This is a genomic window from Mycobacterium triplex (assembly GCF_000689255.1).
GTDB lineage: Bacteria > Actinomycetota > Actinomycetes > Mycobacteriales > Mycobacteriaceae > Mycobacterium > Mycobacterium triplex.
Genome location: NZ_HG964446.1, coordinates 1209406 through 1438498, shown reverse-complemented (window position 1 = coordinate 1438498; position 229093 = coordinate 1209406). Strand labels below are relative to the sequence as shown.

General features: G+C 67.2%; 227 protein-coding genes, 4 tRNA genes and 5 pseudogenes (2 of these 236 running past the window's edge). 91 read left to right on the top strand and 145 right to left on the bottom strand.

The window, feature by feature from the left end; genetic code table 11:
* Positions 1-812 carry the 5' portion of a DUF4436 domain-containing protein gene (locus BN973_RS06720; RefSeq protein ID WP_036466716.1) on the bottom strand. Its footprint begins 70 nt before the window's first position, so 812 of the gene's 882 nt are visible here — the first part of the coding sequence; the start codon lies at positions 810-812; its stop codon lies beyond the left edge, outside the window.
* 464 nt (positions 813-1276) lie between these two features.
* On the opposite strand from BN973_RS06720, the gene pstS reads away from it, so the two are divergent.
* Positions 1277-2404 carry a phosphate ABC transporter substrate-binding protein PstS gene (pstS, locus tag BN973_RS06715; RefSeq protein WP_036466715.1) on the top strand — a complete coding sequence of 376 codons (1128 nt, stop codon included), beginning with the start codon at positions 1277-1279 and terminating at the stop codon, positions 2402-2404.
* Positions 2405-2417: 13 nt separating this feature from the next.
* Here pstS and BN973_RS06710 read toward each other — a convergent pair whose 3' ends face one another.
* The 14 genes from BN973_RS06710 to rpsJ all read right to left on the bottom strand — a co-directional run bounded on the left by BN973_RS06710 (position 2418) and on the right by rpsJ (position 12199).
* Positions 2418-3347 (bottom strand): DUF4436 domain-containing protein, encoded by a 930-nt coding sequence (locus BN973_RS06710; protein ID WP_036466714.1) that lies wholly within the window; start codon positions 3345-3347, stop codon positions 2418-2420.
* An 85-nt stretch (positions 3348-3432) separates the two neighbouring features.
* Complete coding sequence (locus BN973_RS06705; protein ID WP_232232186.1) at positions 3433-4089, bottom strand: hypothetical protein; 657 nt, start codon at positions 4087-4089, stop codon at positions 3433-3435.
* A 46-nt stretch (positions 4090-4135) separates the two neighbouring features.
* Positions 4136-6496 carry an arylsulfatase gene (locus tag BN973_RS06700; protein WP_036466713.1) on the bottom strand — a complete coding sequence of 787 codons (2361 nt, stop codon included), beginning with the start codon at positions 6494-6496 and terminating at the stop codon, positions 4136-4138.
* 116 nt (positions 6497-6612) lie between these two features.
* The gene (gene rpsQ, locus BN973_RS06695) at positions 6613-6957 is read right to left on the bottom strand and encodes a 30S ribosomal protein S17 (RefSeq protein WP_036466712.1); all 345 of its coding nucleotides are present in this window, start codon (positions 6955-6957) and stop codon (positions 6613-6615) included.
* Positions 6957-7202 (bottom strand): 50S ribosomal protein L29, encoded by a 246-nt coding sequence (gene rpmC, locus BN973_RS06690; protein WP_036466711.1) that lies wholly within the window; start codon positions 7200-7202, stop codon positions 6957-6959. Before rpmC ends, rpsQ begins: the two co-directional genes overlap by 1 nt.
* Complete coding sequence (gene rplP / locus BN973_RS06685) at positions 7202-7618, bottom strand: 50S ribosomal protein L16 (protein ID WP_036466709.1); 417 nt, start codon at positions 7616-7618, stop codon at positions 7202-7204. Before rplP ends, rpmC begins: the two co-directional genes overlap by 1 nt.
* A gap of 3 nt (positions 7619-7621) precedes the next feature.
* Positions 7622-8446 carry a 30S ribosomal protein S3 gene (gene rpsC / locus BN973_RS06680; protein ID WP_036466707.1) on the bottom strand — a complete coding sequence of 275 codons (825 nt, stop codon included), beginning with the start codon at positions 8444-8446 and terminating at the stop codon, positions 7622-7624.
* A complete protein-coding gene (gene rplV, locus BN973_RS06675) occupies positions 8446-9045 on the bottom strand; it encodes a 50S ribosomal protein L22 (protein ID WP_036466704.1) in 600 nt (199 codons plus the stop codon). The genes rpsC and rplV overlap by 1 nt, the downstream gene beginning before the upstream one ends.
* Entirely contained in the window at positions 9042-9323 is a 282-nt protein-coding gene (gene rpsS / locus BN973_RS06670) for a 30S ribosomal protein S19 (protein WP_025738376.1), read from the bottom strand. Before rpsS ends, rplV begins: the two co-directional genes overlap by 4 nt.
* Positions 9324-9341: 18 nt before the next feature.
* Positions 9342-10184 carry a 50S ribosomal protein L2 gene (gene rplB, locus BN973_RS06665; RefSeq protein WP_036466702.1) on the bottom strand — a complete coding sequence of 281 codons (843 nt, stop codon included), beginning with the start codon at positions 10182-10184 and terminating at the stop codon, positions 9342-9344.
* Positions 10185-10266: 82 nt separating this feature from the next.
* Positions 10267-10569, bottom strand: coding sequence for a 50S ribosomal protein L23 (gene rplW, locus BN973_RS06660; protein ID WP_025738374.1), 303 nt, complete (start codon positions 10567-10569; stop codon positions 10267-10269).
* Entirely contained in the window at positions 10569-11225 is a 657-nt protein-coding gene (gene rplD, locus BN973_RS06655) for a 50S ribosomal protein L4 (RefSeq protein WP_036466701.1), read from the bottom strand. Before rplD ends, rplW begins: the two co-directional genes overlap by 1 nt.
* Complete coding sequence (gene rplC, locus BN973_RS06650) at positions 11225-11878, bottom strand: 50S ribosomal protein L3 (protein WP_036466700.1); 654 nt, start codon at positions 11876-11878, stop codon at positions 11225-11227. The genes rplD and rplC overlap by 1 nt, the downstream gene beginning before the upstream one ends.
* Before the next feature lie 15 nt (positions 11879-11893).
* The gene (gene rpsJ / locus BN973_RS06645) at positions 11894-12199 is read right to left on the bottom strand and encodes a 30S ribosomal protein S10 (protein ID WP_003873519.1); all 306 of its coding nucleotides are present in this window, start codon (positions 12197-12199) and stop codon (positions 11894-11896) included.
* 450 nt (positions 12200-12649) lie between these two features.
* On the opposite strand from rpsJ, the pseudogene BN973_RS06640 reads away from it, so the two are divergent.
* Positions 12650-13928: pseudogene (locus tag BN973_RS06640) on the top strand (cytochrome P450).
* Here the strand turns inward: BN973_RS06640 and BN973_RS06635 are convergent.
* A complete protein-coding gene (locus BN973_RS06635) occupies positions 13894-14502 on the bottom strand; it encodes a TetR/AcrR family transcriptional regulator (protein ID WP_269147638.1) in 609 nt (202 codons plus the stop codon). The pseudogene BN973_RS06640 and the gene BN973_RS06635 overlap by 35 nt on opposite strands.
* Before the next feature lie 144 nt (positions 14503-14646).
* On the opposite strand from BN973_RS06635, the gene BN973_RS06630 reads away from it, so the two are divergent.
* The gene (locus BN973_RS06630) at positions 14647-16341 is read left to right on the top strand and encodes an MFS transporter (RefSeq protein ID WP_036466697.1); all 1695 of its coding nucleotides are present in this window, start codon (positions 14647-14649) and stop codon (positions 16339-16341) included.
* Here the strand turns inward: BN973_RS06630 and mftG are convergent.
* From mftG to mftA, 7 genes are all read right to left on the bottom strand, one after another.
* Positions 16240-17673 (bottom strand): mycofactocin dehydrogenase MftG, encoded by a 1434-nt coding sequence (gene mftG / locus BN973_RS06625; protein ID WP_036466696.1) that lies wholly within the window; start codon positions 17671-17673, stop codon positions 16240-16242. The genes BN973_RS06630 and mftG overlap by 102 nt on opposite strands.
* 8 nt (positions 17674-17681) lie before the next feature.
* The gene (gene mftF / locus BN973_RS06620) at positions 17682-19094 is read right to left on the bottom strand and encodes a mycofactocin biosynthesis glycosyltransferase MftF (RefSeq protein ID WP_036466695.1); all 1413 of its coding nucleotides are present in this window, start codon (positions 19092-19094) and stop codon (positions 17682-17684) included.
* Positions 19091-19822, bottom strand: a complete 732-nt coding sequence (gene mftE, locus BN973_RS06615) for a mycofactocin biosynthesis peptidyl-dipeptidase MftE (RefSeq protein WP_036466694.1) — start codon at positions 19820-19822, stop codon at positions 19091-19093. Before mftE ends, mftF begins: the two co-directional genes overlap by 4 nt.
* Before the next feature lie 254 nt (positions 19823-20076).
* Complete coding sequence (gene mftD, locus BN973_RS06610) at positions 20077-21267, bottom strand: pre-mycofactocin synthase MftD (protein ID WP_036466693.1); 1191 nt, start codon at positions 21265-21267, stop codon at positions 20077-20079.
* Positions 21268-21269: 2 nt separating this feature from the next.
* The gene (mftC, locus tag BN973_RS06605) at positions 21270-22469 is read right to left on the bottom strand and encodes a mycofactocin radical SAM maturase (protein WP_036466692.1); all 1200 of its coding nucleotides are present in this window, start codon (positions 22467-22469) and stop codon (positions 21270-21272) included.
* Positions 22466-22795, bottom strand: a complete 330-nt coding sequence (gene mftB / locus BN973_RS06600) for a mycofactocin biosynthesis chaperone MftB (protein ID WP_198048898.1) — start codon at positions 22793-22795, stop codon at positions 22466-22468. The genes mftC and mftB overlap by 4 nt, the downstream gene beginning before the upstream one ends.
* Complete coding sequence (mftA, locus tag BN973_RS06595) at positions 22780-22869, bottom strand: mycofactocin precursor MftA (RefSeq protein ID WP_036466690.1); 90 nt, start codon at positions 22867-22869, stop codon at positions 22780-22782. Before mftA ends, mftB begins: the two co-directional genes overlap by 16 nt.
* A 98-nt stretch (positions 22870-22967) precedes the next feature.
* Between mftA and mftR the strand changes: the two genes are divergently transcribed.
* From mftR to BN973_RS06575, 4 genes are all read left to right on the top strand, one after another.
* Positions 22968-23564 (top strand): mycofactocin system transcriptional regulator, encoded by a 597-nt coding sequence (gene mftR / locus BN973_RS06590; RefSeq protein WP_036466689.1) that lies wholly within the window; start codon positions 22968-22970, stop codon positions 23562-23564.
* Positions 23561-24613 (top strand): DUF2332 domain-containing protein, encoded by a 1053-nt coding sequence (locus BN973_RS06585; protein ID WP_036466688.1) that lies wholly within the window; start codon positions 23561-23563, stop codon positions 24611-24613. Before mftR ends, BN973_RS06585 begins: the two co-directional genes overlap by 4 nt.
* A gap of 67 nt (positions 24614-24680) precedes the next feature.
* Positions 24681-25202 carry an RNA polymerase sigma factor gene (locus tag BN973_RS06580; RefSeq protein WP_036466687.1) on the top strand — a complete coding sequence of 174 codons (522 nt, stop codon included), beginning with the start codon at positions 24681-24683 and terminating at the stop codon, positions 25200-25202.
* On the top strand, positions 25199-26479 hold the full coding sequence (locus tag BN973_RS06575; protein ID WP_036466686.1) for a VOC family protein: 1281 nt from the start codon (positions 25199-25201) through the stop codon (positions 26477-26479). The genes BN973_RS06580 and BN973_RS06575 overlap by 4 nt, the downstream gene beginning before the upstream one ends.
* Here BN973_RS06575 and BN973_RS06570 read toward each other — a convergent pair.
* The 10 genes from BN973_RS06570 to BN973_RS06525 form a co-directional block, all read right to left on the bottom strand.
* Positions 26476-27459, bottom strand: a complete 984-nt coding sequence (locus tag BN973_RS06570) for a D-2-hydroxyacid dehydrogenase family protein (RefSeq protein WP_036466685.1) — start codon at positions 27457-27459, stop codon at positions 26476-26478. The genes BN973_RS06575 and BN973_RS06570 overlap by 4 nt on opposite strands.
* Before the next feature lie 5 nt (positions 27460-27464).
* Positions 27465-28637 carry an NAD(P)/FAD-dependent oxidoreductase gene (locus tag BN973_RS06565; RefSeq protein ID WP_036466684.1) on the bottom strand — a complete coding sequence of 391 codons (1173 nt, stop codon included), beginning with the start codon at positions 28635-28637 and terminating at the stop codon, positions 27465-27467.
* Between the two features lie 25 nt (positions 28638-28662).
* Positions 28663-29490 carry a mycofactocin-coupled SDR family oxidoreductase gene (locus tag BN973_RS06560; RefSeq protein ID WP_036466683.1) on the bottom strand — a complete coding sequence of 276 codons (828 nt, stop codon included), beginning with the start codon at positions 29488-29490 and terminating at the stop codon, positions 28663-28665.
* A gap of 64 nt (positions 29491-29554) precedes the next feature.
* Entirely contained in the window at positions 29555-30379 is an 825-nt protein-coding gene (locus BN973_RS06555) for an SHOCT domain-containing protein (protein WP_036466682.1), read from the bottom strand.
* A 95-nt stretch (positions 30380-30474) separates the two neighbouring features.
* On the bottom strand, positions 30475-31281 hold the full coding sequence (locus BN973_RS30340) for a PE family protein (protein WP_084163318.1): 807 nt from the start codon (positions 31279-31281) through the stop codon (positions 30475-30477).
* A gap of 171 nt (positions 31282-31452) precedes the next feature.
* Positions 31453-32643: an elongation factor Tu gene (gene tuf / locus BN973_RS06545; RefSeq protein WP_036466681.1), complete on the bottom strand. Its 1191-nt coding sequence runs from the start codon at positions 32641-32643 to the stop codon at positions 31453-31455.
* A gap of 100 nt (positions 32644-32743) precedes the next feature.
* Positions 32744-34849, bottom strand: coding sequence for an elongation factor G (fusA, locus tag BN973_RS06540; RefSeq protein ID WP_036466679.1), 2106 nt, complete (start codon positions 34847-34849; stop codon positions 32744-32746).
* Positions 34850-34933: 84 nt separating this feature from the next.
* The gene (gene rpsG, locus BN973_RS06535) at positions 34934-35404 is read right to left on the bottom strand and encodes a 30S ribosomal protein S7 (RefSeq protein ID WP_025738357.1); all 471 of its coding nucleotides are present in this window, start codon (positions 35402-35404) and stop codon (positions 34934-34936) included.
* Positions 35404-35778 (bottom strand): 30S ribosomal protein S12, encoded by a 375-nt coding sequence (gene rpsL, locus BN973_RS06530; RefSeq protein WP_007167812.1) that lies wholly within the window; start codon positions 35776-35778, stop codon positions 35404-35406. Before rpsL ends, rpsG begins: the two co-directional genes overlap by 1 nt.
* A 269-nt stretch (positions 35779-36047) precedes the next feature.
* Positions 36048-36695 (bottom strand): TetR/AcrR family transcriptional regulator, encoded by a 648-nt coding sequence (locus BN973_RS06525; protein WP_036466678.1) that lies wholly within the window; start codon positions 36693-36695, stop codon positions 36048-36050.
* Positions 36696-36886: 191 nt separating this feature from the next.
* Between BN973_RS06525 and BN973_RS06520 the strand changes: the two genes are divergently transcribed.
* Together BN973_RS06520 and BN973_RS06515 are read left to right on the top strand one after the other, a co-directional pair.
* Entirely contained in the window at positions 36887-37264 is a 378-nt protein-coding gene (locus tag BN973_RS06520) for a DUF3060 domain-containing protein (RefSeq protein ID WP_036472105.1), read from the top strand.
* A 32-nt stretch (positions 37265-37296) separates the two neighbouring features.
* Positions 37297-37770, top strand: coding sequence for a DUF3060 domain-containing protein (locus tag BN973_RS06515; RefSeq protein WP_036466677.1), 474 nt, complete (start codon positions 37297-37299; stop codon positions 37768-37770).
* A gap of 16 nt (positions 37771-37786) precedes the next feature.
* Here BN973_RS06515 and BN973_RS06510 read toward each other — a convergent pair whose 3' ends face one another.
* From BN973_RS06510 to BN973_RS06490, 5 genes are all read right to left on the bottom strand, one after another.
* Positions 37787-38554, bottom strand: coding sequence for a crotonase/enoyl-CoA hydratase family protein (locus tag BN973_RS06510; RefSeq protein WP_036466676.1), 768 nt, complete (start codon positions 38552-38554; stop codon positions 37787-37789).
* Positions 38551-39273 carry a PaaX family transcriptional regulator C-terminal domain-containing protein gene (locus BN973_RS06505; protein WP_036466675.1) on the bottom strand — a complete coding sequence of 241 codons (723 nt, stop codon included), beginning with the start codon at positions 39271-39273 and terminating at the stop codon, positions 38551-38553. The genes BN973_RS06510 and BN973_RS06505 overlap by 4 nt, the downstream gene beginning before the upstream one ends.
* Positions 39274-39275: 2 nt before the next feature.
* Positions 39276-40214 (bottom strand): crotonase/enoyl-CoA hydratase family protein, encoded by a 939-nt coding sequence (locus BN973_RS06500; protein ID WP_036466673.1) that lies wholly within the window; start codon positions 40212-40214, stop codon positions 39276-39278.
* Positions 40215-40222: 8 nt separating this feature from the next.
* Complete coding sequence (locus BN973_RS06495; RefSeq protein ID WP_036466672.1) at positions 40223-41851, bottom strand: acyl-CoA dehydrogenase family protein; 1629 nt, start codon at positions 41849-41851, stop codon at positions 40223-40225.
* A 71-nt stretch (positions 41852-41922) separates the two neighbouring features.
* Complete coding sequence (locus BN973_RS06490; protein WP_036466671.1) at positions 41923-42681, bottom strand: deoxyribonuclease IV; 759 nt, start codon at positions 42679-42681, stop codon at positions 41923-41925.
* A 115-nt stretch (positions 42682-42796) separates the two neighbouring features.
* Here BN973_RS06490 and BN973_RS06485 point away from each other — a divergent pair, with 115 nt between their 5' ends.
* Positions 42797-44614, top strand: a complete 1818-nt coding sequence (locus BN973_RS06485) for a hypothetical protein (RefSeq protein WP_036466670.1) — start codon at positions 42797-42799, stop codon at positions 44612-44614.
* A gap of 99 nt (positions 44615-44713) precedes the next feature.
* On the opposite strand, the gene BN973_RS06480 is transcribed toward BN973_RS06485, so the two are convergent.
* The 4 genes from BN973_RS06480 to BN973_RS06465 all read right to left on the bottom strand — a co-directional run bounded on the left by BN973_RS06480 (position 44714) and on the right by BN973_RS06465 (position 55340).
* Positions 44714-48664, bottom strand: a complete 3951-nt coding sequence (locus BN973_RS06480) for a DNA-directed RNA polymerase subunit beta' (RefSeq protein WP_036466669.1) — start codon at positions 48662-48664, stop codon at positions 44714-44716.
* Positions 48665-48699: 35 nt separating this feature from the next.
* On the bottom strand, positions 48700-52185 hold the full coding sequence (gene rpoB, locus BN973_RS06475) for a DNA-directed RNA polymerase subunit beta (protein ID WP_407067586.1): 3486 nt from the start codon (positions 52183-52185) through the stop codon (positions 48700-48702).
* A 443-nt stretch (positions 52186-52628) separates the two neighbouring features.
* Positions 52629-53639, bottom strand: coding sequence for an ABC transporter ATP-binding protein (locus BN973_RS06470; RefSeq protein WP_036466667.1), 1011 nt, complete (start codon positions 53637-53639; stop codon positions 52629-52631).
* A gap of 174 nt (positions 53640-53813) precedes the next feature.
* On the bottom strand, positions 53814-55340 hold the full coding sequence (locus BN973_RS06465; protein WP_036466666.1) for a carotenoid oxygenase family protein: 1527 nt from the start codon (positions 55338-55340) through the stop codon (positions 53814-53816).
* Between the two features lie 94 nt (positions 55341-55434).
* Between BN973_RS06465 and BN973_RS06460 the strand changes: the two genes are divergently transcribed.
* Complete coding sequence (locus tag BN973_RS06460; protein WP_036466665.1) at positions 55435-56118, top strand: TetR/AcrR family transcriptional regulator; 684 nt, start codon at positions 55435-55437, stop codon at positions 56116-56118.
* 58 nt (positions 56119-56176) lie between these two features.
* Here the strand turns inward: BN973_RS06460 and rplL are convergent, their stop codons facing one another.
* The 3 genes from rplL to BN973_RS06445 all read right to left on the bottom strand — a co-directional run bounded on the left by rplL (position 56177) and on the right by BN973_RS06445 (position 57920).
* Positions 56177-56575 (bottom strand): 50S ribosomal protein L7/L12, encoded by a 399-nt coding sequence (rplL, locus tag BN973_RS06455; protein ID WP_036466664.1) that lies wholly within the window; start codon positions 56573-56575, stop codon positions 56177-56179.
* Between the two features lie 32 nt (positions 56576-56607).
* The gene (gene rplJ / locus BN973_RS06450; RefSeq protein ID WP_036466663.1) at positions 56608-57231 is read right to left on the bottom strand and encodes a 50S ribosomal protein L10; all 624 of its coding nucleotides are present in this window, start codon (positions 57229-57231) and stop codon (positions 56608-56610) included.
* A 248-nt stretch (positions 57232-57479) separates the two neighbouring features.
* On the bottom strand, positions 57480-57920 hold the full coding sequence (locus BN973_RS06445) for a DUF1772 domain-containing protein (RefSeq protein ID WP_036466662.1): 441 nt from the start codon (positions 57918-57920) through the stop codon (positions 57480-57482).
* A gap of 57 nt (positions 57921-57977) precedes the next feature.
* Here BN973_RS06445 and BN973_RS06440 point away from each other — a divergent pair, with 57 nt between their 5' ends.
* Entirely contained in the window at positions 57978-58337 is a 360-nt protein-coding gene (locus BN973_RS06440) for a winged helix-turn-helix transcriptional regulator (protein ID WP_232232032.1), read from the top strand.
* Here BN973_RS06440 and BN973_RS06435 read toward each other — a convergent pair.
* Genes BN973_RS06435 through BN973_RS06425 form a run of 3 tightly spaced genes read right to left on the bottom strand, consistent with a single transcriptional unit; the run spans position 58334 to position 64031 of the window.
* Positions 58334-59239: an ROK family protein gene (locus BN973_RS06435; protein ID WP_036466660.1), complete on the bottom strand. Its 906-nt coding sequence runs from the start codon at positions 59237-59239 to the stop codon at positions 58334-58336. The two genes, BN973_RS06440 and BN973_RS06435, sit on opposite strands and share 4 nt — an antisense overlap.
* Before the next feature lie 5 nt (positions 59240-59244).
* Positions 59245-59862 carry a DUF7158 domain-containing protein gene (locus tag BN973_RS06430; RefSeq protein WP_036466658.1) on the bottom strand — a complete coding sequence of 206 codons (618 nt, stop codon included), beginning with the start codon at positions 59860-59862 and terminating at the stop codon, positions 59245-59247.
* Positions 59859-64031, bottom strand: a complete 4173-nt coding sequence (locus BN973_RS06425; RefSeq protein WP_036466657.1) for a glycoside hydrolase family 38 N-terminal domain-containing protein — start codon at positions 64029-64031, stop codon at positions 59859-59861. Before BN973_RS06425 ends, BN973_RS06430 begins: the two co-directional genes overlap by 4 nt.
* Before the next feature lie 83 nt (positions 64032-64114).
* Here BN973_RS06425 and BN973_RS06420 point away from each other — a divergent pair, with 83 nt between their 5' ends.
* The 10 genes from BN973_RS06420 (at position 64115) to BN973_RS06375 (ending at position 74111) form a co-directional block, all read left to right on the top strand.
* Entirely contained in the window at positions 64115-64702 is a 588-nt protein-coding gene (locus BN973_RS06420; protein ID WP_036466656.1) for a DinB family protein, read from the top strand.
* Positions 64703-64783: 81 nt separating this feature from the next.
* Positions 64784-66130, top strand: coding sequence for an ABC1 kinase family protein (locus BN973_RS06415; RefSeq protein ID WP_036466654.1), 1347 nt, complete (start codon positions 64784-64786; stop codon positions 66128-66130).
* The gene (locus tag BN973_RS06410) at positions 66130-67038 is read left to right on the top strand and encodes an alpha/beta fold hydrolase (RefSeq protein WP_036466653.1); all 909 of its coding nucleotides are present in this window, start codon (positions 66130-66132) and stop codon (positions 67036-67038) included. The genes BN973_RS06415 and BN973_RS06410 overlap by 1 nt, the downstream gene beginning before the upstream one ends.
* Positions 67039-67134: 96 nt before the next feature.
* A complete protein-coding gene (locus tag BN973_RS06405) occupies positions 67135-67995 on the top strand; it encodes a cyclopropane mycolic acid synthase family methyltransferase (protein WP_036472104.1) in 861 nt (286 codons plus the stop codon).
* A gap of 140 nt (positions 67996-68135) precedes the next feature.
* Positions 68136-68999: a cyclopropane mycolic acid synthase family methyltransferase gene (locus tag BN973_RS06400; RefSeq protein ID WP_036472103.1), complete on the top strand. Its 864-nt coding sequence runs from the start codon at positions 68136-68138 to the stop codon at positions 68997-68999.
* 93 nt (positions 69000-69092) lie between these two features.
* Positions 69093-69956 carry a cyclopropane mycolic acid synthase family methyltransferase gene (locus tag BN973_RS06395; RefSeq protein WP_036466652.1) on the top strand — a complete coding sequence of 288 codons (864 nt, stop codon included), beginning with the start codon at positions 69093-69095 and terminating at the stop codon, positions 69954-69956.
* 146 nt (positions 69957-70102) lie between these two features.
* Entirely contained in the window at positions 70103-70984 is an 882-nt protein-coding gene (locus BN973_RS06390; RefSeq protein WP_036466651.1) for a cyclopropane mycolic acid synthase family methyltransferase, read from the top strand.
* A gap of 195 nt (positions 70985-71179) precedes the next feature.
* Positions 71180-72076: a hydroxymycolate synthase MmaA4 gene (gene mmaA4, locus BN973_RS06385; protein WP_036472102.1), complete on the top strand. Its 897-nt coding sequence runs from the start codon at positions 71180-71182 to the stop codon at positions 72074-72076.
* A gap of 92 nt (positions 72077-72168) precedes the next feature.
* Positions 72169-72867: a YciI family protein gene (locus tag BN973_RS06380; RefSeq protein WP_036466649.1), complete on the top strand. Its 699-nt coding sequence runs from the start codon at positions 72169-72171 to the stop codon at positions 72865-72867.
* A gap of 8 nt (positions 72868-72875) precedes the next feature.
* Entirely contained in the window at positions 72876-74111 is a 1236-nt protein-coding gene (locus BN973_RS06375; RefSeq protein ID WP_036466647.1) for an RNA polymerase sigma factor, read from the top strand.
* Between the two features lie 81 nt (positions 74112-74192).
* On the opposite strand, the gene rplA is transcribed toward BN973_RS06375, so the two are convergent.
* The 12 genes from rplA to BN973_RS06315 all read right to left on the bottom strand — a co-directional run bounded on the left by rplA (position 74193) and on the right by BN973_RS06315 (position 79230).
* A complete protein-coding gene (gene rplA / locus BN973_RS06370; protein WP_036466646.1) occupies positions 74193-74900 on the bottom strand; it encodes a 50S ribosomal protein L1 in 708 nt (235 codons plus the stop codon).
* 76 nt (positions 74901-74976) lie between these two features.
* Entirely contained in the window at positions 74977-75405 is a 429-nt protein-coding gene (gene rplK, locus BN973_RS06365) for a 50S ribosomal protein L11 (protein ID WP_036466645.1), read from the bottom strand.
* Between the two features lie 61 nt (positions 75406-75466).
* Positions 75467-76231 carry a transcription termination/antitermination protein NusG gene (gene nusG / locus BN973_RS06360; protein ID WP_036466644.1) on the bottom strand — a complete coding sequence of 255 codons (765 nt, stop codon included), beginning with the start codon at positions 76229-76231 and terminating at the stop codon, positions 75467-75469.
* 32 nt (positions 76232-76263) lie between these two features.
* Positions 76264-76722 carry a preprotein translocase subunit SecE gene (secE, locus tag BN973_RS06355; RefSeq protein WP_036466642.1) on the bottom strand — a complete coding sequence of 153 codons (459 nt, stop codon included), beginning with the start codon at positions 76720-76722 and terminating at the stop codon, positions 76264-76266.
* Between the two features lie 138 nt (positions 76723-76860).
* A tRNA-Trp gene (locus BN973_RS06350) sits at positions 76861-76933 on the bottom strand.
* Between the two features lie 149 nt (positions 76934-77082).
* The gene (gene hadC, locus BN973_RS06345; RefSeq protein ID WP_036466641.1) at positions 77083-77604 is read right to left on the bottom strand and encodes a (3R)-hydroxyacyl-ACP dehydratase subunit HadC; all 522 of its coding nucleotides are present in this window, start codon (positions 77602-77604) and stop codon (positions 77083-77085) included.
* 3 nt (positions 77605-77607) lie between these two features.
* The gene (gene hadB / locus BN973_RS06340; protein WP_025738146.1) at positions 77608-78036 is read right to left on the bottom strand and encodes a (3R)-hydroxyacyl-ACP dehydratase subunit HadB; all 429 of its coding nucleotides are present in this window, start codon (positions 78034-78036) and stop codon (positions 77608-77610) included.
* Positions 78023-78502 carry a (3R)-hydroxyacyl-ACP dehydratase subunit HadA gene (gene hadA, locus BN973_RS06335; protein WP_036466640.1) on the bottom strand — a complete coding sequence of 160 codons (480 nt, stop codon included), beginning with the start codon at positions 78500-78502 and terminating at the stop codon, positions 78023-78025. The genes hadB and hadA overlap by 14 nt, the downstream gene beginning before the upstream one ends.
* A gap of 50 nt (positions 78503-78552) precedes the next feature.
* Entirely contained in the window at positions 78553-78720 is a 168-nt protein-coding gene (rpmG, locus tag BN973_RS06330; protein WP_003898538.1) for a 50S ribosomal protein L33, read from the bottom strand.
* A gap of 35 nt (positions 78721-78755) precedes the next feature.
* Positions 78756-78829, bottom strand: a tRNA-Met gene (locus BN973_RS06325).
* A gap of 36 nt (positions 78830-78865) precedes the next feature.
* Positions 78866-78938 (bottom strand) — tRNA-Thr (locus BN973_RS06320).
* 85 nt (positions 78939-79023) lie between these two features.
* The gene (locus BN973_RS06315) at positions 79024-79230 is read right to left on the bottom strand and encodes a type II toxin-antitoxin system VapB family antitoxin (protein WP_036466639.1); all 207 of its coding nucleotides are present in this window, start codon (positions 79228-79230) and stop codon (positions 79024-79026) included.
* Between the two features lie 112 nt (positions 79231-79342).
* Between BN973_RS06315 and BN973_RS06310 the strand changes: the two genes are divergently transcribed.
* The 3 genes from BN973_RS06310 to BN973_RS06300 all read left to right on the top strand — a co-directional run bounded on the left by BN973_RS06310 (position 79343) and on the right by BN973_RS06300 (position 81801).
* Entirely contained in the window at positions 79343-80065 is a 723-nt protein-coding gene (locus BN973_RS06310) for an MBL fold metallo-hydrolase (protein ID WP_036466638.1), read from the top strand.
* A gap of 123 nt (positions 80066-80188) precedes the next feature.
* Positions 80189-81031: a hypothetical protein gene (locus tag BN973_RS06305; protein WP_198048897.1), complete on the top strand. Its 843-nt coding sequence runs from the start codon at positions 80189-80191 to the stop codon at positions 81029-81031.
* A gap of 74 nt (positions 81032-81105) precedes the next feature.
* Entirely contained in the window at positions 81106-81801 is a 696-nt protein-coding gene (locus tag BN973_RS06300) for a crotonase/enoyl-CoA hydratase family protein (protein WP_036466636.1), read from the top strand.
* Between the two features lie 110 nt (positions 81802-81911).
* Here the strand turns inward: BN973_RS06300 and BN973_RS06295 are convergent, their stop codons facing one another.
* Both BN973_RS06295 and cynS read right to left on the bottom strand, forming a co-directional pair.
* Positions 81912-82925, bottom strand: a complete 1014-nt coding sequence (locus BN973_RS06295) for a patatin-like phospholipase family protein (RefSeq protein WP_036466635.1) — start codon at positions 82923-82925, stop codon at positions 81912-81914.
* Positions 82925-83395 carry a cyanase gene (cynS, locus tag BN973_RS06290; protein ID WP_036466633.1) on the bottom strand — a complete coding sequence of 157 codons (471 nt, stop codon included), beginning with the start codon at positions 83393-83395 and terminating at the stop codon, positions 82925-82927. Before cynS ends, BN973_RS06295 begins: the two co-directional genes overlap by 1 nt.
* 173 nt (positions 83396-83568) lie before the next feature.
* Here cynS and BN973_RS06285 point away from each other — a divergent pair, with 173 nt between their 5' ends.
* Genes BN973_RS06285 through BN973_RS06275 form a run of 3 tightly spaced genes read left to right on the top strand, consistent with a single transcriptional unit; the run spans position 83569 to position 86438 of the window.
* On the top strand, positions 83569-83769 hold the full coding sequence (locus BN973_RS06285) for a ferredoxin (protein WP_036466632.1): 201 nt from the start codon (positions 83569-83571) through the stop codon (positions 83767-83769).
* 9 nt (positions 83770-83778) lie between these two features.
* Complete coding sequence (locus tag BN973_RS06280) at positions 83779-85167, top strand: NAD(P)/FAD-dependent oxidoreductase (RefSeq protein WP_036466631.1); 1389 nt, start codon at positions 83779-83781, stop codon at positions 85165-85167.
* Complete coding sequence (locus tag BN973_RS06275) at positions 85164-86438, top strand: cytochrome P450 (RefSeq protein ID WP_036466630.1); 1275 nt, start codon at positions 85164-85166, stop codon at positions 86436-86438. The genes BN973_RS06280 and BN973_RS06275 overlap by 4 nt, the downstream gene beginning before the upstream one ends.
* On the opposite strand, the gene BN973_RS06270 is transcribed toward BN973_RS06275, so the two are convergent.
* From BN973_RS06270 to BN973_RS06255, 4 genes are all read right to left on the bottom strand, one after another.
* On the bottom strand, positions 86439-87188 hold the full coding sequence (locus BN973_RS06270; protein ID WP_036472101.1) for a class I SAM-dependent methyltransferase: 750 nt from the start codon (positions 87186-87188) through the stop codon (positions 86439-86441).
* A gap of 30 nt (positions 87189-87218) precedes the next feature.
* Positions 87219-87734 carry a nitroreductase family protein gene (locus tag BN973_RS06265; RefSeq protein ID WP_036466629.1) on the bottom strand — a complete coding sequence of 172 codons (516 nt, stop codon included), beginning with the start codon at positions 87732-87734 and terminating at the stop codon, positions 87219-87221.
* A 56-nt stretch (positions 87735-87790) separates the two neighbouring features.
* On the bottom strand, positions 87791-89206 hold the full coding sequence (locus BN973_RS06260) for a CehA/McbA family metallohydrolase (RefSeq protein ID WP_051641140.1): 1416 nt from the start codon (positions 89204-89206) through the stop codon (positions 87791-87793).
* 128 nt (positions 89207-89334) lie between these two features.
* Positions 89335-90282: a class I SAM-dependent methyltransferase gene (locus tag BN973_RS06255; RefSeq protein ID WP_036472099.1), complete on the bottom strand. Its 948-nt coding sequence runs from the start codon at positions 90280-90282 to the stop codon at positions 89335-89337.
* A gap of 205 nt (positions 90283-90487) precedes the next feature.
* Here BN973_RS06255 and BN973_RS06250 point away from each other — a divergent pair, with 205 nt between their 5' ends.
* From BN973_RS06250 to BN973_RS06240, 4 genes are all read left to right on the top strand, one after another.
* A complete protein-coding gene (locus BN973_RS06250) occupies positions 90488-92863 on the top strand; it encodes a lysylphosphatidylglycerol synthase transmembrane domain-containing protein (protein ID WP_036466627.1) in 2376 nt (791 codons plus the stop codon).
* Between the two features lie 37 nt (positions 92864-92900).
* Positions 92901-93122 carry a hypothetical protein gene (locus BN973_RS30975; RefSeq protein WP_139830257.1) on the top strand — a complete coding sequence of 74 codons (222 nt, stop codon included), beginning with the start codon at positions 92901-92903 and terminating at the stop codon, positions 93120-93122.
* Positions 93123-93355: 233 nt separating this feature from the next.
* Complete coding sequence (locus tag BN973_RS06245; RefSeq protein ID WP_051641139.1) at positions 93356-93946, top strand: DUF3298 domain-containing protein; 591 nt, start codon at positions 93356-93358, stop codon at positions 93944-93946.
* Positions 93947-93968: 22 nt separating this feature from the next.
* On the top strand, positions 93969-94451 hold the full coding sequence (locus tag BN973_RS06240) for a hypothetical protein (protein WP_036466626.1): 483 nt from the start codon (positions 93969-93971) through the stop codon (positions 94449-94451).
* Here the strand turns inward: BN973_RS06240 and BN973_RS06235 are convergent.
* Both BN973_RS06235 and galT read right to left on the bottom strand, forming a co-directional pair.
* Entirely contained in the window at positions 94448-95536 is a 1089-nt protein-coding gene (locus tag BN973_RS06235) for a galactokinase (RefSeq protein WP_036466625.1), read from the bottom strand. The two genes, BN973_RS06240 and BN973_RS06235, sit on opposite strands and share 4 nt — an antisense overlap.
* A complete protein-coding gene (gene galT / locus BN973_RS06230) occupies positions 95533-96645 on the bottom strand; it encodes a galactose-1-phosphate uridylyltransferase (protein WP_036466623.1) in 1113 nt (370 codons plus the stop codon). The genes BN973_RS06235 and galT overlap by 4 nt, the downstream gene beginning before the upstream one ends.
* Before the next feature lie 252 nt (positions 96646-96897).
* On the opposite strand from galT, the gene BN973_RS06225 reads away from it, so the two are divergent.
* The 3 genes from BN973_RS06225 (at position 96898) to BN973_RS06215 (ending at position 101226) form a co-directional block, all read left to right on the top strand.
* Positions 96898-99057, top strand: coding sequence for an FUSC family protein (locus BN973_RS06225; RefSeq protein WP_051641540.1), 2160 nt, complete (start codon positions 96898-96900; stop codon positions 99055-99057).
* A gap of 64 nt (positions 99058-99121) precedes the next feature.
* Positions 99122-99886: an SDR family oxidoreductase gene (locus BN973_RS06220; RefSeq protein WP_036466622.1), complete on the top strand. Its 765-nt coding sequence runs from the start codon at positions 99122-99124 to the stop codon at positions 99884-99886.
* An 83-nt stretch (positions 99887-99969) separates the two neighbouring features.
* Positions 99970-101226: a cytochrome P450 gene (locus BN973_RS06215; protein ID WP_036472096.1), complete on the top strand. Its 1257-nt coding sequence runs from the start codon at positions 99970-99972 to the stop codon at positions 101224-101226.
* On the opposite strand, the gene BN973_RS06210 is transcribed toward BN973_RS06215, so the two are convergent.
* A complete protein-coding gene (locus BN973_RS06210; protein ID WP_036466621.1) occupies positions 101216-102004 on the bottom strand; it encodes an adenylate/guanylate cyclase domain-containing protein in 789 nt (262 codons plus the stop codon). The two genes, BN973_RS06215 and BN973_RS06210, sit on opposite strands and share 11 nt — an antisense overlap.
* 143 nt (positions 102005-102147) lie before the next feature.
* On the opposite strand from BN973_RS06210, the gene BN973_RS06205 reads away from it, so the two are divergent.
* From BN973_RS06205 to BN973_RS06195, 3 genes are all read left to right on the top strand, one after another.
* Positions 102148-103383 carry a cytochrome P450 gene (locus BN973_RS06205; RefSeq protein WP_036466620.1) on the top strand — a complete coding sequence of 412 codons (1236 nt, stop codon included), beginning with the start codon at positions 102148-102150 and terminating at the stop codon, positions 103381-103383.
* A gap of 76 nt (positions 103384-103459) precedes the next feature.
* Positions 103460-104785, top strand: a complete 1326-nt coding sequence (locus tag BN973_RS06200) for a hypothetical protein (RefSeq protein ID WP_232232031.1) — start codon at positions 103460-103462, stop codon at positions 104783-104785.
* 256 nt (positions 104786-105041) lie between these two features.
* The gene (locus BN973_RS06195; RefSeq protein WP_036466619.1) at positions 105042-107027 is read left to right on the top strand and encodes a molybdopterin-containing oxidoreductase family protein; all 1986 of its coding nucleotides are present in this window, start codon (positions 105042-105044) and stop codon (positions 107025-107027) included.
* Between the two features lie 6 nt (positions 107028-107033).
* Here BN973_RS06195 and BN973_RS06190 read toward each other — a convergent pair whose 3' ends face one another.
* Entirely contained in the window at positions 107034-107894 is an 861-nt protein-coding gene (locus BN973_RS06190) for an FkbM family methyltransferase (protein WP_232232030.1), read from the bottom strand.
* Between the two features lie 460 nt (positions 107895-108354).
* Here BN973_RS06190 and BN973_RS06185 point away from each other — a divergent pair, with 460 nt between their 5' ends.
* The 4 genes from BN973_RS06185 (at position 108355) to BN973_RS06170 (ending at position 111764) form a co-directional block, all read left to right on the top strand.
* Complete coding sequence (locus BN973_RS06185) at positions 108355-108942, top strand: TetR/AcrR family transcriptional regulator (RefSeq protein ID WP_036466618.1); 588 nt, start codon at positions 108355-108357, stop codon at positions 108940-108942.
* An 83-nt stretch (positions 108943-109025) separates the two neighbouring features.
* A complete protein-coding gene (locus tag BN973_RS06180) occupies positions 109026-109763 on the top strand; it encodes a cysteine hydrolase family protein (RefSeq protein WP_036466617.1) in 738 nt (245 codons plus the stop codon).
* Between the two features lie 97 nt (positions 109764-109860).
* A complete protein-coding gene (locus BN973_RS06175; protein ID WP_036466616.1) occupies positions 109861-110739 on the top strand; it encodes a hypothetical protein in 879 nt (292 codons plus the stop codon).
* Positions 110736-111764 (top strand): zinc-binding dehydrogenase, encoded by a 1029-nt coding sequence (locus tag BN973_RS06170; RefSeq protein WP_036466615.1) that lies wholly within the window; start codon positions 110736-110738, stop codon positions 111762-111764. Before BN973_RS06175 ends, BN973_RS06170 begins: the two co-directional genes overlap by 4 nt.
* Positions 111765-111775: 11 nt before the next feature.
* On the opposite strand, the gene BN973_RS06165 is transcribed toward BN973_RS06170, so the two are convergent.
* Positions 111776-111861 (bottom strand) — tRNA-Tyr (locus tag BN973_RS06165).
* Positions 111862-111930: 69 nt separating this feature from the next.
* Here BN973_RS06165 and BN973_RS06160 point away from each other — a divergent pair.
* From BN973_RS06160 to BN973_RS06150, 3 genes are all read left to right on the top strand, one after another.
* The gene (locus BN973_RS06160) at positions 111931-112422 is read left to right on the top strand and encodes a YajQ family cyclic di-GMP-binding protein (protein WP_036466614.1); all 492 of its coding nucleotides are present in this window, start codon (positions 111931-111933) and stop codon (positions 112420-112422) included.
* Positions 112423-112591: 169 nt separating this feature from the next.
* Entirely contained in the window at positions 112592-114127 is a 1536-nt protein-coding gene (locus tag BN973_RS06155) for a flavin-containing monooxygenase (RefSeq protein WP_036466613.1), read from the top strand.
* Positions 114128-114168: 41 nt separating this feature from the next.
* Complete coding sequence (locus BN973_RS06150; RefSeq protein WP_036466612.1) at positions 114169-115194, top strand: NAD(P)H-dependent glycerol-3-phosphate dehydrogenase; 1026 nt, start codon at positions 114169-114171, stop codon at positions 115192-115194.
* Between the two features lie 107 nt (positions 115195-115301).
* Here the strand turns inward: BN973_RS06150 and htpX are convergent, their stop codons facing one another.
* Entirely contained in the window at positions 115302-116162 is an 861-nt protein-coding gene (gene htpX, locus BN973_RS06145; protein ID WP_036466611.1) for a zinc metalloprotease HtpX, read from the bottom strand.
* Positions 116163-116249: 87 nt separating this feature from the next.
* Complete coding sequence (grcC1, locus tag BN973_RS06140; protein ID WP_036466610.1) at positions 116250-117257, bottom strand: nonaprenyl/(2E,6E)-farnesyl/geranylgeranyl diphosphat synthase; 1008 nt, start codon at positions 117255-117257, stop codon at positions 116250-116252.
* 51 nt (positions 117258-117308) lie between these two features.
* Here grcC1 and menJ point away from each other — a divergent pair, with 51 nt between their 5' ends.
* The 3 genes from menJ (at position 117309) to BN973_RS06125 (ending at position 119756) form a co-directional block, all read left to right on the top strand.
* Positions 117309-118538, top strand: coding sequence for a menaquinone reductase (gene menJ, locus BN973_RS06135; protein WP_036466608.1), 1230 nt, complete (start codon positions 117309-117311; stop codon positions 118536-118538).
* 84 nt (positions 118539-118622) lie between these two features.
* Entirely contained in the window at positions 118623-119300 is a 678-nt protein-coding gene (locus tag BN973_RS06130) for a class I SAM-dependent methyltransferase (RefSeq protein ID WP_036466607.1), read from the top strand.
* 42 nt (positions 119301-119342) lie between these two features.
* Positions 119343-119756: a DUF732 domain-containing protein gene (locus tag BN973_RS06125; RefSeq protein WP_036466606.1), complete on the top strand. Its 414-nt coding sequence runs from the start codon at positions 119343-119345 to the stop codon at positions 119754-119756.
* Between the two features lie 10 nt (positions 119757-119766).
* Here the strand turns inward: BN973_RS06125 and BN973_RS06120 are convergent, their stop codons facing one another.
* Positions 119767-120459 (bottom strand): demethylmenaquinone methyltransferase, encoded by a 693-nt coding sequence (locus BN973_RS06120; RefSeq protein ID WP_036472093.1) that lies wholly within the window; start codon positions 120457-120459, stop codon positions 119767-119769.
* Positions 120460-120530: 71 nt separating this feature from the next.
* On the opposite strand from BN973_RS06120, the gene BN973_RS06115 reads away from it, so the two are divergent.
* The gene (locus BN973_RS06115) at positions 120531-121355 is read left to right on the top strand and encodes an SDR family oxidoreductase (protein WP_036466605.1); all 825 of its coding nucleotides are present in this window, start codon (positions 120531-120533) and stop codon (positions 121353-121355) included.
* Between the two features lie 10 nt (positions 121356-121365).
* On the opposite strand, the gene BN973_RS06110 is transcribed toward BN973_RS06115, so the two are convergent.
* From BN973_RS06110 to BN973_RS06070, 9 genes and pseudogenes are all read right to left on the bottom strand, one after another.
* Positions 121366-122526 carry a glycosyltransferase family 4 protein gene (locus BN973_RS06110; RefSeq protein ID WP_036466602.1) on the bottom strand — a complete coding sequence of 387 codons (1161 nt, stop codon included), beginning with the start codon at positions 122524-122526 and terminating at the stop codon, positions 121366-121368.
* A gap of 77 nt (positions 122527-122603) precedes the next feature.
* Positions 122604-123128 carry a DUF3592 domain-containing protein gene (locus BN973_RS06105; protein WP_139830259.1) on the bottom strand — a complete coding sequence of 175 codons (525 nt, stop codon included), beginning with the start codon at positions 123126-123128 and terminating at the stop codon, positions 122604-122606.
* The gene (gene menD / locus BN973_RS06100; RefSeq protein ID WP_036466600.1) at positions 123125-124774 is read right to left on the bottom strand and encodes a 2-succinyl-5-enolpyruvyl-6-hydroxy-3-cyclohexene-1-carboxylic-acid synthase; all 1650 of its coding nucleotides are present in this window, start codon (positions 124772-124774) and stop codon (positions 123125-123127) included. Before menD ends, BN973_RS06105 begins: the two co-directional genes overlap by 4 nt.
* 98 nt (positions 124775-124872) lie before the next feature.
* The gene (locus BN973_RS06095) at positions 124873-125817 is read right to left on the bottom strand and encodes a hypothetical protein (protein ID WP_198048896.1); all 945 of its coding nucleotides are present in this window, start codon (positions 125815-125817) and stop codon (positions 124873-124875) included.
* A gap of 25 nt (positions 125818-125842) precedes the next feature.
* A complete protein-coding gene (locus BN973_RS06090) occupies positions 125843-126637 on the bottom strand; it encodes a V-type ATP synthase subunit E family protein (RefSeq protein ID WP_139830260.1) in 795 nt (264 codons plus the stop codon).
* A 149-nt stretch (positions 126638-126786) separates the two neighbouring features.
* The gene (locus BN973_RS06085) at positions 126787-127575 is read right to left on the bottom strand and encodes an alpha/beta fold hydrolase (RefSeq protein WP_036466598.1); all 789 of its coding nucleotides are present in this window, start codon (positions 127573-127575) and stop codon (positions 126787-126789) included.
* Entirely contained in the window at positions 127572-128489 is a 918-nt protein-coding gene (locus BN973_RS06080) for an o-succinylbenzoate synthase (RefSeq protein ID WP_407067587.1), read from the bottom strand. The genes BN973_RS06085 and BN973_RS06080 overlap by 4 nt, the downstream gene beginning before the upstream one ends.
* A 50-nt stretch (positions 128490-128539) precedes the next feature.
* On the bottom strand, positions 128540-130144 hold the full coding sequence (locus BN973_RS06075) for an amidohydrolase (RefSeq protein ID WP_036466596.1): 1605 nt from the start codon (positions 130142-130144) through the stop codon (positions 128540-128542).
* A 14-nt stretch (positions 130145-130158) separates the two neighbouring features.
* Positions 130159-131230, bottom strand: a pseudogene (locus BN973_RS06070) (IS110 family RNA-guided transposase).
* Between the two features lie 283 nt (positions 131231-131513).
* On the opposite strand from BN973_RS06070, the gene fadD8 reads away from it, so the two are divergent.
* Entirely contained in the window at positions 131514-133115 is a 1602-nt protein-coding gene (fadD8, locus tag BN973_RS06065; protein WP_036466595.1) for a fatty-acid--CoA ligase FadD8, read from the top strand.
* Between the two features lie 77 nt (positions 133116-133192).
* Here fadD8 and BN973_RS06060 read toward each other — a convergent pair whose 3' ends face one another.
* Both BN973_RS06060 and BN973_RS06055 read right to left on the bottom strand, forming a co-directional pair.
* On the bottom strand, positions 133193-134092 hold the full coding sequence (locus BN973_RS06060; RefSeq protein WP_036466592.1) for a TIGR03619 family F420-dependent LLM class oxidoreductase: 900 nt from the start codon (positions 134090-134092) through the stop codon (positions 133193-133195).
* A gap of 56 nt (positions 134093-134148) precedes the next feature.
* Positions 134149-134772: an NADPH-dependent F420 reductase gene (locus BN973_RS06055; RefSeq protein WP_036466591.1), complete on the bottom strand. Its 624-nt coding sequence runs from the start codon at positions 134770-134772 to the stop codon at positions 134149-134151.
* A gap of 95 nt (positions 134773-134867) precedes the next feature.
* Between BN973_RS06055 and BN973_RS06050 the strand changes: the two are divergent.
* The 14 genes and pseudogenes from BN973_RS06050 (at position 134868) to BN973_RS05985 (ending at position 147336) form a co-directional block, all read left to right on the top strand.
* Positions 134868-135346 (top strand): annotated as a pseudogene (locus BN973_RS06050) (MarR family winged helix-turn-helix transcriptional regulator).
* 61 nt (positions 135347-135407) lie between these two features.
* A complete protein-coding gene (locus BN973_RS06045) occupies positions 135408-135866 on the top strand; it encodes a nitroreductase family deazaflavin-dependent oxidoreductase (RefSeq protein ID WP_036466590.1) in 459 nt (152 codons plus the stop codon).
* Between the two features lie 2 nt (positions 135867-135868).
* The gene (locus tag BN973_RS06040) at positions 135869-136771 is read left to right on the top strand and encodes a 1,4-dihydroxy-2-naphthoyl-CoA synthase (RefSeq protein ID WP_036466589.1); all 903 of its coding nucleotides are present in this window, start codon (positions 135869-135871) and stop codon (positions 136769-136771) included.
* Positions 136772-136883: 112 nt separating this feature from the next.
* Positions 136884-137780: an SDR family oxidoreductase gene (locus BN973_RS06035; protein WP_036466588.1), complete on the top strand. Its 897-nt coding sequence runs from the start codon at positions 136884-136886 to the stop codon at positions 137778-137780.
* Between the two features lie 36 nt (positions 137781-137816).
* Complete coding sequence (locus tag BN973_RS06030) at positions 137817-138224, top strand: VOC family protein (protein WP_036466587.1); 408 nt, start codon at positions 137817-137819, stop codon at positions 138222-138224.
* Between the two features lie 97 nt (positions 138225-138321).
* Positions 138322-139507: pseudogene (locus BN973_RS06025) on the top strand (anion permease); the annotation flags it as partial.
* Between the two features lie 35 nt (positions 139508-139542).
* Positions 139543-139833, top strand: coding sequence for a hypothetical protein (locus tag BN973_RS06020; RefSeq protein WP_139830181.1), 291 nt, complete (start codon positions 139543-139545; stop codon positions 139831-139833).
* A gap of 51 nt (positions 139834-139884) precedes the next feature.
* Positions 139885-140208 carry a DUF3349 domain-containing protein gene (locus BN973_RS06015; protein WP_036466583.1) on the top strand — a complete coding sequence of 108 codons (324 nt, stop codon included), beginning with the start codon at positions 139885-139887 and terminating at the stop codon, positions 140206-140208.
* Between the two features lie 68 nt (positions 140209-140276).
* A complete protein-coding gene (gene menE / locus BN973_RS06010; RefSeq protein ID WP_232232184.1) occupies positions 140277-141341 on the top strand; it encodes an o-succinylbenzoate--CoA ligase in 1065 nt (354 codons plus the stop codon).
* A gap of 11 nt (positions 141342-141352) precedes the next feature.
* The gene (locus BN973_RS06005; protein ID WP_036472090.1) at positions 141353-142705 is read left to right on the top strand and encodes a hypothetical protein; all 1353 of its coding nucleotides are present in this window, start codon (positions 141353-141355) and stop codon (positions 142703-142705) included.
* A 5-nt stretch (positions 142706-142710) separates the two neighbouring features.
* Positions 142711-143955, top strand: a complete 1245-nt coding sequence (locus BN973_RS06000) for an APC family permease (RefSeq protein WP_036466581.1) — start codon at positions 142711-142713, stop codon at positions 143953-143955.
* A gap of 387 nt (positions 143956-144342) precedes the next feature.
* The gene (locus tag BN973_RS05995) at positions 144343-145587 is read left to right on the top strand and encodes a PPE family protein (protein ID WP_036466580.1); all 1245 of its coding nucleotides are present in this window, start codon (positions 144343-144345) and stop codon (positions 145585-145587) included.
* Positions 145588-145599: 12 nt separating this feature from the next.
* Entirely contained in the window at positions 145600-146964 is a 1365-nt protein-coding gene (locus tag BN973_RS05990) for a PPE family protein (RefSeq protein ID WP_036466579.1), read from the top strand.
* Positions 146965-146988: 24 nt separating this feature from the next.
* A complete protein-coding gene (locus BN973_RS05985; protein ID WP_036466578.1) occupies positions 146989-147336 on the top strand; it encodes a DUF732 domain-containing protein in 348 nt (115 codons plus the stop codon).
* 35 nt (positions 147337-147371) lie between these two features.
* On the opposite strand, the gene BN973_RS05980 is transcribed toward BN973_RS05985, so the two are convergent.
* The 3 genes from BN973_RS05980 to BN973_RS05970 are packed head-to-tail and all read right to left on the bottom strand — an operon-like array spanning position 147372 to position 150419.
* Complete coding sequence (locus BN973_RS05980) at positions 147372-148034, bottom strand: TIGR04282 family arsenosugar biosynthesis glycosyltransferase (RefSeq protein ID WP_036466577.1); 663 nt, start codon at positions 148032-148034, stop codon at positions 147372-147374.
* A complete protein-coding gene (locus tag BN973_RS05975; protein WP_036466576.1) occupies positions 148031-148687 on the bottom strand; it encodes a glycosyltransferase family 2 protein in 657 nt (218 codons plus the stop codon). The genes BN973_RS05980 and BN973_RS05975 overlap by 4 nt, the downstream gene beginning before the upstream one ends.
* Before the next feature lie 10 nt (positions 148688-148697).
* Positions 148698-150419: a hypothetical protein gene (locus BN973_RS05970; RefSeq protein ID WP_036466575.1), complete on the bottom strand. Its 1722-nt coding sequence runs from the start codon at positions 150417-150419 to the stop codon at positions 148698-148700.
* A gap of 315 nt (positions 150420-150734) precedes the next feature.
* Here BN973_RS05970 and BN973_RS05965 point away from each other — a divergent pair, with 315 nt between their 5' ends.
* Positions 150735-152318, top strand: a complete 1584-nt coding sequence (locus tag BN973_RS05965; protein WP_232232183.1) for a DUF7937 domain-containing protein — start codon at positions 150735-150737, stop codon at positions 152316-152318.
* A gap of 6 nt (positions 152319-152324) precedes the next feature.
* Here the strand turns inward: BN973_RS05965 and BN973_RS05960 are convergent, their stop codons facing one another.
* Together BN973_RS05960 and BN973_RS05955 are read right to left on the bottom strand one after the other, a co-directional pair.
* Positions 152325-153356 carry an NAD-dependent epimerase/dehydratase family protein gene (locus BN973_RS05960; RefSeq protein WP_036466573.1) on the bottom strand — a complete coding sequence of 344 codons (1032 nt, stop codon included), beginning with the start codon at positions 153354-153356 and terminating at the stop codon, positions 152325-152327.
* Positions 153353-154129, bottom strand: coding sequence for an S-methyl-5'-thioadenosine phosphorylase (locus BN973_RS05955; protein ID WP_036472089.1), 777 nt, complete (start codon positions 154127-154129; stop codon positions 153353-153355). Before BN973_RS05955 ends, BN973_RS05960 begins: the two co-directional genes overlap by 4 nt.
* A gap of 34 nt (positions 154130-154163) precedes the next feature.
* Between BN973_RS05955 and BN973_RS05950 the strand changes: the two genes are divergently transcribed.
* Together BN973_RS05950 and BN973_RS05945 are read left to right on the top strand one after the other, a co-directional pair.
* The gene (locus BN973_RS05950; RefSeq protein ID WP_036466572.1) at positions 154164-155036 is read left to right on the top strand and encodes a 1,4-dihydroxy-2-naphthoate polyprenyltransferase; all 873 of its coding nucleotides are present in this window, start codon (positions 154164-154166) and stop codon (positions 155034-155036) included.
* A gap of 232 nt (positions 155037-155268) precedes the next feature.
* A complete protein-coding gene (locus BN973_RS05945) occupies positions 155269-156276 on the top strand; it encodes a beta-ketoacyl-ACP synthase III (protein ID WP_036466570.1) in 1008 nt (335 codons plus the stop codon).
* Here the strand turns inward: BN973_RS05945 and BN973_RS05940 are convergent.
* Entirely contained in the window at positions 156270-156638 is a 369-nt protein-coding gene (locus BN973_RS05940; protein WP_036466569.1) for a DUF4229 domain-containing protein, read from the bottom strand. The genes BN973_RS05945 and BN973_RS05940 overlap by 7 nt on opposite strands.
* A 46-nt stretch (positions 156639-156684) precedes the next feature.
* On the opposite strand from BN973_RS05940, the gene BN973_RS30970 reads away from it, so the two are divergent.
* Positions 156685-156846 (top strand): hypothetical protein, encoded by a 162-nt coding sequence (locus tag BN973_RS30970; protein WP_139830171.1) that lies wholly within the window; start codon positions 156685-156687, stop codon positions 156844-156846.
* A 17-nt stretch (positions 156847-156863) separates the two neighbouring features.
* On the opposite strand, the gene BN973_RS05935 is transcribed toward BN973_RS30970, so the two are convergent.
* Genes BN973_RS05935 through hemL form a run of 7 tightly spaced genes read right to left on the bottom strand, consistent with a single transcriptional unit; the run spans position 156864 to position 164089 of the window.
* On the bottom strand, positions 156864-158150 hold the full coding sequence (locus tag BN973_RS05935) for a MinD/ParA family ATP-binding protein (RefSeq protein ID WP_036466568.1): 1287 nt from the start codon (positions 158148-158150) through the stop codon (positions 156864-156866).
* Between the two features lie 31 nt (positions 158151-158181).
* On the bottom strand, positions 158182-159159 hold the full coding sequence (gene ccsB / locus BN973_RS05930; protein WP_036466567.1) for a c-type cytochrome biogenesis protein CcsB: 978 nt from the start codon (positions 159157-159159) through the stop codon (positions 158182-158184).
* On the bottom strand, positions 159156-160721 hold the full coding sequence (locus BN973_RS05925; protein ID WP_036466566.1) for a cytochrome c biogenesis protein ResB: 1566 nt from the start codon (positions 160719-160721) through the stop codon (positions 159156-159158). The genes ccsB and BN973_RS05925 overlap by 4 nt, the downstream gene beginning before the upstream one ends.
* Positions 160722-160768: 47 nt before the next feature.
* Entirely contained in the window at positions 160769-161554 is a 786-nt protein-coding gene (locus BN973_RS05920; protein ID WP_036466565.1) for a cytochrome c biogenesis CcdA family protein, read from the bottom strand.
* The gene (locus BN973_RS05915) at positions 161551-162147 is read right to left on the bottom strand and encodes a TlpA disulfide reductase family protein (protein WP_036466563.1); all 597 of its coding nucleotides are present in this window, start codon (positions 162145-162147) and stop codon (positions 161551-161553) included. The genes BN973_RS05920 and BN973_RS05915 overlap by 4 nt, the downstream gene beginning before the upstream one ends.
* 2 nt (positions 162148-162149) lie before the next feature.
* The gene (locus BN973_RS05910) at positions 162150-162758 is read right to left on the bottom strand and encodes a histidine phosphatase family protein (protein ID WP_036466562.1); all 609 of its coding nucleotides are present in this window, start codon (positions 162756-162758) and stop codon (positions 162150-162152) included.
* Positions 162758-164089, bottom strand: coding sequence for a glutamate-1-semialdehyde 2,1-aminomutase (gene hemL, locus BN973_RS05905; protein WP_036466561.1), 1332 nt, complete (start codon positions 164087-164089; stop codon positions 162758-162760). Before hemL ends, BN973_RS05910 begins: the two co-directional genes overlap by 1 nt.
* A 98-nt stretch (positions 164090-164187) precedes the next feature.
* Here hemL and BN973_RS05900 point away from each other — a divergent pair, with 98 nt between their 5' ends.
* A complete protein-coding gene (locus tag BN973_RS05900) occupies positions 164188-164583 on the top strand; it encodes a nitroreductase family deazaflavin-dependent oxidoreductase (protein WP_036472088.1) in 396 nt (131 codons plus the stop codon).
* On the opposite strand, the gene BN973_RS05895 is transcribed toward BN973_RS05900, so the two are convergent.
* The 4 genes from BN973_RS05895 to BN973_RS05885 form a co-directional block, all read right to left on the bottom strand.
* Positions 164567-165925 (bottom strand): amino acid permease, encoded by a 1359-nt coding sequence (locus BN973_RS05895; RefSeq protein ID WP_169718203.1) that lies wholly within the window; start codon positions 165923-165925, stop codon positions 164567-164569. The two genes, BN973_RS05900 and BN973_RS05895, sit on opposite strands and share 17 nt — an antisense overlap.
* A gap of 133 nt (positions 165926-166058) precedes the next feature.
* Positions 166059-166247 (bottom strand): hypothetical protein, encoded by a 189-nt coding sequence (locus BN973_RS32165; RefSeq protein WP_198048895.1) that lies wholly within the window; start codon positions 166245-166247, stop codon positions 166059-166061.
* 478 nt (positions 166248-166725) lie between these two features.
* Positions 166726-168060: an MFS transporter gene (locus BN973_RS05890; protein ID WP_036466560.1), complete on the bottom strand. Its 1335-nt coding sequence runs from the start codon at positions 168058-168060 to the stop codon at positions 166726-166728.
* Positions 168061-168062: 2 nt separating this feature from the next.
* A complete protein-coding gene (locus tag BN973_RS05885; protein WP_036472086.1) occupies positions 168063-169208 on the bottom strand; it encodes an LLM class flavin-dependent oxidoreductase in 1146 nt (381 codons plus the stop codon).
* Positions 169209-169405: 197 nt separating this feature from the next.
* Between BN973_RS05885 and BN973_RS05880 the strand changes: the two genes are divergently transcribed.
* Both BN973_RS05880 and BN973_RS05875 read left to right on the top strand, forming a co-directional pair.
* Positions 169406-170281, top strand: a complete 876-nt coding sequence (locus BN973_RS05880) for an alpha/beta hydrolase (RefSeq protein ID WP_139830170.1) — start codon at positions 169406-169408, stop codon at positions 170279-170281.
* Positions 170282-170301: 20 nt separating this feature from the next.
* The gene (locus BN973_RS05875) at positions 170302-172455 is read left to right on the top strand and encodes an acyltransferase family protein (RefSeq protein ID WP_036466557.1); all 2154 of its coding nucleotides are present in this window, start codon (positions 170302-170304) and stop codon (positions 172453-172455) included.
* Positions 172456-172728: 273 nt separating this feature from the next.
* On the opposite strand, the gene BN973_RS05870 is transcribed toward BN973_RS05875, so the two are convergent.
* Both BN973_RS05870 and BN973_RS05865 read right to left on the bottom strand, forming a co-directional pair.
* Positions 172729-173424, bottom strand: coding sequence for an Rv0518 family GDSL lipase (locus tag BN973_RS05870; protein ID WP_036472085.1), 696 nt, complete (start codon positions 173422-173424; stop codon positions 172729-172731).
* 219 nt (positions 173425-173643) lie between these two features.
* A complete protein-coding gene (locus tag BN973_RS05865; RefSeq protein ID WP_036472084.1) occupies positions 173644-174900 on the bottom strand; it encodes an acyltransferase family protein in 1257 nt (418 codons plus the stop codon).
* A 313-nt stretch (positions 174901-175213) separates the two neighbouring features.
* On the opposite strand from BN973_RS05865, the gene BN973_RS05860 reads away from it, so the two are divergent.
* Positions 175214-175645, top strand: a complete 432-nt coding sequence (locus tag BN973_RS05860) for an STAS domain-containing protein (protein ID WP_036466554.1) — start codon at positions 175214-175216, stop codon at positions 175643-175645.
* On the opposite strand, the gene BN973_RS05855 is transcribed toward BN973_RS05860, so the two are convergent.
* The 7 genes from BN973_RS05855 to BN973_RS05825 form a co-directional block, all read right to left on the bottom strand.
* Positions 175629-175886 carry a hypothetical protein gene (locus tag BN973_RS05855; protein WP_407067564.1) on the bottom strand — a complete coding sequence of 86 codons (258 nt, stop codon included), beginning with the start codon at positions 175884-175886 and terminating at the stop codon, positions 175629-175631. The two genes, BN973_RS05860 and BN973_RS05855, sit on opposite strands and share 17 nt — an antisense overlap.
* On the bottom strand, positions 175886-176437 hold the full coding sequence (locus BN973_RS05850) for a hypothetical protein (protein WP_036466552.1): 552 nt from the start codon (positions 176435-176437) through the stop codon (positions 175886-175888). The genes BN973_RS05855 and BN973_RS05850 overlap by 1 nt, the downstream gene beginning before the upstream one ends.
* A gap of 40 nt (positions 176438-176477) precedes the next feature.
* On the bottom strand, positions 176478-177458 hold the full coding sequence (gene hemB / locus BN973_RS05845; RefSeq protein WP_084163313.1) for a porphobilinogen synthase: 981 nt from the start codon (positions 177456-177458) through the stop codon (positions 176478-176480).
* Between the two features lie 83 nt (positions 177459-177541).
* Entirely contained in the window at positions 177542-179212 is a 1671-nt protein-coding gene (locus BN973_RS05840; protein WP_036466550.1) for a bifunctional uroporphyrinogen-III C-methyltransferase/uroporphyrinogen-III synthase, read from the bottom strand.
* A 37-nt stretch (positions 179213-179249) separates the two neighbouring features.
* Positions 179250-180194, bottom strand: coding sequence for a hydroxymethylbilane synthase (hemC, locus tag BN973_RS05835; protein ID WP_036472082.1), 945 nt, complete (start codon positions 180192-180194; stop codon positions 179250-179252).
* 14 nt (positions 180195-180208) lie between these two features.
* The gene (locus BN973_RS05830) at positions 180209-181576 is read right to left on the bottom strand and encodes a glutamyl-tRNA reductase (protein WP_036466549.1); all 1368 of its coding nucleotides are present in this window, start codon (positions 181574-181576) and stop codon (positions 180209-180211) included.
* A gap of 122 nt (positions 181577-181698) precedes the next feature.
* On the bottom strand, positions 181699-181959 hold the full coding sequence (locus BN973_RS05825) for a glutaredoxin family protein (RefSeq protein WP_036466548.1): 261 nt from the start codon (positions 181957-181959) through the stop codon (positions 181699-181701).
* 69 nt (positions 181960-182028) lie between these two features.
* Between BN973_RS05825 and BN973_RS05820 the strand changes: the two genes are divergently transcribed.
* The 6 genes and pseudogenes from BN973_RS05820 (at position 182029) to BN973_RS05795 (ending at position 185825) form a co-directional block, all read left to right on the top strand.
* Complete coding sequence (locus BN973_RS05820; RefSeq protein ID WP_036466547.1) at positions 182029-182340, top strand: WXG100 family type VII secretion target; 312 nt, start codon at positions 182029-182031, stop codon at positions 182338-182340.
* Entirely contained in the window at positions 182333-182623 is a 291-nt protein-coding gene (locus BN973_RS05815; RefSeq protein WP_036466546.1) for a WXG100 family type VII secretion target, read from the top strand. Before BN973_RS05820 ends, BN973_RS05815 begins: the two co-directional genes overlap by 8 nt.
* Before the next feature lie 4 nt (positions 182624-182627).
* Positions 182628-182945, top strand: a pseudogene (locus BN973_RS05810) (hypothetical protein); the annotation flags it as partial.
* Between the two features lie 442 nt (positions 182946-183387).
* Positions 183388-184305, top strand: a complete 918-nt coding sequence (locus tag BN973_RS05805; RefSeq protein ID WP_036466544.1) for an HAD family hydrolase — start codon at positions 183388-183390, stop codon at positions 184303-184305.
* A gap of 46 nt (positions 184306-184351) precedes the next feature.
* Positions 184352-184885, top strand: coding sequence for an FAS1-like dehydratase domain-containing protein (locus BN973_RS05800; RefSeq protein ID WP_036466542.1), 534 nt, complete (start codon positions 184352-184354; stop codon positions 184883-184885).
* Between the two features lie 10 nt (positions 184886-184895).
* Entirely contained in the window at positions 184896-185825 is a 930-nt protein-coding gene (locus BN973_RS05795; RefSeq protein WP_036466541.1) for a cyclopropane mycolic acid synthase family methyltransferase, read from the top strand.
* An 81-nt stretch (positions 185826-185906) separates the two neighbouring features.
* On the opposite strand, the gene BN973_RS05790 is transcribed toward BN973_RS05795, so the two are convergent.
* From BN973_RS05790 to BN973_RS05755, 9 genes are all read right to left on the bottom strand, one after another.
* Complete coding sequence (locus BN973_RS05790; protein ID WP_036466540.1) at positions 185907-186986, bottom strand: lysophospholipid acyltransferase family protein; 1080 nt, start codon at positions 186984-186986, stop codon at positions 185907-185909.
* On the bottom strand, positions 186968-188041 hold the full coding sequence (locus BN973_RS05785; protein WP_139830179.1) for an SDR family oxidoreductase: 1074 nt from the start codon (positions 188039-188041) through the stop codon (positions 186968-186970). The genes BN973_RS05790 and BN973_RS05785 overlap by 19 nt, the downstream gene beginning before the upstream one ends.
* A gap of 138 nt (positions 188042-188179) precedes the next feature.
* The gene (locus tag BN973_RS30330) at positions 188180-188281 is read right to left on the bottom strand and encodes a 30S ribosomal protein bS22 (RefSeq protein ID WP_003402602.1); all 102 of its coding nucleotides are present in this window, start codon (positions 188279-188281) and stop codon (positions 188180-188182) included.
* 179 nt (positions 188282-188460) lie between these two features.
* Positions 188461-188715 carry a cell division/environmental response transcriptional regulator gene (locus BN973_RS05780; protein WP_036466538.1) on the bottom strand — a complete coding sequence of 85 codons (255 nt, stop codon included), beginning with the start codon at positions 188713-188715 and terminating at the stop codon, positions 188461-188463.
* Between the two features lie 140 nt (positions 188716-188855).
* Positions 188856-189734 carry a pyrroline-5-carboxylate reductase gene (gene proC / locus BN973_RS05775; RefSeq protein ID WP_036466537.1) on the bottom strand — a complete coding sequence of 293 codons (879 nt, stop codon included), beginning with the start codon at positions 189732-189734 and terminating at the stop codon, positions 188856-188858.
* 46 nt (positions 189735-189780) lie between these two features.
* Positions 189781-190605 (bottom strand): thioesterase family protein, encoded by an 825-nt coding sequence (locus BN973_RS05770; RefSeq protein ID WP_036472080.1) that lies wholly within the window; start codon positions 190603-190605, stop codon positions 189781-189783.
* Between the two features lie 20 nt (positions 190606-190625).
* The gene (locus BN973_RS05765; RefSeq protein ID WP_036466535.1) at positions 190626-191468 is read right to left on the bottom strand and encodes a sugar phosphate isomerase/epimerase family protein; all 843 of its coding nucleotides are present in this window, start codon (positions 191466-191468) and stop codon (positions 190626-190628) included.
* 15 nt (positions 191469-191483) lie between these two features.
* Positions 191484-192527, bottom strand: coding sequence for a hypothetical protein (locus tag BN973_RS05760; RefSeq protein ID WP_036466533.1), 1044 nt, complete (start codon positions 192525-192527; stop codon positions 191484-191486).
* A complete protein-coding gene (locus BN973_RS05755) occupies positions 192524-193540 on the bottom strand; it encodes a Ppx/GppA family phosphatase (RefSeq protein WP_036472079.1) in 1017 nt (338 codons plus the stop codon). The genes BN973_RS05760 and BN973_RS05755 overlap by 4 nt, the downstream gene beginning before the upstream one ends.
* A 173-nt stretch (positions 193541-193713) precedes the next feature.
* Here BN973_RS05755 and BN973_RS05750 point away from each other — a divergent pair, with 173 nt between their 5' ends.
* Both BN973_RS05750 and BN973_RS05745 read left to right on the top strand, forming a co-directional pair.
* Positions 193714-194499 (top strand): hypothetical protein, encoded by a 786-nt coding sequence (locus BN973_RS05750; protein WP_036466532.1) that lies wholly within the window; start codon positions 193714-193716, stop codon positions 194497-194499.
* Positions 194500-194520: 21 nt separating this feature from the next.
* Positions 194521-195444 carry a hypothetical protein gene (locus BN973_RS05745; protein WP_036472078.1) on the top strand — a complete coding sequence of 308 codons (924 nt, stop codon included), beginning with the start codon at positions 194521-194523 and terminating at the stop codon, positions 195442-195444.
* A gap of 64 nt (positions 195445-195508) precedes the next feature.
* Here the strand turns inward: BN973_RS05745 and BN973_RS05740 are convergent, their stop codons facing one another.
* The 7 genes from BN973_RS05740 to BN973_RS05710 form a co-directional block, all read right to left on the bottom strand.
* A complete protein-coding gene (locus tag BN973_RS05740; RefSeq protein WP_036466530.1) occupies positions 195509-196372 on the bottom strand; it encodes a hypothetical protein in 864 nt (287 codons plus the stop codon).
* Between the two features lie 117 nt (positions 196373-196489).
* The gene (regX, locus tag BN973_RS05735) at positions 196490-197173 is read right to left on the bottom strand and encodes a two-component sensory transduction protein RegX (RefSeq protein WP_003873718.1); all 684 of its coding nucleotides are present in this window, start codon (positions 197171-197173) and stop codon (positions 196490-196492) included.
* Complete coding sequence (locus BN973_RS05730) at positions 197170-198399, bottom strand: sensor histidine kinase (RefSeq protein ID WP_139830169.1); 1230 nt, start codon at positions 198397-198399, stop codon at positions 197170-197172. The genes regX and BN973_RS05730 overlap by 4 nt, the downstream gene beginning before the upstream one ends.
* A gap of 162 nt (positions 198400-198561) precedes the next feature.
* Entirely contained in the window at positions 198562-199311 is a 750-nt protein-coding gene (locus BN973_RS05725; RefSeq protein WP_036466529.1) for a phosphoglyceromutase, read from the bottom strand.
* Between the two features lie 110 nt (positions 199312-199421).
* Positions 199422-199934, bottom strand: a complete 513-nt coding sequence (locus BN973_RS05720; RefSeq protein ID WP_036466528.1) for a type III secretion system chaperone family protein — start codon at positions 199932-199934, stop codon at positions 199422-199424.
* 49 nt (positions 199935-199983) lie between these two features.
* Positions 199984-201306, bottom strand: a complete 1323-nt coding sequence (gene mshA / locus BN973_RS05715; protein WP_036466527.1) for a D-inositol-3-phosphate glycosyltransferase — start codon at positions 201304-201306, stop codon at positions 199984-199986.
* A 48-nt stretch (positions 201307-201354) separates the two neighbouring features.
* Complete coding sequence (locus tag BN973_RS05710; protein WP_036466525.1) at positions 201355-202662, bottom strand: ROK family transcriptional regulator; 1308 nt, start codon at positions 202660-202662, stop codon at positions 201355-201357.
* Between the two features lie 178 nt (positions 202663-202840).
* On the opposite strand from BN973_RS05710, the gene BN973_RS05705 reads away from it, so the two are divergent.
* A complete protein-coding gene (locus BN973_RS05705; RefSeq protein WP_036466524.1) occupies positions 202841-203590 on the top strand; it encodes an SDR family oxidoreductase in 750 nt (249 codons plus the stop codon).
* Here BN973_RS05705 and BN973_RS05700 read toward each other — a convergent pair.
* Together BN973_RS05700 and BN973_RS05695 are read right to left on the bottom strand one after the other, a co-directional pair.
* Positions 203574-204935 (bottom strand): L,D-transpeptidase, encoded by a 1362-nt coding sequence (locus BN973_RS05700; protein WP_139830168.1) that lies wholly within the window; start codon positions 204933-204935, stop codon positions 203574-203576. The two genes, BN973_RS05705 and BN973_RS05700, sit on opposite strands and share 17 nt — an antisense overlap.
* A 36-nt stretch (positions 204936-204971) precedes the next feature.
* Positions 204972-206042, bottom strand: coding sequence for a UDP-N-acetylmuramate dehydrogenase (locus BN973_RS05695; protein ID WP_036466521.1), 1071 nt, complete (start codon positions 206040-206042; stop codon positions 204972-204974).
* Positions 206043-206068: 26 nt separating this feature from the next.
* On the opposite strand from BN973_RS05695, the gene BN973_RS05690 reads away from it, so the two are divergent.
* The 3 genes from BN973_RS05690 (at position 206069) to BN973_RS05680 (ending at position 208531) form a co-directional block, all read left to right on the top strand.
* Entirely contained in the window at positions 206069-206590 is a 522-nt protein-coding gene (locus BN973_RS05690; protein ID WP_036466520.1) for a DUF2505 domain-containing protein, read from the top strand.
* An 82-nt stretch (positions 206591-206672) separates the two neighbouring features.
* Positions 206673-207515: a carbon-nitrogen hydrolase family protein gene (locus tag BN973_RS05685; RefSeq protein WP_036466519.1), complete on the top strand. Its 843-nt coding sequence runs from the start codon at positions 206673-206675 to the stop codon at positions 207513-207515.
* A complete protein-coding gene (locus BN973_RS05680) occupies positions 207512-208531 on the top strand; it encodes an LmeA family phospholipid-binding protein (protein WP_036466518.1) in 1020 nt (339 codons plus the stop codon). Before BN973_RS05685 ends, BN973_RS05680 begins: the two co-directional genes overlap by 4 nt.
* Before the next feature lie 10 nt (positions 208532-208541).
* Here BN973_RS05680 and deoC read toward each other — a convergent pair whose 3' ends face one another.
* The 6 genes from deoC to BN973_RS05650 form a co-directional block, all read right to left on the bottom strand.
* Positions 208542-209210 carry a deoxyribose-phosphate aldolase gene (gene deoC / locus BN973_RS05675; RefSeq protein WP_036466516.1) on the bottom strand — a complete coding sequence of 223 codons (669 nt, stop codon included), beginning with the start codon at positions 209208-209210 and terminating at the stop codon, positions 208542-208544.
* The gene (locus BN973_RS05670; RefSeq protein ID WP_036466515.1) at positions 209207-209620 is read right to left on the bottom strand and encodes a DUF2599 domain-containing protein; all 414 of its coding nucleotides are present in this window, start codon (positions 209618-209620) and stop codon (positions 209207-209209) included. The genes deoC and BN973_RS05670 overlap by 4 nt, the downstream gene beginning before the upstream one ends.
* Before the next feature lie 4 nt (positions 209621-209624).
* The gene (locus tag BN973_RS05665) at positions 209625-209912 is read right to left on the bottom strand and encodes a DUF2516 family protein (protein ID WP_036466514.1); all 288 of its coding nucleotides are present in this window, start codon (positions 209910-209912) and stop codon (positions 209625-209627) included.
* 73 nt (positions 209913-209985) lie between these two features.
* Entirely contained in the window at positions 209986-210594 is a 609-nt protein-coding gene (gene hbhA / locus BN973_RS05660; protein ID WP_036472076.1) for a heparin-binding hemagglutinin HbhA, read from the bottom strand.
* A gap of 324 nt (positions 210595-210918) precedes the next feature.
* Positions 210919-211326, bottom strand: a complete 408-nt coding sequence (locus tag BN973_RS05655) for a helix-turn-helix domain-containing protein (protein ID WP_036466512.1) — start codon at positions 211324-211326, stop codon at positions 210919-210921.
* A gap of 87 nt (positions 211327-211413) precedes the next feature.
* Entirely contained in the window at positions 211414-212778 is a 1365-nt protein-coding gene (locus BN973_RS05650) for a DUF445 domain-containing protein (protein WP_036472075.1), read from the bottom strand.
* Between the two features lie 137 nt (positions 212779-212915).
* Here BN973_RS05650 and BN973_RS05645 point away from each other — a divergent pair, with 137 nt between their 5' ends.
* Positions 212916-213617 carry a TetR/AcrR family transcriptional regulator gene (locus tag BN973_RS05645; RefSeq protein WP_036466510.1) on the top strand — a complete coding sequence of 234 codons (702 nt, stop codon included), beginning with the start codon at positions 212916-212918 and terminating at the stop codon, positions 213615-213617.
* A gap of 181 nt (positions 213618-213798) precedes the next feature.
* Positions 213799-214662 (top strand): cyclopropane mycolic acid synthase PcaA, encoded by an 864-nt coding sequence (gene pcaA, locus BN973_RS05640; protein WP_036466508.1) that lies wholly within the window; start codon positions 213799-213801, stop codon positions 214660-214662.
* Between the two features lie 29 nt (positions 214663-214691).
* On the opposite strand, the gene BN973_RS05635 is transcribed toward pcaA, so the two are convergent.
* The 4 genes from BN973_RS05635 to BN973_RS05620 form a co-directional block, all read right to left on the bottom strand.
* Positions 214692-215552 (bottom strand): cyclopropane mycolic acid synthase family methyltransferase, encoded by an 861-nt coding sequence (locus tag BN973_RS05635; RefSeq protein WP_036466507.1) that lies wholly within the window; start codon positions 215550-215552, stop codon positions 214692-214694.
* Positions 215553-215659: 107 nt separating this feature from the next.
* A complete protein-coding gene (locus tag BN973_RS05630; RefSeq protein WP_036466506.1) occupies positions 215660-216523 on the bottom strand; it encodes a 3-hydroxybutyryl-CoA dehydrogenase in 864 nt (287 codons plus the stop codon).
* 172 nt (positions 216524-216695) lie between these two features.
* Positions 216696-217982: an isocitrate lyase gene (aceA, locus tag BN973_RS05625; protein WP_036466504.1), complete on the bottom strand. Its 1287-nt coding sequence runs from the start codon at positions 217980-217982 to the stop codon at positions 216696-216698.
* Positions 217983-218245: 263 nt separating this feature from the next.
* Positions 218246-219040, bottom strand: coding sequence for an acyl-[acyl-carrier-protein] thioesterase (locus BN973_RS05620; protein WP_036466503.1), 795 nt, complete (start codon positions 219038-219040; stop codon positions 218246-218248).
* A gap of 161 nt (positions 219041-219201) precedes the next feature.
* Between BN973_RS05620 and ramB the strand changes: the two genes are divergently transcribed.
* Positions 219202-220626 (top strand): acetate metabolism transcriptional regulator RamB, encoded by a 1425-nt coding sequence (gene ramB / locus BN973_RS05615; RefSeq protein ID WP_036466502.1) that lies wholly within the window; start codon positions 219202-219204, stop codon positions 220624-220626.
* A complete protein-coding gene (locus BN973_RS05610; RefSeq protein ID WP_036466501.1) occupies positions 220623-221201 on the top strand; it encodes a carboxymuconolactone decarboxylase family protein in 579 nt (192 codons plus the stop codon). The genes ramB and BN973_RS05610 overlap by 4 nt, the downstream gene beginning before the upstream one ends.
* 4 nt (positions 221202-221205) lie before the next feature.
* On the opposite strand, the gene BN973_RS05605 is transcribed toward BN973_RS05610, so the two are convergent.
* From BN973_RS05605 to exaC, 6 genes are read right to left on the bottom strand one after another with little or no spacing between them, the layout of a single operon-like run.
* Positions 221206-221481 carry a hypothetical protein gene (locus BN973_RS05605; protein WP_036466500.1) on the bottom strand — a complete coding sequence of 92 codons (276 nt, stop codon included), beginning with the start codon at positions 221479-221481 and terminating at the stop codon, positions 221206-221208.
* An 8-nt stretch (positions 221482-221489) separates the two neighbouring features.
* Positions 221490-222887 (bottom strand): dihydrolipoyl dehydrogenase, encoded by a 1398-nt coding sequence (lpdA, locus tag BN973_RS05600; RefSeq protein ID WP_036466499.1) that lies wholly within the window; start codon positions 222885-222887, stop codon positions 221490-221492.
* A 47-nt stretch (positions 222888-222934) separates the two neighbouring features.
* Complete coding sequence (locus BN973_RS05595; RefSeq protein WP_036466498.1) at positions 222935-223510, bottom strand: hypothetical protein; 576 nt, start codon at positions 223508-223510, stop codon at positions 222935-222937.
* A complete protein-coding gene (locus BN973_RS05590; RefSeq protein ID WP_036466497.1) occupies positions 223503-223781 on the bottom strand; it encodes a putative holin in 279 nt (92 codons plus the stop codon). The genes BN973_RS05595 and BN973_RS05590 overlap by 8 nt, the downstream gene beginning before the upstream one ends.
* 18 nt (positions 223782-223799) lie before the next feature.
* Complete coding sequence (locus BN973_RS05585) at positions 223800-224273, bottom strand: DUF779 domain-containing protein (RefSeq protein WP_036466496.1); 474 nt, start codon at positions 224271-224273, stop codon at positions 223800-223802.
* Positions 224273-225796 carry an acetaldehyde dehydrogenase ExaC gene (gene exaC / locus BN973_RS05580; RefSeq protein WP_036466494.1) on the bottom strand — a complete coding sequence of 508 codons (1524 nt, stop codon included), beginning with the start codon at positions 225794-225796 and terminating at the stop codon, positions 224273-224275. Before exaC ends, BN973_RS05585 begins: the two co-directional genes overlap by 1 nt.
* Positions 225797-225863: 67 nt before the next feature.
* Here exaC and BN973_RS05575 point away from each other — a divergent pair, with 67 nt between their 5' ends.
* The 3 genes in view from BN973_RS05575 to BN973_RS05565 are tightly spaced (at most 15 nt apart) and all read left to right on the top strand, a layout consistent with a single transcriptional unit that may run on beyond the window.
* A complete protein-coding gene (locus tag BN973_RS05575) occupies positions 225864-227891 on the top strand; it encodes a prolyl oligopeptidase family serine peptidase (RefSeq protein WP_036466493.1) in 2028 nt (675 codons plus the stop codon).
* The gene (locus tag BN973_RS05570) at positions 227888-228214 is read left to right on the top strand and encodes a hypothetical protein (protein WP_232232026.1); all 327 of its coding nucleotides are present in this window, start codon (positions 227888-227890) and stop codon (positions 228212-228214) included. The genes BN973_RS05575 and BN973_RS05570 overlap by 4 nt, the downstream gene beginning before the upstream one ends.
* Positions 228215-228229: 15 nt before the next feature.
* Positions 228230-229093 carry the 5' portion of a crotonase/enoyl-CoA hydratase family protein gene (locus BN973_RS05565; protein WP_036466492.1) on the top strand. 45 nt of this gene lie beyond the right edge of the window, so the window shows 864 of its 909 coding nt (coding positions 1-864); the start codon lies at positions 228230-228232; its stop codon lies beyond the right edge, outside the window.

The following is a 229093-nucleotide window of genomic DNA, read 5'->3' as shown; positions in this document are numbered from 1 at the left end:
ATCACCAGCGCTTGGTCGATCCAGGCACCCGGTGGCGGGGCCCCCGGCAGGAAGTTGCGGATCGGGATGACCGCGAACAGCAGCGCGGCGAACCACCCGCCGAACGGGGGCACCAACTTCCGCTTGCCGATCAGCATCGGGATGACGACCGCCAGCGCCATCGTGGGCATGGCGAACAACACCAGGCAGATTCCCAGATCGAAGATCAGCGGCGCCTTGGACCTCTCCAGGGTGATGATCACGCTGTCGCCGCCGTCGCCGACCCGTTGAACGCTGACGTCCCAGCCTTCCAACTTTCCGGCGACCTCGATACGGGCGGGTTTGTATTTGCGGTCGTCACCCGACCCGACGAGCACGTCGGCCGAGAGGGTGTCCGTCTCGTAGGAGTCGAAGGGCCAGATCTCCGGGTCGCCGTGGGCCTCGACCGTGGTGGCCACCTGTGCCGGCGACTTCCCCGCCGGATAGACCAAGTCCCCCAAGTCATTCGGCGGATCCATCCGCACCGCGGTGTCCTGTTTCAAGACGTCCAAGCGCGGGTCCCACATGGCCTCTTGCGGGTACACCAGCACCTTCACCCCGAGGCGATTGGCGACGGTCTCGAGTTTCTCCAGCCGCACCAAAACCACGGTGTCGTCGGCCGCGTTGAGGTCCGGGGCCTTAAGGGGCGCCGCCGATTCGCCCAGCAGCAGAAAGCCGAACAACGACAACGCGTACACCACGATGAAGGCCACGAGAATGCCGATGCCCAGCAGCAAGTGGCTTCTCTTCTTCGGTGGCGGGGCGGCGTGGGTCGGCGGGGCTTGGGTGGTCATCGGTCACCTCCACAGCGGACGATTGGCGGCGCACTCACGATTCGCTGGGTGATTCCAGCTAACCGCGGACGACACGAAGTCAGATGGTAATCAACCGCTGCCAATAGCGCTCGAAATGCGACTTCGCAAACTGCGATAGTCATCGCGTCACTCGGGGTCGGCGTTGCAAACTTTCAATTCACCTGATGTTTGTTTGCGCGTCGCTTCGATTGCTGCGAATCTCGACGTGTGTCTAAAGCGGGGTGGAGATGCACCCCGAAACCGGGCTCGCCGCCGATGCCGGGCGCCGTCTCAGTCGTCCAGGCTACCCATGCCGCCGGGGACTGAGTGCACACCCGCCCGCCCCTGCTCCGGTTCATGCGGTTGCCGCAGGTCACCACTGCCATGGACAACACCGCGTCGCTAGAATTCGGTCACGGCCCCAGGCCGTCTCACCACCTGCCGTTCCCGAGGAGGCACTCAACGTGAAGCACAACAGACCGGCTGCCGCCATAAGCGTGCTGACCGCGGCCGCACTGGTGCTCTCGGGATGCGGCAAACCCCACACCTCCCTGTCTTATGCCAACGGTGCGCGGGTGGATTGCGGTGGCAAACAAGACATCGCCGCCAGCGGTTCGACCGCACAGGCAAATGCGATGAAGCGATTCGTCGACGCGTATGCGAAGGCCTGCAAGGGACAGAATCTGTCCTACACCGCAAACGGATCGGCCACGGGCGTCGACGATTTCCTGGCCGGCAAGACCGACTTCGCCGGATCCGACTTACCGCTGTCCGGTGACCAATATGCGGCCGCCAAGCAGCGCTGCGGCGGCGCGGACGCCTGGAACCTGCCGGTGGTGTTCGGCCCGATCGCTATTACGTACAACCTCAACGCAATTGACTCGCTGGTGCTCGACGCACCCACGCTGGCCAGGATCTTCAACGGCAGCATCACGCGCTGGGATGATCCGGCCATCACCGCAATGAACGCCTCGATGCCGCCGGAGAACATTCACGTCGTCTACCGCGCCGACGCATCCGGCACCACCGCGCACTTCCAGGCCTACCTGCAGGCCGCGTCCGGCGGGGCCTGGGACAAGGGCACCGGCAAGATCTTCAACGGCGGCGTGGGCACCGGCGCCCACGGCAACGTCGGCACGTCGTCGGAGGTGAAGAACACCGAGGGCGCGATCTCCTACAACGAGCTGTCGTTCGCCCTGGACCAGGGGCTGTTCGCCGCCCAGATCAAGACCCCGGCGAGCCGGAAGTCGTTGCGCCCGGTGCGTATCGGCACCGATACCGTCGGCAAGACCATCACCAATGCCAAGATCATCGGCAAGGGCAACGACCTGGTGTTGGACACCGCGCCGTTCTACAACCCGACTCAGCCCGATGTGTATCCGATCGTGATGGTCACCTACGAGATCGTCTGCTCGAAGTACCCCGACCCCGCTGTCGGCCAGGCGGTCAAGGCCTTCCTGCAGGCAGCCGTAGGGCCGGGCCAGGCCGATCTGGACAAGAACGGCTACATCCCGCTGCCGCCCGACTTCCAATCGAAAGTCTTCACCGCGATCGACGCCATCACCACGGCGTCGATAGAGAATGTGCGCTAAGGGTTTTCGAGTCCTAGCTCTTTTTCGGCGTCTTTCGATCTCGGTGCCGCCACCAGGCGGAGACGAATATCGACATCGCGGCGACCAGGCCTATCAATACCCATAGGACGACGGCTTGGTCGATCCAGGAACCGTACGGTGGATTGCCGGGCAGGATATTGCGCAGCGGGACGATGGCGAACAGCATCGCGCCGTACCAGGTGATGAACGGCGGGATGAACGAGGTCCGGCCCAGGGCCATCGGAATGGCCACCCACAGCGCAAGAATCGGCAAGGTGATCAGGACCAGCACCACGCCGACATCGAAGATCAGCGGACCCTTGGACCGGTGCAGCGTGATGACCACGTCGTCCATCACATTGGGATCGGCGTCGTCGGGGTCGTGAACCCGGGTGACGCTGGCGTCCCAGCCGTCCAGCTTTCCGGTGACTTCCACACGGGCAGGATTCTTTTCGCGGTTCTGACCGGTCCCGGTGAACACATCGGCCGCGATGACGTCCGTTTTGTAGGAGTCGAACGGCCAGTTGCCGGGATCGCCGTCCGCCTTGATGGTGGTGGTCACCTGCGCCGGCGCCTTGCCGGTCGGGTACTGCAGGTCGCCGAGGTCGTTGTCGGGGTACAGGCGCACGGCCGCATCCGTGGTCAGCACGCCGAAGTTCTTGTCGTACAACGAATCCTTCGGGTAGACAAGCACATTCACCGTCAACCGATTCGCGACCGTTTTCAGCTCGCTCAGGTTCACCTGCACGACGCTGTCCTCGGCCTCGACCTTGCTGAAGTCCACGTCAGGTAGCGGCGGTGCCGATTTGGCCAGCAGGTGTACCGCGATCAGGGACAGCATGTAGACACTGATCAGGGCTACGAGAATCCCGAACGCTATTGCGATTTGCCGTCCGCGCGAATCTGGTTTCGACGGCGGTAGCGGCGGAGCTTCAGCGGTCATCGGGGATCACCACCACGACTAGGACGGATAGTTTGATGCCTTTCCCGCAGGCACGGGGCAGATGCTAGCAGTCGGGCACCCCGTTTCAGGGGATAACAACCGCGAATTGCTGCATGACCGTGGATTTCGCCGCGCCGAACCCGGGCGCATTCGCGGGCCCCTCCAGATGGATCACCACCAGAAACGCCTGGGTGTTCGTCCAGATGTGGGTGATGCGGTCGGCGAAGGCGACCCCTGCTGCGCTGCCGCTGAGCAGCTGGCTGCTGTAGCCGCAGAACTGAGCGGCGTCGACGCTGACCTGGACACCCGGCTTGGCAGTACGCAGATCGGCGCCGTAGCGCAGGAACGCCCCACCGGCTTCGAGGTCGGTCGGGGTGATCGTCACCCTCGCCGACAGCCCCTCGGGCCCGGTCGCGATCAACGCCACATCGCCGCTGCCCGGCACCGAGTTCCAGCCCTCGGGTAGCGGCACCGTGAGCCGGGGTGCCACCGGATCCGACACCGAAGCCGGGGTCATCCGGCCGTTGCCCGTGGCGGCCGGCAGGCATGCGAGGGCGTCGGGCGGGATGTGATCCGGCGGTGTGGCCTGAACACCGGGCACCGGCTCGGCCGGATCGGACTTGCGCGGTTTCGTGAGCGTGGTCGTCGCCGAAGACGCGGTCGACGCCGTGGTGCCGGCCCGAACGGCGTTGCCCCCGGTGGTTTTTCCGCAACCGAGGACCCCACCCGCCAGCACGAACATCACGCCCGCCATGGCAAGCGGGGCGAGCTTGACTCGTCGTGACCGGTTAGTCGCGCGAAAACGCAAGCGCAAGTTCGGTTTCCACGTCTTGGTAGGGCCGCCCGGACAAGTCGACGGTGACCGCGGCGATGGTGCCGCCGGTGAAGAGGAACGGCGCCTTGTACCGGCTGGACACTGCGGAACCACCGTTTCGGCCGACGGTGATGCCGGCGCCGGCCAAGCCGAAGGTTCCGGGGTGGGTGGTCACATCCGCGAGCGTGCCCACCACCTCGTCGTCGATGAACAGGGTGACGTCACCCAGCGGGGTATGACTGTTCGCCACGGTTCCCGTCCGCCCGTAGCTGGCGCCGAAAAGGTGTCGGCCCAACGGGACCGCACCCGCGGAGGACACCAGTTGCTGGCGCTCGCCCAGGAAGTTGTAGACGTAGTGCAGGCGCCCGTCCTGGATGAACAACACATGCCCACCGTGCGCGCCGCCCTGCTTGAACAGCACCCCTTCGGCGCCGGTGGTATCCACGGTCACGTCGGCCAGCACGCTGAACGAGCGGCCGCGGATTTCCGCGGCGGCACCGATTCCGACGTCCGCGCAGTCGGGGTAGTAGATGTAGCTGGTCCGCTCCCCCACCAGATAGGGCCGGGATCGGGTCATCGTCTCCATCAGGTTCAGATCCGCCAGTGGCAGGCCGTTGTACTTGGCGGCCTCGGAAAACCACAGCGCCTTAAGCTCTTCCAGCTTCTCGGGCTGCTCGGCGGCCAGGTCGTGGCACTGGCTGCGGTCAGCCTCGATGTGGAACAGCTCCCAGCGATCGGCATCGAAATGCGACCACCCCGCGGGTGTGGCGGCGTGCACGGTGTTGGCGAACCAGCCGTTGTGCCAGATCCCGCGGGTGCCCAGCATCGTGTAGAACTGCGTCTGCTTGCCGGTGTCGGCGGCCGGATCGGCCAGCGCTGCTTTGAAACTCACACCGTCGAGTGGCTTCTGCGCAATCCCCTTGACAGTCTCCGGCGGCGTCATGTTCAGCAGGTCATAGATCGTCGGGGTGATGTCGGAGACGTTGACGTAGTTGTCGCGAACCTCGCCGTGCGCCGCAATTCCGTTGGGCCACGAGATGATTGCCGAATCGGCGATGCCGCCCTCATGCGAGGCGTAACGCTTGTAGAGCTTATAAGGCGTGTTGAAGGCCATCGCCCAGCCGATCGGGTAATGGTTGTAGGTCTGGGGTCCACCGAGGTGATCGTAGAGCTTCATGCTCTCCTCGACGGTGTCGATGTAGCCGTTGAAGAACTTGCCCTCGTTCACCGATCCGTTCGGACCGCCCTCGCCGCTGGCGCCGTTGTCGGAGATCACCACGATGATGGTGTTGTCCAACTGTCCGGACTCTTCGAGATAGTCCAGGATCCGGCCGATCTGAGCGTCGGTGTAGGACAGGAAGCCGGCGAACACCTCGGCCATCCGCGAAAACAGCTTCTTCTCTTCGTCGTTGAGCGAGTCCCAGGGACGAACGGTGTCCTGCAGCGGCCATGGCTCGCCGCCCGGCCCCTTGACATCCTGATACGGGTTGACCGGGGACAGTTCGGTGTCCGGCGGCACGATGCCAATCGACTTCTGATTTTCCAGCACGATCTCGCGATAGCGTTCGTAGCCCATGTCGAAGCGGCCGGCGTACTTGTCGGCCCACTCTTTGAAGACGTGATGCGGCGCGTGTCCGGCGCCGGGGCATACGTAGCTGAACCACGGCTTGTCGGGCGCAATCACCTTGGCGTCGCGGATGAATTCGATTGTCTTGTCGGCGATGTCCTTGGACAGGTGGTAGCCGTCCTCGGGGGTTGCCGGCGGGTTGACCGGGTGGTTGTCGTAGACCAGGTCGGGGTACCACTGGTCGGTCTCGCCGCCCATGAATCCGTAGAACCGCTCGAAGCCGCGTGAGGTGGGCCAGTGTCGTTTCGTCGAGGCCATGCTGCACTCCTCGAGCGGCGTGAGGTGCCACTTGCCGACACAGTATGTGTTGTAACCACGTTCGGCGAGTACCTCGGAGACCAGCGCAGTGTCGGTCGGGATCCGACCGTTGCAGTTCGGGAAACCGTCGGTGAATTCTTCGATGGTGGCCATACCCACCGTGGTGGCGTTGCGACCGGTCAGCAGCGACGCCCGCGTCGGTGAGCACAGCGCGGTGGTGTGGAATTGCGACAGCCGCACGCCGCGCTCGGCAATGCGCGTCATCGCGGGCATCTCGACCAGGCCGCCGAAGCAGTCCCAGGTCGCGATGCCGGTGTCATCCCACACCAGATACAGGATGTTCGGCGAATTCTCGGGGGCGGTCGGCGCCGCGTACGGACCCCAGTCCGGCTCCGAATCGCGAATGTCCAGCTCGATCTTGCCTTGAAATTCTCGGGAGTCAACAGACATGCGCCGAGCGTAACGCCACGGCGAAATTTCCGACCTTGTTTCGCCGTGACGTTGCGCTCACCCGACGCAGACGCCCGAGACCGCCAGGGTCTCGGGCGTTGCCTGTCGCTCGGGAGTTACTTGGCCTTTTCCAGCACCTCGACGAGACGCCACCGCTTGGTGGCCGACGTCGGACGCGTCTCCATCAGCGAGACGCGGTCGCCGACGCCGGCGACGCTGTCCTCGTCGTGCGCCTTGACCTTCTTGGTCGTCCGGATGATCTTGCCGTACAGCGAGTGACGCATCCGGTCTTCCAGCTCGACCACGATGGTCTTCTGCATCTTGTCGCTCACCACGTAGCCGATGCGCGTCTTGCGCCGGCCACGCGTCTTCGGCTTCGCCGGAGTGTGCTGCGGGCCCTTCTCTTTCGCAGCGCCATCTGTCGCAGCGGCCTTCTTGGGGGTGGCCTTAGCTTCTGCCATCACGATTCCTTGTTTCCGTCGGATCCATCAGGACCACTGGCCAGTCCCAGCTCGCGTTCCCGCAGCACCGTGTACACCCGGGCGATTTCCGTACGCACCGTGCGCAGCCGGCGGTTGTTGTTGAGCTGTCCCGTCGCCATTTGGAAGCGGAGGTTGAACAGCTCCTCCTTGGACTCGCGCAGGCGGTCCGTCAGCTCCTCGTCGGTGAGCTCACGCAGTTCGCCAGGCGAAATACCCACTGCCATCAGAACTGATCCTCTCGGGTGATGATGCGTGCCTTGATCGGCAGCTTGTGGATTGCTCGAGTGAGCGCCTCGCGGGCGGTCTGCTCGTTGGGGTAGCTCAGCTCGAACAGCACCCGGCCCGGCTTGACGTTGACGACCCACCACTCCGGCGAGCCCTTACCGGAACCCATCCGGGTTTCCGCGGGCTTCTTGGTCAGCGGACGGTCGGGGAAGACGTTGATCCACACCTTGCCGCCACGCTTGATGTGCCGGTTGATCGCGATACGAGCCGACTCGATCTGCCGGTTGGTGACGTAGGCGTGCTCGAGGGCCTGGATGCCGAAGTCGCCGAAGTTCACCTGCGTGCCACCGCTGGCGATGCCGCGCTGGCGTGGATGGTGCTGCTTGCGGTGCTTAACTCTGCGGGGAATCAACATGATTCAGCTCTCCGTGCTCTGCGGTTCGGGTGCAGGCGCACTGTCGGCCGGGGGTTCGCCGGCGTCCGCGGCCCGTCCAGCCTCGGTGCTGGTGGCCGTGGTACCGGATGCACCGCTACGGCGCGGGCGGGTGCCCGACGGCCGTTCGCGGCGCGGACGGTCGGCGCCCGCCGGTGCGGCAGCAGCCAATTCGCGCTTGCCGCCGACGATGTCGCCCTTGTAGATCCACACCTTCACACCGATCCGGCCGAAGGTGGTCTTGGCCTCGTACAGGCCGTAGTCGATGTCGGCGCGCAGCGTGTGCAGCGGAACCCGGCCCTCGCGGTAGAACTCCGAGCGGCTCATCTCGGCGCCGCCGAGGCGGCCCGAGCACTGCACCCGGATGCCCTTGACGTTGGGCTGGCGCATCGCCGACTGGATGGCCTTGCGCATCGCGCGACGGAACGCCACGCGGTTGCTCAGCTGCTCGGCCACCCCCTGAGCCACCAATTGTGCTTGCGACTCCGGGTTTTTGACCTCGAGGATGTTCAGCTGGACCTGCTTGCCGGTCAGCTTCTCCAGGTCCGCACGGATCCGGTCGGCCTCGGTGCCGCGGCGGCCGATCACGATACCGGGACGCGCGGTGTGGATGTCGACGCGGACGCGGTCGCGGGTGCGCTCGATCTCCACGTCGGCGATGCCGGCGCGCTCCAGACCGGTGGACAGCAGCCGGCGGATCGCCACGTCTTCCTTGACGTAGTCGGCGTACTGCTTGTCGGCGTACCAGCGGGACTTCCAGTCGGTGGTGATCCCCAGCCGGAAGCCGTGCGGATTGATCTTCTGGCCCACTAGTCTGAGCCTCCCTTCGCGTCAGAAGTCTCAGACGTCTTGGCTTCGGCTTGCGGCGCAGCCTTTTTCGCGGGCGCCTTCTTGGCAGCCTTGGAAGCAGGCTCGGCCTTCTTGGCGGGCGCCTTGGCCGGAGCCTTCTTGGCCTCGGAACCAGGCCCAGCCTTCGCGGCGGCCTTGCTGCCCTCGGCGCGGCGGGCCCGAGACGACTTCGACGACTGCTGGTCCTTGCTCGGGCGGCTTTCCACCACGACGGTGATGTGGCTGGTGCGCCGGCGAATCCGGAACGCACGCCCCTGGGCGCGCGGACGGATGCGCTTGGCGGTGGGGCCCTCGTCGGCGTAGACCGTGGCGACCACCAGGGTCGCCGGGTCCAGGCCGTCGTTGTTCTGCGCGTTGGCCGCGGCGCTGGCGATCACCTTGGCGACCGGCTCACTGGCGGCCTGCGGTGCCCAGCGCAAGATGTCGAGCGCGTCGGCGACCGACTTGCCGCGCACCAGGTCGATGACCCGGCGCGCCTTGGTCGGCGAAACCCGCACGAACCGTGCCTTCGCTGTTGCCGATGGGAAAGCCGACGGATATTCAGTCGTCGTGGTGCTCATCGGCGCTTGGCCTTTCGGTCGTCCTTGATGTGGCCCTTGAAGGTGCGCGTCGGCGCGAATTCACCGAGCTTGTGGCCGACCATCGCCTCGGTGACGAACACCGGGACGTGCTTGCGGCCGTCGTGCACCGCAAAGGTGTGGCCGATGAAGTCGGGAATGATCGTCGAACGACGCGACCAGGTCTTGATGACCTGCTTGCTGTTCTTCTCGTTCTGCACGTCCACCTTCTTAAGCAGGTGGTCGTCGACGAATGGTCCCTTTTTCAGGCTGCGTGGCATGTCTTGTTCCTCGACTTCCTAGCGACCGTGCTTCTTGCCGGTGCGCCGGCGTCGGACGATGAGCTTGTTACTGGCCTTGTTCGGGTGGCGGGTACGGCCCTCGGGCTGACCCCACGGGCTGACCGGGTGGCGACCACCGGAGGTCTTGCCCTCACCACCACCGTGCGGGTGGTCCACCGGGTTCATTACGACACCACGCACGGTCGGGCGCTTGCCCTTCCAGCGCATCCGACCGGCCTTGCCCCAGTTGATGTTCGCCTGCTCGGCGTTGCCCACCTCGCCGACGGTGGCGCGACAGCGCACGTCGACGCGGCGGATCTCACCACTGGGCATACGCAGCGACGCGTAGCTGCCCTCTTTACCGAGCAGCTGGATGCTGGATCCGGCCGACCGCGCCATCTTGGCGCCGCCGCCCGGCCGCAGCTCCACGGCGTGGATCAACGTACCGGCCGGGATGTTGCGCAACGGCAGGTTGTTGCCCGGCTTGATGTCGGCGTTGGCGCCCGACTCCACCACGTCGCCCTGCGAGAGTCCAAGCGGGGCAATGATGTAGCGCTTCTCCCCATCCAGGAAGTGCAGCAACGCGATGTTGGCGGTGCGGTTCGGGTCGTACTCGATGTGCGCGACCTTCGCGTTGACACCGTCTTTGTCGTTGCGCCGGAAGTCGATCACCCGGTAGGCACGCTTGTGACCACCACCCTTGTGACGAGTGGTGATGCGGCCGTGGGCATTACGCCCACCGTGCCCGTGCAGCGGCCGCACCAGCGACTTCTCCGGCTCCGAACGGGTGACCTCGGCGAAGTCGGACACGCTCGCGCCGCGACGACCCGGGGTCGTCGGCTTGTATTTGCGAATTGCCATGTCTTATCAGGTCTTTCTCTCGGGCGCGCTGGGCCGGATTGCCCGGCTCCTCCTCATCGCTTCGCTCTGCATCGTCGCCGCGCTAGGCCGGTGCTCCGAACAGGTCAATCGGCTTGCTGCCCGGGGCCAGGGTGACAATCGCGCGCTTGGTGCCCTTGCGCTTGCCAAACCCGGTCCGGGTGCGCTTCCGCTTGCCCTGCCGGTTCGCGGTGTTCACCGACGCGACCTTGACGGAGAAGATCTTCTCGATAGCGATCTTGATCTGCGTCTTGTTCGAATCGGGGTGCACCACGAAGGTGTACACGTTGTCGTCGAGCAGGCCGTACGACTTCTCCGAAATGACCGGAGCCAGGATGATGTCGCGTGGGTCAGTGACGGTCGCCATCAGGCCGAAACCTCCTCGGTGCTACCCGTATTCGCCGCGATGTAGGCGTTGAGCGCCTCGACGCTGAACACCACGTCGTCGGAACGCAGCACGTCATAGGTGTTGAGCTGACCGGGCGCCAGGATGTGCACGCCGGGCAGGTTGCGCACGCTCTTGGCGCCGGCCTCGTCGGTGCTGCCGATGACGACCAGGACCTGCTTGCGATCGGTCAGCGTGTTCAGAAATGCCTTGGCGCTCTTGGTCGACGGGGTCTGACCCGACACCAGCTCGGTGACCGCGTGGATGCGGCCGTTGCGGGCCCGGTCGGACAACGCCCCGCGCAACGCGGCGGCGATCATCTTCTTGGGCGTGCGCTGGCTGTAGTCGCGCGGCTTGGGACCGTGCACGGTGCCACCACCGGTGAACTGCGGGGCGCGTGTCGAACCCTGCCGCGCGCGTCCGGTGCCCTTCTGCCGGTAAGGCTTACGGCCACCACCGCTGACCTCGCCGCGCGTCTTGGTCGAGTGCGTACCCTGGCGGGCCGCCGCTCGCTGCGCGGTGACCACCTGGTGCATCAACGCGATATTGGCCGGGGCGTCGAACAATTCGGCGGGCAGCTCGATGGAGCCGTCGACCTTGCCGTCCGGCGTCTTCACATCAATCTTTACCGCTGCCATTACTTCTCACCTCGTTTGATCGCGGTGCGAACCACGACGAGTCCGCCGGTGCGGCCGGGGACCGCACCCTTGATCAACAGCACGCCGTTCTCGGCATCGACCTTGTGCACCACCAGGTTCTGCACGGTCACCCGGTCGTTACCCATCCGGCCCGCCATCCGCGTGCCCTTGAAAACGCGCGCGGGAGTGGCGCAACCGCCGATGGAACCCGGACGACGGTGCACCGCCTGGGCACCGTGGCTGGCGCCCTGGCCACGAAAGCCGTGGCGCTTCATGGTGCCCGCGAAGCCCTTGCCCTTGGAGGTGCCGGTCACGTCGACATAGGCGCCGTCGGCGAAGATCTCCGCCGTCAGCTCCTGGCCGACCTCGTACTCGGCGGCCGCCTCCGGGTTGTCCAGACGCAGCTCGGCCAGGTGCCGGCGCGGGTTCACGCCCGCGGCGGTGTACTGGCCCGTGACGGGCTTGTTGACTTTCCGTGGGCTGATTTCGCCGTAGGCCAACTGCACGGCGCTGTAGCCGTCGAGCTCCGGGGTGCGGATGCGCGTGACCACGTTGGGCCCCGCCTTCACCACCGTCACCGGCACGACCCGGTTGTTCTCGTCGAACACCTGCGTCATGCCCAGCTTGGTACCCAGAATGCCTTTTCTTGCCATGAGTTCGCCGATCCCCTACTGGATGTTGACGTCGACACTGGCCGGCAGATCGATGCGCATCAGTGCGTCAACGGTCTTCGGCGTCGGATCGAGAATGTCGATCAACCGCTTGTGGGTGCGCATCTCGAAGTGCTCCCGCGAGTCCTTGTACTTGTGCGGGGAGCGGATGACGCAATACACGTTCTTCTCGGTCGGCAGCGGCACCGGCCCTACGACGCTGGCACCCGTACGGACGACGGTCTCGACGATCTTGCGCGCCGAGGCATCAATAGCCTCATGGTCGTAGGCCTTAAGCCTGATGCGGATCTTCTGTCCCGCCACGCTTCTCCTACCCTCACTCCTCTTGAAGCCCGGTACCCGGGCTTGAGCTGTCCCAGTGCCCCCGGCGCGCCGACTCGACCCGGCCCATCTGGGGCCGATCGAGCGCCGCGCCGGATACTGCGCCGCTGTTTACCTGTCGTGGTTCACCGGCCCCCGCGGTCGGGCGTGTCACCCTCACACAGCCTTGTTCGCGGCCAAAAAATAGTCGCTCCAAGGATGGGACCGGACGCGCCCGTTTGGGCGCTGGTCGTATGCCCGGCCAGGCGCAAACCCGGCTCACGGCAACCCGAACAGTATGCCCTAGATCATGGCCTAATCAAAATCCCGCCCAGAATCTCGCGACCAGGCCAGATAGGCGATTTCGAATAGTTGTGAGGACAGCGGTCCTTCGCGCGCGCTCACCCCGCACCTACCGTCGAATTCGGGCCGCAAATCCGGGCAAGGGGGGCCATGAGCACGCCGATTGTGGATGACGCCGCCAAGGTGCTCACCGACCCGATCGCCTACACCGACGAAAAGCGCTTTCATGCGGCGCTGACCCACTTGCGCGCGCACGCGCCGGTGTCCCTGGTGGACCGTCCGCCCTACCGGCCGTTCTGGGCCATCACCAAGCATGCCGATGTGATGGCGATCGAGCGCGCCAACGACGTCTTCATCAACGAAGCCCGGACGGTGCTGGAACCCGCGGAGGTCGACGACCTCGCCCGCGCCCGGCGGGACGCCGGGATAGGCCTGCGCCCGGCGGGACGCCGGGATAGGCCTGCGCACGCTGGTCCACATGGACGGCCCGGAGCACCGGCAGTTTCGCGCCATCGGCGCCGACTGGTTTCGCCCCAAAGCGATGCGAGCGCTGCAGGATCGCGTCGCCGAGCTGGCCAGGATCTACGTCGACAAATTGGCGGCCGCGGGCGGCGAATGCGACTTCGTGCAAGAGGTCGCCGTGAACTACCCGCTGTACGTGATCTTGTCGCTGCTCGGTCTGCCCGAATCGGACTTTGACCGCATCCGCGTGCTCACCCAGGAACTCTTCGGTGTCAGCGACGCCGAACGCCGCCGGGGCAGCACACCGCAGCAGCAGCTCGAGGTGGTGCTGGAACTCTTCGACTATTTCACCGCGCTCACCGCCTCCCGGCGGGAACGGCCCACCGACGACCTGGCGTCGGCGATCGCCAACGCCAAGGTCGACGGCAAGCCGCTGTCCGACATCGACGCCGCGTCCTATTACGTCATCGTCGCCACCGCCGGCCACGACACCACCAGCTCGACGATCGCCGGCGGCCTCCGGGCGCTGATCGAAAACCCGGACCAGCGCCGGAGATTGACCGACGACCTGGGATTGATGCCGCTGGCCGCCGAGGAAATGATCCGCTGGGTGACCCCGGTCAAGGAATTCATGCGCACCGCCACCGAGGACACCACCGTGCGCGGGGTGCCGATCGCCAAGGGGCAATCGGTGTATCTGTCCTACGTTTCGGCCAACCGCGACAAGGACGTGTTCGACGATCCGTTCCGATTCGATGCCGCCCGGAATCCGAACAAGCACTTGGCATTCGGCTACGGCGTTCACTTCTGCCTGGGCGCGGCGCTGGCCCGAATGGAGCTGCACGGGTTCTTCGCCGAACTGCTGCCGCGGCTGAATTCCATTGAGCTGGGTGGAGAACCGGAACTGATCGCCACGACGTTCGTCGGCGGGCTCAAGCACCTGCCGATTCGATACTCGCTGCGCTAGCCCTGTTCTGCGCGCGCTGAACGTGCAGGAAACCGTCGACGGCCGCGAGCGCGCATTCCCGATAGTCGAAATCCGGCAGCGTGGACAGGCGCCCCAGCACCAGCGGGCCGATCAGCAGGGCGATGGCCCGCGAGCGGTCCACCTCACCGAGTTCCGCGGCCTCCGGACTGTCGAACAGGGCGTCGAACGGCGCGGCGTACTGCTGGGCGATGCGTTCTCGAAGGGTGGTGATCGCCGGGCTGTCGGTGGAGCTGGCGTGGTGCGGTTCCGGCAGACCTTCCAGATCGCGCCCCAGGGCCAGCCAGGACATCGCCGTCATGACGGCGGGCGCCTGGGCCACCGATTCGGCTTGGGCGAGGACCAGGGCGACCAGCCGATCCCGCAGTGAGCCCTCGTCGGGCGGTATCGGGGACGGTGGTATCAGGCTGTTGAACGCCGCGGCCAGCAAATCGTTTCCGCTCGGGAAGTGGCGATACAGCGTGGCTCTCGCCACGTTGGCGGTACGGGTGACGGCTTCCACGGTCACCGCACTGGGGCCGCCGGAGCGCAGCAGTGTCGCGGCGGCTTCCAGCAAACGAGCCCGCGACCGCGCGGGTCGGGGATCCGTACTTCCCTCGGTGATTGTGACTCACCTCCCTGTTTAGAACAAAGACTATCGGTCTAACTACGAGACTATTGGTCTCAGAACTTCGTACGCCCCCGAAGGGAGGCGCCTCTCATGGTCGATGTCCTGATCCGGCCTGACCAGCGTACTGATGCGGTGAGCATTGGCGGTAGCCCTCGTGCGCGAGCCTGGACCCTGGCGGTCGCCTGTATGGGGGTGGCGCTGGTGGTGGCGTCGATGACGGCGCTGAACACGGCACTGGGTGACCTGGCGGTCGCCACGTCGGCGACGCAGTCGCAGCTGAACGGGATCGTCGACGGCTACACGGTGGCGCTGGCCTGCCTGCTGCTGCCGGCCGGCGCGATCGGTGATCGCTACGGCAGGCGCGGCGCACTGCTGACCGGTTTGGTGGTGTTCGCGCTGGGCTCGGTGACACCGGCGATCCTGCACGCTCCCCTGCAGATCATTGCGGGGCGCGCGGTCGCCGGTGTCGGCGCGGCATTCGTAATGCCCGCGACGCTGTCGCTGCTGACCGTGGCCTATCCGAAAGACGATCGGATGAAGGCCGTCGGAATCTGGGCCGGTACGGCCGGCTCCGGCGGGGTCTTCGGCTTGATCGGTTCGGGCCTGCTGCTTCGCTTTTGGGATTGGCACGCGATCTTCTGGTCACTGGGCATCGCCGGGCTGGTGGTCTTCGCCCTGGCGTGCACCGTCTCACCGTCGCGCGACCACACCGCTCCCCGCATCGACGCGCTGGGCGCAATCCTGATCGGAGCCGCCGTCGCGATCTCGGTGGCCGCCATCCTGGAAGCGCCCAATCGGGGCTGGGCCGATCCGCTGGTGTGGGGCGGAATCGGCGCGGGGGTCATCGTCGCGGCGCTGTTCGGCGTCGTCGAATTCCGGCGACAACACCCACTTCTCGACGTGCGGCTGTTCGCCGACCCCAACTTCGCCACCGGCGTGGCAGCGATCGTCGTGCTGTTCGGCGCGACGTTCGGGTTCTTCTATATCGGCATGCAGTACGTCCAGCAGATCATGGGCTATTCCCCGCTGACTACGGCAATTGCCTTCGGCCCCTTCATGATTCCGCTGGGCATCTGCTCGGCGCTGTCGTTTTGGTATGTGCCGAAGCTCGGGCTGCAACTGGTGCTGTTCGTCGGCACGCTGCTGATGGCGGTGGGTTTCGCGTGCATGTACGTGTTGGACCTGCAGTCGACCTACTCGCAGTTCGCCTGGCCGACGTTGATTCTGGCCACCGGCATCGGGATCTGCACGGCGCCAACGACTTCGGCCATCATGGGTGCGGTTCCCGACGAAAAGCAGGGCGTGGCTTCCGCGGTGAACGACACCTCACGCGAGATGGGCGGGGCGCTGGGCATCGCCGTGGCGGGTTCGATCCTGGCCGGGCGCTATTCCCACGAGCTGGCGCCACAGTTGGGAAGCTTCCCGCCGGCGGTGCGCGGCCCGGCCACCGACTCACTCGCCAAGGCCGTCGAGGTGGCCGGACAGCTCGGGCCGCAGGGGGCCAAACTCGCCGAGCTGTCCAAAACCGCATTTCTGGCCGCCATGCACGCGTCGACGATCGCGATAGCCGTGATCGTCGCCGTGATCTCGATCCTGATCGGGCTGTGGGCTCCCGGACGAGACGGCAAGCAGCTAAGCCTGGTGCGCCGGGCACTGTCCCGCCGGTGGTCTCGAAAAGACGATTCAGACAACGAATTCCGCCGCACGGTGGCCGAGCATGACGATGGTCGCATGCGGGCCACGGCTGGTGATGGTGGGCAAGATCGAGCCGTCGATCACCCATAGGTTGTCCATGCCGCGCACGCGGCACCGCGGGTCGACGACCGCGTGCGGGTCACCGTCGGAGCCCATCGGGGCGCTGGCGCACAGGTGCTGCGACGTCGCCCATACCGGGTCTCCGACATATGTTGCCGCACTGGCGAGTTCACGTGCCAGCTCGCTGCCGCGCCGCAGGGCCGCGACATCCTCGGGCTCGGTGTCGTAGCGATGCTCGATTCGCGGGGGCACGGCCGGATCCGCGGACACCAGCGAGATGCGCCCGCGTGAGCGGGGCTGCATCAGCGCGACCCCGAGGTGTGGCCAGTCGGGATGGCCCCCGGTGCCGTCGCCGGTCATCGCGACGAAGCCACCCGTGTACGGTCTGATCTCGATACCGTCGGCGGCATTGAGCACCACCTCCAGCACGGGCCGGCCGGTGGCCACCGTCCAGTCGGTGGGCAGCACCCATTCGGGGTGATCGCTGCAGAACCTGCCCACCGGAAGCGGCGCCACCACCGGCACACCGAGCGCCCGCAGCATCCTCTCGTCACCGATGCCGGACAGCATCAGCAGCTGCGCTGACTGAATAGCACCGGCGCACAATACGATTCGATCGGCAGTCAGCGTCGTTGGGCCGTGCGGCCCCACCGCGTCCACGCCGGCAACCGCGGTGCCGGTGACCCTCAATCGCACGGCCCGAGTCTGCGACAGCAGTCTCAGGTTGGGTCGCCCCAGCGCCGGAAGCAGATATCCGGCGCCCGATCCGATGCGGACGCCGTCGACGATGTTGAGCGGCACCGCGCCGACGCCCGGGGCCAGCTCGGGCCCGCAATCATTGAGATCGGGGACCCAGGAGAACCCGGCAGCCCGCGCCGCGGCGATGAAACGTTCAGTGGTTCCGGTCATTTCGTGCGTGCGGCGCACCCGTATCGGGCCGCTGTCGCCGTGGGCGGGACCGGTGAAATCCAGGTCGGTCTCGATGGCGCGGAAATGCTCGATAACGTCCGACCACGCCCAGCCCGGTATCGCGGCCCGATCGAAGTCGCGCGGCAGCCCGCGACAGAAGTAGCCGCCATTGACCGCGCCCGAACCCCCGACCGTTGCCCCCCGCACGATCGGCAACTCGCGAGCGGGCTGCTCGGTGATTCGGGTCGCGTAGCGCTGCACCAACGGGCTACCCGCCCCGATCGGCAGCTGCAGCCCGTTGGCGGTTTGGGCCAGCAGCGCCGGATCGTCCAGCGCGCGGCCCGCTTCGAGGACGGTCACGGTGCGGGCGGGATCGGCGGAAAGACGTTCGGCAACAACCGATCCAGCACTTCCGGCGCCGACGATCAGCACATCGCTGTGCGCGGTGGTCAAGGCGGCGGCTAGCTCCGGATTTGTGGCTTGAGCGCGCGCAGGTTGCGTTCGCGGACCACGCCCCACCACAGCCCGAGGCCGTAGGCGAGATCGTCGACGCGCTTGAGCACCAGATAGGTCAGCAGCCCGATCGGCTCGGCCTCGTCGCCGGTGGCGTCTCGGCGCCGCAGCCAGTCGACGACACCGTCCATCACGGCCGCGACCACGATGACGCGTCTACAGTGGCGCGACACGATGGCCGCGAGCAACGCCACCGGCCAGTAGTGCCGGCAGATGGCCGAGGCCAGCTGCAGCGCCGCCGACCACAGACCGCGGGACGCGATCACCACGACATCGGAGAAGGCGGTATCGGCGCTGCGCATGACCTTGGCGATGCGCCGCCCGGTCAGGACGGCGATCACGATCGACGCCAGCCGCGACAGGCTGGTGCCGAGCGCCATCAGGATCCAGGCCATCAGCGCCCACCCGGAGATCACCACCGGGGCTGTCTTGTCGGGGTGGCGCACCGACAGCGGGGCCGCAGAACCGCCATAGAATGCCTTGCGCGCAAGCCAATCCCGCAATTGGGTGCGGTGATCGTGGGCGACCAGCGCGATGGGCTCGTAGCGCAGCCGCGCACCCGCCTCGATCAGCCGCCAGCACAGGTCGACGTCCTCGCCGGACTGCATGGTCTCGTCGAACCCGCCGACGTCGCAGATGGCCGAACGGCGGCAGATGATGGCCGCGCTGGGCACGTAGGACACCGTGCTGTGCGGCAGCACCGGCGCCTCGCGCTGCCCGAGGTCCAGCGAGGAATGCACCGCCTCGTACCGGGCCACCACGTTCTCGCTGTGCGCCAGGCCCACGATGCGCGGCGCCACCAGGGCCACGGTCGGGTCGCAGAAGTGGCCGAGCAGCGCTTCCAGCCAACCGCGGCGCGGCGCCACGTCGGAGTCCATGAACGCGACGAAGTCGGTGGTGCAGGCCGCCAGCCCCGTGTTGCGTGCCGCCGCGGGCCCCTTGCTGCGCGGGTGGTGCAACACCTCGATGTCGCAGTGCGTGCCGGCGAAGTCTTCGGCCTCGATCGGCGACACCGAGCCGTCGTCCACCACGATCACGCGCAGCCCGCGCAGCGAGTTCACCAGGCGTCGCGCGCCAGAAACGTTGTCCCGCACCGGGATCACCACAGTGACGTCGCGGTGCGACGGGCCGCCGGCGGGGCGGGGGTGGGCAACGGTGGCGTCCAGCAGGGTGCGGGCCAGCTGGGCACTGACGTCGTCGCGGACCTTCAGCCGGCCATCGGAGAGCATGCCCTGAGCGGCGGGAGCGAGCTTGAGCAGTCGGGTCGGTGAGCCGCCCAGCAGGGCCGAGCCGTCGCCGAGCACCCGCACCCGGCGATCGACCTGAACGGCGAACCCGTCCGGCAGTCGAGGCTGACTCATGTCAGCATCCCGTCGGGGCCGGGCACCCAACGCACGATCCGGCGCACGCAACCGTCGACCATCTCGGAGAAGATGCGCTTGCCCTCGGCCGCGGTGGCGGTGGTCGGGTCCCCCAATACCCCTACGGGGCTGACCGCCGCGACTCCACCGGTGCGCATCGTCGGGAGCAACTCGGGCAGCGGCGCCCGGTTCCCGGCGAGCCAGCGGTCGGTCAGCACATCGGACGGCGAGATATGCAGCAACACCGATGTTTCGGTATGACCGGCGTGCGCGTCGGCGCCGGCGGTGGCGCAGGGGCACCACGCGACGTCGCGGCTCTCGGCGCGAAGTGTGGTCACGGCGCGTCCCAACGCCTCCGCGTTGCCGCCGTGGCCGTTGACGAAGACGAGGCGCTGGGTCCAGCAGGCGGCCGACCTGCCGTACTCGACCAGCAGCGTCGTCAGGGCGTCGGTGCCGATGGAGATCGTTCCGGCGAAACTCTGGTGCTCGCCGCTGGCGCCGTAGGCGATAGCCGGCGCGACCAACCACGCCTCCTCGAGGCTTGCCCGGGCCCCCTTCGCGACCGCTGTCGCGATCCGGGTGTCGGTGTCCAACGGCAGGTGCGGACCATGTTGCTCGGTGGACCCCAGCGGGGTCATTATCGACGGCGAGGTGGGAAATAGCTCGCTCGACGTCGCAGCTCCTAATTCGCCGAGTACGGGCACTCGGTGATGGTAGGCCGAATTCACCTGGCGTGCACCAATTGTTGAGCCTTCAAAGTTAATTTTTTTCTGGGCTGTTCATCGGGGCGCCGAAATTCGGCTCGTCCGTCACGGTTGCCACGCGCGTATCACAATTTTCGCACACGTCGATTTTCGCTCGCAATCCCTCATCCGCGCGATTTTGGCGGCGTTGCGACGGGCTCCGGCACGCCCTCCCGGCAGCGAAATACGGCAAAGCCGCCCAACATGCCGGGGATTAACTCGGGTGCCGCCGAGGTCGACTACGCCCGCCCGGTCGGAGGAACGCCGAGCGCCCGGGTGAAGCCGTCCGGCACCAGAATGTCGTCCGGGCGCAAGTCGTGGACCGAGGCGTGCCCCAGCCCCATGAGCGCCGAGTCGATGCCGCCGCGCAGGATGTCGAGAACGTTCTCGACGCCGGCTTGACCATTGGCGGCCAGCCCCCACAGATAGGCACGGCCGATCATCACCGCCCGAGCTCCCAGGGCCACGGCCTTCACCACGTCACTGCCGCGTCGGATGCCGCCGTCCAGCAACACCTCGGCCCGGTCGCCGACCGCGGCCACCACCGGGGCCAGGGCCCGGATCGATGCGGGCGTCCCGTCCAGGTTGTTGCCGCCGTGGTTCGACACCGATATCGCCGAAACACCGGCATCCACAGCCCTTTTCGCATCGTCGACGCGCATGATGCCCTTGAGCATAAACGGCCCGCCCCACAGCTCGCGCAGCCAGGCGATGTCTTCCCAGGTCGGCGGCGGCGTGCCCATCCATTCCCCGTAGGCCTGAAAGAAAGGCGGACCGGTCTCGCCGCGGCGGGCCTGGTTCGGCACCGACAGCGTCGGCGGACGCATGGTCTTCGCCCACTTCAACAACCACCGGGGCTTGAAGGCCGCCTCCGGGGACAACCGCAGGATGGTCCGCAGGTTCATCTGTTCGGGAATCTTGGGGCTGCCCCAGTCACGCCCGTGCGAGAAGGACCAGTCGGTGGTGGCGATCAAGCCGACCGCGCCGGCCGCGCGGGCCCGTTCCACCCGCTCGGCGATCGCGTCGCGCCCGCCCAGCCAATACACCTGAAAGAACAGCTTGGAGTTTGCCGCGATCACTTCCTCGATCGGCTTGCTGGCGAACGAGGACAGACCCATCGCCGTTCCGCGTGCCGCGGCGGCCCGCGCGACGGCGACCTCGCCATCCGGGTCGACCGCCTGGACGCCGGTCGGTGAAATCAGCACCGGCATTGAAATATCTTGTCCCATAACGGTGGTCGACAAATCGCGCTTTTCTTGTGCACCTACCACGTGCGGCGCGAAACCGAGTTCACCGAAAGCTTCGACGTTGTCGGAGACCGTAATTCCCTTTTCGCTGGCCGCAACCAGGGATGAATAAACGGATTTCGGCAACCGGCGCTTTGCGCGCTGCTGAGCAATGGCAACTGTCTCAAACCATTCGTCGGCCATGGCTAGACCGGGCTTTCATTACACAGCCGCGCGGGCGGTTGCTGCGGCGGCCGCACCGACAGGGTCAGCGGCACCGGCCGGCGCACCTTTTGTCCGCGCGAGTGGTCGGCACGCGGGCGCGGGGTCTGCCGGTCACGGGCCAGGGCGGATTCGCTGTGCCCCTGGACGCATTCGGGATCCGGCCCGTCCATCGGCAGTCCGGTGAAGAATTTGGCCGCCATGCAGCCGCCACGGCAGCTGTCGTAATGCCCGCAGCTGCCGCAGGCGCCCGCCGATTGCGGCTCGCGCAGCTCGCGGAAAAGCGGAGCGTGCTTCCAGACGGAGTCAAAACCGCCGTCGGACAACACGTTTCCGGCCAGGAAGCGGTCGTGGATGGCGAACGGGCAGGCGTACACGTCGCCCACCGGGTCGATCAGGCACACCACGCGGCCGGCCCCGCACATGTTCAGGCCGGACAGCGCGCCGGAGGCGCCGAGCGGGGCCAGGTGGAAGAAGGAGTCGCCGGTGAGCACCCGCTCGCCCTTGGCGACCAGCCAGTCGTAGAGCGCGACCTGCTGGGCGGCGGTGGGGTGCAGGTCTTCCCAGACATCCGCCCCGCGCCCCGAGGGCCGCAGCCGGGTGATCCGCAGCGTCGCGCCGTAACGGCTTGCCAGGGCGGCGAATTCGTCGAGCTGGTCGACGTTGTGCCGGGTGACCACGACGGAGATCTTGGCGTCTTTGAACCCGGCCGCGGCGAGGTTTTCCAGCGCACGCACCGCCATCGCGAACGACCCGGGCCCGCGGACCGCGTCGTTGATCTCGGCGGTCGCGCCGTCCAGCGAGATCTGGACATCCACGTAATCGCTGGCCGCCAGCCGGGCGGCGACCTCGGGGGTGATGCGGACCCCGTTGGTCGAGAACTTCACCCCGACATGGTGGGCGGTGGCGTAGTCGACCAGCTCCCAAAAGTCAGGGCGCACAGTGGGTTCCCCGCCGCCGATGTTGACGTAGAACACCTGCATGCGTTCCAGCTCGTCGATGATGTCCATGCACTGGCGGGTGGACAGCTCGCGTGGGTCGCGCTTACCCGACGAGGAAAGGCAGTGCACGCAGGCCAGGTTGCAGGCGTAGGTGAGCTCCCAGGTCAGGCAGATGGGCGCGTCCAACCCGTGCTCGAACTGCTCGATGAGCCGTGGTACGGCGGCTTGAGAAGGGGCAGTCATTGATGGTCCTCCTGGGGCACCAGCATGCGGGAATCGACCAGCACACCCAACGCGTGCAGGTACGGCCCCTGCTCGGAGTCGTCGACTCCTCCGGCCCGCAGCGCCGTCCGGACGTCGGGATGGTCGGCCAGCGACCGCACCACCGCAAGGATGGTGCGGTTCTTCAGAAATGAAAGCTTGCGGGTGCCGAAGTGATAGAGCAGGGCGCCGAACGGTTCGGGTCGAACCGCGACCTGTGGGTGCAATCGCCAACCGCGATCAGGGTCGAACCGACTTTGGGTCGGTCGCGCCTGCGCGGGCGCCGGCACGGTCAGTAGACCCCGCACATTCCGTCGATGGACACCTCTTCAACCAGAGTCTCGGTAACCAGCTCGGCGTCGGTTTCGATCTCGCGGTCCATATGAATTGCCTCTCCTACGGTCTCGACAACGATGGTCGATCTTGTCACAATCGTCGTCAGGATATGGCATCGAGTGCCGAAATGGAAGGGCGGGTCTGATGCTTGCGCAGTCGCGGGTCGGCCGGCGCCGCTCGACGACGCCGGGCCACATCACCGACGTCGCGATCGCGTTGTTCACCGCCCGGGGTTTTGCCGAGGTGAGCGTCGACGACGTCGCGCAAGCTGCCGGGATTTCGCGGCGCACGCTGTTCCGCTACTACGCCTCCAAGAACGCCATCCTCTGGGGCGACTTCGACAGCCACCTCGCCCATCTGCGCGAGCTGCTCGACGCGGTCGGTCCGCGCGTTCGGCTGGGCGACGCGCTGCGGGAAGCACTGTTGGCGTTCAACACCTTTGACGACTCCGAGACCGTCCGGCACCGTCAGCGGATGCGGGTCATCCTGCAGACCGCCGAACTGCAGGCGTATTCGATGACGATGTACGCGGGCTGGCGTGAGGTGATCGCGGAGTTCGTCGCCCGGCGCTCGGGAGCCAAGACGACCGACTTGGCGCCCCAGACCGTCGCCTGGACCCTGCTCGGGGTCGCGCTGTCGGCCTACGAGCATTGGTTGCGTGACGAATCCGTCACGTTGCGGGCGGCGCTGGGCAACGCCTTCGACGTCGTCGGCGCGGGGCTGCACAGTCTGAAACCATGACCGCCAACGCCGAGCACCTGCTGCACACCCTGCGGTCGCAAGGACGGTTCTGCGGTGCCTCCGGCTCCACCATGTACGACGAGCTGTTCGAGCTGGTGGCCCGCGACGTCGAAGCCGGCGGCACCTTCGCGGCGATCTTGTCCGGCCACGAGGACGATCCGTCGCGCGACGCGGTACCGTTGCGGCTGCTGGGCGGCTTGCACCGGTTGGTGCTCGACGGCCGGGCAGCGGTGTTGCGCCGCTGGTATCCCAGCACCGGCGGCAGCTGGGATGCCGACGCCGCGTGGCCCGAGATCATGCTCGCCGCGGCCGAACACGCCGAGTCGCTGCGCGCTGCGCTGGGGCAGCCGCCGCAAACCAACGAGGTCGGCCGAGCCGCCGCGCTGATCGGCGCGTTACTGTGTGTCAATCACGAAATCGAGTTGCCGATACGGCTTTTCGAGATCGGATCGAGTGCCGGGCTGAACCTGCGCGCCGATCGGTACCACTACCGCTACGACGGCGGCCAGTGGGGACCGGCCGGCGCGGCGGTGGTCATCGACGACGCGTGGCGCGGCCGCATGCCGCCGGCCGGGTCGGTGCGGATCGTCGAGCGGCGCGGGTTCGACATCGCGCCCGTCGACGTCACCGGCGCCGACGGTGAGATGACCGCACTGAGCTATGTCTGGCCCGACCAGGCCGCCCGGCTGGCGCGGCTGCGCGGCGCCATCGCGGTGGCCCGCGAGGTGCCGGCACAACTGGTGCGGCAGACCGCCGCCGCCGCGGTCGCCGGCCTGACGCTGGCCGACGGCGCGCTGACCGTGCTGTGGCATTCGATCACCTGGCAGTACCTGGCCGAGGATGAACGGGCGGCCGTGCGAGCTCGCGTCGAGGCCCTCGGCGAATCCGCCGATGCCTCCTCACCGTTCGCGCACCTGACGATGGAGCCCGCGCGCGACGGCCCGGGCAGTCCGCTGAAATTTCTGGTGCGCGCCCGCCGCTGGCCGGGCGGCGACCTCGTGGTGCTGGGTGAATGCCATCCGCACGGCCCGCCCGTGAACTGGCAATAGGCGCAATTTCAAAAATTTTTCGCGCACAACCCGTCGGAGTTCGCATCGCCGCGGCGACGATAAGGGTGTGAGCGCGCACACGGATTACCAATCCGACGCTCGACGTACGCTTTTGGCGCTCTACGACGAGGCGTTGCCGCTGGTGTACGGGTATTTCGTCCGACGCTGCGGCGATCGTGGCGCGGCCGAAGACCTGACGTCGGAGACCTTCCTCGCGGCGATGGACGCCGCGCGCAAGACCTCCCCGCCGCCAATCTCAATTCCGTGGTTGCTCGGCGTGGCACGACACAAACTGGCCGACCACTATCGGCGCGGTCAAGACCGACTCAGCGTGCCGATGGCCGAGCCGCCGGAATCCAGCGACATGACCGACGACTGGGACGCCGAGTTGGATCGGATGGTCGCCGAAGCCGTGCTGGCCCGGCTCGCCGAGCCGCACCGCACCGTACTGGTGCTGCGCTATATGGACGACTGCAGCGTCGGCGAATGCGCCGAGCTGATCGGGCGCACGGTACACGCCACCGAGGCGCTGTTAGTCAGGGCCCGAAGAGCTTTCAAGAGACAGTATCCGGAAGGAGGAACGTCATGAGTCAGCGCGACTCGGATCCACTCGACGTGCTGCACACCGATGACCTTCCGGTGCAACCCGATCCGGAGTTCGCCGCGCGTCTGCGCCGGCGATTGGAGTCCGCACTTTCGCTACCAGAAGGAGTTGTCATGAGCGACACCGCAAGTGCCCTTGCCGAACTGGCCGAGCTGGCCGAACCGATGGCACCGAACGCCCCGCGGCCCGCGGCGCTGCCCTACCTGAGCGTCGCCAACGCGCGCGCAGCAATCGCCTGGTACACCGATGCGTTCGGCGCCGCCGTGGTTGGGCAGCCCATCGTCATGGACGACGGACGAATTGGGCACGCCGAGATCACGATCGCCGGCGGCGCGCTGTACCTGGCCGATGAGTATCCCGAACTCGGCCTGAAAGCGCCTGTGCAGAACGCTGTTTCGGTCAGCCTGATGCTGCACGTCGCCGACACCGATGCCGCCCTGGCACAAGCACGCGAACACGGGGCCACCGTCGTACGCGAGATCTACGAGAACTACGGATCGCGCAACGCCACCATCGTCGACCCCTTCGGGCACCGCTGGATGCTGTCCGGGCCGACCGCTGCGGCCAGCGTCGGGATTCGGCACGGTGACATCGGATACATCTCGGTGTGGACTCCGGACGCCGACCGCGCGGCGGCCTTCTACGGCCACGTCCTGGGCTGGACCTTCGACCCCGCATCGCATCGGGTGACCAATACCGACCTGCCGACCGGCATCTTCGCCACCGACGAAGCCGCCACGCTGTTCTGCAGCTACGCCGTCGAGGACGTGCAAGCCGCCCGCGTTGCGATAGCCGAGGCGGGTGGTGTGCCGGGCGAAATCCGGGAGACCGAGTACGGCGTCATGCTCGACGCCACCGACCCGCAAGGCGCCCCGTTCGCGGTTCACCGGCCCACCCCCGGCCGAAAGCGACCGGAACTCAACGGTTCTGGGCCCGGCGAACTGTCCTACGTCACCTACCAGGTGCCGGACTCGGCCGGGTTCCGAGACTTCTATGGGCCGCTATTGCGGTGGACCTTCGAGCCCGGCCGGATATCCGACGGCTGGCAGGTGGTGGACGCCCATCCGATGTCCGGCGCCGCCGGCGGCAGCGAGCGCCCCACCACCGTGCCGATGTGGACGGTGGCCGATATCGACGCGGCGGTCGCGCGGGTCCGCGAAGCCGGCGGCACCGTACTGGCCGAGCCGGCCCGCCAGCCTTACGGCATCAGCGCCGAGTGCACCGACGATCAGGGCGCGCGGTTCTACCTGGGCCAGTTCTAGCTGAACGCCTCGGGGTTGGCGATCCGGATCGGCGTGCCGTCCAGCCAGGCCACCACGGCTTCGATGCTGTCCGAGTAGAAGGCGGCCAGCATCTCGCGGGTGACGTATCCCAAGTGCGGCGACAGCGTCACATTCGGCAAACGCCGCAACGGATGGTCGGGCGCCGGCGGTTCGACGTCGAAGACGTCGAGTCCGGCCCCGGCGATCCGCCCCGCCCGCAGCGCCGAGATCAGCGCGGCCTCGTCGACGATCGGGCCCCGCGACGTGTTGATCAGGTAGGCGTGCGGCTTCATCAGGGCCAGCTCGGGTTCACCGACCAAACCTCGCGTCCGCTCGGAGAGCACCAGGTGGATGGACACCACATCGGCCGAAGAGAACAACGCCGCTTTCTCGACCCGGCGCGCACCGGCCGCCGTCGCTGCCTCCTCGGTCAGATTCTGGCTCCACGCAATGACTTCCATCCCGAAAACGCGTCCGTACTCGGCCATCCGCTTGCCGGTCCGGCCCAGCCCCAGCAGCCCGAGCGTCTTACCGGCCAGCGTCATGCCCATGCTGCTCTGCCACCCGCCATCACGCATCCGGCGATGCTCGTCGGCCAGGCTGCGGACCGTCGCGATCAGCAGGCCCCACGCGAGTTCGGGCGTGGCGTCGCGGACCGCGGCGAATCGCGGGTTGGCGAAATCGGAATGTGCTACCAGGACGCCGGATTCGCTGGCCGCGGCCATGTCCAGGTTCGGCAGGCTCATGCCCACGATCGTGATCAACTTCAGGTTTGGAAGCCGCTCGATCAGCGTGCGCGGCAACGGCATCCGTTCGCGCATTGTGCAGATCACGTCGAAGGGCTGCAGGACCTCCGCTGCTTGCGCTTCGGACAGATGCCGATCGAAGACGGTGATCTCGGATCGGTTCGACACCGGCGACCAGTCGGCGAGCTCGAGTGCCATACCGGCGTAGTCGTCGAGTATCGCCACCCGGGGCATGGGTGTCAGCCTAACATCTCCGAAATCGGTGTTGCGGCAGCGATTTTGCCGCGGGCCTTCATGACTTTGCCCGGCAAACCGCCGCCGACCACGCCGACCACTACCCCGTCCCGCTCGTAGTAGGCCAAGAACTTTCGTCCGTCGTCCTCGACCAGGTGCACGATGTCGGTGGCTTCCGGCTCCCCCAGGCATTGGATCTTGACGTCGTACTGGTCGCTCCAGAAGTACGGCACGACCGTGATAGACGGCACCTCTTGACCAAGCATCGCGGGCACCACCACCCGGGCCTGGTCGGCCACGTTGCTCCAATGCTCCACGCGCGCTTGGTGTCCCGTTGCATCACGCCACGAGGCGACATCTCCGAGCGCCCACACGTTGGGCGCGCTGGTGCGTCCGGCCTCGTCGCAGATGACACCGTTGTCGACGTCGACGCCGCTGCCGTCCAGCCACTCGGTGGCCGGCCGCGATCCGATACCGACGACCACCAGGTCGGCCGCCAGCTCGGTGCCATCGGACAGCACCACGGTGTCGACCCGGCCGTCACCGCGCACCTCGGCAACGCCGATGCCGGTGCGCACGTCGACGCCTTCACTGCGATGCAGCCGCGACACCAGTTCGCCGATCTGTTCGCCGAGCACCGACGCCAACGGCGTCGGCTGCGGCTCCACCAGCACCACGTCGACCCCCAGGGTGCGCAGGCTGGCCGCGACCTCGCAGCCGATGAATCCGGCGCCGACCACCACGGCGTGCTGCGCTTTGAAGGCGTGCTCGCGCAGCGCCATGCTCTCGTCGAACGAGCGCAGCACGCGAATGCCCTCGAGATCCGGGAACGCCGGAATGCGCCGCGGGACCAACCCCGTCGCGATCACCAGCTCGTCGTAGCCCAACGACGTTCCGTCGGAAAGGGTCAGGGTCTGCGCGGCGGTGTCCAGCCCGGTGGCCGCCGCACCGAGGCGCAGCGTGATGTCGTTCTCGTCGTAGAACTCACGCGGCTTGAGGACGACGTCGTCGACCTCTTTGCGCAGCACTTCCTTGGACAACGGCGGCCGGTCGTAGGGCAGATGGACTTCGTCGCTGACGATCGTGACGGGCCCGGTGTAGCCAGACCGGCGCAATTGCTCGGCCGTGCGGGCCGCGGCGAGCCCACCCCCGACGATCACGATTCCGTTATTGCTCACGTGGAGTTCATAGCACGCGGGGCGGTCAGTACTTTAGGGCACCCTTATCGACGGGGATCTGCATGCCGGTCACCGTGCTCGCGCCGTCGCCGGCCAACCAGGCAACGACGTCGGAAACTTCCTCGGCCGCCATGAATCCCTTGTACTGCATCGGCATTGGCGGGAAGCTGTGCACGAAGCGGGGATGCTTGGCGAAGATCTCCATCATCGCTTCCGGTTCGATCATCGGGGTGTCGATCGAGTACGGGTGAATCGAGTTGACCCGGATGTGGTATTCGCCGAGCTCGATAGCCAGGGTGTTCGTCAGCGCGGTCAGCCCGAACTTGCTGGCCGAGTAGTGGCCGTTGCCGGGCGTGGCCTTCAGGCCGGCCGACGAGCTCACGATCACGATCGACCCGCCGTTGCCGGCCTCGATCATCGCCGGAATCGCCGCGCGCAGGGTGCGCCAGGTTCCGGTCAGATTGATCCCGATCACGGTGTCCCACTGCTCGTCGGTGAGCTCCCAGACCCGGCCCCAGCCCAGCACGCCGGCGTTGGCCACCACGATGTCGAGCCGACCGAACTGCTCCACGCCGTCCGCCACCAGTTGTCGCACGGTGGGGTCGTCGCGAATGTCGCCGGCGCGGGCCAGGATCTTGCGGCCCTCGGCTTCCACCAGGCGGACGGTCTCGTTGAGGTCTTCGGGGGTGGCCGGTGTGTAGGTGATCGTGCTCGAGGCCGGCCCGCAGATGTCGAGCGCGATGATGTCGGCACCCTCGCGGGCCAGCCGGACCGCGTGCGCGCGCCCTTGCGCGCGGGCGGCGCCGGTGACGAATGCCACCCGTCCTTGCAGTGATCCTTCACGTCCCGACACGGCACGCCCCTTTCGCCGAATCACAGGCTAGCAGCGAAACTGAAACGTGTTCTAGGTGACGGGTTCAGATCTCCGAGATGATCTGGGTCCGGCGCGCGTTGTACTCCTCGTCGGTCAAAGCGCCACTGGCACGCAGCGTCTCGAGCTGTTGGAGCCGCTCGGCGATCGAGGTCTGCGGGGGTGTGCCGACGGGGCCCGCCCCGGCCGGGGCGCCTTGCGGCGCCGGTGCCTGCTCGGCCGCACGGCGCACCACCGCTTGGATCTGCTGTCGCAGCGCCGGATTCGACCGGATGTCGACCATCCGGTTGAGTGGGACATTGTTGTCCTTGAGGATCGCCAGGATCTCCATCAGCGGTCCGGCTTGCCCGCTGAGGTCGTAGGTCCTGTTGTCCTCGGCCACCGTAAACTGCGCGGGCACCAGTCCATTGACCAAAGCGCTTCGCTCCCAGTCGATTTGGTATTCCTGGGTGGTGGGGTCGAGCAGTACTACGAGCTTGCGCGCGGTGAGGTTACCCAACCTGGTGACGCTGGCGATGACCCGATCCTGGCTGTCGAACGGCATGAAACCCGGTCCGGCGATGTGCAGGTCGACCTTCACCAGCGGCTGGTCGTTGATCCGGGTCCCCGTCTCGGCGAGCCCGGTGATCTGGGCGAGCGCCAGCACCCCGTGTTGCTCCAGCAGCGCGGATTTCGCCGCCGATTTTGCGCCGTAGTTGGTCAGCGCGAGCGCGATGAGGACGTCGGCCACGGTGATGAGCAGCCCGACGTAGAACATCCACTGCAGCACGTTGCCGAGGTTGAGCGTGAAATAGACGACCAGAAAGATCGGCCCGACCAAACCGCCGCACAGCAAAACCACCAACTGCGTCTTCAGATAGCGCGCCAACACGTGTGTCTCCTCGTCTCGCCGGGAAGTTCGTGTCAGATTAGCGCCGACGCGTGCGCCTAATCCACAACCGGCGTCCGGGCATCGGCCCAGGACAGTCAGCGCGACGGGGTTGGCGGCCGGCCTTTGGAGGTGGCGGATGGGGGCGGCGCGGCCGGCGCATTCGACGGGGTCGGCATCGCCGCGGGCAGCATCGTGGCCGACGAGAGTTCCGCGGTTGCCGCGTCCGCCGGGGCCGCCGACGCGGTTACCGCGCTGGACACGTCCGGCGCCGCCGCCGTCGTTGCTGCCGCCGCGGCGGTCGCCGCCGCCACCGGTGCGTACGCCGGTGTTTGCGGGTGCGGCGTCGCGGCCGGGTCACCCTGCGTCGCCGACCCCGCCGGAGCGGCCGCCAGCGAGGTGGTGGCCGCCATCGGGGTCACCGTCGCCGCTGCCGGCGTCACCGGTGCCACCGTGGCGGCCGGCGCCACGGCGCCCGGCTGCACACCCGCCGCCACCGGCACCCCCGACGCCATGCCACCCGCCTGCGCCGCCGCGCCGATGAACTGCTGCGAGCTCATCGCCTGACCGGACACGTTGGCCGCGCCCAACACGGCCTGCGGTGCGGCCGCCAGCGGCTCGGCATTGACGACCTCGGTGTCCGCGTATTGCGTCGCACCGCCGCTCATGAGCTCGACGAATTGCTGGTGGAATAGCGCTGCCTGAGCGCTGATCGCCTGATAGGCCGCGGCGTGGACGCCGAACAGGTGTGAGATGCTCGCCGACACCGCGTCGGCGCCGGCGGCCTGGACCGCCGAAGTCGCGCCCGACGCCGCCGAGTTGGCGTAGTTGATGGCGGCCCCGATTTTTGCCAGGTCTGATGCCGCGGCCGCCACATACTCCGGCGTCGCATTCACGAACGACATCCGAACCTCCCGGCCAGGCCGCGACGGTCAACTTCCCCTACCGTCAATTTCAGACTGGACATCGACAGATCTTACCGGAAATTGGCAAACCTGTTGTGCAGGTTCCGCGGGCCCGAAATGCTCAAAGCCCGGACCGCCGAAACCGGCGAGTCCGGGCTTTGACCTGTAGAGCTAGTTGATGATCTTGACGACCCGGCCGGCGCCGACGGTACGGCCACCCTCGCGGATCGCGAACCGCAGACCGTCGTCCATGGCGACGGGCTGGATCAGCTTCACCGAGATGTTGGTGTTGTCACCGGGCATCACCATTTCGGTGCCCTCCGGCAGCGTCACCACACCGGTCACGTCAGTGGTGCGGAAGTAGAACTGCGGACGGTAGTTGTTGAAGAACGGCGTGTGCCGGCCGCCCTCGTCCTTGGACAGGATGTAGACGCTGCCCTCGAACTCGGTGTGCGGGGTGGTGGTGCCGGGCTTGACCACGACCTGGCCGCGCTCGACGTCCTCACGCTTGATACCGCGCAGCAGCAGCCCGACGTTGTCGCCGGCCTGGCCCTGGTCGAGCAGCTTGCGGAACATCTCCACACCGGTGACCGTGGTCTTGGTGCTGGTCGGCTTGATGCCGACGATCTCGACTTCCTCGTTCACGTTGATCACACCGCGCTCGACACGGCCGGTGACCACGGTGCCACGACCAGTGATCGTGAAGACGTCCTCGACGGGCATCAGGAACGGCTTGTCGGTCTCGCGAACCGGGTCCGGAATCGACTCGTCGACGGCGTCCATCAGGTCCTCGACGGACTTGACCCACTCCGCGTCGCCCTCGAGCGCCTTGAGCGCCGAGACGCGGATGACCGGGGCCTCCTCGTCGAATTCCTGGGCGGCCAACAGTTCGCGAACCTCCAGTTCGACGAGCTCGAGCAGTTCCTCGTCGTCGACCATGTCGGCCTTGTTCAGCGCGACCAGGATGTAGGGCACGCCGACCTGACGCGCCAGCAGCACGTGCTCGCGGGTCTGCGGCATCGGGCCGTCGGTCGCGGCGACCACCAGGATCGCGCCGTCCATCTGGGCGGCACCGGTGATCATGTTCTTGATGTAGTCGGCGTGACCCGGGGCGTCCACGTGGGCGTAGTGACGCTTGTCGGTCTGGTACTCCACGTGGGAGATGTTGATGGTGATACCACGCTGACGCTCTTCGGGCGCGTTGTCGATCTGGTCAAAAGCGCGCGACTCGTTGAGGTTCGGGTACTTGTCATGCAGGACTTTGGTGATCGCCGCGGTCAGTGTGGTCTTGCCGTGGTCAACGTGACCGATGGTCCCGATGTTGACGTGCGGCTTCGTCCGCTCGAACTTCGCCTTCGCCACTTCTGTGTCCTCCTGGACTTGTTGGTGCTTTTGAAAAGCAGTGTTGATGTTGTTGTAAGTGCCGCGGTGGTAACCGGGCTAGGTTACTCCGAGCTGGTGTTCACTCGCCCGTCGCCTTGGCGATGATCTCCTTCGAGACGTTCGCCGGGACTTCGGCATACGAGTCGAACACCATGGAGTAGTTCGCCCGGCCTTGAGTCTTGGACCGCAGGTCGCCGACATAGCCGAACATCTCCGACAGCGGCACGTGCGCCCGAACGACGCGCGCACCCGCCCGCTCCTCCATGGCCTGAATCTGGCCACGGCGAGAGTTCAGGTCGCCGATCACGTCACCCATGTAGTCCTCGGGTGTGGTCACTTCGACCGCCATGATCGGCTCGAGGATCACCGGCTGGGCTTGCTGCGCAGCCTTTTTCAGCACCTGTGACCCCGCGATCTTGAACGCCATTTCCGAGGAGTCAACCTCGTGGTAGGCACCGTCGAGCAAGGTGACCTTCAGGTTCACCAGCGGGTAGCCGGCCAGCACGCCGTACTGCATCGCGTCCTGGGCACCCGCGTCCACCGACGGGATGTACTCGCGCGGGATGCGGCCACCGGTGACCTTGTTCTCGAACTCGTAGGTCGCACCGTCCTCGCCGGTGAACGGCTCGAGGTTGATGATCACCTTCGCGAACTGGCCCGAGCCACCCGTCTGCTTCTTGTGGGTGAACTCGACGTTGTTGGCCGCGCGCCGGATGGTCTCCTTGTAGGCCACCTGCGGCTTACCGACGTTGGCCTCGACCTTGAACTCGCGCCGCATCCGGTCCACCAGGATGTCCAGGTGCAGCTCGCCCATGCCGCCGATCACGGTCTGGCCGGTCTCCTGATCGAGATGCACCTTGAAGGTGGGGTCTTCCTCGGCGAGCTTCTGGATCGACAGCGACAGCTTCTCCTGGTCGCTCTTCGTCTTGGGCTCGATGGCCACCTCGATGACCGGGTCGGGGAAGGTCATCGACTCGAGCACGATCTGCTGGTTCGGGTCGCTCAGGGTGTCACCGGTGGTGGTGTCCTTGAGGCCGATCACCGCGTAGATGTGTCCCGCCGACGCGGTCTCCACCGGGTTCTCCTTGTTGGAGTGCATCTGGAACAGCTTGCCCAGCCGCTCCTTCTTGCCCTTCGTGGAGTTCATCACCTGGCTGCCGGAGTCGACCTTGCCCGAGTACACCCGGACGTAGGTCAGCTTGCCGAAGAACGGGTGCGTGGCGACCTTGAACGCCAGCGCGGAGAACGGCTCGTCGGTCGACGGCTTGCGCGTGATCAGCTCGTCTTCCTTACCGGGGACGTGGCCCTCGGCGGGCAGCACGTCGAGCGGAGAGGGCAGGTAGTCGATGACCGCGTCCAGCATCGGCTGCACGCCCTTGTTCTTGAACGCGCTGCCGCACAGCACCGGGTAGGCCTCCGAGCTGATGGTCAGCTTGCGGATGGCGCCCTTGATCTCGGCGACGGTGAGCTCTTCGCCGCCCAGGTACTTCTCCAGCAGCGCCTCGTCGGTCTCGGCGACCGCCTCGAGCAGCTTGGTGCGGTACTCGTCGGCCTTCTCCTGCAGGTCGGCCGGGATGTCGACGACGTCGTACTTCTCGCCGAGCTTGGCCTCGGCGCTCCACACCTTGGCCTTCATCTCGACCAGGTCGACGACGCCTTCGAAGTCGCCCTCGGAGCCGACGGGCAACTGGATCGGGATGACGTTGGCGCCCAGGCGCTCTTCCATCGTGCGCACCGAGAAGTAGAAGTCGGCGCCGATCTTGTCCATCTTGTTGACGAAGCAGATCCGCGGCACGTCGTACTTGTCGGCCTGACGCCACACCTGCTCGGACTGCGGCTCGACGCCCTCCTTGCCGTCGAACACGGCAACGGCACCGTCGAGAACACGCAGGCTGCGTTCCACCTCGACGGTGAAGTCGACGTGCCCGGGTGTGTCGATGATGTTGATCTGGTTGTCATTCCAGAAGCAGGTGGTGGCCGCGGAGGTGATCGTGATTCCGCGCTCCTGCTCCTGCTCCATCCAGTCCATGGTGGCGGCGCCGTCGTGGACTTCGCCGATCTTGTAGCTGATACCGGTGTAGTAGAGGATGCGCTCGGTCGTCGTCGTCTTGCCGGCGTCGATGTGCGCCATGATGCCGATGTTGCGGACCTTGGTCAGGTCGGTCAGCACGTCCTTCTGTGCCACAGAAGTCTTCCCACTCTTTCGATTGCTTGGTTAGCTGTCGTTACGCCTCCGGCATCGGTGCCGGTCTGGCGCCCGCGCGGGCGCCTACCAGCGATAGTGCGCAAAGGCGCGGTTGGCCTCGGCCATCTTGTGGGTGTCCTCGCGCCGCTTGACGGAAGCCCCGAGGCCATTGCTGGCGTCCAGGATCTCGTTCGCCAGCCGCTCGATCATCGTCTTCTCCCGGCGCTGCCGCGAGAAGCTGACAAGCCAGCGCAGCGCGAGCGTGGTGGACCGATCCGGACGCACCTCGACGGGCACCTGGTAGGTCGCACCACCGACGCGGCGGCTACGCACCTCCAGGGCGGGCTTGACGTTGTCGAGAGCGCGCTTGAGCGTGATGACCGGATCGGTGCCGGTCTTATCGCGAGCCTGCTCGAGCGCACCATAAACAATGCGCTCAGCGACCGATTTCTTCCCCTGCAGCAGGACTTTGTTCACCAGCTGGGTCACCAGCTGCGACCCGTAAACCGGGTCGTTGACCAACGGGCGCTTCGGCGCGGGCCCCTTGCGCGGCATCAGCTCTTCTCCTTCTTGGCGCCGTAACGGCTGCGAGCCTGCTTGCGGTTCTTGACACCCTGGGTGTCCAGCGATCCACGGATGATCTTGTAGCGCACACCGGGCAGGTCCTTCACACGACCACCGCGCACCAGCACCATCGAGTGCTCCTGCAGGTTGTGGCCTTCGCCCGGGATGTAGGCGGTGACCTCGACCTGGCTCGTCAGCTTCACACGCGCAACCTTCCGAAGCGCCGAGTTCGGCTTCTTCGGGGTGGTGGTGTACACGCGGGTGCATACGCCACGGCGCTGCGGGCTGCCCTTCAGGGCCGCGGTCTTGACCTTGGCGATCTTGTCGCGGCGACCCTTGCGGACCAGCTGCTGAATGGTTGGCATCTACCGGCTTTCTGTGTTCGACGTCGTCTTGCTGCTCTTAAGTCTCTGTACTGCGGTTATCCCCCGCCGCACTACCCCGCGGCCGGGTGTGTCGCACCCGCTCAAGCACCGGAATCATCCGATGCGTGGTGGACATGCGAATTCGCCCGGCATTCACTTCCTTACGTCAGGCGCCGTAAGCCGCCAGGCACGAGCCACCACAATACCCGCCGCTGGTCTGGCAGGTCAAAGCGGCGGCCGGCGGCCCGCCACAGTCGGGCGGCCGACGGTCAGTTCGGTGCGGCGCCGTCCGGTGGCATGCGCCTGTCCAGGCCCGTTGCCAGCCGCAACACCATCTCGGTGAACAGCGCATCGGTGTCGATGTCGTCCATGACACCGGTCATTTCCAGCAATACGAACCCGTGCAGCGCGGACCAGAATTCCAGCGCGGCGAAAAAGGCCTCCTCGCCGTCGAGACCATAGGAGGACAACACCGCGATCACGGGTGCGGCCGCTCCCCGGGTTGCCGCGGTGTATTCGGGGTCGTCGCCGCCCAGCGGCATCCGGGTGAACGCCGAGTACCGCCCCGGGTGGTGGTGGGCGTAGCTGCGGTAGGCACCGGCCATGACAAGCACCGCGTCGTCGCGGGCCCGTCCCTCCCCGACGCGGTTCAGCATCGTGATGATGTCGTCGATCACCCGGATCCGCACGGCGCGGCGCAGGTCCTCCAGGCTGTCCACGTGGTTGTAGAGCGACGGCCCCTTGGTGCCCAGTTGCGTCGCCAACGCGTTGATGGTCAACGAGTCCCAGCCCTCCCGGTCCAGGAACGTCAGTGCTCCGTCGACGATGCCGTCGCGGCTCAGCTTTCCCGGCCGGGACGCAGACCTGCCGCCACGTTGGCGCGCTGCCGCCGACGGCTGTTCCGGATGAACTGCCATGGCGATCGCCCTTCGATTGCGGTGGACCAGAGTGCAGGCCAACTAATGACTCTAGTTGACAGAGTCGCCAATCTACTCGGACGTAACCGGGGTGGGTCGCGGTTGACCGCGACGAAAAATATTTGCCATCGAGCAGGCAAATGCACGTAGGCTCAGTCCAGCAGATACCGCCTGACGCGAAGGGGGTCGCGGTGCACCGCAGAACCGCCGCCGGGTCGCTTGCAACCTGTGTCATCGCGATCGCGGCCACCCTCGCCGCGCTCGCGCCGGCCGCGCACGCCAAGAACGGCGATACCCACGTCATCGGGCAGAACACCAGCCAGACCCTGGACTGCAACGACGGGACCCTGTACGTCAACGGCACCGGCAATTCGGTCAACGCGCTGGGCAACTGCTGGGCGGTGACGGTGATGGGCTCGGGCAACACGATCATCGCGGACTCGGTCACGCACGACATCACGGTGTACGGCTACGACCAGACCGTCTTCTTTCACAACGGTTCGCCGATCCTGTGGGATCGCGGCCGCGAACTGGGAATGGTCAACCGGCTGCAGCAGGTGCCCGCCTGAGGCGCAGCGACCGCGGTACCGAGAAGGGGAATATGCGCGTGCACATCACTGACCGTTCGTCCAAACTCGCGGTACTCGCCGTGGCGGCGGTCGTGCTGTCCGGTTGCAGTTCGACCGCCAACCCTCCCGGCGGCCCCAGCACGTCGACGAAGACCAGCGCGACCACCACGACGACCGGCGCGGCCGCGCCGACGACGTCGGGCAGCGAAAGCACCACCGCGTCCGTCGAGATCGGGAACACGCTGAACTACGGATCGGTGGGGACAACGGCCACGCTCGACTGCGCGACCGGCAAATCGCTGAATGTCGCCGGGTCCAACAACACCCTGACGGTCACCGGCAGCTGCGCGACGGTGAACGTCGGCGGCGCCAACAACAAGATCACCATCGACAAGGTCGACACCCGCATCACGGTGCTGGGCCTGGACAACACCATCACTTATAAGGACGGCGACCCGAAGGTGGACAACCTCGGCTCGGGCAACACCATCAACAAGGGCAGCTGACGCCTAGCCGGCTCGTCTAGCTTGCGGAGGCCCCGTGCCGGCCGGCGCCGGCCGCGAACCGCCCCGCCCCTTCGTTGGCCTCCGCGGCCACCTTCCAAATGCTGGCGAATTCTCGGTCGATTGCCTGCGATTCGGGCAATCCCCACTGCTGTAGCGCCGAAAGCCGATCCGATCGCAGGCACTGCTGCGGCAGCGCGGCCAACTCGGCGGCCAACTCCTCGGCGGCCTGTCGCGCTTGACCTTTGGGCACAACGCGATTGGCCAGTCCCATTGCGAGCGCTTCGTCGGCCTTGACGCCGCGGCCGGTCAGGATCATGTCCATCGCCCGGCTTTGCCCGATCAGGCGAGGCAGCCGCACGGTGCCGCCGTCGATCAGCGGCACTCCCCAGCGGCGGCAGAACACCCCGAACACGGCATCCTCCTCGGCCACCCGCAGATCGCACCAGATGGCCAGCTCCAGACCGCCCGCGACGGCAAATCCGCTCACCGCGGCAATCACGGGTTTGGACAACACCATTCGCGACGGGCCCATCGGGCCGGGCCCGGTGGTGTGGACCGCGTTGGCCTCGGGCGTGCCGAAGGCCTTCAAATCGGCTCCCGCACAGAAGGTTCCCCCGTCGCCCCACAGCACGGCCACCGAAGCGGAATCGTCGCGGTCGAATTCGTCGAACGCCGCATACAGCGCGGCGGCCGTCGGACCGTTGACCGCATTCCGCGCGCCGGGCCGGTTGAGGATCACCGTGGTCACCGGGCCGTTGCGCTCCACCCGCACCGGATCAGTCATCTCGCCTCCAGAAGTTGAGTTGCATCGCGCCGCTGCAGCAATTCGGTCGCGAAGTCGTGGTAGACGCTGCGCAGCCGCGCGCCCGGCCAATCGTCGGGCAGCAGTTCGGCGGGCAGCATCGGGTCGGTGAGCAGGTGCCGGACTATCGCGGCGGCCACCACGAACCGGCCGGGAATGTCTGAGGCAGCGGCTATTTCGTCCAGCAACCGGTCACCGGCGTTGGCCCACGCGGGCAGATCCCACAGCTCGGCGACCAGCTGCTCGGGTGCGTCGTCGCGTGCCGTGAGCACCCGGACCCGATCGGCGACATCGGGTTCCAGGTCGAGGTCGAGGTTGGCGGGCCGCATCCACACCCCCTCGCGCAGTTCACCGAAACGCTTGCGGTACATGCTGGCTCGCTGCGCGGCCCGGGTGCGGGCGTCGGTTCCCACACTGGTGACGACCACGACGTGCCAGTCGCCGTGCCAGGCCCGGGTCTGCGGCCGCATCGCCTCGTCCTGGCGGGTTTGGCGGGCCAGCAGCCGATCCGAGAGCCGGTAGCCGTCCGCGGAGCGGATCAGGTCGCCGGCGCCGACCATGCGGGTCAGTGCGACCCGCAGCGTCGTCTCCTTGATCCCGAAATCGGCTGTCAGCCTGATCAAGTCGCTCGCGGTCGCCCAGGCCGGGTGAGCGCCGAGCAGCACGCTCAGCACCACGGACCGGGCCGTCATGTTCGGCACGGTTACACTCCGGAGGCGCGGCGGCCGTAGTCGCCGAACGGTTCGTCGCGATGCCGGACCGCTTCGCGGAATCCGTGCTCGACGGAGTCGGCCACGAAGTCGTGCCCCTCCCGGGTGTGCCGGGCGACACCGTCGAACACCGTGCTGACCATCCGGCTGGTGGCCACACCCTGTTGCAGCAGAGCGGAATTCAGCGCGAGTTTGACCATGATCAGCTGATTGACCGGAACCGCGGCGATGCGCGCCACCAGCCGCTCGGTGCGCTCGTCGAGGTCCTTCGGGTCCGGCGCCTCGACGGCCAGCCCCCACTCGGCGGCCTGCGCGCCGGTGATCGAATCACCGGTGAACAAAAGACGTTTGGCACGCTGGTCGCCGAGCCGGTGCGCCCACAGGCCCGCGGCCGGGACACCCCACACCCGGGTGGGCGGGTAGCCGATCTTGGCGTCGGCCGCGGCTATCACCTGGTCGGCGTGCAGCGCGATGTCGGTGCCGCCGGCCACGCAGTAGCCGTGGATCTTGACCACCGTCGGCTTGTCGGCGTGCATCAGGCTGGAGAACCCGCGCACGAATCGGCTCATCATCTGGTAGTCGATCATCGGGTCCCACGGCCGATCCGGCATGTGGTTGAGCCCCTGGGTTTTACCGTCGAGCACAGTGCCCTTGTACGCCCCCGTGCCGCCGGCCGAGCCGGAGCCGTCGGCATAGGCCGACAGGTCGAAACCCGCGCAAAAGCCTTCGCCGCGGCCGGATACCAGAATGACGTGCACGTTCGGGTCGAGATCGGCCCGCTCGACCAACGCCGAGAGCTCCAACGGGGTGTCCGCGACGATCGCGTTGCCCTTTTCCGGTCGATTGAAGGTGATCCGCGCAACCCGGTCGGTGACCTCGTAGGTCATCGTTTTCAGGTTGTCGAAGTCGACCGGCCTGATCGCATGAGTCATGTTGTGGCTCAGCCCTTTACCAGGGCCCGCTCCAGGATCGGCGCCAGATCCAGCCCGGTCGGCATGGTGCCGAACGCGCCGCCCCACTGTCCGCCCAGCCTGGTCGCCAGAAATGCCTCGGCGACGGCGGGATGACCATGGCGCACCAGCAGCGAGCCCTGCAGGGCCAGGCAGATGTCCTCGGCAACCTTGCGGGCGCGGTAGGCGATCGTGTCCAGGTCGCTCAGGTCTTGACGTAGCCGCTCGACGTGGCCGCCCAGCCGCGGATCCTGTCGCGTGCTCTCGTCGAGTTCGGCGAACAACACCTCGACGCATTCGGGCCGAGTAGCCATGGCGCGCAGGGTGTCCAGCGCACTGACGTTGCCGGAGCCTTCCCAGATGCCCATCAGCGGCGCCTCGCGGTACAGCCGCGGCATGCCGGACTCTTCGACATAGCCGTTGCCGCCCAGGCATTCCAGCGCTTCGGCGGCGTGCGGGGTGGAGCGCTTGCACACCCAGTACTTGCTGGCCGCCAGGCCGATCCGGCGCAGCAGCGCTTCCTTCTCGTCCCCGCGCAGCGCGTTGTCGGTGGCACCGGCCATCCGCATCGCGACGATCGTGGCGGCCTCGGCCTCGACGGCCAGGTCGGCCAGCACGTTGCGCATCAGCGGCTGGTCAATCAGGTAGGCGCCGAACGCCTTCCGATGCTGGGCGTGGTGAATGGCGCGGGTCAGACCGGTACGCATGCTGGTGGCAGAGCCCAGGGTGCAGTCCAGTCGGGTGAGGTTGACCATCTCGATGATGGTCGGCACGCCGCGGCCCTCCTCGCCCACCAGCCAGGCGATGGCGCCGTCGTATTCCACCTCGCTCGAGGCGTTGGCGTGGTTGCCGAGCTTGTCCTTGAGGCGCTGCAAGAACATCCGGTTGCGACTGCCGTCGGGCAGGATGCGCGGCAGCATGAAGCACGACAGCCCGCCCGGCGCCTGCGCGAGGACCAGGAAGATGTCGCACATCGGCGCCGAGGTGAACCACTTGTGGCCGATCAGGCTGTAGGTGCCGTCGCCGTTGGGGGTGGCCTGGGTGGTGCCGGCGCGAACGTCGGAGCCGCCCTGCTTCTCGGTCATCGACATGCCCGCGGTGATGCCGGCCTTCGTGGTGGCCAGCTTGAGCTCCGGGTCGTACTCGCGACTGGTCAGCAGCGGCTCGTACACGGCCGCCAGCTCGGGGTTGTAGCGCAGCGCCGGGACGACGGCATAGGTCATCGAGATCGGGCAGACGTGGCCCGGCTCGACGTTCCACGCCGAGGTCTTGGCGGCCCGCACCACATGCGCGCCCGGGCGGTCGTCGGCCCACGGCGCGGCGTGCATGCCGTGCCCGATCGCCGCGCGCATCAGCTCGTGGTAGGCCGGGTCGTACTCGACCTCGTCGACCCGGTGCCCGGTGCGGTCGTGGGTGTGCAGGATGGGCTGATTGCGGTCGGCGAGCTCACCCCAGCGCTGGGCCTCGTGACTGGCCGACAACGCCCCGACCGCGTGCACCTCATCCATGCCCCACTGCCCGCCCTCGCGGATCAGGGCCTCGACGAGCATCGGTGATGTCGCGGGGTTGTAGTTCTCCAGCGGCGGGACCTGGTTGGTGACGACATGCGTGTCTGACATGCCACCCATATTACAGTTTTCCAACAACCGCACAAGAGCTGTAATACGCGTCGACGTGCCCGCCCCCCAGCTCAGCCGGTGGTGTTCTCCCGCAAGAAGGCGATGTCGTCCTTGCGGCCCTCGTCGGCGGTCTCGCAGATCACCGGCGCGTCCGCGGTCTTGACCGCGGCGACCAACAAGCCGGGATCGATCCGGCCGGTGCCCAGGTTCGCGTGGCGGTCCCGGCCCGAGCCCGCCTCGTCCTTGGAGTCGTTGCAATGCACCAGGTCGATCCGGCCCGTGATGGCCTTGATGCGCTCCACGGCACCGACCAGCGCCTCACCGGCCGCCCAGGTGTGGCAGGTGTCCAGGCAGAAGCCAATTCCGGTGTCGCCGATGACATCCCACAACCGGGCGATGGTGTCGAAGTGGCGGGCCATCGCGTGGTCGCCGCCCGCGGTGTTTTCCAGGTACACCGGCACGGTGGACTCCAGCTGGTCGAGCGCCTTGCGCCAGCGCTGGAAACCCTCGTCGATGTCGCTGTCGTCGGCGACGTGGCCACCGTGCACGATGACCGCCGCCGCGCCGATGTCGGCGGCCGCGTCACAGGTCTGCTGCAGGATTTTGCGCGACGGGATCCGTACCTTGTTGTTGGCCGACGCGACGTTGATCAGGTAGGGCGCATGCACGTAGATCGGCAGCGCCGCGGCCTTGAGCACCGCGGCGTCCTCGCGAGGCTTGGGCGGCTTCCAGCTCTGCGGGTTGCCGAGGAATATCTGTACTACGTCAGCGCCCTCGGCCCCCGCTGCGGCCAGCGGGTCTTGCGGACTGACGTGCGAACCGATCAGCACGTTGGCCAGTCTAGTTTCGGGGCCGACGGGTGAGTACACCCGCTGGACCCCGCGAGGAGAACGTGAGATCGTCTGAGCAAACACGGATGCTCGACGGATTCGGCGGTGGATTCGAATGCCCAACACGCGACAGCTCGACGAATCCGGACTGACGGACACCGATGCCACACTGGACCTGCTGCTTCCGGCGCGCATCCGCGAACTCATCGAGCGCAACTACTACTCGAAGGTGAACGCGAGCCTGACCCTCGAGGAGGTGGCAAAGGATCCGGCGTTCCTAAAGGATCCGATCAGCCACCTGGCGCTGTTCACCGATCACGGCGTGATGCACATGCGCGATGTCGCCCATCGCATTGTCGACATGATCGCCAACGTTTCGGGCGTCAAGATCGCCGAGCGGCCGCGGCGTCGCCTGGACTTCATGACGAGCTACGGCTGCCTGCTGGCCTACGTTCACGACATCGGGATGTCCGACCTGAATCCCTTTGGGCGATTGGTGCATGCGGAGTTCGGCGGCCAGGAGGCTTTCGGCGTGGACTTCGACGAGATCGTCGACATTCTGTGGGAGGAGAACGTCGGCAACCTGGCCTGGCGGGTGCTGCGCCTAACCAGCGCCGGCGTGTTCGACGGGCCCCCGCAACGGATCCTGCGTGAACTCGCGTCGCTGGGCTACGCCCATAGCAAGAGCGCCGTGCCCGCCGCGGTGCTCAACGACACTACGGCACTGCGCGAAAGGATGCTCCACATCCTGAGTCATCCGCTGGAGGCGCTGTATCACGCCAAGCAGCTTACGAAGAGCCGCAGCGACGATGAGCGCACTGTCCACCGAAGCGCGTTGCAGCGCGCGGCGAGGCCGGAGGCGCTGGACGAGCACCGGGCACAGTTGTTGGCCCGCCACTACGACGATTTCGAGAACACCGCCTTTGCCTGGCTGGAAGTCGTTGCGCCGCAAGCCCAAGAGTTCGTCGCCGACATCGTGGACACCATCCGCTGCCTGCGCTGCGCGGATGCCCTGCGACAGCGCGGCACCCACTTGCGCACCTCGGGCAGCTACCAGATTTTCATCGACCAGCGCACGGCGAACGCGGTCTACGCCCTGCATGACCGGGAAGGGCGGACCTACCTTCTCGAGGGCGACAGCCCGCTCAATGCCGGCGAGGCCAACCTCGAGGTCTGCGAAGTCACCCACGAAGGCGACCTGCGCTTCGCCTTTTTTCGGGGCAGCTTCGGTTCGGAGGAGGCGGAGCGCCGCGCGGCGCACAACGCGTCGATCATCGTCGACGACATCCAGGCCGACGTCGTCGACAGCTTCGTCGGTGGGACGGGCGAAAACGGCGGCCGGCGCACCTGCCTGCTGCTTGAACACACCGAAGACAATCCCGAATTCGCGCCGCTGGTAGCCGATTTGGTGATCAACCGCGTTCCGTCGCTCAAGGACCGTGTCGTCTGCGTGCCGGCCCTGCGCAACGCTCCCGAGCTGGAGCGGCGCCGATTCCTGGCGGCCGACGCGCTCGACTGGGACCACGAGCAACGCACGGCCTTGCTGCGCAACGTCGCCAGTCGCGGCTACCGCACCGACCACATCGACCCCGACCTCGGATTCAAAAGCGCACGCCTGAGCCATCTTTCGCCCGGCGAATGCCTGACCGAAGTCGGTGCGCGGGCGAGCTTTGTCTACGTCCCGCTGTCGTTCGGGCTGCGCGGCCGGCCGTCGGGCGGCTACGACTACTTTCGGGTCCACCCGTGGGAGCCGCTGGGCGTCACCGGCGTCGTCCGGGGCGATTTCCGGAATTCCACGGTGGTCGCCGAGGACGACGTGGATGTACTGATCCTGCCGAAGGACGTTTACCTTCGGCACTGGCACCGCAACTACACGCCGGCGGAGTTCTCCGACCTGATCCGCGCGATGGTGCAACCGAATCCGCGAACGTGAAGCTAACTTCACGCTCGGCGGCCAGGCGAGAGCGCACGAAAAAGCCTCGGCCGCAACGAAAAAGCCCCGGGCGTAAACCCGGGGCTTTTCGTTGTCGAACTAGCGGTAGTCGCTGTAACCGTAGTCGTCCAGCGGAACCGCGGCACCCGTGGCCTGACCGAAGTCCGGGCTGTAGTACTGATCCTCGTAGGACGGGATCGTGTACGCCGCGGCGCGGGCCTCCTCGGTCGGCTGCACCTGGATGTTGCGGTACCGGTTGATTCCGGTACCGGCCGGGATCAGCTTTCCGATGATCACGTTCTCCTTCAGACCGTTGAGCTTGTCGCTGCGGCAGTTGATCGCCGCATCGGTCAGCACTCGCGTGGTCTCCTGGAACGACGCCGCACTCAGCCACGAGTCGGTGGCGAGGCTCGCCTTCGTGATACCCATCAGCACCGGACGTCCGGCCGCGGGCTCGCCGCCCTCGGCCACCACCCGACGGTTCTCCGCCTCGAACTCCGCACGGTCGATCAGCGAACCCGGCAGGAACTCGGTCGAGCCGGAGTCGATGATGGTGACGCGGCGCAGCATCTGGCGCACGATCACCTCGATGTGCTTGTCGTGAATGGACACACCCTGAGCGCGGTAGACCTCCTGGACCTCGCGGACCAGGTGGATCTGCACCTCGCGGGGCCCCTGCACGCGCAGCACCTCGTGCGGATCGGCCGAGCCTTCCATCAGCTGCTGGCCCACCTCGACGTGGTCACCGTCGGAAAGCACTCGCTCGGAACCGTCTTCGTGCTTGAACACACGCAGCCGCTGCCGCTTGGAGAGCTTGTCGTAGACGACTTCCTCGCCACCGTCGTCGGGAACGATGGTGATCTTGTAGAAGCGCTCGCCGTCCTCGAGCTGAACCCGCCCGGTGACGTCGGCGATCGGCGCCTTGCCGCGCGGCACCCGGGCCTCGAACAGCTCCTGCACCCGCGGCAGACCGCCGGTGATGTCCTCACCGACACCACCCTGGTGGAAAGTACGCATGGTCAGCTGGGTACCGGGCTCACCAATGGACTGCGCGGCCACGATACCGACGGCCTCGCCGATGTCGACCAGCTTTCCGGTCGCCATCGAACGCCCGTAGCAAGTCGCACACACACCGGTACCGGTGGTGCACGTCAGCACCGAACGCACCTTGATCTGCGTGATGCCCGCGGCCAGCAAGGCCTCGATCGACGGATCACCCAGGTCCTCACCGCGCGCGACCACGACGTTGCCGGCCTCGTCGACCGCGTCGGCGCCCAAAGTCCGTGCGTACGCCGATGTTTCGATGTACGGGTCACGGATCAGGGTGCCGTCGGGCTGACGCTCGGCCAGCTCGACGATGATGCCGCGCTCGGTCTCGCAGTCGTGCTCACGGACGATGACGTCCTGCGAAACGTCCACCAGACGACGGGTCAGGTACCCCGAGTCGGCGGTACGCAACGCGGTGTCGGCCAAGCCCTTTCGAGCACCGTGCGTGTTGATGAAGTACTCCAGCACGGTCAGGCCTTCGCGGAACGACGACTTGACCGGACGCGGGATGAACTCACCCTTCGGGTTGGTCACCAGACCCTTCATGCCGGCCAGCGTTCGGGTCTGGGTGAAGTTACCCGTGGCGCCCGAGTCGACGATCGTGATGATCGGGTTGTCGGCCGGGTAGTGCTCCCGCAGCGCCTTACCGACCTCGTCGGTGGCTTCCTTCCAGATCTCCACCAGCGCTTCGTTGCGCTCGTCGTGGTTCAAAGCACCACGCTGGAACTGCTTTTCGACCTTGTCGGCCCGGTCCTCGTAGTGGTCGAGGATCTCCTTCTTGCGCGGCGGAACCAACACGTCGGCCATCGAGACCGTGACACCGCTGCGGGTCGCCCAGTAGAAACCGGCGTCCTTGAGCTTGTCGACGGTCTGCGCGACCACGATCATCGGGTAGCGCTCGGCCAGGTCGTTGATGATGGCGGCCTGCACCTTCTTGTGCATCTGCTTGTTCACGAACGGATAGCCGAGCGGCAGCAGCTCGTTGAACAACACCCGACCCAGGGTCGTCTCGGCCATCCAGGAATCGCCCGGCTGCCAACCGTTCTGGCCGAACAACTCGGCCTCGATCTCGGCCGGCGGACGCAACTGCGTCAACCGCACCTTGATCGCCGCACGCACCGAGAGCAACCCGCGGTCGGACGCCATGATCGCCTCGGCCGGCGAGGAGTACACACCCTGCTCCGGCTGGTCGTCGGTGGCCGCGCGGTATTCGCCTTCGGCCCCGGCCACCTCGGTGGTCAGGTAGTACAGCCCGGTCACCATGTCCAGACGCGGCATGGCCAGCGGGCGGCCGGACGCGGGCGACAGGATGTTGTTGGAAGACAGCATCAGGATGCGAGCCTCGGCCTGCGCCTCGGCGCTCAGCGGCAGGTGCACCGCCATCTGGTCACCGTCGAAGTCGGCGTTGAACGCCTCACACACCAACGGGTGCAGCTGAATGGCCTTGCCTTCCACCAGCATCGGCTCGAAAGCCTGGATGCCGAGGCGGTGCAGGGTGGGCGCGCGGTTCAGCAGCACCGGGTGCTCGGCGATGACCTCTTCGAGCACGTCCCACACCTGGGGACGCTGGCGCTCGACCATGCGCTTGGCGCTCTTGATGTTCTGCGCGTGGTTGAGGTCGACCAGCCGCTTCATCACGAACGGCTTGAACAGCTCCAGCGCCATCAGCTTGGGCAGACCGCACTGGTGCAGCTTGAGCTGCGGGCCGACCACGATGACCGAACGGCCCGAGTAGTCGACACGCTTGCCGAGCAGGTTCTGCCGGAACCGGCCCTGCTTACCCTTGAGCAGATCCGACAGCGACTTGAGCGGACGGTTACCCGGCCCGGTGACCGGGCGGCCGCGACGGCCGTTGTCGAACAGCGCGTCCACGGACTCCTGCAGCATCCGCTTCTCGTTGTTGACGATGATCTCGGGTGCACCGAGGTCGATCAGCCTCTTGAGGCGGTTGTTGCGGTTGATCACGCGGCGGTACAGGTCGTTCAGGTCACTCGTGGCGAACCGGCCACCGTCGAGCTGCACCATCGGGCGCAGCTCGGGCGGGATCACCGGCACCGCGTCGAGCACCATGCCCATCGGCGAGTTGCCCGACTGCTGGAACGCCGCGACCACCTTCAGCCGCTTCAGAGCACGAAGCTTCTTCTGCCCCTTACCGTTTCGGATGACGTCACGCAGGATGTCGGCCTCGGCGTCGATGTCGAAGTTCTCGATCAGCTTCTGGATCGACTCCGCACCCATGGCCCCGGTGAAGTACTCGCCGTAGCGGTCGACGAGTTCGCGGTAGAGGTTCTCGTCAACGATCAGCTGCTTGGGAGCCAGCTTGGTGAACGTCGTCCAGATGTCCTCCAGCCGGTCCAGCTCGCGCTGGGCACGGTCGCGAATCTGGCGCATCTCACGCTCGCCGCCATCCCGAACCTTGCGGCGCGCATCGGCTTTCGCGCCCTCGGCCTCCAGCTCGGCCAGGTCGGCCTCCAGCTTCTGCGCACGGGCTTCCAGGTCGGCATCGCGCTGGTCCTCAACGGCCTTGCGTTCCACCACCATTTCGGCCTCGAGCGTCGAAAGCTCGTTGTGCCGCATCTCGTCGTCGACCGCGGTGATCACGTAGGCGGCGAAATAGATGATCTTCTCGAGATCCTTCGGCGCCAGGTCGAGCAGGTACCCCAGGCGCGAAGGCACGCCCTTGAAGTACCAGATGTGCGTGACCGGTGCGGCCAGCTCGATGTGTCCCATCCGCTCGCGACGCACCTTGGCCCGAGTCACCTCGACGCCACAGCGCTCGCAGATGATGCCCTTGAAGCGAACCCGCTTGTACTTGCCGCAGTAGCACTCCCAGTCGCGAGTCGGTCCGAAGATCTTCTCGCAGAACAGGCCGTCCTTCTCGGGCTTGAGCGTGCGGTAGTTGATCGTCTCCGGCTTCTTGACCTCGCCGTAAGACCATTGCCTGATGTCCTCCGCCGTCGCCAGGCCGATACGGAGTTCATCGAAGAAGTTGACGTCGAGCACGTAACTCCCTTTCCCCTTGCGGGTTTAGTAACTAATTAAGCCAGATCCTCAACGGACGCAGATTCGTTGCGGGACAAGTTGATTCCCAGGTTCGCGGCGGCGCGCTCCAGGTCCTCGTCCTCGCCCTCGCGCAGCTCAATGGCCGCGCCGTCGGACGACAGCACCTCAACGTTGAGGCACAGCGACTGCAGCTCCTTGAGCAACACCTTGAACGACTCGGGGATACCCGGCTCGGGGATGTTCTCGCCCTTGACGATCGCCTCGTAGACCTTGACCCGGCCGACGGTGTCGTCGGACTTGATGGTCAACAGCTCCTGCAGCGTGTACGCCGCCCCGTAGGCCTGCATGGCCCAGCACTCCATCTCACCGAACCGCTGACCACCGAACTGCGCCTTACCACCCAACGGCTGCTGGGTGATCATCGAGTACGGACCGGTGGAGCGGGCGTGGATCTTGTCGTCCACCAGGTGGTGCAGCTTCATGATGTACATGTAGCCAACGGTCACCGGGTACGGGAACGGCTCGCCGCTGCGGCCATCGAACAGCCGCGCCTTGCCGTCGGCGTCCACCATGACGTCGCCGTCGCGGTTGGGCAGCGTGCAGGACAGCAGACCCTGCAGCTCCTCCTCCTTGGCGCCGTCGAACACCGGGGTCGACACCGTCTGGTCGGGCTGCGCATGGCGCAGGCCTTCCGGCAGGTTCGCCGCCCACTCGGGGGAACCCTCGATGTTCCAGCCGGCCTTGGCGACCCACCCGAGGTGGGTTTCCAGGATCTGGCCGATGTTCATCCGTCGCGGCACACCGTGGGTGTTCAGGATGATGTCCACCGGGGTGCCATCGGGCATGAACGGCATGTCCTCGACCGGCAGGATCTTGCCGATGACGCCCTTGTTGCCGTGGCGTCCGGCGAGTTTGTCGCCGTCGGAGATCTTGCGCTTCTGGGCCACGTAGACGCGGACCAGCTCGTTGACACCGGCGGGCAGTTCGTCGTCGTCCTCGCGGGAGAACACCCGAATGCCGATCACCTTGCCGGACTCCCCGTGCGGCACCTTCAGCGAGGTGTCGCGGACCTCGCGGGCCTTCTCACCGAAGATCGCCCGCAGCAGCCGCTCTTCCGGCGTCAGCTCGGTCTCACCCTTCGGGGTGACCTTGCCGACCAGGATGTCGCCGTCACGAACCTCGGCGCCGATCCGCACGATGCCACGCTCGTCCAAGTCGGCGAGCACCTCATCGGAGACGTTCGGGATGTCCCGGGTGATCTCCTCGGCGCCCAGCTTGGTGTCGCGGGCATCGATCTCGTGCTCCTCGATGTGGATCGAGGTGAGCACGTCCTCCTCAACCAGGCGGTTGGAGAGGATGATCGCGTCCTCGTAGTTGTGGCCTTCCCACGGCATGACCGCCACCAGCAGGTTCTTGCCGAGGGCCATCTCACCGTTTTCGGTGCACGGACCGTCGGCGATCACCTGGCCGGCCTCGACGCGGTCGCCCGCGTCGACGATCGGCGACTGGTTGGCGCAGGTGCCGTGGTTGGACCGGGCGAACTTGCGCATCCGGTAGGTGTGCCGGGTGCCGTCGTCGGCCATCACGGTGATGTAGTCGGCGGACACCTCCTCGATCACACCGGCCTTGTCGGCCACCACCACATCGCCGGCGTCGATCGCGGCGCGCAGCTCCATACCGGTACCGACCAGCGGCGCCTCGCTGCGCACCAGCGGAACCGCCTGGCGCTGCATGTTGGCGCCCATCAGGGCACGGTTGGCGTCGTCGTGCTCGAGGAACGGGATCATGGCCGTGGCCACCGACACCATCTGGCGCGGCGACACGTCCATGTAGTCGACCTCGGACGACGGCACGTACTCGACCTCGCCCGCCTTCCGGCGGACCAGGACACGCGACTCCTCGAACCGGCCGTCGGCGTCGATCGGCGAGTTGGCCTGCGCCACGACGTGGCGGTCCTCCTCGTCGGCGGTCAGGTAGTCGATCTGGTCGGTGACCACACCGTCGACCACCTTGCGGTACGGCGTCTCGATGAACCCGAACGGGTTGACCCGCGCGTACACCGACAGCGAACCGATCAGACCGATGTTCGGACCCTCGGGGGTCTCGATCGGGCACATCCGGCCGTAGTGCGACGGGTGCACGTCACGAACCTCGAGGCCCGCGCGCTCACGCGACAGACCGCCCGGTCCCAGCGCCGAGAGGCGGCGCTTGTGGGTGAGCCCGGACAGCGGGTTGTTCTGGTCCATGAACTGGGACAGCTGGCTGGTGCCGAAGAACTCCTTGATCGCGGCCACGACGGGACGGATGTTGATCAGGGTCTGCGGCGTGATGGCCTCGACGTCCTGCGTGGTCATCCGCTCACGGACGACGCGCTCCATCCGGGACATACCGACCCGGATCTGGTTCTGGATCAGCTCACCGACGGTGCGCAGGCGGCGGTTGCCGAAGTGGTCGATGTCGTCGGTCTCCACCGGAACCTCGGTGCCGCCGGGAACCGTCATGGTCGGCTGGCCCTCGTGCAGGCGCACCAGGTACTCGATGGTGGCGACGACGTCCTCTTCGGTCAGCGTCGACGACGTGATCGGTTCGCCGGCGTGCAGGCCGAGCTTCTTGTTGACCTTGTAGCGGCCGACGCGGGCCAGGTCGTAGCGCTTCTCCTTGAAGAACAGGTTCTCCAGCAGGGTCTGCGCGGACTCCTTGGTCGGCGGCTCGCCCGGGCGCAGCTTGCGGTAGATGTCCAGCAGCGCCTCGTCGGTGCCGGCGGTGTTGTCCTTCTCCAGCGTCGACATCATGATCTCGGAGAAGCCGAACCGCTCGTGAATCTGCTCGTTGGTCCAGCCCAGCGCCTTGAGCAGCACGGTGACCGGCTGGCGACGCTTGCGGTCGATGCGCACCCCGACGGTGTCGCGCTTGTCGACGTCGAACTCCAGCCACGCCCCGCGGCTCGGAATCACCTTGACGCTGTGCAGCAGCTTCTCGGTCGACTTGTCGATCGACTCGTCGAAATACACGCCGGGCGAGCGGACCAGCTGGCTGACCACGACGCGCTCGGTCCCGTTGATGATGAAGGTGCCTTTTTCGGTCATCATCGGGAAGTCACCCATGAAGACCGTCTGGCTCTTGATCTCACCGGTGTTGTTGTTGATGAACTCGGCCGTGACGAACAGCGGCGCCGCGTACGTCATGTCCTTGTCTTTGCACTCGTCCACCGGCGCCTTGACTTCGTCGAAGCGGGGGTCGGAGAACGACAGCGACATTGAGCCCGAGAAGTCCTCGATGGGCGACAACTCGTACAGCACCTCTTCGAGGCCACCGACCGGGTTGACGTCCCCGCGGGCGGAGGCGATCTCGCGCCAACGCGGCGAACCGATCAACCACTCAAAGGAGTCGGTCTGCACGTCGAGAAGCCCCGGAACCTCGAGCGGTTCGCGAAGCTTGGCGAAAGATACTCGGTCAGGTGCTCCCGGCACGGAGTTGTTAGAACTAGAGGAGTCCGTCTTGCTCTGGCGAGAATCTGCCAAGATGCATCCTTCCAGCACCTCGTGCGACTGACGAGAACCGGGACAACCGGACCTGTTCGCCGCAAATCATTTCGGTTTAAGCCGGCGAACGAACTGCTCGAGCCTCACGCGCGCAACTAAATAGCTGAACCACAGAGGGGGCTCAGGCTAAGACCACGGTGTCAGGTGGCGGGTGAGGTGGGCAGGAAGTAGCCAGCGCAACGTCCAACAATAGCGCAGGCGCGCGCATTCCTCAACTACCCATCCCGGGGGATAGACGCTGGCTGGCATCTCGAATTGCCCGTGGGTACATGCTGCCCAACAGATTGACCTGTGCACGCGTATTCGTCAAGAGGAAGGGGCGGCAAGTTGTCAGTGAATTCCTCTGCCCACGGCTTCCCACAGGTACAACCAGGCCCGACCACCGCGAGCCGTGGTGATCGGGCTGGTGGGTCAGACGACGGTCAGTCGCCGAACTCGTGCGCTTGGTACTTGTGCGTGCCCTCGAGGTCGTCGAGGATGGCCGCTTGTGCTTTCTTGGGCAGGGTGTGCAGCATCTCGCGTACCCGGGCCTGGCGGCGTGCCACACCCTTGCGTTCGGGCATCCCGGGGGTTGCGGTGATCTGTGGTGGCACGCCCTCGATCTCCTCGGTGCCGCCGGCGTGGTGACCCGCGTCGAGCAGTGCCTGCTCTTCGGCCATGGTCGCCTCGTCCTTTTCCTCGGACATGCCGATCGGCCCGATCCGCCGGCCGTTGAGGAACTGGCGCACCACCGGCTCGTCGCTGGTCAGCAGCACCTCGCGCGGCCCGAACATGACCAGGTGCTTGCGGAACAGCATGCCGATGTTGTCCGGCACCGTGCGGGCGATGTTGATGTTGTGCGTCACGATCAGGATGGTCGCGTCGATCTGGGCGTTGATGTCCAGGATCAGCTGGCTCAAATAGGCGGTACGGACCGGGTCCAGACCGGAGTCGGGCTCGTCGCACAGAATGATCTGCGGGTCGAGCACCAGCGCGCGGGCCAGGCCGGCACGCTTGCGCATACCACCGGAGATCTCGCCGGGGAACTTCTTCTCGTCACCGCCGAGGCCCACCATGCTCAGCTTCTCCATGACGATGTCACGGATCTCGCTTTCCTTCTTCTTGGTGTGCTCCCGCAGCGGGAACGCGGTGTTGTCGTAGAGGTTCATCGAGCCGAACAGCGCGCCGTCCTGGAACAGCACCCCGAACAGCGTGCGGATCTCGTAGAGCTCCTTGGCCGAACACTCGATGATGTCGGTGCCATCGATGACAATCGAGCCACGTTCCGGACGAAGCAGGCCGATCAACGACTTCAAGAACACCGACTTGCCAGTACCCGACGGGCCCAGCAAAACGCTGACCTCCCCGGCGGGGATATCCAGGGTCACGTCTTCCCAAATCCTCGAGGAACCAAAGGACTTCGTCAGACCACTGACCTCGATAGCGACGCCCATAGGGAATCCTTCCGTCGACGCATGCTGCCACCTGCCCCTTTGTGTGGCATGAGTCACTGTAGCGCACGCCTGGGAGCACACAGCATGGTTGCACAGCACCGGGGCGAAAAATTCGCCGACCTGAGACCCACCCCTGCAGGCAGGCTAACGGTCCTGACAGTAACGGTAAAGGGGTCAGACGGAAGGCGCCCAGTTGCCGTGGAAACCCATCGGGACCCGCTGCGGTAGGTGCACCGTGGCGATCGACTCGAGGCTCTGAGCGTCCAGCAGCAGCAATTGCCCCTCGTCACGGCCGCGGTGATAGGCGTAGCCCATCAGGACGCCGTCGTCCTCGGCGCGCTCCCCCGACCCGTTTGTCGGGTTGGGCACAAAGGACATCTCGCCGAGCAGAAGATCGGCGTCCAGCGGCGCGACGGTGCTTGATCCCGTCGCGTAGTCGTGCTTGTAGAGTGCCGAGGTCATCTCGGTCGCGCCACCGGAGAGGTAGCCGCCGTCCAGCCCGACGGCGTAGCCGAACCGGTGCCGGCCGCCCAGCAGGGTCTCGTCGATGCGCGGGAACTCCTGGGGACGATCGTCGCGGCGTTCGGTGCTCATCGCACCGGTGGCCAGGTTGATCGTCCAGCGATCCAGCGTCGGCCGGCTGTCGCCGGGACCGCGCAGATCGCGGTCGAACATCCGCGAGTAGCTGCACACGTCGAGCACCAGGACCTCTTCTTTTGTTCGGGCCCCATCGCGCATCTCCGAGTAGGCGTTGAGCGGATGGAAGACGTAGCAGGGTTCGATGTCGAACCAGCGCACGTCATCGTTGCCCCCTTCGCGGGGCATGACCCCGATCCGCGCCGGGTAGCTGTCCTTCCAGCTGTAGGGCATCCGATGCATCGGCTGCCGGTTGCGGTTGAGCGCTGTCGTCAGCGGGCTGGGAATCCGGACCCGGCCGAGCACCGACTGCAACACCAGGCGGGCCGGCGAACTCAGCCAGCGCGGCGCGTTGGCCGGCACGACCTGCATGGGGTCGAACGTCACCGGCAGGTCGTAGATCACCACGTACTTGTCGGTCAGGGAGAAGTCGTGCATCATCGGCGACCCGGTCACTTCGATGTCGACGGTGCGCCGGGCGCGGCCGTCGGTGTCGATGACCGAGTACTGCACGCTGCGCCCGCGTCCGAAGCAGTAGGACACCGCGTGCAGCTCACCGGTGTGCGGATCCCGGTGCGGGTGGGCGGTGTAGCCGCCGAACAGGGTGCCGTCGAAGTCGCAGGGCCCGACGGTGTCCAGGTCGTCGGTGAGCTCGTAGTTGGCCCCGCCGCCCTCGACGAGCGCCAGCGTCCGGCCGGCGTGAGTCAGCACGTTGGTGTTGGGCCCGACCGACAGCATCCCGGCGCGCGGGTTCAGCCCCTGGGGCTCGGGCTCGCCGAGCGCGGCGCACGCGGGCGGCGTGCGGACCCAGCGGTTGCGGTACCAGCAGGCCTTGCCGTCGCGCAGCGCGACCCCATGCACCATCGCATCGCCGGTGAACCAGTGGTAGGTGGCCGGGTCGACCTCCGCGGCCGGGTTGGGTCCGTTGCGCAGGTAGCGCCCGTCCAGGTGGTCTGGGATCTGCCCCGTGACGCGCAGGTCGGTCGCGGTCACTTCGGCGCTCACCGGCGCCAGGAAGCCTTCGAGATACGGGTTCTCGGATTTGGTCGTCTGTGTGGAAGTCATGGCTGAACTCCTATAACATTGATATTTCAGCGTTATTGCGACAGTACGCCGGCGATGAAAAGATGGCAAGGCCTCATCGGAGATAGTGGGAGCGATGACTTCGGAAGTTCAGCGCAATGTGCGCAGTGTTCGTCATGAGATGCTGCACGCCGCGGTCGGCCTGCTCGACAGCGACGGCCCCGACGCCCTGCAGACCCGCAAGGTGGCCAGCGCCGCGGGGACCTCGACAATGGCCGTGTACACCCATTTCGGCGGCATGCGGGCGCTGATCGCGGCGGTCGCCGAGGAGGGGTTACGGCAGTTCGACGAGGCCCAGACCGTGCCGCGGACCGACGACCCGGTCGCCGACCTGTTCCTCACCGGCGCCGCCTATCGCCGCTACGCGATCGAGCGGCCACACATGTACCGGCTGATGTTCGGCAGCACCAGCGCGCACGGCATCAACGCGCCGGCCGGCAACGTCCTGACGCTGACGGTGGCCGAGATCGAGCAGCACCACCCCAGCTTCGCGCACGTGGTGCGCGTGGTGCGCCGGTGCATGTTGGCCGGCCGGATCACCGTCGGCGGCGCCGACGACGACGCGTCCGTGGTGGGCACCGCGGCGCAGTTCTGGGCGCTGATTCACGGATTCGTGATGCTGGAGCTGGCCGGCTATTACGGCGACGACGGCTCGGCCGTCGCCCCGGTGCTCACCACGATGACCTCGAATCTGCTTGTCGCCCTGGGAGATACGGCGGAGCGGGTAGCGCAGTCGGTGCAGGCGGCGTTTCCCGGCTGAACACACGAAACCCCCGGGACCCGATTGACCGGGGCCCCGGGGGCTTGCGCGAGTCGAACTACTTGACGGTGACGGTCGCGCCGGCGGCCTCGAGCTTGGTCTTGGCCTCGTCGGCGGCTTCCTTGGCGACCTTCTCCAGCAACGGCTTGGGCGCGCCGTCGACCAGGTCCTTGGCTTCCTTCAGACCCAGGCCGGAGACGATCTCTCGGACCACCTTGATGACGCCGATCTTCTTGTCGCCGGCGGCTTCGAGGATGACGTCGAACTCCGACTGCTCCTCGGCGGCCTCGGCGGGCGCGCCACCGGCGGCGGCACCACCACCGGCAGCGGCGACCGCGACCGGGGCGGCCGCGGTGACCTCAAAGGTCTCCTCGAACTTCTTCACGAAGTCCGACAGCTCGAGGAGCGTCATTTCCTTGAAGACGTCGAGCAGGTCATCGGTAGAGATTTTTGCCATGGTGTGGGTCCTTCCTAATGTGGGTTTTTGGGTTATTCGGCGTCAGCCGGTGTTTCGGCGGGTGCTGCCGCCTCGGCGGGTGCTTCCGCAGCGGCTGCTTCGGGAGCGGGTTCTGCGGCCGGGGCCGCCGCGGCAGCCGGGTCGGCGGCCTTCTTCTCCTGCAGGGCGGCCGCGAGGCGGGCGAACTGCGAAACCGGCGCGTTGAACAGGCCGGCGGCCTTGGCGAGGTTGCCCTTCATGGCACCGGCCAGCTTGGCCAGCAGCACCTCGCGGGATTCCAGGTCGGCGATGCGCTCGACCTCGGCCACCGTCAACGGGTGACCGTCCATGTAGCCACCCTTGATGACCAGCGCCTTGTTCTCCTTGGCGAAGGTCTTGATGGCCTTGGCGGCGTCGACGGGCTCGCCGCTGACGAACGCGATGGCCGTCGGGCCCACGAACAGCTCGTCGAGACCCTCGATGCCCGCTTCCGAAGCCGCCCGCTTGATCAGCGTGTTCTTGGCCACGGTGTAGGTGGCCGACCCCGCCAGCGAGCGGCGCAGCTCAGCCAGGTTGGCCACCGTCAGACCGCGGTAGTCGGTGATGACGGTCGCGGTCGAGGCGCTGAACTGCTCGACAATGTCCGCAACGGCGGTGGCCTTGTCGGCTTTGGCCATGCATGCCTCCTCGGTTAAAAGTCATGTGTCGTCGGTGATCACCCGAGGAACGACGAACGCCCCGGCGCAGGAAGCGGCACGGGGCGTTGAGATACACCGGCGCACGCGCCGGCGGTAATGCCTCGTCCTCCTGCGTGGGCCGCCGGGACGTTCCCGGACCTTCGACCGATTGCTCGGTGACCGACGGTCTTCGGTGGATCGGGACCAAGGATAGCGTGACAATCCGCCGTCGGCCAAAACGGCGGATCTCAGCTGACGGCGACGCCCAGCAGAGCAAACAGGACCAGCAGCACGAGCACCCGCAGCCAATGCAGACGGTCCCAACGAGCCGCCAATTCGCGCGACAGCTCGCCGGTCACCGGCCACTTCGCGATGCGGTTGTTGATCGGCACCAGCATCGTCACCGTCAACAGCACGACGGCGGCCAGCAGGCCCGCGGCCACGCCACACAGCCAGCCGCTCATCGTGCCCCAGCCGCGGGCGGCCGCGACGGCCAGGGCCAGCAGGGTGCCCATGTACCAGAACGGCATCACCGCACCCAGCACCCGAGCGGCCCGGCCGCGGGCGGCTCGGAACGCGTCGTCGGGCAGCCGCGCGAACAGCGGATTGAAGAACGCCGCGACCGAAAACTCCACCCCCACCATCGGCCCGGTGATCACCAAGGCCAACGCGTTCAGCATGTCGCTCATGAGAACGACCCTGGCTGTTATGCTGACAAATATCAAGGTACTGACAAATTAGTCAGCATGGGTACAGGGCCGGGAGCTGCGATGGCGGTGTCGAAAAAAGAAGTCAGCGACTGCCCGATCGACGCCGCGCTGTCGGTGATCGACGGCCGCTGGAAGGGCACGATCCTGTGGCGGCTGTGCGACGGGCCGATGCGCACCGCCGAGCTGCGCCGCAGCATCCCCGGAATCACCGAGCGGATGCTGATCCGGCACCTGCACGAACTGGTCGACGCCGGAATCATCGACCGCCACGACGCCCGCACGGTTCCGCCCTGCGTGCACTATTCGATTTCCGAGTACGGCATGACGCTGGCGCCGGTGCTAGAGAATCTGTGCGATTGGGGCCGAAAGCATATGCAGCGCAACGCGGTTGGCTAAGCCCCCGCGAGCCGGGCCGCGCCGACCAAGCCGGCCTGGGCGCCCAACGCGGCGGGCACCACACGTAGCCCGGCCAGAAAGTCCAGCCCGGCATAGTCGGCCAGCGCCGCGCGAAGCGGGTCGAACAGCAGGCCACCGGATTGCGCCACGCCTCCCCCGACGACGACGAGGTCCAGGTCGCAGACCGCGGCCACCGAGGCGATCATCATCGCCAGCGCGGTGGCGCCCCTGGAAAATGCGCGCACCGCGACCTCGTCGCCGGCGTTCGCCGCGGCGGCCAGCTCGCGCGCGCCGGCGCCTGCCGGTGCGGACCAGCCGTTGGCCCGCGCCCAGCGCACCAGCCACGGCCCCGCCGCCACCGTCTCGACGCAGCCGTGGCCGCCGCACGTGCAGGGCTGACCGTCTCGTTCGACGACGACGTGGCCGACGTGGCCGGCATTGCCGGTGCGCCCGGTGTAGGGCGCGCCGTTGAGCACCAAGCCGCCGCCGACGCCGGTCGAGACCACCATCGCCAACAGGAAGCCCGCGCCCCGCCCCGCGCCCTGCCACTGCTCCCCCAGCGCCATGCACACCCCGTCACCACCGAGGCGCACCGGCACCCCGGGTACCGCGGCCACGACCCGATCCCGTAACGGAAAGCCTTGCCAGCCTTCGATATTGATTGGGCTGACCGTTCCGTTGGGCAGGTCGATGGGCCCGGCCGAAGCGATTCCCACCGCACGGACCGGACCCCCGGCCGCCGCCAAGGACTCGGCGATCATCGCGGCGACCACGTCCCACACCTGCTCGGCCGAACCGTTCGGCGGGGTGGGCCGGGTGCCGGTATAGACTAGCGCTCCGTCGGAATCCACAAGGCCCGCAGCGATTTTCGTGCCGCCGATGTCCAGACACAGGGTCAGCATGGCGATCAGTGCCGGTGGGTGTTGTCGGGCTGGCGCGGGTCGCCGGGATGCTCGTACCCCGCGGCGAGCTCGACCAGCGCGGCCCGTCGCTCGTCCAGCCACAGCCGGAAGGCGCGACGGCGTGCGGCGCCGCGCAGATGCTCGGTGACCGCGGCACGCACCTGTGCCAGCGGCGGCTCGGCGCAGGCCGGGGCGCGCCAGCCGTGGCGGTCCGGGTTCGCCGCGGCGAACCGCAGCGGATTGCGGGCGTGGTAGTCGGCCACCTGGTGATCGCTGACCCGCACGGTCGCGGTCACATCGACGAACAGTGCCCGGGCCCGCGGGTCGGCCAGCGCCGCCGCGGCCACGCTGCCGATCTCCAGCCGGGCCGTCACGTCGGGCAGCAGCTCCGCCTCGGTCGGCACGTCGCACACCGTCAATCCGCGGGCGGCCACCTCCGCGGCGACCACCCGTTCGGTCACCAGCAGTTGCACCAGCCAGCGCCGCAGCTGGCGGCCCTCGCCGGTGCCGCGGGCCGGCAGCGCCGCGGCATGGGGGCCGGTGCGCAATCGCGCCTCGGCCGCGTCGACCTCCTCGACCGCGACGGGCGCGCCCGCGACGGTGGCGACCGGGTGCGCGCTCATGTCACGGTCACCCGCACCGCCGGCGAGTACACCAGCCGTCCGGCGCAACCGACCCGGATCAGGGCCCACCACTGGCCGGGTTCCAGCCAGGCGGGTGGGCTGACATCGAAGCCGAACTCGACGCTGCCGCGGGCCGGCAGCACCGCACCCGCCGACGCCGGGCCGATCCACTCCCAGGTGCCCCAGGGGCTGATCAGGTGGGCCTCCGCGGAGAGCTCCGCCGCGGCATGGCTGCCGATCGTCACGGCCACCCGGGCGGTCTGTCCGGCGCACAGCGCGACCTCCTCGGGTCCGTCGACGAGGTAGATCAGCTCGGTGTCCTGGTCCGCACCGACCCCGACGACGGTGACGTCCTCGACGGTCTGGCGCCAGGCGGCCGGGACCCCCTCGCCGGTGACGCGCAGCTGCGCCCGGATCGGGTACTGGCCGGGCTCGGCATCGGCCGGGACCGCGAGCACCACGTCGGCCTCCCGGTGCTCGCCGCTGCCCAGGGTGAACGGCAGCTCGGCGGGTGTCGCCGCCCAGCCGTCCGGACATGCCAGCACGACGACGCCGTGCAGCTCGGCGTCGGTGCAATCGCTGGCCGCGGTGAGCCGCAGGGTCAGCTCGCCGCCCGGTTCGGCGGTCGCGCGCTGCGGGTGCAGGTGCGCGACGGCCGGCAGCCCGCCCAGCGGCGCCGGGCCGCGGTTGTGCAGCCAGTAGCGCGCGTAGAGCGGCTGGACGATCTCGGCTTCCGGGCCCAGCGGCGTGGGCTCGTCGAATGCCCTGGGGACCTCGAGCCGGGCCAGCACGGTTGCGACCTGGTAGCCGTCCAGCTCGATCGATCGCTTGCGGGTCTGCGGCGTTTCCAGCAGGTCGGCGAGCTGCAGCGCGCCCAGCTTGCCCAGGCTGGAGTCGATCTTCACCCGGGTGCGGGCGCCCGTCGATTCGACCAGCCGCAGCGCGACCGCGCCGGGGTCGACGGGCGCGGCGCGGCCCGCCGGCAGCGGGTTACCGGCCGCCTTGCAGGCCCCGAGCTGAACGGTGCCGGCCGGTTCGATGTGTAGCAGCGACCCGGTGGGCGGCAGGTCGCCTCGCCGTCGATCCGGGAAGACGGCGCGCAGCGGATGGGAGAACTGCGCGCTGCGCGCCGGGATCTGGGCGTGGCGCCAGTCGCCGTCGCCGCAGACGAGCGCGTAGTCGAAATGGTGTGTCCAGTGCTGGAGTTGGAAGTTCGAGCCGTCGGGCGCGGTGCGGCGCGGTTCGTCGATCCAGGTGCCCGACGGCCAGCCGGTGCACGACCGCAACAGCGCGGTGTGCAGCGTGCCGTCGGTGTCGACGGCGAAGCTCGGGACGCCGCGGTTGAGCAGCGCGACGGTACGGGATTCGAAGGGTTCGGCGCCGGTCGCGGCCCGCTGTTTGACGACGATCTCGGCGTCTTCCAGATCGGCTGCCAGCGCGGCGATTTCGGTGTCGAGACGCTTTTCGTCGGAGCCGTCGATCACCAGCACCGGCAGCGCGCGCACCCCGCTCAGGTCGGCCCCGGGCAGCCAGGCCGCCGCCAACGGCGTCGCCGCGGGCACCCACACCCTGCCCCGGCCCCGCTTGGACAGCTGACGTTCGAGTTCGTTCGCGTACTCCGGATCGGCCTCGGCCAGTACCGCTTTGGTGAAGGCGTTGCGATCGGGCCCGCCCAGCGCGATGCGGACGTCGGGCAGGTTGGAGTCGACGGCGAGGTTGCCGTAGCGCGGTTTGTCGGCGCCGCTGCAGGTGGCCGTCACGCCGGCGCGGGCCAGCGCGACCATCAGCTCGCGCGCCAGCGGCCCGGACGACGCTTCCGACGGCGATACCACCTCGGCCACGGATACCGCGCGAATATCTTTGGCTCCCAATCGAATCCGCGCGGCAGACGAGAGACCGAACCAGCCGTAGGCCGGGTTGTCCAGCGTCCACGGCAGGTGCTCGGTGTCCACGGAGCGGGGCCCGTCGTGCAGCAACGCGAAACCGCGGCCGACGACGGCGTCGCCCACCTCGCTGACCGGCATGGCGCCCGGCACCGGACACGGCCAGCGCAACCGCAGCAGGCGATCCTCGCCGGTGAACTCGTCGACGGTGGTGCGGCAGTCCACCCGCCCCACCCCGTTCCACAGCGTCAATGTCTGTGTGTAGCAGAGCAATTCGCCGATTCTACCCCGCACGACCAGCCGTTGACCCAGCGGTCCGCGGTACGCCCGCACCTGCGCCGGCGATTCCGACGAGCCCACCACCGGCCCCTTGGGCAGCAGATGCCACGGGCCCTCGCCCTGCGTCGGGTGGGCCGGGTATTCGTCGTAGACGGCGAGTTCGTTGCCCACCCGCCCGTCCGCGATCAATTCACGCCCGTCGTGAACCAACGACACCACCGCCCCGCCGCGGTCCGGGTCGGCCGTCAATCGGTAGTGCTCGTTTTCGATCTCGTGCCCGGGCAGCGGCTCCCAGCCGGTCGGCTCGCCCGCGGGAACCAGGCGATAGCTGCGCCAGCCCAGCGATCCGACTTCGCGGGCCAGCCAGGTGACCGACCGCCCGTCGTGCTCGACCAGCGCGGGCAGCTCGACACCATCGGCGTCGCGCACCCGCACCCCCGCGGACAGCGGCGGATCGACCCGGGCGGTGACGACGTCGGTGCGTTGCTGCGTCAGCGGATTCCAGACGACCACATCACCGCCGATCGCGCCGGACAGCAACGCCAGGGAGTTGTCGCGGGTCGCGCGGCCCAGCTCCCAGGCGTCGCGCCAGCCGGTCAGCAGGTCGAGGTAGACCTGGTCGGACTCGGAGCCGGTGATCGCGTCGTGGTGTGCGCCGTAGGCCAGCTGCACCCACGCCTTGGCCAGCGCGGCGTGCGGGTAGTCGGCGCCGGTGGCCAGCGCGGCGAACACCGCGTAGCGCTCGGCGTCGAGCACCGCGTTTTCGGCGGCGCGGTTGGCTTGTTTGGTGTCGATGTAGGACACGTCCTTGCCGGTGTAGATCGGGTTCATGTCGCGCGTCTGCGGCGACGGCATCCCCCCTTTTTCGGGCCCCCGCTCGTCCAGCTCGGCGCGCACCGCGGCGAAGAACTCCTTCGGCAGCGCGCACACGAATCGCGGCCAGGTGTAGCGCGCGGCCCAGTCCCGGTGGATTTCGGTGACCCACTTGTTCGGCGGGGTGTAGTCGGTGCCCACCGGCAGCAGCACATTGCGGGTCAGGGCGACCGTCTTGAGCTGATCGAACACCGCGTACGTGGCGTCCTGCGCCTCGGCCAGCGACGCCGCCGAGTCCATCCCCCAGCCCGCCCCGTAGTGCGCCGGCATGTAGTGGGTGAGCAGGCCCCGCCCGGACGGCGAAATCCATTCGAACTCACTGCAGAACTGCATGCCCTCGACACCGCCGGAGTGGGTCGGGCCCCACTGGTGGTGCGGGCCCCGGGCCCACGAGCTCGACGTCAGCCCGGCGTCGGCGGCCATCCCGGGAAACTGCGGGTCGTGGCCGAACACGTCGAGCTGCCAGGCGGTGGCCGGATCGGCGCCCAGTACGTCGCGCTGAAAACCGATGCCGTGCACCAGGTTTCGGATCGTCGTCTCCGGACTGGTGAGATTGGTGTTGGGTTCGTTGTAGGTGCCGCCCATGATCTCGACCCGGCCTTCGGCGATGAAGCGGCGCAGGTCGGCGCGGTCCTCGGGGTGGGTGTCCCAATACGGCTTGAGGTAATCCACCTCGGCCAGCACGAATTTGTACTCGGCCTCGCGGCGGGCCATTTCCAGATGCGCGTGCACCAATTCGAAACCGTTGGTCTGGCGCCCTTTCCCGGGCGGGTCCTCACGCCATTCGCTGGTATAGGCGCCCTGGGTGTTCCACCAGACCGGGTCGTAGTGGAAATGGCTGACCATGAACATGGTCCAGCCGGGCTCGGCCACGGTGAATCCGAACCGCACACTCTGGTCGCCGGCGCGCACCCGGGCGGCGCGGCGCTCACCGACGACCCGCCGCTGCACCGTCACCGCGACCTCGACGGCCTCGTCGCCCTGCTCGGCGATCGCCTCCCCCCGCAGACCGTCGCCGTCGATGCGCAGCGGCGTCGGCTCGGCCACCCCGCCGACGGCAACCCTGACCAGCTGCAGCGGCGTGTCCGGCGGCCCCACGAACAGCTCGGTCGACTGCGCCGAAATCAGCTGCATGCCCGCACCTTACGTTGCTCGACTACAAACGTGTCACCCCTTGCTGCAAAGCTGGTTGGGGACGTCAACCAGGAGGATTGATCATGCCAGCCCTCGCCCCGCCGGTAACCGACGAACGCAGCGCGCTGCGCGAATATCTGGCCTTCCACCAAAGCTCCTACTTCGCGGTGTGCTACGGCCTCACCGACGAGCAGGCCCGGTCCTCGCCGTCGGCGAGTGCGCTGTCGGTCGGCGGGTTGGTCAAGCACGTGACACGGATGCAACGCAGCTGGATGGCACGCGTCGCGGCCGCGCCGGACGCGGCACCGAAGGATCCCCGGCCGTTCGACGCCGAAGCGTTCGCCGACCAGCACGTGATGCGGCCCGACGAGACGCTGGACGGACTGCTGCGGGAGTTCGCCGAACAGAACGCGACATCGCTGCGGCTGGTCCAGACCGTGGACCTCGACGCGGCCGTGCCGGTGCCTCGCGATGTTCCGTGGTTCCCGAAAGACGTGGACGCGTGGTCGGTGCGCTGGGTGATCCTGCATGTCATCAACGAGTTGGCCCGGCATGCGGGGCACGCCGACATCGTCCGGGAAACCATCGACGGAGCCACCATGTACGACCTGATCGCCGGGCTGGAAGGCTGGGACATCGAGGGCTGGGTCACACCGTGGCGGAAGGCGTGAAACCAGACACGAGCGGGTAAAAAGCCTGCTCACCGCCCGGCGATTTGGGCGTCGGCACCCCCGGTTTGGCAGACTGCTGGGATGAGTTCAACCAAACACCGTGAGGTGGCCAGGCTGGACCGGGTGCCACTGCCGGTGGAAGCGGCGCGGGTCGCGGTCACCGGTTGGCAGGTCACTCGCTCCGCCGCTCGCGTGCTCACCGCGCTGCCGGGCAAGGGGCCGTGGCAGCAGAAGGTGATCAAGCAGCTCCCCCAAACCTTCGCCGATCTGGGTCCGACGTATGTGAAGTTCGGGCAGATCATCGCCTCCAGCCCGGGTGCGTTCGGCGAATCGCTGTCCCGCGAATTCCGCGGCCTGCTCGACCGGGTGCCGCCGGCCGACTCCGAGCAGGTGCACAAGCTGTTCGTCGATGAGCTCGGCGCCGACCCGGCCGAGCTGTTCGCCAAGTGGGATGAGACGCCGTTCGCCTCGGCGTCCATCGCCCAGGTGCACTACGCCACGCTGCACAGCGGCGAGGAGGTCGTGGTCAAGATCCAGCGTCCGGGTATCCGCCGCCGGGTCGCCGCCGACCTGCAGATCCTGAAGCGGTTCGCCCAGGCCGTCGAGCTGGCCAAGCTGGGCCGCCGGCTTTCGGCGCAGGACGTGGTCGCCGACTTCGCCGCGAACCTGGCCGAGGAGCTGAACTTCCGCCTCGAGGCGCAGTCGATGGAGGCGTGGGTCTCGCACCTGCACGTGTCGCCGCTGGGCCGCAACATCCGGGTGCCGACGGTGCACTGGGACTTCACCAGCGACCGGGTGCTGACGATGGAGCGGGTGCAGGGCATCCGCATCGACGACGTGGCCGCCATCCGCAAGGCCGGGTTCGACGGCGTCGAACTGGTCAAGGCGCTGCTGTTCTCGCTCTTCGAGGGCGGGCTGCGGCACGGGCTGTTCCACGGCGACCTGCACGCGGGCAACCTCTACGTCGACGATCAGGGCCGCATCGTGTTCTTCGACTTCGGGATCATGGGCCGCATCGACCCGCGGACCCGCTGGCTGCTGCGCGAACTGGTGTACGCCTTGCTGGTCAAGAAGGACCATGCCGCGGCCGGCAAGATCGTCGTGCTGATGGGTGCCGTCGGAACGGTCAAGCCCGAAGCCCAGGCCGCCAAGGACCTGGAAAAATTCGCCACCCCGTTGACCATGTCGACGCTGGGCGACATGTCGTACGCCGACATCGGCCGGCAGCTGTCGACGCTTGCCGACGCGTACGACGTCAAGCTGCCGCGCGAGTTGGTGTTGATCGGTAAGCAGTTCCTCTACGTCGAGCGGTACATGAAGCTGCTCGCACCGAAGTGGCAGATGATGTCCGACCCGCAGCTGACCGGGTACTTCGCCAACTTCATGGTCGAGGTCGGCCGCGAGCATTCCTCCGACGTGGAGGTCTGATGGAAATCCGCACCGGCTACGCGAGTTCCGCCGGCGACCTGAAGCTCTACTACGAGGACATGGGCGACATCGACGACCCGCCCGTGCTGCTGATCATGGGGCTCGGCGCCCAGCTGCTGCTGTGGCGAACGGAGTTCTGCGAGCGGATGGTCGGCCACGGCCTGCGCGTAATCCGTTACGACAACCGGGATGTCGGCCTGTCCAGCAAGACCGAGCACCGCAGTGTCGGCCAGCCGTTGGTCACCCGATTGGGCCGCTCCTGGGCGGGCCTGCGCAGCAAGGCGACGTACACGCTCGAGGACATGGCCGACGACGCCGCCGCCGTGCTGGACCATCTGGGCATCGAGGCGACCCACGTCGTCGGCGCATCGATGGGCGGGATGATCGCTCAGGTCTTCGCCGCGCAATTCGCCTATCGGACAAGGACTCTCGGCGTTCTGTTCTCCAGCAACAATTCGGCGTTCCTGCCGCCCCCGGCGCCCCGCGCATTGCTGGCGCTGCTCAAGGGCCCGCCGCCGAGCTCGCCCCGCGAGGTGATCCTGGACAACGCGGTCCGGGTGAGCAGGATCATCGGCAGCCCGGGTTACCCCATCCCCGACGAGCAGGTGCGCGCCGAGGCCGCGGAAGGGTACGACCGCAATTACTACCCGCAAGGCATCGCCAGGCAATTCGGCGCGATCCTGGGCAGCGGCAGCCTGCGGCACCACGACCGGCGCATCAAGGCGCCGACCGTTGTCATCCACGGCCGGTCCGACAAGCTGATGCGGCCCTTCGGCGGACGCGCGATCGCGCGCGCAATAAGCGGAGCCCGATTGGTGTTATTCGACGGAATGGGACATGATCTGCCACAGCAACTGTGGGATCCGGTGATCGGCGTTTTGACGGGTAATTTTGCCGAGGCCAGCTGAGCCAAGTCGACCAGACAGCTTCGGCGTTTTAAATTCGTCACGACTTCGCGCGGAGTGTCACAGCGTTGTAGCGTTGACGCCTGGGAGGACGTGATGGTGGCCAAACTGAAGCCGTATTACGAAGAGTCGCAGGCGACTTACGACATTTCGGACGACTTCTTTGGGTTGTTTTTGGACCCCAATATGGTCTACACCTGTGCGTATTTCAAGAACGACGACATGACGCTGGAAGAGGCGCAGCTCGCCAAGCTGGACTTGGGGCTGGACAAGCTGAATCTCGAGCCGGGAATGACGGTGCTGGACGTCGGCTGCGGCTGGGGCGGGGCGCTGGTCCGCGCGGTTGAGAAGTACGACGTGAACGTCATCGGCATCACGCTCAGCCGAAATCACTACGAGCGCAGCAAGTCCCGACTGGCCGCGATCCCGACGGCGCGCCGGGCCGAGGCCCGGCTGCAGGGCTGGGAAGAGTTCGACGAGCACGCCGACCGGATCATCAGCTTCGAGGCCTTCGACGCGTTCAAGAAAGAACGGTGGCCGGCGTTCTGGGACTGGGCTTACGAGGTTCTCCCCACCGACAGCCGGATGCTGATGCACAGCATCTTCACGCATCCGCAGTCGTACTGGAAAGAGCACGGAATCCCGATCACGATGAGCGATCTGCGCTTTCTCCGTTTCCTCGGCAAGGAGATCTTCCCCGGCGGCCAGATGTGCGGTGAACCCGACATCATCGACAACGCGCAGGCCAGTGGTTTCTCGCTGGAGCAAACTCAATATCTGCAGCCGCATTACGCCCGGACGCTGGACATGTGGGCGGCCAATCTGGAGAGCAATCGCGAACGCGCCATCGCGATCCAGTCCGAAGAGGTCTACGACCGTTTCATGCGTTACCTCACCGGTTGCGCGGCCCTGTTCCGCAAGGGCATCTCCAACGTCGGGCAGTTCACCTTCACCAAGTAGCGCGACACGCCCGACCTGACAGCCGGGTTGAACTGCGAGGTTTCGCCGTTCGTCAATGCGAGCAGATGCTCAGTAATAAAATTTGCCCCACTCGGGCTCGGGGGATGATCGGTGCGTTTCGCGGGGAAGGCGCAACACTGATGGCTCAAAAACTGGAACCACACTTCGAAGACGTGCAGGCGCACTACGACCTGTCCGACGACTTTTACCGCCTGTTCTTGGATCCCAGTCAGACCTACAGCTGCGCGTACTTCGAGCGCGACGACATGACGCTGGAAGAAGCGCAGCTCGCCAAGATCGATTTGTCGCTGGGCAAGTTGGGTCTGCGGCCCGGCATGACGCTGCTCGACGTCGGCTGCGGCTGGGGTGCCACCATGCGCCGGGCGGTGGAGCGCTACGACGTGAACGTGATCGGGTTGACGCTGTCGAAGAACCAGGCCGCCCACGTGCAGAAGTCGTTCGAGGCCATGGACAGCCCGCGCAGCAAGCGGGTGCTGCTGGCCGGCTGGGAAGAGTTCGACGAGCCCGTCGACCGGATCGTGTCGATCGGGGCGTTCGAGCACTTCGGCCATGACCGCTACGGCGACTTCTTCAAAATGGCCTACCACGTGTTGCCCGGCGACGGCGTGATGCTGCTGCACACCATCACCGACTTCACGAAGCAGGAAATCGTGGACATGGGTCTGCCCATCTCCATCGACCTGCTGCGCTTCATCATCTTCATTCAGCGGGAGATCTTTCCGGGCGGCCGGCTGCCGAAAATCCCTATGGTGGAAGAACATTCGGACGAAGTAGGATTCCGGCTGACTCGCCGCCAATCACTGCAACCGCACTACGCCAAGACTCTCGACCTGTGGGCCGAGGCGTTGCGGGCGCGCAAGGACGAGGCCATCGAGATCCAGTCCGAAGAGGTCTACGAGCGCTACATGAAATACCTGACCGGCTGCGCCGACAAGTTCCGAGAGGGCTACGTCGACGTCAACCAATTCACGCTGGCGAAGTAACCGGGCCTTGATCCCCGGGATCGAACAACCGGTCCCGGGGCGTGCGCGGGGGTATGTTTAGGTGCGTTTTTCGTCAGGAAGGCGGACACGGTCATGGCTCGGAAACTGACACCGCATTTCGCCGATGTGCAGGCGCACTACGACCTGTCCGACGACTTCTTCCGCCTGTTCCTGGATCCCAGCCAGACCTACAGCTGCGCGTACTTCGAGCGCGACGACATGACGCTGGAAGAAGCGCAGCTCGCCAAGATCGATCTGGCGCTGGGCAAGCTCGGCCTGCGGCCCGGCATGACGCTGCTCGACGTCGGCTGCGGCTGGGGTGCCACCATGCGCCGGGCGGTGGAGCGCTACGACGTGAACGTGATCGGGTTGACGCTGTCCAAGAACCAGGCCGCCCACGTGCAGAAGTCGTTCGAGGCCATGGACAACCCGCGCAGCAAGCGGGTGCTGCTGGCCGGCTGGGAAGAGTTCGACGAGCCCGTCGACCGGATCGTGTCGATCGGGGCGTTCGAACACTTCGGCCACGAGCGCTACGACGACTTCTTCATGATGGCCCACAGCGTGCTGCCGGACGACGGGGTGATGCTGCTGCACACGATCACCGGCCTGAAGCCGGAGCAGTGCACCGAACGCGGCATCCCGCTGACGTTCGAGATGGCCCGGTTCATCAAGTTCATCGTCACCGAGATCTTCCCGGGCGGGCGGCTGCCGTCGATCGAGAAGGTGGAGGACCATTCGTCGAAGCACGGTTTCCGGTTGACTCGCCGCCAATCGCTGCAGCTGCACTACGCCCGGACGCTCGATCTGTGGGCGGCGGCGCTGGAAGCGCACAAGAACGAGGCCATCGAGATCCAGTCCGAAGAGGTCTACGAGCGCTACCTGAAATACCTGACCGGCTGCGCCAATGCGTTCCGGGTTGGCTACATCGACGTCAACCAATTCACGCTGGAGAAGTAGCGATCGCGTCCGCGTGCTGACGGGCGGCGGATCCGCCGTTGGAGAAATCCGGCGGCATCGCGCTCCAAATCCGAGAGATGCGCGCACCCGGGTGTAGGGTTCCCGGGATGGCCCCCCGCCGGGGTGCCCGTCCATCGGGGGGACATATGTCCAGAAATTCAGCGGGTGCCATCCGGACGCGGTCGAACGAGGCCGATGTTCGAGCCCACTACGACCTTTCCAACGAATTCTTCGCGCTATTCCAGGACCCGACCCGCACCTACAGCTGCGCATACTTTCCTCACGAGGGCATGTCGCTGCAGGAGGCGCAGGTCGCCAAGCTGGATTTGACGCTGGACAAGCTGGGGCTGCAGCCGGGGATGACCCTGCTGGACATCGGTTGTGGCTGGGGTTCGATGATGAAGCGCGCCGTCGAGCGCTACGACGTCAACGTCGTCGGGGTAACCCTGTCCAAGAACCAGGACGCCTATTGCCGGCAGGTGCTCGACTCGATCGACTCACAGCGCTCATACCGGGTGCTGCTGAAGGACTGGGCGGATTTCACCGAGCCGGTCGACCGTATCGTCATCATCGAAGCGCTCGAGCACTTCGGCTTCGACCGCTATGACGACTTCTTCAAATTCGCCTACGACGTCATGCCGGCGGACGGCGTGATGCTGCTGCACTCGATCACCGCGTTGCATCCCAGACAGATGACCGAGCGCGGCATACCGATGACGATCGAGATGGCGAAGTTCATCCGGTTCATCCTGACCGACATCTTCCCCGGGGGCCGACTGCCATCCATTGAGAAGGTCGAAAACCACTGCGCCAAAGCGGGTTTCGATGTCACCCGGCGCCAGTCGCTGCAGTCCGACTTCGCCCACACCCTGGACCTGTGGGCCGATGCTCTGGAAGCGCACAAAGACCAAGCCGTCGAAATCCAGTCGGAAGAGGTCTACCAGCGGTACATGAAATTTCTGACCGGCTGCGCCAAGGCGTTCCGGATGGGCTATATCGATTGCAACCAGTTCACCCTGGAAAAGTAGTGGCCCCACGTCGCCGCCACTGTGACCACAACGATTTCCCTCTGGAAGTAGACTGATGCGTCGGGCCGCGGGGGGCCGAGCGTGAAGCGTTGCCGGTTGATTAAGCAGCCCGTTTAAATGTGGGTATCGTCGCTGGTCAAACGGGCGACGACGGGCGATGCGTTTGAAGCAGTGAATTCAGGAGACCTAACGATCATGGCAGAGCAACCGACTAGTGCTACCAAGATCCGGACCCGTTCGGAAGATATCCAGGCGCACTATGACGTCTCCGACGATTTCTTCGCCCTGTTCCAGGACCCGACCCGGACCTACAGCTGCGCATACTTCGAGCCCTCCGACCTCAGCCTCGAAGAGGCGCAATACGCCAAGATCGACCTCAACCTGGACAAGCTGGACCTCAAACCCGGCATGACCCTGCTCGACATCGGCTGCGGGTGGGGCACCACCATGCGCCGCGCCGTGGAGCGCTACGACGTCAACGTCATCGGCCTGACCCTGTCCAAGAACCAGCACGCCCGCTGCGAACAGGTGCTGGGTGCAATCGACAGCGATCGCTCACGCGAGGTGCGGCTGCAGAATTGGGAAGACTTCAGCGCGCCCGTCGACCGGATCGTGTCGATCGAGGCATTCGAGCACTTCGGGCACGAGAACTACGACGACTTCTTCAAGCGGACGTTCGACATCATGCCCGACGACGGCCGGATGACCGTTCAGAGCAGCGTCAGCTATCACCCCTATAACCTGAACGCCCGCGGCAAGAAGCTCACCTTCGAGACCGTGCGCTTCATCAAGTTCATCGTCACCGAGATCTTCCCCGGCGGCCGCCTGCCGACCACGGAGATGATGGTCGAGCACGGCCAAAAAGCGGGCTTCGTTGTCCCCGAACCACTTTCGCTGCGGTCACATTACGTCAAGACGTTGCACATCTGGGGTGACACGCTGGAGTCCAACAGGGACAAGGCCATCGAGGTCACCTCCCAGGAAATCTACGACCGGTACATGAAGTATCTGCGCGGCTGCGAGCACTACTTCGGCGACGAGATGCTGGACTGCAGCCTGGCGACCTACCTCAAGCCGGGCGCCTCGGCCTGATTTCGCGACCGCTGTCGGATTGGGGCTGCGTCGTTCGTCGGATAGGTAGAGAGTGGAGCACGGGGCTTCGCTCACTACCGGAGGTGACGAACATGCATTATTTCGCTCTGTTGATCGCGAAGGAACAGGACCGTACGCCCGAAGAGTGGGCGGCTGGCATGGCCGAGTGGGAGCGCTTCCACGCCAAAGCCGGCCCGGCGATCAAGGCCGGTGACGCGCTGGGACCCGCTGCCGCCGCGGTGGTCATCACCGGCGGCCCGGACACCCGAGTCGTCACCGACGGCCCGTTCGCCGAGTCCGCCGAGGTGGCCTGCGGCTACTACGTGTTCGAAGCGGAAAACCTCGACGAGGCACTCGCGTTGGCGCGCGATGTCCCGATCGCCCCGTTCGGTGCGGTGGAACTGTGGCCGGTGGTCCACGCGATTGAGCCGTCCCGCAAGCTCACCGGCAACGACTGGCTCGCGCTGCTGCTGGAACCGCCCGCGAGCGCGCACACGCCCGGCACACCGGAGTGGGAGGCCGTCGCGGCCAAACACGCGGATCTGCACGCGGCCGCCGGCGATCACATTGTCGGCGGTGCCGCCTTGCACGATCGGTCCACCGCGACGACCGTGCGGGTGCGGGACGGCGAGGTGCTGATCACCGACGGGCCCTACGTGGAGGGCGCCGAAATCGCCACCGGGATCTACCTGCTCGGTGCGGCGGATCGTGACGACGCCGTCAAGATCGCGTCGATGATCCCCGCGTCGACGGTGCAGCTGCGCCAATTGGCTGGAGTATCGGCGCTCTAACGCCGGCAATGACCAACCTGGACGGCGTCTTCCGCCGGGAATGGGGCCCGGCCGTCGCCGCGCTCGCGCGGTGGTCGGGCGATCTCACCGTCGCCGAGGACGCCGTCCAGGAGGCCTGCGCCGAGGCGCTGCGCAGCTGGCCCCGCGACGGTATACCCGACAGCCCGGGCGGGTGGCTGGTCACCGTTGCCCGCAACCGCGTCCGGGATCGGCTGCGCCGCGAATCCATCCGTCCCGGAAAGGAATTGGCGGCCTTGAGAAACTATGTGGACGACATCAGGGCACGTACCGACCACACCGACCCGCATCCGGTTCGCGACGACGAGCTGCGGATGATGTTCACCTGCGCGCATCCCGCCCTGGACCGGCAGTCGCAATTGGCGCTGACCCTGCGGTTGGTGTCCGGGTTGACCGTCGCCGAGATCGCGCGGGCGCTGTTGCAGACCGATGCCGCCATTGGCCAGCGAATCACGCGGGCCAAGAACAAGATTCGTCACGCCAACATCCCGCTGCGGGTGCCGCCGGCGCAGCTGTTGGGAGAGCGGACACCGCACGTGCTCGGCTGTATCTATTCGGTGTTCACCGAGGGCTACTGGTCCACCGCGGGCCCGTCGGCGATTCGTGACGAGCTGTGCCACGAAGGCGTTCGATTGGCCGGCGAGTTGTGCGCGCTGATGCCGGACGAGAGTGAGGCGCACGCGCTGGCCGCCTTGACGCTGTTGCACGATTCGCGGCGAGCAACGCGGGTCGACGACGCCGGGATGCTGGTGCCACTCGAAGAGCAGGACCGCCGCAAGTGGGACCGCGGCCGCATCGCGCGCGGCCTGGACCGGTTACGGCTGGCCGAAGGTGCCCCACCTGCCGCGGGCCCGTATCTGCCCCAGGCGGTGATCGCCGCGCTGCACGCGACCGCACCCTCGTGGGAGCAGACCGACTGGGTCACCATCTGCGCGGCCTATGACCGGCTGCTGGAGCTGACGGGTTCACCGGTGGCGGGCGCCAACCGCGCGCTGGCGGTGGGCCTGCGCGACGGCCCCGATGCCGGGCTTGCCGCGCTGGACGAGGTGGCGCGCGATCCCCGGCTGACCCGTTCGAATCTGGTCGCGACGGTGCGGGCCGATCTGCTGCGGCGCGCGGGCCGGCCCGGCGAAGCGCTCACTTGGTATCGAACGGCGTTGAAAGCAGGCGGTTCTGAGCCGGGGCGCGACTTCCTGCGGCGACGTATCGCCGAATGTGGCGGCTAGCGTCTGCCCGCGGGCGAACGTCGACTTGTTGTGCCTCCCGGTCGAGATCGCCCAACAAGTCGACGATCGGCGTGCAGAAGGTTACGCCTCGGTGAAGTTGCGCGTGACGGACGGGTCGACCGGGATGCCCGGGCCGGTGGTCGTCGACACGGTGATCTTCTTCAGGTAGCGCCCCTTGGACGACGACGGCTTGAGCCGCAGCACCTCGTCGATCGCGGCACCGTAGTTCTCCGCCAGGTTCTTCTCGTCGAACGACGCCTTGCCGATCACGAAGTGCAGGTTGGCCTGCTTGTCGATGCGGAAGTTGATCTTTCCGCCCTTGATGTCGGACACGGCCTTGGCGATGTCGGGAGTCACGGTGCCGGTCTTGGGGTTCGGCATCAGGCCGCGCGGGCCGAGGATGCGCGCGATGCGGCCGACCTTGGCCATCTGGTCCGGCGTGGCGATCGCGGCGTCGAACTCCAGGAAGCCGCCCTGGATCTTCTCGATCAGGTCGTCGCTGCCCACCACGTCGGCACCCGCGGCGGTGGCCTCTTCGGCCTTGTCGCCGACGGCGAACACCGCGACCCGGGCAGTCTTACCGGTGCCGTGCGGCAGGTTGACCGTGCCACGGACCATCTGGTCGGCCTTACGCGGGTCGACGCCGAGCCGGATGGCCACCTCGACGGTCGCGTCCTGCTTGGTCGAGGCCGTCTCCTTGGCGAGCTTGGCCGCTTCCAGCGGGGTGTAGAGGTTGTCGCGATCCACCTTCTCGGCGGCGGCGCGATATGCCTTGCTGTTCTTGCTCATCGATCTATCCAATCTGGTGTTGGGGTCGTGGTTAATTCGGGCCGAAGCCAGCCCTCCCACGGTGGTGGTGCCGGAGTTACTCGACGGTGATGCCCATCGACCGGGCGGTACCGGCGATGATCTTGGCGGCAGCGTCGATGTCGTTGGCGTTGAGGTCGGTCTTCTTGGTCTCGGCGATCTCGCGGACCTGATCCCAGGTGACCTTGGCGACCTTCGTCTTGTGCGGCTCGGCCGAGCCCTTGCCCACGCCGGCGGCCTTGAGCAGCAGCTTGGCGGCGGGCGGCGTCTTGAGCGCGAACGTGAAGCTGCGGTCTTCGTAGACCGTGATCTCCACCGGGATGACGTTGCCGCGCTGGTTTTCCGTCGCGGCGTTGTATGCCTTGCAGAACTCCATGATGTTGACACCGTGCTGGCCGAGCGCGGGTCCGACCGGCGGCGCGGGGTTTGCCTGACCCGCCACGATCTGGAGCTTGATCAGCCCAACGACTTTCTTCTTCGGGGCCATGAGACTTGTGAGTTCCTTCCTGGTTTATGCATCCAGCCGTTCCCGCGAACGGGATGGCTGGCTAGATCTTGGAGACTTGAGTAAAGGTGAGTTCCACCGGTGTTTCGCGGCCGAAGATCGACACCAACACCTTGAGCTTCTGCTGTTCGGCGTTGACCTCGTTGATCGTGGCGGGCAACGTGGCGAACGGCCCGTCCATGACGGTCACCGATTCGCCCACTTCGTAGTCGACCTCGACCACCGGGCGCTCCAGGCCACCGGCCTCGGTGGTGGCGGCGGCAGTGGTCGCACCACCCTTGACGGGCTTCTTCGCCGAACCCGGCGGCAGCAGGAACTTCACCACGTCGTCGAGCGCCAGGGCCGACGGACGAGACGTAGCGCCGACGAATCCCGTCACGCCCGGGGTGTTGCGCACCGCGGCCCACGAGTCGTCGGTCAGGTCCATGCGCACCAGGATGTAGCCGGGCAGCACCTTGCGGTTGACCTGCTTGCGCTGGCCGTTCTTGATCTCGGTGACCTCTTCGGTGGGTACCTCCACCTGGAAGATGTAGTCACCGACGTCGAGGTTCTGCACCCGGGTTTCGAGGTTGGCTTTCACCTTGTTCTCGTATCCCGCGTAGGAGTGGATGACGTACCAGTCGCCGGGCTTGCTGCGCAGCTCCGCCTTGAGCGCGGCGGCAGGGTCGGCGTCCTCGGCCGACTCCGCGGGTTCCGGGGCCGCTGCGGCCGCGGCGTCCTCGGTGGTCTCAGGGGCCTCGACGACCTCGGCAGGCTCTTCTACGTCGACCGCTTCACCGGCGGACGTGTCACCGTCGAAGGTAGTCACGGTTTTCAGTCCTCTCTATCTCTTGCGAAAGCTCAGCCGAACACCAGCAGCGCCAGCTTGGTCAGGCCAAGATCGGCAAGGCCGACCAGCGCCACCATGAAGGCGAGGAACACCAGCACCACGGACGTGTAGGTGAGCATCTGCTTGCGGTTCGGCCAGATCACCTTCCGCATCTCCGCAACGACCTGCTTGAGGTAGTTGAAGATGTAAACGAACGGGTTGGCGGTGCGGCCGCCGGCTTTCTTCGGCTTCTTGGCCTTCTTGTCGGCCTTCTTGGACTTCTTGGAGTCCTCGACCTCGTCCGGGGATTCGATGTCGACGTCGTCGGCATCGGCCACCCGCTGCCGCGACCGCTTCCCGGTCGGGCGTTGCGGACGGGCCGCGGGCTTGGTCACCACCGCCGTCCGACCGCCGCCGGAGCTGTCATCGGTGTCACCGCCGTCGCGTGCGGCGTCGTTGGCAGCAGGGACGTCGAGGCCCTCGTCGCTCACCGCATGCTCCTTTGTTCGTTAGCTATGTCGCGATCCGTGCCGCGCTGACCGGTTAGTGTCCAGCATGGCACGCTTCCCATTGTCCGACTCCTCCTCAGGCCGTTTCGGCCTGCATCGTCGTCGGACGTTCGCCGTCTGCAGGGGCGACAGGACTTGAACCTGCAACCTGCGGTTTTGGAGACCGCTGCTCTGCCAGTTGAGCTACGCCCCTTCGCGGTTGGCAGGCCAACCTGCGCTTACCTACCGGGGCCTACATGACACGCGCGCTCTCCGTTCGGTAATCGCCGAACTACGGACAGCGCGCTGTAATGGGAAAACCCCGAGGTCCGAGTGTACATCGGCACGGGAGTCAGATACTAATTACGCGGTTCTGACGACCTGCCCGTATTCCGGGTCCCACTTGAGCTGGATGGAGCCGTCGTCGGTTCCGCTCGAATCTTCCCGGTACTGCCCCATCAGCGTGGTGTAGGCCTCCATCACGACCTCGCCGTTGTCGTCGGTGCAGATGTTCTTGGTGACGACGATGTCGGCGCCGAAACGCTCGTTGACCGACTCGATGTCCATCCGCCCCCACAGTTTGTCACCCGCCTTGATCGGCCTGTTGAAGACGAAACGCTGTTCGACCTGGACGATCACCAAGCTCTCCATGCCCAGGTCGACGTGGCGGAAGAAATCGAGCTGCACGTGCTTGGCGAAGATCGTGACGAAGGTCAGCGGTGCGAGGATCGAGTCGTAGCCGAGTTCGGCCGCCGCGGCTTCCTGGTAGAACACCGGGTGGTCGTTTTTGATGGACCGGGCGAACTCGCGCACCTGCTCGCGGCCCACCACGAAGTAGTCCGGATACCGCCAGACCATGCCGCGGATATCGGTTTTGAGTGCCATCCGTTACGCCAACTTGGCCGATGCGATCGCCCGTCCGAAAATCTTCTTTCCGCCGGTAGTGGCGCTGATCGCGATGACCACCGACTTGCTCTCCGGATCGACCGACTTGACCCGACCGCTGAAAACCAGCTCGGCGCCCTTGCCGTCGTTGGGTACCGGCACCACGGCCGTGAACCGGACGTTGTACTCGGTGACGGCGCCGGGGTCCCCGACCCACGAGGTGACATAGCCGCCGCCGATGCCCATCGTCAGCATTCCGTGCGCGATCGCGGTGTCCAGCCCGACGACCTTGGCGATCTCGTCGTCCCAGTGGATCGGGTTCAAGTCGCCCGAGACTCCCGCGTAGTTCACCAGATCCTGGCGGGTGAGCGGGTAAGTCTTCTCCGGAAGCTGGTCACCCACCTTCACCGAGCTGAACTCACGCAGTGGCATCAGAAAATCCCTCTTCTCCGTTCTCACCGGCACGGCCCGCCAGGGTCGTGTAGGTCTCCTGCACGATGTCACCGGCCTCGTCGGTGATGACGTTCTTGGTCACGACGATCTGGGTGCCGTGCGAAACGCGCATCGAGTCCACCGTCACGTCGCAGTAGAGCCGATCGCCGACCACCAGCGGCTTGAAGTACCTGAGCACCTGGTCGACCTGGACGATCTGCGCGTCGGTGACCGCGATGTTGGCGTGCTTGAAGAACGCCGATTGAGCCTGGTAGCCGAAGACGCACAGGAACGTCAGCGGGGCCACCAGGCCCTTGTAACCGAGCTCGGCGGCGGCGTCCTCCTGGTAGAACCAGGCGTCGTCATTGCGCACGGCTGCCGCGTACTCGCGGATCTTCTCCCGCTCAACCTCGTAATAGTCGGGATAACGGTAGTGCATCCCGACGATGTCTGTGGTCAACGGCACGGCTTCAAAACCTACCTAGTCAGTCTGAATAAACCACTCGTAGGTGCAGGTTAGCGTGTCTCGCGGTGAGCCTGGTGCTTGCCGCAATTCGGGCAGAACTTCTTCAGCTCCAACCGGTCCGGGTCGTTACGCCGGTTCTTCTTGGTGATGTAGTTGCGGTGTTTGCACACCTCGCAGGCCAAAGTGATCTTCGGCCGCACATCGGTACTGGAAGCCATTTCGGTTCTCTTTCACACGTCACATTGTTGTGTTGTAGCGATGGCCGGACTCGAACCGGCGACCTAACGATTATGAGTCGTTCGCTCTAACCGACTGAGCTACATCGCCTCTGGTACGCGCCGTCCGCCTGTTCGGCGTCCGCCGAGCCCCCTAACGGAATCGAACCGTTGACCTTTTCCTTACCATGGAAACGCTCTACCGACTGAGCTAAGGGGGCCTGGAACCCGTAGCGACAGTCTTGCCTCGGGCCTAAAAGAGGGTACAGCGCGACGCGCGACGGCACCAAACCACGCCGCAGACGTTCAGCCCCCCTCGCTGATGCGATCCGGATTCCATGCGCTGAGGTCGCTGAACTCGTCGTAGATATCCTCGTGGTCGCCATGGGCGTCGGTCTCGAGCAGGTTCCGCAGCGCCAGGTGGACGGCCTCGCGCGCGTCGGCCACGTGATAGCGACGTATTGCCTCTTGGACGAGATCGTCGTCAATCTCGATCTCGATCTTCTTGAGCATGGCCCAACAATACCCACGCCGCACCGGCCGAACCGTTCGGAGAAAAGCACGATTGACAGGCCGTAATGCGCCCGCAATGCCAGGTCGGTCGGCCGGGTCATAGTCTGATGCGGTGACAGATTCGTCAGCGGACCGACTGTATTTCCGCCAACTGCTCTCCGGTCGCGATTTCGCCGCCGGCGACATGATGGCAACGCAAATGCGCAATTTCGCGTATCTGATCGGCGACCGTCAGACCGGCGACTGCGTCGTGGTCGACCCGGCGTATGCCGCCGGCGAACTGGTCGACGCGGCCGAAGCCGACGGTATGCGCCTGTCCGGGGTGCTGGTCACCCACCACCACCCCGACCACGTGGGTGGTTCGATGATGGGCTTCGAACTCAACGGGCTGGCCGAGTTACTGGGGCGCACCAGCGTACCTGTGCACGTGAATACCCATGAGGCGCTTTGGGTTTCGCGCGTTACCGGGATCGGCATCGACGACCTGACCGCCCATGAGCACGGCGACAAGATCAGCGTCGGCGCCATCGAGATCGAGTTGCTGCACACCCCGGGCCACACACCGGGCAGCCAGTGCTTTCTGCTCGACGGCCGCCTGGTCGCGGGTGACACCCTCTTCCTGGACGGCTGCGGGCGCACCGACTTTCCCGGCGGAGATTCCGACGAGATGTATCGCAGCCTGCAGCAACTGGCCGCGCTGCCGGGCGACCCGACCGTCTTTCCGGGGCACTGGTATTCCACCGACCCGAGCGCGCCGCTGGCCGAGGTCAAGCGTTCCAACTATGTGTATCGGGCCACCAACCTTGATCAGTGGCGAATGTTGATGGGCGGCTAAAGGATTCAGCGGGTGTTTGTCTCGTTCGATATTTGCGCGAGCGTGAGTAGGCACCGAATGATTGCGATTCGGCAGCCGGGCCAGCAGAATTTCGGGTGCACATCGCTGTGATATAGCGGAGGGATGGATTCAATGGGGTGGATCCAGGGCGGCTGGCAGGGGTTCACCGACGTTGATTCCGGCACCTGGTTGGCATGGGCGGCGTGGGCCGCGATTGCGCTCGGCGTGGTCGCGCTGCTCTTCACCAACCACCAGCTCAGCCGCAACCGCCGGCTGGCCGCCGAGCAGACGCGGCCCCACGTCGGCATGCTGATGGAACCGCATGCCGCCGACTGGCACGTGATCGAGCTGGTCGTCCGGAATTTCGGCCGGACCGCCGCCTACGACATCCGATTTTCATTTGCGAGTCCACCGACGGTCGCCGAATACGAAAATTCCACCGACGGCTACGCCGAAGTCGTGGAACTGCGGCTCCCCGGCGAATTGCCGGTACTCGCGCCCGGCCAGGAGTGGCGGATGGTCTGGGATTCGGCGCTCGACCGCGGCGAAATCGGCGGTGGCATCGAATCTCGGTTCACCGGGAAGGTGATCTACTACGACCGGCCCCAGGCGCCGCGCGGATGGCGGTTCTGGGAGCGCGAGCGCCGGCCGCTGGAAACCGATGTGGTGCTGGACTGGGACGCCTTGCCGCCCGTTCAGCGCATCGAGTTGATGACGACGCACGACCTGGCCAAGCGGGAAAAGCAGAAGCTGGAACTGCTGCGCAGCCTGCTGACCTACTTCCACTACGCGAGCAAGGAAACGCGCGCCGACGTGTTCCGCACCGAGATCGAGCGAATCAACAACGCGGTGGCCGAAACTCAAGACCGCTGGCGCGCCCGGCAGCTCGACGCGCCAACCGATGTCGGCCTGCGCTGGGGTAACTCCCAAAACGATCTCGGTAAACACCGCGGCGAGCACGTCTGAGGAAGTCGCATCCCGCGCGGGGTGACGCAACGCCGATCTGGTTCAATCGATTTGCCTGTAGCGAAGGAGTTTCGATGAGCGGTCCAGTCACCTACAGCCTCAACGACACCGTCGCGGTGATCAGGATGGACGACGGCAAGGTCAACGCGTTGGGCCCGACCATGCAAGCCGCGATCAACGAGGCGATCGACCAGGCCGACAGCGACAACGTCGGCGCCCTGGTGCTCACCGGCAACGAGCGGGTGTTCAGCGGCGGATTCGACCTGAAGATCCTGACCTCCGGCGAGGTGCAGCCCGCGATCGACATGCTCAGGGGCGGCTTCGAACTGTCGTATCGGCTGTTGTCCTACCCGAAGCCGGTGGTGATCGCCTGCACCGGGCACGCGATCGCGATGGGTTCGTTCCTGTTGGCCTCCGGCGATCATCGGATCGCCGCCCACGCCTACACCATCCAGGCCAACGAGGTGGCGATCGGCATGACGATCCCGTATGCGGCCCTGGAAATCATGAAGCTGCGGCTGACGCGTTCGGCGTATCAGCAAGCCACCGGTCTGGCCAAGACCTTCTTCGGCGAAACCGCCCTTGCCGCGGGCTTTGTCGACGAGATCGTGTTGCCCGAGATGGTGGTCAGCCGGGCCGAGGAGGCCGCAAAGGAATTCGCCGGCCTGCACCAGCACGCCCACGCCGCAACGAAATTGCGTGCCCGCGCCGACACACTCAAGGCGCTGCGCGCCGGAATAGACGGCATAGAAGCCGAATTCGGTCTGTAGGGAGGAGGCGATGCGGCCGCCCGGGCAGCCGCCTCCCCTCCTGTCGCCTCCTCCGACCCGAAGTGTGGCACTTCGGCGACCGGCCGTCACTTCACCCTTGGCCGTCGGCGTCAAACGGCCCAGCGGAAGCGTTTGAGGTACGCCGTCCAGTCCCACGTCAACAGGAACTCCTGCGCCGCCGCATAGCCCCTCTGATACAGCGCCTCGAGCCGATCCGGGGCGACGTCGAAGTCGAGAACGCCCACATCGGTGGATTCGACCGCGATGGCACGGGCCGCGACCCACGGCTGGTTGAGGTGGGTTTGGTCGTGGCCCGCCAGCATTGTGGTGAGCAGGCTTTCCAGCAGCGCCGTCTGCTCGAAAAAGCGCAGCGGTTTCAGTGCGGGCATCACCGCGCTGAAACCCTCGTTGAGTCGCGGTAAGACCGTGACCCCAAATGTGGGCCAGCGCGGCACTTTTCCGTCGAACCGGTCAAAGGTGTCGATCGGAAAGTTCGACAGCACACCACCGTCGACGAGGGTGGACGTCGCCCCGCTGGGGCTGCGCAGCTTGACCGGTCGGTAAAAGAACGGGATCGCCATCGACGCCCGCACGGCGTCGGCGACCAGCTGCTCATCGGGGTCCAGCCCGTAGAGCCGCCGGTAGTCCCACGGCAATCTCACCAACTGCGCCGCACTCAAGTCCGCGACGGTGACCACCAGCTTGTGCCGCCGCCCCTCGGGCAGCGTGTCCTCGTCGAGAAGCACATCTCCGAAGTAGGTGACGCCCAGGTTCTTCAGCTCGCTGCGGATCCAGTCGTAGGCGGCATCACCCCGAAACATGCTGGTATCCCTGACAAGTCCCCACGCCGCACCGAGAATCGGGACGGGTCCCGAGTCCCGCCATTTGCTCAGCGGCGCCGACAGCGCAAGCTCCTTGACCTGTTGGCTTGTCAGCTGGTCACCCTTGGACGCGGCCGCCAGGATCGCGCCGACCACCGATCCGGCCGACACACCCGACACCCGCGGGAACGAATAGCCCGCGTCCATCAGGGCCACGATGGCACCCACCAGGCCGATGAACTTGACTCCTCCGCCGGAGAGAACGAGATCCGCGGATTTCGGCTGTGGGGTTGCCACGGCCATCAGACGTCCCGCGCCGAAACCCAGTCGTAGGCAAGGTATTTGCCGTCGAAAGTCACGACGACGCGGTCGCCCGAGGAGTCCGGCTTTTTCTGCACGTCGACGCTGAAGTTGATCGCGCTCATGATGCCGTCGCCGAACTGCTCGTGGATGAGCTCCTTGATGGCGCCGCCGTACACCTGTAGCGCTTCGTAGAAGCGGTAGATGGTGGGGTCGGTCGGCACGCCCCCGGTTGGGAACGCGGGCAGGCCGCCGCGCATCGGCGGCGCCGCCAGTACCGGCACGGCCGACTCCTCGAGACCCAGCATCTCGGCCAGCACCTTGGCCTGCTCCGGCGGAATCGGATGCTGGCCCAGCAATGCCGACGTGGTCCACACCACCGGCCGATCGATCGCGTCGGCCAGCGCCTGCCACGTGAGGCCACGCGTCACGCGGTTGACGACGATCTGTTCGGTGATCTCGTTTCTGTTCATGAACCCAGCATGCACTAGCAACCGTTGCGCCACGACTCGCGGCGAAAAGTTCACAGCGCGGCGATACACCCGCTGACCCCGCGAAAGAGTTTCGCAAACACCGTGATTGGCGTCATGTCGAAGATGTACGCTGCCTTGCGTCAGATCTTCATGCCCCGGGGATCGGAGGCGCTATGCGGATCGTCGTGGATCTGAACCGCTGCTTAGGCTATGCGCACTGCGTTCCGTTAGCGCCCGAGGTGCTCAGGCTCAGCGGCGAAGAGGCCCTGTCCTACGACCCCAACCCCGACGACGGTCAGCGACTGCGGGTGCTGCGGGCCGCGGCCGCCTGCCCGGTACAGGCAATCATCGTCGACAAACTCGACGGCGAGTAGTGACCGGCCGTGAATCCGAACGGCTTCAAGGACAAGGGGCGCATCGTCATCGTGGGCGCCTCGCTGGCCGGACTGCGTGCCGCCGAAGCGCTGCGCGAAGAGGGTTTTCGTGGTGAGCTGACGATCATCGGCGACGAGCCGGACGAACCGTATGACCGGCCGCCGTTGTCCAAGCAGGTCCTCAAGGGGTGGGTGGCAGCCGATCACACCAAGCTGCCGCGACTGCGTGCGGTGGATGCCAACTGGCGTCTCGGGGTTGCCGCGACCGCCCTGGACCGGGCGAACCAGGTGGTGCGCCTTGCCGACGGCAGCGAGGTGTCGAGCGACAGCCTGCTGATCGCCACGGGTGTGCGCTCGCGGCGATGGCCCAACCCGGAGGAGGCCGCGCTGCAGGGCGTGTACACGCTGCGCACCAGCGCCGACGCAGCGCGGTTGCAGGCGGCGTTGGCCGCCCGTCCGCGCCGGGTGCTGATCATCGGTTCGGGGTTCATCGGATCGGAAGCCGCCTCGGTCTGCCGCGAACTCGGTCTGGAGGTCACTGTCACCGAGCGCGGCCCGGCACCGCTGAGCGGTCCGCTGGGCGGCGTGATCGGCGCGATCGCCGCCGAGATGCAGCGCGAGGCAGGGGTGGACCTGCGCACCGGAGTCTCGGTGCTCGCCCTGGACGGGGATGCCGAAGGGCGCGTACGACGCGCACGGCTCTCCGACGGCAGCACGCTCGACGTCGACGTGGTCTTGACGTCGTTGGGCTCGATCCGCAACGTCGAGTGGCTGGAGGGCGCCGGGTTGGCGGCCGGGTTCTGGGGCGTGGGATGCGACGCAGGGTGCCGCGCGTTCGACATCAACGCAGTGGTCACCAACCGCATCTTCGTGGCCGGCGACATCGCCCGGGCTCCACATGTGCTTTACGACTACGAGTTCCTGGCGATGGAGCACTGGGACAACGCCGTGCTGGGCGCGCGGGTCGCGGCGCACAACATGGTCTGCGACGAGGTCGACCGCTGGGCGCACCTGCTGGTCCCGCAGTTCTGGTCGGCCCAATTCGGCGTCAACATCAAATCCGTTGGCGTGCCGTCATTCGGCGACGAGATCGTCTTCACCCAGGGCTCGGTCAGACAGCGCCGGTTCGCCGCGGCCTACGGCCGTCGCGGCCGCATCGTCGGCGCGGTCACCTTCAACCACGCGAAATGGATCGACTACTACCGCGACCAGATCGCGCGTTCGGGACCGTTTCCGCCGCACCCGCCGGGCTTCGATTTCCCGGAGAACATGCGCGTGCTGCCCGCCGACTTTCCCGCGCGGGGCGTGCCCACCGAGACCCCCGACGTGGTGCTGACGGGACACGACCCCAGCGAGCGGCGGGCCGAATTCCGTCCCCGGCACCAGGTGCTGCGATGACTCCCGAGGAAGCTTTCGACGCCGCGATGCGGTACGAAAACCGCGCGGATCCCTATCCGTTCTTCGACGAGCTGCGCAAGACGCCGGTGGTGCGGGTGACCAACGGCGTCTACGCGGTCACCGGGTACGAGGAGCTGATGGCGCTGGCCCACGATCCTCGCGTGAGTTCCGACCTCCGCAAGGGCCGCCCGGCGGCCGTCGGCCGCGATCGGCTGAGCGCGGCCGAGTCGGCGGTCGAGATGGCGGAGGCCTACGGCCGAGACCCGAGCTTCATCGCGCAGGATCCGCCCGACCATGACCGGGCGCGCCGGCAATGCATGCGCTTTTTCGGGCCACCCGATTCACCGGACCTGGTCCCGGGCCAAGAGCCATTTTGCCAACAGATCGTCAACGAAATGCTGGACAACGCAATGGGTAAGACTCGCATCGATGTGGTCGACGAGTTCGCTTATCCGTTGCCGGTCAGCGTGATCTGCCGGATCATGGGCATACCCGTCCAGGACGAGCCCCAGTTCCACGCGTGGGTCACCGACATCGCTTCCGGCATCTTCGATCTCGGCCCCGACATCCAGACCGATGAGGGTCAGGCGCGACGCGCCAAGGGCGAAGCCGCCGACGCCGAACTCAACGAGTACATCGTCGGGCTGGTCGAAAAGGCTGCGAAAACACCTGGGCCCGGGATGATTTCGCAGCTGGTTCACGACGATGGGCCCGACGGGCAGATGTCGACGAGCGCGATCGTCAACAACACCATCCTGTTGTTCGTCGCCGGTCACGACTCGACGGTCAACCTGATCTCGCACTGCATTCTCACCGTGCTGCGCAACCCGTGGTCGATCGAATTACTGTGCAGCAAACCGGGATTGATCCCCGGCGCCATCGAGGAAGTACTTCGGCTGCAGTCGTCTGTGCAGTTCTTCCCGACGCGCTCTGCGCTGGCCGACATCGACATCGCCGGCACCACCATCCCCAAAGGCGCGCCGATCTATCTGATGTACGGTGCCGCCAACCGGGACCCGCGCCGCTTCGCGGACCCCGACACGTTCGACCCCCGGCGGCCCGACAACGAGCACGTGGGTTGGGGACGCGGCATTCACGTCTGCTTCGGCGGCCCGCTGGCCCGGCTGGAAGTCAACACCGCGTTCGAGGCTTTCCTGCGCCGGGTGAAAGGCCCACGGCTGGTGCAAGATCCACCGCCCTACCGCATCAGCCAGGTGTTCCGCGGCCCGCGACACCTGCTGGTCGACTACGACGAAATCCTGAGTCGGTGATCAGCCCGGCTTGGTCGCGGTGACCAAACGCGTGGCGAACCACGGTCCGCCGTACCACATGCGCCAGCCGAGGTTGCGCCGCCGCACATTGTGCCAACCCAGTCGACGCAAGTAGCCGGCGTGACGGTTGGTTTCCCAGAGGTCGGCGATCGCGAGTCGACCGCCCGGGCGCAGCACCCGAATCGCCTCGTCCAGAGCTTTTCGCCGGCCCTCGTGGGTTCCGATGTTGTGGATGGCCAGACTGCTGACGATGACATCCACGCTCTCGTCGGCCAGCGGCAGCGCGGTCATGTCGGCGGTGTGCACTTCGACGCGGTCGGCGACGTTTTCCAGGTCCGCGTTGGACAGAGTCGACTGCTGTGAGTTCTTGGTCTGGTCGGCGCGCCATAGGTCGACGCCTATCGCGCGGCCACGCGGCACCCGCTTGGCCGCGGCGAGCAGTACGGCGCCGCGGCCACACCCGAGATCGAGCACGGTTTCGTCGCCTTGCAGCGAAAGTTCATCGAGGATCCGCCTCCACACCACGAACTTGCCGTGCTTCGTTGCGTAGATGTACGAGGCGACCGTCGCCAGCACCTCGGCCGCCGATGCCGCGCCGAGTACTGCCGCCAACCGGTTCCCGCGGCCCCAGGCGACACCCGCGCCGGCGAACAGCAAGGCAGAGACCACCGCCACGACCGCCACCTGCCCTCCGGGCGATACGGCCTGAAAGGACCCGTCGTACCCGTATTCGCCTTGGTGCTCGGTCACGCGCTGCGCCTCTGTCATTGTTCCAGCCTTCTACCAGCGTCCGCGGTGCACGACTTCGTCGAACGGGCGCCGGTCCGGTTTGCGGATGGGGGTCAGGGGCCGATCGGCCGGATACCCGACGCCGAGCATGAAGGCCACCAGGTACTCGTCCGGGACGCCCAGGATCGCGCGTGCCTTCTCCTGATCCCCCACCGACGAGTGACCGGTGCCGATACCCAGGTCGGTGGCCGCGATCATCATCGCCATCGTCGCCTGACCGACGTCGTAGTTGTCGGTCACCAGCCGCCGCTCGTCCGGCGGAACCGGGATCACCAACACGATCGCGGCCGGGGCCGACGCGATATGACCGGCGCCGCGCCACACCGTGGACAGCTCCTGCAGCTGGACCGGGTCGGTGACGATCACAAAGTCCCAGGGTTGACGGTTCTTCGCCGACGGCGCCCGCCAGCCGGCCTCGACGATGCGGTTCAGGTCGTCATCCGACACGGGTCGCGGCTGGTACTGCCGGACATTGCGCCGAGCGCAGATCGCGTCCCAGGTTTCCATCTCGTTCCTCTCGTCCGCGCGCCGACGCCGCGAATTCCGGTCTGCCCGGCCCGTTCTCAGGCTAACCACACTGGATTCGTCAGGGCGACCATCGAGCCGAGCCGGCCCCGGCGCCGGTCGCGTACCTCGAGTCGGGCAAAGCGCGCGGACGCGGCGTCGAGCTCCCATTGCAGCCTGCTGTCCGCCGAGGCTACCGGTGCACGGCCGGCGCAGCCCGCGTCGGTGATCAGGGCCGCGGTGGTGCCGGGCGCTCCGCTGATGACCGCGGTGACCGTTACCGCCTCACCGGGCGGCACCCGCAGCCGCTGTCCGGGCCCGGCCACGTCGCCGCCCGGACAGGACGCGGTGAGCTCGCACGCGACATCGCGTGATCCGACGATGTACGAGCGGCCGCGGCGCAGGCCGTCGACGATCGCGGGGACCGACAGCTCGTCCGCGTGCACGGCCGTCTGCGGCGCGCCGACCAGCTGTCGCCTGGCATGCGAGTCGCTGCCGCCGACCGCGACGATGCGCCGGCCCTGTCGCAAAAGCCGCTGCCAAATACGAAGGGACACTTCGTCATCGACGTTCCAGTGACCGTTCCATACTTCCAGCGAGTCCACGTCGGAGAAACCGAATTCCCACGCCGAGCCCGGCAGCGGCGCGGCGGGATGGGCGGCGGCCACCAAGCCCCCGACTTGGCGAACCTCGGCGGCGAAGCGCGGGAAGACCCCGTCGCCGGGCCCATAGCGCCAGTCGACCCAGCCGCCCGGGGGCAGGCCGACGGCGAGCCAATGTCCGTGCCGCGTGGTGACCTCCACGCCCGGAATCACCAACAGCGATCCGGTGCGACAGGTGGGCCATACCCGGTTGGCGGAGTTGGTGTTGTGCTCGGTGGACACGATGAAGTCGAGCCCGCCGGCGTGCGCGGCCGAAACCAGTTCAGCGGGATCGCGTTCACCGTCGGAGTGCTCCGTATGCAGATGCAGATCGCCGCGGTACCAGCGCGCACCACCGACCGAGGCGGGCGTGAACGCCGTCGGTGAATGCTGCGCGACCGGGGGCCCGGTGGGCGGCTCGTAGTCCAACGTGACCCGCACCTGCCAGGCCATCCCCCACGGACTCAGCACCACCGGGCCCAGCGCCACCGCCCATACGCCCGGCTCGATCGGCCCGGCCAGGTAGCCCGGGGTGGCATGGGTGCTCGAGATCATGAAGCCGTCGCGAGCGCCACCGGACCAGCCCCGGAATCCGGCGGCATTGCCCAAGTCGTGGCCGGCTGCCCCAAACATCCCGAGGTCCAACACATTTTGGGCCGGGCCGCCGATGCCGGAGTCGTGCGAGGTGGTCACCCGAATTTGTTGCACACCGGGCGGCACCTGGAACGGCAGGTAAGCCCACCGGTAGATACCAAAACCGAACCGCCCCGAAAACGCTATTTCGATTGCCTTGCCCGCGGTGATGGCACCCGGCGCGACCTTGGCACTGGTCATGGCTTTTCTCCCGTCGGCGCGCAGCCATTTCCGACGACGGTGTCGGCTCCGCCCACAGCATTGGCCATGAAGGTCTAACCAGTCGTTACATCGACACGAACACCCGCTGTAGGGCTGGTGAGAATGCGCTACGCCGACGACCGCTGAGCGGCCACGAACAGGTTGCCGGGGACGTCGTTCTCGACCTCTTTCGCGGGCCTGCGGCCATAGCCGGCCATCAGGTCCAGCGACGGCGTCACCGTCACGTCCCAGCCGTGGCGACCGAACCAGGCACCCACGTCTTCGCGCTCTTCGAAGTACCACAATTCGTCGGTGCTGGGGACCTCGCGCCGCACGTCCGCCCTGGCGAACGCGGCGCGGACGCGATCCATCCGGGCCCGCCGGCGCGTGCGGGCCTCGGGGTCGAGAAACTTCGGGCCCAACGCCTCCACACCGATCCGGCTGCCCGGGACCGTCAGCGCCTGCACGCGCTCGAACAGCAACTCCTGCGCCGCGGCCGGCAGGTAAGGCATCAGCCCCTCGGCCGACCAGACGCTGGGGGCCGAGGTGTCAAACCCCGCTTCTTGCAATGCTTTTGGCCAGTCCTGGCGCAGGTCCACCGGGACGGCGACCCGGTTGCAGGCGGGTTGGGCCCCGTGTTCGGCCAACGTCGACGCTTTGAAATCCAGCACCTTGGGCTGGTCGAGCTCGTAGACCGTGACGCCGTCCGGCCACGGCAGCCGCCAGGATCGCGCGTCCAGCCCCGCCGCCAGGATCACCGCCTGGGTAATGCCGGCCGTCGTCGCATCGATGAAGAACGCGTCGAAGAAAGCGGTCCGCGAGGCCATGTAGCCGACCATCGCCTGCATCTGCTGCGCCAGGTTGGGTTCGATTTCCAGCAGCTCGGCCGGCAGCTGTGGTGCGGAGTACCAGTTCCACACTCCGTCGCCGGCCGCGTCGAGGAAAACACGCGCGAACGGGTCGCGGATCAGCGGATTCTCACTCTCGGTCTCCGCCGCGCGGGATGCCGCGACGCCCAGCGCCGTCGCCCCCACGCTCTCGGTGATCTCCCAGCTGTCGTTGTCGGTTCTGGCCACGCCCACGTCCTCCCGGTTCACTTTCGCCTCGGGCGAGGTTACGTGAGCAAGCTGTCCGCGGGCTGTGGCCGTCTTCGGCGCCCGCTAGCGTTTACCCGCAGGTGAACAAGCTGTCCGTCAGGTTCATGCACGCTTGCCCGGAGGTATCCGGTTAAGTTGTCGGCGGGCCGCTAACTGCGTGGCCCCGGCTCCGAAGGGTCCTGACATGCGAGTTGACGGACGCGACATCAGCGTCTCTGGCAGCTTGCTGCAACCGGTGAACCGGCGCACCAATGACATCCTGCGGCTGATCCTGGCCACCGCTTTTCTCGCGACGGTGATCACCGGTTCGCTGGTCACCCGCACCCGTTGGATCCGGCTGGAGATGTCCGTCTCGCGGATCGTCGGGGTGTTGTCGCCCACCCAAGCCGATGTGGTCTACCTGCTGTACGGATTCGCGATTCTGGCGCTGCCGTTCATGATCCTGATCGGCCTGATCGTGGCCCGGCAATGGAAACTGTTGGGCGCCTACGGGGCCGCGGCGATTCTCGCGGCACTGCCCTTGTCGATCAGCAGCAACCGCCTCGCCGCACCGCGATGGCACTTCGACGTCTCGGACCGGCTGAGCACGCTGCCGGCGCAGTTCCTCGACGACCCGCGCTGGATCGCGATGCTGGCCGCGGTGCTGACGGTGTCCGGTCCCTGGCTACCCGCGCGCTGGCGGCGCTGGTGGTGGGCGCTGCTGCTCGCGTTCGTGCCGATTCACCTGTTGATCAGTGCCATCGTCCCGGCCCGCTCCCTGGTGGGGTTGGCGGTGGGATGGTTCGTCGGCGCGCTGGTGGTGCTCGCCGTCGGCACGCCCGCGCTGGAAGTGCCGCTGGCCGCGGCGGTGCGGGCGATGGGAAAGCGTGGCTTCGTGGTGTCGCGGCTGATGGTGGTCCGGCCCGCCGGGCCCGGGCCGTTGGTGCTGTCGACCGATTCCGGGGACCCCGATTCGACGGCGGCCATCGAGTTGTACGGCCCGCACCAACGCAGCGGTGGCGCGCTGCGCGAGCTGTGGCGCAAGCTGCGGCTACGCGATGCGGAGACGGCGCCCTTCCAGGCGTCGATGAGCCGCGCGGTGGAGCATCGTGCGTTGATGGCGATCGCGATCGGTGAGGCGGGCGTGGCGAACACGTCGACGATCGCCTTCGCGGCGCTGGACCGGGGCTGGACGCTGTACGCGCACCGGCCGGTTCGGGGGATCCCGCTCGACGAATGCACGAAGACCACGCCGGTGACCCGGGTGTGGGAGTCGCTGCGCAAGCTGCACGACTATCAGATCTCGCACGGCGACCTGCGCTGCCACGAGATCACCGTGGAGGACGGCACGGTGTTGTTCGGCGGGTTCGGCAATGCCGAATACGGCGCCACCGACGCCCAGCTGCAATCGGACCTGGCCCAGCTCCTGGTGACGACGACCGCCCTGTACGACGCGAAGTCGGCGGTGCGCGCGGCGATCGACACCTTCGGCAAGGACGCCATCTTGACCGCTTCCCGTCGGCTCACCAGATCCGCTGTGCCCAAACGGGTCCGGAAGTCGGTCGGCGACGCGGCCGACGTCATCTCGGCCGCCCGGTCCGAGGTCAAGTCCCAGACGGGTGCGGATCAGATCGAGAAGGAGACCATCACCCGGTTCACCCGCAGCCAGGTGATCCAGCTGGTGCTGCTCGGCGCGCTGGTTTATGTCGCGTACCCGTTCATCAGCACGGTGCCGACGTTCTTTTCCGAACTCAGATCGGCGAACTGGTGGTGGGCGCTGCTGGGCGTGTTCATCTCGGCCTCGACATATGTGGGCGCGGCGGCGGCGCTGTGGGCGTGCACCGACGGCACGGTGAATTTCTGGAAGCTGTCAATAGCCCAGGTAGCCAACACCTTTGCCGCGACCACCACCCCGGCCGGAGTCGGCGGCCTGGCGCTGAGCACCCGGATCTTGCAGAAGAGCGGCCTGTCGGTGATGCGGGCCACCGCCGCGGTGGCGTTGCAGCAGTCGGTGCAGGTGATCATGCACCTGGTGTTGCTGATCTTGTTCAGCACCGTGGCCGGCGCGTCGATGGACCTTTCGCATTTCGTCCCGGATGCCACGGTGCTGTACCTGCTCGCCGGTGTGGCGCTGGGCATCGTCGGCGCCTTCCTGTTGGTGCCCAAGCTGCGGGGCTGGCTGGCGACGGCGGTGCGCCCGCGGCTGCAGGAGGTGGCCAAAGATCTCGTCGAGCTGGTCCGTGAGCCCCGGCGGCTGTCGCTGATCGTGCTCGGTTGCACCGGAACGACTCTCGGTGCGGCACTGGCGCTTTGGGCCAGCGTCCAGGCCTTCGGCGGGGGCGCGACATTCGTCACCTGCACCGTCGTGACGATGGTCGGCGGCACCCTGGCCTCGGCCGCACCGACCCCGGGCGGGGTGGGCGCCGTCGAGGCGGCGTTGATCGGTGGGCTGGCCGCGTTCGGGGTGCCCGCCGCCGTCGGGGTGCCGTCGGTGCTGCTGTATCGGGTGCTGACCTGTTGGCTGCCGGTGTTCATCGGCTGGCCGGTGATGCGCTGGCTCGCCGACAACGACATGGTTTAGCAACTTCTCGCGAATTCCTCGGCTAGTCTCAGTCCGCGTGGCTGGCGCTGGTCGGTTGCGGCTCGGGCAGCAAATCAGGCACCAAGACTTCAACATCGACAAGCACCTCGACGACCACCAGCGCGACGCCGAGCGGGCACGCCCACAATCCATCGCCGACTACATCGTCGAGAACAAGATCACCGAGACCCCGGCCCCTCCGTCGATTTGCCGGTGCCCCCGGGCTCGCACGTCGCACAGCACAGCCCCACGTCCTTGATGGACGCCACCAACGTCATCGACGAGCAGACCACGATTACCCCGTGACAGCGGAGGCCATACGGTGAAGCGATGCCAGGAAGCCGGTTAGCGGTCGCGGTGGCCTCGATTTTGCTCGCTTGCGGCTGCCATAGCCCCAACCACAACGCCGACAGTCCCGCCGCGAGTACGACCCCCATTCCCAACCGTCTCTGCAGCGACGTGCATGGGCGGTGGGACGGGAAACGGTGCAAAGTGAGCAACGACCTCAATGGTGCGCACCTGGAAGTGACCGCCGCGTATCCGAGCGACCTCGTCGACAATCCGCCGGCCGGCCCGGTCCTGACGTCGTTCGTCCGGAAATTCTTCGCCCACTACGGCGAAACGGATACCAACGGGAACGGTAACGCCAACCTGGCCTCGCAGGTCCTGACGCACGCCGGGACCACGAAAACGGTGGTATTCCAGTCGGATTGGTACTTCAGCAACATGCCCCACCCGAGCGCGGCGATCACCACGTTCACCTTTGACTCGAAGCGTCAGCTGCAACTCACCGACCTGCTCTGCCCCGGCGTGGACCCGCTGACGGCAATCCCGCCGATCGCCCGCCCCTATGTGGAGCGGGCGCTGGACGGGTCGCCGTACCAGGTCGAGCAGTTCGAACCCGACCGCCCCGAGGGGGCCCTGGTCGACAACTACGACGCCTGGGCATTGGACGGCGATGACCTCGTGCTCTACCTGCCCGCCGAACGCGGCCCGGGCGGGATTTCGCCCGGCGCCGTCGAGCCGCGTATTCCGCTCGCCCAGCTGGCGCCCATCCTGCGCGGAAAGGGCTGCCCGGCGTAGCGATTGGCCTTACGGTGTGTGCATGGCAGAAGAGTCGTACGCGATCGACGTCGGGCACCCGCCCTCATTCCTGCTCAAACTCGTCAACCCGTTGCTGGGTTTGCTGCTGCGCACCCCGCTGGCCGGATCGGCCCGCAAGCAGCTGATGGTGCTGAGCTTCACCGGCCGAAAAACCGGACGCCCGTTCACACTTCCGGTGAGCGCCCATGTGATCGACGACGCTCTGTACGCGCTGACCGGCGCCCCGTGGAAGCAGAACTTCCGCGACGGCGCGCCCGCCCAGGTCCTCTACGACGGCAAGTCGGCGGCGATGCGCGGCGAGCTGATCCGGGACCGCGCGATCGTGTCCGATCTTTATAAGCGCTGCGCCGAGGCGTACGGCCCGCGGCGTGCACAAACGATGATCGGGCTGAAGTTCCGCGACCAGGGCATCCCGACGCTCGAGGAGTTCGGCGAGGCGGTCGACCGCATGCACCTCGGTGCGGTCCGGCTGACCCCGGCCTAGCCGGGCCCCGCGCCCGCGGCGGCGCGGGTTCGAGTGATCGCCGGCGGCTCGAACCCGGCGTCGGCCAGCGCCCGTCGCACCGCCTCGCCGACCGGCTCCGCCCGCTCGGTTGGCACCAGCGCGATCACGCAACCCCCGAAGCCGCCGCCGGTCATCCGGGCGCCCAGGGCACCCTCGCGCACCGCGGTATCCGCGATCAGGTCGATGTGCTCGGTGGTGATCTCGAAGTCGTCGCGCATGGATGCGTGCGAGGCGGTCATGATCTGCCCGGCTGCGGAGAAATCCGAATCACGCAGTGCGGCAACAAAATCGAGCACACGGCCGTTCTCGGTCAGCACGTGACGGGCTCGACGCACGTCGACCGGATCGGTCACCCGGTTCAAGATCGATATGTCGCGGTCTTGAACCTCACGCAGTGACGACACCGCCAGCTCGGCGGCCGCCCGCTCGCACGAGGCGCGCCGCGCCGCGTACTCACCACCGGCGTGCCGATGCCGCGCGCGCGAGTCGATCAGCAGCAGGGCGACGCCGCCGGCGTCGGGGTCGAAGGCCACCGGCTCGACGGTGACGTCGCGAAAGTCGATCAGCAGCGCGGTCGACGGCGCTCCGAACAGTGCCGCCAGCTGATCAAGCAAACCCGTTGGGGCACCGACATATTCATTCTCCGCGCGCTGGGCCAGCCGCGCTTGTTCTTTTCTGTCGAGGTGGACATCGGCGACTGAGGTGAGCGCGCCCAGCACCGCGCATTCCAGCGCCGCCGACGACGACAGGCCCGACCCCAACTCCAGGTCGCTGGTGATCGACATCGCGCCACCCGGCACCGGGTGGCCGGCCTGTCGGAGCGCCCACATCACCCCGGCCACGTAACTCGCCCACCCGTCCACGTCGCCGGGAACGGTGCCGAGCGGAATGCGCACCGTCGCGTCCGCGCGGTCGCTGCGCACGGTGAGCGCTTGGTCGTGGTCGGGCGTGAAGGTCACCACGGTGCGTTGCGGCAGCGCGATCGGCAGCGCGAATCCGAGGTTGTAGTCGGTGTGCTCGCCGATCAGGTTGACCCGGCCCGGTGCCGCGTAGCGCACCGTCATGCGAGTTCGCGCAATCGTTGGGCCACGCTTTCGGGCAGGACGTCGCCGATGAACGCGCCCATCGCCGATTCGGAGGCCGCCAGGTACTTCAGCTTGGCGGCGCTGCGCCGGATCGACATCAACTCGACGTGAAAGTAGCCGTCGGCCTGGGCATCGGTGTCGGTGTACTGGTGCAGTGCCGAAATATAGGGCAGCGGAACCGAATACATGCGGTCAAACCGCCCCAGCACGTCGAGGTAGAGCCGCGCGAACGCGTCGAGTTCGTCGTCGGTCAATTCGACGAGATTGCGCACGAACCTGTTCGGGTAGATGTGCACCTCGACCGGCCAGCGCGCCGCGAATGGCACGAACGCCGTGAACAGCTCGGTGCGCGCCACGATGCGGCTGCCGTCGGCGACCTCGTGCGCCAGCAGGCTGGCAAAAAGGTTGTCGCCGTGCTGCTTTCGATGTTCGCGCGCCTGCTCAAGCATCGCGGCGGTGCGGGGCGTCAGATACGGGTAGCCGTAGATCTGGCCATGCGGATGGGTCAGCGTGACCCCGATTTCCTCGCCACGATTCTCGAAGCAGAAGACCTGCTCGATACCCGGCGCGGCCATCAGGTCGGCGGTGCGGTGCCGCCAGGCCTCGACCACCAGCCGCGCCTGCGCGGCTGGTAACTGCGAGAACGAACCGGTGTGGTTGCTGGAAAAGCAGATCACCTCGGTCCGGCCATGCCCGGGCGCTAAGACGAAGCCGTCACCGCCCGGCGCACCCAACGGCTGGCCCGGGCCGGCCAGGCTCGGGAACCGATTTTCGAACACGACGACGTCGTAGTCCGGCGCGGGCACCTCGCTGGTCAGCCCGGTGGGGCCCGGACACAACGGGCACTGGTCGGCGGGCGGCTTGTAGGTACGGTCTTGTCGCAGCGCGGCGATGATCACCCACTGCCCGGTCGCCCGGTCGAAGCGCAGCTGCGACTGGTCGGGGTCTTGTTCCGGCAACGGCCTGCGATCGGCGACCGGAGCCGGAGAGTGCCCGGGCAATGAGAAGAACAGCAGGTCACGGCCGTCGGCCAGTTTCGCCCGCGTCGGCGCTGTCACGAGTTCGAAGACTAGCGTGACCGGCGGCAGTCAGTCGGACGTGCTCCGCTGAGCCCCACTCGCGTGGTCGGGGTGGGAGGTAAAACCTACGACCCAGGCACCATAGGGTGAGCAGAGGAGAGGCGGTAACGGGTGTCGGAGGAGCGCGAGGTGCCCGAGCGCGGCCTTGGCGATACCCGGAAGCTCGGCGCGAACGCCGGGCTCCGCGAATCGGCGACGGTGCTCTACGAGCGGGCGCGAAATTGGTGGATCGGCTCCGATCCCGGATTGCTGCGACTGCGGATGGCGACACGGACGACGGCCGCGCTGGCCTGCTCGCTGGCGATGCTCTACGTGTTGACCCGGGCAACGGGACAGCCGCTGACCGTGGCCTTGCTGGGCGTCGTCATCACGATGATCGCGGCCCGATCCGTCAACGAGCCGGACCCGCGTCAGCAGCGCATCACGATGGCGCTGCTGCCCGCGCCCGCCGCGCTGTCCATCACGGCCGCCGCGCTGCTCGCGCCGCACCCGCTGGCCGCCGACGCCGTCTTCGTGATGGTCGTCTTCGCCGCGGTCTACGTCCGCCGCTTCGGGCCCCGCGGCAGAGCCCTCGGCATGGTCGCGTTCATGGCCTATTTCTTCACTTTGTATCTGCGAGCACGCCTTTCGGAGTTGCCGTGGATGATCGGCGCCGTCGTGGTGGGCACGGTATGCACGTACGTGATGAGCACCTACGTCATGCCCGATCGGCCAGAACGCGTGCTGCGCGCCACGATTCGGGCGCTGCGTGCCCGGATGGCCATCCTGGTCGGCACCACGGCAGAGGCGGTTCGGACCGGCCGACTCGACGAACGGCGACAACACCACATGCGGGCCCGCACGATTCGGCTCAACGAGACCGCCCTGCTGGTGCAGAGCCAGATCGAGGACAGGGCCGATCCCGCCGTCCTGTGGCCCGGAGTGACCAGCCAACAACTGGCTCCGTGGCTGTTCGACGCCGAACTTGCGATCGAATGGGTCGCCAACGCCGGGCGCACTGTGACAGCCGTCGTCGCGGAAAATCCCAGCGCCATCGCGATGGACACCCGCCTCGAACTGGTCGGGGCGCTGACCGAACTCGCGCGAGCGATCCGGATTCCGGCGCCCGGCGGCCTGCAGCAGGCCGCGGATCACGCCCAGCGGGTTCTCGACCGGCAACCCGAGCCCACCGCCGACGACGACCCCGGTGCGGCCGCGGTGCGCCGCCTCGCGCTGGCGATCATCAACGCCGCCAACGCGACAGCCGAAGTCCGCGCGATCGTCGAGCACGCCACCAGCGCAGCCGTGGCGGGCCCGGGCAACACCGAACCACCCGAACTCGACGACGACCCGCAGGACGATGACGCCGGTGCCGAGAAGGCGAACGACGGGCTGTCGCAGAGCACCCGCCAAGCCATCCAGGTGACGATCGCCGCATCGTTGGCCATCGTCATCGGTGAGCTGGTGTCGCCGGCCCGCTGGTTCTGGGCGGTGATCGCGGCGTTCGTGATCTTCGCCGGCACCAACTCCTGGGGTGAAACCCTGACCAAGGGCTGGCAGCGGCTGGTCGGCACCATGCTCGGCGTGCCCTGCGGCATGCTGGCCGCCACGCTGTTCGCCAACGACAAGACCGCTTCGCTGGCCGCGATCTTCGTCTGCCTGTTCTGCGCCTTCTATTTCATGACGGTCACCTACAGCCTGATGACCTTCTGGATCACCACGACGCTGGCGCTGCTTTACGGCTTGATGGGCCAATTCTCGTTCGGCGTATTGATGTTACGGATCGAAGAGACCGCGATCGGCGCCGTGATCGGGGTGGCGGTGGCGATCCTGGTGTTGCCGACGAACACCAGAACCGCCATCCGCGACGACACCCGCGCGTTCTTGCAGGCGTTGACGTCGCTGATCGAGATCTCCACGGCGACGATGTTCGGCGAGGACGAGGCCGTCAGCCCGACCGAGCAAGCACGCCGGCTCGACCGAGATCTGCAGCAGTTCCGGATTACCGCCAAGCCGCTGCTGGCGGGGGTGGCCGGCCTGGCGGGGCGCCGCAGCATTCGGCGGGAGCTGCGCCTGTTCACCGCTTGCGACCGTTACGGGCGCCGCCTGGCCCGCAGCTGCGAGCGCTACCAGGATCCCGTCGGATCACAACAGCTCGCGGACGCCTTCACCGCCGCGGCCGAGCAGACCCGCCGCAATATCGACGCGCTGATCGCCCTGGTCGACGGGGCCACGACGGTGCGGGTCGACTCCACGACCGATGCGCTCGACGCCGCCGAGGCCCTGGCCCGCCACCACGACGGCGCCCACGGGCCGCACCCCGACACCCGGCGGTTCCTCACCGCGGTGCACGCGCTGCGCCAGATCGAACGCGCCGTCATCACCGCCGCGACCAACCTCGGCGCGCGCGACACCCCGAAGGTGTCGAGCTCGACAAGCTGACTCGAGGGGTCGCGCGCTACCCGCCGAGTTGGCAAGCTCCAGCTACACCAGGAAAGGCACGCGCATGAACATCTCCGGCAACACCATCTTCATTCCGGGCTCGACCAGTGGGATCGGTTTGGCCCTGGCCTTGCGGCTGCAGGCCAAGGGCAACACCGTCATCATCGGGGGCCGCAGGGCCGAGTTGCTCGAGCAGATCGCGGCCGAGCATGCCGGTCTCGACACGGTGCGGATCGACACCGCCGACGCCGCGAGCGTGCGCAACGCCGCCGACGAAGTGCTGGCACGTCACCCCGACCTCAACGTCATCGTCACGATGGCGGGCATCATGAAGATCGAGGATTGGCATCACCCCGACACCTTCCTCGAGACCGCCGAGGCGACGATCACCACGAACGTGCTTGGCCCCATTCGTCTCATCGCCGCGTTCGTCGAGCACCTGCAGAAGCAGCCGGCAGCAACCATCGTCACGGTCTCGTCGGGCCTGGCCTTCGCGCCGCTGCGGGTCACCCCCAGCTACAACGCCTCGAAGGCTGCCATTCACATGCTCAGCGAGTCGCTGCGGCTGCAATTGGCCGACTCCACGGTGGCGGTCAAAGAACTGGTGCCGCCGTCCGTGCAAACCGAATTGATGCCCGGACAAAGCGAAAACGCCGCCGCGATGCCACTGGACGACTTTCTCGACGAGGTCATGGGGCTGCTGGAAAACCAACCCGACGCCGACGAGATCCAAGTGGAGCGGGTGAAGTTCCTGCGTTATGGCGAGGCCCGCGGCGACCAGGACAAGGTGATCGCGGCGCTCAACGCCAGCGACCCGCACGGCAAATAGCCGACATTTCGTCTGATGTGTATGCCCAGCGGCGTCTGAGCGCTAGCATCTCCTCACGGCCCGCGATCCCGAGGAGCGCATCCATCGCCACCGTCAACCTGCCGCCGGGGTTCGACTTCACCGATCCCGACATCTACGCCCACCGATTGCCGGTGCAGGAGTTGGCGGAACTGCGCCGGGCGGCGCCGATCTGGTGGAACGAGCAGCCGCTCGATCAGGGCGGGTTCTGCGACGGCGGCTACTGGATGGTGACCAAGCACCGCGACATCCGCGAGGTCTCGCTGCGCAGCGACGTGTTCTCGTCGGCGGCGAAATCGATCGTGCCGCGCTACCGGCAAGACCAGGCGCAGGGCCAGATCGAGGCCGGCCGGGCGTCGATGATCATGATGGACGACCCCGAACACAGTCGACTGCGCAAGATCGTGGCGCGCGGCTTCACCCCGCGGGCCGTCGAGCGCCTGCGCGCCGACCTCAACGAGCGCGCCCGGCGGATCGCGCAGCTGGCGGCGGCCGAAGGCTCGGGCGACTTCGTGCTGCAGGTGGCCTGCGAGTTGCCGCTGCAGGCCATCGCCGGCCTGCTCGGGGTGCCGGCCGAGGACCGCGGCAAGCTGTTCGACTGGTCCAACAAGATGATCGGAGGCGACGACCCGGAGTTCGCCGATCACGACGCGCTCACCTCGGCAAGCGAATTGATGTGGTACGCAATGCAATTGGCGGCCCGCAAGACCGAGAATCCGGGTGATGACATCGTCACGACCCTGGTGCGGGCCGGCGCCGACGGTGACGGGCTGTCCGATGCGGAGTTCGGCATGTTCGTCGTCACGCTGGGCATCGCGGGCAACGAGACGACCCGCAACTCGATCACCCAAGGCATGATGGCCTTCACCGATCACCCCGAACAGTGGGAGCTGTTCAAAGCGCAGCGACCCAAGACCGCGGCCGACGAAATCATCCGGTGGGCCACACCGATCACGGCGTTTCAGCGCACGGCGCTGGCCGACACCGAACTCGGCGGTGTCGCGATCAAGAAGGGTCAGCGGGTGGTGATGTTCTACCGCTCCGCCAATTTCGACGAAGAGGTCTTCGACGACCCCTACGCCTTCAACGTCTTACGCAGCCCCAATCCGCACCTCGGATTCGGTGGCACCGGGGCGCACTACTGCATCGGCGCCAACCTGGCGCGCATGACGATCGACATCATGTTCAACGCGATCGCCGACCACCTGCCCGATCTGGCGTCCGCGGGAGATCCCCAGCGGCTGCGCTCGCCGTTCATCAACGGCATCAAACACTGGCAGGTCGACTACTCGGGCGACCGCCCCGCCGCCGTCACCCGTTGAGGGCATACGCCTCGATCGGCCGGTCGTAGCCGCGCAGATTCAGCCGCCGGCGCGGCGCGGTTCCCATCATCTCGTCGGCCACACCGGACGCGACGAGCAATTCCCCACCGGCGGCATGTTGTTGCATCCGGGCCGAGAGGTTGACCGGATCACCGAGGGCCGTGAAATCGACCACCGCCGCGCCGACGTTGCCGACGTAGGCGACGCCCGCGTTGACCGCCACACCCAGCTGGAGCCAAGGCGTCCCGTCGCCGCCATACCCGACCGCGCGCAGCAGCTCCATCCCCGCCAGCACCGCGCGGCGCCGGTAGTGCGGTCCGCTGATACCCCGCACGAAGAACGCCATCACCTCGTCGCCGATCAGTTTGTCGATCACCGCGTCGTGGCGCAGCAGCGTTTGCGTCGCCGCGGCGTAGAACCGGTTGAGCAGCGCGGCGAAGTCCGCGGCAATGCCGCGCTGACCCAGGGCCGTCGAACCGCGAATGTCGGCGAACAACACCGCGACGTCCACCTCGGCGCCGCCCGGCGGAAGCGCGTCGCAACAGCGGCTGCACAGGTTCGGGTTCTTGCGCGACGGGCTGAACCCGGCCGCGGCGAAAACGCGTCCGCCCGGTCCGCCGAACGGGTTGTTGCACACCTTGCACCGCGGCGCCGACGGCAAGTAGCGAAACACCCGCCGCGCCCGTACCAGCGGCGCATGACCTTCCGCTAACAGCTTGTCCCACGGCTGGTTTGGCGCCACCGCAGCGGTGCTGGGCTCGAAATTGCTGACAACCATGCCGCAATGGTCGACCCGGCGCCGCATCGGCGCATGAGGCATTCGCCCCAAATGCCGTTGACACTCGTAGGACGTGGCCATACATTATTCGGAAGTTGTCCGCGGGCTGCGCGCTCCGCGGATTCCGGGCTAAGGAGACCGCCATGGCCGTCGGTACCGCTCCCGCAAGTGTTTTCGACGCTGACCTGCCCGCGCTGAGCTACGACGCCGCGGAGACTCCCGCGGAGGTCTACCCGCGCATCGAAGCCGTCCAACAGCAGAGCCCCATCGCGATCGGCCCGTTCGGGCCCGAGGTGCTGTCCTACCGCCTGGTGCGCACCGTCCTTCGCGACACCCGGTTCCAGATCCCGCCCGGCATCAACCTGCTCGTGCAGGGCATCACCTCGGGTCCGTTGTGGGACAAGGTGGTCAACAGCTTGCTGTGCTTGGAAGGCGATCCGCACCACCGGCTGCGCAGCCTGACGTCGAAGGCGTTCACCCCCAAAGCGACGCTGCGTCTGCATGACACGATGGCCGGCCTGATGAACGAACTCGTCGACCAGGTTGCCGGCGCGGGGCGCTGCGACGTGGTCACCGACATCGCCCGCCCCTACCCGGTCCCGATCATCTGCGCGCTGCTCGGTGCACCGCGCGAGGATTGGCAACGGTTTTCGCTGTGGGCCGACGAAATATTCAAGGCGTTCAGCTTCAACGTCGACATCCGCGAACTCGAACCCGCCGTGATGCGCGCGTGGGCCGAACTCGACGACTATGTCGATGACATGGTCGCCCGGCGCCGGCACTCGCTGACCGACGACCTGCTGTCCGACCTCATCCGCGCCGAGGATGACGGGGACCGGCTCAACGCCGCCGAACTGCGCATGCTCGCGGGAGGTTTGTTGTTGGCGGGCACCGATACCACCCGCAACCAGGTGGGTGCCTCGGTGCAGGTCCTCTGCGAGCACCCCGAGCAGTGGCAACTGCTGCAGCAGAATCCCGAACTGGCCATGCGCGCGGTCGAGGAAACCATGCGCCACTCGCCGATCGCGTGCGGAACGCTGCGGCTGGTGGTCGAGGACGCCGAACTCGACGGCTACCTCTTCCCCGCCGGCACCATGGTGTTGGTGAATACCGCTGCGGCCAACCGTGATCCCGACGTGTACGACGAACCGCACCGCGTCGACATCACCCGCGAGGGAGCACCGCCGATCCTCACCTTCGGCGGCGGCGTGCACTACTGCCTGGGCGCCAACCTGGCCCGCCGCGAGCTGGCCGAAGCGCTGACGGTGCTGTCCCAACGGATGGTCGACCCGCGCATCGTCGGCCCGGTGCCGTGGAAGCCGATGGTGAGCCTGAGCGGGCCGACGAGCGTGCCCATCGAGTTCGGCGTACGGCGCTAGCGGGCCCCACGAGTCGCGGTCCCAGCGAGCCCGCCCTACGCTCGGTGGGTTACACGAAGTTAACGGGGGTTTGTTGATGCGCGGGTTCACGGGCTTAAACGTGCCCGGACACCGGCTTGCCCTGCTCGGGCCGGCGATCTGCCTGCTCGTTGCCTCCTGCTCGGAAACGGCAGCGCCGCCCGCCGCAACCCCGACGACCACGACTTCAACGTCCACGACCACCACCAGTTCGGCTCCGCCACCGCCGCCGATCACCGGCCCGCTGGAGAAGGACTGGAAAAGCTACGGCGGGACGGCCTATTTCGGTTGTCCCGAGGAATTCGCCGTCAGCAAGACCGCGCTGGACGACATTCGCCCCAAAATATTCGATCCGAAATCAGGACAGTACGTAGCGCCGTCACCGCCGACGATTCCCGCCGGGGAGAACGTCACCGGAGCCATGTGCGCGCTGTCGGGCACGCCCGACGACATGAAAGTCGTCTACGTCGTCACGACCGTCAAACCCGGGCAAGCGCCCACCAAGACCACCGCCTACGCGTTCGACTTCAAGACGGGCAAGTCGACGGCGACGAAGGAACTGCAGCCGCCGACTCCCGACCTGAGATTGACCGAGCCGACGCGATGGCGGCTTGGTGCAACGACATCGGGCGCCGCGTGGCTCAACGCCTTCACCGACGGCCATGCGAGCGCGGCACCGCCGCAAACCGTCATTCTCTCCGGCGCTGACCTGTCGATGGCGTGGAACGACCCGCAACCCGGTCGAGTCTGGCCGGATGTCCTGTCGTTTCAGCGAAACACGCAGCCCGGCAAGACCTCTGGCGCGGAGCTGCGCCGCCCGTCGGGCGAGGCGATCTACCAGGACAACGAGGTAGTGACCGTCGACGCCGAATTGTCCGACGGGCCAGACAAATTGGTGAAGATCACCCGGCGCGACTCCCCCGCCGTCGTGTCGACCATGTTCTTCGACCTGAATTCCAAGTCCGTCATCAAGGTCGGCGACTCCGACCGGATCTCCGGCGGCGGGTTGGCCGCGACGTTGTCGGACGGAAAGCTCTTCGTCGACGGCCGGGACTCGGCCGACTCGCAGTTCGGCTTCGGAGTGTGGAACCTGCGCACCCAGCACTGGGACCTGCTGAAGAATCGTGACGACGCCAAGAATATGCCGATCGCCAAAATGGCATTCTTCGGCGACCACCTCTACATCACGAACATCGGCGGAACATACTCGGTGCTCGCGCTGCCGGCCCCCGATCCGGTCGCGACGAATTGGTCCATCCGGCCCTTCGAACGGCTATCGGGTTGGACGCTGGTCTGTCGCGGTGAGACCACCGCCGGCGGCGAGTGCAAGGAAATCGTCATGGTGCAAGACCAGGACGGCCACTATCCGGGCCCCTGGTTCTAGCTCTCCGGCCGGAAGTGTGCGTTCGGGCGCCGTTGCGTGTGCGCCCCTGGCGTCGCGTGTGCGCCCCTGGCGTCGCGTGTGCGCCCCTGGCGTTGCGTGTGCGCCCAGGGCGGCGACACGCCGACCGAGGTCAGCGCTGACGCACAGTCAAAGCCATGAACGCACACCAACCGGCGCCTGCCCGCAGGTACCAGGGAAACGCCATTATCAAAAAGGTGATAGTGCTTCTCCGAGCGCGAGAGTACGTTATCGACATATGAAAACCGTGCGCAGTTTTTGCCGCATCTGCACGTCGGTATGCGGCATTCTGGTCGACGTCGAGGGTGACGAAGTGCTCCGCGTTCGCGGCGACCAGGACCACCCGTTTTCCCACGGTTACTGCTGCCCGAAGGGCCGGGCACTGCCGCAGTTGCACCATCATCCGGACCGGCTGGAACGGCCGCTGATCCGGATCGACGGCCGGCTGCAAGACACCACCTGGGACATCTGTCTCGACGATCTGGGCACCCGGCTGAAGGACATCATCGACCGGCACGGCCCGGAATCGGTCGGCTTCTACTTCAGCACCATGGAAAGCGCCGGCTTCCGGATGGCCGAGGCCTTACACGCCGCGATCGGCACACCGGCGAAGTTCAGCCCGCTGACCATCGACGGCACCGCCAAGCCTCTGGTCTCCGATCTGGTCGGCGGATTCATGGGGCTGTCCGGCCGCACCGATTTGGACGGTTGCGATTTTCTGCTGCTCGTCGGCGTCAATCCGGTGGTCTCCCATGGCCATGCGATCTCGATGCCCAACCCGACCGGCACGGTGCGCGACATCGCCAAGCGCGGGCAGGTGTGGGTGATCGATCCGCGCCGCACCGAAACCGCGCGGCTGGCCACCGGCCATCTGGCGGCGCGGCCCAGTACCGATCACGCTGTGCTGGGCTACCTGGTGCGCGAAATCCTGCACGACGGCCGGAAAACCGATGTGCCGGTTCAGGGTGTCGACGAGCTGACCGCCGCGGTTGAGCCGTTCACCCTCGAGTACACCGCGGCGCTCGCCGACGTCCCGGCGACGGAGCTGACCCGGCTATGCGCGGCGGTGCGGGTTGCCAAGTGCGTCGCGGTCGAAACCGGCACCGGCGTCACGATGACGGCCGAGCGGGGCAACGTCACCCAGTGGCTGGCGTGGGTGCTGATGATTCTGACCGGCGCGATGAACCGGCCCGGCGGCACCTGGTTCCATCCCGGATTCGCCTACCAGATGGAAACTTTCGGCGAGTTCCTGCCGATCACCCCGATCGAGGGAAGCTTCGGGCCCGGCCCGCGCAGCCGCCCGGAGGCGCAGGCGTTCATCAACGAATGGCCGTGCGCGGTGCTGCCCGACGAGATCGCCGCCGGCCACATCCGCGCGCTGATCAACGTCGGCGGCAGCCTGGTCACCTCGTTTCCCGAAACCGGCAAGCTGATCCCCGCGCTGCAAAACCTCGAGGTCTTCGCCACCACCGAGATCATCAACAACGAGACCACCGAGCTGGCCACCCACGTACTGCCGACCAAGGATCCCCTGGAACGCCCCGACATCACCATTCACGACATCCTGAGCTCGCACGTGTCGGTGCAATACAGTTCCGCGGTCGTCGACCCGGTCGGTGAGCGGCGCTCGATGTGGTGGGTCTTCGCCGAACTCGGCAAGCGGCTCGGCTACGACCTCGGCAGTCTCGGAGACCCGGACAGCAGCACCGACGACGACGTGCTCTCCGTCCTGCTGGCCGGGGCCCGGGCCAAGTACGACGAAGTGGCGGCCACCGGCTGGGCGGAGGTGCCGCGTGAGCTGCCGGCGGCCTGGGTCGACGACCACATCGGGCGGATGGGTGGCTGGCGGCTGGCCCCGCCGCTTCTCGTCGAGCAGCTCGCCGCTCTGCAACCGCCCCCACCACTGGTGATGGTGCCACGCCGTCAGCGCCGAAAACTGAACGGGCAGTTGGACTTTCTCGGCGAGGGACCGGAGATCCTGATCAGCCCCGAGGACGGCGCGGCCGCGGGCGTCGTCAGCGGGGGGCGGGTGACGGTGCGCAGCGCCAGCGGAGAGCTGACCGGCATCGCGAAGGTCGACGAGGCGATGCGGCCCGGAGCGGTGTCGATCCCGCACGGGCACCACCAGGCCAACGTCAATCGCCTGACCAACAAGGACGACATCGACGTGGTGACCGGCATGGTCCGCTATTCCGGCATCGCCGTCAGCCTGCATCCGGCCTGAGCGGAATCAACCGGCCGCCAATAGATCCAGATAGCGTTGCCGGGTCCCGGCCGGCACCGCTTTCCGGTGCTCCAGCAGCAGCACACAGCGCAGCGCCAGATCGAACGACCGATAGCAATAGTGCGCGATCAGCGCCAGGTGCTTGAGTTGCTCGTGGCTCATCCGCTCGGCGTGGATGAAGTCACGCACGTAGACGATGTCGGCCTCCAGCAGCTGGTTGATGGGCTGGCGCGGATCCACGCACGGCGAAATCGGCCAGAGCTTGATTTCGGGGAAGCCGTGCGGGATGAACCCCTGGCCGCGGAGCTCGGAGTCGATATCGCCGAGCGTCGGCTGATCCTTATACAGCGTCACAAACGGGATCTCGGTTTGGATCGCGACCGCCTCGGCGAGTTTGGCTGTCCCGCTTCTAAATACCGCCAGTTCGCCACCTTGGACGTCGATCTTCAGAAAGTCGATGTGCTCAATCTCGGAAATGTCATCGAGCTTGTGTGCTCGCACGGGTACGCGTTCGACCACCTGCCCCGGCAGCTTGAGGTACTCGAACACGTCCAGCGCCGCCGGGTCCAGTTCCAGCAGGCTCGTCATCCCGGATCCGCGACAGACGTTGAGCGTGTGGGTATTTCCATCGCCTACGGCGTACGGCAGATAGCGTTCGTGCTGACCCTCACGGTCGTGCAGCGTGCGCAGCGCATCGGCCTGCGGCTCGAATCCCGTCACACTGCACAGTCCCGCGGCAAGCATCGGCGTGTACGGCGGCACGGTATCTATCGGATTGGCACCAACGTCGACGACCTCGGTAATGCGCTGCGGGACAACAAGGTTCCAGAAATTGCTGATGCCATCGGGAACGTCGGCCACAACCACGAAGTCAAGTATTCGGCATTTGCCACCCGCCGTCCAGGACGAGACGAACACCGAAATCCCCGGCGGCCTTTCGCCGCGCTATGTATCAAATATGTTGCGATTGAGCTGCGATCGTGTCGCCTAGCGTATACGGTTGTAAAACTCTTGGCGCGGTGGAGCATTGCGGCAATGACGCTGCTGTAACTTCGGTTGAAGTCGCCCACCGTTGGACGATTCCCCCCGCTCCGCTGGATGGAGGACGCCAATGTACAAACGTGAAACCGAACAATGCCGCAAGTGCCAGGGACAAGCTGACGCGCTGGTCTGGTATCAGTACTCCTCGCGGGGGAACACGGTCGGACGGATCATCTACCGGATGCGCTGCCGCAGTGGTTGCACGGGTCTGGTGGTTACCGGGCCCGGTGCGCGCAGCTAATCCGGTCGCCCAAAGATAGGTGACCGGTCGGCTAATATTGCCGACATGCCACGGCCACCGAACCCCGACGTGCGCCGCCGCCTGCTGGAGGCGGGACTCGAACTCGTGCATGCGCGCGGCTTTGCCGCCAGCGGGGTCAAGGACATCACCGATGCGGCCGGCGTTCCGAAAGGCTCTTTCTACGCCTACTTTCCGAGCAAAGAGGCATTCGCCGCCGCAATCCTGGACCATTACTGGTCCGACATCGAAACGCGGCTACTGCCCCTCCTGGACGGGGGTGGATTGGCACGGCGCCGCATTACGCGGTTCTTCCATGCGCTTGCCGACGAGCACGAATCGGGTGAGTTCCTGCTCGGCTGCCTGGTCGGCAACCTGTCGCTCGAGCTTGCCGGTGGTAGCGAACCGGTACGCGCCGAACTGGCCCGCATTCTTGCACGCTGGGACACTGCCCTGACGGCGTGCGTGCGCTCCGGCCAGGGTGGCGGCGACATCCGCGCGGACCTCGATGCGGGCGAACTCGCCTCCCTGCTCATCGAATCGTGGGAGGGCGCGGCCCTGCGCGGGAAGGTGACCCGCAGCCGCGCCCCGTATGAACGATTCGAAACGATCACCGTGCCGGCGCTGCTGGGCTGATTTCGTCCCGCAATCCGGATGTGCTTGATTTATAGACGACTGGTCATCTATTATCCGGGTACCCCCAGCGTAAGGACCCCTCGATGACAGATCTGACCATGTATGCCGAACCGCCGAACCCCGGGTTGCCGAGCTCCAACTTCGTGCTCGATCATCGACACGCCGCACTGGTCGTCACCGATCCACAGATCGATTTCCTTAGCCCCCAAGGGGTTTCGTGGTCGGTGTTCGGCGACAGCGTCCGCGACAACAACACCGTCGCGCACATCGGCGAACTGCTCGACGCCGCGAAGCTGGCGGGCATCACCGTCGCGATATCGCCGCACCACTTCTATCCGACCGACAGCCAGTGGCGCTTCGGTGATCCGCTCGAACAGTTCATGGCGGGCGTCGGCATGTTCGAACGCCAGGGCGCGTACACGACCGACGGGTTCGCGGGCTCCGGAGCGGATTTCCTGCCCGAATACCAGCACCACATTCACGACGGTCAGACCGTGATCGCGTCTCCGCACAAGATCGTCGGGCCCGAGTCCAATGACCTCGTGCTGCAGTTGCGCAAGCGCGGCATCAACCAGGTCGTCCTGGCCGGGATGGCCGCCAATCTCTGCGTCGAGGGCCACCTGCGCGAACTGATCGAGCAGGGCTTCGAAGTGGTCGTGGTCAAGGACGCCACCGCCGGCCCGCGCCTGCCCGAGGGCGACGGCTATCTGGCCGCCTTGGTGAACTTCCGATTCCTCGCCAGCGCCATCTGGACCACGGCCGACGCAGTCGATCAACTCAAGAGAGCCGTTGGCGCAGAGGCTCTTTCGCGTCAGCTTTAGGCCAGACTCATTTCCGGGGTGCTTCAGGAGGAAAGTCTTACGCGAGGCATCGGTCGAATGTGCTGCGCGCGGCCGAAGCGCATTCATACAATGCGGGATGGCCGTCGGCATGATCCCGGACTTCGTGCTGGATGAGAAGTGTGTGTCCCAACAGCATCCGTGGAGTGTGTTCGATGCCGCCACGGCCAACGGCCAACTCGCGGGCGTCCTCGCGGGCTTCATGCTGATCTCGATCACGACGCTGCTCACCGTCTGGCGCGAAGATCTCGAGACCGCCGAAAGCGCGGTCGTGTATTTGGGATTGGGAGTCATCGTGCTGGGGCTCGATGCCTACCTTTTCGGTGCCGTGGCGGCGATCAGACCGGTGCAGAACTCGCATGATTTTCAACAGGTTTGCGCGAAGGCGTGGGTCGAGTACATGCCCGGCGTGGGGCTGATGGGGGTGGGCGCGGCGCTGCTGCTGGCCGGCCTCGCCTGGATAATCGCCCGGCATGACTGGGCCGGCCACAACACGAGGTTCACCGTTCGGGTAACGCTGGCCGCCCTCTTCGTCATCATCGGGCCGCTGGCGCTGCTCGCCTGGCATTCGATCAATTTCATCGACGAGATGCATGGCGAACTTGCCGAAGTAGACACCGCCACACAGGATTTCGGCGCAGCAGTGGTCTGGATCTTCTTCGCCGCGTGCATTGTGACCGTGCTCTGGGTGCTCATCAACATAGCCCGTGGCGGTCAGAGCCCCGTCACCTCGCAGTGGGCGCGAATCGTGATCTCGGCGGGTGTCGCGATCTATCTGGCCGAGGCTCTCGGGTTCACCGTCCTCTATCCGTGGCTGCAGTCCGCGCCCCCGATTTTCTTCTTCGGCGCCGGAATATTCTTGTGCATCGTCGGGCCGTCGATCATCTTCGTGTCGGTCGCACTCGCGATGCCCGGTCGGCGCTCCGCGGCCTCCGCGGGTGCTGAGGAGAGAACGTGAAAGCTTGGCAGGTTCACGGAACGGGTGAGCCCACCGATGTCTTACGCCAGGTGGATTGCGATCCGCCGGACCCGGGCCCCGAGCAAGTGAGGATCCGCGTCGCGGCGGCCGGGCTCGGACTGCCCGATGTGCTGATGTGCCGCGGCACCTATCCGCTGACGCCCCCGCTGCCCTTCACGCCGGGGCAGGAGCTGGTCGGTACCGTCACCGCGGTCGGACCCGGCGTCGACATCGCGATCGGCACCCGCGTGCTGGGTGTCAGTGACTTCGTCAGCGGCAATGGATCCTTCGCCACCGAGGCCCTTGCGCACGCCGGCAACGTTTTCCCGGCACCTGCCGCCATGGACGACGACGCCGCGGCCGGCTTCTGGATTCCCAACATGACCGCGTGGATCGGGCTGGTCGATCGCGGCGGACTCAAGGCGGGACAACGCCTGGCGGTGCTCGGCGCCGCGGGCGGCAGCGGAATCGCGGCGGTTCAACTCGGCAAGGCGCTGGGCGCGCAGGTGCTTGCCGTCGTCAGCGACGAGAGGAGGGCCGGATTCTGCCGGTCGCTGGGCGCCGACCACGTCGTCCTCGCCAATGGCGAAACCGCCGCTGACGGAACACCACTCGCGCACGCGCTGCGAGAAGCGACCGACTGGGCCGGTCTCGACGTGATCTTCGACCCGGTCGGCGGCGCGCAGGGCACCGCGGCCATGGGCGCCCTGGCCCGCGACGGCCGGCATCTGGCCGTCGGTTTCGCCAGTGGCACCTGGCCAACCCCCGACGTGCCCATGATGGTCATGACGAATACCACGCTGGTCGGTGTGCTCGCGGCCGGCTACAGCCGGGCGCATCTGGAGGGGATCCTGCGCGGCCTCTCGGAACTCGTCGGCACCGGCGCCATCCGGCACGCCGTGGGTGAAAGGGTGTCGTTCAACGACATCCCCGACGCGCTCACCCGGCTGGGCGGACGAAAAGTCCTCGGCAAGATCGTCGCCGAAATCGACGGCACCAAACCCGTTGCCAGCAACCGAAAATAGCCTCTGAGCTGTGGTGGCAGGTACTGGATTCGAACCAGTGTAGGCGTAAGCCGACGGATTTACAGTCCGCTCCCATTGGCCGCTCGGGCAACCTGCCGCCTAGCAGGGTACAACGAGCGGGTAGACAATTCACAAACGGCTAGGAGCAACGAGGAAGGGCGTTCGCATGGCGGACTCATCGTTCGACATCGTCAGCAAGTTCGATCGGCAAGAGGTCGACAACGCGCTTAACCAGGCCGCCAAGGAGTTGGCCACCCGCTTCGACTTCCGCGGCACCGACACCACGATCGCGTGGAAGGGCGACGAGGCCGTCGAGCTGACCTCCTCCACCGAGGAGCGCATCAAGGCTGCCATCGACGTGTTCAAGGAAAAGCTGATCCGCCGCGACATCTCGATGAAGGCTTTCGACGCCGGCGAGCCGCAAGCCTCCGGCAAGACCTTCAAGGTCACCGGCACCCTCAAGCAGGGCATCGACAGCGAAAATGCCAAGAAGATCACCAAGCTGATCCGCGACGACGGGCCCAAGGGCGTCAAGACCCAGATCCAGGGCGACGAGATCCGGGTCAGCAGCAAGAAGCGCGATGATTTGCAGGCGGTCCAAGCGCTGCTGCGCGGCGCCGACCTCGACGTGGCGCTGCAGTTCGTCAACTACCGCTGACGCGCCTAGCCGGGGCACCTCCCGCTCGCGAGCGGTTCGCGGGGAGGTTGCGCTGCACGTGGACGTGCTGATGGAACACCCGTAACACGCGCGGGTCAGGCCTGCTGGCTCCACCAACCGGTCGGTGCCTAATCTAGTGACGAGTCCCACACCGCAAGCGAGGTTCACGATGACCGTGACTCCCCAGGAAGCCACCGGCCGGCCGCCGGCCAAGGCCGGCTACTTCGACGTCGTCATCATCGGTGCCGGGATCTCCGGCATCGGCGCGGCCTACCGGATCGCCGAGCGCAACCCGCATATGACGTACGCGATTCTGGAGCGCCGCGAGCAGATCGGCGGCACCTGGGACCTGTTCCGATATCCGGGGGTGCGCTCGGACAGCAGCATCTTCACGCTGTCGTATCCCTTCGAGCCCTGGACCCGCAAAGAGGGCGTCGCCGACGGCGAGCACATCCGCGAGTACCTGGCGGCCACCGCGCACAAGTACGGCATCGATCGCCACATTCAATTCAGCAGCTATGTCCGCTCCGCGGACTGGGATTCGTCCACCGACACCTGGACGATCACCGTCGACCAAGGCGACTCCACCACGATCTACCGCAGCCGGTTCGTGTTCTTCGCCTCCGGTTACTACAACTACGACGAGGGCTACACCCCGGAGTTCCCCGACATCGAGCGGTTCGGCGGCACCGTCGTCCATCCCCAGCACTGGCCCGAAGACCTCGACTACACCGGCAAGAAGATCGTGGTGATCGGCAGCGGCGCCACCGCGGTCACCCTGCTCCCCTCGCTGGCGGACCAGGCCGCGAAGGTGACGATGCTGCAGCGCTCGCCGACGTATCTGGTCTCGGCGTCCAAGTACCGAAAAATCGACGATGTCATTCGTGCCCTGTTGCCCCGCAAGACTTCTCATTTGGCCATCCGGACGTACACCGCCCTGACTGAGGCCGTGTTCTTCTTCTTGTCCCGTAAGTTGCCCGGCTTGATCAAGTCACTGCTGCGGCGCCAGGCGATCGACAGCCTGCCCGACGGGTACGAGGTCGACGTCCACTTCAAACCCCGATACAACCCGTGGGACCAGCGGATGTGCATGATCCCCGACGCCGACTTGTACAACTCGATCTCCGAGGGCCGCGCCGACGTGGTCACCGATCAGATCGACCATTTCGACGCCACCGGTATCGCGCTGAAGTCCGGTGCGCACCTCGACGCCGACATCATCGTCACCGCCACCGGCCTGCAGCTGCAGGCGCTGGGCGGGGCCTCGATCAGCCTGGACGGTGAAAAGGTCGACCACCGTGAGCGTTTCGTCTACAAAGCCCACATGCTCGAAGACGTGCCCAACCTGTTCTGGTGCGTGGGGTACACCAACGCGTCGTGGACGCTGCGGGCCGACATCACGGCGCGTGCCACCGCAAAACTCATGGCGCACATGGCTTCTCACGGCTATACGCACGCCTACCCGCACCTGGGCGACCAGCCGATGCGCGAGAAGCCATCGTGGGACATCAACGCCGGATACGTGAAGCGCTCGGCGCATCAGCTACCCAAGTCGGGCACCAAGCGGCCGTGGAACGTGCGGCAGAACTACCTCGCTGACGCCCTCGATTACCGGTTCGACCGGATCGAGGAGGCGATGGAGTTCGGTCGGGTGCCCGACCGGGCGCCGGTGGCGGCCAGACCGGAACGTCGCGCCACAACATGAACTCCTACTAAATGTGAGGTTTCGGCAATACGCTAGACGCCATGTCAGCTGAGAAGCGCGAACCCAAAGTCGTTGTCCTTGGTGGTGGTTCCTGGGGAACCACGGTGGCGTCCATCTGCGCACGCCGAGGTCCGACGCTGCAGTGGGTGCGCTCGGAAGAGACCGCCAACGACATCAACGAGCACCATCGCAATACGCGCTACCTGGGCAACGACGTGGTCCTCAGCGAGACGTTGCGAGCCACCAACGATTTCGCCGAGGCCGCCAACTGCGCCGACGTCGTGATCATGGGTGTGCCCTCGCACGGGTTCCGCGGTGTGCTCACCGAACTCGGGAAGGAACTGCGGCCCTGGGTTCCCGTGGTGTCCTTGGTCAAGGGGCTCGAGCAGGGCACCAATATGCGGATGTCGCAGATCATCGAGGAGGTGCTGCCGGGCCACCCGGCGGGCATCCTGGCCGGGCCGAACATTGCGCGCGAGGTGGGCGAGGGCTATGCCGCCGCGGCCGTGTTGGCGATGCCCGACCAGCATCTGGCGACCCGGCTGGCGGCGTTGTTCCGCACCCGGCGCTTCCGCGTGTACACCAGCGACGACGTCGTCGGCGTGGAGATGGCCGGTGCGCTGAAGAACGTCTACGCCATTGCCGTCGGGATGGGCTACTCGCTGGGCATCGGCGAGAACACCCGCGCACTCGTCATCGCGCGGGCACTGCGCGAGATGACCAAGCTGGGCGTGGCACTGGGCGGAGACCCGGACACCTTTCCCGGGCTGGCCGGCCTGGGCGACCTGATCGTCACCTGTACCAGCCAGCGCAGCCGCAACCGCCACGTCGGTGAACAGCTCGGCGCGGGCAAGCCGATCGACGAGATCATCGCGTCGATGAACCAGGTCGCCGAGGGCGTGAAGGCCGCCAGCGTGATCATGGAGTTCGCCAACGAATTCGGGCTGAGCATGCCGATCGCGCGCGAAGTCGACGGCGTGATCAACCACGGCTCGACGGTCGAGCAGGCCTACAGCGGCCTGATCGCCGAGGTGCCGGGACACGAGGTGCACGGCTCCGGCTTCTAGTCGATTCCGAAAAGGCCTAAACCGCTCGGCAATTCACGGCCGCTGAGCTTTTGCACGCAGCACCCGAGCACGCATGGTCCGGACAGCTCCGGCGGCAAGCGACAGCCTCAGCCGCGCGCCATAGCTTCCAGCCGGCGGATGCGGTCTTCGATCGGCGGGTGCGTCGAGAACATCGAGCCGATGCGCTCGCCGGCACGGAACGGGTTGGCGATCATCAGGTGGGCCTGGCTGGCCAGCTGCGGCTCGGGCGGCAGCGGAGCCGCCTGTACCCCGCCGGAAATCTTGCGCAGGGCCGATGCCAAGGCCAGCGGGTCGCCGGTCAACACCGCGCCCGACTCGTCGGCCTGGTATTCCCGGGATCGTGACACGGCCAGCTTGACCACCGTGGCCGCGATCGGGCCCAGCAGCGAAACCAGCAGCAGCGCAAACGGATTCTCGCCGTCGCGGTTGCCGCCGAACAGGCCGGCCCACATGGCCATGTTGGCCAGGGCGGTGATGACGCCCGCCATCGCGCCCGCCACACAGGAGATCAGGATGTCGCGGTTGTAGACGTGCGAGAGCTCGTGGCCCAGCACCGCGCGCAGCTCGCGCTCGTTGAGGATGTCGAGAATGCCGGTGGTGCAACAGACCGCGGCATTGCGCGGGTTGCGTCCGGTGGCGAAGGCGTTGGGGGCGTTGGTATCGCTGATGTACAGCCGGGGCATCGGCTGGTGTGCGGCGGTGGCCAGCTCGCGCACGATCCGATAGATCACCGGCGCCTGAAGTTCGGAAACCGGCTGCGCGTGCATCGCGCGCAACGCCAGTTTGTCGCTGTTGTAGTAGGTGTAGACGTTCATGCCGATGGCGAACATCAACGCCAGAAACATCGCCGTCCTACCGAACAGCGAGCCCACAAACACGATCATCGCGGACATACCGGCCAACAGCAGGAAGGTCTTCAGCTTGTTGGCGTGCGGATGCCAGGTCATCGGTTGTCCTCCTCCAAAGGACGTGAGTTCATTGCTTGACTGTTGTCAATTGAACGCCCGGGACGACCGTCCGGGTTCCGCAACCCGCTAACCGTGCCGGCTGATGGTGTAGTCAACCAACGTCTCCAGCGCGCGACGGCCGGCAACATCGGGCAAAAGACCCAGCTCATGATGGGCTTTGGCGGCGTACTGCGCCAGAAACTCCTTGGCCTGGGCCATGCCCGGCGACGCCCGCAACAGCCCCAGCGCCTCGGCCACCGCGGCGTCGTCCTCGACCGGACCGGCCAGCAGCTCGCGCAGGCGATCGCCGTCGGGGCCTGGTTGTCGCAGCGCGAAGACCATCGGCAAGGTGTGCACGCCCTCGCGGATGTCGGTCCCGGGCAGCTTGCCCGACTCGTGCGAGTCGCTGTCGATGTCGATGATGTCGTCGGAGATCTGGAACGCGGTGCCCACGATGCCGCCGAGCCGGCTCAGCCGGGCGACCTGATCGTCGTCGGCCCCGGAGAACATCGCACCGAACTGGCCGGCCGCGGAGATCAGGCAGGCCGTCTTCTCGTACACCACCTTCAGGTAGTGCTCGATCGAATCCGTCCCGTCGGCCACCCCGCGGGTCTCGCGCATCTGCCCGGTCACCAGCTGAGCGAACGTCTCGGCGATCAGCCGCACCGCGTCCGGCCCCAGCCTCGACACCAGCCGCGACGCCGTCGCGAAAAGGTAGTCACCGGCCAGGATCGCGACGTTGTTGCTCCAGCGCACATTGGCGGTCTGGGCACCGCGGCGCACCTCGGCCTCGTCCATCACGTCGTCGTGATACAGCGTGGCCAGGTGCACCAGCTCGATGACCGAGCCGGCGATCGTCACCTCCAGCGCATCCGGGTGCGGCCCGATCTGCGCCGACAGCACCGTGAACAACGGCCGGAACCGCTTGCCACCGGCCTTGAACAGATGCGTCAGCGAATCGGTCATGATCTCGTCGGCGCTGCGCAACTCGACGTCCATGAGCTGCTCGATCTTCGCGACGCCGTCGCGCACCGTCGTGGCGAACTCGGCGTCGCCAAAATCAATGCCTGCCACCACCGTCGCGGGAGTCTTCACCCGACCAGCCCTATTCGCCGGAGTACTCACGCGACCAACATACTGGTGGGCGTGGACGCAAAGGCCCCCGGAGCCGACGTGGTGGTCGTGGGCGCCGGACCCGCCGGTTCGGCGGCGGCCGCCTGGTCCGCTCGCGCCGGCCGCGACGTCCTCGTCGTGGACTCGGCCAGCTTTCCGCGCGACAAGCCCTGCGGCGACGGCCTGACCCCGCGCGCGGTGGCGGAGTGCGAGCGCCTCGGCCTGGGTGACTGGCTGGACACCCGCATCCGGCATCGCGGCCTGCGGATGAGCGGTTTCGGCGGCGAGGTCGAAGTGGACTGGCCGGGCCCGTCGTTCCCGTCGACCGGCAGCGCGGTGACCCGCCTGGAGCTCGACGACCGGATCCGCAAAGTCGCCGAGGAGTCCGGGGCGCGCATGCTGCTCGGCACCAAAGCCGTTGGCGTGCACCATGACTCGTCACGGAGAGTGACATCGCTGATATTGGCCGACGGCACCGAGGTGGGCTGCCGCCGGCTGATCGTCGCCGACGGCGCCCGCTCCACGCTGGGCCGCAAGCTGGGCCGACGCTGGCATCAAGAGACGGTGTACGGCGTCGCGGCCCGCGGGTATCTGGCCACCCCCCGCAGCGAGGACCCTTGGCTGACATCGCATCTCGAGCTCCGCTCCCCCGACGGCGCGGTACTGCCCGGCTATGGCTGGATCTTCCCGTTGGGCAACGGCGAGGTGAATATCGGCGTCGGAGCGCTGTCGACATCGAAGCGGCCGGCCGACCTGTCGCTGCGGCCGCTGATCTCTTACTACACCGACCTGCGCCGCGACGAGTGGGGCTTTACCGGCGAGCCGCGGGCCGTCTCGTCGGCGCTGCTGCCGATGGGCGGCGCGGTCTCCGGGGTGGCCGGGCCGAACTGGATGCTGATCGGCGACGCCGCCGCCTGCGTGAACCCGCTCAACGGCGAGGGCATCGACTACGGGCTGGAGACCGGGCGACTGGCCGCCGAGCTGCTGGATTCGAACGACGTGTCGAAGGTGTGGCCGTCGCTGTTGTCCGACCACTACGGCCGCGGATTCTCGGTCGCGCGCCGGCTGGCGCTGCTGCTGACCTTCCAGCGGTTCCTGCCCGCGACCGGCCCCATCGCGATGCGCTCGACCACACTGATGACCATCGCCGTGCGGGTGATGGCCAACCTGGTCACCGACGACGACGCCGACTGGGTGGCCCGCGCGTGGCGCGGCGGCGGGCGCCTTTCGCGGCTGATCGATCGTCGAACACCGTTCAGCTGAACCAACTTTTCCGCCTCCCGACCCAACGTCCGCACGATATCAACTTCGTTGACATATATCAGCATGCTTGATATATCTGGAGGCATGACTCAGCCAACTGATTTCGAGTTCGAAACGGCCTACCGCGGCGAATCCACCACGTTCGGCCAGGGAGTGCGTCCGCCATGGAGCATCGGCGCCCCTCAACCTGAGCTGGCCGCCCTTATCGAGCAGGGCAAGTTCCACGGCGACATCCTCGACGTGGGTTGCGGCGAGGCGGCGATCTCGATGGCGCTGGCCGAACTGGGCCACAACACGGTGGGTCTGGACCTGTCGCCCACGGCCATCGACCTGGCCCGCCGCGAAGCCGCTCGACGCGGACTGACCAACGCCACCTTCGAGGTCGCCGACATCAGCGCGTTCACCGGATACGACCGACGGTTCGGCACCATCGTCGACAGCACCTTGTTCCACTCCATCCCGGTCGAGGCGCGCGAGGGCTACCAGCAGTCGATCCGTCGTGCCGCCGCTCCCGGCGCCTCCTACTTCGCCCTGGTCTTCGACAAGGCCGCGGTGCCCGGCGGCCCGATCAACGCCGTGACCGCCGACGAACTGCGCGACGCGGTGTCCAAGTACTGGGTCGTCGACGAGATCCGCCCGGCCCGCCTGCACGCCCGGGTGCCCGACGAATCCGTCGGGATGCCCGGGATCGTCGACATTCGCGACGAACCCACCGGGCTGAAGTCGGTCGGCGGCTGGCTGTTGACCGCCCATCTTGGCTGATCGGCCGTGAGCAAGTCGTTATCGCGGTGTATAGTCCGGCTAATGAGGGGTACCAAGCTGCTTGCAAGCGTCGCCGTAGCGGCGGCCGCCGTTTCGCTGAGCGCTTCGCTGAACGCGCCGGCACTGGCCGACCCGACGACGCCGCCGCTGCCGCCTCCGGCTCCGACGCCGCTGCGGACGCCGTCGCCGCCCAGCGACTACGACGCCCCGTTCAAGCAAACCGTCAACGGCTTCGGCATCTATCAGCCGCAGGACCAGCTGGCGTGGCTGGGCAAGATCGCCTGCGATCGGTTGGGTCGGGGTGTGGACCACGACGCGTACCAGTCGGCCAACTTCATCCAGCACAACCTGCCGCGGGGCACCAGCCAGGGTCAGGCGTTCCAGTTCCTCGGTGCGGCCGTCGACCACTACTGCCCGGACCAGGTGGGCGTGGTGCAGGCGGCCGGCCAACACTAAAGAGCGGATCTCAGCGCAGCGGCTTATGCCCCGCGTGTAGGGCCACGATTCCGCCGGTCAGGTTGCGCCACCGCACTCCCGACCATCCGGCTTGCGCCATCTGCTCTGCCAGTGCGGCCTGATCGGGCCAGGCCCTGATCGACTCCGCGAGATACACGTAGGCATCGGGGTTGCTGGACACCGCCCGTGCCACCCGCGGCAGCGCTCGCATCAGGTATTCCTTGTAGACGGTGGCGAACAGCGCGTTGGTGGGCGTGGAGAATTCGCACACCACCAGGCGTCCGCCGGGCCGGGTGACCCGGGCCATCTCCCGCAGTCCCGCCTGCGGGTCGGCGACGTTGCGCAACCCGAAACTGATTGTCACAGCATCGAATACGCCGTCGCCGAACGGCAGCTTGGTGGCGTCGCCGGCGACCTTGGGCACCTTGCGCGCACCCCCGGCCGCGAGCATCCCGACCGAGAAGTCGGCCGCCACACACCAGGCCCCGGACTTGTTCAGCTCCACCGTGGACACCGCGGTGCCCGCGGCCAGGTCGAGCACCTTGTGGCCGGGCCCGATCCGCAGCGCCGAACGGGTGGCCCGCCGCCAATAGCGGTCCTGCCCCAGCGACAGCACGGTGTTGGTCAGGTCATAACGACGGGCGACGCCGTCGAACATCGACGCGACCTCCCGGGGATCCTTGTCCAAGGCCGCACGACTCACGAACAAGACGCTACCCGGACCGGATCCGGCCGCTCGGGAATGGTGCGCCGACGCACGCGTTACACAACGGCGTGAGCGAAAAAGTTTGGTTTATCACCGGTACATCACGTGGATTCGGGCGCGAGTGGACGATCGCCGCGCTTCAGCGGGGCGACAAGGTTGCCGCCACCGCACGCAACACCGCATCGCTGGACGACTTGGTCGCCAAGTACGGCGATGCGCTGCTGCCCATCGCGCTGGACGTCACCGACCGCGACGCGGATTTCGCCGCGGTCAAACAGGCCCACGACCACTTCGGGCGGCTGGACATCGTGGTCAACAACGCCGGATACGGCCAGTTCGGGTTCGTCGAGGAGCTGTCCGAGCAGGACGCGCGCGATCAGATCGAGACGAATGTGTTCGGCGCCCTGTGGGTCACCCAGGCCGCGCTGCCCTACCTGCGCGAGCAGCGCAGCGGCCACATCATCCAGGTGTCGTCGATCGGGGGCATCACCGCGTTTCCCCTCGTGGGCATCTATCACGCGTCGAAGTGGGCGCTGGAAGGCTTTTCACAGGCGCTGGCCCAGGAGGTCGCGCCGTTCGGTGTGCACGTCACGCTGATCGAACCCGGCGGCTTCGACACCGACTGGTCCGGCCCGTCGGCCAAGCACGCCGACCCGCTGCCCGCCTATGCCGAGCTGCGCGCCGCCGTGCAAGAAGAACGCAGCCGGCGCTGGGCCGCTCCCGGCAACCCGAAAGCCTCGGCCGCCGCGCTGCTGAAGGTGGTGGACGCCGAGCAGCCGCCGCTGCGGGTGTTCTTCGGCGCTTCGCCGCTGCAGACGGCAAAGGCCGACTACGAGAACAGGTTACGCACCTGGGAGCAGTGGCAGCCGGTCGCCGAGCTGGCGCAGGGCTAGGGGCGAAACGTCACTCGCCTTGCGCGTGTTTGCGCTGCGCGTTGCGGGCGCGAGCCCGGGCAATTGGGGATTGCACGGCCGTGTAATGGCCGAGCAGCTCGTCGCAGATAGCGGGCCACGTGCGGGCGAGCACGCTCTTGCGTGCGGCGTGCGAATAGCGCGGACGCTCGGCCAGCAGATGCCCCACCGCCTCGGGCAGTCGCTGCTCGAATTCATGGACTCCCAACAGCAATCCGGTGCGCCACGGGGTGACGAGGTCACGCGGTCCGCCGGCGTCCGGCGCGATCACCGGCAACCCTGAGGCCAGCGCTTCCTGAACGACCTGGCAGAAGGTCTCGTGCTCGCCGGTGTGGACGAAGACGTCCATGCTGGCGTACGCCGCGGCGAGTTCGGCACCGTACATGGCACCGGTGAAAAGCGCTGTGGGCATTGCGGATTGGAGCTTCTGCTGGTCGACGCCGTCGCCGACGATGACGAGCTGCACGTCACCGGCCGCGGCGAGCCCGGCGAGGCGTTCGACATGCTTCTCCGGCGCCAGCCGGCCGACGAAGCCGACGATCGGCTTGCCCTCGGGCGACCAGTGCCGGCGCAGCGCCTCGTCGCGTGCCGACGGCGCGTATCCCATGATGTCGACACCGCGCGCCCAGTGATGGACCCGCGGGATTCGGTGGGCAACAAGCGATTCCATCGTCGCAGTGGAAGGCGCCAGGGTGCGGTCGGCGAGCCGGTGCAGATGGCGGAACCACGCCCACGCCGCCCGCGTCGTGATCCCGATGCCGTAGCTCTCGGCGAAACCCGGTACGTCCGTTTGGTAGACGGCGACCGTCGGCACCCCGAGGTAGCGCGCGGCCCGCACGCCGCCGTAGCCCAGCAACGCCGGCGATGCGAGGTGCATCACATCGGGCTGGAATCCGCGCAGCACCTTGAGCAATCGCGGCCGGGGCACACCCAGCGGCAACGTGGTGACCTTCGGGAACATTCGCGACGGCACCCGGTGCACCCGGATGCCGTCGTGAATGCGCTCGGCGGGAGGTTCACCGGGCGGGGTGTCGGGGGCGATCACCAGGGCCTCGTGGCCCGTTCGACGCAGATGCTCCAGCACCCGAATTACTGAATTACTGACACCGTTGACATGCGGCAGAAAAGATTCTGCGACGATTGCAACGCGCACCCGGCCATGATGTCAGCACTGCCTGTCGCTCAGGTTGCCGACTGGCATACGGGGCGCGAAATCTGCTGCCTAATGCGTTATGCCTCTTTGCTATCCACACTTTTGGCCGCGTCGCGACGGTCCAATCGCCTGTCTATCAGCGCCAGGCCTACCAGCACAACCAGTGTGACGAGCCAGCTGACGACCGCGATCGACCCCGCCGGGATTATCGCCAGGCCGGCGTTGCGGTGCTGCACCCGCACCAGGTTCGGGTCATTTTTGTTGTATTCGACGTATATCCGCATACCCTTGGCCAATTCGGACGGATATAGCACACCGAGCTCGGGCCGGTAGGTGACTCGCTCAGGAGTGACGAATTCGATCGTGGAGCGGCGCGGTCCGGCACTGAGCACCTCCGCCTGCGCCACACCCATGTTGTGCCGGATCGCGAGGTCGTTGCGCCAAGCGCCGGCCACCAGCAACACCGACTGCAGCGTGACCAGACCGGCGATGATCAGCACCGTGATCCGCGTCAGCCGCAACGCAATCCGCGCGGGCGTCGTCGGCGGCTCATCGCTGCGGCCGTGGATCAGCATGCGCAGCAATGTTTTTGGCGACATCACAAGGAGGCCTTGATGGCCGCATGGAGTCCTCGCAGCGAGGAGCGGTCCGCCTTGACCTCCAGCACCCGCATGCCCGCACCCGATTCGCCCAGCGCCGCGTCCAGCTCGGCCACCTCGATCTGGCGGCTCTCGACGTGATACGCGCGGCAAAGCGCGCCCACGTCCACGTCGTGCGGGGTGCCGAAGATGCGCGTGGACACGTCGGAGAACCTCGGGTCACCCTGCTCCAGCAATTCGAAGATGCCGCCGCCGTTGTCGTTGGACACCACGATGGTCAGATGGCGCGGCGTCGGCTCGGTCGGGCCGATCAGCAGGCCGGAACTGTCGTGGACGAACGTCAGGTCGCCGATCAGCGCGACGGTGCGGGCGGGGTTGTCGGCCGTCCCGCCGCGTTCGTGAGCCAGCGCCGCACCGATCGCGGTGGACACCGTGCCGTCGATGCCGGCGACGCCGCGATTGGACCGGACCCGGATGCCGTGGGTGTCCAGCCCCACCAGCGCGGCGTCGCGGACCGGGTTGGACGCCCCGAGCACGAGCTGATCGCCCGGCCGCAGCGCATCCGCCACGGCGGCGGCGACGTGCAGGCCGGTGGTCAACGGGTGCGCGGCGAGCTGGTCGCGGACCGCCGCGACCGCGTGCCGGTTCATCTGGGCGCAGCGGTCCAGCCACGCCGGATTCGGCGTCCCGGTGGTGACCGCCCGGGTGCCGGTGGCCTGCGAGTTCCCCGAGACGTCCGGCCAGCGCGGGCCGGTGGTCAGCGCGTAGACCGGCACCTGCGGGTCGGCCAGCAGCGCCGAGACCGGACGATGCAGGGTCGGGCGGCCGAGCATGATGACCTGCTTCGGGTGCAGCAGGGACAACGCCAGCGGGTGCAGCGGGTTGGCCGCCGGCGGCGCGGTCGGTTCGGCCACGGTCGGCAGCTGCGCGAGAGTGGGCTGCACGCCGGCGCCATGCCCGGCGATGACCACGGTGTCGGGCGTCAGGTCGATGTCCAGCGGCTGGTCGAAGGAGACCGGCGGCGTATAGGTCCACGGTTTACCGTCCGGCCGGCCCTGCGGCGTCACCGCGCCATGCGGTTCCGGATCCGGCACCAGCGGCTCGCGCAGCGGGATGTCGAACTGTACCGGGCCGGCGTTGGCGGTGCGCGAACCCGTGGCGGCCGCCAGCACCCGGCAGGTGGCCGATCGCCAGGTCGCGTTCAGCGAATCCAGCCGTTCCGGCGCGTCCTCGGCCAGACCGAGGCTGATCGTGGCGCGCACCTGGGTGCCGAAGTAGCCCAGCTGTTCCATGGTCTGATTGGCCCCGGTGCCCAGCAGTTCGTAGGGCCGGTTGGCCGACAGCACGATCAGCGGCACCCGCGCGTAGTTCGCCTCGACCACGGCCGGACCGAGGTTGGCGACGGCGGTGCCCGAGGTCATCGCGACGCAGACCGGCGCACCGGCGGCGATCGCCAGGCCGATGGCCAGATAGCCGGCGGTGCGTTCGTCGATGCGCACATGCAACCGGACGCGGCCGGCGCGATCGGCGTCCTGCAACGCGAACGCCAGCGGGGCGTTGCGCGAGCCGGGGCATAACACCACGTCGCGAACGCCCCCGCGGATCAGCTCGTCAACGACGACGCGAGCCTGTGTCGTCGAGGGATTCACTCCTACAGGGTGTCACAGGCCTCTCACCTCGCGTCGCGCGTGGAGCAGTTGGGCTGAATCCGCGTGATGCACCGGAGTCGGCGCCGGGCGCGAAGAAATCAGGCCCCTCCGACCTCATCGTCGGCCGGTGGACTCTTGACGACGCTGATCTTGTCGCGCCGAACAGCCGTCTCGATCCGGGCCTGAATCTCATTCAGCCCCGACAGGACCTCCCCGCGCACCTTGAACAACTCCCTGACTTCGGCCTCGGCGCGCTCCTTGAGCACCTTCGCCTCGCGCTCGGCGGCGGTGAGCAGACCGGCCGCCCTCAGACGACTCTCCTTCTCGTACTCCGCAACCTGCGCCTCGACCTGCTCCCAACTGGACTTGATGTGCTGGTCGAGACGCTGCTGCGTCTCGCGACGGCGACGCTCCTCCTCCTCGGCGAGCTGGCGTTGAATCTCCCGGCGATGCCGTTCGGCCTCGTCGGCGAGACGGGCCCTCTCGTTGTATGCGATCCGTAGCACCTCTTCGGCCTCCGCCTTGGCGACGGTCAGAATTTCTTCGCGGCGGGCGGCCGCGGAAGCCTGGAGATCGTCTAATGCGACACCGGCGGCGGCACGTTCCTGACGCGCCAACTCAACCTGCTCGTGCAGCTCACGGGTCAGCGCCTCGGCCTCTTCCCGGGCCATCTCCTTGACGCGACGCGCCTCTTCGGAGGCGACACGCATCATCCGCGCGATACGATCCGACATGCCCTCTACCGACTCAATCGGACCGGACAGGCGTTCGATGTCACCGCCTAATGCGGCGATCTCGGCGGTGAGTCGTCCGTGCTCGGTCTGCGCGTCGGAGACCTCGCGCCGGAGCTTATGGACGTAGTCCTGCAGGGACCCGATCTCACCATGAATGCGCTGAATGTAGCCGGTCACTTGAGCGCGATTGAAACCGCGCATTTGCACCTGAAACGTGGGGAATTCTTTTGACGTCTGCATTTCTGCGGCTGCTGAAGAAATTGCTTGCTCAGCAGGTTGTGTTTCGTCCTGGTAAACGTGGGCGGTCACAGTTCTCTCCTGCAGCCAGTTCGAGCTAACCGACATCGTCCAGCGGCTCGCGAGTGACCTCCACCGGATGAGCCGAATAGGCGCGGCCAGCGGCGGCAACGTCCAACGGAGGGGACGCCAGAGAAGAGGCCAAGGATATCGACGGTATTCGATCGGCCGGTTCGACAGCGCCCTCCAGGGCATTGAACTTGTCGTAGAAGTGCTTCAGCTGGGCGACGATCTTCTCGCGCACTTCAACGAGTTCCTCCAGCTTTGCCTGCGCCGCCGCGCACTGGGCGTCGACATCGCGCTGCACCTGGGCCAACATCTCTTCCGCCCGATTCTCGGCCTCGGCCAGACGCTGCGCGGCGCTCACGGATGCCTGCTCCCGCAGACGCGAAATGTCATCCCGCAGTTGCTTACTCCGCGTTTCCATGTCGGCCCGCAGCTCGGCCGCCTGCTGATGCTCTAGCTGGGCTTCGGCGACGATTCGGGCGGCGCGGTCCTCGGCCTCAGCCCGAACGGTCGTGGCGAACCGTTGCGCCTCGGCGCGAATCTCTTCGGCCTCCACCATCGCGGCGTTGAGAATTCCGGAGAGTCGGTCTCCCAGATTCCTTATGTCAACGGGGATCGTCCCGGCCAATTCGGTGAAGCGCGCCGACGTCGACTCCAGCACCGCATGGGACCTGCTCAGCTGGTCGCGAAGCGTGGTGATCCGCGAATCGCGTTGTCCGGCCGGCGCCAGCAGATCGCCTTGGCCTTCAGCGTGCCAAGACAATTGTTCTAATCCAATACTGACCCGCATCCGCTTTGGTTCCGGATATACATCGCTCGCGCGCACGGGACGCACTTTAACTGATCGGCCCAGTTCCGGTGGCGGCGAAGGTATTAACTTGATGTGAATAAGTCCGCCAAGACTAACTCTTGAATCGAGTACGCTAACCACTTAGACTCACGAATTTTGTACTTTGGGTGGCTAACTGTCGACGCTCAAGCCTTGACGTCGGAGAAGAACTTCAGCGCCACGCTGTTGACCGCCTCGGGCCGCTCCAGGAACCCGAGATGACCCGCGTCGGGGATCTGCACGTAGCGGCCGTTGGGCAACGCGTCGGCAACCTCGCGCCCGAGGTGCGGCGGGGTGATCACGTCGTCGGCGAAACCCATCACCAGCACCGGGGTGGTGATGGCGCGGTACGCCGCGAGCCGGTTGGTCTGCGGGGACACGCTCAGTTGGGTCCGCAGCCCGGGGGTGCGCTTGACCGGCCAGGCGCGAAACATCGTGATCCAGTCGGCGACGAGCACGTCGTCGTTGATCGTCTTGCGCGAAAAGTTTTCCAGCACACGGACTTTCGCCTCGTAAGCGGGCGGCAGTTCGATGTTCGACGCGTACAGCTCCTGCTCGCCCTCGTGAAAGCCTTGACGGGCGCGGTCCAGGCGGCCACGGGTGGCCATCAGCACCGCGGCGGTCACCAGCTCGGGGCGGGCCACCATCAACTCCTGGGCGATGAAGGCGCCCATCGACACCCCGACGATGCGCGCCGGGGCGGCGCCCAGCGACTCGATCAGGGACGCGGTGTCGGCGACCATGGTTTCCGTCGTGAACCCCTCGGCGTTCTCGGTGGCGCCGATCCCCCGATTGTCGAAGGTGATCACGCGATAGCCGGCCGACATGAACGCCGGGACCTGATGCGGTAACCAGGTGCGCCCGGGGCCGCCGCTGCCCGAGATGAAGACCACGGGCTCACCGCTGCCGCGGTCGTCGTACGCCAGGTTGATCACCCGGACGACGGTACAAGGAGCGGATAGCAGGCCTTGACCCGGTCGATCCACCACTGCCGCCGCTCCGGTGGCGCCTGCAGCGCGGCCAGCCGCTGCGGGTCGGGGGTCACCGACCCGACCGGCAGAGCGCCGTCGACGGGCGCGGCGACGTCGACCACGTCTTGTTGGAACAGCCCGCCGGTGCCGAGCCCGCAGGCGTGCCGCAGCTGCGGTAACGCCGCCGCGGCGGTCAGCCCTGCGGCGATGCCGACCGCCGAGTCCAGCGCGCTGGAGACCACGACCGGGATGTCGATCTGCGCGGCAATGTCCAGCAGGGCCGAAACCCCGCCCAACGGAGCGACTTTGAGCACCGCGATATCGGCGGCGCCGGCGCGGACCACGGCCAGCGGGTCGTCGGCCTTGCGGATGCTTTCGTCGGCGGCGATCGGCACGTCGATGCGCCGCCGCAGCTCGGCCAGCTCGTCGATGGTGGCGCAGGGTTGTTCGAGGTATTCCAGCGGACCGTGGATGGTCAGCACGGCCGCGGCCAGCATCGCCTGCTCGACCGTCCAGCCGCCGTTGGCGTCCACCCGCACCGTCGACACCACTTCGCGCACCGCGTTGACCCGGGCGACGTCGTCGGCCAGCGTCTGCCCGGGCTCGGCGACCTTCACCTTGGCAGTCGAGGCGCCGGGAAAGCGGGCCAGCACCGCACTCACCTCGGCGGCGGGCACGGCCGGCACGGTGGCGTTGATCGGGATGCGGTCTCGGTGCACCGGTGGCGGCTGCCGGTAGGCGCCCTCGATGCCCGACGCCAGCCACGCCGCCGCCTCGGCGGGCCCGTACTCGACGAACGCCCCGAATTCGCCCCACCCCGCCGGGCCTTCGATCAGCGCGACTTCGCGGGTGGTGATGCCGCGGAACCGCACCCGCATCGGCAGCGCCACCACATGCAGGCCGTCGAGCAGCTCCTGCAGGCTGGGCGTCACCGGCTGTAGACCCGGCGGCCCGCCAGATACGTCGCGCGCACGTCGAGTTCGGCGATCTGCTCGGGCGGCACCGTGCGGGGGTCGGCCGACAGCACCACCAGGTCGGCGTACTTGCCGACCTCGAGCGAGCCGACGACGTCGTCGGCGAACAGCTGCCAGGCGGCGTCGATGGTCTGCGCGCGGATGGCCTGCTCGACAGTCAGCCGCTCTTCGGGTGCCAGCACTCGGCCGCTGGGCGCCGTGCGGGTCACCGCGACGCTGATGTTGCGCAGCGGCTCCTCGGGTGTGACCGGCGGGTCGTTGTGCAGCGAGATGCGCATCCCGGTGGCCACCGCGGATCCTGCTGGCATCCAACGGGATCCGCGCTCCTCGCCGAACAGCCCGTCGACGATCACGTCGCCCCAGTAGTGGATCTGGTCGACGAAGATGCTGCAGGTGACCCCGAGGTCGGCGGCGCGCCGCAGCTGCTCGGGGCGGATGGCGCCGACGTGCTCGAGCCGCAGCCGATGGTCGTCGCGCGGATGGTTGCGCAGCGCCTCTTCGTAGACGTCGAGGATGGTGTCGACACCGGCGTCGCCCTGCACGTGACAGGCCATCTGCCAGCCCAGCGGGTAGTAGGCGCCGACGATCTCGCGCAGCTGCTCGGCGGTGTAGTTGGCGCAGCCGCACGAACCCGCTGGGATGCCGATCGTCCGGGTGGCCTCGGTGTCCAGGTACGGAAAGGACAGGGCGATATTGCCGATCCATGGCGACCCGTCCACCCAGATCTTGATGCCGACCTGGCGCAGCATGTCGTCGCCCTGACCGGGGGTGGCCGCGGTGGCCATCTGCGGGTTGGACACCTCGTAAGTGCGCAGCCGGACCGTCAGCCGGTCATGCAACTGGGCGACCAGCGGCCCGAAGTTCGGATCGAACGCCATCTCCGAGCAGGTGGTCAGCCCCGCCCGGTTGAGCCGTTCACACTCGGCGAGCAGCATCGCCGGGTAGCTGTCGGCCGAGATGGCCCCGCCGAGCAGCGGGAACACCGCGGCGATCTCCTCGGCGGTGCCGTCGAGGTCGCCGTTGGCGTCGCGACCGTATTTGGCGCCCTTGGGATCCGGGGTATCGCGGGTCAGCCCGTTTTGCTGCGCGGCGTGCGAGTTGAAGAAGGCCTTGTGCCCGGAGTTGTGGATGATCACCAGCGGGCCGTCCGGCGCGATCTCGTCGAGCCAGGACAGCGTCGGGTCGGGCAGGCCCGATTGCAGCAGCGCGTCCCAGCCGTTCAGGTAGGCGCCCGCCGATCCGCGCCGCGCGACCTCCCGACGAATCGCGGCGACGACATCGTCGGGGTCGGGGATGGTGACGGGGCGGATGTCGACGATGCGGTCCGACAGCGCGACGGCCTCCATCAGCGGATGACCGTGTGCCTCGATGAATCCCGGCAGCACGCAACCGTCGCCGACGTCGACGGTTTGGGTGTCGGCGCCGATGAACTCGGCGACCTCGGAGCGAGTGCCGACGGCGATGATGCGGCCATCGGCGATGGCCAGCGCCTCGGCGGTGGGTCTCGCGTCATCGACGGTCAGGATGGTTCCGGTAACGACGAGATCTGCCAGCGCCATGGGTTTCTCCTATGTCAAGCCGCTGCCGGTTGGCAAGGCTGGATTCGGTTGTGGTGGTCGGTGTGGAGGTGGTGGAACACGACACGGGCCAGGCGGCGTTTGAGGCAGCGCAGGGCCTCGGGCCTGGAGTCACCAGCGGCGAGCCGGCCTCGGTAGTAGGCCCGACCAAGGCCGTCGAGGCGGATTTGAGTGACCGCGATACGGTGCAGAGCGGCGTTGAGTTGACGGTTGCCCGAGCGAGTCATGCGCACGCGGCCGGCGGTATTTCCCGACCAGACCGGGATCGGGGCTACCCCGGTGTGGCGGGCGAAGGCGGCCTCGCTTTTGAAGCGGGTGACCCCGGCGGTTTCACCGATGATCTTGGCCGCGGTCAGCTCGCCACAGCCGGGCATCGCCAAAAGCGCCGGAGCGATCGCACGGACGCGCTCGCCGATACGTTTGGTCAAGGCATTGATGGCTTCGGTGAGTCGGGTGATGTCGGCCAACTCCTCGCGGGCCAGCTCGGCGACCAGACCACGCTGGGTAGCCAACCAGTCACCGAGCAAACCTGCGGTGCTTGCTCAGATCCAGCGACGCCGGTTTCGGTGCTCGGCCCGGATCAAGTTCGTGCACGCGCCACAACAACCGGTTGATCGTCGAAGTACGTTGCCCCACAAGGTCTTCACGGCGGTCCACCAGCAGCTTCAGCTCCCGCGACACCTCGTCGTGGGAGGCCACCGGAAGATCGGGCTCACGCAGGTAAGCTCGCGCGACGGCCAACGCATCGATCGGATCAGACTTGCCTCGGGTACGCGCCGAGGCCCGGCTCTGAGCCATCAACTTCGATGGAACTCGCACCACCTTCTGATCGGCGGATAACAGGTCGCGCTCGAGGCGGGCTGACAAGTGTCGGCAATCCTCGATCGCCCACACCAGCTCGACCCCGAACTGACTGCGAGCCCATCGCACCACCTGGCGATGACCTGAAGTCGTGGCTGCAACGACCTTCTCGCCGACTTTGCGGCCCACCTCGTCCACGGCGACGAACGTATGCGTGCGCTTGTGTACATCGGCTCCAACAACAACCATGGAGGTTGCCTCCTTCACTGTGAGGTGACGGTTGGGCCGGTCGGCGGACACATCTCAGTGGGGGGCGACGCCACGCTCCTATCAAGTCACGCCGGCCGGTCCTTCACACCTGATGCCGACAAAACCCATGAACGCCAACCCGAGGGCGGCAGCGACGCTACGAGCCAGACACCAGGTGATCAGGATCCAACCACCGCAACAAGCGGCAACCTCACCCTGACACTGAGTAGCGATCCTAATGATCCCCGGCGTCCGCGAGGGTGCGGCTGACCCGAATTGCAACACGTTCTAGTCTGACGCTATGAGTGACGACCTGTTGCGCCATCCGACCCATAACGGCCATCTGCTGGTGGGCGCGCTCAAGCGCCACAAGAACCGGCCGGTGCTGTTTCTCGGCGACACCACGCTGACCGGCGGCCAACTCGCCGAGCGGATCAGCCAGTACATCCAGGCGTTCGAGGCGCTCGGCGCCGGCACCGGTGTCACGGTGGGGCTGCTGGCGTTGAACCGTCCCGAGGTGCTGATGATCCTGGGCGCCAGCCAGACCCAGGGCTACCGGCGTACCGCGCTGCATCCGCTCGGCTCGCTGGACGACCATGCCTACGTGCTGTCCGACTGCGGCGCCAGCTCGCTGATCGTCGACCCCAGCCCGGCGTTCGTCGAGCGGGCGCTGGGGCTGCTGGAAAAGGTCGAGTCGCTCAAGCAGATCCTGACGATCGGCCCGGTCCCCCGGGCACTGGACGGGGTGGCGGTGGACCTCTCGGCCGAGGCGGCCAAGTACGAGCCCAAGCCACTGGTGGTCGCCGAGCTGCCGCCGGACCACATCGGCGGCATGGCCTACACCGGCGGCACCACCGGCAAGCCCAAGGGCGTGCTGGGCACCACCGGCAACATCGCCGCGATGACCCAGATCCAGCTCTCCGAATGGGAGTGGCCCGAGCGTCCGAAGTTCCTGATGTGCACGCCGCTGTCGCACGCCGGCGCGGCGTTCTTCACGCCGACGGTGGTCAAGGGCGGCGAGATGGTGGTGCTGGGCAAGTTCGATCCCGCCGAGGTGTTGAAAACCATTGAGGAGCAACGTATTACGGCCACCATGCTGGTGCCGTCGATGCTGTACGCCCTGATGGACCATCCGGATTCGCACACCCGCGACCTGTCGTCGCTTCAGACCGTCTACTACGGCGCCTCGGCGATGAACCCGGTGCGGCTGGCCGAGGCGATCCGTCGGTTCGGCCCGATCTTCGCCCAGTACTACGGCCAGTCCGAGGCGCCGATGGCGATCACCTACCTGGCCAAGGCCGATCACGACGAGAAGCGGCTGACCTCGTGCGGACGCCCGACCCTGTTCGCCCGGGTGGCGCTGCTGGGTGAGGACGGCAAGCCGGTGCCGCAGGGTGAGCCGGGCGAAATCTGTGTCAGCGGACCGCTTTTGGCGGGCGGCTACTGGAATCTGCCCGAGGCGACGGCCGAGACGTTCAAGGACGGCTGGCTGCACACCGGCGACATGGCCCGCGAGGACGAGGACGGCTTCTACTTCATCGTGGACCGGGTCAAAGACATGATCGTGACCGGCGGCTTCAACGTCTTCCCCCGCGAAGTCGAGGACGTGATCGCCGAGCATCCGTCGATCGCGCAGGTGTGCGTGGTCGGGGCGCCCGACGACAAGTGGGGCGAGGCCGTCACCGCCGTGGTGGTGCTGCGCTCCGACGCGCCGACGGACGATGCGGCGATCGAGAAGATGACCGCCGAGATTCAGGCCGCGGTCAAGGAGCGCAAGGGTTCGGTGCAGTCGCCCAAGCGGATCGAGGTCGTCGACGCGCTGCCGTTGACCGGGCTCGGCAAACCGGACAAGAAGGCCGTCCGGGCGCGGTTCTGGGAAGGCGCCGCCCGCTCCGTCGGCTGAGTCGATGGCCGAGTGCCCCGGCCAGCCGGGCGCTCGGCGGGGAGGCCCCCGACGGGGAGGCCGCCGCTCCCCTGCCGTCAGGCCTTCCCCCGCTCACCCCATCGGGCGACTACCTGACTGGCGAAGTCGAGCATCTGACCCAGGCTGGGGAACATTGCGAAGGCATCCACGATCGCCTCATCGGCACCGGACCCGGCGAGGCGCTCTAGCCTGCCGACAACCGACTCAACCGACGTGCCCGGGTCGAGGTTGATCCGCATGGCCGTCTTCAGCGCGTCCGGATCGCGGCCGGCGTCCTGCGCCGCACGGCGCGCGATCGACCACAACTGGTCGGTGACCTCCGCCTGCAACCCTTCGACCCCGAGCCAGCCCGTCCCGCTGCGGCCGACCCGGCGCATCGCGGCCTCGCTGGCACCGCCGATCCAGACGGGCGGACCGCCGGGCTGGACGGGCCGCAGGTCGGCGTGGACCGGCGGCAGTGAGAAGAACTCGCTGTGCCAGGACACCGGGGTGGTCGTCCACCACTCGTGCAGAAACGCCAGCAGGTCATCGAGCATCCGCCCGCGCCGGTGCCAGTCCGCGCTGCGGGCGATGTCGTGCTCGTCCTTCATCCACCCGATTCCGACGCCGACGTCGAGGCGGCCCTCGCTGAGCACGTCGAGCGTGGTCAGCAGCCGCGCGAGGTGGACCGGCTCGTAGTAGAACGTGCTGAGCGTGCTGGCGTTGAGCCGAACCCGGCTGGTCGCCGCCGCGGCGACGGTCCACAGCAGCACCGGATCGAGGTAGCGGGTCATCTGCGGCGGGTACGGCTGCTCTTTGCCCGGATAGATGCTGTGCATGTCGACGGGCGTGACCAGGCGATCGCCGACCCACAGCGTGTCGTAGCCGAGGTCTTCTAGTCCGCGGCAAAACTCGGTCAGACCGGCGGCGCTGGTGATAGCGGGCCCGACTATGGGAAGTGCGAAGCCAAGTTTCATGGCGAGAGTCCTCTCATTCGGTGATCGATCAACCACTGCTCGGGCGGCGCCGCGGCTCAGCCGGGCACGGCGGCGCCGAGGGCGAAGTCGAAGTTCCCCACCCCGTGGCGGGCGAGGCCCATGACGACCAGGCCCGTTGCTTCTAGCCAGTGCGCCATGTTCAAGCCACCCACGTCCAACGGGCGCAGCCCGAGGCTCTCGATGAACTCCGCCATGGCGGCCTTGGCGCGCGTGTCGTCGCCGGCCATGAAGACGTCGAGCGGCCGGCCCTTTTCCAGGACCACACCGAAGATTGTGTTGAACGCCTTCACCACGCTGGCGCTGGCCGGGGCCGCCTTGGCGACTTCTTGCGCGACGGAGGTGTCGGCGGGGATGGCCAGCCCGTCTGCCGTGGAATTGAAGGGGTTGCTGATGTCGACGATGACCTTGCCCGCGAGGGCGTCCCCATACTGGGTGACGACCGGAACGACGTTGGCATACAGCAGGGACACGATGACGATGTCGCCGGCCGGGACAGCCCCGAACTCTCCCGTCGTTGTGCTGCCGCCGAGAGTCTTGGCCAGGTCAGCGGCCTTGGACTGATCGCGGCCGATGATCTCGACGGTGTTGCCGCCCGCTACCGCCAGCGCGCCGATGGTCCGGGCCATGTTGCCGGTGCCAATGATGCTGATGTTGCTCATGAGACGTCCTCTCTTGGGTGACTCGAAAAGGTTGACTCGTCCACCTTAATCGCATGTTTGTTGATGCGTCAACCAGTCGGCTAGGGTGTTGCATGATGGAACCGAACTGGCTCAACCCTCGCGAAGAACGCGCCTGGCGGGCCTTCATGCACGCGCACCATCGGCTCGACGTGCACCTGAACCGGGGCCTGCAGGAATCGGGCCTGTCCGGGTCCGACTACCAGGTGCTAGCGGTGCTCTCGGAGCACGACGGGGACCGCATGCCCGCGCGCGACCTGCGTAACGCACTGGGCTGGGAGAAGAGCCGCGTGTCCCATCAGGTGCGGCGCATGCAGGACGACGGCCTGATCTGCCGCGAGCCCAACCCCGACGACGCCCGCAGCACCATGGTCTGCCTGCTGCCGGCCGCGCCGCCATCGAGAAGGCGGCGCCAGGGCACGTGGAGGACGTCCGCCGTAACTTCATCGACCTGCTCAGCCCGGCTGAGCTCGATATGCTCGCCGCTCTCAACGAACGAGTCCTGCGCCACCTGACCAAAGACGACGACTCCCCCGTCGAGGACGAGCCCCTATAGCCGTGGGCGCACGTGTCGAACCCTTCCTGGGGGCGCCGCAAAGCTGACTACTGTTGCTGTCATGGCGCGTGCTGCTGACCCCAAGCCGCCCTGGTGGCTGAAACCTGCGAACAAGGTCTTCATCCGGATGTCGCGGCTGGGGCTGAGCTTCGGCGGCGAGAGCCCGGTCGTGCTGACCGTGCCTGGTCGTAAATCTGGACGCCCGCGGTCGACGCCGGTGACCCCAATGACAGTGGATGGCCGAGAGTACGTCGTCGCCGGTTTTCCCGGTGCCGACTGGGTTGCCAACGTCCGGGCCGCCGAAGAGGTCACGGTGGCTCGCGGCCGCAAGATCCGGCGCGTGCGGATGGTCGAGTTGGCTGCCGAGGATGCCCGCCCGCTGTTGCGGGCGTTCCCTGAAGAAGTGCCCACCGGGGTGGGATTCATGAAGCGGGCCGGCCTGGTCGACGAGGGACGCCCGGAGGAGTTCGAAGCGTTGGCAGGCCGCTGCGCGGTATTTCGACTGGACGGAGTTCAATAACCTTGAGCGACAATCCTTTTCACGCCGACGTCTGGAAGCCCGTTGACGGGTTCGGCGATCTGACCGACATCACGTATCACCGGCATGTCACCGACGCCACCGTGCGGGTGGCGTTCGACCGTCCCGAGGTGCGTAACGCGTTTCGGCCGCACACGGTCGACGAGTTGTACCGGGTGCTCGACCATGCCCGGATGTCCCCCGACGTCGGCGTGGTGTTGCTGACCGGCAATGGCCCCTCACCCAAGGACGGCGGCTGGGCGTTCTGCTCCGGCGGTGACCAACGAATTCGGGGCCGCAGCGGCTATCAATACGCCTCGGGCGAGACCGCAGAGACAGTCGACGCGGCACGCGCTGGCAGGTTGCACATCCTCGAGGTGCAGCGGCTGATCCGCTTCATGCCCAAGGTGGTCATCTGCCTGGTCAACGGCTGGGCGGCCGGCGGCGGGCACAGCCTGCACGTGGTCTGCGACCTCACGCTGGCCAGCCGCGAGCACGCCCGCTTCAAGCAGACCGACGCCGACGTCGGCAGCTTCGACGGCGGTTACGGCAGCGCGTACCTGGCCCGCCAGATCGGCCAGAAGTACGCCCGCGAGGTCTTCTTCCTGGGCCGCACGTACACCGCCGAGCAGATGCACCACATGGGCGCGGTCAACGCGGTCATCGACCACGGCGAGCTGGAAAAGGCGGGTGTGGAGTGGGCCGCCGAGATCAACGCCAAGTCCCCGCAGGCACAACGGATGCTCAAGTTCGCGTTCAACCTGATCGACGACGGCCTGGTGGGCCAGCAGCTGTTCGCCGGTGAGGCCACCCGGCTGGCCTACATGACCGACGAGGCCGTCGAGGGCCGCGACGCGTTCCTGGAGAAGCGCGACCCGGACTACAGCCCCTTCCCGCGCTACTTCTGAGGTCGCGCCCATCGAGTTCTCGGGGCTCGGCCAATCGAGGCTGTAAATCTGCAGTGGAAGTTCGAGTATGGGCTGCAGGGTTACAGGCTCGGCGAAACTAGACTCCGGGCCTGTGAGCAAGAGTCCCCTGCGCCGGTTCGCCGACCAGATCGTGCTGGCCAGCATGCGGCCGCCGATGTCACCGCAAGTGCTGGTCAACCGGCCCGCGATCAAGCCGATCGAACTCGACGGCAAGCGGATCGTGATGACCGGGGCGTCGTCGGGCATCGGCGAAGCCGGTGCCGAACGGCTGGCCGAGCACGGCGCCACCGTGGTGCTCGTCGCCCGCCGCCAGGATCGCCTCGACGCGCTGGCGGACCGGATCACCGCCGCGGGCGGCACGGCGCTGTCGATGCCCTGCGACGTCTCGGACATGGACGCCGTGGACGCGTTGGTCGCCGACGTCGACCGGCGTCTCGGCGGCGTCGACATCTTGATCAACAACGCCGGCCGGTCCATCCGACGGCCGCTGGCCGAGTCGCTGGAGCGCTGGCACGACGTAGAGCGGACCATGGTGCTCAACTACTACGCGCCGCTGCGGCTGATCCGCGGGTTCGCGCCGGGCATGCTGGATCGCGGCGACGGCCACATCATCAACGTGTCGACCTGGGGGGTGCTGTCGGAGGCCTCGCCGTTGTTCGCGCCGTACAACGCGTCCAAGGCCGCGCTGTCCGCGGTGAGCCGCGTCGCCGAAACCGAGTGGGGCCGCCGGGGTGTGCACTCGACGACGCTGTACTACCCGTTGGTGGCCACGCCGATGATCGAGCCGACGAAAGCCTATGACGGGTTGCCGGCGCTGACGTCGGAGGAGGCCGCCGAGTGGATGGTCACCGCCGCCCGCACCCGGCCGGTGCGGATCGCGCCGCGGATGGCGATCGCGGCCCGGGCTCTCGACACCATCGGACCCCGTTGGGTGAACACCCTGATGCAGCGCCAGAACCTGCAGCCCAACCGCGCCTCCGACAGCTGAGCGGGGTCGGACCGCAAACGTGATAGACACGAGACCATGGAGATCTTGTTCAGCCGGATGCTGCTTCGGCCGGCTGATTATCAGCGGTCGTTGACGTTCTACCGCGACGAAATCGGACTGGCCATCTATCGCGACTATGGCGCCGGCACAGTGTTTTTCGCGGGTCAGTCTTTGTTGGAGCTGGCCGGCTGGAGCGACACCGACCACTCCCGCGGACCCTTCCCCGGCGCGTTGTGGCTGCAGGTCCGCGACATCGAGGCGACCCAGGCCGAACTGACCGGCCGCGGGGTGCCGATTGCCCGTGCAGCGCGCCGCGAACCGTGGGGCTTGAAGGAGATGCACGTGACCGATCCGGACGGTATTACCCTCATCTTCGTCGAGGTCCCCGGCGACCACCCGCTACGCCGCGACACCCGAGGTGAACAACAGGGAACGACCGGTTAACTGATAGGTAACATCTGGCGACGGTTCAAAAATTACCTGAGTTTCACCGCTGTCAGCATTCGACAATTTAATCCCCCTACCACCAGAATCAGGCCCTGTGGACATACAACTGTTCCTCTTGATCATTGTCGTAGTCACGGCATTGGCTTTCGACTTCACCAACGGCTTTCATGACACCGCGAACGCCATGGCGACCTCGATTGCCAGTGGCGCGCTGAAGCCCAAAACAGCCGTCGCGCTCTCCGCGGTGCTGAACTTGATCGGTGCGTTCCTGTCGACCACCGTCGCGGCCACCATCGCCAAGGGCCTCATCGATTCCAGCATCGTGTCGCTGGAACTGGTGTTCGCCGGCCTGGTCGGCGGCGTCGTCTGGAACTTGCTGACCTGGCTGTTCGGTATCCCCTCGAGCTCGTCGCACGCGCTGATCGGAGGCATCATCGGTGCCACGATCGCGGCCGTGGGAACACGCGGGGTGATCTGGTCGGGCGTGATGTCCAAGGCGATCATCCCGGCCATCGTGTCGGTGTTCGTGGCCCTGCTGGTGGGCGCGTGCGCAACCTGGGCGGTCTTCCGGATCACCCGCGGCCTGCAGAAGGACCGGACCGAAGCCGGGTTCCGGCGCGGCCAGATCGGCTCGGCGTCGCTGGTCTCGTTGGCGCACGGCACCAACGATGCCCAGAAGACGATGGGCATCATCTTCCTGGCGCTGATGTCCTACGGCTCGGTCAGCAAGAGCGCCGCGGTCCCGCCGATGTGGGTCATCGTGGCCTGCGCCATTGCGATGGCCACGGGTACCTACCTGGGCGGCTGGCGGATCATCCGCACCCTGGGCAAGGGACTCGTCGAGATCACGTCGCCGCAAGGCATGGCCGCCGAATCATCCTCGGCCGCAGTCATTCTGCTGTCCGCTCACTTCGGCTACGCGCTGTCCACCACCCAGGTTTGCACCGGTTCGGTGATGGGCAGCGGACTGGGCAAGCCCGGCGGCGAGGTCCGCTGGGGCGTGGCCGGCCGAATGGCCGTTGCCTGGCTGGTGACGCTTCCGCTGGCCGGCCTGGTCGGCGCGGTCACCTACTGGATCGTCCACTACATCGGCGGATACCCCGGCGCCGTCGTCGGCTTCGGACTCCTGGTCGCGACCTCGGCCGCCATTTACGTCCGGTCGCGCAAGAACAAGGTCGACCAGCACAACGTCAACGACGAGTGGAAGGGCGACCTGACCGCCGGTCTTGACGAGAACAAGCCGTCCAGCGGGGCCAAGGTGGGCGCCACTGCCGGTTCCGACGACGTGAGTGTGGGGTAGCGTCCGATGAACGAATTGAGCGAGTGGTTCAACTACGAAGCAACCCTGAAGATCCTGATCTTCAGCATGCTGGCCGGGGCCTTCCTGCCCGGGCTGTTCGCCGTCGGGATCCGGCTGCAGGCGCTCGGCGCCGGCGGCGTCGGCACTGACGGCACCACGTCGCAGCCGAACCCGGTGCTGTCCGGCCTGGCTTGGCTGATCTACACGCTGGTGGTGGCCGTGATCATTATTGGCGTGCTGTTCATCGCCCGCGATTTCATCGCGCACCACACCGGGTATCCCTTCTTAGGGGCCAAGCTTAAGTAGCATCGAATCGTTGTCCACCGAACTACCGAGCCCCCGGGCGGAGTTGATCGAATGAACCGATTCCTGACCTCAGTCGTCTCGTGGTTGCGCGCGGGCTATCCGGAGGGCATTCCCCCGACGGATACCTTCGCCCTGCTGGCGCTGCTGGCCAACCGACTGACCAACGACGAGGTCCGACTCGTGGCCAACGCGCTGATGGAACGCGGCGATTTCGACAACATCGATATCGGCGTGATGATCAGCAAGCTGACCGACGAGCTGCCGTCGCCCGAGGACATCGAGCGGGTCCGGGCCCGGTTGGCCGCCCAAGGCTGGCCGCTGGACGACCCTCACGATGACGAGGACGACGAGCTCGATGGCGGAGCGCACGCATAGCTGTTCTGCGTGCGCTCGGCGTCTCACCCGGCTCCGCTGCCGCAGTGCTGCTGCCCGCGTTGGAGCGGGTGCTGGCCGGTCGTGAGTCGGCCTTCGTTGCGGTGCAACCGGATTGCGAGTTGCCCGCATTGCGGATAGGCGAGGCGATCGACGACGACGTCGCGTTGGTTGTCGCGACGTCCGGCACCACCGGTAAACCCAAGGGCGCCTTGCTCTCTGCCGCGGCACTGGCAGCCAGCGCGGCCGCCACCCATGACCGTCTCGGCGGACCGGGCAGCTGGCTGCTGGCCCTGTCACCGCATCACATCGCGGGAATCCAGGTGCTGGTGCGCAGCGTCCTGGCGGGTTCGACGCCCGTCGAGCTGGACGTCTCCTCCGGGTTCGACACCGCCGAATTGCGGAGTGCGGTAAGCAGATTGGGCTCCGGCCGCCGATACACCTCGCTGGTCGCCGCCCAACTGGCCAAGGCTTTGGCCGATCCGCCGGCCGCGGCCGCGCTCGCCGAACTCGACGCCGTCCTGCTCGGCGGCGGCCCGGCACCGCGACCGGTGCTCGACGCCGCGGCGGCCGCGGGGATCGCGGTGGTGCGCACCTACGGGATGAGCGAGACCGCGGGAGGCTGCGTCTACGACGGTGTCGCACTGGACGGAGTTCGGCTGCGGGTCGACGCCGGGCGCATCGCAATCGGCGGCGCCACAGTGGCCAAGGGCTATCGCAACCCGGTTGATCCCGACCCGTTCGCCGAGCCGGGCTGGTTCCGCACCGACGATCTGGGCTCGATCGAGGCCGGTGTGCTGACCGTGCTGGGCCGCGCCGACGACGCGATCAGCACCGGCGGGCTGACGGTGCTGCCGCACCCGGTCGAGGCCGCGCTGTGCACTCACCCCGCCGTCGGCGACTGTGCGGTGTTCGGCCTCGGCGACGACAGGCTGGGGCAGCGGGTGGTCGCGGCGATCGTGGTGCGGGACGGTTTCGGCCCGCCGACGCTGGACGCGCTACGCGCACATGTCGCCCGCACCCTGGACAACACCGCCGCGCCGCGCGAGGTGCACATCGTCGACGCGCTGCCGCGCCGCGGCATCGGCAAGGTGGACCGAGCGGCGCTGGTGCGCCGGTTCGGCGCCGATCAATAGGCTTGTCGACCGTGAGGATTGCCCGCCGGGACATGCTGGCCGCCGCGGCCGGTGCCGCTCTGGTCGCGGCGGCGGTGGTGCTGCCGTCGCTGGGCTGGGGCATCAGACCGCGCCTCGACCTCGGCGCGGAGCGCTTCGCCACCAATGCCGAGTCCGAACCACTGTTCGGCGCCTGGGAGGTGCACGCCAGCTGGGGAACCGGGCCGGCGATTCTGCTCGCCGTGGCCATCGTAGTGTGGGGACCCGTTGTCGCACAGCGCCTTTCGTGGCGAACGTTGACGCTGGGCACCTGGACGGTGGCCTGCGGGTGGGCGTTCGCGCTGGCGATGATCGACGGCTGGCAGCGCGGCTTCGCCGGCCGGTTGACCACCCGGGACGAATACGTGACCCAGGTGCCCAGCATCACCGACATCCCGGCGGCGGTACGCACGTTTTCCACCCGGATTCTCGACTACCAGCCGAATTCCTGGATCACCCACGTGTCCGGGCATCCGCCCGGCGCACTGTTGACGTTCGTCTGGCTGGACCGAATCGGTTTGCACGGCGGCGCATGGGCGGGTCTGCTGTGCCTGCTGGCCGGCTCGAGCGCGGCGGCAGCGGTGCTGGTCGCCATCCGGGCACTGGGCGACGAGCAGACGGCGCGGCTGGCCGCCCCGTTCGTCGCGATAGCGCCGACGGCGATCTGGGTGGCGGTCTCGGCCGACGGCTACTTCGCCGGTGTCGCGGCGTGGGGCATCGCGCTGCTGGCGGTGGCCGTGCATCGACAGGTTCGCTTTCCCGCGCTGGTCGCGGCCGCCGCCGGGCTGCTGCTCGGCTGGTGCGTATTCCTCAGTTACGGCCTGGCGCTGCTGGGCCTCGCCGCGGCGGCGGTGTTGGTGTCGGCCGGCGACTTTCGACCCGCGCTGCGGGCTCTGGGCCCGGCCACCTTGACCGCGTTGGCGGTGGCGGTGACCTTCGCCGTCGCCGGGTTCTACTGGTTCGACGGCTATACGCTTGTGCAGCAACGCTATTGGCAGGGCATCGCCCACGACCGGCCGTTCCAGTATTGGTGGTGGGCCAACCTGGCTTGTGTGGTGTGCGCGATCGGCCTGGGCGGTGTCGCGGGCATCACCCGGGTGTTCGACGCTGCCGCCATCCGCCGTCGCTCCGGCTTGCACTTGCTGTTGCTGGCGATGCTGGCCGCGATCGTCTGCGCCGACCTGAGCATGCTGAGTAAGGCCGAGGTGGAACGGATTTGGCTGCCGTTCACGATATGGCTGACCGCCGCGCCCGCGCTGCTGCCGGTGCGGTCGCACCGGGTGTGGCTGGCGATCAACGCCGCCGGTGCGCTGGTGGTCAACACCGTGATGGTCACGCACTGGTAGGTGGAGTGGAAGATCAGCCCGGGCTGGCGCGTCGGCTCCATACGACCGACGCGGTGGTGATCGGGCTGGGTTCGATGATCGGCGCCGGAGTGTTCGCCGCGTTCGGCCCGGCCGCGCGGGCCGCCGGCGCGGGGCTGTTGATCGGGCTGGCGCTGGCCGCGGTGATCGCCTACTGCAATGCCACCTCGTCGGCGCAACTGGCCGCGGTGTATCCGATGTCGGGTGGAACGTATATCTATGGGCGGGAACGCCTCGGCCCGTGGTGGGGCTTCATCGCCGGGTGGGGATTCGTGATCGGCAAGACGGCATCGTGCGCGGCGATGGCACTCACCGTCGCCGCCTACGCGGTTCCCGGTGCGCACGTGTGGGTGCAGCGGCTTGTCGGGGTCGCAGCCGTGGTCCTGCTGACCACCCTGAACTATCGCGGCGTCACCAAGACCGCAATGCTGGCCCGGATACTGTTGGCCTGCACCCTGATCGCCCTGGCCACCGTCGTCCTGGGCATAGCGATGGGCCACCCGGACCCGTCGCAGCTGAGCGGCTCGTGGTTCCGCGGCTCGATCTACGGGGTGCTGCAGTCGGCGGGGCTGCTGTTTTTCGCGTTCGCTGGGTATGCGCGGATCGCGACGATGGGTGAGGAGGTCCGCGACCCGGCCCGCACCATCCCCCGGGCGATCACCATCACCCTGGCGATCGCGGTGGTGATCTATCTGGTTGTCGGGGTGGCCGCGCTGCTGGCCGCCGGGCCCGAGCGGCTCGCGAATGCCGTTGCGCCACTGGCCGAGGCGATCCGGGCCGCCGGCGCCCCCGCCGTGCTGGTGCCGGTGGTCTCGGTCGGGGCGGCGCTGGCCAGCCTGGGCGCACTGCTGGCGCTGATCGCCGGGCTCGGGCGCACCACGCTGGCGATGGCCCGGCATCGGGACCTGCCCGGCTGGCTGTCGGGCGTGCACCCGACCCACCGGGTGCCACACCACGCCGAGGTCGCGGTCGGCGTGGTGGTCTGCCTGCTGGTCAGCATCGTCGATTTGCGTGGGGTGATCGGCTTTTCGTCGTTCGGCGTGCTGGTCTACTACGCGATCGCCAATGCCGCCGCGTATACGTTGCGCCGGCGGCGCGTGGTGAAAGCCTGCGGGCTGGCCGGGTGCCTGCTGCTGGTCGCCACCTTGCCGTGGGAATCGGCGGCAGCCGGGCTGGCGGTTTTCGGCGTCGGAATCGCCGGGCGCGCGGCGGTTTCGAGCCGGCGAGCCTAGCGCATCCAGTCCCGGCGTTTTTGGGTCGGCGCCTTTGCCGGTGAGGATCCGAATTATTGGTGGGGAGATTTAAATTAGCGACATCGTCGGCCGGTATACGTCGCCTATGTGTTTTATATGTGTTCACTCTGTCGAGTTTCGACGTTTACGCGAGGTAGACCGGGTCAGCGGCGCCTTTTGCAGCGCGAGCCGTCGAATCGCATCCCGGATACGGGCCGCGTCATGACGGCCAAAGTGGGCGGCCACTTTTCCGGTGGGGCTGGCTAGCGTACTGGCCACGAGAGTGGCTCTACATCGACTGGCGATCGGCGCAAGTCGCTCAATGTTGTTGACGTTCAACGATGTCGGCGAAACGATGCCGATCCGGCAGCCGGCGGAGGGAAGGCAATGGATTTCGGAGCGCTACCTCCGGAGATCAACTCCGGCAGAATCTACACTGGGCCGGGGTCGGCGCCGCTGCTGGCAGCCGGAACCGCCTGGGACGGGTTGGCCAGCGAATTGCGTTCAACGGCAGCGGCTTACGGGTCCGTCATCGCAGAGCTGCTAAGCGGGTGGCATGGGCCTTCGGCGACGTCGATGTTGGCCGCGGCAGCTCCGTACCTCTCGTGGCTGGAAAGCACTGCGGCGCAAGCAGAGCAGACCGCACTGCAAGCAGCGGCGGCGGCCGGCGCCTTCGAGGCCGTCTTCGCGGCCACCGTCCCACCCCAAGTGGTCGCGGCAAACCGGACGTTGTTGGCGTCGCTGATCGCGACGAACATTTTGGGCCAGAACACCCCGGCGATCGCAACCACCGAAGCTCAGTACGCCGAGATGTGGGCCCAGGACGCCGCCGCGATGTACGGCTATGCCGCCGCCTCGGAAGTTGCGACTCGGCTGACTCCGTTCACCGCACCCCCGACGACCACCAACGACAGCGGGACGGCCGCCCAGTCGGCCGCGGTCGCCGCCGCGGCGGAGTCCGCGGCCGCGTCCGATGTCCAGACGGCGCTGTCAGAAGCGGCCGCTCAGGCTCCGGCAGCGGTGCAAAGCCTCGCCGCGAACGCGGCAGCGGTTGAACTTCCCTTGGGCCTCAAGGACATCACCGGAATTCTGAAGACGTTCAACGGCTTCATGACCAACTTCGTGTCCGGCCCGTACAACCCGCTCGGGATCGCGGGCCTGTTCAGAAACTGGTACCAGGTCGCGATCAGCATCCCGTCGGTGGGCACAGGTATCCAAGGCATCGGCCCGCTCCTGCACCCCAAACCCCTGCTTGGGGTGTTGGCGCCGTTGCTGCACAGCGACCTGCTGACGGGTGCCGGCGCACTGCACCCCGCGGGTGCGGTGGCGGCCGCGGCGGGTCGCGCCGGCACGGTCGGCGCGTTGTCGGTGCCGGCGAATTGGGCGTCGGCCGTTCCGGCGATCAGAACGGTCGCGTCCGAGCTGCCAGAGACCATGCTCGATGCGGCACCCGTGGTTGCCGCCAACGAGGGCATGTTCGCCCCGACAGCCCTGTCGAGTCTGGCCGGGCGCGCTGTCGGCGGAACTGCCACCCGCGCCGTTGCGCCCACCGTCCGTGTTCCCGGTGCCGTGGCACTCGACGACATCGCGACGACCTCCACGGTCATCGTGATACCGCCGAACGCGAAATAAGGAGAGGCAGCAATGGTTTTCGCGGATTTCGCAGTTCAGCCACCGGAGCTGATCTCCGGTCTGCTCTATTCGGGCCCGGGTTCGGGTTCGTTGTTGGCCGCCGCGGCGGCGTGGGAGGCGCTGGCCGCTGAATTGCATTCCACCGCCGCCTCGTACGGCTCGGTGATTTCGGAACTGGTCGGCGAGTCGTGGGCGGGTCCGTCATCGGAGGCCATGGCGGCGGCAGCGGCGCCGTACGTGACGTGGATGTCGACCACGGCGGGTCGGGCGGAAGAGGCGGCCTCCCAGGCGCTGGCCGCGGCCGCCGCCTACGACAGCGCGTTGGCGGCGGCCGTGCCCCCGGCGCTGATCGCCGAGAATCGCGCCGAGCTGCAAACACTGTTGCAGACCAACATCTTCGGCCAGAACAACGGGGAGATCGCGGCCACCGAAGCCGAATACGGCGAGATGTGGTCTCAGGACGTCGAAGTGATGTTCGGCTACGCCAGTTCCTCGCAATCCGCCGGTGAGCTGACAGCCTTCACCGACGCGCCGCAAACCACGACCGAGGCCGCACCGGCGACGCAAGCCGCCGCCGCGGCGGCGGCACAACCTCAGTCGCTGTCGTCATGGCTGACCGAGCTGCAAAACTACATCAACTCGCTCACCGGCCAGTACGCGACATTTTGGCAGCAATTGATCGGCGGGGTGACCGGGAGCCCGGACGTCGCTCCGCTGTGGGAGGCGCTGTACTCCAGCATTTCTTCTATCGGCAGTCAGGGCACCTGGACCAACGTCGTCAATGCCAGTACCAGCCTTGGGGTTTCGCAGTGGAAGAACTTCTTCATCTACGCGCCATGGAGTGCCGCGATGGCCAAGTCCTCGCTGGGCGCCGGCCTGGCTTCGCCAGGGCATGTCGCGACTGCCGGCGCGGTGCATCCCGTGGCGGCGGTGTTGGGCGGCGCGCCGACGGTGGGATCGATGTCGGTGCCGCCAAGCTGGGCGACCGCCACCCCGGCGATCAGGCTGACCTCGACCGCGCTGCCGGCCAGCGTGGCGGCGGCGCCCGCGGCGGAGTTTTCGGCCGGGCTGATCAACGAGGCGACCCTGGGCAGTTTGGCGGGCGGCGCGCTGGGCAGCCCGGTCTCGCGCGTCGTCAGCTCGACCGGCATCCAGGCCCGCGCGATCACCGGCGAGCGCCGCGTCGGGCCGGTCAAACTCGACCGGGTCATCGCTCAACTGCAGGAACAGCCCGACCAGGTGCAGCACTGGAGCGTCGATGAGGCCGGGCTCGACGACCTGGTTGCCAGACTGACCACCACACCCGGCGTCCACGCGGTGCACGTCACAGACGATTCGCAAACCCCGGTCATTTCAACCGAATCCAAGCTGGGATAGCACGGGCCAACCGATGGAGGAATTATGAAATTGCTGCCAACCGTTTTCGGCATCGCGCTGGGAATCGTGATCGCGGTGCCTGCGCACGCCGAAACCGGCGTCGACGAGGCGGCCGTCGATGACAACAACGAGGTCTTCCTGGCGGACCTGCATGCGGTGGGGATCAGCTTCCAGGATCCGGGCCAGGCGATAACCGCGGGAAAATCGGTGTGCGGGTTGATCTCTCGCGGCGTGTCCGGTCTGCAGCTGCTCAACGATCTCAAGGCGAACAATCCCGCGCTGACCACCAGCGGCGCCGCCCAGTTCGCGACGATTTCGGCGAAGTCGTACTGCCCGAAACAGCTCGAGGAGGGCACCAGCGGGAAGGGTTGAGTGCGCGGGCGAGTTCAAGCGGTCGTTGCAGAGGGTTAGAATCCCGCCGCGCGGGTGACGCGGGCGAAGCGACTGTCGGACCCGCAGGCCTCTCGTACCGTGGCGACGTCGGCCACGACGTCGAAGTCACTCAGCTGTGGCAGCGATACCACATCAATACCGTTGTCGAGCAACGCTTTTCGCGTGAGATCGGCCGTGTCGGGTACAGACATCGGCACGGTCCGCAGGCATTCGGCCATGGCCGGGCTGCGCACCCCGAGCACCCACCAACCGCCGTCGTCGGCCGGCCCGAGCACGGCCGGCGCCGCTAGCAGCCGGCGCGCGCAGTCCGTCAAGAGTTCGGCGGTCACCTGCGGGGTGTCCATGCCGATCTGCAACACCGGAAAGCCCTCGGCCGCGTCGGCGTGGGCATTGGCGAGCCGGTCGGCGAAGCCGTCCCCGCGTTGCTCGATCACGGTGAACGACTCGAGCCGCTGCCGGATCTGCATCGCACCGGCGGCCGCGTCCAGGTCGCCGGTCAGCGCCACGACCCGCGAGCTCACCGCCGCGGCGGCCACCGCATCCAGCGTGTCCAGCAACGCCGCGGCGGCGATCTCGGCGGCGACCCGATCGCCGACCGTCGCGGCGAGCCGGGTCTTGGCCAGGCCGGGTTCCGGCGCCTTGGCGACCACCAGCAGCGTCACCGGCAGCTCGGTCATGAGATCACTTTCCAGAAGTCCAGGATCGCGGTGATGCTGCCGCGCAGCGAACCGCTGACCTTCGACTTACCCCCCGTGCGGGGGCCGTAGCTGACGTCGAGCTCGACCACGCGCCAGCCGGCCGCCGCGGCGCGCACCAGCAGTTCCAGCGGATACCCCGAGCGGCGATCGACGACGCCCAGACTCAACAACGCGTCGCGTCGGGCGACCCGCATCGGCGCGATGTCGTGGACCGGCAAGCCGTGGCGGGTGCGCAGCCGCCAGCTCATCACCACGGTGCCCACCCGCGCGACCCACGGCCAATGCAGCCCGGCCACGGGCCGGCGCCGACCGGTTGCCAGGTCCGCGCCCTGCTCGAGCGCGGCGACCAGTCGCGGCAAGTCGCCGGCGTCCATCGAGCCGTCGGCGTCGATGACCGCGACGATCGGAGTCGTCGCGGCGACCACGCCGGCGTGCACCGCGGACCCGTATCCCGGCCGAGGTTCGGCGACGACGTCAGCGCCGTGCCGGACGGCGACGCCCGCCGTGTCGTCGGTGCTGTTGTTGTCCACCACCAGCGCGCGATAGCCGTCGGGGATCCTCGCCAGCACCCCCGGCAGCGACTCCTCCTCGTTCAGACACGGCAGCACCACCGTGACCAGTTCGCCGGGCATCGCGTGGCGATCAGGATCCGGACGACGAGTGACCGCCCCCGCCGCCGGACGGCGCCCGCGGGGCCACGGTCTGCGGCGGCGGCTTCGGCGCGACGGTCTGCTGCTGGGTAGGCGGCTTCGGCGCCACCGTCTGCTGGGTGGGCTGTTGCGCCGGCTGCTGGGTGGGCTGCACCGTGGGTTGCTGGGTCGGCTGGACCGTCGGCGGCTGCGTCTGGGTCGGCTGGGTCTGGGTCGGCTGGACCGTCTGGGTCTGCTGGGTCTGGGTCTGCGTCTGGGTCTGCTGGGTCTGGGTCGGCTCCGTCGGGGCGACCGTGGTGGGAGCGACCGTCGTCGTCGGCGTGATCGGCGTGTAGGGCGTCGTCGTCGGGGCGACGGTCGTCGTCGGCGTGATCGGGGTGTACGGCGTGGTCGTCGGCGGCGTGGTCGGCGTGGTCGGCGTGGTCGGCGGACTCGTGGTCGGCGTCGTCGTCGGCGTGTACGTCGTCGTGGTCGGCGGCGTATACGTCGGATACCACGGCGGCTGTGGCCGCCACCCCGGATACGGGATGATGATCGGCACCGGAATCGGGATGGGCCCGTTGGGATTCGGCACCAGACCGGGAACAACCGGAGCGACCGGAGCACCGGGAGCGGGCGCCGGGCCGACACCGGGCGCGGGAGCCTGCGGCACGGCCGGGGCCGGAATGACACCGCCCTGGTAGCCCGCGTTGGGCGCTTCGGGCGGCGGCGGGGGCACCGGCGCCTGCTGCTGGGTCGGCAGCAGCGGCATGAACTTGCCCGGGGCGGCGTTCTGGTGTCCGATCACCGGCTGCTGGGCCGCCGTCGGCCGGACGGCGACCACCACCGCGACGGCCAGCGAGGCCACGCCGATCACCGCGAACGCGATCACGGCATTGCCGACCAGCAACGACCGTCGGCTCAGCTTCAGCGGGCCGGTCTCGGCGTCGGGATCGTCGTCGTAGAAATCATCGAACTCGTCGTACTCGCCCGGCAGCAGGTCGTCGTCATCGTCGGCCATCGAGTACGCCAGCTGCTCGTCGGCCGCCGGGGGATCACCGAACCCGGCCGGGGCCATCGCGGTGGATTCGCCGGTCACCGGCGCCGCCGCGATCGCGGCGCCGCGGGCCAGCGCGAAGGTGGGGTCTTCGGGAATCTGCACGCGCATCGTCGCGTCGCGAAGCTGGTCGGCGACCCCGGCCAGATCCGACGACGAGCCCACCAGGAACACGTCGTTGTGCGCGTCGGGGTGCTCGCCGAGGCGGGCCATCATCGTGTCCAGCGTGCCGGTGGCGTCACCGCCCAGCAGCTCGCTGGCCAACATCGTGGGCGGCGCGTCCGGATCGCCGTCGGCCGCGCCCACCACCGACAGCGTCGCGGTGTTGTCGTCCACCACCAGCGCGCCGCCGGTCCGCCCCGCCGCGCGCATCAACGCCGTCACCGCCTGCGACTCCGACAACACCGCGACGTTGTGGACACCGGAATCCTCCAGCGCCCGTCGCAGCTGGTCGGCGCTGGGATGGTCGGTCCAGCACAGCCGGGTCCCGACCAGCCGGTGGTTGTCATTCGCCAGCAGCCGATTCGTGCCGACCACGGTTTCGGTGAGTTGTTGAATCGGGTTGTTAGCCAGGTCGACGACGGATTGGTCGATCACGTCACTACCGCCCGCACCCGCTCCGACAAGAGCCAAGCGGGCGACGGGGCCGGTGACAGCGACCCCCAAAACGACGTCCATCCCTGCTCTCCTTCGGCTGGCCAACCCGGCAACCAGCTTGTCCCGGCATCATTACACTTCGGTACCGTCGGCAGTAACAATCATTCAGGCGGCCCCGTTGGCCTACAGGCGCAGCGTAACCGCGTTCCCAGACCCGGGCAGTCACACCCGCGTCGCAGAGGCGGAGATTATGTTTCCAAGTAGGCAACGAAGTCGCCTCGGCAGGGGGTTCCTCGCCCGCTTGAGCGACTGTGCGCCGTCAGTGACCGTCCTCGATACCCGGGGGGAACCGTGAGCCAGAGCAGCGACGAGGTGCCCACCGGCCCCATCAGGGGTGTGCCGGCGCGGCACACGGCTGCGGGCCGACCGGTTGCCGGGGCGACCACCCGGCAGCGCAACATCGTGGCCGACCTGACCGCCGCCGTCCTGCTGCTCGCCGCGCCGCTGCTGCCGTGGAACCTGTACTTCGGCATCGCGATCCCCGACAGCAACAGGACCGTGTTCGTCGTTCTGATCGCGGTGACGCTGCTTTCCCTGATCGCGATTGCTTTGCCCGGTTCGGGGCGGACGGTCAGCGGGATCCGGCTGGCGCTCAACGTTCCCTATTTGCTGCTGGTGCTCGCCTTTGTCGGGTTCGACGCATTCGAAACCGTCCGATTCGGCGGGACCGTGACCGTGCCGGGCGGTGTCGGGCCCGGCGCCTGGCTGGGTGTCGCCGGTGCCCTGCTGAGCGCGCGGTCGGCCGGCAGGGCCGCCGCGGCCGACGACGACACCGCGACCGGGCGGCACCGGTCCGCCCAGATCATCGGCTACGTCGCGATGGTGGCCGCGGCGCTGAGCTTCGGCTTCACCCTGTACTGGCGGGTGAAGTACGCGCTGGGCGACGCCGGCGACTTCGGTAAGCAGAACATCGCGGTGATCGTGACGGCGACGGTCTACGGTCTGGTCGCGTTGATCGCCGTGCTCGTCGCCTCGCGGTGGCTGCTCGGCGACACCCGGGCGTCGCGGCTGGCGACGATCGCGCTGGGCGCCTCGACGCTGGCCGCCGGCATTGTCGTCTGGCTGCTCCCGGTCGGCCGTGACATCGACGCGTTCCACGGCATCGCGCAGAACACGTCGACGGCCGGCGTCGGGTTCGAGGGCTATCTGGCCTGGGCGGCGGCCGCGGCGATTTTCGTGCCGCGCACCCTGTTCGGCCGGGCTGCCACCGTGTCGTCCGAGGAGAGCGCGTGGCGGGCGGCGGCCCGAACCGGCTTGCTGCTGATCGTCGTGTGGAGCCTGGGATCGGTGGCGATGCGGATCACCGACCTGGCCGTCGCGGTGAGCTTGAACTACCCCTACTCGCGCTACGACAGCGTGGTGCTGGCCGCATTCGATGTGGCCACCGCGGCGCTGGCGATCTGGCTGCGGAGCATCCTGGGCAACCCGTCGGCCTCCGCCCGGCTGATCACCACGCTGTCCGGACTGGTTGCGACACTGAGCATTTCGCGGGTCATCGTGGGCGTCGTGCTGGCGCCACGGTTCGCCGAAGCGCCCAATGCGGTGCAAAATCCGGTCTACGGAAACGATCTCGCCCAGCAGATCACCAGCACCTTCGACGTCGCGCTGTCCGCGCTGGCGGTGTGCATCCTGGTGGCCGCGATCATCACCGGACACTTCAACCGGCTGCGGCGCCGCCGCCGCGCCGCCCGCAGGCGTGCCGTCGCACACAACGCCGAGGCTCCGACGACCCACATCCCGACCGGCGCTGCGCCGCCGTCGGCCGAGGTGACCACCCGGATCCACACCGGCGAATCGCCCACCACCGCAATACCGCAACTGGCCGGCGCGCCGCGGATCTTCCGCGGCGACGACTCGGCCACCCGGCAGATCCCGATCTCCAAGCCGCAGATCTACCGGCCCCCGCAATACCCGTCGTAGCACGGGTCAGCGCAGCGGCGCGAACGCGAACTCGCGCAGGCCCTCGCGCGGGCCGATCGCCGCGCGGAAACCCAGCACCTCGGCGGCGCGGGCGGGGTCGGCGACGATGTGGCGCACGTCGCCGCTGCGGTACTGCCCGGTGATCACCGGCGACACCGCCTCGCCTCGCGCCTCGCAGATCGCGGTGGCCACCTCCAGGATCGAGATCGGCCGGCCCGAGCAGACGTTGACCGCGGTGAAGCCGTCGCGATCGGCCTGGGCAGCCGCCACGTTGGCCGCCGCCACGTCGTCGACGTGCACGAAATCACGCATCTGGCCGCCGTCCTCGAAAACCCTTGGCGGCTCGCCCTTTTCCAGCGCCGAGCGGAAGATCGCCGCCACTCCGGAGTACGGCGTATCGCGCGGCATGCCGGGGCCGTAGACGTTGTGGTAGCGCAGCGCCACTACCGACCCGCCCGTCGACTCCGACCACGCCAGCGCGTAGTGCTCCTGCGCGGTCTTGCTGGCTGCGTACAGGCTGCGCGGCCGCAGCGCGGCGTCCTCGTCGACCAGCTGCCAGGCCAGCTCCTCGCCGCCGAGCGGGCAGCGGTGCTCGAAGGCCCCGGCGTCGAGGTCGGCGCGCCGTCGCGGCAGCGGGTCCACCGCACCGTGCCGCGGGCACCGGTAGCCGCCCTGTCCGTACACCACCATCGACGACGCCAACACCAGGCGACCCACCCCGGCGGCGAACATCTGCGCCAGCAGCACCGTGGTGCCGTAGTCGTTGTGGGCGCCGTAGGCGGGCGCGTCGGCCGCGTCGACGCCGGCGCCCACCATCGCGGCCTGATGGCACACCAGATCGACACCATCCAGCAGCGGGGTCAGCGCCTCGGCATCCCGGACGTCGACGCGGTGACATCCGTTCGGTAACAACGAGTTTGGGCCGTGCGCGGCGGGCAGCAGCAGGTCGACACCGATCACCTCGTGACCGGCCGCGCGCAACGCCGCATCCACCCGAGACCCGATGAAACCGGCCGCACCGGTCAGCAGCACCCTCACGGCAGCTCGAACGGCAGCGTGACGCCGGTGTGCGACAGGCAGTGTGCGCAGTCGCGCTCGACGGCCACCCGACCGATGGCGTCGCGCACCAGCGCCTTGAACGGCTCGATGTTCTTCTCGAATTCCACCATGACGTCCACTGTTTTCACACCCTCGCCGTGGTTGACACCGGCGTCCAGATCGGTCACCAAAGCGATTGCTGCATAACACATTTCGAGTTCCCGGGCGAGGACCGCCTCCGGGTATCCGGTCATGTTGACCAGCGTGAAGCCCGCCGAGGCGTACCACCGGCTTTCGGCGCGGGTGGAAAATCTCGGCCCCTGGATCACCACCATGGTGCCGCCGTCGACCACGTCGGGCAGGCCGGCGGCGGCCTGCCGCAGGGCCGGGCAGTAGGGGTCGGCGAAGTCGACGTGAATGGCACCCGAGTCGAAGTAGGTGTCGGCGCGGCCGTTGGTGCGATCCACCAGCTGATCGGGCACCACGATCGAGCCCGGCCCATAGGTGGGGTTCAGGCTGCCCACCGCACACGGCGCGAAGACCCGCCGCACACCGAGCGTGCGCAGGGCCCACATGTTGGCGCGGTACGGCACGGTGTGCGCCGAGTATTCATGCTTGGCGCCGTGCCGGGGCAGGAAGGCGACCTCATGTTCCCCGATGGTGCCCACGGTCAGCGGCGCGCTGGGCGGCCCGTACGGGGTGTCCGGAGTGACGTGGTGAACGTCGGAGCCGAAGAACGTGTAGAAGCCGCTGCCGCCGATCACTCCGAGCATCCGACCATTGTGGTGCATAGGGCAGGATGGCCTGGTGGCCAGTGTTGGGCAGTGGATCTCGGGGGCGCGGCCGCGCACGCTGCCCAACGCCGTGGCCCCGGTCATCGCGGGCACCGGCGCGGCGGCCTGGCTGGGATCGGCCGTGTGGTGGAAGGCGCTGCTGGCGCTGGCCGTCTCGCTCGCGCTGATCGTCGGCGTCAACTACGCCAACGACTATTCCGACGGCATCCGGGGCACCGACGACGTCCGGACCGGGCCGGCGCGGCTGGTGGGCTCGCGGCTGGCCCGACCGCGCGCGGTGCTGACCGCCGCCGTGGCGTCGCTTTCGGTGGGCGCGGCGGCCGGTCTGGTGCTGGCGCTGACGAGCGCGCCGTGGCTGATCGCGGTCGGCGTCGCGTGCGTCGCCGGGGCCTGGCTGTACACCGGCGGCTCGAGGCCCTACGGGTACGCGGGGTTCGGCGAGGTCGCCGTGTTCGTGTTCTTCGGCCTGGTCGCCGTGCTCGGCACTCAGTACACCCAGGCGCTGCGGGTGGACTGGGTGGGCCTGGTGTTGGCGGTGGCCACGGGTGCGCTGTCGTCGTCGGTGCTGGTGGCCAACAATCTGCGGGACATCCCGACCGACGCGCAGGCGCACAAGATCACCCTGGCGGTGCGGCTCGGCGATGCCCGCACCCGGGTGTTCTACCAGGGGCTGCTGGCGACCGCCGGGCTGCTGACCCTGGTGCTGATGCTGGCGACCCCGTGGTGTGCGGCGGGGCTGGTTGCCACCCCGTTGGCGCTGCGCGCCGCCGGGCCGGTGCGCTCCGGGCGCGGCGGGCCCGAGCTGATTCCGGTGCTGCGGGACACCGGGCTGACGATGCTGGTCTGGGCGGTCGCGGTGGCCGCGGCGCTGGTGCTGGCGAACTGACACCGAGGGCGCGTCGGTGCCCGGGGTGTGCGCCCGGGGCTTTGGGTGTGCGGCCGCGGCACTGGGTGTGCGGCTGCGCCGGGCCCGCCCGGCGTGTCGCCGCCGCTGACGCACATCAGAAACCATGGGCGCACACCCGGTCGCGGCATTAGTTCACCAAGACGTCGTCGAATTCGGGTAACACGCGTTAGCGTCAGTGTGACAGCCCTTACACCACCGAGCGAGGAGCGCAATGCAGCAGATCGCCGCGACCAGTGGGCCCAGAAACATCGGACTGCTCAGCGTCGGGGCGTACCGCCCCGAACGCGTGGTCACCAACGACGAGCTGTGTCGCAACATCGACTCGTCCGATGAGTGGATCTACTCCCGCACCGGCATCAAGACGCGACGCTTCGCCGCTCACGACGAATCCGTCACGTCCATGTCGATCGAGGCCAGCCGCGAGGCAATCGCGAAAGCCGCACTGCAAGCCAGCGACATCGACGGCGTCATCGTCGCCACCAGCACCCAGTTCTTGCAGACCCCGGCCAGCGCCCCGGCGGTCGCTTCGGGGTTGGGCGCAACCGGTGTCCCCGCATTCGACATCTCGGCCGGATGCGCCGGCTTCGGCTACGCGGTCGGTGTGGCGGCCGACATGATCCGCGGCGGCAGCGTCGCCAAGATGCTGGTCATCGGTTCGGAGAAACTGTCGCCGACCGTGGACATGCTCGACCGCAGCAACTGCTTCATCTTCGCCGACGGCGCGGCGGCCGTCGTGGTGGGCGAGACACAAGAGCAGGGCATCGGGCCGACCGTCTGGGGCAGCGACGGCGAGCAGGCGATGGCCATCCGCCAGGACATCGACTGGATCACCTACACCGAGAACCCCACCGGGCCACGCCCGTTTCTCCGACTCGAAGGCAGCGCGGTGTTCCGTTGGGCCGCTTTCGAAATGGGCAAAGTCGGGCGACAGGCGATGGACGCCGCGGGGGTGCGATCGGACCAGATCGACGTGTTCATCCCGCATCAGGCCAACGCCCGGATCAACGAGGTACTGGCCAAGAATCTGGACCTGCGGTCGGACGCGGTCGTCGCCAATGACATTGAGCACACCGGAAACACGTCCGCGGCGTCCATCCCGCTGGCGATGGCCGAACTGCTCGCCACCGGGGCGTCCAAGCCCGGCGATCTGGCCCTGCTGATCGGCTACGGCGCCGGCCTGAGCTATGCCGCACAGGTCGTGCGGATGCCCAACTACTGAGTGTCGGGTTCGTCGTCGATCGGCTCACCGCGCAGCCGGGCCCGCAACTGCTCGCGTTCGGCGCGACGACGTTCGCCCGAGACCGCCAGCGCGGCGGTGGCGCGCCGGCGCAGCGGGCCGAACAGCCAGATGCCCAACGGCATCGCGATGATCAGTGCGAACAACGCCGCGACGACGACCGGGAACTGGTCGACGCCGAGCAGCCGTGCCGCGAGATAGATCACTCCGGTGAGCACCACCGCCAGCAGCAGCCGCGCGAGCGCGTAGAGCAAAACGTCGACAACCACCCGATCTCGCGGGTGCGGCTGCGCGCCGTCCGCCGGGCTGTTCCCAGTGCTGTTGTCGCTCGGCCCTTCTGACACAGCTCGAGCCTACGACGCGGGTATATTCGCTCACAGGAGGTGTGTAGTGCTCTACCTGGTGGTCGTCCTGGTGTTGGGGACGCTGATCTACATTGGCTGGCGTGCGGCGCGATCGCAGGTGCACCGGCCGAAGACGCGTGTCATCGGACCCGACGACGATCCAGACTTCATGCGGCGGTTGGGAAACGGGGACAACAACCCCCGCTGACCCTCCTCGAGGCCCGGCTAGGCCAGGCCCAGATTGGGCTGATCTCCCGGAAACCCTTCGGCGACAACGGCAGCCAAGCTCGTCAGCGCTTCGCGCGTCTCCCGGCGCATCTGGTCCAGATGGATCTCGGCGCCCTCGTCGAGATGGGCGTCATACGGCACCAACCGCACCGCGCGGCAGCGTCGCGAGAAGTGATCGATCACCTTGTTCATGTCGACCTTGCCGGTCCGCGGGCGCACCGCGTTGATCACCGCGATCGAATTGCGGACCAGCGCTTCGTGGCCGTGGGCGTCCAGCCAGTCCAACGTCGCCGAGGCGCTGCGCGCCCCGTCGATGGAACCCGAACTCACCACGATCAAAACGTTGGCGTTCTCCAGAACCGACGACATCGCCGAGTGCAACAGTCCGGGCCCGCAGTCGGTGATCACGAGGCCGTAGTAGCGCTCCAGGATGCCCAGGGTGCGGGTGTAGTCGTCGGCGTCGAATGCCTTCGATACCGCCGGATCGCTTTCGGACGCCAGCACTTCCAGCCCGCTCGGGCCCCTCGAGGTGTAGCGGCGGACGTCACTGTAGCGCTCGACGGTGCCGGCGTCCTGCAGCAATTGACGCACCGTGCCCGCGGTCTCCAGCGGGACCTTTTGACTCAGGGTGCCGCGGTCGGGGTTGGCGTCGACGGCCACCACCCGGTCGCCGCGTATCTCGGCGAAGGTGGCACCAAGCGTGGCAGCGATCGTGGTCTTACCGACGCCACCCTTCAGGGAGATCACCGCGATCCGGTAGGAGCCCCGCAGCGGCCGGTTGACCCGCGCCACCAAATTGTTCTGCCGGGCGGCCCGCGGGCTCTCCCCCAGGTTGATCGTCCGGCCCGACAACACGTAGACCAGCCGGCGCCAGCCCTCCGAGGGCGGCGGCTTGATCGGGCGCAGCAGCATGCCGGTGGACAGTTCCGGGTACGGCGTGTGCGGCAGGTGCTCGGGCCGGTACGGGGCCGGCGCTGCCGCGGGCGCCTCGGCCTGGCCGTTGTAGTAAGCGCCGTAGGCGGTCGGATCGACCCGCGGGATCCCGGTCACCGGGGTGGAATCCCAGGGCGGCATCCCGGCCGCCGGCGGTGCGGGCGGTGCTTCCCGCCGCTCGGTGGCCGGGACCCGGCGCTCGGTGCGAAAGCCGGCGAAGACCCGAGTCGGTGCCTCGGCGTTGGGGTCCGCGGGCACCTCGCCGACCGACGGCTGTTGCTGCGGATTCAAGTCAGCCGTCGGATGTTCCGGCGCCCCCACGCCACTCGATGACTGTTCAGACACGTGCATTCCCCCTTGTTGCGGTGTCGTTTCCTAACTGTCAGCCCACGCCGGCATACGAATGCAGGCCCACGGTCACCAGGTTAACGAAGAACAAATTGAAGACCATGGCCACGAACCCGACCACGTTCACCCAGGCGGCCTTCCTGTCCCGCCATCCCGCGGTTGACCTGGCATGCAGGTACGCCGCGTATACCACCCACGCGACGAACGAAACGGTCTCCTTGGGATCCCAGCCCCAATACCTGCCCCAGGCCTCCTCGGCCCAGATGGCTCCGAAGATGACGCCGAAACCGAAGACCGGGAACGCGAAGATCGTGGTGCGGTAGGCGATGCGGTCCAGGGTCTGCGCGTCGGGGAGCCGATGCACGATGCGGGCCAGCGCGCCCTCGGCGTCGGGACTTCCATACCGCGAGGTGCGCAACAAGAACAGGATGCTGGCGATGCCGGCGACCAGGAACACCCCGGAGCCCAGGCTGACCACCGACACGTGGATGGGCAGCCAGTAGGACTGCAGGGCCGGCATCACGGGCGCGGCGTTGGTGTAGAGCCAGCGGCCGGACACCGTGAGCAGGATCAGCACCGGCAGCAGCAAAAACACCCAGAGCGGGCGGAGTTGCGGGCGGCGCAGCACGATCGCGCCGGCGAACAGCCCGCACAGGCAGGTGAGGTTGATGAACTCGTACATGTTGCCCCACGGCACCCGCATGGTGGCCAGGCCGCGCAACACCAGGCAGGCCAGCAGCAGGCCGATGCCGAGATAGACCACCGCCAGGCCGGCACGCCCGGCGCGCTCGTCGAACGGCCGGCGGTGGTCGTCTGCGACGACGCCGGGGGTGGCGCTGTCGGCGGCCACGGATCCGGCCAGTACCCGCTCGCGGACCTCGGCCCGCCGGCTGCCCACGTAGGCGAGTTCGAAGGCCAGCAGCAGCAGCGCGACGACCAGGGCCACCACCGCCGAGGTGAACGCCCAGTCCGAGTAGCGCGCCAGGCCGATGTTGACGTGCGTGGTGTTCATCTGACGTCCACCTGAGAACTCCTTGCCGACGCTGGGGACTCGCCGAGATCGGCTACCAACCGCTCGGTGAGCCTTTCGAACTCGTCGCCCCAACCGGAGTTGTCGGTGCGGGCCAAGCCGCCCAGCTCGACGTTCACCGTACCGGGGGCTTCGGGGACCGGGACGAGCCGCACCCATACCCGCCGCCGGCGCACCAGCAGCGAGACCAGCAGCCCGGCCATCATCGTGATCGCGAAGACCAGCACCCATACCTGGCCGGGATCGTGGGAGACCTGCAGGTTGACGAAAGGCACGGCGCCGTCGAATCGGATCGTGGTGCCCGCCGCCGGACCCGCCTCGATCCGCACCTGTTGGCCGGCGCGCAGGTTGACCCGCTTCTCCTTGGTCAGCCGGCCCTGCTCGATCAGCCGCGGGTCCAAGGTGAACAGCGACTGCGGACGCCCGGTGTCCAGGCCGGTGTCGCCGCGGTAGATGTCGACGGCCACCGCGGGGGCATCGAGTGCGGGGAACCGCGACGACAGCAGGGCGCCGTCGAGCTGTTCGGTCGGAGCCAGCAGGCCCTGGATCGCGATCTGGTGCGCACGACGCTCGCCGGCGCCCGGGTAGCTGCCGGCCGGCGGGTCGATGCGCGCCACTCCCGACGAGAGCAGGGTCTGCGGGTTGTCGGGCCGCCATTGCACGGTCGAGCTGCGCGTCTGCCCGTCGGGGAAGGTCACCGTGAAGGTCGGCGCGTAGCCGTGGCCCTGCAGGTACACCCGGTCGCCGCCGACCCGCAGCGGATGGTTGACCTCGAGCCGGTAGGGCCGCCAGCTGTTGGCCGCCAGGTCGCGGCCGTCCTGGTAGTCGATGTCGGCGGCGAACGACGTGGCCTGCCCGGACGGCAGGTAGTGCGCCTGAAAGTCGTTGACCCGCACGCAGATTGGGTGCAGCGAGGTGCCGTCGACGGTGTTGCCGGCACGGAACGAGTCGAACGCGGCCGGTGAGGCCGAGCAGAAGCCGGGACCGCCGTCGGCGATCACGATGACATTGCCCTCGTAGCCGAACAGCTTGCCGACCGCCACCGCGACCAGCAGCCCCAGCAGCGAGAAGTGAAAGACGATATTGCCGAATTCGCGGAGGTAACCCTTTTCGGCGGAGATCTCGACGGTGTCGCCGTCGTGACGGATCGCGGTGCGCCAGCCGTGCAGCCGCGCGGCGACCTTGTTCGCGGCGGCGTTCAGGTCGGCCTCGTCGGCCAGGGTGAGCCGCGAGCCGGCGTGCTTGGGCAGCCGGGCCAGATTGCGGGGCGCGGCAACGGGTGTGGCGCGCAGGCTGCGGGCGTGCTCGATCATCCGCGGGGTCAGGCAGCCGACGAGGGAGACGAACAGCAGCACGTAGATGGCGGTGAACCAGAAGCTGGAGAACACGTCGAAGGCCTGCAACCGATTCAGCCACGGGCCGATCGTCGGGTGGGCGGCCAGGTACTCGTCGACCTTGCCCGCGTTCAGGCTGCGCTGCGGCAGCAGCGCCCCGGGTATCGCGCCCAGCGCCAGCAGGCACAACAGCACCAGCGCGGTGCCCATCGAGGTCAGCGCGCGCCAGGTGTTGCGCGTCCAAGCGAGTAGCCGTCTCAAATCGGCAACCTCACGTCGCTGACGAAGGCGTCGCGCAGCCAGGAGATGAAGTCGTTCCACAAGCCGGTGACCAGCAGCACCCCCACCGCGATCAGCAGGGAACCGCCGAAGATCTGGATGGCGCGGCTGTGCCGGCGCAGCCAGCCCAGCCCGGCGACCGCGCGGGCCGAGCCAAAGGCCAACAGCACGAACGGGATTCCCAGCCCCAGGCAGTAGGCGATCACCAGCACGATGCCGCGCGCCACATTCGCGCCTTCGGAAGCCGAGGCGACGGTGATCACGCCGGTCAGCGTCGGCCCCAGGCAGGGCGTCCACCCGAGCGCGAACACCGCGCCCAGCATCGGCGCCCCGGCAACCGTCGTCAGCTGTTGCGGGCTGAACCGGACCTGCCGCTGCAGGGCCGGAATCAGGCCGACGAACACCAGCCCCATCGCGATGGTCAGCACGCCGCCGACCCGCTGCAGCACCAGCTGGTTGGTGATCAGCGTCGTCGTCATGCCGAGCACGGCGACGGTGCCCAGGACGAACACCGTGGTGAATCCGGCGACGAACAGCGCCGCCGATCCCGCCACGCGCCACCGGGCCGTCGGCGGGGCCTTGATCGCGCCGGGCTGATCGTCCACTCCGACTTCCTCGCCCACCAACGCGGCCAGATACGACAGGTAGCCGGGCACCAGCGGCACCACGCAGGGCGAGGCGAACGACACCAGACCGGCCAGCACGCAAGCCCCCAGCGCCACCAAAAGTGGCCCGGCGGAAGCGATTTGCGCGAACCCGGTCACTTTTCTGCGGCCAGCTTCTGCACGACGGGCTGCAAGTCGGACGCCAGCAACTCCCGCAGAAACACCGCCGCCACCCGGTGCTGGCGATCCAGCACCAGCGTGGACGGGATGACGGTGGTCGGGTACTTGCCGCCGAATGCGATCAGCGTGCGCATGGCCGGGTCGTAGATCGACGGGAAGGTGACGCCGCGATCGTTGACGAAGTCCAGGGCGGCCTGCCGGTTGTTGTCGCGCACATCGATGCCCAGAAAGCACGCCCCGGACTGGCGGGTGGCGTCATACACCCGCTGCAGCTGGGTGACCTCGGCGCGGCACGGCCCACACCACTGGCCCCAGATGTTGATGACGACGACGTTGCCGGAGAAGATCGGGTCGTCCAGCGACAGCGGGTGCGAGGGGTCGGCCAGGTCCGGGCCGGACAGCGGGCCGGGGCGGCTACGACTGGCGGGCGGGTCGTAGAAGATGTCGGTTTTGCCTCCGGGAGAAACGAATTCGAAGGTGCCGCCCTGCGCGACGGCGTCGTGACCGGCCGAGCAGCCGGTCAGCAATCCGGAGATTGCCAACACGGCCACGGCGATCAGCGGCCGCGACATGCTCAAGCGCCCGCCGGACGGGAGTATTCGACGCCGACCAGCCGGTCGCCGTCGTAGACCAGGGTGGTCAGCGAGGCAAGGTCGCACTCGCGCCGCCGCGGGTCGTGCCAGAGGCGTTTGCCGGTCAGGTGCAGCCGCAGCGTCCACACCGGCAGCTGGTGGCTGACGCAGACCACCTCGTGGCCGGCGCCGCGCACCCGCGCCTTGTCGACCGCGGTGGCCATGCGGGCCGCGATCTCGCGATAGGGCTCGCCCCACGACGGTGTGAACGGGTTGCGCAACTGCCACCAGAACCGAGGATTCTGCCAGGCGCCGTCGCCCGGACTCATGCGCTTGCCTTCGAAGAAGTTGGCCGATTCGATCAGATCGGGGTCGGTGTCGACGGGCAGGTTGAGCCCGGCCGCAATGGGTGCGGCGGTCTCCTGGGCCCGCTGCAGCGGCGAGGCGATGACCGCGACGATGTCGCGGCCGGCCAGCGCGTCGGCGACGGCCGCCGCTTGCGCTTTTCCCTTGTCCGACAAGTGAAATCCCGGCAGTCGCCCGTACAGGATGCCGTCGGGGTTGTGCACCTCGCCGTGGCGCATAACGTGCACCCGGGTTTGTTCGGCCATCAGGACTTCCCCTCCCGGGTCGCGGTCGCGGCCGCGTGGGCCGCCGCGGGTAGCGCATCCGCGATTCGCGCGAACGCGGTGTCGTCGAGTGCCGCCGAGACGAACCACGCTTCGAAGGCGCTGCACGGCGGGTATACCCCCGCGTCCAGCAGGGCGTGGAAGAACGGCGGGTAGCGCCAGGTCTGGCTGTTGCGGGCGGATGCGAAATCGGTGACCGGCGCGTCCGCGAAGAACACGCCGAGCATATTTCCGGCTCGCGGAATCTGGTGTGGCACACCAGCGTTGGTTAACGCCTCGGCGAACAGCCCGGCCAGGCGATCGGCATTGGCGTTCAGTGCGGCGTAGACGGCGTCGTCCGCGGTGCGCAGGGTGGCCAACCCGGCGGCCATCGCCACCGGGTTACCCGACAAGGTGCCGGCCTGATATACCGGCCCCAGCGGCGCGAGGCGTTCCATCACCTCGGCCCGCCCGCCGAAGGCGGCGGCCGGCAACCCGCCGCTCATCACCTTGCCGAAGGTGAACAGGTCGGCGGCGACGGGATCGATTCCGTACCAACCGCTTCGGCTGACCCGGAAGCCGGTCATCACCTCGTCGACGATCAGCAGCGAACCGTGTTCGGCGGTGACCGCCCGCAGCGCCGCGTTGTACCCCGCACCCGGCGGAACGACGCCCATGTTGCCGGGGCTGGCCTCGGTGATCACCGCGGCGATCTGGTCGCCGAGCTGCGCGAACGTCTCACGTACCGCGTCAATGTCGTTGTACGGCAACACAATTGTGTCGGCCGCCGCGGCGCCGGTGACACCGGGCGATGACGGTAGGCCCAGCGTCGCCACCCCGGACCCCGCGTCGGCGAGCAACGCGTCCACGTGGCCGTGATAGCAGCCGGAGAACTTGATGATCTTGGCGCGCCCGGTGAAGCCGCGGGCCAGCCGCACCGCGCTCATGGTGGCCTCGGTGCCGGAGTTGACCAGCCGCAGCCGCTCGACGGGCGCAACCCGGCCGATGATCTCGGAGGCCAGTTCGGTCTCCGCGGGGGTGGGCGCCCCGAAGGACAGACCGTGCGCGGCGGCCCGGGCGACCGCGTCGACCACGGCGGGGTGCGCGTGGCCCAGAATCATCGGGCCCCACGAGCAGACCAGGTCGACATAGCGGTTGCCGTCGGCGTCGGTGAGCCAGCAGCCGTGCGCCTCGGTGATGAAGCGCGGCGTGCCGCCGACCGCGGTGAATGCGCGCACCGGCGAGTTCACCCCGCCCGGGATGACCGCGCAGGCGTCGGCGAACAGACCCGCCGACGTGCTTACCGCGGCGGCGGCCTGGTCAGTGCTCCCCATGACCACCAGTGTCCCAGCCTGCGAACAGCGATCAACTACAGGGTGTAAGAGTTCGGCGGCGGGTTGAGGAGGCGGTGCATCACGGGTTGGATGAAGGCATGCAACTTCCTCAAGGGCTTGCTCGCTTCAACCGACACGTCACCAACCCGATTCAGAAGCTGTGGGCCGGCTGGGCCCCGTCGTTCGCCATCATCGAGCACACCGGGCGCAAGTCCGGCAAGGAGTTCCGCACTCCGGTGAGCGCCTTCGACGCCACCGTCGACGGCAAGCCCGGCATTGCGGTGCTGCTCACCTACGGCCCGGACCGCGACTGGCTGAAAAACCTCAAGGCGGCCGGCGGCGGGAAGATGCGCCGCCACGGCAAGACCTTCGGCATCACCAACCCGCAGGTGGTCACCCGCGACGAGGCCGCCGAGCACGTGAACGGCGGGACGCGGCGGGTGTTCGGGCGGCTACCGTTCGAGCAGGCCGTGCTGTTCAGCAAGACGGACTAGCGCCCCGGGCGCGGGTGACGGCGTAGATCGCCAGCACCACCGCCCACGACAACAGCGACAGCCACAGCTGGCTGCGCGCCGCATGGTCGAACGCCATCTGCACCAGCACAGCGGTGATGCCGGCCAGCGTGAGAATCGACAGCACCGGGAAAAACCACATCTTCAACGGCAGCTGATCGGCGGGTGTGCGGCGGCGCAGGATGATCTGCGACAGCGCGATCAGCCAGTAGACGAACAGGATGATCGCGCCCGAGGAGTTGAGCAGGAACAGAAACACCGTGCGCGGCGCCAGCCACGACATGATCACGCACAGAAAGCCGATCGCCGAGGAGAACAAGATGGCGATGTGCGGCACTCCGCGCCCGCTGAGTTTGACCAGCCGCATCGGCGCGTGGTTTCGGGCGGCGAGCACGAACAGCATGCGCGACGCCGTGTACAGGCCCGAGTTCAACGACGACAGCACCGCGGTGAGCACCACCGCGTTCATCACCTGATCCGCACCGGCCAGGCCCATCTGCCTGAACGCCGCGACATACGGCGACGTGCCGACCTCGACGGAATCCCACGGCAGGATCACCACGAGCAAGAACACCGAACCGACGAAGAAGATCGAGATGCGCGCGACCACCGATCGCGTCGCGCGCTGGACCGCCAGCGCCGGCTCGCGGCTCTCGGCCGCGGCGATCGTGACGATCTCGGCGCCCACCATCGAGAAGATCACCACCACGATCGCGGCGAACACCGCCGCGATGCCCTTCGGGAGGAACCCGCCGTGTGCGGTCAGGTTGGCGAACCCGCCGTGGTGACCCGGCCACAGGCCGAGCACGAATACCGCGCCGATGCCGAGGAAGACGATGATCGTCGCGACTTTGATTCCGGCGAACCAGAATTCGAACTCGCCAAACGAGCTGACTGAGAACAGGTTGGTCGCGGTCATCAGTAGCATCAGGCACAGCGACAGCAACCACAGCGGCGCCTGAAACCAGTAATTGAGGACCTTGCCGCCGGCGACCGCCTCGAAGCCGACGACGATCACCCAGAAGTACCAATACAGCCAGCCCACCGAAAACCCGGCCCAGCCGCCCAGCGCCTTGGCCGCGTAGTCGGCGAACGACCCGGTCGACGGATTGGCGGCGGCCATCTCGCCCAGCATCCGCATCACCAGGACGATCAGCACGCCGCACAGCGCGTAGGTCAGGAACGCGGCCGGTCCGGTGTCGCGGATCACCACGCCCGACCCGACGAACAACCCGGCGCCGATCACACCGCCGAGCGCAATCATGCTGAGCTGTCGCTGCGAAAGCCCTTGGCGCAACTCCGGCGGACTACTCACGGCTTCCATGTCTTGGGCCTCCCAGCGTGCCCCCGGGTCGTGTTGGAGATACCACAACACATCGGCGGCCGGTGCACCACCCGGAAGAGGCGGGTCGATGACGCCGAGCCGATGCACCAACGGCGTCATTCGGCGCAGGATCTCATCCTGTCCCTCGGCTGCCATCGTCTTCATGGCCTCGAATGTCTCCTGGAGAAGCCGCCCCCGGGTAGGTGGCGACACCGAGGTAATCGATGCGCCATCCGCCGGCACCCAGTACTCGCTCGAGGTTGTCGGCGGGTATCGCGGTCCACTGCAGGCCGTTGACGTTGTGCGGGCTGAACTCGAACATGTACGGCCGCGCCCCGGGTCTGGTCGCACGGGGTGCAGCGCCTGCGCGTACCGCGTCTGGATGGCCTCGTCGTTGAGAAACACATGGTAGAAAACACTGTCCACGAAGGTGTCGAACCGGCCCTCGAACCCTTCCAGTTTGGTGGTGTCGGCCACCTGGAAATCCACCCTGCACCCCGGCTCGCTCGGCGTTGCGCTTGGCCCGCTCGATTGCGGTGGGTGAACCGTCGCTGCCGGTGACCGAATAGCCGTGGGACGCAAAGTGAATCGCGTGACAACCGGCCCAGTGCCCGGGTCGAGCACCTCCCCGTTGATCGCGCCGTCGGCGACCAACTGCCGGACGACCGGCTGCGGGCCTCCGATATCCCACGGAATCCGCCCGTCGGTGTGTTCGGCTTCGTCGTGCCCAGCGTGAAGTTGATTTCACCCTCGCGACCGAGCGTGAAGCTAACTTCACGCTCGATGGGCTGTGACGTGGCTTAGAGGTACAGGTCCCGCTCCCGGATCAACGCCGTGGCGATCACGCTAATCACCGCCGTCGCAACCAAATACGCGCACGCCAGCCATGGCGCGCCGCCGGCCGCCGCGATCAGCGCGGTCAGGATCATCGGCGTCACTCCGGAGGCATAGATGCCCGAGAACTGGTAGACGAACGACAGACCGGTGTACCGGGTCTGGGTCGGATACAGCGACGAGAACAGCGTGCCCTGCGCGCCGTAGAACAGTGCGTGCACGACGCCGAACACGACGACCATCGCCAGCCCGAACAGAACCAGGTTCCTGGTGCCGAACAAGGCGAACGCGGGGAACGCCGCGAGTCCGTAGCACGCCACCCCCGCCAGGTACACCCGCCGGGCGCCGTACCGGTCGGTCAGCGCTCCCGACACGGGCAGCAGCACCGCCATCACCAGCGCGGCGATGGTGACCACGACCAGAACGGGCACCTTGTGGAAGCCCAGCGCCCCGGTGGCATAGCTGATCGCGAACACGCCCCAGGTGTTGAACGCCGAGCCCTCGGCCCAGCGAGACAGCAGTCCCAGCAAGGTGTTTCGCCTGGAGCGGGCGCCGCGGAAAATTTCGCGGATCGGCACGGTGGATGCCGCTTCGAGGTCGCGCAGCTCTTGAAAGGCCGGTGTCTCGTCGACTCGCCACCGCACCAGGACGCCGACCACGACCAGCACCAGGCTCAGCAGGAAGGCGATGCGCCAGCCGTAGGCGAGGAACTCCGCCGAACCCAACTCGACCTGCAGCAGCGCGAAGATGCCGGTCCCCAGCGCCAGGCCCAGCGCCAGCCCGACTTGCGGGATCGCCCCGAACCGGCCGCGCCGGTCGCCGGGGCTGTGTTCGACGGCCAGCAGCACCGCGCCGCCCCACTCGCCGCCGAGCGCGAAACCCTGCAGCACCCGCAGCACCAGCAGCAGGATCGGCGCCCACACCCCGATCGCGGCGGCGGTCGGCAGCGCGCCGATCAGCGCCGTCGCGCCACCCATGATCAGCATCGTGAGCGCCAGGCTGCGCTTGCGCCCGATCCGGTCCCCGATGTGGCCGAACACCAGGCCGCCGACGGGCCGCATGACAAAGCCCACGGCGAACGTCGCGAACGCGAGCAGCGTGCCCACCAGCGAGCTGGCGTTGGGAAAGAACAGCCTGCCGAACACCAGCCCGGCGGCGGTGGCGTAGAGGAAGAAGTCGTACCACTCGACGGTGGTGCCGAGCAGACTCGCCGCGACGACGGTGCGCAGCCGCCGGCGCCGGTCGCCGTCGGATTCGTCGAGGGTGTCCGCCGGGGCGAGGGCGGGCAGCGTCGTCGCCATGGCTACTGCGCCGACGCGGCCGCGAACGGCGTCGACGAGGCCGGCTGGGACTTGCGGTTGGGGTGTTTCCACACGCCACGGCGCTCCAGCAGTGGCAGCACGCCCTCGCCGAACCAGTACGCCTCTTCCAGGTGCGGGTAGCCCGACAGGATGAAGTGGTCGATGCCCAGGTCTGCATATTCGGTCAACCGCTGCGCGACCTCCTCGTGCGACCCGACCAGCGCGGTGCCCGCGCCGCCGCGCACCAGGCCGACGCCGGCCCACAGGTTGGGGGCGATCAGCAGCCGATTGCTGTTGCCGCCGTGCAACTTCAGCATCCGGCGCTGTCCCTCGGATTCGCTGCGGGCCAGGCTGGCCTGTACTCGCTCGATGTCTGCCGGGTCGATCGCCTCCAGCAGCCGGTCGGCTTCGGCCCAGGCTTGCTCGGCGGTCGGGCGGCTGATCACGTGGATGCGCAACCCGAATTGCAGGGTCCGGCCGGCCTCGACGGCCAGCCCGCGAATCCAGTCCAATTTCTCGGCGACGGCCGTCAGCGGTTCACCCCAGGTGAGGTAGACGTCGGAGTACTTGGCGGCAACGGGCCCCGCCGATCCCGACGAGCCGCCGAAGAACACCGCGGGAATCGGATCGGGCGGGTTGTTCAGTTGTGCGCCGTCGACGCGGATGTGTTCACCGGCGAAGCTCACCGGTTCTTTCGACGTCCACAGCCGGCGCACCACGTCCAGGAACTCCGCGGTACGCGTGTAGCGCGCCTGCTTGTCCAGGTAGTCGCCATAGGCCTGTTGTTCGTGCGGTTCGCCGCCGGTCACGACGTTGAGCAGCAGCCGTCCTTGCGAGTGCCGCTGGAAGGTGCCGGCCATCTGCGCGGCCAGGGTGGGGCTGAGCAACCCCGGACGGAATGCGACCAGGAACTTCAGCGTCTCGGTGCGCTCGATCAGCATCGCCGTCGTCAACCAGGCGTCCTCACACCACAATCCGGTCGGTGTGAGCACCGCCTCAAACCCGTTGTCCTCGGCAGCGGCGCAAATCTGGTGCAGATAGCGCAAAGTCGCGGGCCGGTCGCCGTGCATCGACGTGCCGTGCCCACCGGCGACGAGATTGCGCGAATCCCCGTACGTCGGCAAAAACCAGTGAAATGCCAGGCTCATCCAATCCTCTTCCGCTTCGAAGCCATGCACCGAAGTTCCAGCGTCGCGGAGCCCGGCGCGGCGCACGAGGGTTGAAACCTGCCAGATTCAATCCGCCGCGCCGTCGCCTGCCGCACGTCACTACTCGATGACTGCCGCGTCACAATGCCCTTGCAAACTCCACGACAGGGTCGGAAAAGCCCAGTGGGCGCGGCATTATGACGCTCGTGCCTGATCTGAACCGCCGCGCGGTGCTGCGAATGGGCGCCAGTGCCAGCGTTGCGGCCGCGGGCGCGTGGGCTTTGAGCGCCTGGCTGGATCCGCTCGAACCGCAAGCGGCGCCGCTGCCCGCCCCGTTCGAACCGTCGACCGCGAGCAGCAACCTGCCCACCAAGCTGACGGGTTCGTTCATCTCCAAGGCGCGCGGCGGCGTCAAGACCAACTGGGTGATCGCCCTGCCGCCCGGACAGACCTCGCAGAGCGGGCTGCTGCGCCCGGTGATCGCGCTGCACGGCAAGGACGGCGACGCGAACATGATGCTGGATTGTGGCGTGCCGGACGCCCTGGCGCGGTTGGTCAAGGAGGGCAAGCCGCCGATCGCCGTCGTGGGCGTCGACGGCGGATCCGATTCCTATTGGCACAAACGGGTCGACGGCAGCGACTCCGGGGCGATGGTTCTCGATGAGCTGTTGCCGATGCTGGGCACGATGGGTCTGGATACCTCCCGGGTGGGCTTCATGGGCTGGTCCATGGGCGGGTACGGGGCGCTGCGCCTGGGCGCCAAGCTGGGGCCGGCGCGGACCGCGGGGATCTGCGCCATCAGCCCGGCGCTGTACACCTCGTACGCCGATTGCGCGCCCAAAGCGTTTGACAGCGAAGAGGACTGGAGGACGAACAGCGTGATGGGGCTGCCGGCGTTGTCGCAGATCCCGCTGCGGGTGGACTGCGGGACATTCGACCGTTTCTATCCGGCGACACGCCAATTCGTTAGCCAGCTCAGCACGCCGCCGGCGGTAAGCTTCACGGTCGGCGGACACGACATCACCTGGTGGCGTTTGCAATTACCCGGCGAGCTTTCCTGGCTGGCGACCTAGCGAGGCATCCCGAAAGAGGCATGGCAGTCCGGCAGGAAACCGCGTACAGCCCGCCCTCACCAGCGGGCGATAGCCCCACCCGACAAATTCAGCGACGCGGATTCCGCCCCGACATCGAGGGCCTGCGGGCCGTGGCGGTAATCGCCGTCGTGCTCTACCACGCGGGCATCCCCGGGACCGCCGGCGGCTTCATCGGCGTGGACGTCTTCTTCGTCATCTCCGGCTTCCTGATCACCGGCCTGCTGTGGCGCGAGGTCAGCACCACGAAAAGCGTTGCGCTGGGCCGTTTTTACGGAGCCCGGGCCCGTCGGCTGTTGCCGGCCGCGGCCACGGTCGCCGTCGTCACCGCCGTCGCGGCGGCCGCGGTGCTGCCGCCGTTGCAGGCCCGAAGCGTGTTCCTCGACGGCATCGCCAGCGCGCTGTATGTCGGCAACTACCGGTTCGCCCAGCAAGGCACCGACTACCTCAACGCGCAGGCGCCCTCGCCGTTTCAACACTACTGGTCCCTCGGCGTCGAGGAGCAGTTCTACCTGGTGTGGCCGGTGTTGATCATCGGTACCGCGTGGATTGTGGGACGCATCCGGCGCGACGGGGTGGCCCGGGCGCGGCCGTACGCGGTGGTGCTGGCGTTGGTCGCCGCGGCCTCGCTGACCGCGGCCGTGCTGTGGACGCGCAGCTCGCCGCCGTGGGCGTTCTTCTCGTTGCCCACCCGCGCCTGGGAGCTGGCCGTGGGCGGGCTGGTCGCGCTGTCGATCGCGCACTGGCGTCGGCTGCCGCTGCTGCCCGCGGCGATCGCCGGGTGGGGCGGCCTGGCGCTGATCGGACTCACCTGCACGCAGCTGGGCCCCGCCACGCCCTACCCCGGCACGGCGGCGCTGCTGCCGGTGCTGGGCACCGCGCTGGTGATCGGCGGCGGCTGCGTCACCCGCAGCCTGGGGGTCGGCCGGCTGCTGTGCCGGCCGGCGATGCGCGCGATCGGGCGGGTGTCGTACTCGTGGTACCTCTGGCATTGGCCGGTGCTGTTGCTGATGCCGCGACTGCTGGGCGAAGCCGGCCTGCCCGCCCGACTGGCCGCGACGGCCGTCTCGGCCGGGCTCGCGGTGATCACGTTCCATCTGGTGGAGAATCCCGGCCGCTTCGCCGCTGCCCTGCGCCGGTCGGCCAAGGCCAGCCTGGTGGCGGCCGGGATCGCCAGTGTCGCCACCGCATCCGCGTGCGTGCTGTTGCTGACGGTGATACCGGTTCCGGTCGGCCACGGTCCGGCCGCGGCGAAGGCCACCATCATGGCGCTGCCCGCCGCCGCTCCGCAGCAGACGGCCGTCGAGGCGGCCCTGGCGCAGGTGCGTGACGCGGTCGCGGCGGCGGCGGGCCTGCGGGCCGTGCCGTCCAACCTGGACCCGCCGCTGGCCCAGGCGCCGGCCGACAAGGCCGCCGTCTTCGTCAACGGCTGCGTGCGATCCTGGCGCGACATCGGGCAAAGCGAGTGCGCGGCCGGCGACGTCGGCTCTGCGACAACGGTCGCGCTGATCGGCGACTCGCACGCGGCGATGTGGAACCCGGCCTTCCAGCAGGTTGCCGAGCAGCGGCACTGGCGGCTGGAGACGATGGCGAAGGTGACCTGCCCGATTCAGGACCTGCCCATCGACAGCCCGTATCTGGGCCGCGAGTACACCGAATGCGAACAGTGGCGTACCCAGGTCCTGGCCCGGGTGGCGGCCGAACACCCGCGGCTGGTGGTGCTGGACATGAGCCGGCGCTACGGCGGTGACTTCGGCTTCGTGTCCTACGACCCGGCGTGGATCGAGACGCTGGGGCGCACCGTCGCACAACTGCGTCGCACCGGCGCGACGGTCCTGGTCCTCGGCCCCGCGCCGGATCCGCAATCGCCGGTGCCCACCTGCCTATCCGGGCATCTGGACGACGCCACCGCCTGCGCGCCAAGCCGTTCGGTCGCGGTCAACGACGTGGGTATCTCCGCCGAGCGGGCCGCGACCACCGGCAACGGCGGTCACTACGCCGACATCACCGACCTGTTCTGCACCTCCGAACGCTGCCCGATGATCGTCGGTAACACCCTGGTGTTCCGCGACGACAACCACGTCACAACCGAATATGCACAGTTGTTGGCACCGGTGCTGGGCGCACTGGCAGACGGAGCCATAACGGACGGATGACGTTGCGATGACTTTCTTTGCGAATGAACCCCGCCACGAAACCGAACGTGTTACGAATGTAAGGGTTTTGGAGGTTTGAAATGTCCCCGCTGTTGTTGGTCTGCATCGCGGCTGCTACGCCAGTCGTCGGAATTGGCGTGATGCAGCTGCAAGCTCGCCTGGAGCAGTGGGACTACGAGCGGCACGCAGAAGACTGATCGCCCACGATTGGCGTGTAAAGCCTTGCGCGGCTGGCACTTTGACGCGAAGCCAGCCGTACGTCTGAGTGCTTCGCTACCTGAATAGCTGCGTGCGAATCAGCGGTGCAATCTTGTCGGCCATGTACCGATGCCCGGCGTCGTTGGGGTGCACGCCATCTGGGCCGATCAGGTCTGGCCTGTCGACGAACCAGTGGGCGCCGATCGGGTCTACGAACGCCGCCCCCGCGGCGCGGGCCTCGGAGTTGAGTATGTCGCGGATCTGCAAGATGTCCGGTGGCACATCGGCGGTCGGCCAGGGTGGCCCGATCACCAGGAATCTGGCCGTCGGTGCCAGGATGCGCGCGACCTGGAAGGTGTCGCGTGCCCGGCCGGCCAGCAGGCCGGGGTCGCTGCCCTGGTCGTTGCGGGAGCCGAAAAACACCACCAGCACGTCGTCGGCTTTGACCGACCTGACGGTCAGATCCTCGAAGATGCTGCCGTGGTCGCCGGGCACGGCATAGCCCGCTCTGCCCTCGGCCGCCACATCGGCGTCGATCTGCAGACCTCGCTTGGTGAGCGTCTGCCAGGTCAGGGCGGTCCATGCGTTCGGCCCCAGGCCACCCTCGTCGGTGCCGGTCGTATACGAGTCGCCGACCACCGCGATGTGGGTCAGCCGGCCATCCAGCGTCAACACCTCGTAGGGCCGCGCCCGTGCCGGGTGTGCCACGGCTTCGAAGAGCAGGCCGACCAGCAGGGCGAGGTTGACGACCAACGCGGCCAGACGACTCACTCCTACCTCCACCTCCCCCCGGGCACGGCATGGCCTTTCAGTGCACCGACCACCGGAAATCGTACGAATAACCGACGCGAACCGGTCGTCAACGCGCTGTTGCGCATGTGTGATCCAGGACCGAGTCGATCAGCATGCCCCAAACTACCAGGGCGGCGCTACTACCATCGTCGAACCCACGTCTGAGAGGTCATGGGGCACAGCATGATTCGCAGGTACTCAGGAAGCTGTGCGCTCGGTGACGGGTTCCAGGCCGCCGTCGATCTGGTGCACCTTGGCCGCGGTGGACTCGACGGTGGACTCGGTGGGCTGAGCGGCGGGACGGACGTCGACCATCCTGCGCATCCAGCGTCGGGCGGGCTCCTCCACGACGTGATACAGCAGGCTGGACAGCGCCAGGGCGATCGCGAAAAGGCCCAGCACGTTCCACTTCCAGGGCGAATCGGGCTCCCACGGCGTGAGGCGGAATTGCTCGACCGCCCATCCCCAGGACGTGTGCACCAGCTCATGCACCATGTACAGGCAGAACGAGATCTGCCCGCCGTAGACCATCACCCGGGTAGACAGCAGCCTGGGCAGGCTGCCCAGGCCGACCGCCAGCGTGATCACCAGCGGGACGAACAGCACGTCGACCACGCCGCCGCTGTCGTTTTCCACGACCCCGCTGATCGGATGGGCGTCAAACCAATACAGGACACCCACCACGGCGACCAGCAGCAGCAGCGAAATGTATCCGGCCATGTGGCGACCACGGTCGGTCAGCCGCAGCCGGCGCACGGCGGCGCACGCCAGCGCCCCCGCGGCGAACTGCGTCACGATCCGCGGCAGCCAGCTCCACGGCGTGTAGAAGTGTCCGCTGGCCAACAACATCACCACCGGCGGGAGCGAGGCCGTGACGGCCAGCCACATCAGGGTGCGCGCCCGGGTGGCCAGCTTCATCCGGAAGATCACCAGGGCGAGCACACCGAACAGCAGGTAGGCCAGCCACTCGGCGCTGATCGACCAGGCCGGCCCGTCCCAGCTGGTGCCGTCGAAGAACGGCTCGAACCACAACTGCACGAGCAGCACCTGGCGTATGTAGCCGACCGCGGTGAGGTCGTTGGCCTCGGGCAGTGGCACGTGGCCGACGTGCAGCGAACCGATGACCAGCAGCGCGGCCAGGTGCATCGTGACCAGATAAACCGGCCACACCCGGGCCAGCCGCAGCCACAGGAAATGCAGCGTCTCGCGCGTCGACCAGGACCGGCCCATCCGGTCGAGGTAGTTCCAGGTCAGCACGAACCCGCTGAGGATGAAGAACAGGTCGACGCCTTGCGCGCCGCAGTTGAGCACCGGCGCCAGGGTCTCGCGGAAATCGGGCGAGATGTCGCTCAGCATCGGCCGAAAATGAAACAGCACCACCCACACCGCGGCGACGATCCGGAGTCCCGTCAGGGCCTTGATCTCGCCCTTGATCTCTCCCTTGTTCTCTCGGATGCGCACGATGCTCTTTCGTCCTGGACGTGGTAGTTTCGTTCGCCTTCTCACCCGGCTGACCGGGCATTTCGCCCTATCCCAAGCCCCCCGACTCGCAACCGGTAGCCAGAGCAGCCTAACAGCGCGGCCGCCCGGATCGTGTGACGGCGACGGTGCGCCCCCGCGCGTATACCTCCGCACGCACCGGGCCGTCGGCTTTTTAGCAAACAGTTAGACGTAACTGTCGGTCTCCTTAAGTTTGGCGGGCAACGTTGTAGCTAGCTTCGGTCGGCGGCGTGTCGGCCTGCGCAACAGCACGGGGATTGGGGCGTTCATGACGATCGCGATGACCACTCGACAGGGCGGCCTCGACTGTGGTGGCGCCCAGGTTCGCGCACACTGCCGCCACCTCGCCACGGTGGTGACGATCCGGGGTGAGATCGACGCCGTCAACGTCGACCGGGTCAGCGACTGCCTGCGCCGTTTCATCGTCGGGGACAATCCGCTGGTGCTCGACATCAGCGCCGTGAGCCACTTCGCCGGTGCCGGCTTCTCGCTTCTCTACACGTTCGACGAGGACTGCCGCCGGGCCGGGATGGAGTGGACACTGGTCGCCGGCGCCGACGTGATCGAGCAGCTGGTCGCCGGTGACGGCGATGCCGTGTTTCCGACTGCGCACTCGGTGCCCGAGGCGTTCTGCGACCTGGCCGACGCCGTCGTCTACCGCCGCCGGCTGGCCCTGCCGCTGATCAGGAAGACGGCGTAACGCCGCGGCGGACGCGCCACAGCCTCGCGAACCCGAGGACCGCCAGCACGCCGGCGATCATCGCCAGCAGCATGGCCAGCAGCAGCCACTGAGGGTTGTACACCAAAGCCGTGGTCGACGGCTGCCCGTCCATGACCGGCGCGACATTGACGATGTGCCGCGCGTGCAACCAGCTCACCGCGACACCCACCAGTGCCAGGCAGGCCACCACAAGTTCGGCCAGCGCTCGATAGCGGGCCATCACAGCTCGGATCCGGGATCGTCGTTGTGATCGAGGTCGGCGGCATCGGACCGGGCCGGCTCCACCCGTTCCTGAACCAGCGGCGTCAACGCATCCCGAAGATGACGATGGCGTTTCGCCCAGGCCTGCGCGGTGCGGCCCTCGGTGAGCTTGAGCCCGATCCCCGTCCGACCGCGCGGCACCCCGACCAGCTCGCCGAGCGCGCGCGCCTCCTGCCACTTCGCCAGCGCCCGGCCGGATTTCACCGGATTCTCCGGTTCGGGAAACACTTTGACGATCTCGCGCACCAGGATGGTCTCGGTGCCCTGGCGCAGGGCGTCCTGGGTCAATTCGACGGAGACGTGGATCCGCGCGGCCTTCACCTGCAGCGCCACGAACGCCGACACCATCACCAGAAAGATCGCCGGGACCCACAACGAAATCGCTGCGCCACTCCATATTTCGATCAGGATCATCGACGCCGCCGCGGCCGGACCGCTCAACACCCACAGCCAGCTGGCGCCGGACTCGTAGAACAACGGCTTGGGGTCGCCATTTCTCGCTGTGGTCATCGGAGCCTCATCCCCTGATTGTCTACCGCCGATGCGGCCGCTAGGAAAGCCAACCCGCCGCCTCCGCGGCAAAATAGGTCAGCACGATATCGGCACCGGCGCGGCGAACGCTGATCAACGATTCGAGCGCGGCGGCGCGCCTGTCGATCCAATTGTTCGCTGCCGCAGCGCAAATCATCGCGTACTCTCCCGACACCTGATAGGCGGCCACCGGCACCGGCGAAACCTCCGCGGCGGCGGCCACCACGTCGAGGTAGCTCATCGCGGGCTTGACCATGATGATGTCGGCGCCCTCGTCGATGTCCAATTCGATCTCGCGCACCGCTTCTCGGGCGTTGCCGGGTTCTTGTTGGTAGGTGCGACGGTCGCCGGACAGGCTGGAGCTCACCGCTTCCCGGAACGGTCCGTAGAACGCCGAAGCGAACTTCGCGGCGTAGGCCAAGATCACCACATCGGTGTAGCCCGCGGCGTCCAGGCCGTCACGAATCGCGCCCACCTGCCCGTCCATCATCCCGCTCGGACCCACCACATGTGCGCCTGACTCTGCTTGCGCCACAGCCAATTTCACGTATCGCCGCAGAGTGGTGTCATTGTCGACCCGACCGCGGGCGTCGAGAACGCCGCAGTGACCGTGGTCGGTGAACTCGTCCAGGCAGGTGTCGGCCATCAACACCGTCGCGTCACCGAGATCCTTGGCCAGGTCGCGAAGGGCGACATTGAGGATGCCGTCGGGGTCAGTACCGGCCGAGCCGGTCGCATCCTTGTCCTCGTCAAGCGGCACACCGAACAGCATCAGCCCGCCCACTCCGGCTGCCACCGCATCGGCGGCCGCGCGGCGCAGCGACTCGCGGGTGTGCTGCACGACGTCGGGCATGGACGGGATCGGCAGCGGTTCGTCGATCCCGTCGGCGACGAACATCGGCAGCACCAAATGCCTTGGCTCCAACGATGTTTGCGCCACCAGGCGACGCAACGCCGGGGTGGAACGGAGCCGACGCGGGCGCTGCCGCGGGTAGGCCATCACGGGCTCCCGTGGCGACCCGGGGGCACCTCCCGCTTGCGGGGGACTGCGCCCGGCTGCGCCGCGCTTGCGATCGCCACGAGCTAGCGCCTGCGGCTCTTCTTACGCGGCGGCGGCAGCGCACCCTCGGCGCGCAACCGCGCGGCGTGTTCGGCCAGCGCGTCGACCAGCGGGCCGACGGCAGCGGTTTCGGGCTGCACATCCACCCGCAGGCCAAACTCGGCGGCGGTCTCGGCCGTCTTGGGACCGATGCAGGCAATGATGGTGCGCGCGTGGGGTTTACCGGCGATGCCGACCAGGTTGCGCACCGTCGAGCTGGAGGTGAAGCACACCGCGTCGAAGCCGCCCGTCTTGATCATCTCGCGGGTGGCAGCCGGCGGCGGTGCCGCCCGAACCGTCCGGTACGCGGTGACATCCTCGATCTCCCAACCACGTTCGCGCAGGCCCTCGGCCAGCGTCTCGGTGGCGATGTCGGCACGCGGCAGCAACACCCGGTTGACCGGATCGAAAATGCTGTCATACTCCGGAAAGTCGTCCAGCAGCCCCAGCGAGGACTGCTCCCCGGCCGGCACCAGCTCGGGACTGATCCCGAAGGCCCGGACCCGGTCGGCCGTCGACTCACCGACGCAGGCGATCTTCACACCGGAGAAGGCGCGGGCGTCCAGCCCGAACTCCCCGAACTTCTCCCACACCGCGCGCACCGCGTTGGTGGAGGTGAACACCACCCACTGGAACCGGCCGTCGACCAATCCCTTGACGGCCCGCTCCATCTGGGCGGGGCTGCGCGGGGGCTCGACCGCGATGGTCGGCACCTCGACCGGCAGCGCGCCGTAGGACGTCAGCCGCTCGCTCATCTCGCCGGCCTGGTCCTTGGTGCGCGGCACCAACACGGTCCAGCCGTACAGCGCCCGGCTCTCCCACCAGTTCAGCTTCGACCGGCTGTGCACCGTCTTGCCGATGGTGACCACCAGCGGTCCGGTCAGCGGGCCAGCGGGGTCGCCGGCGCCGGCCACGACGGCCGCATCGGTCAACCCGTGCAGCGTGGTTTCGATCGAACGCTGCTGACAGGTGGTGCCCTGGGCGGTGACCACGCACGGCGTGGTGTCGGCCAGTTCGTGCTCGATCAGCGCGCGGGCCGCGTCGGCCAGATGCGTCGGGGTGGCCTGCAGGATCAGCGGCCCGGGGGCCGCCGCCAAGGCTTCCCAATCCACCTGCGGGTCGCGCACGTCGGCCACCGTGTGCGAGGAGCCCAGCGGCAGACCCGCGTAGGTCGGCACCGCGCTCGTCGACGACAGCCCCGGCACGATCTCCACGGGCAGGTGGGTGCGCGCGACGGCGTTCACCTCGCTGATCACCGCGTCGAGCGTCAGCGGGTCACCGGAAACCAGTCGCACCACGTCGACACCCGTGCGGGCCTCCGCGGTCAGTGTCTTGGCGACCTCGGCGGGCTCACCCAGCGCCGGACGGATGTCGGCTCCACCGGACAGCACCGTGGCCGCCGCCGGAGGCGAATCCGCGTCGGGTGATCCGTCGGTCGTCGCGGGCGCCGGTTCGGCGGGCGCCGGGCCCGAAACGGGCGGCAGGTCCTTGCCGATCAGCGCCAGCACCGGTTCGGGTACGTCGGGATCGGTGAACACCAGGGCCGCATTGGCCAGCACGGTGGCCGCCCGCGTGGTCAACAATCCCGGATCACCCGGGCCGGAACCCACGAACGTGATGCGGCCCGGTCTCGGCTTGCGCCCTCGCGTCGTCATTGTCGCTCCCAAGTCATCCCTTTTTGAGGTCATTCAGTTACTCGTGCGCGGGGTCTCGCCGCGCTTGCCCAATCAGCTCTTGCGCACCCAGCTCCAGCAGCTCCGCGGCCACCGAGAGCCCCAGTTCCCGGGCCCGCCCGGGAGCGCCGATGCCGGACGCGCGGATCACGTCGGATCCGTCGAGCGCCGCCACGCAACCGCGCAGCGACAGCTCGTCGAAGACCCGGCCGTCCTCATCAATGGACTCGACCACCTCGGCGATCGCTCCCACCGGTGCGGAGCAACCCGCCTCCAGTTCGGCCAACAGGGCTCGCTCGGCGGTGACCGCCGCGCGCGTGTCGGAGTCGTCCAACTCCGCCAGCACCGCCGCCAGCCGGCTGTCGTCGGCGCGGCACTCGACGGCGAGCGCGCCCTGAGCCGGTGCTGGCAACATTTGCACCGGCTCTAGCGTCTCGGTGACATCAGCGAGCCGGCCCAGGCGAGCCAGTCCGGCCCGGGCCACCACGATGGCGTCTAGATCACCACTACTTACCCTGTTCAACCTGGTATCTAGGTTGCCTCGTAGGGGGCGGATTTCCAAACCGAGACCCAATGCTCTAAGCTGTGCGGCCCGCCGCGGGGATGACGTGCCGACCAGCGAACCTGCCGGCAACTCTCCGAGCACCAGCCCGTCGCGCGCCACCAGCGCGTCGCGCGGGTCATTCCGTGCCGGTATGGCGGCGATGTTGAACCTCGGGTCGTCGGCGGTCGGCAAATCCTTGTGCGAGTGCACGGCGGCGTCGACGCGGCCGTCCTGGATGGCCTCGCGCAGCGCGGTGGTGAAGGCGCCGACACCCAACGTTTCGATGGGCGCCGACGACCGGTCGCCTGCTGTGCTGATGATCACCAACTCCGCGGGGTGACCGTTGGCAATGAGAGCGTCTCTGACGACGGAGGCCTGGGTGGTGGCCAGCAGACTGCCCCGCGTGCCGATGCGGATCACGTGCGCCAATCGGGTTACTCGGTGGATTGCTGCGTGCCGGCGTCGAATCCCGTTGGCACCACTGGCAATTCACCTGCAGCCACGGCGTCGACGGCGGTCTGGTCGAGTTCGAAAAGCTCGCGCAGGGCTTCGGCGTAGCTGTCACCGCCAGGGGCGCTGGCGAGTTGCTTGATCCGCACCGTGGGCGCGTGCAGCAGCTTGTCCACCACCCGCCGGACCGTGCGGGCGACCTCTTCGCGCTGGGCGCTCTCGAGTCCGGGGAGCCGGTTTTCCAGCCGCAGCAGCTCGGCTTCGACGACGTCGGCGGCGCGCTGGCGCAACGCGGTCACGGTCGGGGTCACCTCGGCCATCCGCTGTCCGGCCAGGTAGGCGGCGACCTCAGCGGCCACGATGTGGCGCGCGGCGTCGACGTCGCCGGCGGCGGCGTGAGCCGCGGGTTCGTGCTGGATGCGGTCCACGTCGATGACCCAGACGCCGGGAAGTCCGGCCACGGCGGGATCGACGTCGCGCGGCATGCCCAGGTCGCAGATCAGCAGCGGGTTGCCCGCTTCGTCGCGCTGCGCGGCGGCCAGCGCGTGGTGGACATCGGCCAGCGAGACCACGGGGCTCACCGCCCCCGTGCAGCTGACCACCACGTCGACGTCGGCCAGTGCGTCGGGGAGCCGGTCCAACGTCATCGCCTGGGCGCGCACGCCCGATTCGCGGATCTTGCGGACCAGTCGTTGCCCGCGGGCCAGCGACCGGTTGAGCACCACGATGCGGTCGATGCCGGCCCGGATCAGGTGGGCCGACGACAGCGCGCCCATCGCGCCGGCGCCGACGACGACGGCGGTTTTTCCCGACAGTCCGTCCACCTTGCGTCCGGCCATGCCCAGCGCGACCGAAACGACCGAGGCGCCGGCGGCGTCGATGGCCGTTTCGGAGTGCACCCGCTTGCCGACCGACAGCGCGCGTTGGGCCAGCTCGTGCAGCACCCGCCCGACCGTGCGATTCGCCTCGGCGGCGGCGTAGGCCCGGCGCACCTGCCCGAGCACCTGCTGTTCGCCGATGACCGCTGAGTCCAGGCCGCTGGCAACGGCAAAAAGGTGCTCGACGGCGGCCTCGCTGTAGCGCACGTAGGCGTACTGGGTGAGGTCGCCCATCGTCATTCCGGAGTATTCCGACAGCACCTGCCCGATTACGGCCAAACCGCCGTGGAACGCGTCGACCACCGCGTAGACCTCGACCCGGTTGCATGTCGACAGCACCATGGCCTCGGTGACCAGCGGCGACTGCAAAACCCGGTCGACGATCTTGTTGCGGTCGGATTCGTCGAGGCTGAGTTGTTCCAGAACGGAGACCGGCGCACTACGGTGCGAAACCCCGAAGAGCAAGATGCTCACGGCAGCATCACCTGGCCAGCTCCCTCGCTACTCCAGTAACTGAACTGCTGTCTACGGTAAACGTTTATTCGGTGGGCTACCAAATAATGAGTCCGCTCCCACCGGGCTCGGTGCCCGGGGCGTTATCGAGCGAGGTCGGCGCGCAGCCGCGGCTCGTCGATCTCCCAGTAACTGTGCTCGCGGCCATCCAGCAAAATCACGGGCAGCCGGTCGCCGAACTCGGCCCGCAGCCCGGGGTCGCCGGCCGCTGCGGCGGCGTCGACGTCGGTGGCCGCCAGCTCGAAATCCAGCTCTCCGGCCAGTTCCGCCAGCCGGGCGTAGGCCCGCGCGCATATGGTGCATCCGGCGCGGGTCAGCAGCTCCACCTTGGGGCGCTCAGTCATGGCACCAGTGTGCCTGTGTGCACTCACGGGTGAATTGTGGGCGGCTCCGGCACTTACTAGGTTGCGGCTATGGCTGCAGGCAACGAGCTGCACGTCGATCCGCAGCTGATGGACGGTTTTGCCCAGTCGCTGCTGGGTGCCGCCGAAAACCTGCGCAGTCAGCTGGCCGAACTGGACGGTCAGGTCGGCGAGATGCTGGGCGGCTGGCAGGGCGGGTCGGGAAGCGCCTACGCCGCCGCGTGGGAGCTGTGGCAACGCGGGGCGCGCGAGGTCGAGACCGGATTGTCGCTCCTGGCCAGGGCGGTGGCCCAGGCCGCTAAGGGCTATCAGCACAACGAGGCCGTTTCGGCGCAGCTGGTTCGGGGGGTGCACCGTGGCTGAGGCCTTTCGGGTCGACCCGCAGGCGTTGGCAGACTCGGTGCAGCGGATGGCCGAGTTTCAGCGGCATGCCGAAAGCATGCTCGCCGAAATCGATTCGCTGGTAAGCAATCTGCATTTGGCGTGGACGGGCGAAGGCGCGGCCTCCCACGCACAGGCCCACCAACACTGGGCCCGCGGCGAGGCGATGATGCGCGAGGCGCTGGCCCAGTTGAAGGCGGCCGGCGCGACCGCGCACGGCAATTACACCGGCGCCATGGCCAAGAATCTGAGCATGTGGTCGTGAGGTAATGACGCCGCTCGTGGTCGACCCCACGGCCCTCGATAGCGTGGGCAACCAGGTCGTCACCGCGGGCGAGGGTTTGGGCTCGGTGATCTCGACGTTGACAGCGGCGCTGTCGGGATGCGCGGGTATCGCCGGCGACGATCCCGTCGGCGTGGCGCTCGGCCACAGCTACGACGGTTCGGCGCCCAAACTCGTCGAGGCGATGGCGGCGACGCGAAATGGGTTGTGCTGCTTGGGCGATGGCGTGCGAATGTCGGCGCACAACTACTCGCTGGCCGAAGCGCAGTCCAACATCTCCGGCCAGGGCGACCCGCTTCCGGCCCGCGGATGCTGGAAAATACGTCATTATGAGAATCGGAGATAGTTGTTTGCTCGGACCTCCGTCTTACAACGCAGTTCGTCAAGCGGGCCGATCGCGGTCTCGACCCGCGTATTAGCCTGCCGATCCGCAAGCCATTAACTTCCTAGAAAGAGACAGTCCGACCTTAAAAGAAGGCGCTATGCACTCGAAGGCGATTCGAACGCTTACGGATTCGCCTTGCCGAGGACCAACCGAGGATGAAAGTCCTCGCGATTCTTTAGGAACTGACCGCGGCATTGCTGGACGGCATGCCGAAACCATCACCCCCAAGTCGCACTCTGGCGAGAGTGGGCCAACTCCACCGATCCCCGAGGCGTAAACCTGCCTCTGACATCTGCCGGATAGGGTTGATAGCGGCCGCAGCACGGCCATCGGGCGGCCCGGCGATCAAGGAGGTGTGACGATGACTTCCGCTGAGTCGAGTGGGTCGGACAGCACCGACCCCGCCGTCCGCGTCGACTTGGAATCCGTCGCCGCCAATGCCAGCGCCGCGCGCGCGCTCGAGGGCTTGCAGGAGTCCACGGCGGCAGAGGGGGGCCCGCAACCGCCGATCGACCTGACCGCCGCCGCATTCTTCGATGTGGACAACACGTTGGTGCAAGGGTCCTCGGCAGTACATTTCGGACGCGGACTGGCCGCGCGCAACTACTTCACCTATCGCGATGTCGTCGGATTCATCTACGCGCAGGCCAAGTTTCAATTGCTCGGCAAGGAGAACAGCAACGACGTCGCCGCCGGCCGGCGCAAAGCGCTGACCTTCATCGAGGGCCGCTCGGTCGAGGAGTTGGTCGCTCTCGGCGAGGACGTCTACGACGAGATCATCGCCGACAAGATCTGGGCAGGCACCCGCGAGCTCACCCAGATGCATCTGGACGCCGGCCAGCAAGTCTGGCTGATCACGGCCACGCCGTACGAACTCGCCGCGACCATCGCGCGTCGGCTCGGCCTGACCGGCGCGCTCGGCACCGTCGCGGAGTCGGTCGACGGCGTGTTCACCGGCCGGTTAGTCGGCGACATCCTGCACGGTCCGGGCAAGGCACACGCCGTGCGGTCCCTGGCGATCCGCGAGGGCCTCAACCTCAAACGGTGCACGGCGTACTCGGACAGCTATAACGACGTACCGATGTTGTCGCTGGTGGGCACGGCGGTCGCGATCAACCCCGACGCTCGGCTGCGCGCCCTGGCCCGCGAACGGGGATGGGAAATCCGCGACTTCCGGACCGCTCGGAAGGCGGCTCGGATCGGGGTGCCATCGGCGCTGGCACTCGGCGCGGCGGGCGGTGCGCTGGCGGCGTTGGCGTCCCGGCGTCAATCACGCTGATAGGCTGCGCCGCTGAGCAACGACTAAGTGGGGAGCGTGCACAGCCATGAACACTCCAGAGGGGGCTACGCACCTTCCAGAGGGCACCCAGGGCCTGATCGGCAGCCATTACCGGGCACCGGATCACTTCGAGGTCGGACGGGAGAAGATCCGCGAATTCGCGCTCGCGGTGCAAGACGACCACCCGACGCACTTCAGCGAAGCTGACGCCGCCGAAGCCGGGTATCCGGCGGTGGTGGCACCGCTGACCTTCCTGGCGATTGCGGGCCGGCGCGTGCAGCTGGACATCTTCACCAAGTTCAGCATCCCGATCAACATCGCCCGAGTGCTGCATCGCGACCAGAAGTTCACCTTTCACCGCCCGATCCTGGCCCACGACAAACTGCACTTCGACACGTATCTGGACTCGGTCATCGAGTCGCACGGCACCGTCATCGCCGAGATCCGCAGCGAAGTGACAGACGTCGACGGGAACCCGGTCGTCACCAGCGTCGTCACGATGCTCGGTGAGGCCTCACACCCAGACGCGCGCGCTGAAGAAACCGTCGCCGCGATTGCATCAATATCTGCACAAAAGTAGGGTCGATTCGATGACGCCCCAGGGGGAAACGGGTAGCACCCAACAGCTAAAACCACCGGTCGAAGCGGTCCGATCCCATTACGACAAGTCGAACGAGTTCTTCAAGCTCTGGCTTGACCCGTCGATGACCTACAGCTGCGGCTACTTCGACGAGAACCCGGACCCGCAGAACCTGACCAAGACGCTCGAAGAGGCCCAATACGCCAAGCGCAAGCTCGCCCTGGACAAACTGAACCTCGAGCCCGGCATGACGCTGCTCGACATCGGAAGCGGCTGGGGCTCGACGATGCGGCACGCGGTGGCCGAGTACGACGTCAACGTCATCGGCTTGACGCTTAGCGAGAACCAGCACGCCCACTGCGTGGCGGAGTTCGACAAGATGGACAGCCCCCGCCGCAAGGAGGTGCGGATTCAGGGCTGGGAGGAATTCCCCGACGAACCCATCGACCGCATCGTGTCGCTGGGCGCGTTCGAGCACTTCGCCGACGGCGCCGGTGACGCCGGGTACGAGCGCTACGCCACCTTCTTCAAGAAGTACTACGACCTGCTGCCCGACGACGGCCGCATGCTGCTGCACTCGATCGTGGTGCCCAGCCGCGAAGAGGGCAACGCGATGGGCTTGAAGGTGAACATGACCCTGCTGCGGTTCATCAGCTTCATCTTGAAGGAGATCTACCCGGGCGGAAAGTTGCCGCAGGTCGATCTGGTCGACAAGTACTCCACGGATGCGGGCTTCAAGATCGAGCGACACCACTTCATCGGCAAGAACTACGTGCCGACGCTGACCGCCTGGGGAGACGCCCTCGAAGCCCACAAGGAAGAGGCGATCGCCCTGAAGGGGCAGGACACCTACGACATCTACCTGAAGTACCTGCGGGGCTGCTCGGACCTGTTCCGCGACGGCTACACCAACGTTTGCCAGTTCACGATGGTCAAGTAATTCTTTCCGCGGACGTAACGCCACGCCGAAGTTCGGCCGATTTTTGCACCGTGGCGTTACGCTCGCGGCAGAAGGCTAAGGCTATCCGAGAAAGACGTTGCGGCGCCCGGCCAGTAGCCGGTACAGCGTCTGCTGGATCGTCTCGCGCACCTGGTCGGTCAACTCGAAGGTGACCATCGGGTCCTCGGCGTCGGACGCGGCGTAGTCGTTGGTGTAGATCGGCTCGCCGAACGCGATGCGCCACTTCGACGGCAGCGGCAACAGGCCCGCCGGCCCGGCCAACGGGAACAGCGGGGTGACCGGGAAGTAGGGCAGGCCGAACAGCCGCGCCAGCAGCTTCACGTCGGTCAGCATCGGGTAGATCTCCTCGGACCCGATGATCGAGCACGGGATGATCGGCGCCTTGGTGCGCAGCGCCGCCGTCACGAAGCCACCGCGGCCGAACCGCTGCAACCGATAGCGGTCCTCGAAGCGCTTGCCCAGCCCCTTATAGCCCTCCGGGAACACCGCGGTGAGCTCGCCGGCGGCCAGCAGCCGGTGCGCGTCCGTCGTGCAGGCCATGGTGTGACCCGCCTTACGGGCGGTCTCACCGACCAGGGGTAGGTCGAACACCATGTCGGCGGCCAGCAGCCGCATGTCCCGTTGCGCCGGATGCTCGTCGTGCACCGCCACCGACAGCATCAGTCCGTCGAACGGCAACACCCCGGCGTGGTTGGCCACCAACAGCGCGGGGCCTTCGCTCGGCAGGTTCTCGATTCCGCTGACCTCGCAGCGGAACCAGGACTTGAAGAAGAATCTCAGCAAAGGCCGAACGATCGCGTTGTTGAAGTGCGGATCGAACCCGAACTCGTCGACGGTGTAGTCACCCGTCATCCGCTGCCGGAAAAATCCGGCGACCGCGGCGACCTGTTGAGCGAACTCGTTGAGCGGAGCCTCCGTTGCCGAAGCCCCACCCCCGACGCGGCGGTGGTCGTCGATTTCGGAGACCACCGCGGCGAGCTGTTCGGCCGACGCGTGGCCGTGCGGATCGGGCAGCAAGGACGGATGCTGACGCGACGCTTCGGCTCTCCGGCGAGCTGCTACCCGACCCCGATTGCTATGCAGGGGAATAACATTCGCTCTGGTTTCACCCGCCACGATATCTACCTGACCCCAGTCCATGGAATTGGATTTCGGCTACCCCAGCGCTGCGCTAAGGCTATGGCGCGACCTTCCAAGGAGCGTACCCGATGCGGGTCGATTATGGGAGTCAGGCCACGACCACGAACGTAGTCGTCAAAGGCCTCCGCGGTGGACCATTTCGGGTGGTAGCCGAGCTCGGAGCGCATCCGGGTGGTGTCCATGACCCGGCCATAACTGAGATAATTGAATTGTTCGCGATTGATCTCGGTATAACGGTTAGCTCGTCTCAGCGAATCGAGTGCCCACACTCCGAAACCGGGTACCGGCAACGGAATCCGGCCCGCGCGCCGGATCGCTTGCGACAGCATCACGATGCCGTCGGCGCCGATGTTGAAGGTGCCGGCCTTGCCGGCCATCGCCGCGCGCTCGAGCGCTCCCAACGCATCCTGCTCGTGCAGCAACTGCAATCGCGCGTCGCGGCCGAACATCGTCGGGACCACCGGCCCAGCCAGATACCGCGACAGCGTGGTGTCCATCGCCGGGCCAATCATGTTGGCCAGCCGCAGAATCGTCACCGCGATATCGGGCCGGCGCCGGCCCAATCCGCGGACGTATCCCTCGATATCGAGGCTGTCCTTGGCGAAACCACCGCGCAGCGGACGACGGCTGCTGCTGTCCTCGGTGAACATCACCGGGTCGTGTGGGCTCGACCCGTACACCTCCGACGTCGACTTCAGCACGACGCGACGAACCGACGGCGCTTTCTGGCAGGCCGCGAAGAGCTGCATCGCGCCCATCACGTTCAATTCCTTCAGCGCCGCCGTGCCGCCGGAGCGCGGCGCGTACGACGCCGCCGCGGCATGCACCACCGTGTCGACGTCGCCGTTGCGAATCACCTTGGCTATGAAGGGATTACGAATGTCGGCGCGAACGAACTCGGCCCGCCCCATGCGGCGCAGCATGTCCTTGCTGGGGGCGATCGCGTCCACCGCGATGACGTTCTGAATCAGCGGGTTCTGCGCCAGCCGGGCAATCAGGTAGCCGCCGAGAAACCGGCACGCACCGGTAACCAGCACCACTTTGGGGTAGTGCATCGTGCTATCCGCGTTGTCGCCGGTTCCGGCGCCGCCCCCGCTCGACGAATCCACCCAGACAGCCTAACGGCCGAGCTGGGTCGCGGCGCTATGGCCGCGCGCCGGTCGGTGAGTTCTTCGGGTGCGGCGACGCGGGGCTTACTTGCCGAGTTTTCTGCGTTGCACCCGTGTGCGGCGCAGCAGCTTGCGGTGCTTCTTCTTCGACATACGCTTGCGCCGCTTCTTGATTACTGAACCCATGAACTCCGCTATCTGACCGGTGACCGCTTAAGGACTGCTAAAGGTCTTGAAAACCTCGCGGTCACTTTACCCGGCGGGCCGCACCGAACACCAAACCGTCAGTCGCGCGACCACTCGAATGGCCGCGCCCGGCGCGTCGGTCCCGATCCGTCCCGCCGTGTCTCGCGGCGGGCGGCGGCTCAGCCGGCGTCGAAGTAAGACGTCTCCAGCATGTCGTGCACGGCCTTGGCGTGCACCCGGAAGGACCGCCCAACCCGCACCGCCGGCAGCTCACCGTTGTGCACCAAGCGGTAAACCGTCATCTTGGAGACCCGCATCAGGGCCGCCACTTCGGCGACGGTGAGAAATTGTGTCCTTGCCTGGCTATCGGCCGAAGCTGTGTCCCGCGGCTTACCTGCGGAATCTCGCGCCGATGGCCCGTTCGTAGACGTCATCGCAACCCAATCGTGTCAGGCCCGCGCAACGCCACCGGCTTCCCCTCCGCTGGCACCCACGCGGGCATACACGTAGGAGAATAGCGGGACTAGTGGGGTTACTGGTACTGGTGGGGGACAATCATTTTGAAATCTTTAAATTATTCCGATGTAATTCTTAGCTGCTCAGAGCGCGTTTTCGCGGCCTGAACGGCGGCATCGACGGCGGTGCGCAGGCCCCCTCGTTCGAGTTCGCGCAGCGCAGCGGCGGTGGTACCGCCCGGCGAGGTCACCATGGCACGCAGCTGCGCCGCGGTGGCGTCGGCCTGCTTGCCCATCGCCTCACTGTCGGCCGGTCCCGGTTCGCGATCCAGCCTTTCCAGCAGCAACGCCGCCGACCCGGCCATCGTCTGTGCGGCCAGGTCGGTCGCCACCCCACGGCTCAGACCGGCCGCGACGCCGGCGTCGACCAGGGCCTCGACCATCAGGAAGAAATAGGCGGGCCCGGAGCCCGACAGTGCGGTCACCGCGTCCATCTGCCACTCGGGCACCGTCAGCACGCCACCGACGGCGTCGAACAGCGCCGTCACCTCTTCGAGCTGCGGGGCGCTGACGAAACGGCCCTTGGCCAGGGCCGTCACCCCCGCACCCACCACCGCCGGGGCGTTGGGCATCGCCCGGACCACCGGCGTCCCGGCCGGCAGCTTGGATTCGAAGAAAGCGAGCGTGATTCCCGCCGCGACGGTGACGAAAACCTGCTCGGCGCTGTCCCCTTCGGCCGCGGAAACCGCCTTGGTCAACTCGGCCATCACCGGCTCGACGTCGGCGGGCTTGACCGCGACGACGATGAACGTCGCGTTGTCCACGGCATCCGCCAGCGTCGAGCTGACCCGCACCGAGTACGTGTCGGCCAGGTACTTCGCGCGTTCCGTGACACGTTCGGCCACGACCAGGTCCTTGACCTGCCGCCCCGACCGAAGCAGACCCGACAGCAGGGCCTCGCCCATGCTGCCGCCGCCGATGATCGCGATTCTCGCCATGGCGAAAGCATCGCAGACGCCCAGGCTTCTCCTGGCTAGCGGGGCTTCACCGCTTCCCAGGCACCAGCGCCAGCTGGCGAGACTGCACGACGAGCCGGCCCAGGCTGTCGACGACGATGTGGTCCTCGTCGAACCAGTCGTGCCCGATTTCCAGGCAGGTGCAGACCACCCGCAACCACCCGTCGGCGGGCAGCGCCCGCAAAAAGGCGGTCAGCTGAATCGTGGGCGCCCAGCCGGTGCGCTCCACGGCGAACGTCACCGGCGCCGACAGATCCCCGCACATCAGCGCGAAGAGGCCGTCAGGGGCGACGTCGCGCGGCCGCGCCCACATCTGCAGGATCGGGGGCCGCCCGTCGGTGCTGGGCGCCAGCGTCGACAGCAGCGGCCGGACATCGCAGCCCTCGCCCAGGTGCACCAGGCCGGCCAGCGGGTGGCCGGGCCCGATCGGTTCGATGTCGTCGGGCGGTTCGGGCGCCATCAGGTCCAGCACCGGGTTCGCCGTCAGCAGCGGCGCCGTGTCGCCGCCGGGCGCAAAGTGCTCCGGCTCGCCGAGGTTGACCACGGCGTGGACGGCGGTGCGGTCGCCCTGGACGAGTTCGACGTCGACGACGCTGATCCGCCGGCCGCGCTTGCGGATCGAGGTCACCAGCCGCATCGGCCCCGGGTCGGGTGCCCATAGGAAGCTCGCCGACACCGCAACCGGCTCGTGGCCGGACTCGACGCAGGCGTGCCGGGCGGCGTTGGCACACAGCGCCAGCATCGCGCCGCCGTGCACCTTGGGCCCGATGGTCCAGTGCCGGTTGAGCTCCCCCTCGAATACACCCGAATCGACCTCCCGCAGCGTCATGGCGGTGGTGAACAGCGCGGTCATGGTCTCCTGAGGGTCGGCGGTCATCGCATCAGATGTGTGCGGGCGAACTGCAGCGATTCGGCCAGCATGGCTTCGCGCTCGCTGGCCGAGCGGGCGCTTGAGGTGGACACCTCGAGGATGGCGTGGCCGGTGAAATGGCCGGCGGCCAGCAGCTGGCACACCTCGGCGGTGGGTTGCGTGCCACGCCCGGGCACCAGGTGCTCGTCGGCGGGCAGGCCGCTGCCGTCGCACAGGTGCAGATGCACCAGCCCGGCACCCATCCGCTCGGTCATCTCCAGCGCGTCGGTGCCCGCCGTCGAGGTGTGCGACAGGTCGAGCGTGTAGTGCGCGTGGTTGCCGTCCAGCGGGTCATACGACGGCGAGAACGCCGAAATCGCCGGTCCCGGACCGCCACCGCGCCTGCGCATCCGTTCCCGCGACTGGTCGGTCCCGAAGAAGCGGTCCGCCCGGAAGGGGAACATGTTCTCCACCGCGACCATCACGTCGCTGGAGGCTTCCAGGTTCGTCACCTGCTCGCTGAATCCCTCGGCGTAGCGCCGCTGCCAGCGGAACGGCGGATGCACGACGACCGTCTGCGCGCCGAGCTCCTCGGCGGCCCGCACGCTGCGTTCCAGCTTGGGAATCGGGTTGGAACCCCACACCCGCTGCGAGATCAGCAGGCAGGGAGCGTGGACCGACAGCACCGGCACCTGGTAGCGCCGCGACAACTTCTTGACGGCGGCGATGTCCTGGCTGACCGACTCGCTCCACACCATCAGCTCGACGCCGTCGTAGCCGAGCCGGGTCGCATACTCGAACGCGGCCTCGGCCCTCAACGGGTAGACCGAGGCCGTGGAAAGGCCGACCTTGATTGCTGGGCGCACTGTTGCGGGTGACGCCTAGCCGGACTGCATGGAAAGCGCCAGCGGTCCCAAGGTGATCAACGCCCCGACTGCCACCGCGATCAGCGTGCTCGCGATGTCCTCGGTTTTGCGCACCACCCGCACCCCGGCCACCAGGCCGAGGATGACCAGCACCGACAGCACCAGCGCCACCAGGCTGTTCCATCGCCACAGTTGGTCGAACGCGATGAACAGCCCGGCGCCGAATGCGACGGCCAGGATCGACTGAAACACGATCAAGCTGCCGCGCCAGAGCGCCTCGAGCTTGCCGGGCGCTGGGCGGACTTCGCTGAGCTGGTCCGGGTGGGACGTCTCGACGCCGACGTGGTCCTCGGCCGGCGCCGTCGCGTCGGTCAGCGCGTCCGCGTCGGCGCCCTCGCGCTCGTCGCTGCGCCGTCGCGCCACCTCATCGGCGAGGGTCTGTCCGCCGAACAGGGTCGAGTCCGAAGTCTGCAGGTAGGAGCGGACATAGGCGGAATCCTCGGTCGCGGGTTCGGCCTCGCGCACGTCGGAGTCCATGACGTCGACCGGGATGTCGGCGTATTGCTCGAGCGGATCCGGGCTCATGTCCTCGGCGCCGGAGGACGCCGCGGGCTTGCCGGCGGGCTCCGCCGGCCGGGCGGCTTCTGGTGCATCGGAGCGCCGAGCGGGCCGCGGGTAGGCGCTGCGCTCCGGCCCCGCCCGGGGCGGCTGCGGCGCAGACTTGGGCCAACGAGGCTCGGGCCGGGTCCCGGGCCTGGGCCGGTCTTCGGTGGCGACCCCGGCCTGTTCCGAGCCGGGCTCGGGTGCCGACTCGGCCTCGGGTTCGGCGACCTCGACGGTGCCGTTGGCCTCAGGTGTTGTCTCGTCGTGCTCCTCGTCGCGGATGACGGGGATCTCACCGGTCAGCTCGGCGACGGTGACCGAGTCGCTGTCGCCGCGGCGCCGACGCCGGCGCCGGGTGCCCACCGGGGCGCCGATGGTCCCGTTCCTGGCCAGCAGTTCGGCCACCGAGATGGGCCGGGTGCCGGGGCTCTCGGTCTCGGAGTGTGGTCCGGTCATGGTTTGTCGCCTCTCGATCGGTTGGCGTTCCGATCTACTGCCTGACCTCCAGCATTGCGCACCGAAGTCTCTACGAGGGCGGTTCCGTCGGCTTCGCTGTCGAGCTTGCGCAAGATGAGACCTTCCCGTAACGCCCACGGGCAGATATCCACCGTTTCTATCGACAGCGCTCGCATGCTCGCCTCCGCCACCAGGGCGCCCGCCACGATCTGCGGTGCCCGCTCGGCGCTGACTCCTTCCAATTCCGCCCTGTCAGCGGTGGTCATCCTAGAGATGAAAGATATGAGTTGCCTGAGGCCGTTAGCCGTCAGCGTCCGCTTCACCCGTGGTCCGGCGGCCGACGGCGCCGCGCCGGTGAGCCGGGCCAGCGACCGGAACGTCTTCGACGTCGCCACGGCGAGGTCGGGAGCGCCGGCCTCGAGCACGGCCACACTGGCGTCGGACAGCTCGGCGTCCAGCCAATCGCGCAGCATCGCCACCCGGCGCCGGCCGGGCGGATCGTCGGGCAGCCACTCGCGGGTCAACCTGCCGGCACCCAGCGGCATCGACAAGGCGACTTCGGGTTCTTCGTCGACGCCGCTGGACAGCTCCAGCGAGCCGCCGCCGATGTCGAGGTTGATGATGCGCCCGGCGCTCCACCCGTACCAGCGGCGCACCGCCAGGAAGGTCAGCCGCGACTCGTCCACCCCGGTCAGCACCTGCAACTCGACACCGGTCTCTTTGCGGACCCGGGTGAGCACGTCGTCGGAATTCTCGGCGTCGCGGACCGCGGAGGTGGCAAAGGCCATCAGCTCCGCACAGCCGGAGCTGACGGCGATCTTGGCGAACTCGTCGATCGTGGAGATGAGTTTTTCGGCGCCGCGCTTGGTGATCTTGCCCGAGCTGTCGGTGGCCTCGGCCAACCGCAAGGTGGCCTTCGTCGAACTCATCGGGGTGGGATGCCCGCCGCGATGGGCATCGACCACCAACAGATGGACCGTATTGCTACCCACGTCGAGGACGCCTAATCGCACGAACACAAACTAGCGGGAGGGCGAAGCTGTTTGGGTTGCGCCCCGCTGTGAAACACCACAATCCGATATCGGTCGACGCGATCCCGGGGAATTCAAGATCAGCCGGTCCCCGCTCCGGCGGGCGCGAGTGTCAGCGGCTGGATGGACGCGAATTTTGGTCTAACGTTGCATCCGTGGCGAATTCGCACCCCGAGCCTGGGCAAGAAGTTGAATTGGATTTTGCCCGTGAATGGGTGGAGTTCTTCGATCCGGACAATCCGGAGCATCTGATCGCGGCCGACCTGACGTGGTTGCTGTCACGCTGGACGTGTGTGTTCGGCACACCCGCCTGCCGCGGCACGGTCGAGGGCCGCCCGGACGACGGGTGTTGCTCGCACGGCGCGTTCCTGTCCGACGACGACGACCGCGCCAGCCTGGACGACGCGGTCAAGCAGCTCACCGACGCCGACTGGCAATTCCGCGAAAAGGGTTTGGGCCGTAAGGGTTACCTCGAACTTGACGAGCACGAAGGCCAGCCCCAGCACCGCACCCGCAAATACAAGGGCGCGTGCATTTTCTTGAACCGGCCCGGCTTTGCCGGCGGCATCGGCTGCGCGCTGCACAGCAAGGCGCTGAAGCTGGGCGTGCCGCCGCTGACGATGAAGCCCGAGGTCTGCTGGCAGTTGCCGATCCGGCGCAGCCAAGAATGGGTGACGCGGCCCGACGGCACCGAGATCCTCAAGACCTGGATCACCGAATACGATCGCCGCGGCTGGGGCGCCGGCGGCGCGGACTTGCACTGGTATTGCACGGGCGATCCGGCGGCACACGTCGGCGCCAAGCAGGTGTGGGAAAGCCTGGCCGACGAGCTCACCGAACTGCTCGGCTCCAAGGCCTATGCCGAGTTGGCGGCAATGTGCAAGCGCCGCAGCCAATTAGGGCTCATCGCCGTGCACCCGGCGACTCGGATCGCGGAGTAACCGCGCGACGTCGGGGCAGTAGTGGACGACGAACTGCGACTGGCGGCGGCCCCGCGCTGGCGGGGCCAGGCCGGGCGGCTCGAAGTCTGGTACGCCACCCTGTCGGATCCGCTGACGCACGCCGGCCTATGGGTTCACGGTGAGACGGTCGCTCCGACACGGGGCGGCGCCCCCTACGCGCATGGCTGGGCGAGCTGGTTTGCACCCGACGGCCCGCCGCACACCGAACGGTTCGGCCCCGAGCCCGCCCAACCCGCGACCGGTGCGGCGTGGTTCGACGCCGGGGGCGTGCGGCTGGGGCCCGAGGGGCTGGACGGGCGGGCCGGAACGCTCGGCTGGGAACTGTCCTGGGCGGACACCGGTAAGCCGTTGTGGACGTTTCCGCGGGTGGTGTGGGAGCGCGAGCTGTTGCCCGGCGCCCAGGTGGTGGTCGCACCCACCGCCGACTTCGCCGGGTCGCTGTCCGTCGACGGCACTGTTATGCGCGTCGACGGCTGGCGCGGCGCCGTTGCCCACATCTACGGGCACGGCAACGCCAAACGCTGGGGATGGATCCACGCCGACCTCGGCGGCGGCGACGTCCTCGAGGTCGTCACCGCGGTATCGCACAAGCCGGGGCTGCGCCGGCTGGCGCCGATGGCCTTCATCCGCTTCCGCATCGATGGAAAGGATTGGCCCGCAAGCCCTTTGCCTTCCCTTCGGATGCGCACGACGCTCGAGTTGGAGCACTGGCAACTGCAGGGGCGCATCGGGAACCGCGATGTTCTCATCCGCGTCGAGCAGCCCGGGCAACGATGCGTGAGCCTGCGCTACACCGATCCCGACGGCGCCACCGCAGTGTGCACCAACACCGAGCAGGCCGACATTCACATCGAGATCGCTCACCGCCGCGTCGTCGAGCACAGCTGGTCGGTACCGGGGCACGCCGAGGTCGGTTTGCGTTAAGCGTGAAATGCTCGAAAAGTGTTGTCAGCCTGCGGGATTCCTACGGGTGACGGGCTCGTCACACTCACCACCTTGCGGCCGCGGCGGCGCGCATCGGCGAATCAGCAGCGATACCGACCGCATCGGTCGGCCCAAGGTAGGGCACTTCCGGCGTCAGGATTTCGTCCGCACCCGATATTCCCAGAGTTCCTGCCGGCGACACGGACGACGCCGACGCGGCGGATGACGCCGACGACGCCGACGACGAGCTACTCGTCGCGGCAGCCGATGCCGCCGTCGCCGCGCCGGTCGGGGCGGCGGCCGGGGCGGCGGCGAGCGGGGTGGCGGCGGAGGTGATGGTTACCGACCCCATGGCCGGCAATCCGACTTGGGAGGTGACGTTGGCGATCGAGGCCTCGGTAGCACCGACGAGGGCGGTGACCGGGTTCGTCGTGATGTTGGCGATCAGAGAGGCGCCATTCGTGGTGACGGAGCCGCTGAGAACTTGAACCGGGACCGACATGGGGGCCAGAGTGATCGGACCGGAGGCGGCATTGACAGTGGTGTTGACGGCAATGCCCGTAGCCGGGTCCAACGCCTGGATCAGGACGCTGCTGCCGATGTTGACGGTGATGGAGCCCGCGCTCGCAACGATAGCGCCGTTGCCGCTGACCGTGACGGAGCCGTCGTTGAGGACGATCGCGGAGCTGCCGGCGAGGGTGATCGTGCTGCCGGGCGCAACGGTGGCGCTTCCGCCGTCCGGGACGGTCGTGGTAGCAGCCTGCGTGGCGGCGTTCGCGACGACTTGGGCCGCGGACTGTGCTTCGGCGGCGGGGCGGGCCGCCGCGTCGGCCTGGGCAAGTCGCCCGGCCTCGTTGGTGGAAGGCGACGGCTCGTCAAATGCCGTCAGGGTGCTCGCCTGCGCAGAATCCGCGGCGTAGGCGGACATCGCGGCAGCACCGCGGAGTCGCATGAAAAGACGCCGGAGCTGGGGATTACCGGCTCACTGGCTACGCTGCTAGCCCCGATCGACGACCGGGCCAGCAGACAATGGTTGTGATCGAGGTCAGCCCTCGAGCTTGTAGCCCAGCCCGCGCACCGTCACCAGATGCACCGGGTTGGCCGGGTCGGCTTCGATCTTGGACCGCAGCCGCTTGACGTGGACGTCGAGCGTCTTGGTGTCACCCACGTAGTCCGCGCCCCACACCCGATCGATCAACTGCCCGCGGGTCAGCACCCGTCCGCTGTTGCGCATCAGGTACTCGAGTAGGTCAAACTCCTTGAGCGGCAACGTGATTGTGTCCCCGTTGACCGACACGACGTGACGCTCGACGTCCATCCGCACCGGGCCGGACTCCAATACGCCGTCGCTGATCTCGGAGTCGTCGTCGCCGCCCCGGCGAAGCACGGCCCGGATCCGGGCAATCAACTCACGCGCCGAATACGGTTTGGTCACATAGTCATCGGCGCCGAGCTCCAGGCCGACCACCTTGTCGATCTCGCTGTCCCGGGCCGTCACCATGATCACGGGCACGCTGGAGCGAGCGCGCAGCTGCTTGCACACGTCGGTGCCCGACATGCCCGGCAGCATCAGATCGAGCAGCACGATATCCGCGCCGGCACGGTCGAACTCGGCCAGCGCCGCTGACCCATCGGTTACCACGGTGGCTTCAAAGCCTTCCTTGCGAAGCAGGAAGGCCAGCGGATCGGCAAGCGACTCCTCGTCCTCCACGATCAGCACACTGGTCATCGACTTAGTTCTTCCTCTCGTTGGGATCTGTTGGGCCGCGCTTCGCGAGCCCGCGATTGCTCGGTTTCTTCGCCGCTATCGGTGTCCTGATAGGCCGGGATGGACAATGTGAACGTGGAACCGGTTCCCGGCTTGCTCCACACCCCGATGCTGCCATCGTGATTGGCCGCAACGTGTTTCACGATCGCCAGCCCCAGCCCACTGCCGCCGGTGGCTCGCGAACGCGCCTTGTCCCCCCGGAAAAACCGCTCGAAGACCCGCTCCTGGTCTTCGAGCGCAATCCCGATCCCGCGATCGGTGACCGCGATCTCGATGTTGTCGCCACGACGGCGACGGCTGATCGACACCGGTGAACCCGGCGGCGAGTAGGCGATCGCATTGGAGACCAGATTGGCCAATGCGGTCACCAGCAGCGTTTGATCCCCCAGCACCCGCAAACCGGTGGGCGCGTCGGTGCGAACCTCGATCTTGGCGTTGTCAGCGGCCACCTTGTGACGCGAAATCGCTTCAGCCACAACGGTATCGACCTCAACAGCGATGACGTTGGGCAACCGCTCGGCGCCCTGCAGCCGGGACAGTTCGATGAGCTCGGCTACCATGTCGCCCAGCCGGTTGGCCTCGATGAGGACCTTCTCGGCGAACCGGCGCACGGTTTCCGAATCGTCGGCCGACGCGAGCAGGGCCTCGGCGAGCAGCGCCATGGCGCCGACCGGGGTCTTGAGCTCGTGGCTGACGTTGGCCACGAAGTCGCGGCGGGTGGCCTCCATGCGCGCATGGTCGGACTGGTCGTGAACGAAGACGACTGCAAACCGGCGGTCTTCCTCACTCAGCAGGGTGGCTTGCCCATGCACCGATATCCCGGACCGCCCGGCGGCCGCGCGCTTGCCGGGCTGGAGGTCGAATTCGACGACCTCGCCGCCCAGCGCCTGCTGCGCGGCCTGCCAGGCTTGGTCGTCGAGCTGCCGATCGCGCACCAGGCCCAATTCCTTGGCACGCTCGTTGAGGTAGACGACGTCGCGATGCGAATCGACGACGGCCGCGCCCAGCGGCATCAGGGTGACGATTTGTTGCAGCATCTGCGCGACCGTGATGCCGGTTGATTCGGTGGCCACTCGCTGGCGGCGTCGCACCACACGTGCGGACAACCGAGTGCCGGCCGCCACTCCGACGGCCAGCGCCAGCAAGGACAAGACCCCGGCCAGCAACAGCGCCGAGAACACAGTCACGAACAAAATCGTACAAATCTGATGAACGCAGCCCTAGCGGAACGAGGCCAAAATCGGACAAGTCACAACTTCCGCCACAGGTGTTCGGCTGTCGTTCATGCGAAATTTGGCCAACGGGCCTTTAGCGCTCAAAACCGGCGAAATCAAGCCGCTGCCCGAAGACTACCGGGCGCCCTGGCTGGCTACCGCCGCGGCGCCGGCGGCCGCCGCCTCGGGGTCCAGGTAGGTGCCGCCGGGCACCACCGGACGCAGATCGGCGTCCAGGTCGTAGCGCAGCGGAATGCCGGTCGGAATGTTCAGCTCCGAGATCTGTTCGTCGGATATCTGGTCGAGGTGCTTGACCAGGGCGCGCAGCGAGTTGCCGTGGGCGACGATCAGCACCGTCTTGCCGAAACGCAAATCCGGGACGATCACGTCGGTGAAGTACGGCAGGAAGCGCACCACGACGTCGGCCAGGCATTCGGTGAGCGGGCCGCCGCCGATGTCGGCGTAGCGCGGGTCGGCGTCCTGGCTGAACTTGCTGCCCTTCTCGATCGGCGGTGGCGGGGTGTCGTAGCTGCGCCGCCAGGCCATGAATTGCACGTCGCCGTAGCGGGCCTTGGTTTCGGCCTTGTCCAGGCCCTGCAGCGCGCCGTAGTGGCGTTCGTTGAGCCGCCAGCTGCGCTGCACCGGGATCCACAGCCGGTCGGCGGCGTCCAAGGCCAGATGCGCCGTGGTGATCGCGCGGCGCAGCAGCGAGGTGTAGAGGATGTCGGGCAGCAGGTTGTGCTCGGTCAGCAGCTCGCCGCTGCGAACCGCTTCGGCGCGGCCCTTTTCCGTCAGTCCGACGTCGACCCAGCCCGTGAAAAGATTCAGCGAGTTCCATTCGCTTTCGCCGTGGCGAAGCAGTACCAGCGTCGCAGTGTCACCCATGCCGGTCAGTCTCTCACGCACTGTTCGAAGCTCGCCGAGCGTAAGGTCACTGCGAAATCCGGGGCCGAAAATCGCAGCCGGCTTACGCTCGCGGAAGTCGGGAAGCGGAGCTAGTCGTCATCATCGTCGTCGATCAGGTGGGCGAAAGCTTCCAGATTCTTCAGCGACTCACCCCGCGATACCCGCCAATCCCATTCCTTCTGGATCGACGAGCGAAAACCCAACTCCAGCAACGTATTAAAGTCCGAATCCACCGCTTCGAGTATCTGCCCGAGCACCCGGTCGATTTCCTCGGCGTCGACCGACGCCAGCGACATCCGGCCGACCAGATAGATGTCGCCCACGTTGTCCAGCGTGTAGGCGACTCCGTAGAGCCGACGGTTGCGCTTGAGCAGGAACCGGTAGACGCCCTCGTGGTTCTCGTCGGGCTTGCGGCACACGAACGCCTCGACGCGTACCGAGTGCTCGCCGATGCTCAGGATGGTGTTGGTCTTGAGCTTGCGCTCACCGGGCAACTCGACGACCAGCCCCGCCAAACCGCCATGTGCGCCTTCGTGTTTGGAGTACGTCAGCTCGCTGGCATCAAGCGCATGCTCAATCACCTGCTGCACGGCTTGGGTCACGAGCGCCGCTCCTCCTCATCGCTTCGCTCTGCATCGTCGACGGCGCCGGTCATGCGCCCACCCCGCGACGCGGCGTCCAGCGGCGCGGCTTGCGCGCGGCCACCCGGTCGCGAACCCGGCGCTGCCGTGCGGCGCCGAACTCGCCGATGGCCCGCCGATAGCTGGCCAACAACGCGTCGGTGGTGTTCTCCCAAGAGAACGTCGCCGCATGCGCGGCCGCGGCGACGCTCATCGCGGTGTTGTCCAGCCGCAGCAGCTCGCCCAGCGCGAAGGCCCAGTCGCCGACGTCATGCCCGGACACCAACGAGCCGGTGACCCCGTCGCGCACCGCCACCGGCAGCCCGCCGACCGCGGCCGCCACCACCGGCGTGCCGCAGGCCTGCGCCTCGACGGCCACCAAGCCGAACGACTCCGAATAGCTGGGCACCGCAACAAGATTCGCGGCCTGGAACAGGGTGACCAGCTTCTCCCGCGACTGCGGCGGCAGGAACGTCACCCGCTCGCTAATCCCGAGTTCATCGGCGAGACGAACCAACCCGTCCGGGCGGGCCAGTCCGCTGCCCGACGGGCCGCCGGCCACCACGATGCGCACCCCCGGCAGTTTCGCCGCCGCCCGCAGCACGATGTCGGGTGCCTTCAGCGGCTGGATTCGTCCGACGAACGCCACGATCTGCTCGTCGAGAGCCAGCCCCAGCGCGGCCCGGGCCGCCCGGCGATCACCGGGATGGAACACGTCCAGGTCGACCCCGGGGTGCACGACGTCGATCCGCTCCGGATCGGCGTGGTGGATCGAGATCAATTGCCGCGCTTCGTCATCGGTGTTGACGATCAGCCGGTCCGCCTCGTCGACGACCTGCTGCTCCCCCACCGTGCGCAGCGGCGGCTCGGGCGCGTCGCCGTTGGCCAGCGCCGCGTTCTTGACCGCGGCAAGGGTGTGCGCGGTGTGCACCAGCGGCACCGCCCACCGGTCGCGGGCCAGCCAGCCCACCTGTCCGGACAGCCAGTAGTGCGAGTGCACGATGTCGTAATAGCCGGGCTCGTGCGAGGCCTCGGCGCGCAGCACCCCGGCCGCGAACGCGCACAGCTGAGTGGGCAGGTCGTATTTGTCCAGGCCCTCGAACGGGCCCGCCACCACGTTGCGCACCAGCACTCCGGGTTCGACCTCGACGACCGGTGGATCGGCCGACGCGGTGGCACGGGTGAAGATCTCCACCTCGATGCCCCGCCGGGCCAGATGCAACGCACTTTGCAGCACGTACACGTTCATCCCGCCGGCGTCGCCCGTACCCGGTTGGGCCAAGGGTGAGGTGTGCACCGCCAATAGCGCGACCCGGCGCGGATCATTCAGCAGGAGGACGTCGTCGTGCCGCACACTGTCATCTTTACAGCACGGTCCGGCGACCGGCCCAAGCCGTTCGCGTTAGGCGGAAGACTCGTCGACGACCTCGGGAATCCGGGAGCCGATCACCCCGGCGCGGCGCATCGCCCCCAGCGGGTCGGCGTACAGCCCGCCCAGCGACACGATGCCCGCTCCGGCCTCCTGCACCCGGTTGCCGAAGACGGTGACGCGGATATCCCGCGGCGCCAGCACCGACCGCTCGGCGAACGCCGTCTCCACCTGCTCCATCGCCTCGGGATACTCGGTGAAGGCCTGGCCGCCGACCACCAGTTCGTCGGGGTTGAGCAGATCACGCAGCAGCGCGACCGCCTCACCCAGGACCCGGGCACGCTCCGCGAGCAGCTCCTTGGCCTGCTGGTTGCCGGCGCGGGCCAAGCGCACCAGATCGGTGATGCCGGCGGTGGAGCCGTTGGGACGGCCCGGCGGGGCCGCCGGCAGGATCCGCAGCCGCCGAGCCGCGGCCAGCACGGCCTCGTCGCTGACCGTGGACTCCAGCGCTCCGGTGCCGCCGAGCAGCTCGGACTGGGCCGGCAGACCCGCGATGGTGCCGGGCCCGCTGGACGGGCAGTGCACCCGCCCGCCGATCACCAGCGCATAGCCGACGGTCTCGCGGGCGTAGACGTACAGGCTGGTCGGCGAGCTCGGCGCGAACCGCCGCATCCCCAGCAGCAGCTCGGCTCCGGCCATCGCGTCGACGTGTGAAGCCACCGACACCGGCAGGCTCAGGGCGTCGGCCAGCACCGGCCCGACCGGCGCCGACCGCCAGCCCAACCGCGGGTGATCGACGTGGCCGGTGGCGCCGTCGACGGTGCCGCCGATGGCCACCCCGACCCAGAGCGGCCGGCGGCGATGCCAGCGCCGCAAGTATCGGGAGGCACTGTCGGCCAGCGACGTCAGCGCCGCCCCCGGCGGGCTCAGCGGTGTCGGCGTTTCGACCGTGTCCAGCGTGCGGCCGAACAGGTCGGTGGCCACGATGCTGGTGGTCCGCGCACCGATGTGAATGCCCAGCGCGACGAACGGTTCGTGGTTGATCTCCACCGGCACCCGGGGGCGTCCGATGGCTCCAGAAACCGCCAGGTCGGCGCGTTCCCGCAGCAGTCCCGCGTCGAGCAGCGCAATGACCTGCCGGTTCACCGTCGCGATGCTCAGCGAGGTGACCCCGGCGATGACGTCGCGGCCGACCGGGCCGCGCAACCGGACCGCCCGGAACACCGAGGCCGCCGCGGAGTCGGAGATGTGCAGCGACGGCGGCAGGATCTGGCGATGCAGCCGCAGGTGGCCCTTACGGCTGGGCGAATGATGGGTGTGGGTGAGAGAAGTCGAGCGCACGAGCGTCCTTTGTCCGAGTTCTAATGGCCGGTCTTGGCCACAACCTGTTTTTGGGTTCAGGCGCGGCAAAGTGCGCGGCAACAACACGCACATGCCGCGCAAAGACACGCGGCGGTGTTGTTGAACAGGGCGCTGTGGTGCACCTCAGGAATTTAGCACGTTTATTAGAGTTGGCTCGGTGAGTTCGAACAACGCGCATCAACGGGTCGCGGTGGTTACCGGTGCCAGTTCCGGAATCGGCGAAGCAACTGCGAAAACCCTTGCCGCCCTTGGCTTTCACGTCGTCGCAGTGGCGCGACGCGCGGACCGGATAACTGCCCTCGCCGAAGAAATAGGCGGCACCGCAATTGTGGCTGACGTCACAGACGACGCGGCGGTGCAGGCCCTCGCCGGCAATTTGAGCCGGGTCGATGTGCTGGTGAATAACGCCGGAGGGGCTCGCGGATTGGCGCCCGTCGCCGACACCGACCTCGAGCACTGGCGGTGGATGTGGGAGACCAACGTGCTGGGCACGCTGCGGGTCACCCGCGCGCTGCTGCCCAAGCTGATCGACTCCGGCGACGGCCTGATCGTCACCGTCACCTCGGTGGCCGCGCTCGAGGTGTACGACAATGGCGCCGGCTACACCGCGGCCAAGCACGCCCAGGGCGCGCTGCACCGCACGCTGCGCGGGGAACTCTTGGGAAAGCCGGTGCGGCTCACCGAAATCGCGCCGGGCGCAGTGGAAACCGAGTTTTCGCTGGTGCGTTTCGACGGCGATCAGCAGCGCGCGGATGCGGTCTATGCCGGCATCACGCCGCTGACAGCGCACGACGTGGCCGAGGTGATCGGGTTCGTGGCGTCGCGCCCACCGCACGTCGACCTGGACCTGATCGTCCTCAAGCCGCGCGATCAGGCCAACACGATGCGGTTCAACCGCCGGGGCTAGCCGACGTCGTCGTGGTAGTCGGTGTGCCCGACAAACTCGGCGCGGTCGACGGGGTCACCGGCGCGGTGACGGGGATCTGGCTGGCCGGCGGGTGCGCGTTGGGCGGCGGCAGCGCCGACATGGCCACCCAGGTGTCCCAATCGACGGCCCAGTCCCAGATGTCGCCGTCGGAATAGGACAGCTGGATCGAGCTGCCGGTCACCTCGACCGGGTCGCCGTACATCGCGGTCGGGTAGTACTCCGCGGCGTCTTCGGTCGACAGGTTGATGCACCCGTTGGTGACGTTGGTGTTGCCCTGCGCGCCGGCACTCATCGGGTTGGCGTGGATGAACTCGCCGTTGTTGGAGATCCGCACCGCCCAGCGTTCGTGCACGTGGCTGTATCCGGCCGCGGGGTTGGACATGTAGAAGTCGGCGTACTTCTCGGTGACGACGTGGATGCCGTTGCGGGTGACGTTGCGCGCCTTGTCTGCCTCGCCGTAGCTGCACGGGAAGTCCATGATCACGCCGGCGTCGGTGACGACCTGGATTCGGTGCGACGACACCTCGGCCTTGACGACCTGCTTGCGGCCGATCTGGATCTTCAACGACATGTCCTGCAGGCCGTAGGCACCGTCGCCGAACGGCAGCCCGTAGAACTTGGCGTCGACGTTGACGGTCGTGCCCGCCGGGTAGTACTCGCGCGGGCGGTAGTGGATGCGGGCGCCCTGCTGCTCGTCGGGCAGCCACGCCCAGCTGCCCTCGACGGGCGGGTTGGTGGTGACGGTCAGCGCCTTCTCGACGGTGGCCTTGTCGCTGATCGGCGCGTCGAACTGGATGATGATCGGCGCCGCGACGCCGACGGTCTGGCCGTCGGCCAGCTGGAAGCCGCCGTCGATTTTCTTGCTGGGCGCAACGGTGGTGAATTTGCCGGTGAGGGGTACGGTCTTGCCGTCGTGGCCGACGACCGACCCGCTCCAGCTATAACTCGTGTCGTAGCCCAGCGGCTCGGTCGTGGTGTACACGGTGCGGTCGGAGTTGAACGCCCCGGCAACGACCTTGCCCGACGAATTCGTCAACGCCACCTTCTGAAACCAGCCGTCGCTGACCGTCACGCTGACCGGCGCAATGGGAACCACGTCGGCGGCCGCATCGGCGGGCTGGTATTTCAGGCTCGGCGCCGACTGCTCTTTGTTCTGCTGCGCTTGCTTGGCCGCGGGGCTGCTGCAGGCGGCCAACACACTCGGCGCGAACACACCCAGCCCGAGGGCCGCTAAAGCCAATCGCCGATTGATCGGCGGCTGGTCGGGGGATGTGCTCACGACTCTAAAAGATACCGGCACTGCCGACACCGCCAGCGCTACCAGGAGTCGCGAAAGCCCGCCGCCACGCCGAATCCACAGCTACAAGCGGCAGCCGAGCAGCACCGGCTCGGGTTCCAATGTGATGCCAAACACGTCGCGGACTCCGTCGCGGACGGTGCGCGCCAGCGCCATCACGTCCGCGGCCGACGCGTTGCCCCGGTTGGTCAGAGCAAGCGCGTGCTTGGTGGACAGTCGGCAGGGGGCGGCGGGGTCGTCGGGATAGCCCTTGTCGAAGCCCGCCCGCTCCACCAGCCAGCCGGCGGCCAGCTTGACGCCGTCGGGCGCCGGGTAGTTGGGCACCGGCCCGTCGGTGCGGGCGGCCAGCGACTCGTAAACCTGAGGCGTTACAACGGGGTTGGTGAAGAACGACCCCACACTCCAGGTGTCGTGGTCGGCCGCGTCGAGCACCATGCCCTTGCGGGCGCGCAGCGCGAGCACAGCCTCGCGAACCGCGAGCGGATCGGCACGCTCGCCGCTGGCCGCGTTCAGTGCCGCCGCGAGCTCGCCGTAGCGCAAGGGCGCGCTGCGCCCCGAATCATCCAGTGCGAACTCCACTTCCAGCACGACGGCGGGGACCTGCTGGTCGCGCTTGAACCTGCTGGTGCGATAGCCGAAGTCCAGCTGGTCGTTGGGGATCCAGCGCACCGCACCGCTGGCGCGATCCAGCACCCGCACCCGGGTGATCGTGTCGGACACCTCCGCGCCGTACGCGCCGACGTTCTGCACCGGGGTGGCCCCGGCCGAGCCGGGAATGCCGGACAGGCATTCCAGCCCGCCCAGCCCATGCTCGATGGCCGCGACGACCACGTCGTCCCACACCGCGCCGGCCTCGGCGCGCAGCCGGTTGCCCTCGACGGTGATCCCGCCGGTCGCCAACCGCACCGCGGTCAGGTCGGTCAGGTCGTCGGCGATCACCAGGTTGGAGCCGCCGGAAAACACCAGCACCGGCCCACCGCCGGCCGAGTCCAGCTCGCCCAGCACGGCGACGACCTGTTCGCTGCTGGCGCAGGTGATCAGGCGTTGGGCGACCGGTCCGACCCGCAGCGTGGTCAACGGCGCCAACGGCGCCGCCTCGGCGACGCGCGCACCCGCGTACGGCGATCCGGTCACGGCCCGTAACGGTAGCCTGACCTGCTATGCCCCGCTCATTCGAGTTGTCCGCAGACTACGAGGACAGCGTCGAAGAGCTGCACCGCGCGTTCGCCGAGGCCGACTACTGGCGAGCCAGGCTGGCCGACATTCCGGTCGACGAGGCGCGGCTGGAGTCGATCCGCGTCGGCGGGGAATCCGGCGACGACGGCAGCATCGAGGTGGTGACGCTGCAGGAAGTGCACAGTCACAACCTGCCGGCGATGGTCACCCAGCTGCACCGGGGCGATCTGTACTTCCGGCGCGAAGAGTCGTGGGGGCCGGTCACCGACGGCATCGCGACGGCGTCGATCAAGGGCTCGATCGTGGACACCCCGGTGAACGTCGCGGGCACCGCCGAGCTGACGCCCGTCGGCCGCGGCGGCGCCCGCCTGACGTTCCGGGTCAGCATCCACGTACGGATTCCCCTGATCGGCGGCAAGGTGGAGAACATCATCGGCACGCACCTGGCCGAACTGGTGAGCAGGGAACAACGCTTCACCACCGAGTGGATCACCAACAACGCCTGAATCGCCGAGCCTGAGCCCAACTGCCCGCCTCCTCAACGCTTCGCAAGCGAAGCGCATCGTCACCGGGCCTAAGCTGGCGGCCATGCGAATCGCGTTGGCGCAAATGCTCAGTGGCAGCGATCCGGCGGCGAATCTGCAGCAGGTGCGCGATTACACCGCTCGGGCCGCCGACGCCGGCGCGGCGCTGGTGGTGTTTCCCGAAGCGACGATGTGCCGGTTCGGCGTCCCGCTGGCGCCGATCGCCGAGCCCGTCGACGGCCCGTGGGCCAACGGCGTCCGGGGCATCGCGGCCGACTCCGGCGTCACGGTGATCGCCGGCATGTTCACCCCGGCCGGTGACGGACGCGTGACCAACACGCTGATCGCGGCCGGGCCCGGCACACCCAACCAGCCGGACGCGCACTACGACAAGATCCATCTCTACGACGCGTTCGGCTTTGCCGAGTCGCGCACCGTCGCCCCCGGCCGGGAACCGGTGGTCATCACCGTCGACGGCGTCGGCGTGGGGCTGACCGTTTGCTACGACATCCGCTTTCCGGAGCTCTACACCGAGCTGGCCCGACGCGGCGCCCAGCTGATCGCGGTCTGCGCGTCGTGGGGTTCGGGCCCCGGAAAGCTCGAGCAGTGGACGCTGTTGGCCCGCGCCCGGGCGCTGGACTCGATGAGCTACGTCGCCGCGGCGGGTCAGGCCGATCCCGGTGACACACTGGCCGGCTCGGGGTCCGCCGCGGGTGCGCCGACGGGCGTCGGCGGCAGCCTGGTGGCCTCACCGCTGGGCGAGGTGGTCGCTTCGGCCGGAGCCGACCCGCAATTGGTGATCGCCGACATCGACGTCGAGAAGGTCGCGAAGGCCCGCGACAGCATCGCGGTGCTCCGCAACCAGTCCGACTTTGCTCGTAGCGATAGGGCAGAATCGGTTGGGTGACGAACCCACCAGGACCACCGAACGAGGGCCCGTCATCGTGGGCTCGTGGCGGGGACCAAGGTCCGTTCGGCCCACCCCCCACCGAGCGCCCAACCGAGCGGCTGCCTCCGGCCGACCCGGGTCCGCACCCGAACGCGGCTCAGCACGAGTACCCGGCCGGGGCGGACACCCAGCAGGCCGGCTACGCCCCGCCGCCCGCCCCTCCCCCGCCACCGGCGACGCCCCCCACTGAGCGGATCACCGCCCCCGGCAGCCCGGAGCCGGCACCGGCGAAGAAGAAGAGATTTCGCGACCCGCTGTCCATCGTGCTGATCTGCGTCATCGTGGTTTCGCTGCTCATCGCGGGGCTGATCGGCGGCGAGCTGTATGCCCGGCACGTGGCCGACACCAAGGTCGCCGAGGCGGTGGCCTGCGAGGTTCAGGATCAGGCCACGGCGTCGTTCGGGGTGGCGCCGCTGCTGCTGTGGCAGCTTGCGACGCAGCATTTCACCAACATCTCGGTGTCGACGGCGGGCAACCAGATCCGCGATGCCAAGGGCATGAAGATCGAGATCGGCATCAAAGACGTCAAGTTGAACCGGACGTCGTCGTCCAAGGGCACCATCGGATCGCTCGACGCGACCATCACCTGGACCAGTGACGGCATCAAGGACTCGGTGCAGAACGCGATACCGGTGCTGGGCCCGTTCGTCACCAACAGCGTGACCACCCATCCGGCCGACGGCACCATCGAACTGAAGGGCATGCTGGACAACATCACCACCAAGCCCGTGGTGTCCGGCAAGGGGATTCAGCTACAGATTCAGAGCTTCAACGCACTCGGCTTCACCATGCCGCGCGAAAGCGTCCAGTCGACGCTGGATACCTACACCGCGAAACTGACCGCCGACTACCCGCTGGGTATTCACGCGGACAGCGTCCAGGTGACACCGACCGGCGTGACGAGCCACTTCTCGACCCAGAACGCCACCATTCCGGCCGGCGAAAACAACGACTCCTGCTTCGCCAACATCTAGCCACCGGGATTCAACCGAGCCCGTCGAGGACCGCCCGGGTCCCGGACAGGCCGAGCCGGGTGGCCCCGGCATCCACCATCGCGAGCGCGTCGGCGGCGGTGCGGATCCCGCCGCTGGCCTTGACCCCGAGGCGACCGCCGACGGTCTGCGCCATCAGCGCGACGGCCCGCACCGACGCCCCGCCCGCGGGGTGAAATCCGGTCGAGGTCTTGACGAAGTCCGCGCCGGCATCCTCGGCGGCCCGGCACACGTCGGTCAGCGTGCGCGGATTCGAATCATTCAGCAACACAGCCGATTCCACGATCACCTTGAGCACGACGCCGGGCACCGCGGCGCGCACCGCCGCGATGTCGGAGCGCACCGCGTCCAGCTCGCCGGCCAGCGCGGCACCGACGTCGATGACCATGTCGACTTCGCCGGCACCGGATGCCACCGCCGCCGCGGCCTCGGCGGCCTTGATCGCGGACACGTGCTTGCCGGACGGGAACCCGGCGACCGTGGCGACCCGGACCGCAGCGGCCGCGGCGGCGACCGGGACCATCGAGGGAGATACGCACACCGCATAGACACCCAGGGCCGCGGCTTCGGCTAGCAGTGCGACCACGTCGGCATCGGTGGCTTCGGGTTTGAGCAGGGTGTGGTCGACGAGCGCCGCCAGCTGTCCTCGACTGAGTGTCACGAAGGCGATTCTTCCGGACCGCCGGGATTGCAGCCGGAAGCGACCATCTCGGCGTCGTCGACGACGGGCCGCCATGGCTCGAGGTTCCAGCTGGTCTTGCCGGGTTGCGCTATCTCGGCGAGCTGCCAATGGCAGATGAATTGCGCACGCATGCCCGGGGTGTCGGCGCCGGGTGCCGTCGTCAGCACCTCGGCCCAGGCCTCGTCCGCCGCGCCCACGGTGCCGGGTTGTCGGGACGCCAGCCGCCCGGACGGCGTCGGGAAAACCCGCAGGCCCCACTGCGTCCATGCGGTGTGGTCGACGAACGGCGGCGCGGGGTCGACCGCCGCGGTGCCCGGTTCGGCCGACGCGACGCCCGTTGCGGGCACCGAGCCCAGCAGCGCGACAAGCGCGGCCAGCAAGGCCTTCATCGCGTCAGCGCGACTTGCCCTGAATTTCCAGGAGTTTGGGCCGCACGTCGACCAGATACACGCCCGCCGCGCAGGCCGCGATCGCCATTCCGAGCACGCCGAAAACGAAGCTCAGGATGGAGGTCAGCGCGACGGCCAGGCCCAGGATCACCAGCCAGACCGGCTTGGTCAGCTTCTCGGCGGCGGTATAGGCGTCGGGGCGCTGCATCGCAGCGTGTACGAACGCGTACACCGACATCACCAGGACGCCGATCTGCAAGACCAGCATGACGGTACCCACAAGGTGGCTCACGCCACTAAGGGTATGCGGGCGCCGTCGTAAACGTCGAATCCGAGTTGCCCCGAAGGGCAACTCGGCATTCGAACTACTTCTGGGTGACCTTCTTGGCCGCCGACTTCTTGGCCGGGGCCTTCTTGGCCGGGGCCTTCTTGGCGGGAGCCTTCTTGGCCGGGGCCTTCTTCGCCACTGCCTTGCCGGCCGACTCGGCCTTCTTGGGCAGCTCGATGCCGACCAGCTTGGCCGCACGCTCGCCGACCGCGCGGGTCTGGGTGGCGACGGTGCCCAGCGCTTCCTGGGTCAGCTCGACGGCCTGGTCGACGTAACCCTCGGCACGCGCGGTGGTCTCCTCGAACGGCCGCTGGCTGCGCAGCCGCTGCAGCGCGGCCTCGCCGCGCTCGACCAGCTCGTTGTAGCGGTTGGTCGCGGCGTCCAGGTAGCCCTCGGCCGCCTTGCGGAGCTCTTCGGGGGTGAAGCGCTCACGCAGCTCGGTGAACTGCTCCGGCAGGTCCTCCTGCAGCTTGGCGATCCGAGCGCGGCTCTCCTCGACGCGGCTACGGGTGTCGGTACGGGTGTCCTCGGCGCGGTCACGCAGGTTGCTGATGAGCTCGTTGACGGTCGCCAGGGCCAGGTCTGCCGCGCCCAGGGCCGCCAGCAACGGTGCCCGTAATTCTTCGATGTTCGAGTTTTCAGCCATGGTGTTTCCTTTCATGGTTGGTTGTCGTTCTCAGGGTTGTTTGAAGCGTTTGGTTTGGAAGTCGAGGCAAGCGTCGGCTCCTCGTGCGAGGAGTAGTCAAGACCCGCGGATTGACATGGCACGCGACTTGCCGGGAAACCTCCTGGTCGGTCGGGTCAGGTTGACGATCGAGTGGGTTTCAGCGCTGCGCCGCGCCGCGGAATAAGAGGGAATCAGTGGGAATCGGTGCATCCTTCCCTTCTGGTAACCCAGCGGCCGTTGGGATATGCGTCACCAACTAGTGCTCAGGCGTTATCGCAACTGAGTCGGCCCGGCCGGGCTATCTCACTCGTGGTTGTCGGATTCGGACGGACACTCCTCGTGGATCGGTTCGTTTTGCTGGGCAAAGGACGCGTAGATGTCGAGCAGAATCTGCTTCTGACGCTCGGTGATCGCCGTGTCGGTGATGATCGCGTCACGCACTTGGCTCTTATCGCTCGGCTCGAGGATCCCGGCCCGCACATAGAGGACCTCGGCGGAAACCCGCAGCGCTTTCGCGATCTGGCTCAGCACGTCGGCAGAAGGTTTGCGCAGTCCGCGCTCAACCTGGCTCAGATAGGGATTGCTGACACCGGCCAACTCGGCGAGCTGCCGCACCGAAACCTGGGCGAGTTCACGCTGGCTTCTGATGAAGCTGCCGATGTCGGACGCCGCGGTCGACACCTTGGCGGAGAGCGTCTCCTCCGGTGGCATTGCGTGCTCCTTGGGTCCGATGGCCGACCTTGACAGGTACCGAGCGTACGGACATGTGCTTGCATTTGCAAGCAGTAGTTAGCACCCCTAGAAAAACAGCTGCGCGATCGTGTAGATCACCAGCCCCGCCAGCGACCCCACCACGGTCCCGTTGATCCGGATGAATTGCAGGTCACGACCCACGTGCAGTTCGATCCGGCGACTCGCCTCCTCGGCGTCCCAGCGTTCGATCGTGTCGGTGATGATCGCGGTGATCTCCACGCCGTACTGAGACACCAGATGCTGTGCCGCCCGCACGATCCAGCTGTCGACCTTGTCGCGCAGCTCGGCATCGTCGCGCAACGACTCACCGATGCGAACGACGCTGTCCGCGATGCGGGTGCGCAGCGCGGAAGAGGGATCGTCGACGCCCTCGAGCACGAACCGCTTGAGCGTCTTCCACGCCGTCGCGGCCGCATTGGCGATCTCGTCACGCGCCATCAGCTGGTCTTTGATCGCGTCCGCGCGCGCGATGGTGTCCGGGTCATGTTGCAGGTCGTCGGCGAATTCGAACAGGAAACGGGTGGCCGAGCGGCGCAACTCGTGGTCCGGGTTGCGGCGCACCTTGTCGGTGAAGTCCATCAGCTCGCGGTGAATGCGGTCGCCGACGAGATGGTCGATGAACCGCGGCGACCAGGTCGGCGAATCGCGCTCGACCACTCGCTGGATGATCTCGCCGGCGTTCAGCGACCACTGGAAGGCCCGGTCGGCGAGCAACTGGATCAGGGCTTCCTGCCGATTCTCGGCGAGCAGCGTGGCCAGCACTCGGCCCGCCGGCGGCCCCCACTGCGGCTCGGCGATACGCCGGACGATCATCCGGTCGATCACCTGCTGGACGTCCTCGTCGCGCAGCAACTCGACGATCACCCGCAGCACCGTGGCGGCCTCGCTGGCCACCCGCTCGGCGTGCGAGCGCTCCGAGAGCCACTTGCCGAGCCGACCCGGCACCTGCGCGTCGCGCAGCTTGGTCTCGACCACCTCCGCCGACAGGAAGTTCTCCCGCACGAAGGTGCCCAGACCCTCGCCGAGCTGATCCTTCTTCCGCTTGATGATCGCGGTGTGCGGGATCGGTATGCCCAACGGGTGCTTGAACAACGCGGTGACCGCGAACCAGTCCGCGAGAGCACCCACCATGCCGGCCTCGGCGGCCGCGCCGACGTAGCCGACCCAGGCGCCCACGCTGCCGTGCGCCTGCGCCCATCGGCATGCCAGGAACACCACGGTGGCACCGACCAAAAAGCTCAGTGCCACCAACTTCATCCGGCGAAGCGCCACCCGCCGCGCAGCGTCCGCTTCCGGATCGGCTCCAGCGAATGATTCCGCGAAGGATGTACGAGTCCGGCCCGCCGCCGCCGGCGTGTTCGGCTCGGGCCGCGAAGCGGCCGAACCTGGTGCCTCGGCTCTATGTACCACCCCACCATCATGTATTGCTTGGGCCAGTTCGTGTTGCGACACCGCCGCCAAAGCCCCTCACAGATAGCCTCCTGTCCGCCAAACGGACCCCTCACGCCGTACTATCGAGAGCGTCTAGTGAATGGGAATCGTCGATTGTGACAGAGCAAATCCCGGCTGTAATCGTTAAGACGGACGGTCGCAAGCGGCGCTGGCACCAACACAAGGTGGAGCGCCGCAACGAGCTGGTCGACGGGACGATCGACGCAATCCGGCGACACGGCCGCTACCTCAGCATGGACGAAATCGCCGCCGAGATCGGGGTCTCCAAGACCGTTCTGTATCGCTATTTCGTCGACAAGAACGACCTGACAACCGCGGTGATGATGCGTTTCGCGCAGACCACGCTGATCCCGAACATGGCCGCGGCACTGACGTCCAATCTCGATGGCCTCGACCTGACCCGCGAGGTCATCCGCGTCTACGTCGACACCGTGGCGAACGAACCCGAGCCGTACCGGTTTGTGATGGCGAACAGCTCGGCCAGCAAAAGCAAGGTGATCGCCGATTCCGAACGGATCATTGCCCGGATGATCGCGGTGTTGATGCGCCGGCGGATGCTGCAGGCCGGAATCGACACCGGCGGCGCGGAACCGTGGTCCTACCTGATCGTCGGCGGCGTGCAGTTGGCCACGCACTCGTGGATGTCGAATCCGCGGATGACCAGAGACGAGCTGATCGACTACCTGACGATGCTGAGCTGGAACGCGCTGTGCGGAATCGTCGAAGTCGGCGGATCGCTGGAAAAGTTCCGCGAGGAGCCGCACCCCTCCCCGATCGCACCGCCCCGGGAGACGTAAACCCACCCTGGCGTGCAGCTCGTTTTGGGAATTGCGCCGGTGTCGTGTGACCCTAAGTGGCGGCCGCGCGCATGAACTGCGCCGGTCGAACCCGATAGCATGCAAAGGGCATGCACCGGAGTCGATGGGCCTCCCTCCCAAATCGCCCCCGCCTCCGGGATACAGAAAGGCTTCTTTCGTTATGGCCGTGCAGCTCACGCCGCAATTCGGCAACGTGCAAGCGCACTACGACCTGTCTGACGACTTCTTCCGGCTCTTTCTGGATCCCTCCCAGACCTACAGCTGCGCGTACTTCGAACGCGACGACATGACGCTGGAAGAAGCGCAGCTCGCCAAAATCGACCTGTCGCTGTCCAAGTTGAACCTGCAACCCGGGATGACACTGCTGGACATCGGCTGCGGCTGGGGCGCCACGCTGCGACGGGCCATCGAGAAATACGACGTCAACGTCGTGGGCCTGACGCTGTCGGAGAACCAGGCCGAACACGTCCAGAAGTCGTTCGATCAGCTGGACAGCACCCGCACCCGGCGGGTGCTGCTGGAGGGCTGGGAGAAGTTCGACGAGCCGGTGGACCGGATCGTTTCGATCGGTGCGTTCGAGCACTTCGGCCGCGCGCGCTGGGCCCGCTTCTTCGAGATGGCCTACTCGGTGCTGCCGGCCGACGGCGTGATGATGCTGCACACCATCGTGCGCCCCGCATTCAAGGAAGCCAGGGCCAAGGGCCTGCCGCTGACCCACGAAGTCGTGCACTTCACGCAGTTCATCCTGGCCGAGATCTTCCCCGGCGGCTGGCTGCCCACGCCGGCGCTGGTGGAAGAGCACGCCTGCGATGCCGGCTTCAAGCTCACCCGGATCCAGTCCCTGCAGCTGCACTACGCGCGCACCCTGGACATGTGGGCCGCGGCGCTGGAAGCAAACAAGGACAACGCGATCGAGGTCCAGTCGCAGAAGGTCTACGACCGCTACATGAAGTACCTGACCGGCTGCGCCAAGCTGTTCCGTCAGGGCTACACCGACGTCGACCAGTTCACGCTGGAGAAGTAAACGGGCCGGACATCAGTCCGGCCCGGCGGCTATTTCACACAGGTGAATTGCCCCACGTTGCAGATGCCCTTGCGGAAGAAGTTCTCGCAACCCGTGAGGTAGTGCATGTAGCGGTCGTAGATCTCTTCGGACTGGATCTCGATCGCCTTGTTTTTGTTGGCCTCGAGGTTGGCGGCCCACATGTTCAGCGTGCGCGCATAATGCGGCTGCAGCAATTGCACCTTTTCGACCGAGAATCCGGCGTCCGGCGCGAGCTTCAGCAGGTCTTCCACGGCCGGCAACTGTCCACCCGGGAAAATCACCTCGCCGATGAATTTCATGAATCGGATATCGGACATCGTCAATTTGACGCCGTTTTCATGCATCTGCTTCTGGGTGTAGGCCAGAATTGTGTGCAGCAACATCCGGCCGTCGTCGGGAAGGATGTTGTATGCGCGGTCGAAGAACGCGGGGTAACGCTCCGACTTGAAGGCTTCGAACGCGCCGATTGTGACGATCCGGTCGACCCGGTCCTCGAATTCTTCCCAGCCCTGCAACCGTATCTCGACGGTGCGCTCGGTGGGAACCTTGGCCATCCTGGCCTTGCTGTACTCGAATTGGTTGCGGCTGAGCGTGATTCCGATGACGTTGACGTCGAACTTCTCGACCGCGCGCTGCAACGCTCCGCCCCAGCCGCAGCCGATGTCCAGCACCGTCATACCGGGCTCGAGGTTCAGCTTGCCCAGCGCCAGGTCGAACTTCGCGTTCTGCGCTTCTTCCAGCGTCATGTCGTCACGCTCGAAGTAGGCGCAGGTGTAGCCCATCGTCGGGTCCAGGAACAATGCGAAAAACTCGTCCGAGACGTCGTAGATGGACTGCGACTCTTCGTAATACGGCCTGAGCTGCGTCATGCTATTTAGATACCTCTCGCCTTGGTGACCGCGGAAATGATACCCGACGCGGGCATACCGCTCCGACGACGTCAAAGCGCACGTCAGGGAAAATTTCGCTTTTCGGCTCAGTAGGTGTAGAAACCCCGACCCGATTTCTTGCCCAACATGCCCGCCTCGACCATCCGCAGCAGCAACGGCGGCGGCCCGTAGTGCGGCTCCTTGAATTCCTCGAACATCTTGTCGGCGATCAATTTGAGTGTGTCCAAGCCGACCAGGTCAGACAGTCGCAGCGGGCCCATCGGGTGCGACAGTCCGGCTACGACCGCCTTGTCGACATCCTCGACGGTGGCGAACCCCGCCTCCACCATCCGGACGGCCGAGAGCAGGTAGGGCACCAAGAGGGCATTGACCACGAATCCGGACCGGTCGGAACACCGGACCACCTGCTTGCCCAGCACCGCGCTGGCAAACTCCTCGGTACGCGCGGCGGCGGCTTCGTCGGTGACCAGCGTGCTGACCAATTCGACCAGCGGCAGCACCGGCACCGGGTTGAAGAAGTGCAAACCGAGCACCCGCTGCGGGTTCTTGGTGGCCGCCGCGATCTTCATGATCGGGATGCTCGAGGTGTTCGACGCCAGCACCGCGTCGGGGTCGGTGATCACTTCGTCGAGTTTCGCGAAGACCTCGGCCTTGACGACGTCGTCCTCGATGATGGCCTCGATGACCAGTTGACGGTCGGCGAGGTCTTTCAGGTCGGTGGTGAAGGTGAGCTGGCTCAGCGCGCGGTCCCGCTCGCGCTCGGTCACCTTGCCCGCGCTGACGCCCCGCTCCAGCGATTTCACGATGCGGTTTCGCCCCGCGGTGATCAGCGCCTCGGTGGTCTCGAAAACCGTCACGGCGACGCCGGCGCGGACCGAGACTTCGGCGATTCCAGATCCCATCTGACCGGCCCCGACAACCCCAACCCGCTGAATCCCTTTGTCGCTCACTGCATTTCTCCAGTCATATTGTCTTGCACCGCAATAGGCCCCGCCCGGGATCGCCGAGCGGGGCCTATGCTACTTCAGCCGCGAATTGTGACGGCCTCGGCTCAGTGGCTCATCCTCAGTGGCTGCGGTCGATGGTTTCACTTCGTCCTCGCGGGCTCAGGCCCGCTCGTCCTCAGTGAAACTGGCCCTCTTCGGTGGAGCCGGCCAACGCGGTGGTCGACGACGACGGGTCCACCGTGGTGGCGATGCGGTCGAAGTAACCGGCGCCGACCTCGCGCTGGTGCTTGGTCGCGGTGTAGCCGCGCTCCTCGGCCGCGAACTCACGCTCCTGCAGCTCGACGTAGGCGCTCATCTGGTTGCGGGCGTAGCCGTAGGCCAGATCGAACATCGAGTAGTTCAGGGCGTGGAAGCCGGCCAGCGTGATGAACTGGAACTTGAATCCCATTGCGCCAAGCTCTTTTTGGAACTTCGCGATGGTGGAGTCGTCCAGGTGCTTGCGCCAGTTGAAGGACGGCGAGCAGTTGTAGGCCAGCATCTGGTCGGGGAACTCGGACTTGACGCCCTCGGCGAACTTGGCCGCGAGCTCGAGGTCCGGGGTACCGGTCTCCATCCAGATCAGGTCGGAGTACGGCGCGTAGGCCTTGGCCCGCGCGATGCACGGCTCGAGGCCGTTGCGGACCCGGTAGAAGCCTTCCTTCGTCCGCTCACCGGTGATGAACGGCTGGTCGCGCTCGTCGACATCCGAGGTGATGAGGGTGGCGGCCTCGGCGTCGGTGCGGGCGATCACGACGGTCGGCACACCGGCGACGTCGGCGGCCAGACGCGCCGAGGTCAGGGTGCGGATGTGCTGCTGAGTCGGGATCAGCACCTTGCCACCGAGGTGGCCGCACTTCTTCTCCGACGCCAGCTGATCTTCCCAGTGCGACCCCGCGACGCCTGCGGCGATCATCGCCTTCTGAAGCTCGTACACGTTGAGAGCGCCGCCGAAGCCGGCCTCGCCGTCGGCGACGATCGGCGCCAGCCAGTTCGCCACCGACCGGTCACCCTCGACCTTGGCGATCTCGTCGGCGCGCAGCAGCGCGTTGTTGATGCGACGGATGACCTGCGGCACCGAGTTGGCCGGGTACAGGCTCTGGTCGGGGTAGGTGTGGCCGGACAGGTTGGCGTCACCGGCGACCTGCCAACCGGACAGGTAGATGGCCTTCAGGCCGGCGCGGACCTGCTGCACGGCCATGTTTCCGGTCAGGGCGCCCAGGGCGTTGATGTACTCCAGGTCGTGCAGCTGCTCCCACAGCACCTCGGCGCCACGGCGCGCCAGGGTGTGCTCCTCGACGACGCTGCCCTGCAGGGCCACGACATCCTCGGCGGTGTAGGTGCGGCTGGTGTCCTTCCAGCGGGGGTTGGTGTCCCAGTCGTGCTGGATCTGCTCGGCGCTCTTCGGGGTGCCAACGACAGACATTGGGCTTACTCCTTTGGTTCTGAATTCTGAGCCGGATCGCGCGTCTTGCGATGACTGAGGCTCGACTTCGCTCGTGTGCTGACACGACCATGGCACAGGCTGTTGATGCTGGTCCACCCATTTCCGTTGCCAATTTCGGCCACGAGAGCGCCTCGATTTTGCAAATTTTGCGAAGGTGTACGCAATCTGAACCGGTTCAGAAGCTACCCGCCAGTAACCAAAATCCGCAGGTCAGCCAGCGATTTAATGGGACGCTTGTCCGGTTAGAGATTGAAGAGCGCGGCGACCGCTTTCGTCTCGTCGCCGACCGCATATGTGAGCGTTGTAACAGGGCGATCGGTCAGCCCCGGACCGAATTTGTCGGTCGATCCGGCGGGATGGATGTGCGAGATGATCTCCAGCTTGTCGCCCAGCGCCACCGGCGCCTCGTGCTCGATGGTGATGCGCAGCGGCCCCTGCATCAACTCCAGGTGCGACGCCAGATAGTCCTCGATGACGCTCCAGTAGACCGAGTTGTTCATGTGGTCGAACAGGTCGATGTCGGTGACGCGGACTCCGAACTCGTGGATTTCGGTCGCGTCGTCGCGGCTGCCCGGCTTCAGGTAGCTATTCCAGCGCAGCCGATCGACCGACGTGGTCTTGTGCAGTCCCGCGAGGAAGTCGTCGGAGATGCGCGACGGCATCTGGGTCTCCCGATTGATGTTGATCCAGAACGCCTCGGATTCGATCAGGCCGCCCTTGCGCCCGTCGACGCGCACCCGCATCTCACACCACCGGTTCGAGGTGCCCGAACACCAGCGCCGACAGCGCAGCATGTCCTGGAATTCGATCGGTCGCAGCAGGTCGAGCATCGTGCGCCGGACGATCCACAGCGGATGGGTCTCCTCAAAGCCCATCTCGCGCAGCTGGTCCTGGCCGATGTCCTGGATGTGTCGGCACGCGGCGTCCAACCGCAACCGTCCGGTGCGGTCGATGTCGCCGACCCGCAGCGGCCACTCGCGGTCGAACACGTCTGGGTGACCGTCGGGCACCGGCATCATTGATTTGTCCAGGCTCACGACTCGCTCCCCATTGCCTTACCTGCGTTACCCCCGAGGTTTACCCCAGACCCCGGTGCGAATCATGCCAATGACGGCGGCAAACGCCAAACCCGACAAAGGCGCGTCACGGCTGCCAAGTCTGCGAACCCTTTCTTTGCAGCCCAGGTAGGCTGGCATAAATGTCCAAAACGTTCGTCGGATCACGCGTTCGCCAACTGCGTAGCGAGCGTGGGTTTTCCCAAGCCGCACTGGCCCAGATGCTCGAGATCTCGCCGAGCTACCTCAACCAGATCGAGCACGACGTTCGCCCGCTGACGGTGGCCGTGCTGCTGCGCATCACCGAGGTGTTCGGCGTGGACGCAACCTTCTTCGCCTCCCACGACGACACCCGCCTGGTCGCCGAGCTGCGCGAGGTGACGATGGATCGCGATCTGGACATCCACGTCGACCCGCCCGAGGTCGCCGAGCTGGTCAACGCCCATCCCGCCCTGGCCCGCGCGGTGGTCAACCTGCACCGGCGCTACCGGCTCACCACCGCGCAGCTGGCGGCCGCCACCGAGGAGCGCTACTCCGACGGCAGTGGCAGCGGATCGATCACAATGCCGCACGAGGAGGTGCGCGATTACTTCTATCAGCGGCAGAACTACCTGCACGAGCTGGACACCGCCGCCGAGGACCTGACGATCCACACCCGGCTGAACCATGGCGACCTGGCCCGCGAGCTCACCCGGCGGCTCACCGAGGTGCACGGCGTCCACATCAACAGGCGCATCGACCTCGGTGACACGGTGCTGCACCGCTACGACCCCAAGACCAAGACGCTGGAGATGAGCAATCACCTCTCGCTGGGCCAGCAGGTCTTCAAGATGGCAGCCGAATTGGCCTACCTCGAGTTCGGCGACCTGATCGACAGCATGGTCGCCGAGGGCAAATTCACCAGCGACGAGTCCCATACGCTGGCCCGGCTGGGGCTGGCCAACTACTTCGCCGCCGCCGCGGTGCTGCCCTACCGCCAATTCCACGACGTCACCGAGAATTTCCGCTACGACGTCGAGCGGCTGTCGGCGTTCTACTCGGTGAGCTACGAGACCATCGCGCACCGGCTGTCGACGATGCAGCGGCCGTCGATGCGGGGGGTGCCGTTCTCGTTCGTCCGGGTGGACCGCGCCGGCAACATGTCGAAACGTCAGTCCGCCACCGGTTTTCACTTCTCCTCCAGCGGCGGCACCTGTCCGCTGTGGAACGTCTACGAGACATTTGCCAACCCGGGCAAGATCCTGGTGCAGATCGCCCAGATGCCCGACGGTCGCAACTACATGTGGGTGGCTCGCACCGTGGAACGCCGCGCTGCCCGGTATGGTCAGCCGGGTAAAACCTTCGCGATCGGGCTGGGCTGCGAGCTGCGGCACGCGCACCGACTCGTCTACTCGGAAGGACTGGACTTGTCGGGAGACCCAGGCCGTTCAGCCACACCCATCGGCGCGGGTTGCCGTGTCTGCGAACGCGATAATTGTCCACAGCGGGCCTTCCCGGCGTTGGGCCGCGCCCTCGATCTCGACGAGCACCGCAGCACGGTGTCCCCGTATCTGGTGAAGCAGCCATGAGCGGCACGCAAGACGCCCACATCGCCCGCATCCCGTCGACCACGAAATTCCGCCGGCTGGGCCCGATCAACTGGCTGCTGGCCAAGGGCGCCGCCCGCAAGTTGCAGGCACCCGAGATGCATCTGTTCACCACGCTCGGTCAGCGCCAAGGGCTGTTCTGGGCGTGGTCGCTCTACGGCGGCCGGCTGCTGCGCGGCCGACTGCCCCGGGTGGACACCGAGCTGGTGATCCTGCGCGTCGCGCATTTGCGCTCGAGCGAATACGAGCTGCAGCACCATCGGAAGATGGGACGCCGATTCGGTCTGGACGCTCACATGCAGGCGACGATATTCGCCTGGCCCGATGTTCCGGACGGCGACGGACCCCGGGTGATACTGAGCGCCCGGCAGCAGGCGCTGCTGAACGCGACCGACGAGCTGATCAAGAACCGGTCCATCAGCGAGGACACCTGGCGGCAACTCGCGATGCACCTCGACCGGCACCGGCTCATCGAATTCTGCTTACTCGCAACGCAATACGATGGGTTGGCGGCGACGATATCCGCCCTGAACATCGAGTTGGACAACCCGAGATAGCGTCTCAGGCGTAGACGTCTGCCAGCACCGCCAGCGTCAAAACCACCGGCAGTATTGGCAAGTCGAAGGCGAACGCCGCCCACAGATACTTACCGCGCCGACGTAGCACGAAACCCCAAATCGCGGCGACGACTCCCAGCGCCACCGATCCCAGCAACACCAGCGGACCCCAGTGACCCGCCGTCGCGTTGTCACCGGCGAGCGAAATGGCAATCAGCCACAGCACATAACCGGTCGCCGCTCCGCCGAGGGCACCGAGAATGGTCTCGCCGCGGATCATGTAGCGGCTCAGAAGTTGATCATGTGACCGGTCAGACCGTGGAAGCACTCCTGCAGCGCCTCGGACATGGTCGGGTGGGTATGCACGTTGCGGGCCAGCTCGGTGGCGGTCAGGTCCCACTTCTGCGCGAGGGTGAGCTCGGGCAGCAGCTCGGACACGTCATGGCCGACCAGGTGCCCGCCCAGCAGTTCGCCGTAGCGGGCGTCGGCGATCAGCTTGACGAAACCGCTGGGGTCGCCCACGCCGTGGGCCTTGGCGTTGGCGGTGAACGGGAACTTGGCCACCACCACGTCGTAGCCTTCCTCGCGGGCCTGCTCCTCGGTCAGCCCGAAGCTGGCGACGTTGGGCTGGCAGAACGTTGCGCGCGGCATCATCCGGTAGTCGCCGAGCGCCAAAGTCTCTGCGCCGGCGATGGTTTCGGCTGCCACGACACCCATCGCCTCGGCGACGTGGGCCAGCATCAGCTTGCCGGTGACGTCGCCGATCGCGTAGATGTGGTCGACGTTGGTGCGCATGTAGTCGGTGATCCCGATGGCCTTGCGATCGGTCAGCGCGACACCGGCCTTGTCCAATCCGTAGCCGTCGACGTTGGGCGCAAAACCGATGGCCTGCAACACCTTTTCGGCCTTGAGCTCCTCGGACTTGCCGTCCTTGCTGATCGCCACCCGGACCACGGACCCGTCGTCGGTGATGGACTCGACCTTGGTTCCGAGCAAGATCTTGACGCCCAGCTTCTTGAACTGCTTCTCGACCTCCTTGGACACCTCGGCGTCCTCGTTGGGCAGCGCGCGCGCCAAGAACTCGACGACGGTCACGTCGACACCGTAGTTGCGCAGCACGTAGCCGAACTCCATACCGATCGCCCCGCACCCGGCGATGATGATCGACTCCGGCAGCTCCCGGGACAGGATCAGTTCCTCGTAGGTGACCACGTTCTCCGACAGCGAGGTGCCGGGCACCAACCGCGTGCTGCTGCCGGTGGCGATGATGACGTTGTCGAACGTGACCGTCTCGGTGCCACCGTCATTGAGATCGACCGACAGCGTACGGGGGTCGGTGAATCGGCCGTAGCCGTGGATCTCGGTGATCTTGTTTTTCTTCATCAAGAAGTGCACGCCGGCGACCCGGCCCTCGGCCACTTTGCGGCTGCGATCGAAGGCGACCCCGTAGTCGAATGACGCCTCGCCGCTGATGCCAAACGTCTTGGCCTCTTTGGTGAAGATATGCGCGAGTTCGGCGTTGCGCAGCAGCGCCTTTGACGGGATACAGCCGACGTTGAGGCAGACTCCGCCCCAGTACTTTGGTTCGACGATTGCGGTGTTCAAGCCCAGCTGCGCGGCGCGAATCGCTGCGACATAGCCGCCGGGACCAGCTCCAAGGACAACGACGTCATAGTGAGAAGTCACGAGCCCACCCTAGTGGGCGAGGACTTCTCACCGCACGACACCGTGGGTCAGTACGGGATGACGCCGACCAGACAATGACCCGTGCGCGCGCAGTAGTAGTAGCCGTACAGAGGTGCCGCGGCGGCGACGGAGGCAAACGGTCCCGACATCAACGCGATGGACAGCGCCGCGATCAGCGGCCGGCCCTGAACCATCGCGAGCAGCACGCCGGCGACCGTGCAGACCACGACATAGACCAGCGCCATGAACACCGCCGGGGTCTTGTCGATCGTGTGGTACCACCAGTAGAAGAGACTCAGCCCGACCGGGGCCGTCGCGGCCCACACGCCGAGGATCACCAGGGCCAGCTTCCACCACTTCAGGTACTGGTAACGGCCCGGCACGGTGACCGACTGCACCGGCAGACCGGCCAGTTCGCCCTCCGGATCCGGGCCGGCGGCGGCGTCCTTGTCTTGTATGGCGTCGGGTTTGCCCGGCTCGTCGGCAACCGCGGGTATGGGCTGTGACCCGGTGTCGTCGAAGTTCGGTACGAACGGCACCGAATGCTCACCGGTGTCCTCGAAATCCGGAACGAACGGCTCGGTGCCGGGGTTCGACGCGTCCCCGACTTCCTTGTCAGCCACCGGAGGTCACCTCGATGGCGACGAGGACGCCGAACCATCCGGGTGCCATGGCCAGAATGAACGCGCCCAGCGTCGTGACCCACCGGCGCCCGGAGAACAGGATCGTCAGCAGCCCGAGCATGCTGGGCAGCCCGACCACCAGTGCGATCACGACATCGGGCCGGACCCGGGTATGGACCAGCACCGTCAGCGCCACCCCCGACAGGATGCCGACCGCGGTGCCGATCAGCATCGCGCTGGCCAGCAGCCAGGGCCGGGGTAGCGGTATCACCTGTTCGAGGGTACTGAGTCACCGACTACGAGGCGGGCACGTTTCCGGCACGGCTTTGTCAATCACCGGGCCCCGAATCGACGGCCGCTCGCCCGCTTCGTAGCCGGCGCCGGTGATCACCGGCACGGCTTCCAACTCGGCTTTTTCTTCGTCGGTGAGGACGCGGCCGCGGCTGAGGAATCGCACGCCCTCGGGTGCTTCCAGGCTGAATCCGCCGCCGCGGCCCGGCACCACGTCGATGACCAGCTGGGTGTGTTTCCAGGCCTGATATTGCGGGCCCGAGATCCACACCGGCACACCTTCTTCGCCGACGTCGAGGACGCCGAGCAGGATGTCGCGGTCGCCGACCAGAAAGTCGCCGCATGGGTAGCACATCGGCGACGACCCGTCACAGCAGCCGCCGGACTGGTGGAACATCACCGGGCCGTGGCGGTCCTGCAGCCGCCCCAGCAGTTCGGCGGCCGCAGCCGTGATGACCGCCGGAGCGCTCATCAGAAGAAGCCCTGCGCCTTGTCGGCGTAGGACACCAACAGGTTCTTGGTCTGCTGGTAGTGCTCGAGCGCCATCTGGTGTGTCTCGCGACCGAACCCGGATTGCTTGTAGCCACCGAACGCCGCATGCGGCGGGTAGACGTGGTAGCAGTTCACCCACACCCGGCCGGCCTTGATTTCGCGACCCGCGCGGTAAGCGGTGTTGCCGTCGCGGCTCCACACCCCGGCGCCCAGGCCGTAGAGGGTGTCGTTGGCGATCCCCATCGCGTCGGCGAAATCGGTGAACGACGTCACCGTCACCACCGGTCCGAAAATCTCCTCCTGGAAGACGCGCATCTTGTTGTTGCCGGCAAAGATCGTCGGCTGCATGTAGTAGCCGCCGGACAGGTCGCCGCCGAGCTCGGTGCGCTCACCGCCGGTGATGATCTTGGCGCCCTCCCCCTTGCCGATCTCGACGTAGGACAAGATCTTTTCCAGCTGATCGTTGGAGGCCTGCGAACCGATCATGGTCTCGGTGTCCAGCGGGTCGCCTTGCCGGACCGCCTTGGTCCGGATCGCGGCCAGCTCCAGGAACTCGTCGTAGATGTCGGACTGGATCAGGCTGCGCGACGGGCAGGTGCATACCTCGCCCTGGTTGAGGGCGAACATCGTGAAGCCCTCGAGGGCCTTGTCCTGGAAGTTGTCGTTGGCCGCCATCACGTCGGAGAAGAAGATGTTGGGGCTTTTGCCGCCGAGCTCGAGGGTGACCGGGATCAGGTTCTGCGACGCGTACTGCATGATCAGCCGGCCCGTCGTGGTCTCCCCGGTGAACGAGACCTTGGCGATCCGGTCGCTGGACGCCAGCGGCTTGCCGGCCTCGACGCCGAATCCGTTGACGATGTTGACCACACCGGGCGGGATCAGGTCGGCGATCAGCGACATCAAATACAGGATCGACGCCGGGGTCTGCTCGGCGGGCTTGAGCACCACGGTGTTGCCGGCGGCCAGCGCCGGCGCCAGCTTCCAGGCGCCCATCAGGATCGGGAAGTTCCACGGAATGATCTGACCGACGACCCCGAGCGGCTCGTGGAAGTGGTAGGCGACGGTGTCGTCGTCGAGCTGCGACAGCGAGCCCTCCTGGGCACGGATCGCGGCGGCGAAGTAGCGGAAATGATCGGCGGCCAGCGGGATGTCGGCGGCCAGCGTCTCGCGGATCGGCTTGCCGTTGTCCCACACCTCGGCCAGCGCCAACGAATCCCGGTTCGCCTCAATGCGATCCGCGATCTTGTTGAGTACCGCCGCCCGCTCGGTCGGCGAGGTCTTGCCCCAGGCCGGGGCCGCGGCGTGCGCGGCGTCGAGCGCCTTGTCGACGTCGGCCGCCTCCGAGCGCGCCACCTCGCAAAACGTTTGGCCGGTCACCGGCGTCGGGTTCTCGAAGTAGAGACCCTTGGCGGGTGCGACCCACTCACCCCCGATGAAGTTGTCGTAGCGCGATTCATACGACATCAGGGCCCCGCTGGAGCCCGGGCGTGCGAAGACAGTCATAGCTCGACTCCCTTTCTGCTTCACCTGTAATACACCTCACACTACCGCTCGGGCCACAATGGCTTCCATGACTGCGCAGCGCGCCGAAGACACCGACGACCCCTATCTGTGGCTCGAGGATGTCACCGCCGCCGACGCGCTGGATTGGGTGCGCGCCCGCAACGAACCGACGACGGCGCAGTTCTGCGACACCGACTTCGAGCGGATGCGCGCCGAGGCGCTGGAGGTTCTCGACACCGACGCCCGCATCCCCTATGTGCGTCGGCGCGGTGAGTACCTGTACAACTTCTGGCGCGACGCCGCCAACCCGCGCGGGTTGTGGCGGCGCACCACGCTGGACAGCTACCGCAGCGACTCCCCCGAGTGGGACGTGCTGATCGACGTCGACGAGCTCGGGCGCACCGACGACGAGAAGTGGGTGTGGGCCGGGGCCACCGTCATCGAACCGGAGTTCACCCGCGCACTGGTCAATCTCTCCCGCGGTGGCTCGGACGCGGTGATCGTGCGCGAATTCGACATGCTCACACGCGAATTCATTCCCGACGGGTTCGCCCTGCCGGAAGCCAAGTCGCAGATCGGCTGGGCCGACCCGGACACGGTGCTGGTGGGCACGGACTTCGGCGCCGACTCGCTGACCGAATCCGGATATCCGCGCATCGTCAAGCGGTGGCGCCGCGGCACCCCGCTGAGCCAGGCCGAGACGATCTTCGAAGGGACGCGCACCGACGTCAGCGCGGGCGCGAACGTCGATCGGACACCGGGCTTCGTGCGCTGCTTCGCCGACCGCTCCGTCGACTTCTGGAATACGGAGTCCTACGAAGTGCGCGGGCCGGAACTGATCCGCATCGACCTGCCCACCGACGCGAGCATATCGGTGCACCGCGAGTGGTTGCTGGTCGAGCTGCGCAGCGATTGGACCGTCGGCGCCACCAGCTATTCCGCCGGCTCGCTGCTGGCCACAAACTATGACGAATTCCTCTCCGGGGCAGTCGATTTGCAAGTGGTATTCGAGCCCGACGCGCACACCTGCCTGCATCAGACTGCGTGGACCCGGGACCGGCTGTTGCTCGTCACGCTGGCCGACGTCGCCAGCCGCGTCGAAATCGTCACGCCCGGCACCTGGCAACGTGAAGAGATCGCCGGGATCCCGCCGGCGACCAACACGATGGTCGCGGCCGCCGACCACACCGGCGACGAGTTCTTCTTGGACTCAAGCGGATTCGATATGCCCTCGCAGCTGATGCGCGGCACCGGCGCCGGCGGACTCGAACGGATCAAATCCGCCCCCGGCTTCTTCGATGCCGAAAACCTGGACGTGAAGCAGTATTTCGTGCCGTCCAAGGACGCGACGTTGATCCCGTACTTCGTCGTGCGCTCACGCGCCGTCGAAGGGCCCGGCCCCACCCTGCTGGGCGGCTACGGCGGATTCGAGTCCTCCAGGACACCCGGGTACAGCGGGGTGTTGGGCCGGTTGTGGCTGGCCCGCGGCGGCACTTACGTGATGGCCAACATTCGCGGCGGGGGCGAGTACGGACCGCGCTGGCATACCCAGGCGATGCGTGAGAACCGGCATAAGGTCGACGAGGATTTCGCCGCGGTGGCAGACGATTTGGTGAAACGCGGCATCACGACCGTCGAGCAGCTCGGCGCCCAGGGCGGCAGCAACGGCGGCCTGCTGATGGGCATCATGCTGACCAAGTACCCGGAGAAATTCGGCGCGCTGGTCTGCGACGTGCCGCTGCTGGACATGAAGCGCTACCACCTGTTGCTGGCCGGCGCGTCGTGGGTGGCCGAGTACGGCGACCCCGACAACCCCGACGACTGGGAGTTCATCTCCAAATATTCTCCGTACCAGAATATTTCGGCGACGCGTCATTACCCGCCGGTGTTGTTCACCACGTCCACCCGTGATGACCGGGTGCATCCCGGCCACGCCCGCAAGATGGTCGCGGCACTGCAGGCCGCGGGCCATCGGGTTTGGTTGTACGAGAACATCGAGGGCGGGCACGCCGGCGCGGCCGACAACGAGCAAGCCGCGTTCAAGTCGGCGCTGAGTTATTCGTTTTTGTGGCAGACGCTGGGAGGCCAACCGTGAAGATCCTCGACATCATCGAATTCGGCATGGTCATCGCCGGCCTGATCCTGATCCTGGCCGGCTGGGCGCAGGCACGTTTTCGTTTTATCTCGCAGCGCCGCAAGGGCCGCTACTTCTACTGGGGGACCTCGGCGCTGGGCATCGTGCTGTTCGGCTTCGGAACGGGACGGCTCTGGCCGAACGCCGTCATCACCACGCTGATCTTCAGCACGCTGGTGCTGAGCACCGCCTACTTCACCACGCCGTACCTGAAGATCGGCGACCAGATCTACGCCTCGACGCCCGAAAACCGCGAACCGGACCCGCCCGTCGACGAGCGCTAGCCCACACTGGGGGCTATGTCCGATTTCGAGACCTTGCTGTACAGGACGGCCGGCCCGGTCGCCACCATCACGCTGAACCGCCCCGAGCACCTCAACACGATCGTGCCGCCGATGCCCGACGAGATCGAGGCCGCCATCGGCCGGGCCGAGCGGGATCCGGGGATCAAGGTCATCGTGTTGCGCGGCGCGGGCCGGGCGTTCTCCGGCGGCTACGACTTCGGTGGCGGCTTCCAGCACTGGGGCGAATCCATGATGACCGACGGCAAGTGGGATCCGGGCAAGGATTTCGCGATGGTCAGCGCCCGCGAGACCGGGCCGACGCAGAAGTTCATGGCCATCTGGCGGGCGTCCAAGCCGGTGATCGCGCAGGTGCACGGCTGGTGCGTGGGCGGGGCCAGCGACTACGCGCTGTGCGCCGACATCATCGTCGCCAGCGAAGACGCGGTGATCGGCACCCCGTACAGCCGGATGTGGGGGGCCTACCTGACCGGCATGTGGCTGTACCGGTTGAGCCTGGCAAAGGCCAAGTGGCATTCGCTGACCGGCCGACCGCTGTCCGGGGCACAGGCCGCCGAGATCGAGCTGATCAACGAGGCGGTACCGTTCGAACGCCTCGAGGCGCGGGTTGCCGAGATCGCCGCCGAGCTGGCGCAGATCCCGTTGTCGCAGCTGCAGGCGCAGAAGCTGATTGTCAACCAGGCCTACGAGAACATGGGGCTGGCCTCGACCCAGACGCTGGGCGGCATCCTGGACGGCCTGATGCGCAATACCCCCGATGCGCTCGGCTTCATCAACAGCGCCGAAACTCAGGGGGTTCGGGCCGCGGTGGCGCGTCGCGACGGCCCGTTCGGCGACTACAGTCAGGCTCCGCCGGACCTG

Bases quoted from the DNA above. Each gene is read 5' to 3' on its own strand.
- rpmG (WP_003898538.1), bottom strand. From the start codon at position 78,720: ATGGCTTCCAGTACCGATGTGCGGCCGAAGATCACTTTGGCCTGCGAG.
- BN973_RS05895 (WP_169718203.1), bottom strand. From the start codon at position 165,925: ATGGAAGCCGTGAGTAGTCCGCCGGAGTTGCGCCAAGGGCTTTCGCAG.
- BN973_RS06260 (WP_051641140.1), bottom strand. From the start codon at position 89,206: ATGACCAGTGCCAAGGTCGCGCCGGGTGCCATCACCGCGGGCAAGGCA.
- mftF (WP_036466695.1), bottom strand. From the start codon at position 19,094: ATGAGTCAGCCTCGACTGCCGGACGGGTTCGCCGTTCAGGTCGATCGC.
- BN973_RS05975 (WP_036466576.1), bottom strand. From the start codon at position 148,687: ATGCCCGGCGAACTGGTCACGGTGGTGCTGCCGTGTCTGAACGAGGAG.
- ramB (WP_036466502.1), top strand. From the start codon at position 219,202: ATGTCCAAAACGTTCGTCGGATCACGCGTTCGCCAACTGCGTAGCGAG.
- rplK (WP_036466645.1), bottom strand. From the start codon at position 75,405: ATGGCCCCGAAGAAGAAAGTCGTTGGGCTGATCAAGCTCCAGATCGTG.
- rplL (WP_036466664.1), bottom strand. From the start codon at position 56,575: ATGGCAAAAATCTCTACCGATGACCTGCTCGACGTCTTCAAGGAAATG.
- BN973_RS06295 (WP_036466635.1), bottom strand. From the start codon at position 82,925: ATGGCCGTGGCAACCCCACAGCCGAAATCCGCGGATCTCGTTCTCTCC.
- BN973_RS06705 (WP_232232186.1), bottom strand. From the start codon at position 4,089: ATGTTCGTGCTGGCGGGTGGGGTCCTCGGTTGCGGAAAAACCACCGGG.
- BN973_RS05855 (WP_407067564.1), bottom strand. From the start codon at position 175,886: ATGGCCCGCTATCGAGCGCTGGCCGAACTTGTGGTGGCCTGCCTGGCA.
- BN973_RS05790 (WP_036466540.1), bottom strand. From the start codon at position 186,986: ATGGACTGGGGTCAGGTAGATATCGTGGCGGGTGAAACCAGAGCGAAT.
- BN973_RS06180 (WP_036466617.1), top strand. From the start codon at position 109,026: ATGACAGATCTGACCATGTATGCCGAACCGCCGAACCCCGGGTTGCCG.
- BN973_RS06400 (WP_036472103.1), top strand. From the start codon at position 68,136: ATGGCTCAAAAACTGGAACCACACTTCGAAGACGTGCAGGCGCACTAC.
- BN973_RS05915 (WP_036466563.1), bottom strand. From the start codon at position 162,147: ATGTCGCGGCCGCTGATCGCCGTGGCCGTGTTGGCAATCTCCGGATTG.
- BN973_RS06210 (WP_036466621.1), bottom strand. From the start codon at position 102,004: ATGGTTGTCAGCAATTTCGAGCCCAGCACCGCTGCGGTGGCGCCAAAC.
- BN973_RS05900 (WP_036472088.1), top strand. From the start codon at position 164,188: ATGCAACTTCCTCAAGGGCTTGCTCGCTTCAACCGACACGTCACCAAC.
- BN973_RS05605 (WP_036466500.1), bottom strand. From the start codon at position 221,481: ATGATCCGCGGCGAGACCATTCTCGGTGCCCTCGGCGGAGCGGCGACC.
- rpsQ (WP_036466712.1), bottom strand. From the start codon at position 6,957: ATGGCAGAAGCTAAGGCCACCCCCAAGAAGGCCGCTGCGACAGATGGC.
- BN973_RS06015 (WP_036466583.1), top strand. From the start codon at position 139,885: ATGAACCGATTCCTGACCTCAGTCGTCTCGTGGTTGCGCGCGGGCTAT.
- BN973_RS06285 (WP_036466632.1), top strand. From the start codon at position 83,569: ATGCGGATCGTCGTGGATCTGAACCGCTGCTTAGGCTATGCGCACTGC.
- htpX (WP_036466611.1), bottom strand. From the start codon at position 116,162: ATGACCTGGCATCCGCACGCCAACAAGCTGAAGACCTTCCTGCTGTTG.
- BN973_RS06425 (WP_036466657.1), bottom strand. From the start codon at position 64,031: ATGCAGCTGATTTCGGCGCAGTCGACCGAGCTGTTCGTGGGGCCGCCG.
- BN973_RS06150 (WP_036466612.1), top strand. From the start codon at position 114,169: ATGTCAGCTGAGAAGCGCGAACCCAAAGTCGTTGTCCTTGGTGGTGGT.
- BN973_RS06470 (WP_036466667.1), bottom strand. From the start codon at position 53,639: ATGGGCGTCGCTATCGAGGTCAGTGGTCTGACGAAGTCCTTTGGTTCC.
- BN973_RS06045 (WP_036466590.1), top strand. From the start codon at position 135,408: ATGGCGCGTGCTGCTGACCCCAAGCCGCCCTGGTGGCTGAAACCTGCG.
- BN973_RS30330 (WP_003402602.1), bottom strand. From the start codon at position 188,281: ATGGGTTCAGTAATCAAGAAGCGGCGCAAGCGTATGTCGAAGAAGAAG.
- BN973_RS06575 (WP_036466686.1), top strand. From the start codon at position 25,199: ATGAGTCAGCGCGACTCGGATCCACTCGACGTGCTGCACACCGATGAC.
- BN973_RS06485 (WP_036466670.1), top strand. From the start codon at position 42,797: ATGCCCAACACGCGACAGCTCGACGAATCCGGACTGACGGACACCGAT.
- BN973_RS05890 (WP_036466560.1), bottom strand. From the start codon at position 168,060: ATGGCGACGACGCTGCCCGCCCTCGCCCCGGCGGACACCCTCGACGAA.
- BN973_RS06265 (WP_036466629.1), bottom strand. From the start codon at position 87,734: ATGGAAACCTGGGACGCGATCTGCGCTCGGCGCAATGTCCGGCAGTAC.
- rplW (WP_025738374.1), bottom strand. From the start codon at position 10,569: ATGGCGACCGTCACTGACCCACGCGACATCATCCTGGCTCCGGTCATT.
- BN973_RS05800 (WP_036466542.1), top strand. From the start codon at position 184,352: ATGAACACTCCAGAGGGGGCTACGCACCTTCCAGAGGGCACCCAGGGC.
- BN973_RS05985 (WP_036466578.1), top strand. From the start codon at position 146,989: ATGAAATTGCTGCCAACCGTTTTCGGCATCGCGCTGGGAATCGTGATC.
- BN973_RS06240 (WP_036466626.1), top strand. From the start codon at position 93,969: ATGGCAGAAGAGTCGTACGCGATCGACGTCGGGCACCCGCCCTCATTC.
- BN973_RS06390 (WP_036466651.1), top strand. From the start codon at position 70,103: ATGTCCAGAAATTCAGCGGGTGCCATCCGGACGCGGTCGAACGAGGCC.
- BN973_RS06125 (WP_036466606.1), top strand. From the start codon at position 119,343: ATGAGGGGTACCAAGCTGCTTGCAAGCGTCGCCGTAGCGGCGGCCGCC.
- BN973_RS05885 (WP_036472086.1), bottom strand. From the start codon at position 169,208: ATGAGCCTGGCATTTCACTGGTTTTTGCCGACGTACGGGGATTCGCGC.
- BN973_RS06200 (WP_232232031.1), top strand. From the start codon at position 103,460: ATGCGCGGGTTCACGGGCTTAAACGTGCCCGGACACCGGCTTGCCCTG.
- BN973_RS06300 (WP_036466636.1), top strand. From the start codon at position 81,106: ATGAGCGGTCCAGTCACCTACAGCCTCAACGACACCGTCGCGGTGATC.
- BN973_RS05925 (WP_036466566.1), bottom strand. From the start codon at position 160,721: ATGGGCACCGCGCTGGTGCTGTTGTGCCTGCTGGCGCTGGGCGCGATA.
- BN973_RS05860 (WP_036466554.1), top strand. From the start codon at position 175,214: ATGACGATCGCGATGACCACTCGACAGGGCGGCCTCGACTGTGGTGGC.
- BN973_RS05635 (WP_036466507.1), bottom strand. From the start codon at position 215,552: ATGACGCAGCTCAGGCCGTATTACGAAGAGTCGCAGTCCATCTACGAC.
- BN973_RS06315 (WP_036466639.1), bottom strand. From the start codon at position 79,230: ATGCTCAAGAAGATCGAGATCGAGATTGACGACGATCTCGTCCAAGAG.
- BN973_RS06195 (WP_036466619.1), top strand. From the start codon at position 105,042: ATGAAAACCGTGCGCAGTTTTTGCCGCATCTGCACGTCGGTATGCGGC.
- BN973_RS06225 (WP_051641540.1), top strand. From the start codon at position 96,898: ATGGCGACACGGACGACGGCCGCGCTGGCCTGCTCGCTGGCGATGCTC.
- hemL (WP_036466561.1), bottom strand. From the start codon at position 164,089: ATGGGGAGCACTGACCAGGCCGCCGCCGCGGTAAGCACGTCGGCGGGT.
- cynS (WP_036466633.1), bottom strand. From the start codon at position 83,395: ATGAACAGAAACGAGATCACCGAACAGATCGTCGTCAACCGCGTGACG.
- rplD (WP_036466701.1), bottom strand. From the start codon at position 11,225: ATGGCAGCGGTAAAGATTGATGTGAAGACGCCGGACGGCAAGGTCGAC.
- BN973_RS06430 (WP_036466658.1), bottom strand. From the start codon at position 59,862: ATGAGCGCGCACCCGGTCGCCACCGTCGCGGGCGCGCCCGTCGCGGTC.
- BN973_RS05685 (WP_036466519.1), top strand. From the start codon at position 206,673: ATGCGAATCGCGTTGGCGCAAATGCTCAGTGGCAGCGATCCGGCGGCG.
- BN973_RS05970 (WP_036466575.1), bottom strand. From the start codon at position 150,419: ATGGACGTCGTTTTGGGGGTCGCTGTCACCGGCCCCGTCGCCCGCTTG.
- rplP (WP_036466709.1), bottom strand. From the start codon at position 7,618: ATGTTGATTCCCCGCAGAGTTAAGCACCGCAAGCAGCACCATCCACGC.
- rpmC (WP_036466711.1), bottom strand. From the start codon at position 7,202: ATGGCAGTGGGTATTTCGCCTGGCGAACTGCGTGAGCTCACCGACGAG.
- BN973_RS32165 (WP_198048895.1), bottom strand. From the start codon at position 166,247: ATGTTCGAGTTCAGCCCGCACAACGTCAACGGCCTGCAGTGGACCGCG.
- BN973_RS05575 (WP_036466493.1), top strand. From the start codon at position 225,864: ATGACTGCGCAGCGCGCCGAAGACACCGACGACCCCTATCTGTGGCTC.
- BN973_RS06500 (WP_036466673.1), bottom strand. From the start codon at position 40,214: ATGACTCATGCGATCAGGCCGGTCGACTTCGACAACCTGAAAACGATG.
- BN973_RS05945 (WP_036466570.1), top strand. From the start codon at position 155,269: ATGCAGCAGATCGCCGCGACCAGTGGGCCCAGAAACATCGGACTGCTC.
- BN973_RS05770 (WP_036472080.1), bottom strand. From the start codon at position 190,605: ATGACCGCGCTGTTCACCACCGCCATGACGCTGCGGGAGGTCGATTCG.
- rpsG (WP_025738357.1), bottom strand. From the start codon at position 35,404: ATGCCGCGCAAGGGGCCCGCGCCGAAGCGCCCGTTGGTCAACGACCCG.
- BN973_RS06235 (WP_036466625.1), bottom strand. From the start codon at position 95,536: ATGACGGTGCGCTACGCGGCACCGGGCCGGGTCAACCTGATCGGCGAG.
- BN973_RS05840 (WP_036466550.1), bottom strand. From the start codon at position 179,212: ATGACGACGCGAGGGCGCAAGCCGAGACCGGGCCGCATCACGTTCGTG.
- BN973_RS06060 (WP_036466592.1), bottom strand. From the start codon at position 134,092: ATGAAACTTGGCTTCGCACTTCCCATAGTCGGGCCCGCTATCACCAGC.
- rplV (WP_036466704.1), bottom strand. From the start codon at position 9,045: ATGAGCACCACGACGACTGAATATCCGTCGGCTTTCCCATCGGCAACA.
- BN973_RS06220 (WP_036466622.1), top strand. From the start codon at position 99,122: ATGAACATCTCCGGCAACACCATCTTCATTCCGGGCTCGACCAGTGGG.
- BN973_RS05785 (WP_139830179.1), bottom strand. From the start codon at position 188,041: ATGCACTACCCCAAAGTGGTGCTGGTTACCGGTGCGTGCCGGTTTCTC.
- BN973_RS05655 (WP_036466512.1), bottom strand. From the start codon at position 211,326: ATGCCACCGGAGGAGACGCTCTCCGCCAAGGTGTCGACCGCGGCGTCC.
- rplJ (WP_036466663.1), bottom strand. From the start codon at position 57,231: ATGGCCAAAGCCGACAAGGCCACCGCCGTTGCGGACATTGTCGAGCAG.
- BN973_RS06415 (WP_036466654.1), top strand. From the start codon at position 64,784: ATGAGTTCAACCAAACACCGTGAGGTGGCCAGGCTGGACCGGGTGCCA.
- BN973_RS06465 (WP_036466666.1), bottom strand. From the start codon at position 55,340: ATGACTTCCACACAGACGACCAAATCCGAGAACCCGTATCTCGAAGGC.
- rpsL (WP_007167812.1), bottom strand. From the start codon at position 35,778: ATGCCAACCATTCAGCAGCTGGTCCGCAAGGGTCGCCGCGACAAGATC.
- BN973_RS06080 (WP_407067587.1), bottom strand. From the start codon at position 128,489: ATGCGGGTGCGGTTCCGCGGCATCACCACCCGCGAAGTCGCGCTGATC.
- BN973_RS05805 (WP_036466544.1), top strand. From the start codon at position 183,388: ATGACTTCCGCTGAGTCGAGTGGGTCGGACAGCACCGACCCCGCCGTC.
- BN973_RS05980 (WP_036466577.1), bottom strand. From the start codon at position 148,034: ATGACCGAGCTGCCGGTGACGCTGCTGGTGGTCGCCAAGGCGCCGGAA.
- BN973_RS06445 (WP_036466662.1), bottom strand. From the start codon at position 57,920: ATGAGCGACATGCTGAACGCGTTGGCCTTGGTGATCACCGGGCCGATG.
- BN973_RS06375 (WP_036466647.1), top strand. From the start codon at position 72,876: ATGACCAACCTGGACGGCGTCTTCCGCCGGGAATGGGGCCCGGCCGTC.
- BN973_RS06410 (WP_036466653.1), top strand. From the start codon at position 66,130: ATGGAAATCCGCACCGGCTACGCGAGTTCCGCCGGCGACCTGAAGCTC.
- BN973_RS05935 (WP_036466568.1), bottom strand. From the start codon at position 158,150: ATGCACGTGTCTGAACAGTCATCGAGTGGCGTGGGGGCGCCGGAACAT.
- mftA (WP_036466690.1), bottom strand. From the start codon at position 22,869: ATGGACCGCGAGATCGAAACCGACGCCGAGCTGGTTACCGAGACTCTG.
- BN973_RS05740 (WP_036466530.1), bottom strand. From the start codon at position 196,372: ATGTCCGCCTACGCCGCGGATTCTGCGCAGGCGAGCACCCTGACGGCA.
- BN973_RS05610 (WP_036466501.1), top strand. From the start codon at position 220,623: ATGAGCGGCACGCAAGACGCCCACATCGCCCGCATCCCGTCGACCACG.
- BN973_RS05850 (WP_036466552.1), bottom strand. From the start codon at position 176,437: ATGACCACAGCGAGAAATGGCGACCCCAAGCCGTTGTTCTACGAGTCC.
- hadB (WP_025738146.1), bottom strand. From the start codon at position 78,036: ATGCCACTGCGTGAGTTCAGCTCGGTGAAGGTGGGTGACCAGCTTCCG.
- BN973_RS06460 (WP_036466665.1), top strand. From the start codon at position 55,435: ATGACTTCGGAAGTTCAGCGCAATGTGCGCAGTGTTCGTCATGAGATG.
- BN973_RS06130 (WP_036466607.1), top strand. From the start codon at position 118,623: ATGACTCAGCCAACTGATTTCGAGTTCGAAACGGCCTACCGCGGCGAA.
- BN973_RS06380 (WP_036466649.1), top strand. From the start codon at position 72,169: ATGCATTATTTCGCTCTGTTGATCGCGAAGGAACAGGACCGTACGCCC.
- BN973_RS06305 (WP_198048897.1), top strand. From the start codon at position 80,189: ATGGATTCAATGGGGTGGATCCAGGGCGGCTGGCAGGGGTTCACCGAC.
- BN973_RS06570 (WP_036466685.1), bottom strand. From the start codon at position 27,459: ATGCCCCGGGTGGCGATACTCGACGACTACGCCGGTATGGCACTCGAG.
- BN973_RS06700 (WP_036466713.1), bottom strand. From the start codon at position 6,496: ATGTCTGTTGACTCCCGAGAATTTCAAGGCAAGATCGAGCTGGACATT.
- BN973_RS05825 (WP_036466548.1), bottom strand. From the start codon at position 181,959: ATGACTGAGCGCCCCAAGGTGGAGCTGCTGACCCGCGCCGGATGCACC.
- BN973_RS05995 (WP_036466580.1), top strand. From the start codon at position 144,343: ATGGATTTCGGAGCGCTACCTCCGGAGATCAACTCCGGCAGAATCTAC.
- BN973_RS06585 (WP_036466688.1), top strand. From the start codon at position 23,561: ATGACCGCCAACGCCGAGCACCTGCTGCACACCCTGCGGTCGCAAGGA.
- rplB (WP_036466702.1), bottom strand. From the start codon at position 10,184: ATGGCAATTCGCAAATACAAGCCGACGACCCCGGGTCGTCGCGGCGCG.
- BN973_RS06175 (WP_036466616.1), top strand. From the start codon at position 109,861: ATGGCCGTCGGCATGATCCCGGACTTCGTGCTGGATGAGAAGTGTGTG.
- hemB (WP_084163313.1), bottom strand. From the start codon at position 177,458: ATGGCCTACCCGCGGCAGCGCCCGCGTCGGCTCCGTTCCACCCCGGCG.
- rplC (WP_036466700.1), bottom strand. From the start codon at position 11,878: ATGGCAAGAAAAGGCATTCTGGGTACCAAGCTGGGCATGACGCAGGTG.
- BN973_RS05880 (WP_139830170.1), top strand. From the start codon at position 169,406: ATGACGCTCGTGCCTGATCTGAACCGCCGCGCGGTGCTGCGAATGGGC.
- regX (WP_003873718.1), bottom strand. From the start codon at position 197,173: ATGACCAGTGTGCTGATCGTGGAGGACGAGGAGTCGCTTGCCGATCCG.
- BN973_RS06275 (WP_036466630.1), top strand. From the start codon at position 85,164: ATGACTCCCGAGGAAGCTTTCGACGCCGCGATGCGGTACGAAAACCGC.
- BN973_RS05725 (WP_036466529.1), bottom strand. From the start codon at position 199,311: ATGGGTGACACTGCGACGCTGGTACTGCTTCGCCACGGCGAAAGCGAA.
- BN973_RS05690 (WP_036466520.1), top strand. From the start codon at position 206,069: ATGCCCCGCTCATTCGAGTTGTCCGCAGACTACGAGGACAGCGTCGAA.
- BN973_RS06155 (WP_036466613.1), top strand. From the start codon at position 112,592: ATGACCGTGACTCCCCAGGAAGCCACCGGCCGGCCGCCGGCCAAGGCC.
- aceA (WP_036466504.1), bottom strand. From the start codon at position 217,982: ATGTCTGTCGTTGGCACCCCGAAGAGCGCCGAGCAGATCCAGCACGAC.
- rplA (WP_036466646.1), bottom strand. From the start codon at position 74,900: ATGAGCAAGAACAGCAAGGCATATCGCGCCGCCGCCGAGAAGGTGGAT.
- BN973_RS05955 (WP_036472089.1), bottom strand. From the start codon at position 154,129: ATGCTCGGAGTGATCGGCGGCAGCGGCTTCTACACGTTCTTCGGCTCC.
- BN973_RS05820 (WP_036466547.1), top strand. From the start codon at position 182,029: ATGGCTGCAGGCAACGAGCTGCACGTCGATCCGCAGCTGATGGACGGT.
- ccsB (WP_036466567.1), bottom strand. From the start codon at position 159,159: ATGAACACCACGCACGTCAACATCGGCCTGGCGCGCTACTCGGACTGG.
- BN973_RS05760 (WP_036466533.1), bottom strand. From the start codon at position 192,527: ATGACCGGACCACACTCCGAGACCGAGAGCCCCGGCACCCGGCCCATC.
- BN973_RS06515 (WP_036466677.1), top strand. From the start codon at position 37,297: ATGCGCGTGCACATCACTGACCGTTCGTCCAAACTCGCGGTACTCGCC.
- BN973_RS06440 (WP_232232032.1), top strand. From the start codon at position 57,978: ATGGGTACAGGGCCGGGAGCTGCGATGGCGGTGTCGAAAAAAGAAGTC.
- proC (WP_036466537.1), bottom strand. From the start codon at position 189,734: ATGGCGAGAATCGCGATCATCGGCGGCGGCAGCATGGGCGAGGCCCTG.
- BN973_RS06075 (WP_036466596.1), bottom strand. From the start codon at position 130,144: ATGGCGCTGGCAGATCTCGTCGTTACCGGAACCATCCTGACCGTCGAT.
- BN973_RS06630 (WP_036466697.1), top strand. From the start codon at position 14,647: ATGGTCGATGTCCTGATCCGGCCTGACCAGCGTACTGATGCGGTGAGC.
- BN973_RS06205 (WP_036466620.1), top strand. From the start codon at position 102,148: ATGGCCGTCGGTACCGCTCCCGCAAGTGTTTTCGACGCTGACCTGCCC.
- BN973_RS06185 (WP_036466618.1), top strand. From the start codon at position 108,355: ATGCCACGGCCACCGAACCCCGACGTGCGCCGCCGCCTGCTGGAGGCG.
- BN973_RS06710 (WP_036466714.1), bottom strand. From the start codon at position 3,347: ATGACCGCTGAAGCTCCGCCGCTACCGCCGTCGAAACCAGATTCGCGC.
- hadC (WP_036466641.1), bottom strand. From the start codon at position 77,604: ATGGCACTCAAAACCGATATCCGCGGCATGGTCTGGCGGTATCCGGAC.
- pcaA (WP_036466508.1), top strand. From the start codon at position 213,799: ATGGCCGTGCAGCTCACGCCGCAATTCGGCAACGTGCAAGCGCACTAC.
- BN973_RS05875 (WP_036466557.1), top strand. From the start codon at position 170,302: ATGGCAGTCCGGCAGGAAACCGCGTACAGCCCGCCCTCACCAGCGGGC.
- BN973_RS06525 (WP_036466678.1), bottom strand. From the start codon at position 36,695: ATGGCAGTTCATCCGGAACAGCCGTCGGCGGCAGCGCGCCAACGTGGC.
- mmaA4 (WP_036472102.1), top strand. From the start codon at position 71,180: ATGGCAGAGCAACCGACTAGTGCTACCAAGATCCGGACCCGTTCGGAA.
- hbhA (WP_036472076.1), bottom strand. From the start codon at position 210,594: ATGGCTGAAAACTCGAACATCGAAGAATTACGGGCACCGTTGCTGGCG.
- BN973_RS05585 (WP_036466496.1), bottom strand. From the start codon at position 224,273: ATGAGCGCTCCGGCGGTCATCACGGCTGCGGCCGCCGAACTGCTGGGG.
- BN973_RS05990 (WP_036466579.1), top strand. From the start codon at position 145,600: ATGGTTTTCGCGGATTTCGCAGTTCAGCCACCGGAGCTGATCTCCGGT.
- BN973_RS05780 (WP_036466538.1), bottom strand. From the start codon at position 188,715: ATGACGTCTACGAACGGGCCATCGGCGCGAGATTCCGCAGGTAAGCCG.
- BN973_RS06055 (WP_036466591.1), bottom strand. From the start codon at position 134,772: ATGAGCAACATCAGCATCATTGGCACCGGCAACATGGCCCGGACCATC.
- BN973_RS06420 (WP_036466656.1), top strand. From the start codon at position 64,115: ATGCCAGCCCTCGCCCCGCCGGTAACCGACGAACGCAGCGCGCTGCGC.
- BN973_RS06160 (WP_036466614.1), top strand. From the start codon at position 111,931: ATGGCGGACTCATCGTTCGACATCGTCAGCAAGTTCGATCGGCAAGAG.
- mftC (WP_036466692.1), bottom strand. From the start codon at position 22,469: ATGACTGCCCCTTCTCAAGCCGCCGTACCACGGCTCATCGAGCAGTTC.
- exaC (WP_036466494.1), bottom strand. From the start codon at position 225,796: ATGACTGTCTTCGCACGCCCGGGCTCCAGCGGGGCCCTGATGTCGTAT.
- rpsS (WP_025738376.1), bottom strand. From the start codon at position 9,323: ATGCCACGCAGCCTGAAAAAGGGACCATTCGTCGACGACCACCTGCTT.
- BN973_RS05910 (WP_036466562.1), bottom strand. From the start codon at position 162,758: ATGGCCGAACAAACCCGGGTGCACGTTATGCGCCACGGCGAGGTGCAC.
- BN973_RS05795 (WP_036466541.1), top strand. From the start codon at position 184,896: ATGACGCCCCAGGGGGAAACGGGTAGCACCCAACAGCTAAAACCACCG.
- mftR (WP_036466689.1), top strand. From the start codon at position 22,968: ATGCTTGCGCAGTCGCGGGTCGGCCGGCGCCGCTCGACGACGCCGGGC.
- BN973_RS06435 (WP_036466660.1), bottom strand. From the start codon at position 59,239: ATGCTGACCCTGTGTCTGGACATCGGCGGCACGAAAATCGCTGCGGGC.
- BN973_RS06395 (WP_036466652.1), top strand. From the start codon at position 69,093: ATGGCTCGGAAACTGACACCGCATTTCGCCGATGTGCAGGCGCACTAC.
- fadD8 (WP_036466595.1), top strand. From the start codon at position 131,514: ATGAGTGACGACCTGTTGCGCCATCCGACCCATAACGGCCATCTGCTG.
- BN973_RS05670 (WP_036466515.1), bottom strand. From the start codon at position 209,620: ATGAAGGCCTTGCTGGCCGCGCTTGTCGCGCTGCTGGGCTCGGTGCCC.
- BN973_RS06510 (WP_036466676.1), bottom strand. From the start codon at position 38,554: ATGACTGATCCGGTGCGGGTGGAGCGCAACGGCCCGGTGACCACGGTG.
- BN973_RS06495 (WP_036466672.1), bottom strand. From the start codon at position 41,851: ATGTCAGACACGCATGTCGTCACCAACCAGGTCCCGCCGCTGGAGAAC.
- BN973_RS06250 (WP_036466627.1), top strand. From the start codon at position 90,488: ATGCGAGTTGACGGACGCGACATCAGCGTCTCTGGCAGCTTGCTGCAA.
- BN973_RS30340 (WP_084163318.1), bottom strand. From the start codon at position 31,281: ATGTCGTTCGTGAATGCGACGCCGGAGTATGTGGCGGCCGCGGCATCA.
- mftD (WP_036466693.1), bottom strand. From the start codon at position 21,267: ATGGCCGACGAATGGTTTGAGACAGTTGCCATTGCTCAGCAGCGCGCA.
- BN973_RS06030 (WP_036466587.1), top strand. From the start codon at position 137,817: ATGGAGATCTTGTTCAGCCGGATGCTGCTTCGGCCGGCTGATTATCAG.